Annotated in this window: 215 protein-coding genes, 3 tRNA genes, 7 pseudogenes and 2 riboswitches (2 of these 227 running past the window's edge); of the genes and pseudogenes, 167 read left to right on the plus strand and 58 right to left on the minus strand. The window is 32.4% G+C overall.

Annotated features, from left to right (window positions below):
- The 5 genes from thrS to MARIT_RS12335 form a co-directional block, all read left to right on the plus strand.
- On the plus strand, positions 1 to 1,766 hold the 3' portion of the coding sequence (gene thrS, locus MARIT_RS12315) for a threonine--tRNA ligase (RefSeq protein WP_100211665.1). Its footprint begins 175 nt before the window's first position; the window shows 1,766 of its 1,941 coding nt (coding positions 176-1,941); its start codon lies off the left edge, out of view; the stop codon is at positions 1,764 to 1,766.
- 123 nt (positions 1,767 to 1,889) lie between these two features.
- Positions 1,890 to 2,408 (plus strand): translation initiation factor IF-3, encoded by a 519-nt coding sequence (infC, locus tag MARIT_RS12320; protein ID WP_084339872.1) that lies wholly within the window; start codon positions 1,890 to 1,892, stop codon positions 2,406 to 2,408.
- A gap of 34 nt (positions 2,409 to 2,442) precedes the next feature.
- A complete protein-coding gene (gene rpmI, locus MARIT_RS12325; RefSeq protein WP_024741324.1) occupies positions 2,443 to 2,640 on the plus strand; it encodes a 50S ribosomal protein L35 in 198 nt (65 codons plus the stop codon).
- A gap of 99 nt (positions 2,641 to 2,739) precedes the next feature.
- On the plus strand, positions 2,740 to 3,084 hold the full coding sequence (gene rplT / locus MARIT_RS12330) for a 50S ribosomal protein L20 (protein WP_024741323.1): 345 nt from the start codon (positions 2,740 to 2,742) through the stop codon (positions 3,082 to 3,084).
- A gap of 90 nt (positions 3,085 to 3,174) precedes the next feature.
- On the plus strand, positions 3,175 to 3,765 hold the full coding sequence (locus MARIT_RS12335) for a hypothetical protein (RefSeq protein ID WP_038025601.1): 591 nt from the start codon (positions 3,175 to 3,177) through the stop codon (positions 3,763 to 3,765).
- A gap of 84 nt (positions 3,766 to 3,849) precedes the next feature.
- On the opposite strand, the gene MARIT_RS12340 is transcribed toward MARIT_RS12335, so the two are convergent.
- On the minus strand, positions 3,850 to 5,535 hold the full coding sequence (locus MARIT_RS12340) for a formate--tetrahydrofolate ligase (RefSeq protein WP_100211666.1): 1,686 nt from the start codon (positions 5,533 to 5,535) through the stop codon (positions 3,850 to 3,852).
- Positions 5,536 to 5,770: 235 nt separating this feature from the next.
- Between MARIT_RS12340 and secDF the strand changes: the two genes are divergently transcribed.
- The 3 genes from secDF to obgE all read left to right on the plus strand — a co-directional run bounded on the left by secDF (position 5,771) and on the right by obgE (position 11,058).
- Complete coding sequence (gene secDF, locus MARIT_RS12345) at positions 5,771 to 8,752, plus strand: protein translocase subunit SecDF (RefSeq protein ID WP_100212042.1); 2,982 nt, start codon at positions 5,771 to 5,773, stop codon at positions 8,750 to 8,752.
- 103 nt (positions 8,753 to 8,855) lie between these two features.
- On the plus strand, positions 8,856 to 9,974 hold the full coding sequence (locus MARIT_RS12350; protein WP_084339871.1) for an adenylate kinase: 1,119 nt from the start codon (positions 8,856 to 8,858) through the stop codon (positions 9,972 to 9,974).
- 94 nt (positions 9,975 to 10,068) lie between these two features.
- On the plus strand, positions 10,069 to 11,058 hold the full coding sequence (obgE, locus tag MARIT_RS12355) for a GTPase ObgE (protein ID WP_100211667.1): 990 nt from the start codon (positions 10,069 to 10,071) through the stop codon (positions 11,056 to 11,058).
- Between the two features lie 102 nt (positions 11,059 to 11,160).
- On the opposite strand, the gene MARIT_RS12360 is transcribed toward obgE, so the two are convergent.
- From MARIT_RS12360 to surE, 5 genes are all read right to left on the minus strand, one after another.
- Entirely contained in the window at positions 11,161 to 12,285 is a 1,125-nt protein-coding gene (locus MARIT_RS12360; protein WP_100211668.1) for a T9SS type A sorting domain-containing protein, read from the minus strand.
- A gap of 124 nt (positions 12,286 to 12,409) precedes the next feature.
- Positions 12,410 to 12,889, minus strand: a complete 480-nt coding sequence (locus MARIT_RS12365) for a C40 family peptidase (RefSeq protein ID WP_024741317.1) — start codon at positions 12,887 to 12,889, stop codon at positions 12,410 to 12,412.
- 4 nt (positions 12,890 to 12,893) lie between these two features.
- Positions 12,894 to 13,997: a lipid-A-disaccharide synthase gene (gene lpxB / locus MARIT_RS12370; protein ID WP_024741316.1), complete on the minus strand. Its 1,104-nt coding sequence runs from the start codon at positions 13,995 to 13,997 to the stop codon at positions 12,894 to 12,896.
- A 3-nt stretch (positions 13,998 to 14,000) separates the two neighbouring features.
- The gene (locus MARIT_RS12375) at positions 14,001 to 14,288 is read right to left on the minus strand and encodes a hypothetical protein (protein ID WP_024741315.1); all 288 of its coding nucleotides are present in this window, start codon (positions 14,286 to 14,288) and stop codon (positions 14,001 to 14,003) included.
- The gene (gene surE / locus MARIT_RS12380) at positions 14,276 to 15,046 is read right to left on the minus strand and encodes a 5'/3'-nucleotidase SurE (protein ID WP_024741314.1); all 771 of its coding nucleotides are present in this window, start codon (positions 15,044 to 15,046) and stop codon (positions 14,276 to 14,278) included. Before surE ends, MARIT_RS12375 begins: the two co-directional genes overlap by 13 nt.
- Before the next feature lie 198 nt (positions 15,047 to 15,244).
- Between surE and MARIT_RS12385 the strand changes: the two genes are divergently transcribed.
- Both MARIT_RS12385 and MARIT_RS12390 read left to right on the plus strand, forming a co-directional pair.
- Positions 15,245 to 17,365, plus strand: a complete 2,121-nt coding sequence (locus tag MARIT_RS12385; protein WP_024741313.1) for a carboxy terminal-processing peptidase — start codon at positions 15,245 to 15,247, stop codon at positions 17,363 to 17,365.
- 150 nt (positions 17,366 to 17,515) lie between these two features.
- On the plus strand, positions 17,516 to 19,024 hold the full coding sequence (locus MARIT_RS12390; RefSeq protein ID WP_024741312.1) for a GH3 auxin-responsive promoter family protein: 1,509 nt from the start codon (positions 17,516 to 17,518) through the stop codon (positions 19,022 to 19,024).
- A gap of 325 nt (positions 19,025 to 19,349) precedes the next feature.
- Here MARIT_RS12390 and MARIT_RS12395 read toward each other — a convergent pair whose 3' ends face one another.
- Positions 19,350 to 19,841, minus strand: a complete 492-nt coding sequence (locus MARIT_RS12395; RefSeq protein ID WP_100211669.1) for an energy transducer TonB — start codon at positions 19,839 to 19,841, stop codon at positions 19,350 to 19,352.
- A gap of 551 nt (positions 19,842 to 20,392) precedes the next feature.
- On the opposite strand from MARIT_RS12395, the gene lysS reads away from it, so the two are divergent.
- A complete protein-coding gene (gene lysS, locus MARIT_RS12400) occupies positions 20,393 to 22,087 on the plus strand; it encodes a lysine--tRNA ligase (protein ID WP_024741310.1) in 1,695 nt (564 codons plus the stop codon).
- Between the two features lie 172 nt (positions 22,088 to 22,259).
- Positions 22,260 to 24,284, plus strand: coding sequence for a ComEC/Rec2 family competence protein (locus MARIT_RS12405; protein WP_100211670.1), 2,025 nt, complete (start codon positions 22,260 to 22,262; stop codon positions 24,282 to 24,284).
- Between the two features lie 14 nt (positions 24,285 to 24,298).
- On the opposite strand, the gene MARIT_RS12410 is transcribed toward MARIT_RS12405, so the two are convergent.
- From MARIT_RS12410 to MARIT_RS12425, 4 genes are all read right to left on the minus strand, one after another.
- Positions 24,299 to 24,814 carry a thioredoxin family protein gene (locus MARIT_RS12410; RefSeq protein WP_024741308.1) on the minus strand — a complete coding sequence of 172 codons (516 nt, stop codon included), beginning with the start codon at positions 24,812 to 24,814 and terminating at the stop codon, positions 24,299 to 24,301.
- A 117-nt stretch (positions 24,815 to 24,931) separates the two neighbouring features.
- Positions 24,932 to 27,061, minus strand: a complete 2,130-nt coding sequence (locus MARIT_RS12415; protein WP_100211671.1) for a peptide MFS transporter — start codon at positions 27,059 to 27,061, stop codon at positions 24,932 to 24,934.
- Between the two features lie 16 nt (positions 27,062 to 27,077).
- Positions 27,078 to 28,643 (minus strand): peptide MFS transporter, encoded by a 1,566-nt coding sequence (locus tag MARIT_RS12420; protein WP_100211672.1) that lies wholly within the window; start codon positions 28,641 to 28,643, stop codon positions 27,078 to 27,080.
- A 32-nt stretch (positions 28,644 to 28,675) separates the two neighbouring features.
- Positions 28,676 to 30,868 (minus strand): S9 family peptidase, encoded by a 2,193-nt coding sequence (locus MARIT_RS12425; RefSeq protein ID WP_100211673.1) that lies wholly within the window; start codon positions 30,866 to 30,868, stop codon positions 28,676 to 28,678.
- A 142-nt stretch (positions 30,869 to 31,010) separates the two neighbouring features.
- On the opposite strand from MARIT_RS12425, the gene MARIT_RS12430 reads away from it, so the two are divergent.
- Genes MARIT_RS12430 through MARIT_RS12440 form a run of 3 tightly spaced genes read left to right on the plus strand, consistent with a single transcriptional unit; the run spans position 31,011 to position 34,974 of the window.
- A complete protein-coding gene (locus tag MARIT_RS12430) occupies positions 31,011 to 32,741 on the plus strand; it encodes a hydroxymethylglutaryl-CoA reductase, degradative (RefSeq protein ID WP_100211674.1) in 1,731 nt (576 codons plus the stop codon).
- Between the two features lie 48 nt (positions 32,742 to 32,789).
- Positions 32,790 to 33,719, plus strand: coding sequence for a GYDIA family GHMP kinase (locus MARIT_RS12435; protein WP_024741303.1), 930 nt, complete (start codon positions 32,790 to 32,792; stop codon positions 33,717 to 33,719).
- 43 nt (positions 33,720 to 33,762) lie between these two features.
- Entirely contained in the window at positions 33,763 to 34,974 is a 1,212-nt protein-coding gene (locus MARIT_RS12440) for a BaiN/RdsA family NAD(P)/FAD-dependent oxidoreductase (RefSeq protein WP_024741302.1), read from the plus strand.
- A 13-nt stretch (positions 34,975 to 34,987) separates the two neighbouring features.
- Here the strand turns inward: MARIT_RS12440 and MARIT_RS12445 are convergent, their stop codons facing one another.
- The 6 genes from MARIT_RS12445 to metK form a co-directional block, all read right to left on the minus strand.
- The gene (locus MARIT_RS12445; protein WP_100211675.1) at positions 34,988 to 35,272 is read right to left on the minus strand and encodes a hypothetical protein; all 285 of its coding nucleotides are present in this window, start codon (positions 35,270 to 35,272) and stop codon (positions 34,988 to 34,990) included.
- 34 nt (positions 35,273 to 35,306) lie between these two features.
- Positions 35,307 to 35,930: a hypothetical protein gene (locus MARIT_RS12450; protein WP_024741300.1), complete on the minus strand. Its 624-nt coding sequence runs from the start codon at positions 35,928 to 35,930 to the stop codon at positions 35,307 to 35,309.
- A gap of 155 nt (positions 35,931 to 36,085) precedes the next feature.
- Complete coding sequence (locus MARIT_RS12455; protein ID WP_024741299.1) at positions 36,086 to 36,319, minus strand: hypothetical protein; 234 nt, start codon at positions 36,317 to 36,319, stop codon at positions 36,086 to 36,088.
- Positions 36,320 to 36,326: 7 nt separating this feature from the next.
- Positions 36,327 to 36,935 (minus strand): thiamine diphosphokinase, encoded by a 609-nt coding sequence (locus MARIT_RS12460; protein WP_100211676.1) that lies wholly within the window; start codon positions 36,933 to 36,935, stop codon positions 36,327 to 36,329.
- A gap of 275 nt (positions 36,936 to 37,210) precedes the next feature.
- A complete protein-coding gene (locus MARIT_RS12465) occupies positions 37,211 to 37,978 on the minus strand; it encodes a hypothetical protein (RefSeq protein ID WP_100211677.1) in 768 nt (255 codons plus the stop codon).
- 94 nt (positions 37,979 to 38,072) lie between these two features.
- Positions 38,073 to 39,329, minus strand: a complete 1,257-nt coding sequence (gene metK / locus MARIT_RS12470; protein WP_100211678.1) for a methionine adenosyltransferase — start codon at positions 39,327 to 39,329, stop codon at positions 38,073 to 38,075.
- Between the two features lie 327 nt (positions 39,330 to 39,656).
- A riboswitch (SAM riboswitch) is annotated at positions 39,657 to 39,782 on the plus strand.
- 120 nt (positions 39,783 to 39,902) lie between these two features.
- Here metK and MARIT_RS12475 point away from each other — a divergent pair.
- From MARIT_RS12475 to MARIT_RS12580, 22 genes are all read left to right on the plus strand, one after another.
- Positions 39,903 to 41,180, plus strand: coding sequence for an O-acetylhomoserine aminocarboxypropyltransferase/cysteine synthase family protein (locus MARIT_RS12475; RefSeq protein WP_024741295.1), 1,278 nt, complete (start codon positions 39,903 to 39,905; stop codon positions 41,178 to 41,180).
- A gap of 111 nt (positions 41,181 to 41,291) precedes the next feature.
- Positions 41,292 to 44,687, plus strand: coding sequence for a bifunctional aspartate kinase/homoserine dehydrogenase I (gene thrA / locus MARIT_RS12480; protein WP_100211679.1), 3,396 nt, complete (start codon positions 41,292 to 41,294; stop codon positions 44,685 to 44,687).
- A gap of 18 nt (positions 44,688 to 44,705) precedes the next feature.
- Entirely contained in the window at positions 44,706 to 45,872 is a 1,167-nt protein-coding gene (locus MARIT_RS12485) for a trans-sulfuration enzyme family protein (RefSeq protein ID WP_100211680.1), read from the plus strand.
- Positions 45,873 to 45,901: 29 nt separating this feature from the next.
- Positions 45,902 to 46,309, plus strand: coding sequence for an RrF2 family transcriptional regulator (locus MARIT_RS12490; protein WP_100211681.1), 408 nt, complete (start codon positions 45,902 to 45,904; stop codon positions 46,307 to 46,309).
- A 113-nt stretch (positions 46,310 to 46,422) separates the two neighbouring features.
- Positions 46,423 to 46,674, plus strand: coding sequence for a DUF2061 domain-containing protein (locus MARIT_RS12495; protein WP_024741291.1), 252 nt, complete (start codon positions 46,423 to 46,425; stop codon positions 46,672 to 46,674).
- Positions 46,674 to 47,291, plus strand: coding sequence for a phosphoadenosine phosphosulfate reductase domain-containing protein (locus tag MARIT_RS12500; protein ID WP_100211682.1), 618 nt, complete (start codon positions 46,674 to 46,676; stop codon positions 47,289 to 47,291). The genes MARIT_RS12495 and MARIT_RS12500 overlap by 1 nt, the downstream gene beginning before the upstream one ends.
- A gap of 13 nt (positions 47,292 to 47,304) precedes the next feature.
- Complete coding sequence (gene cysD / locus MARIT_RS12505) at positions 47,305 to 48,213, plus strand: sulfate adenylyltransferase subunit CysD (RefSeq protein ID WP_024741289.1); 909 nt, start codon at positions 47,305 to 47,307, stop codon at positions 48,211 to 48,213.
- A gap of 58 nt (positions 48,214 to 48,271) precedes the next feature.
- On the plus strand, positions 48,272 to 49,519 hold the full coding sequence (locus tag MARIT_RS12510; protein WP_024741288.1) for a sulfate adenylyltransferase subunit 1: 1,248 nt from the start codon (positions 48,272 to 48,274) through the stop codon (positions 49,517 to 49,519).
- 12 nt (positions 49,520 to 49,531) lie between these two features.
- Entirely contained in the window at positions 49,532 to 49,879 is a 348-nt protein-coding gene (locus MARIT_RS12515) for a 4Fe-4S dicluster domain-containing protein (protein ID WP_024741287.1), read from the plus strand.
- Between the two features lie 68 nt (positions 49,880 to 49,947).
- Positions 49,948 to 52,050, plus strand: a complete 2,103-nt coding sequence (locus MARIT_RS12520) for a nitrite/sulfite reductase (protein WP_024741286.1) — start codon at positions 49,948 to 49,950, stop codon at positions 52,048 to 52,050.
- A 4-nt stretch (positions 52,051 to 52,054) separates the two neighbouring features.
- Positions 52,055 to 52,822, plus strand: a complete 768-nt coding sequence (cobA, locus tag MARIT_RS12525; RefSeq protein WP_024741285.1) for a uroporphyrinogen-III C-methyltransferase — start codon at positions 52,055 to 52,057, stop codon at positions 52,820 to 52,822.
- A complete protein-coding gene (locus MARIT_RS12530; protein WP_100211683.1) occupies positions 52,819 to 53,400 on the plus strand; it encodes a precorrin-2 dehydrogenase/sirohydrochlorin ferrochelatase family protein in 582 nt (193 codons plus the stop codon). The genes cobA and MARIT_RS12530 overlap by 4 nt, the downstream gene beginning before the upstream one ends.
- A gap of 109 nt (positions 53,401 to 53,509) precedes the next feature.
- On the plus strand, positions 53,510 to 54,565 hold the full coding sequence (locus MARIT_RS12535; protein ID WP_024741283.1) for an NAD(P)/FAD-dependent oxidoreductase: 1,056 nt from the start codon (positions 53,510 to 53,512) through the stop codon (positions 54,563 to 54,565).
- 27 nt (positions 54,566 to 54,592) lie between these two features.
- Entirely contained in the window at positions 54,593 to 54,922 is a 330-nt protein-coding gene (locus tag MARIT_RS12540) for a 2Fe-2S iron-sulfur cluster-binding family protein (RefSeq protein WP_024741282.1), read from the plus strand.
- Positions 54,922 to 55,692: a serine O-acetyltransferase EpsC gene (gene epsC / locus MARIT_RS12545; RefSeq protein WP_100211684.1), complete on the plus strand. Its 771-nt coding sequence runs from the start codon at positions 54,922 to 54,924 to the stop codon at positions 55,690 to 55,692. The genes MARIT_RS12540 and epsC overlap by 1 nt, the downstream gene beginning before the upstream one ends.
- Positions 55,682 to 56,572 (plus strand): cysteine synthase CysM, encoded by an 891-nt coding sequence (gene cysM, locus MARIT_RS12550; RefSeq protein ID WP_100211685.1) that lies wholly within the window; start codon positions 55,682 to 55,684, stop codon positions 56,570 to 56,572. The genes epsC and cysM overlap by 11 nt, the downstream gene beginning before the upstream one ends.
- A gap of 64 nt (positions 56,573 to 56,636) precedes the next feature.
- Positions 56,637 to 56,749: riboswitch (SAM riboswitch) on the plus strand.
- 53 nt (positions 56,750 to 56,802) lie between these two features.
- Positions 56,803 to 57,807, plus strand: a complete 1,005-nt coding sequence (locus MARIT_RS12555) for a homocysteine S-methyltransferase family protein (RefSeq protein ID WP_100211686.1) — start codon at positions 56,803 to 56,805, stop codon at positions 57,805 to 57,807.
- Between the two features lie 9 nt (positions 57,808 to 57,816).
- Positions 57,817 to 60,492: a methionine synthase gene (gene metH, locus MARIT_RS12560; protein WP_100211687.1), complete on the plus strand. Its 2,676-nt coding sequence runs from the start codon at positions 57,817 to 57,819 to the stop codon at positions 60,490 to 60,492.
- A 9-nt stretch (positions 60,493 to 60,501) separates the two neighbouring features.
- A complete protein-coding gene (gene metF, locus MARIT_RS12565; RefSeq protein WP_024741277.1) occupies positions 60,502 to 61,455 on the plus strand; it encodes a methylenetetrahydrofolate reductase [NAD(P)H] in 954 nt (317 codons plus the stop codon).
- A 186-nt stretch (positions 61,456 to 61,641) separates the two neighbouring features.
- Positions 61,642 to 61,959 carry a thioredoxin gene (gene trxA / locus MARIT_RS12570; protein WP_024741276.1) on the plus strand — a complete coding sequence of 106 codons (318 nt, stop codon included), beginning with the start codon at positions 61,642 to 61,644 and terminating at the stop codon, positions 61,957 to 61,959.
- A 160-nt stretch (positions 61,960 to 62,119) separates the two neighbouring features.
- Complete coding sequence (locus MARIT_RS12575; protein ID WP_174683270.1) at positions 62,120 to 63,046, plus strand: DUF58 domain-containing protein; 927 nt, start codon at positions 62,120 to 62,122, stop codon at positions 63,044 to 63,046.
- 54 nt (positions 63,047 to 63,100) lie between these two features.
- A tRNA-Asp gene (locus MARIT_RS12580) sits at positions 63,101 to 63,174 on the plus strand.
- Positions 63,175 to 63,214: 40 nt separating this feature from the next.
- Here MARIT_RS12580 and MARIT_RS12585 read toward each other — a convergent pair.
- A pseudogene (locus MARIT_RS12585) lies at positions 63,215 to 63,529 on the minus strand (transposase); the annotation flags it as partial.
- 716 nt (positions 63,530 to 64,245) lie between these two features.
- Here MARIT_RS12585 and MARIT_RS12590 point away from each other — a divergent pair.
- A complete protein-coding gene (locus tag MARIT_RS12590) occupies positions 64,246 to 64,974 on the plus strand; it encodes a hypothetical protein (protein ID WP_024742599.1) in 729 nt (242 codons plus the stop codon).
- Between the two features lie 550 nt (positions 64,975 to 65,524).
- Here MARIT_RS12590 and MARIT_RS16195 read toward each other — a convergent pair.
- A pseudogene (locus MARIT_RS16195) lies at positions 65,525 to 65,725 on the minus strand (transposase); the annotation flags it as partial.
- 442 nt (positions 65,726 to 66,167) lie between these two features.
- On the opposite strand from MARIT_RS16195, the gene MARIT_RS12605 reads away from it, so the two are divergent.
- The 14 genes from MARIT_RS12605 (at position 66,168) to MARIT_RS12670 (ending at position 80,654) form a co-directional block, all read left to right on the plus strand.
- A tRNA-Asp gene (locus tag MARIT_RS12605) sits at positions 66,168 to 66,241 on the plus strand.
- Between the two features lie 79 nt (positions 66,242 to 66,320).
- Complete coding sequence (locus MARIT_RS12610; protein WP_024742203.1) at positions 66,321 to 66,953, plus strand: Crp/Fnr family transcriptional regulator; 633 nt, start codon at positions 66,321 to 66,323, stop codon at positions 66,951 to 66,953.
- 265 nt (positions 66,954 to 67,218) lie between these two features.
- Positions 67,219 to 68,043: a prephenate dehydratase gene (locus tag MARIT_RS12615; RefSeq protein WP_024742202.1), complete on the plus strand. Its 825-nt coding sequence runs from the start codon at positions 67,219 to 67,221 to the stop codon at positions 68,041 to 68,043.
- Positions 68,040 to 69,182 carry a pyridoxal phosphate-dependent aminotransferase gene (locus MARIT_RS12620; protein ID WP_100211688.1) on the plus strand — a complete coding sequence of 381 codons (1,143 nt, stop codon included), beginning with the start codon at positions 68,040 to 68,042 and terminating at the stop codon, positions 69,180 to 69,182. Before MARIT_RS12615 ends, MARIT_RS12620 begins: the two co-directional genes overlap by 4 nt.
- Before the next feature lie 10 nt (positions 69,183 to 69,192).
- Entirely contained in the window at positions 69,193 to 70,041 is an 849-nt protein-coding gene (locus tag MARIT_RS12625; protein WP_100212043.1) for a prephenate dehydrogenase, read from the plus strand.
- A gap of 19 nt (positions 70,042 to 70,060) precedes the next feature.
- Positions 70,061 to 71,143 carry a bifunctional 3-deoxy-7-phosphoheptulonate synthase/chorismate mutase type II gene (locus tag MARIT_RS12630; RefSeq protein WP_024742199.1) on the plus strand — a complete coding sequence of 361 codons (1,083 nt, stop codon included), beginning with the start codon at positions 70,061 to 70,063 and terminating at the stop codon, positions 71,141 to 71,143.
- Between the two features lie 71 nt (positions 71,144 to 71,214).
- Positions 71,215 to 72,165, plus strand: coding sequence for a ribosome small subunit-dependent GTPase A (gene rsgA, locus MARIT_RS12635; protein ID WP_024742198.1), 951 nt, complete (start codon positions 71,215 to 71,217; stop codon positions 72,163 to 72,165).
- 4 nt (positions 72,166 to 72,169) lie between these two features.
- Positions 72,170 to 72,622 carry a D-aminoacyl-tRNA deacylase gene (dtd, locus tag MARIT_RS12640; RefSeq protein ID WP_024742197.1) on the plus strand — a complete coding sequence of 151 codons (453 nt, stop codon included), beginning with the start codon at positions 72,170 to 72,172 and terminating at the stop codon, positions 72,620 to 72,622.
- 9 nt (positions 72,623 to 72,631) lie between these two features.
- Entirely contained in the window at positions 72,632 to 73,276 is a 645-nt protein-coding gene (locus MARIT_RS12645; protein ID WP_100211689.1) for a TatD family hydrolase, read from the plus strand.
- Positions 73,273 to 73,989: a tRNA threonylcarbamoyladenosine dehydratase gene (locus tag MARIT_RS12650; protein ID WP_100211690.1), complete on the plus strand. Its 717-nt coding sequence runs from the start codon at positions 73,273 to 73,275 to the stop codon at positions 73,987 to 73,989. Before MARIT_RS12645 ends, MARIT_RS12650 begins: the two co-directional genes overlap by 4 nt.
- Positions 73,990 to 74,054: 65 nt before the next feature.
- Positions 74,055 to 74,693, plus strand: coding sequence for a YceI family protein (locus tag MARIT_RS12655; RefSeq protein ID WP_100211691.1), 639 nt, complete (start codon positions 74,055 to 74,057; stop codon positions 74,691 to 74,693).
- Positions 74,694 to 74,773: 80 nt separating this feature from the next.
- Positions 74,774 to 76,687 (plus strand): DUF3857 domain-containing protein, encoded by a 1,914-nt coding sequence (locus tag MARIT_RS12660; protein WP_100211692.1) that lies wholly within the window; start codon positions 74,774 to 74,776, stop codon positions 76,685 to 76,687.
- A gap of 5 nt (positions 76,688 to 76,692) precedes the next feature.
- Positions 76,693 to 78,702 (plus strand): transglutaminase domain-containing protein, encoded by a 2,010-nt coding sequence (locus tag MARIT_RS12665; protein WP_100211693.1) that lies wholly within the window; start codon positions 76,693 to 76,695, stop codon positions 78,700 to 78,702.
- Positions 78,702 to 80,654, plus strand: coding sequence for a DUF3857 domain-containing protein (locus tag MARIT_RS12670; RefSeq protein ID WP_100211694.1), 1,953 nt, complete (start codon positions 78,702 to 78,704; stop codon positions 80,652 to 80,654). The genes MARIT_RS12665 and MARIT_RS12670 overlap by 1 nt, the downstream gene beginning before the upstream one ends.
- A gap of 200 nt (positions 80,655 to 80,854) precedes the next feature.
- Here MARIT_RS12670 and lipB read toward each other — a convergent pair whose 3' ends face one another.
- On the minus strand, positions 80,855 to 81,556 hold the full coding sequence (gene lipB / locus MARIT_RS12675; RefSeq protein ID WP_024742190.1) for a lipoyl(octanoyl) transferase LipB: 702 nt from the start codon (positions 81,554 to 81,556) through the stop codon (positions 80,855 to 80,857).
- An 88-nt stretch (positions 81,557 to 81,644) separates the two neighbouring features.
- On the opposite strand from lipB, the gene MARIT_RS12680 reads away from it, so the two are divergent.
- Positions 81,645 to 84,617 (plus strand): zinc-dependent metalloprotease, encoded by a 2,973-nt coding sequence (locus MARIT_RS12680; RefSeq protein ID WP_100211695.1) that lies wholly within the window; start codon positions 81,645 to 81,647, stop codon positions 84,615 to 84,617.
- Positions 84,618 to 84,885: 268 nt separating this feature from the next.
- Complete coding sequence (locus MARIT_RS12685) at positions 84,886 to 85,500, plus strand: deoxynucleoside kinase (protein ID WP_024742188.1); 615 nt, start codon at positions 84,886 to 84,888, stop codon at positions 85,498 to 85,500.
- On the opposite strand, the gene MARIT_RS12690 is transcribed toward MARIT_RS12685, so the two are convergent.
- Positions 85,497 to 86,231, minus strand: a complete 735-nt coding sequence (locus MARIT_RS12690; protein WP_024742187.1) for a TrmH family RNA methyltransferase — start codon at positions 86,229 to 86,231, stop codon at positions 85,497 to 85,499. The genes MARIT_RS12685 and MARIT_RS12690 overlap by 4 nt on opposite strands.
- A 71-nt stretch (positions 86,232 to 86,302) precedes the next feature.
- Here MARIT_RS12690 and tamL point away from each other — a divergent pair, with 71 nt between their 5' ends.
- The 7 genes from tamL to MARIT_RS12725 all read left to right on the plus strand — a co-directional run bounded on the left by tamL (position 86,303) and on the right by MARIT_RS12725 (position 96,396).
- Positions 86,303 to 88,795 carry a translocation and assembly module lipoprotein TamL gene (gene tamL, locus MARIT_RS12695; protein WP_024742186.1) on the plus strand — a complete coding sequence of 831 codons (2,493 nt, stop codon included), beginning with the start codon at positions 86,303 to 86,305 and terminating at the stop codon, positions 88,793 to 88,795.
- Between the two features lie 175 nt (positions 88,796 to 88,970).
- Positions 88,971 to 90,038 (plus strand): class II fructose-bisphosphate aldolase, encoded by a 1,068-nt coding sequence (gene fbaA, locus MARIT_RS12700; protein ID WP_100211696.1) that lies wholly within the window; start codon positions 88,971 to 88,973, stop codon positions 90,036 to 90,038.
- A 229-nt stretch (positions 90,039 to 90,267) separates the two neighbouring features.
- A complete protein-coding gene (gene accD, locus MARIT_RS12705; RefSeq protein WP_024742184.1) occupies positions 90,268 to 91,125 on the plus strand; it encodes an acetyl-CoA carboxylase, carboxyltransferase subunit beta in 858 nt (285 codons plus the stop codon).
- A 350-nt stretch (positions 91,126 to 91,475) separates the two neighbouring features.
- On the plus strand, positions 91,476 to 91,745 hold the full coding sequence (rpsO, locus tag MARIT_RS12710; protein ID WP_100211697.1) for a 30S ribosomal protein S15: 270 nt from the start codon (positions 91,476 to 91,478) through the stop codon (positions 91,743 to 91,745).
- 179 nt (positions 91,746 to 91,924) lie between these two features.
- Positions 91,925 to 94,147 (plus strand): polyribonucleotide nucleotidyltransferase, encoded by a 2,223-nt coding sequence (locus MARIT_RS12715; protein WP_100211698.1) that lies wholly within the window; start codon positions 91,925 to 91,927, stop codon positions 94,145 to 94,147.
- Positions 94,148 to 94,240: 93 nt separating this feature from the next.
- Positions 94,241 to 95,377 (plus strand): 2-amino-4-hydroxy-6-hydroxymethyldihydropteridine diphosphokinase, encoded by a 1,137-nt coding sequence (folK, locus tag MARIT_RS12720; RefSeq protein WP_024742181.1) that lies wholly within the window; start codon positions 94,241 to 94,243, stop codon positions 95,375 to 95,377.
- 113 nt (positions 95,378 to 95,490) lie between these two features.
- Positions 95,491 to 96,396 (plus strand): IS982 family transposase, encoded by a 906-nt coding sequence (locus tag MARIT_RS12725; RefSeq protein ID WP_038026585.1) that lies wholly within the window; start codon positions 95,491 to 95,493, stop codon positions 96,394 to 96,396.
- Between the two features lie 81 nt (positions 96,397 to 96,477).
- On the opposite strand, the gene gldC is transcribed toward MARIT_RS12725, so the two are convergent.
- Positions 96,478 to 96,816, minus strand: a complete 339-nt coding sequence (gldC, locus tag MARIT_RS12730; RefSeq protein WP_024741583.1) for a gliding motility protein GldC — start codon at positions 96,814 to 96,816, stop codon at positions 96,478 to 96,480.
- A 3-nt stretch (positions 96,817 to 96,819) separates the two neighbouring features.
- Positions 96,820 to 97,779 carry a gliding motility lipoprotein GldB gene (gldB, locus tag MARIT_RS12735; RefSeq protein ID WP_024741582.1) on the minus strand — a complete coding sequence of 320 codons (960 nt, stop codon included), beginning with the start codon at positions 97,777 to 97,779 and terminating at the stop codon, positions 96,820 to 96,822.
- Positions 97,780 to 97,830: 51 nt separating this feature from the next.
- Between gldB and nadE the strand changes: the two genes are divergently transcribed.
- The gene (gene nadE, locus MARIT_RS12740; protein ID WP_024741581.1) at positions 97,831 to 98,619 is read left to right on the plus strand and encodes an NAD(+) synthase; all 789 of its coding nucleotides are present in this window, start codon (positions 97,831 to 97,833) and stop codon (positions 98,617 to 98,619) included.
- A 306-nt stretch (positions 98,620 to 98,925) separates the two neighbouring features.
- Here the strand turns inward: nadE and dnaG are convergent, their stop codons facing one another.
- Entirely contained in the window at positions 98,926 to 100,935 is a 2,010-nt protein-coding gene (gene dnaG / locus MARIT_RS12745) for a DNA primase (protein ID WP_100211699.1), read from the minus strand.
- Between the two features lie 129 nt (positions 100,936 to 101,064).
- Between dnaG and MARIT_RS12750 the strand changes: the two genes are divergently transcribed.
- Entirely contained in the window at positions 101,065 to 102,384 is a 1,320-nt protein-coding gene (locus MARIT_RS12750) for a leucine-rich repeat domain-containing protein (protein WP_100211700.1), read from the plus strand.
- 212 nt (positions 102,385 to 102,596) lie between these two features.
- Here MARIT_RS12750 and clpX read toward each other — a convergent pair whose 3' ends face one another.
- The 7 genes from clpX to MARIT_RS12785 form a co-directional block, all read right to left on the minus strand.
- Positions 102,597 to 103,835 (minus strand): ATP-dependent Clp protease ATP-binding subunit ClpX, encoded by a 1,239-nt coding sequence (clpX, locus tag MARIT_RS12755; protein WP_024741578.1) that lies wholly within the window; start codon positions 103,833 to 103,835, stop codon positions 102,597 to 102,599.
- Positions 103,836 to 103,904: 69 nt separating this feature from the next.
- Complete coding sequence (gene clpP, locus MARIT_RS12760; RefSeq protein WP_024741577.1) at positions 103,905 to 104,564, minus strand: ATP-dependent Clp endopeptidase proteolytic subunit ClpP; 660 nt, start codon at positions 104,562 to 104,564, stop codon at positions 103,905 to 103,907.
- Positions 104,565 to 104,775: 211 nt separating this feature from the next.
- A complete protein-coding gene (gene tig / locus MARIT_RS12765) occupies positions 104,776 to 106,098 on the minus strand; it encodes a trigger factor (protein ID WP_100211701.1) in 1,323 nt (440 codons plus the stop codon).
- Positions 106,099 to 106,181: 83 nt separating this feature from the next.
- On the minus strand, positions 106,182 to 106,529 hold the full coding sequence (locus MARIT_RS12770) for a phage holin family protein (protein WP_024741575.1): 348 nt from the start codon (positions 106,527 to 106,529) through the stop codon (positions 106,182 to 106,184).
- A 141-nt stretch (positions 106,530 to 106,670) separates the two neighbouring features.
- A complete protein-coding gene (locus tag MARIT_RS12775) occupies positions 106,671 to 107,078 on the minus strand; it encodes a hypothetical protein (RefSeq protein WP_024741574.1) in 408 nt (135 codons plus the stop codon).
- A gap of 224 nt (positions 107,079 to 107,302) precedes the next feature.
- Positions 107,303 to 107,686 (minus strand): hypothetical protein, encoded by a 384-nt coding sequence (locus MARIT_RS12780; RefSeq protein ID WP_024741573.1) that lies wholly within the window; start codon positions 107,684 to 107,686, stop codon positions 107,303 to 107,305.
- 223 nt (positions 107,687 to 107,909) lie between these two features.
- Entirely contained in the window at positions 107,910 to 108,308 is a 399-nt protein-coding gene (locus MARIT_RS12785) for a hypothetical protein (RefSeq protein WP_024741572.1), read from the minus strand.
- 133 nt (positions 108,309 to 108,441) lie between these two features.
- Between MARIT_RS12785 and MARIT_RS12790 the strand changes: the two genes are divergently transcribed.
- Positions 108,442 to 108,699, plus strand: coding sequence for a hypothetical protein (locus MARIT_RS12790; RefSeq protein WP_024741571.1), 258 nt, complete (start codon positions 108,442 to 108,444; stop codon positions 108,697 to 108,699).
- An 80-nt stretch (positions 108,700 to 108,779) separates the two neighbouring features.
- A complete protein-coding gene (locus tag MARIT_RS12795; protein WP_024741570.1) occupies positions 108,780 to 108,974 on the plus strand; it encodes a hypothetical protein in 195 nt (64 codons plus the stop codon).
- A gap of 25 nt (positions 108,975 to 108,999) precedes the next feature.
- Here MARIT_RS12795 and MARIT_RS12800 read toward each other — a convergent pair whose 3' ends face one another.
- Positions 109,000 to 109,770, minus strand: coding sequence for an alpha/beta fold hydrolase (locus tag MARIT_RS12800; protein ID WP_100211702.1), 771 nt, complete (start codon positions 109,768 to 109,770; stop codon positions 109,000 to 109,002).
- A gap of 1 nt (position 109,771) precedes the next feature.
- Positions 109,772 to 110,488 carry a pyridoxine 5'-phosphate synthase gene (locus MARIT_RS12805; protein ID WP_100211703.1) on the minus strand — a complete coding sequence of 239 codons (717 nt, stop codon included), beginning with the start codon at positions 110,486 to 110,488 and terminating at the stop codon, positions 109,772 to 109,774.
- 60 nt (positions 110,489 to 110,548) lie between these two features.
- Here MARIT_RS12805 and MARIT_RS12810 point away from each other — a divergent pair, with 60 nt between their 5' ends.
- From MARIT_RS12810 to murI, 8 genes are all read left to right on the plus strand, one after another.
- Complete coding sequence (locus tag MARIT_RS12810) at positions 110,549 to 111,208, plus strand: CBS domain-containing protein (protein ID WP_024741567.1); 660 nt, start codon at positions 110,549 to 110,551, stop codon at positions 111,206 to 111,208.
- A 13-nt stretch (positions 111,209 to 111,221) separates the two neighbouring features.
- Positions 111,222 to 112,121, plus strand: coding sequence for an NAD kinase (locus tag MARIT_RS12815; RefSeq protein ID WP_100211704.1), 900 nt, complete (start codon positions 111,222 to 111,224; stop codon positions 112,119 to 112,121).
- Between the two features lie 101 nt (positions 112,122 to 112,222).
- Positions 112,223 to 112,912 carry a type IX secretion system protein PorG gene (gene porG, locus MARIT_RS12820; protein ID WP_100211705.1) on the plus strand — a complete coding sequence of 230 codons (690 nt, stop codon included), beginning with the start codon at positions 112,223 to 112,225 and terminating at the stop codon, positions 112,910 to 112,912.
- 7 nt (positions 112,913 to 112,919) lie between these two features.
- Positions 112,920 to 113,675, plus strand: a complete 756-nt coding sequence (locus MARIT_RS12825; RefSeq protein ID WP_100211706.1) for an isoprenyl transferase — start codon at positions 112,920 to 112,922, stop codon at positions 113,673 to 113,675.
- A complete protein-coding gene (gene bamA, locus MARIT_RS12830; RefSeq protein ID WP_100211707.1) occupies positions 113,668 to 116,241 on the plus strand; it encodes an outer membrane protein assembly factor BamA in 2,574 nt (857 codons plus the stop codon). The genes MARIT_RS12825 and bamA overlap by 8 nt, the downstream gene beginning before the upstream one ends.
- Positions 116,242 to 116,304: 63 nt before the next feature.
- On the plus strand, positions 116,305 to 117,093 hold the full coding sequence (locus tag MARIT_RS12835) for an OmpH family outer membrane protein (protein ID WP_024741562.1): 789 nt from the start codon (positions 116,305 to 116,307) through the stop codon (positions 117,091 to 117,093).
- A gap of 36 nt (positions 117,094 to 117,129) precedes the next feature.
- The gene (locus tag MARIT_RS12840; RefSeq protein ID WP_024741561.1) at positions 117,130 to 117,639 is read left to right on the plus strand and encodes an OmpH family outer membrane protein; all 510 of its coding nucleotides are present in this window, start codon (positions 117,130 to 117,132) and stop codon (positions 117,637 to 117,639) included.
- Between the two features lie 77 nt (positions 117,640 to 117,716).
- Positions 117,717 to 118,517: a glutamate racemase gene (murI, locus tag MARIT_RS12845; RefSeq protein WP_100211708.1), complete on the plus strand. Its 801-nt coding sequence runs from the start codon at positions 117,717 to 117,719 to the stop codon at positions 118,515 to 118,517.
- Here the strand turns inward: murI and MARIT_RS12850 are convergent.
- From MARIT_RS12850 to MARIT_RS12865, 4 genes are all read right to left on the minus strand, one after another.
- Positions 118,514 to 119,485, minus strand: coding sequence for a PorP/SprF family type IX secretion system membrane protein (locus MARIT_RS12850; RefSeq protein ID WP_024741559.1), 972 nt, complete (start codon positions 119,483 to 119,485; stop codon positions 118,514 to 118,516). The genes murI and MARIT_RS12850 overlap by 4 nt on opposite strands.
- A 268-nt stretch (positions 119,486 to 119,753) precedes the next feature.
- Entirely contained in the window at positions 119,754 to 119,993 is a 240-nt protein-coding gene (locus MARIT_RS12855) for a hypothetical protein (RefSeq protein WP_100211709.1), read from the minus strand.
- Positions 119,983 to 120,357: a hypothetical protein gene (locus MARIT_RS12860; protein ID WP_024741557.1), complete on the minus strand. Its 375-nt coding sequence runs from the start codon at positions 120,355 to 120,357 to the stop codon at positions 119,983 to 119,985. The genes MARIT_RS12855 and MARIT_RS12860 overlap by 11 nt, the downstream gene beginning before the upstream one ends.
- A 35-nt stretch (positions 120,358 to 120,392) precedes the next feature.
- On the minus strand, positions 120,393 to 120,728 hold the full coding sequence (locus tag MARIT_RS12865) for a roadblock/LC7 domain-containing protein (RefSeq protein ID WP_100211710.1): 336 nt from the start codon (positions 120,726 to 120,728) through the stop codon (positions 120,393 to 120,395).
- Between the two features lie 616 nt (positions 120,729 to 121,344).
- On the opposite strand from MARIT_RS12865, the gene MARIT_RS12870 reads away from it, so the two are divergent.
- From MARIT_RS12870 to MARIT_RS12880, 3 genes are all read left to right on the plus strand, one after another.
- Positions 121,345 to 124,599, plus strand: coding sequence for a SusC/RagA family TonB-linked outer membrane protein (locus MARIT_RS12870; RefSeq protein ID WP_100211711.1), 3,255 nt, complete (start codon positions 121,345 to 121,347; stop codon positions 124,597 to 124,599).
- 12 nt (positions 124,600 to 124,611) lie between these two features.
- Positions 124,612 to 126,078, plus strand: a complete 1,467-nt coding sequence (locus tag MARIT_RS12875) for a RagB/SusD family nutrient uptake outer membrane protein (RefSeq protein WP_100211712.1) — start codon at positions 124,612 to 124,614, stop codon at positions 126,076 to 126,078.
- Positions 126,079 to 126,148: 70 nt separating this feature from the next.
- The gene (locus MARIT_RS12880) at positions 126,149 to 127,057 is read left to right on the plus strand and encodes a dihydrodipicolinate synthase family protein (protein ID WP_024741553.1); all 909 of its coding nucleotides are present in this window, start codon (positions 126,149 to 126,151) and stop codon (positions 127,055 to 127,057) included.
- 77 nt (positions 127,058 to 127,134) lie between these two features.
- On the opposite strand, the gene MARIT_RS12885 is transcribed toward MARIT_RS12880, so the two are convergent.
- A complete protein-coding gene (locus MARIT_RS12885) occupies positions 127,135 to 127,839 on the minus strand; it encodes a FadR/GntR family transcriptional regulator (protein ID WP_038025712.1) in 705 nt (234 codons plus the stop codon).
- Positions 127,840 to 127,958: 119 nt separating this feature from the next.
- Between MARIT_RS12885 and MARIT_RS12890 the strand changes: the two genes are divergently transcribed.
- The 46 genes and pseudogenes from MARIT_RS12890 to MARIT_RS13125 all read left to right on the plus strand — a co-directional run bounded on the left by MARIT_RS12890 (position 127,959) and on the right by MARIT_RS13125 (position 174,797).
- Positions 127,959 to 129,137 (plus strand): AGE family epimerase/isomerase, encoded by a 1,179-nt coding sequence (locus MARIT_RS12890; RefSeq protein WP_100211713.1) that lies wholly within the window; start codon positions 127,959 to 127,961, stop codon positions 129,135 to 129,137.
- On the plus strand, positions 129,118 to 129,810 hold the full coding sequence (locus MARIT_RS12895) for an SGNH/GDSL hydrolase family protein (RefSeq protein ID WP_024741551.1): 693 nt from the start codon (positions 129,118 to 129,120) through the stop codon (positions 129,808 to 129,810). The genes MARIT_RS12890 and MARIT_RS12895 overlap by 20 nt, the downstream gene beginning before the upstream one ends.
- Before the next feature lie 33 nt (positions 129,811 to 129,843).
- The gene (locus tag MARIT_RS12900) at positions 129,844 to 130,611 is read left to right on the plus strand and encodes a creatininase family protein (protein WP_100211714.1); all 768 of its coding nucleotides are present in this window, start codon (positions 129,844 to 129,846) and stop codon (positions 130,609 to 130,611) included.
- A 167-nt stretch (positions 130,612 to 130,778) separates the two neighbouring features.
- On the plus strand, positions 130,779 to 137,534 hold the full coding sequence (locus MARIT_RS12905) for an exo-alpha-sialidase (protein ID WP_100211715.1): 6,756 nt from the start codon (positions 130,779 to 130,781) through the stop codon (positions 137,532 to 137,534).
- Positions 137,535 to 137,838: 304 nt separating this feature from the next.
- A complete protein-coding gene (locus MARIT_RS12910; RefSeq protein ID WP_100211716.1) occupies positions 137,839 to 140,448 on the plus strand; it encodes a sodium:solute symporter family transporter in 2,610 nt (869 codons plus the stop codon).
- A gap of 872 nt (positions 140,449 to 141,320) precedes the next feature.
- The gene (locus tag MARIT_RS12920) at positions 141,321 to 142,055 is read left to right on the plus strand and encodes a hypothetical protein (protein WP_157926283.1); all 735 of its coding nucleotides are present in this window, start codon (positions 141,321 to 141,323) and stop codon (positions 142,053 to 142,055) included.
- A gap of 562 nt (positions 142,056 to 142,617) precedes the next feature.
- On the plus strand, positions 142,618 to 144,525 hold the full coding sequence (gene nagB, locus MARIT_RS12930) for a glucosamine-6-phosphate deaminase (protein WP_038025700.1): 1,908 nt from the start codon (positions 142,618 to 142,620) through the stop codon (positions 144,523 to 144,525).
- A gap of 264 nt (positions 144,526 to 144,789) precedes the next feature.
- Positions 144,790 to 145,188 (plus strand): type VI secretion system tube protein TssD, encoded by a 399-nt coding sequence (gene tssD, locus MARIT_RS12935; protein ID WP_024741547.1) that lies wholly within the window; start codon positions 144,790 to 144,792, stop codon positions 145,186 to 145,188.
- A gap of 376 nt (positions 145,189 to 145,564) precedes the next feature.
- Positions 145,565 to 147,331, plus strand: coding sequence for a type VI secretion system Vgr family protein (locus MARIT_RS12940; RefSeq protein ID WP_100211719.1), 1,767 nt, complete (start codon positions 145,565 to 145,567; stop codon positions 147,329 to 147,331).
- 12 nt (positions 147,332 to 147,343) lie between these two features.
- The gene (locus MARIT_RS12945; protein WP_024741545.1) at positions 147,344 to 147,586 is read left to right on the plus strand and encodes a hypothetical protein; all 243 of its coding nucleotides are present in this window, start codon (positions 147,344 to 147,346) and stop codon (positions 147,584 to 147,586) included.
- Positions 147,587 to 147,712: 126 nt separating this feature from the next.
- Entirely contained in the window at positions 147,713 to 149,065 is a 1,353-nt protein-coding gene (locus MARIT_RS12950) for a hypothetical protein (protein ID WP_100211720.1), read from the plus strand.
- Positions 149,066 to 149,077: 12 nt separating this feature from the next.
- The gene (locus MARIT_RS12955) at positions 149,078 to 149,350 is read left to right on the plus strand and encodes an Imm17 family immunity protein (protein ID WP_024741543.1); all 273 of its coding nucleotides are present in this window, start codon (positions 149,078 to 149,080) and stop codon (positions 149,348 to 149,350) included.
- Positions 149,351 to 149,365: 15 nt separating this feature from the next.
- Positions 149,366 to 153,931 (plus strand): DUF6531 domain-containing protein, encoded by a 4,566-nt coding sequence (locus MARIT_RS12960; RefSeq protein WP_100211721.1) that lies wholly within the window; start codon positions 149,366 to 149,368, stop codon positions 153,929 to 153,931.
- A complete protein-coding gene (locus MARIT_RS12965) occupies positions 153,919 to 154,887 on the plus strand; it encodes an SUKH-3 domain-containing protein (RefSeq protein ID WP_100211722.1) in 969 nt (322 codons plus the stop codon). Before MARIT_RS12960 ends, MARIT_RS12965 begins: the two co-directional genes overlap by 13 nt.
- A 108-nt stretch (positions 154,888 to 154,995) precedes the next feature.
- A pseudogene (locus MARIT_RS16075) lies at positions 154,996 to 155,115 on the plus strand (RHS repeat-associated core domain-containing protein); the annotation flags it as partial.
- Positions 155,116 to 155,184: 69 nt separating this feature from the next.
- Positions 155,185 to 155,523: a hypothetical protein gene (locus MARIT_RS12975; RefSeq protein ID WP_231975147.1), complete on the plus strand. Its 339-nt coding sequence runs from the start codon at positions 155,185 to 155,187 to the stop codon at positions 155,521 to 155,523.
- A complete protein-coding gene (locus MARIT_RS12980; RefSeq protein ID WP_100211723.1) occupies positions 155,523 to 155,984 on the plus strand; it encodes a hypothetical protein in 462 nt (153 codons plus the stop codon). The genes MARIT_RS12975 and MARIT_RS12980 overlap by 1 nt, the downstream gene beginning before the upstream one ends.
- A gap of 260 nt (positions 155,985 to 156,244) precedes the next feature.
- Positions 156,245 to 156,826, plus strand: coding sequence for an RHS repeat domain-containing protein (locus tag MARIT_RS12985; protein WP_100211724.1), 582 nt, complete (start codon positions 156,245 to 156,247; stop codon positions 156,824 to 156,826).
- Position 156,827: 1 nt separating this feature from the next.
- On the plus strand, positions 156,828 to 157,460 hold the full coding sequence (locus tag MARIT_RS12990; protein WP_024742601.1) for a hypothetical protein: 633 nt from the start codon (positions 156,828 to 156,830) through the stop codon (positions 157,458 to 157,460).
- A gap of 300 nt (positions 157,461 to 157,760) precedes the next feature.
- Positions 157,761 to 158,345 carry an RHS repeat domain-containing protein gene (locus tag MARIT_RS12995; RefSeq protein WP_157926284.1) on the plus strand — a complete coding sequence of 195 codons (585 nt, stop codon included), beginning with the start codon at positions 157,761 to 157,763 and terminating at the stop codon, positions 158,343 to 158,345.
- A 15-nt stretch (positions 158,346 to 158,360) separates the two neighbouring features.
- On the plus strand, positions 158,361 to 158,633 hold the full coding sequence (locus tag MARIT_RS13000; protein WP_100211726.1) for an immunity protein TriTu family protein: 273 nt from the start codon (positions 158,361 to 158,363) through the stop codon (positions 158,631 to 158,633).
- A gap of 267 nt (positions 158,634 to 158,900) precedes the next feature.
- Positions 158,901 to 159,569 (plus strand): RHS repeat domain-containing protein, encoded by a 669-nt coding sequence (locus tag MARIT_RS16080; protein ID WP_167381786.1) that lies wholly within the window; start codon positions 158,901 to 158,903, stop codon positions 159,567 to 159,569.
- A gap of 11 nt (positions 159,570 to 159,580) precedes the next feature.
- Positions 159,581 to 159,952 carry a hypothetical protein gene (locus tag MARIT_RS13010; RefSeq protein WP_100211728.1) on the plus strand — a complete coding sequence of 124 codons (372 nt, stop codon included), beginning with the start codon at positions 159,581 to 159,583 and terminating at the stop codon, positions 159,950 to 159,952.
- A gap of 279 nt (positions 159,953 to 160,231) precedes the next feature.
- Positions 160,232 to 160,783, plus strand: a complete 552-nt coding sequence (locus MARIT_RS13015) for an RHS repeat-associated core domain-containing protein (RefSeq protein ID WP_157926285.1) — start codon at positions 160,232 to 160,234, stop codon at positions 160,781 to 160,783.
- Positions 160,784 to 160,786: 3 nt separating this feature from the next.
- Positions 160,787 to 161,383: a hypothetical protein gene (locus tag MARIT_RS13020; RefSeq protein WP_100211730.1), complete on the plus strand. Its 597-nt coding sequence runs from the start codon at positions 160,787 to 160,789 to the stop codon at positions 161,381 to 161,383.
- Between the two features lie 261 nt (positions 161,384 to 161,644).
- Complete coding sequence (locus MARIT_RS13025) at positions 161,645 to 162,172, plus strand: RHS repeat domain-containing protein (protein WP_167381787.1); 528 nt, start codon at positions 161,645 to 161,647, stop codon at positions 162,170 to 162,172.
- A gap of 5 nt (positions 162,173 to 162,177) precedes the next feature.
- The gene (locus MARIT_RS13030) at positions 162,178 to 162,447 is read left to right on the plus strand and encodes an Imm32 family immunity protein (protein WP_100211732.1); all 270 of its coding nucleotides are present in this window, start codon (positions 162,178 to 162,180) and stop codon (positions 162,445 to 162,447) included.
- A 172-nt stretch (positions 162,448 to 162,619) separates the two neighbouring features.
- A complete protein-coding gene (locus tag MARIT_RS13035; protein WP_157926286.1) occupies positions 162,620 to 163,897 on the plus strand; it encodes an RHS repeat domain-containing protein in 1,278 nt (425 codons plus the stop codon).
- The gene (locus MARIT_RS13040; protein ID WP_100211723.1) at positions 163,897 to 164,358 is read left to right on the plus strand and encodes a hypothetical protein; all 462 of its coding nucleotides are present in this window, start codon (positions 163,897 to 163,899) and stop codon (positions 164,356 to 164,358) included. Before MARIT_RS13035 ends, MARIT_RS13040 begins: the two co-directional genes overlap by 1 nt.
- 260 nt (positions 164,359 to 164,618) lie before the next feature.
- The gene (locus MARIT_RS15955) at positions 164,619 to 165,239 is read left to right on the plus strand and encodes an RHS repeat-associated core domain-containing protein (protein WP_231975148.1); all 621 of its coding nucleotides are present in this window, start codon (positions 164,619 to 164,621) and stop codon (positions 165,237 to 165,239) included.
- Positions 165,240 to 165,242: 3 nt separating this feature from the next.
- Entirely contained in the window at positions 165,243 to 165,836 is a 594-nt protein-coding gene (locus MARIT_RS13050) for a hypothetical protein (RefSeq protein ID WP_100211733.1), read from the plus strand.
- 310 nt (positions 165,837 to 166,146) lie between these two features.
- Positions 166,147 to 166,608 carry an RHS repeat domain-containing protein gene (locus MARIT_RS13055; RefSeq protein WP_157926287.1) on the plus strand — a complete coding sequence of 154 codons (462 nt, stop codon included), beginning with the start codon at positions 166,147 to 166,149 and terminating at the stop codon, positions 166,606 to 166,608.
- A gap of 15 nt (positions 166,609 to 166,623) precedes the next feature.
- Positions 166,624 to 166,857 carry a hypothetical protein gene (locus MARIT_RS13060; protein ID WP_024742590.1) on the plus strand — a complete coding sequence of 78 codons (234 nt, stop codon included), beginning with the start codon at positions 166,624 to 166,626 and terminating at the stop codon, positions 166,855 to 166,857.
- A 165-nt stretch (positions 166,858 to 167,022) separates the two neighbouring features.
- Entirely contained in the window at positions 167,023 to 167,427 is a 405-nt protein-coding gene (locus MARIT_RS13065; RefSeq protein ID WP_024742589.1) for a hypothetical protein, read from the plus strand.
- 221 nt (positions 167,428 to 167,648) lie between these two features.
- Positions 167,649 to 168,326, plus strand: coding sequence for an RHS repeat domain-containing protein (locus MARIT_RS13070; RefSeq protein WP_100211735.1), 678 nt, complete (start codon positions 167,649 to 167,651; stop codon positions 168,324 to 168,326).
- Positions 168,327 to 168,334: 8 nt separating this feature from the next.
- The gene (locus MARIT_RS13075) at positions 168,335 to 168,700 is read left to right on the plus strand and encodes a hypothetical protein (RefSeq protein ID WP_100211736.1); all 366 of its coding nucleotides are present in this window, start codon (positions 168,335 to 168,337) and stop codon (positions 168,698 to 168,700) included.
- 265 nt (positions 168,701 to 168,965) lie between these two features.
- Entirely contained in the window at positions 168,966 to 169,604 is a 639-nt protein-coding gene (locus tag MARIT_RS13080) for an RHS repeat domain-containing protein (protein ID WP_100211737.1), read from the plus strand.
- Between the two features lie 5 nt (positions 169,605 to 169,609).
- Positions 169,610 to 170,047, plus strand: a complete 438-nt coding sequence (locus MARIT_RS13085) for a hypothetical protein (protein WP_024742606.1) — start codon at positions 169,610 to 169,612, stop codon at positions 170,045 to 170,047.
- Between the two features lie 13 nt (positions 170,048 to 170,060).
- Positions 170,061 to 170,519 carry an RHS repeat-associated core domain-containing protein gene (locus MARIT_RS15555; RefSeq protein ID WP_157926309.1) on the plus strand — a complete coding sequence of 153 codons (459 nt, stop codon included), beginning with the start codon at positions 170,061 to 170,063 and terminating at the stop codon, positions 170,517 to 170,519.
- Positions 170,520 to 170,537: 18 nt separating this feature from the next.
- Positions 170,538 to 171,257, plus strand: coding sequence for a barstar family protein (locus MARIT_RS13095; RefSeq protein ID WP_100211739.1), 720 nt, complete (start codon positions 170,538 to 170,540; stop codon positions 171,255 to 171,257).
- 298 nt (positions 171,258 to 171,555) lie between these two features.
- A complete protein-coding gene (locus MARIT_RS15700; RefSeq protein WP_100211740.1) occupies positions 171,556 to 172,176 on the plus strand; it encodes a DUF4329 domain-containing protein in 621 nt (206 codons plus the stop codon).
- A complete protein-coding gene (locus tag MARIT_RS13105) occupies positions 172,173 to 172,823 on the plus strand; it encodes a hypothetical protein (RefSeq protein WP_100211741.1) in 651 nt (216 codons plus the stop codon). Before MARIT_RS15700 ends, MARIT_RS13105 begins: the two co-directional genes overlap by 4 nt.
- Before the next feature lie 286 nt (positions 172,824 to 173,109).
- Positions 173,110 to 173,685 carry an RHS repeat-associated core domain-containing protein gene (locus tag MARIT_RS15620; protein WP_100211742.1) on the plus strand — a complete coding sequence of 192 codons (576 nt, stop codon included), beginning with the start codon at positions 173,110 to 173,112 and terminating at the stop codon, positions 173,683 to 173,685.
- On the plus strand, positions 173,669 to 174,109 hold the full coding sequence (locus tag MARIT_RS13115; protein ID WP_024742567.1) for a hypothetical protein: 441 nt from the start codon (positions 173,669 to 173,671) through the stop codon (positions 174,107 to 174,109). The genes MARIT_RS15620 and MARIT_RS13115 overlap by 17 nt, the downstream gene beginning before the upstream one ends.
- An 88-nt stretch (positions 174,110 to 174,197) precedes the next feature.
- Positions 174,198 to 174,374 (plus strand): annotated as a pseudogene (locus tag MARIT_RS16200) (HNH/endonuclease VII fold putative polymorphic toxin); the annotation flags it as partial.
- Positions 174,375 to 174,386: 12 nt separating this feature from the next.
- Positions 174,387 to 174,797 (plus strand): hypothetical protein, encoded by a 411-nt coding sequence (locus MARIT_RS13125; RefSeq protein WP_024742566.1) that lies wholly within the window; start codon positions 174,387 to 174,389, stop codon positions 174,795 to 174,797.
- Between the two features lie 118 nt (positions 174,798 to 174,915).
- Here MARIT_RS13125 and MARIT_RS13130 read toward each other — a convergent pair.
- Positions 174,916 to 176,021, minus strand: a protein-coding gene (locus MARIT_RS13130; protein WP_100211389.1) for an IS3 family transposase whose coding sequence is annotated in 2 segments (ribosomal slippage) — positions 174,916 to 175,760 and positions 175,760 to 176,021 — 1,107 coding nt in all. Because the reading frame shifts where the segments join, the coding sequence is not laid out codon by codon here.
- 334 nt (positions 176,022 to 176,355) lie between these two features.
- On the opposite strand from MARIT_RS13130, the gene MARIT_RS13135 reads away from it, so the two are divergent.
- The 27 genes and pseudogenes from MARIT_RS13135 (at position 176,356) to MARIT_RS13260 (ending at position 190,765) form a co-directional block, all read left to right on the plus strand.
- Positions 176,356 to 176,952, plus strand: coding sequence for an RHS repeat domain-containing protein (locus MARIT_RS13135; protein WP_157926288.1), 597 nt, complete (start codon positions 176,356 to 176,358; stop codon positions 176,950 to 176,952).
- A gap of 4 nt (positions 176,953 to 176,956) precedes the next feature.
- Complete coding sequence (locus tag MARIT_RS13140; RefSeq protein ID WP_157926289.1) at positions 176,957 to 177,406, plus strand: hypothetical protein; 450 nt, start codon at positions 176,957 to 176,959, stop codon at positions 177,404 to 177,406.
- 222 nt (positions 177,407 to 177,628) lie between these two features.
- Positions 177,629 to 178,162 carry an RHS repeat domain-containing protein gene (locus MARIT_RS13145; RefSeq protein WP_100211745.1) on the plus strand — a complete coding sequence of 178 codons (534 nt, stop codon included), beginning with the start codon at positions 177,629 to 177,631 and terminating at the stop codon, positions 178,160 to 178,162.
- A gap of 11 nt (positions 178,163 to 178,173) precedes the next feature.
- Positions 178,174 to 178,497, plus strand: a complete 324-nt coding sequence (locus MARIT_RS13150) for a hypothetical protein (protein WP_100211746.1) — start codon at positions 178,174 to 178,176, stop codon at positions 178,495 to 178,497.
- Positions 178,498 to 178,824: 327 nt separating this feature from the next.
- Entirely contained in the window at positions 178,825 to 179,211 is a 387-nt protein-coding gene (locus tag MARIT_RS13155) for a hypothetical protein (protein ID WP_100211747.1), read from the plus strand.
- Positions 179,211 to 179,525, plus strand: coding sequence for a hypothetical protein (locus MARIT_RS13160; RefSeq protein ID WP_100211748.1), 315 nt, complete (start codon positions 179,211 to 179,213; stop codon positions 179,523 to 179,525). The genes MARIT_RS13155 and MARIT_RS13160 overlap by 1 nt, the downstream gene beginning before the upstream one ends.
- Before the next feature lie 257 nt (positions 179,526 to 179,782).
- The gene (locus MARIT_RS13165) at positions 179,783 to 180,367 is read left to right on the plus strand and encodes an RHS repeat domain-containing protein (protein ID WP_231975149.1); all 585 of its coding nucleotides are present in this window, start codon (positions 179,783 to 179,785) and stop codon (positions 180,365 to 180,367) included.
- A gap of 3 nt (positions 180,368 to 180,370) precedes the next feature.
- Entirely contained in the window at positions 180,371 to 180,967 is a 597-nt protein-coding gene (locus MARIT_RS13170) for a hypothetical protein (protein WP_100211730.1), read from the plus strand.
- A 231-nt stretch (positions 180,968 to 181,198) separates the two neighbouring features.
- Positions 181,199 to 181,807, plus strand: a complete 609-nt coding sequence (locus MARIT_RS15960; protein ID WP_231975150.1) for an HYD1 signature containing ADP-ribosyltransferase family protein — start codon at positions 181,199 to 181,201, stop codon at positions 181,805 to 181,807.
- A gap of 5 nt (positions 181,808 to 181,812) precedes the next feature.
- Positions 181,813 to 182,013 carry a hypothetical protein gene (locus tag MARIT_RS13185; RefSeq protein WP_100211751.1) on the plus strand — a complete coding sequence of 67 codons (201 nt, stop codon included), beginning with the start codon at positions 181,813 to 181,815 and terminating at the stop codon, positions 182,011 to 182,013.
- A gap of 146 nt (positions 182,014 to 182,159) precedes the next feature.
- Positions 182,160 to 182,321, plus strand: a pseudogene (locus MARIT_RS16085) (RHS repeat-associated core domain-containing protein); the annotation flags it as partial.
- Between the two features lie 12 nt (positions 182,322 to 182,333).
- Positions 182,334 to 182,654 carry a hypothetical protein gene (locus MARIT_RS13190; protein WP_231975151.1) on the plus strand — a complete coding sequence of 107 codons (321 nt, stop codon included), beginning with the start codon at positions 182,334 to 182,336 and terminating at the stop codon, positions 182,652 to 182,654.
- A gap of 8 nt (positions 182,655 to 182,662) precedes the next feature.
- Entirely contained in the window at positions 182,663 to 183,346 is a 684-nt protein-coding gene (locus tag MARIT_RS13195; RefSeq protein ID WP_100211753.1) for a hypothetical protein, read from the plus strand.
- A 63-nt stretch (positions 183,347 to 183,409) separates the two neighbouring features.
- A complete protein-coding gene (locus MARIT_RS13200; RefSeq protein ID WP_100211754.1) occupies positions 183,410 to 183,949 on the plus strand; it encodes an RHS repeat-associated core domain-containing protein in 540 nt (179 codons plus the stop codon).
- A gap of 14 nt (positions 183,950 to 183,963) precedes the next feature.
- On the plus strand, positions 183,964 to 184,371 hold the full coding sequence (locus tag MARIT_RS13205; protein ID WP_100211755.1) for a hypothetical protein: 408 nt from the start codon (positions 183,964 to 183,966) through the stop codon (positions 184,369 to 184,371).
- Positions 184,372 to 184,519: 148 nt separating this feature from the next.
- On the plus strand, positions 184,520 to 185,104 hold the full coding sequence (locus tag MARIT_RS16130; RefSeq protein ID WP_157926290.1) for an RHS repeat-associated core domain-containing protein: 585 nt from the start codon (positions 184,520 to 184,522) through the stop codon (positions 185,102 to 185,104).
- A gap of 21 nt (positions 185,105 to 185,125) precedes the next feature.
- Positions 185,126 to 185,443, plus strand: a complete 318-nt coding sequence (gene imm45 / locus MARIT_RS13215) for an Imm45 family immunity protein (RefSeq protein WP_024742607.1) — start codon at positions 185,126 to 185,128, stop codon at positions 185,441 to 185,443.
- 274 nt (positions 185,444 to 185,717) lie between these two features.
- On the plus strand, positions 185,718 to 186,380 hold the full coding sequence (locus tag MARIT_RS16095; RefSeq protein WP_100211756.1) for an RHS repeat domain-containing protein: 663 nt from the start codon (positions 185,718 to 185,720) through the stop codon (positions 186,378 to 186,380).
- Positions 186,373 to 186,711 carry a hypothetical protein gene (locus MARIT_RS13225; RefSeq protein ID WP_159242938.1) on the plus strand — a complete coding sequence of 113 codons (339 nt, stop codon included), beginning with the start codon at positions 186,373 to 186,375 and terminating at the stop codon, positions 186,709 to 186,711. Before MARIT_RS16095 ends, MARIT_RS13225 begins: the two co-directional genes overlap by 8 nt.
- A 247-nt stretch (positions 186,712 to 186,958) precedes the next feature.
- A complete protein-coding gene (locus tag MARIT_RS15985; RefSeq protein ID WP_231975152.1) occupies positions 186,959 to 187,537 on the plus strand; it encodes an HYD1 signature containing ADP-ribosyltransferase family protein in 579 nt (192 codons plus the stop codon).
- Positions 187,538 to 187,542: 5 nt separating this feature from the next.
- Complete coding sequence (locus tag MARIT_RS13235; RefSeq protein ID WP_100211751.1) at positions 187,543 to 187,743, plus strand: hypothetical protein; 201 nt, start codon at positions 187,543 to 187,545, stop codon at positions 187,741 to 187,743.
- A gap of 146 nt (positions 187,744 to 187,889) precedes the next feature.
- Positions 187,890 to 188,051: pseudogene (locus MARIT_RS16100) on the plus strand (RHS repeat-associated core domain-containing protein); the annotation flags it as partial.
- Between the two features lie 9 nt (positions 188,052 to 188,060).
- The gene (locus MARIT_RS13240; RefSeq protein ID WP_157926291.1) at positions 188,061 to 188,447 is read left to right on the plus strand and encodes an HNH/endonuclease VII fold putative polymorphic toxin; all 387 of its coding nucleotides are present in this window, start codon (positions 188,061 to 188,063) and stop codon (positions 188,445 to 188,447) included.
- Positions 188,447 to 188,836: a hypothetical protein gene (locus MARIT_RS13245; protein ID WP_024742574.1), complete on the plus strand. Its 390-nt coding sequence runs from the start codon at positions 188,447 to 188,449 to the stop codon at positions 188,834 to 188,836. The genes MARIT_RS13240 and MARIT_RS13245 overlap by 1 nt, the downstream gene beginning before the upstream one ends.
- 276 nt (positions 188,837 to 189,112) lie before the next feature.
- The gene (locus tag MARIT_RS13250) at positions 189,113 to 189,730 is read left to right on the plus strand and encodes an RHS repeat domain-containing protein (RefSeq protein WP_100211759.1); all 618 of its coding nucleotides are present in this window, start codon (positions 189,113 to 189,115) and stop codon (positions 189,728 to 189,730) included.
- Position 189,731: 1 nt separating this feature from the next.
- Complete coding sequence (locus MARIT_RS13255; RefSeq protein WP_024742612.1) at positions 189,732 to 190,019, plus strand: hypothetical protein; 288 nt, start codon at positions 189,732 to 189,734, stop codon at positions 190,017 to 190,019.
- A gap of 365 nt (positions 190,020 to 190,384) precedes the next feature.
- On the plus strand, positions 190,385 to 190,765 hold the full coding sequence (locus MARIT_RS13260) for an RHS repeat domain-containing protein (protein ID WP_100211760.1): 381 nt from the start codon (positions 190,385 to 190,387) through the stop codon (positions 190,763 to 190,765).
- Between the two features lie 49 nt (positions 190,766 to 190,814).
- Here the strand turns inward: MARIT_RS13260 and MARIT_RS13265 are convergent.
- A tRNA-Gln gene (locus MARIT_RS13265) sits at positions 190,815 to 190,888 on the minus strand.
- A gap of 557 nt (positions 190,889 to 191,445) precedes the next feature.
- Between MARIT_RS13265 and MARIT_RS13270 the strand changes: the two genes are divergently transcribed.
- On the plus strand, positions 191,446 to 194,559 hold the full coding sequence (locus MARIT_RS13270; RefSeq protein WP_100211761.1) for a glycosyltransferase family 117 protein: 3,114 nt from the start codon (positions 191,446 to 191,448) through the stop codon (positions 194,557 to 194,559).
- 672 nt (positions 194,560 to 195,231) lie between these two features.
- Here MARIT_RS13270 and MARIT_RS13275 read toward each other — a convergent pair.
- Both MARIT_RS13275 and MARIT_RS13280 read right to left on the minus strand, forming a co-directional pair.
- Complete coding sequence (locus MARIT_RS13275; RefSeq protein ID WP_024740862.1) at positions 195,232 to 195,525, minus strand: thioredoxin family protein; 294 nt, start codon at positions 195,523 to 195,525, stop codon at positions 195,232 to 195,234.
- Between the two features lie 85 nt (positions 195,526 to 195,610).
- Complete coding sequence (locus tag MARIT_RS13280) at positions 195,611 to 196,837, minus strand: metallophosphoesterase (RefSeq protein ID WP_100211762.1); 1,227 nt, start codon at positions 196,835 to 196,837, stop codon at positions 195,611 to 195,613.
- 200 nt (positions 196,838 to 197,037) lie between these two features.
- Between MARIT_RS13280 and polA the strand changes: the two genes are divergently transcribed.
- Positions 197,038 to 199,851: a DNA polymerase I gene (gene polA, locus MARIT_RS13285; protein WP_024740864.1), complete on the plus strand. Its 2,814-nt coding sequence runs from the start codon at positions 197,038 to 197,040 to the stop codon at positions 199,849 to 199,851.
- A 27-nt stretch (positions 199,852 to 199,878) separates the two neighbouring features.
- Here the strand turns inward: polA and MARIT_RS13290 are convergent, their stop codons facing one another.
- The 11 genes from MARIT_RS13290 to MARIT_RS13340 form a co-directional block, all read right to left on the minus strand.
- Positions 199,879 to 200,238 (minus strand): Na(+)-translocating NADH-quinone reductase subunit F, encoded by a 360-nt coding sequence (locus tag MARIT_RS13290; protein ID WP_100211763.1) that lies wholly within the window; start codon positions 200,236 to 200,238, stop codon positions 199,879 to 199,881.
- The gene (locus MARIT_RS13295) at positions 200,238 to 201,590 is read right to left on the minus strand and encodes a DEAD/DEAH box helicase (protein WP_024740866.1); all 1,353 of its coding nucleotides are present in this window, start codon (positions 201,588 to 201,590) and stop codon (positions 200,238 to 200,240) included. Before MARIT_RS13295 ends, MARIT_RS13290 begins: the two co-directional genes overlap by 1 nt.
- A gap of 33 nt (positions 201,591 to 201,623) precedes the next feature.
- Positions 201,624 to 202,415, minus strand: a complete 792-nt coding sequence (locus MARIT_RS13300) for a DUF4846 domain-containing protein (RefSeq protein WP_231975153.1) — start codon at positions 202,413 to 202,415, stop codon at positions 201,624 to 201,626.
- Between the two features lie 129 nt (positions 202,416 to 202,544).
- Positions 202,545 to 204,794: an inorganic phosphate transporter gene (locus tag MARIT_RS13305; protein WP_024740868.1), complete on the minus strand. Its 2,250-nt coding sequence runs from the start codon at positions 204,792 to 204,794 to the stop codon at positions 202,545 to 202,547.
- Positions 204,795 to 204,869: 75 nt separating this feature from the next.
- The gene (locus MARIT_RS13310) at positions 204,870 to 206,072 is read right to left on the minus strand and encodes a porin (protein WP_100211765.1); all 1,203 of its coding nucleotides are present in this window, start codon (positions 206,070 to 206,072) and stop codon (positions 204,870 to 204,872) included.
- Between the two features lie 296 nt (positions 206,073 to 206,368).
- Positions 206,369 to 207,676, minus strand: coding sequence for an NADH:ubiquinone reductase (Na(+)-transporting) subunit F (gene nqrF / locus MARIT_RS13315; protein ID WP_100211766.1), 1,308 nt, complete (start codon positions 207,674 to 207,676; stop codon positions 206,369 to 206,371).
- On the minus strand, positions 207,676 to 208,443 hold the full coding sequence (gene nqrE / locus MARIT_RS13320) for an NADH:ubiquinone reductase (Na(+)-transporting) subunit E (protein WP_024740871.1): 768 nt from the start codon (positions 208,441 to 208,443) through the stop codon (positions 207,676 to 207,678). The genes nqrF and nqrE overlap by 1 nt, the downstream gene beginning before the upstream one ends.
- Before the next feature lie 75 nt (positions 208,444 to 208,518).
- A complete protein-coding gene (locus MARIT_RS13325; protein ID WP_024740872.1) occupies positions 208,519 to 209,163 on the minus strand; it encodes an NADH:ubiquinone reductase (Na(+)-transporting) subunit D in 645 nt (214 codons plus the stop codon).
- 3 nt (positions 209,164 to 209,166) lie between these two features.
- The gene (locus MARIT_RS13330; RefSeq protein WP_024740873.1) at positions 209,167 to 209,907 is read right to left on the minus strand and encodes a Na(+)-translocating NADH-quinone reductase subunit C; all 741 of its coding nucleotides are present in this window, start codon (positions 209,905 to 209,907) and stop codon (positions 209,167 to 209,169) included.
- A 2-nt stretch (positions 209,908 to 209,909) separates the two neighbouring features.
- Positions 209,910 to 211,136, minus strand: a complete 1,227-nt coding sequence (locus MARIT_RS13335) for an NADH:ubiquinone reductase (Na(+)-transporting) subunit B (protein WP_024740874.1) — start codon at positions 211,134 to 211,136, stop codon at positions 209,910 to 209,912.
- Positions 211,137 to 211,140: 4 nt separating this feature from the next.
- The gene (locus MARIT_RS13340; protein ID WP_024740875.1) at positions 211,141 to 212,493 is read right to left on the minus strand and encodes a Na(+)-translocating NADH-quinone reductase subunit A; all 1,353 of its coding nucleotides are present in this window, start codon (positions 212,491 to 212,493) and stop codon (positions 211,141 to 211,143) included.
- Positions 212,494 to 212,697: 204 nt separating this feature from the next.
- On the opposite strand from MARIT_RS13340, the gene MARIT_RS13345 reads away from it, so the two are divergent.
- Genes MARIT_RS13345 through MARIT_RS13355 form a run of 3 tightly spaced genes read left to right on the plus strand, consistent with a single transcriptional unit; the run spans position 212,698 to position 215,470 of the window.
- Positions 212,698 to 213,930: a type IX secretion system plug protein gene (locus MARIT_RS13345; RefSeq protein ID WP_100211767.1), complete on the plus strand. Its 1,233-nt coding sequence runs from the start codon at positions 212,698 to 212,700 to the stop codon at positions 213,928 to 213,930.
- Between the two features lie 50 nt (positions 213,931 to 213,980).
- Positions 213,981 to 214,367: a Co2+/Mg2+ efflux protein ApaG gene (apaG, locus tag MARIT_RS13350; protein WP_024740877.1), complete on the plus strand. Its 387-nt coding sequence runs from the start codon at positions 213,981 to 213,983 to the stop codon at positions 214,365 to 214,367.
- Positions 214,367 to 215,470, plus strand: a complete 1,104-nt coding sequence (locus tag MARIT_RS13355) for a DUF3667 domain-containing protein (RefSeq protein WP_100211768.1) — start codon at positions 214,367 to 214,369, stop codon at positions 215,468 to 215,470. Before apaG ends, MARIT_RS13355 begins: the two co-directional genes overlap by 1 nt.
- On the opposite strand, the gene MARIT_RS13360 is transcribed toward MARIT_RS13355, so the two are convergent.
- On the minus strand, positions 215,448 to 216,158 hold the full coding sequence (locus MARIT_RS13360) for an NRDE family protein (protein ID WP_100211769.1): 711 nt from the start codon (positions 216,156 to 216,158) through the stop codon (positions 215,448 to 215,450). The genes MARIT_RS13355 and MARIT_RS13360 overlap by 23 nt on opposite strands.
- A gap of 110 nt (positions 216,159 to 216,268) precedes the next feature.
- Here MARIT_RS13360 and pruA point away from each other — a divergent pair, with 110 nt between their 5' ends.
- The 5 genes and pseudogenes from pruA (at position 216,269) to MARIT_RS15995 (ending at position 221,244) form a co-directional block, all read left to right on the plus strand.
- On the plus strand, positions 216,269 to 217,894 hold the full coding sequence (pruA, locus tag MARIT_RS13365) for an L-glutamate gamma-semialdehyde dehydrogenase (protein WP_100211770.1): 1,626 nt from the start codon (positions 216,269 to 216,271) through the stop codon (positions 217,892 to 217,894).
- Between the two features lie 270 nt (positions 217,895 to 218,164).
- Positions 218,165 to 219,400 (plus strand): DEAD/DEAH box helicase, encoded by a 1,236-nt coding sequence (locus MARIT_RS13370; RefSeq protein WP_100211771.1) that lies wholly within the window; start codon positions 218,165 to 218,167, stop codon positions 219,398 to 219,400.
- Between the two features lie 11 nt (positions 219,401 to 219,411).
- Positions 219,412 to 220,248, plus strand: coding sequence for a helix-turn-helix domain-containing protein (locus MARIT_RS13375; RefSeq protein ID WP_100211772.1), 837 nt, complete (start codon positions 219,412 to 219,414; stop codon positions 220,246 to 220,248).
- A 118-nt stretch (positions 220,249 to 220,366) separates the two neighbouring features.
- Positions 220,367 to 220,765: a GlcG/HbpS family heme-binding protein gene (locus tag MARIT_RS13380; RefSeq protein WP_100211773.1), complete on the plus strand. Its 399-nt coding sequence runs from the start codon at positions 220,367 to 220,369 to the stop codon at positions 220,763 to 220,765.
- An 80-nt stretch (positions 220,766 to 220,845) separates the two neighbouring features.
- A pseudogene (locus MARIT_RS15995) lies at positions 220,846 to 221,244 on the plus strand (DUF6428 family protein).
- On the opposite strand, the gene rsmG reads toward MARIT_RS15995, so the two are convergent.
- Entirely contained in the window at positions 221,245 to 221,874 is a 630-nt protein-coding gene (rsmG, locus tag MARIT_RS13390; protein WP_100211774.1) for a 16S rRNA (guanine(527)-N(7))-methyltransferase RsmG, read from the minus strand.
- A 150-nt stretch (positions 221,875 to 222,024) separates the two neighbouring features.
- Between rsmG and MARIT_RS13395 the strand changes: the two genes are divergently transcribed.
- Together MARIT_RS13395 and MARIT_RS13400 are read left to right on the plus strand one after the other, a co-directional pair.
- On the plus strand, positions 222,025 to 223,116 hold the full coding sequence (locus MARIT_RS13395; protein WP_100211775.1) for a fatty acid desaturase family protein: 1,092 nt from the start codon (positions 222,025 to 222,027) through the stop codon (positions 223,114 to 223,116).
- A gap of 20 nt (positions 223,117 to 223,136) precedes the next feature.
- Complete coding sequence (locus MARIT_RS13400) at positions 223,137 to 224,324, plus strand: pyridoxal phosphate-dependent aminotransferase (protein WP_024740886.1); 1,188 nt, start codon at positions 223,137 to 223,139, stop codon at positions 224,322 to 224,324.
- Positions 224,325 to 224,531: 207 nt separating this feature from the next.
- Here MARIT_RS13400 and MARIT_RS13405 read toward each other — a convergent pair whose 3' ends face one another.
- Complete coding sequence (locus tag MARIT_RS13405; RefSeq protein WP_024740887.1) at positions 224,532 to 225,014, minus strand: retropepsin-like aspartic protease; 483 nt, start codon at positions 225,012 to 225,014, stop codon at positions 224,532 to 224,534.
- 153 nt (positions 225,015 to 225,167) lie between these two features.
- On the opposite strand from MARIT_RS13405, the gene MARIT_RS13410 reads away from it, so the two are divergent.
- Together MARIT_RS13410 and MARIT_RS13415 are read left to right on the plus strand one after the other, a co-directional pair.
- A complete protein-coding gene (locus MARIT_RS13410; RefSeq protein WP_024740888.1) occupies positions 225,168 to 225,932 on the plus strand; it encodes a TatD family hydrolase in 765 nt (254 codons plus the stop codon).
- Between the two features lie 156 nt (positions 225,933 to 226,088).
- On the plus strand, positions 226,089 to 226,574 hold the full coding sequence (locus MARIT_RS13415) for a methylated-DNA--[protein]-cysteine S-methyltransferase (RefSeq protein ID WP_024740935.1): 486 nt from the start codon (positions 226,089 to 226,091) through the stop codon (positions 226,572 to 226,574).
- On the opposite strand, the gene MARIT_RS13420 is transcribed toward MARIT_RS13415, so the two are convergent.
- The gene (locus tag MARIT_RS13420; protein WP_038025475.1) at positions 226,571 to 227,029 is read right to left on the minus strand and encodes a nucleoside deaminase; all 459 of its coding nucleotides are present in this window, start codon (positions 227,027 to 227,029) and stop codon (positions 226,571 to 226,573) included. The two genes, MARIT_RS13415 and MARIT_RS13420, sit on opposite strands and share 4 nt — an antisense overlap.
- Positions 227,022 to 227,579, minus strand: a complete 558-nt coding sequence (locus tag MARIT_RS13425) for an MOSC domain-containing protein (protein ID WP_100211776.1) — start codon at positions 227,577 to 227,579, stop codon at positions 227,022 to 227,024. The genes MARIT_RS13420 and MARIT_RS13425 overlap by 8 nt, the downstream gene beginning before the upstream one ends.
- Positions 227,580 to 227,641: 62 nt before the next feature.
- On the opposite strand from MARIT_RS13425, the gene MARIT_RS13430 reads away from it, so the two are divergent.
- The 4 genes from MARIT_RS13430 to MARIT_RS13445 all read left to right on the plus strand — a co-directional run.
- Positions 227,642 to 228,406 (plus strand): UDP-2,3-diacylglucosamine diphosphatase, encoded by a 765-nt coding sequence (locus MARIT_RS13430; protein WP_162288617.1) that lies wholly within the window; start codon positions 227,642 to 227,644, stop codon positions 228,404 to 228,406.
- A gap of 122 nt (positions 228,407 to 228,528) precedes the next feature.
- Positions 228,529 to 229,518 carry an AAA family ATPase gene (locus MARIT_RS13435; RefSeq protein WP_100211777.1) on the plus strand — a complete coding sequence of 330 codons (990 nt, stop codon included), beginning with the start codon at positions 228,529 to 228,531 and terminating at the stop codon, positions 229,516 to 229,518.
- Positions 229,519 to 229,575: 57 nt separating this feature from the next.
- Positions 229,576 to 229,905 (plus strand): hypothetical protein, encoded by a 330-nt coding sequence (locus MARIT_RS13440; RefSeq protein WP_100211778.1) that lies wholly within the window; start codon positions 229,576 to 229,578, stop codon positions 229,903 to 229,905.
- Positions 229,906 to 229,908: 3 nt separating this feature from the next.
- Positions 229,909 to 230,686 carry the 5' portion of a DUF58 domain-containing protein gene (locus MARIT_RS13445; protein WP_024740940.1) on the plus strand. It continues 89 nt past the right edge of the window, so 778 of the gene's 867 nt are visible here — the first part of the coding sequence; it begins with the start codon at positions 229,909 to 229,911; its stop codon lies beyond the right edge, outside the window.

The raw sequence follows: 230,686 nt of genomic DNA on the forward strand, positions 1-230,686 counted from the left end.
TACATACATTCAATGATCCTGAAGGTAAAAAAGCTTTTTGGCATTCTTCAGCACATGTCTTGGCTCAAACTATATTAACTTTTTATCCGAACGCTAAGTTAACTATTGGTCCTGCTATTGATAATGGTTTTTATTATGATCTAGACTTAGGAGAGCACAGTATTTCAGAAAAAGATTTCTCCGAAATAGAAAAAAAGTTCCTAGAATTAGCTAGAGAAAAGGCTGAATTCAAAATGCGAGAAATTTCAAAAGCAGATGCTCTCTCCTATTATAAGGAAAGAGGAAATCAATATAAAGTTGAGTTAATTGAAAGCTTAACTGACGGAGACATTACTTTTTGTGATCATAGTAATTTCACAGATTTATGCCGTGGAGGACATATTCCTAACACAGGAATTATAAAATCAGTAAAAATTATGAATGTTGCTGGTGCTTACTGGCGCGGAGATGAGAAAAACAATCAATTAACAAGAATTTACGGAATTTCTTTCCCTAAGCAAAAAATGCTCAAGGAATACCTTCAGTTATTGGAAGAAGCTAAAAAACGTGATCATAGAAAATTAGGTAAAGAATTAGAGTTGTTTACTTTTTCTCAAAAAGTAGGTGCAGGATTACCTCTATGGTTACCCAAAGGAGCTGCCTTAAGAGGTCGTTTAGAAGATTTCTTAAAGAAAGCTCAGAAAAAAGCAGGTTACGAAATGGTAATGACACCACATATCGGTCAAAAGGATTTATATGTAACTTCTGGACATTATGCTAAATATGGAGCTGATAGCTTTCAACCAATTACAACTCCTAAAGACGAGGAAGAGTTTTTATTAAAACCTATGAATTGCCCTCATCATTGTGAAGTATATAACCATAAACCATATTCTTATAAAGACTTGCCAAAACGTTTTGCAGAATTTGGAACCGTATATAGATATGAACAAAGTGGAGAACTTCATGGACTTACCCGTGTAAGAGGTTTTACTCAAGACGATGCTCATATCTTCTGTACGCCTGATCAACTGGATGCTGAATTCAAGAATGTCATCGATTTGGTTTTATATGTTTTTGGCTCTTTAGGTTTTGAAGATTTTACAGCTCAAGTATCTGTAAGAGATCTTGATAATCCCGAAAAATATATTGGTTCAATTGAAAATTGGGAAAAAGCTGAAAATGCAATTATAAGTGCTGCTAAGGATAAAGGTTTGGATTATGTCATTGAAACTGGGGAAGCGGCCTTTTACGGGCCTAAATTAGATTTCATGGTTAAAGATGCTTTAGGAAGAAGTTGGCAATTAGGAACCATTCAAGTTGATTATAACTTACCTGAACGCTTCGATTTACATTATAAAGGAGCCGATAATCAATTACACCGACCTGTGATGATTCACAGAGCTCCTTTTGGGTCTATGGAACGTTTTATAGCTGTTTTACTAGAACACACAGGAGGGAACTTCCCTCTTTGGTTAACCCCTGAACAGGTTACTATCCTGCCTATCAGCGAGAAATATCAAAAATATACCGAAAAAGTTTTAGAATTGTTAGAAAATTCCGAAATTCGCGCCCTCGTAGATTCTCGAAATGAAAAAACGGGAAGAAAAATTAGAGATGCCGAAGTAAATAAAATACCTTTTATGGTTATTGTAGGTGAAAAAGAGGAACAAGACGGTACTGTTTCTGTGAGGAAACATGGTGAAGGCGACTTAGGAACCTTTACTATTGATGCTTTTATATCTCTAATTAAAGAAGAAATTAATAGTACATTGAAACAGTTTTAGGTTTTTATACTTAATTCTCATAAAATATCAGTAATTTAGTAAAATCAAATTACATTATTGTTAAATTAAAATTTTATAGTCATAGCAATTAGAAGAAAAAGGTCAAGAAGACCATTAAGAGTAATCAAAGAAGACCAACATCGAATTAATGGTAAAATTAGGGATGTTGAAGAAGTTCGTCTTGTAGGGGAAAACATCGAAGTAGGCGTTTACCCTTTATCAAAAGCTAGAGAATTAGCGAGAGAACAAGAGTTAGATTTAGTTGAAATATCTCCAAAAGCAGTACCTCCTGTTTGTAAAATTATTGATTACAAGAAATTCTTGTATGAGCAAAAGAAACGAGAAAAAACCTTGAAGTCTAAAGCTACTAAGGTTACTGTAAAAGAAATTCGTTTTGGACCTCAAACAGATGAGCATGATTATGAATTTAAGAAGAAGCATGCCATCAAGTTTTTACAAGATGGAGCAAAGCTTAAGGCATTCGTGTTTTTTAAAGGACGTTCAATTATCTTTAAGGAACAAGGACAAATCTTACTACTGAAGTTAGCTCAAGAACTCGAAGAATATGGTAAGGTAGAGCAAATGCCTAAATTGGAAGGTAAACGTATGATTATGTTTATTGCCCCTAAGAAGACGAAATAAAAAAGTTATAAGCAAGATAAAACGAAAGACAGAAATGCCTAAAATGAAAACCAAGTCTAGTGCCAAGAAACGTTTTAAGTTAACTGGTTCTGGAAAAATTAAAAGAAAGCACGCGTTTAAAAGTCACATTTTAACAAAAAAGTCTAAAAAACGTAAGCTAGCATTAACACACGCTGCATTAGTTCATAAATCTGATGAAGCGAACATTAAGCAACAATTAACTTTAAGATAATTTAAAGTTACAGGGAATTTAATTATTAACCATGGAGTTTGGCTCATAAAGTATTTATAATTTTATATAAATCGCCAACTACAAAAAACAATTTGAATTATGCCAAGATCAGTAAATTCAGTAGCTTCAAGAAGAAGAAGAAAAAAAATCTTGAAGCAAGCAAAAGGTTACTTTGGACGTAGAAAAAACGTTTATACAGTAGCTAAAAATGCGGTGGAAAAAGCAATGACATATGCTTATAGAGACCGTAAAAATAATAAGAGAAACTTTCGTTCATTATGGATTCAGCGTATCAATGCTGGAGCTCGTCAGTTCGGAATGTCTTACTCACAGTTTATGGGTAAAGTAAAAGCTAACGATATCGAATTAAACCGTAAGGTTTTAGCTGATTTAGCGATGAACAATCCAGAAGCTTTTAAGGCTATCGTAGATAAAATTAAATAGTTTAATAAACTTGCTTATACTAAAAAACCCAAACTAACGTTTGGGTTTTTTTACAACTACTATATTTACTAAAATTTTTTATAATACATTATGATCCCAAGATTTGTATCCTTATTTATTTGCTTATTTGTTTTTAATATATCTATCGCTCAAAAAGCACAAACGGAATTACTACCTAATACGGTTGAAAACCAATTCAAGAAAGTATACAAAAACGCTAACAACTACCAGATTTATAAAGTGGTAAAAAAAGAAGTTTATTTAAATCTTCAAAAAAATGTTCTTGACAGTATCTCTATCATAAAGAGAAACCTTATTAGCAGGAAACAAGAAATAAAAAATCAACAGCAAAAGATAAAAGATTTAAATAGCAAAATAACCGAATTAAACAAAAGTCTAAGTATTTCTTTGTCTAAAGAAGATACTATCTCTCTCTTTGGTACTCAATTAAAAAAGACCTCTTATAATACTATTTTATGGGGAGTTATAACTATTCTTTTTATTTCATTGTTCTTCTTTATTTATAAATTTAAAGAAAGTAGCGCTTTGACTAAAGAAGCTAAAAATAACTTAGCTGAAATAGAGCAAGAGTTCGAGGAACACAGAAAGAAATCACTAGAGAAAGAACAAAAAATCAGGCGTCAGCTACAAGATGAAATAAACAAACAAAGAGGTGTTTAATAAGTTATCTAAAAAAAGCGGTCACTAAGTTTAAAAACTTAGTGACCGCTTTTTTTATCATTTTTTCTGAAACCACCTTTTCTACTAAGACAGTCCTGAAATTACTCCTCCATTATCAATGGTCATTCCTTCAGAGGCTGGTATTGAAGGTAAACCTGGCATACGCATCATCTTACCTAAAATAGGAATGATGAATTGCGCTCCTGCAGCTATTTCTATTTCTCTCACTGTAACTGTAAAACCTTCTGGTCTTCCTATTAATTTATCATTATCAGAAAATGACTTTTGGGTCTTTGCCATACAGATAGCAAAATCATTAAAACCTAATCGATCAATTCTTCTAAGGTTTAATTGTGCTTTTTTACTATATTCTACCTTTACTGCTCCATAAATTTCCTTAGCAATGATTTCTATCTTCTCTTTTACCGGGCTTTTCCAATCATATAGAGGCTTATATTGCGTTGCTTTATGTTCTACAATGTTTGATACGGCTCTTGCTAAATCTTGCGTTCCTAGACCTCCTTTTTCCCATCCTTCAGACAAAACTGCTTCTACTCCAACATTCCTACACGCTTCTTTTATATAGTTAACTTCCTCTTCTGAATCTGTATAAAATGAGTTAATTGCAACTACTGGTTCTATATTATACTTTCTAATATTTTCAATATGCTTTTCTAAATTTTTAAATCCTAGCTTCACAGCTTCAACATTAGGTATGCTGTATGCTTCTTTCTCAACACCTCCATGATGACGTAAAGCTCTTACTGTTGCTACTAAAACCACACACTTAGGGTTCAATCCTGCATAAGCCGATTTAATATTTAAAAACTTTTCTGCTCCTAAATCAGCTCCAAACCCTGCTTCTGTTACAACATAATCAGACAATGACAGTCCCATTTTTGTTGCTATAATTGTATTGGTTCCTTGCGCTATATTTGCAAAAGGCCCACCATGTATAATTGCTGGGTTTTCCTCTAAAGTTTGTACTAAATTTGGTTTAATTGCATCTTTTAATAAAATAGCCATTGCATTTTCTGCTTTCAAATCTCTAGCAAAAACAGGTTTTTTATCAAAGGTAAACCCTATAAAAATATTCCCTAAACGTTCCTTTAAATTATCAAAATCTGTTGCCATGCAAAGTATTGCCATTACCTCAGAGGCTGGTGTTATATTAAAACCATCTTCTCTAGGGATTCCATTTGCGGTTCCTCCCAAGCCTATTGTAATTTGGCGTAAGGCTCTATCATTCATATCAATAACTCGCTTCCATAAAATCGTTCTTGGATCAATATTTAAATTATTCGTTTTGCTCTGAATATTATTATCTATCAAAGCTGATAATAAATTATTTGCTTTTTCCACTGCATTAAAATCTCCTGTAAAATGGAGATTAATATCTTCCATAGGTACCACTTGGCTATATCCTCCTCCAGCGGCACCTCCTTTTATACCAAAAACAGGTCCTAAAGAAGGCTCTCTTAAAACAACAGTTGCTTGCTTTCCTATCGTGTTCAAACCTTCTGTCAATCCAATTGAAACTGTCGTTTTTCCTTCTCCTGCTGGAGTTGGTGTTAAAGCAGTTACTAAGACTAAATTATTCCGCTTTATTTTCTCTTCATCTATTAACGACAATGGTAATTTAGCCTTGTATTTTCCATACATTTCTAAATCATTTTCGCTTATATTTAACTTATTTGCAATGGTTTTTATGTGCTTTAACTCTTTTCCTTGTGCAATTTCAATATCCGATAAATTTGATACTACTTCCATTTTACTTGCTGTTCTTTAACTTAATTATTTAATTAACAACCTATTTTAATAAATCGTTAGCTTCTTATATTAAACAGTAAAGATACCATTTAAGCTTCTATTTTTTAACTAGATTTCCTAAAGTTTTGAAAAACAAATATCTTCCAAATATAAATATAACAAAACAATTGGCTAATCTTTTTTGAAACACTATATTTGCACGTTTTTATTAAGAAGTCGATTAAAATTATTGAAAATGCAGAACAAAGGTCTTATTAAATTATTTGCTATCCTTTTTGGATTAGTAAGTTTGTACCAATTATCATTTACGTTTTTCGCCAATAGAGTTGAAGACGAAGCTAAAGCATTTGCTAAAAGCAATGTAACAGGAAACAATGGTAGAGAACTTGCCAAGTTAGAAAGAAAATATTTAGATAGCGTAGCAAATAAAGATGTTATTAATTTAGGATTTGCAAAGTACAGCTACAATGATATCAAAAACAAGGAAATGAACCTTGGTTTGGATTTAAAGGGGGGTATTAATGCTATTTTACAAGTATCTGTAAAGGATATTTTAGTGGGATTATCTAACAATTCTAAAAATGCGGTTTTTAATGAAGCTTTAGCTAAAGCAGATGAAGCCCAAAAGGATAGTCAAGAAAACTACTTAGATTTATTTTTTACTCAATTTGAGAATTTAAGTAATAACAGTATCAAACTTAGTGATCCTGCTATTTTTGGAACCAAGGCTTTACGTGAAAAAATCGACTTTAATAAAACGAATGCTCAAGTAAAAGAAGTGCTACAAGATGAAATTAACTCTTCTATCAATACCGCTTTTGAAGTTTTACGTAGTCGTATTGATAAATTTGGAGTTGTTCAACCAAGCATACAACGTATTGGTAATTCAGGTAGAATTCAAGTAGAGTTACCTGGTGCTAAAGATATCGAGCGTGTTCAAAAATTATTACAAAGTACTGCTGAATTACAATTTTGGGAAGTATTTACAAATATTGAGGTGCAAAATTTCTTCTTTCAAGCTAATGCAAAAGCTACTGAAATCTTAAAAGAGAAAGAAGAGATTAAGGAAGAAGCTAAAGATTCTACAAAAACAGATAGTATTGATGATCTATTAGGTGCTTCTGCTGATTCTACAAAAGTAAATCAACAAAAAAGCTTATTTACTTATTTGTATCCTAATGTAGCTCAAAACCAAAACCAAGCGAGTTCTTTAGTAGCTCAGGCAAAAGTGTCTGACACTGCTATGGTTAATAAGCTATTGAAGATGAAAGAGATTCGTTCTTTATTACCTAAGAATCTAAAATACGCTAAATTTTTGTGGGATTATAAAGCCCAACCAAGTGCTGATAAAACTTCTGAAATCATAGGTTTATATGCCATAAAATCAAACAGATATGATGAAGCTACTATTGATGGTGACGTTATCGCTGATGCCAAGCAAGAATACGATCAGTTAAGCAAACCTGTTGTAAGCATGCTTATGAACGGGTCTGGAACTAAAAAATGGGCAAAAATGACAGGCGAAAATGTAGGTAAATTTGTTGCTGTTGTTTTAGATAATTATGTATATACAGCTCCTATAGTGAATGGCGCTATTACAGGAGGAAGCACTCAAATTTCTGGTGGTCAAATGACGGTTAATGAAGCTCAAGATATTGCCACTGTTTTAAAAGCTGGTAAGTTACCTGCTCCTGCAAGAATAATTCAAGCAGAAGTAGTAGGTCCTTCTTTAGGAAAAGAATCTATCAATGCTAGTATGTGGTCATTTGGTTTGGCTATTTTGCTAGTCTTAATATGGATGCTACTTTACTATGGTAAAGCTGGTTTGTATGCCAATATTGCTTTATTAGTGAATATCTTATTTATTTTTGGAATTTTAGCTTCTTTCAATTCTGTATTAACACTGCCTGGGATTGCTGGTATTATTTTAACAATCGGTATGTCCGTAGATGCTAATGTTATCATCTTTGAAAGAATCAAAGAAGGATTGACTTCAGGTAAAGGATTAGCTACTTCTGTTGAAGAAGGTTTTAGTGTAAAAGGAGCTTTATCTGCTATTATTGATGCAAATATTACTACTTTACTAACAGGTATTATTTTATATGTGTTTGGAACTGGACCTATTAAAGGTTTTGCCTTAACGTTAATGATTGGTATTGCTACCTCATTATTTACAGCTGTATTTATCACTCGCTTATTAATAGATGGAGCTGTCTTAAAAGGGGCAAACCTTACTTTTAATACTAATATTTCGAAAAATTGGTTTCAGAATATTAGTTTTAAATTCTTACAAAAGCGTAAAGCTGCATACATCTTCTCTGGAGCTATTATCTTAGCTGGTTTAATCTCAATTTTTTCAATTGGACTAAAGCAAGGTGTTGATTTTAAAGGAGGGAGATCTTATGTTGTTCGTTTTGATCAGCCTATGAATGCCACTGAAGTTGCTTCAGCCTTAAAAGATAGTTTTGGAGCTGCTCCAGAAGTAAAAACTTATGGTGCTGATAACCAACTAAAAATAACAACTGTTTACAAAATAGATGAGGAAGGTAAAGAGATAGACGAAAGTGTTCAAAGTACTTTATTCACAGGATTAAAACCTTATTTAGGAGCTACTTCTTATGAGGATTTTAAACCTGGGTTTGAAAAAGCAGGAAATGGAATTATGAGCTATATGAAAGTAGAGCCTACAATTGCTGACGATATTAAGAAAGCTGCTTTATGGGCTGTATTGGGTTCTTTAATTGTAGTGTTTTTATACATATTATTGCGTTTTAGAAAAATGTCTTATTCTATTGGCGCTGTTGTTGCTGTTTTCCATGATGTGCTAATCGTATTAGGAATCTTCTCTATACTGTATCAATTTATGCCTTTTGACATGGAAATAGGGCAATCATTTATTGCTGCTATTTTAACAGTAGTAGGATATTCATTGAATGATACTGTGGTTATTTTTGATAGAATTAGAGAGTATGCAGGTGATCACAAATCTTTTGATGCAAGCTTAGTTGATAAAGCTTTAAGTAGTACATTAGGAAGAACCATCAATACTTCATTAACCACTTTATTAGTAATGCTAGCTATTTTCTTCTTCGGAGGTGATTCTATTAAAGGGTTTATGTTTGCATTAATTGTTGGGGTTATTGTAGGTACATATTCTTCATTATTTGTTGCAACTCCTGTTATGTTTGATACATCTAAAGAAGAAAACAAAGAATAATCTTTCAAAAAAATAAAAAAGTAACAAACCGTTTTGAAGAAACATCAAAACGGTTTTTGCTTTCAAAAAGTAAGCCACTATATTTGTAATTTAATAGCACAGTATGAAAGTCATAAAGCTACACGATTTATATTTCAAGCCCTTCCTTACAAAAGAAGCCATTTCTAAGATTGTTAAATCTCTCGTCATTGAAGTACAAGAGGATTTGGAAAAAGACGAAATCCCTCTTTTTGTAGGGATCTTAAATGGATCTTTCTTGTTTGCAGCCGACTTTATTCGTGAATTTAAAGGGAACTGCGAGGTTTCTTTTGTTAAACTTGCCTCTTATCAAGGCACTTCTTCTTCCGAAAAGGTCAAGCAACTAGTTGGAATTAATGAAGATTTAACTGGAAGAACCGTAATTATTTTAGAAGATATTATTGATACAGGAACTACCCTACAAGAAATCTACGAAATATTTAAAGATAAAAATGTAAAAGAATTAAAAATAGCAACTCTATTTTTCAAACCTGACGTATTTAGAAAAGAGCTTCCAATTAATTATATTGGAAAAAGTATTGAGGACAAATTTATTGTCGGATATGGCTTGGACTATAATGGTCTTGGACGTAATTATCCTGCTATTTATCAATTAACAACACAACCAAAAATGAAAAACATTGTATTATTTGGCCCTCCTGGCGCTGGTAAAGGAACACAAGCAACTCTTTTAAAAGAAAAATATAATTTACTGCATATTTCTACTGGAGATGTTTTTAGATATAATATTAAAAATCAAACAGAATTAGGCGTATTAGCAAAAACTTATATTGATGCAGGAGATTTAGTACCTGATGAAGTTACTATTAAAATGCTTAAAGAAGAAGTTGATAAAAATGCAGGTGCTAATGGGTTCATTTTCGATGGTTTTCCTCGTACGCAATCTCAAGCAGAGGCATTGGATGCATTCTTATCGGAAAAAGGAGAACAAATAAATGGAATGGTTGCTTTAGAGGTTCCAGAAGATTTACTTGTTGAACGTTTACTTGAAAGAGGGAAAACAAGTGGAAGATCTGACGATACAGATGAAAGTAAAATTCGCAATCGTTTTAATGAGTACAACACCAAAACCGCAGTGTTAAAAGAATACTACGAAAATCAAGGTAATTACTACGGCATAAACGGAGTAGGTTCTATTGATGAAATTACAACTCGTTTAGCAGAAGTGTTTGACAAACTATAAAATTAGTTTCTCTTTTTAGAATATTAAAAAGTTTAAAACGATAGCTATTTATAATCCGTTTTGCTTTATTTAAGTAAAATATAATTTAGAAATAATGACTGAAGGAAATTTTGTCGATTATATAAAGATATATGCCTCTTCTGGTAAAGGAGGACAAGGCTCTATGCATTTGCATAGGGAAAAATACATTACCAAAGGTGGCCCCGATGGTGGAGATGGTGGTCGTGGAGGACATATCATTGTGCGAGGAGATAAAAATATGTGGACATTATTTCACTTAAAGTTTAAAAAGCATTTTAGAGCTGAGCATGGTGGCGCTGGTAGTAAAAGTAGAAGTACTGGGCATGATGGTCAAGATATCTTTATTCCTGTTCCTCTAGGAACTATTATTCGCGATGCTGATACTGATGAAATATTATTTGAAGTTACAGAAGATAAACAAGAAATTGTTTTGTTAAAGGGCGGAAAAGGTGGTCTTGGAAACTGGAATTTTAAGTCTTCTACTAATCAAACCCCTCGTTATGCCCAACCAGGTATGGATGGTGTTGAAAGATGGTTTAGATTAGAGCTAAAATTACTTGCTGATGTTGGTTTAGTAGGTTTCCCTAATGCTGGAAAATCAACTTTACTATCTGTTGTTACTGCTGCAAAGCCTAAAATAGCAGACTATGCCTTTACTACCTTAAAACCTAATCTAGGTATCGTTGAATATCGCAATTTTCAAAGCTTTGTCATTGCTGACATTCCTGGAATTATTGAAGGGGCTGCGGAAGGAAAAGGCTTAGGACATCGTTTTTTACGCCACATTGAACGAAACTCAACCTTGCTATTCTTGATTCCTGCTGATAGCGATGATATTCATAAGGAATATCAAATATTATTAAACGAACTTCGTAAGCACAATCCTGAACTACTTGATAAAAATCGCCTGTTAGCTATTTCTAAATCAGATATGCTAGATGATGAATTAAAAGCTGAAATTCAAGCGGATTTACCTAAAGATATCGATACTCTTTTTATTTCTTCTGTTGCTCAACAAGGTTTACAGGAGCTAAAAGATAAGCTTTGGGGAATGCTCAATTAACAAAAAAAAACTACCTAAAAAGCCTGTAAATACTTCCATTTACAGGCTTTTTTATAATTGCTTCTTTATGCGTTCACCATTTTAAAGAGTCAATGTGATCTCTTATTCTTTTAGGAATTGCTTTTGCAACATTCCTTTATCTGTTTTAACTCTTAAGAAATAACCTCCTTTTGCTAAATCTTTTACATCAATAGTATTGCTTATAGAAATACCTTCCTTGATAATTTTCCCAGAAATATCTACAATAAGTATATTTTTAACCTTCTGATTCTTTACTCTTAAATTTAATCTATTTTTTACAGGAACTGGATAAATGCCTATCAACTCACTTTCTTCTTCTTCTACACTAGCTACACAATTCGTACTAAAACTAGCCATAGCATCAAATCTAAATTTAGTCCCTACCCAATTTTCAATACTATATTGAGCATCATCTACTTGAACACAACTTAAATTATTATTTCCACTAGCTTCTATTTCTCTAAAATTAACTCCATTTCCATTTGCTAAATTCAAGACGGTTAAGTCATTCAATGCGCAATACAACTTTTTCAATCTAGAATTCTTACTAATATCCAAACTTGTTAGTTTATTTCCTCCACAACCTAATTTCGTTAAATAAAGATTGCTAGTCACATCTAAATTCGCAATACCGTTATTATTGTAGCAATAAAAAAGACTTAGAAACTCATTTGCTTTTACATCTATAACAGCTAGTTTATTAGTATGGCAATATAGCTTAGACAAACGTGTATTTTGGCTTACGTCTAAGCTTGTCAATTCATTAGTACTGCAATTAAAGTAAACCAACTCTTTATTAGCCGTTATATTCAAGCTTGCTAGTTTATTTCCTTGACAGTTAAATGTTTTTAATCTGGTACTACTACTAACATTTATACTCTCTAAACTATTTGAATAACAATAAAGGTACTCTAAATTCACATTCTTGCTCAAATCTAAACTCTTTAATTGATTTCCATAACATGAAAGACTCTTAAGCTTTGTAAAAGCTTCTATTCCCGTTAAATCTGCTATATTCTTATTAGAAATATCAATTCCTTCTGTATAAGAAGAAGCCTCCGTTAATTGTATTTCTGAATCATTATTAGTGTTAATAGCGGGGTTTTCTACCAAAGCAGTTTTAAAATTGGCATCTGGAATAATTACGTTTTGGGCATTTGATATCGCGCTAGCAAACGCGAAAAAAAGAAAAAATACTTTTTTCATAAACAGGGGGATTATAAAATTTTTGATTGTTAAAATAAAAGCCCAAATATACTAATTAAGCTACTCTATTCCCGCTATTTAAAAAGAAATTACACAGATATATAAATACCTGAAAATCAAAATATTAAAGAAGTCTTTTAGCTTTTACAAATGCTTTTTTCCAATAAGATTCCTTTAAAGAGCTTACAATCACCCCTTTTGAACTTGTTGAATGAATAAAACGTATTTCACTATTTTTTATAGAAGTTACCAATCCTACATGATTAACTTTGCCCCTTTTATTCGTTGTTTTAAAAAATAATAGATCTCCTCTCTTCACTTCTTTCAATCTCACCAAATATCCTTTTTCATACATTTGCCTAGAAGTACGAGGTAAATCAATATTTCTACTTTTAAATGAAGTATAAATCAATCCAGAACAATCCATCCCTTTCCGATTACTTCCTGCGTATTTATAAGGAACTCCTTTATAAGATACAGCAGTCCAAACAATTTTATCTGCAATAGAAGCTTCTTTTTGCTTAACTTGTACAATACTCCTAGATGAGGAGCAAGAAGTGATCGTTAGTAATAAAATAAAAAGTAGCTGTATTTTTTTGATCATAATTTTATCCTTCAATAATTAGTTTTGCTGTTTTTTGTGAAGCTCCTTTCCCTCCTAGTCTTTGCTCAAGTTCATAGTACTCTAAAAATAAACGTGTCCTCTCCTCTCCTTTTAAAATAGTTTCAAGCTCCATTCTTAAATTTTCCTTTGTAAAATCATGTTGTATCAACTCCTTTACAACTTCTTTGTCCATAATTAAATTCACCAAAGAAATATATTTTAGTGTAATGATCCGCTTTGCAATCTGGTAAGAAATACTACTTCCTTTATAACAAACGACCTGCGGTACCTTGAACAGTGCTGTTTCTAAAGTAGCTGTTCCAGAAGCTACTAATGCTGTATTAGCAATACTTAGCAAGTCATAAGTTCTATTATCCACAAATTTCACTTCTTTTCCTTCTAAGAATTCCTTATAAAATTCATAGGGTTGACTAGGAGCTCCGGCTACTACAAATTGATATTTTGGAAAATCATCAATCAAAGATAACATTATCGATAACATTTTCTTGATTTCTTGTTTCCTACTTCCTGGCAATAACACAATAATATCTTTAGTTCCTAAACCATGCTCTCTTCTAAATTCTTGTTCATCTACTTGCTTTCTATCTGCAATTGCATCAATCAAAGGGTGTCCTACAAAGTTGACTTCATAACCATACTGCTTGTAAAATTCTTTTTCAAAAGGAAGAATTACAAACATCTTATCAACATCTCTCTTGATATCTTTTACCCTACCTGCTCTACTTGCCCAAACCTGTGGAGAAATATAATAGTTTGTTTTAAAACCTGCTTCTTTTGCCCATCTAGCTATACGTAAATTAAATCCTGAATTATCTATAAAAATAATAACATCAGGATTAAAATCTGCAATATCTTTCTTACAAAAAGAGATCAATCCTAGTACTTTACGCAAATTGGCGAGTACTTCTATAAATCCCATAAAAGCACGTTCCTTATAATGCTTTACAAGAGTTCCTCCTACCTGCTTCATTAAATCTCCTCCCCAAAAACGAATAGCAGCACTTGTGTCTTGCTTATATAACTCTTTCATTAAATTGGATCCATGCAAATCTCCCGATGCCTCTCCTGAAATAATATAATACTTCATTCTTTAAATAAACTTTAAAATAAAAGTAACTAATGCTATCAATATAGTTGCCATTAAAGCCCCTCTCGCTCTATAATCTTGCTTTTTCCTTAAGAAAATAAAGAAAACAAATAAATTTGGTATTGCAGACAATGCCAATACTGCTCCTAAAACTCCTCCTTCTTTTATATAACTTATTGTTTCATAAAAGCCAAATCTTGAAATATATTCTAAATAAAGAAAAAAGCCACTAAAAGTAGCAAATAAAGAAACTAAGATTCCTATTGTTATTTCTTTTGTTATAGCTCCCATGAGTTCAGTTTTTGTATTGCATGATGTGCCGTCATATCAAACTGTACAGGAACTACAGAAACATATCCATTTTCTAATGCCCATACGTCAGTATCTTGCCCTTTATCTCTATTTATAAATGCTCCTGACAACCAATAATATTCTTTTCCAAATGGGCTTTTTCTTTTATCAAAATCTTCTTTCCAATAGCCATTTGCCTGCCTACATATTCTTATCCCTTTAATTGCTTCTTTTTTTAATTTTGGGATATTCACATTCAAAACTACTCCATCTGGCAATCCATTCAACAAAACATTTAATGTTATTTTTTGAATAAATTCTTTTGCAGCTCTAAAATCAGCATGCCAATCAAAATCTAATAATGAAAATCCTATTGCTGGAATTCCTTCAATACCTGCTTCTACAGCTGCGCTCATTGTTCCTGAGTAAATGACATTGATGGAAGAATTTGCTCCATGATTAATTCCTGAAACGCACAAATCTGGTGTTCTATTTAAAATTTCATTTTTTGCCATTTTTACACAATCAGCAGGAGTTCCCGAACAGCTATACTCAATTTGCGGGCCTTCATCAATCGTAATAGGGTTACACCTTAACACATTATCTACTGTAATAGCGTGCCCCATTCCACTTTGAGGACTATCAGGAGCAACAACAACTACATCTCCAATGGTATTCATTATTTCTATGAGCGTTCTTATTCCTGGTGCGGTAATTCCGTCATCATTTGTTACTAAAATTAATGGTCTTTCTTGCATTCTTTATATTTCTTGGTTCAACAAATGTAATGAGAAAAGTCCATTTTATTTTAACATTTTATAAAGATAAAATCAATCGTATTATATGTAAAATTGTATTCATTCTATAAAAAAGAGTGCAACTAAAAAAATTGGCATTATTTTAGTAGCTTAGCAAGCATAGTTTACGCTACTTATTTTTTAAAGACAGACGATTTTATGAAGACGAAACTTTTCTTCCCTTTTTTAATAGTAATATTGCTTTTTAGCAGTTCTACACAAGCAAAAAACACATTCAATAAGGATCCTGAAAAAGATAGGATCATCATTTATGTTTTACAAAACATTTTAACTCGTGGACATTACGTCCAAAAAGAATTAAATGATTCCTTTTCCGAGCATGTTTATACTAATTTTATAGATAATTTAGATCCTAGCAAACGCTATTTTACGCAAGAAGATTTAAAAGAATTTTCTCAATTTAAATACCAAATTGACGATCAAATAAAGGAAGCTAACATTGACTTTTATAAATTGGTTTATAACCGCTTTTTAGAAAAAATAAAGGCGGCTAAAAATAATTACCAAACATTATTACAACATCCTTTCAACTATAAAAAAAATGAGTTGATTAATATTGACTATGAACATGTTCCTTTTGCTAAGGATGAAACGGAGCTTATTGATTACTGGAGAAAGCAAATGAAACTAGCTGTTTTAAGTAGAATTGAAGATGCTGAAAATCAACAAGAAGAAAAAGCTAAGAAAGATCCTAAATTCAAAAAGAAAACCTTTGAAGAACTAGAGTTTGATGCAAGAAAAGAGGTGTTAAAAAATATGGATGACTTATACCTTCGCATAGAAGAATTAGAAAATTCTGACTGGTATTCTACCTTTTTAAATAGTATTGTTAGTGGTTTTGGACCACATACAACCTATATGTCTCCTAGAACAAAGTCTCGTTTTGACCAAAGTATGTCTGGTAAACTAGAAGGAATAGGCGCTCGTTTGCAAAAAAAAGGAATCTATACGCATGTTTTTGAGCTCGTTTCTGGTGGCCCCGCTTGGAAACAAGGAGAATTAGAAGCAGGAGATATTATTTTAAAAGTAGCACAAGGCAACGAAGAGCCTCTAGATATTGTTGGAATGCGTTTGGATGATGCTATTAAATTTATCAAAGGGAAAAAAGGGACTGAGGTTCGATTAACTGTTAAGAAAAAGTTAGATGGTTCTACTAAAGTAATTTCTATTATACGTGATATCGTAGAATTAGAGGAAACTTTTGTCAAATCCAGTATCGTTGAGAAAAAAGGGAAAAAATATGGAATTATCAATCTTCCTAAATTTTATATAGATTTCAGCAATGTTAATAAAAGAAATGCCGCTACCGATATGGAAAAAGAAATTGCGCGTTTAAAAAATGAAGGCGTAGAAGGTCTTATTGTTGATTTACGTAATAATGGTGGAGGGTCTTTAAAGACAGCTATTGATATTGGCGGACTATTCATTGATCAAGGGCCCATTGTGCAAGTGAAGTATCGAAATGAAAAACCTGTTGTTAAAAATGATACCGATCCAAAAATTCAATGGAAAGGTCCTCTAGTAGTGATGGTAAATGAATTATCTGCTTCTGCTTCTGAAATTTTTGCTGCTGCTATTCAAGATTACAAAAGAGGGGTTATTTTAGGAGGTAAACAAACTTACGGAAAAGGAACAGTTCAAAATATTCTTCCCATCAATCGCTTTTACCAACAGTACCCTGATGATTTAGGTGCTTTAAAAATGACTATCCAAAAATTCTATAGAATCAATGGAGGTTCTACACAAATAGAGGGAGTGTATTCTGACATTCCATTGCCCAGTAGATACAGTTATATGGATTTTGGTGAAAGAGATTTGGATGGAGCTTTGCCATGGGATAAAGTAAAACAAGCTAATTATACTACTAAAGATTCTTATGCTAACTTCTCTGATGTTATTCATAAAAGTAAAGAACGTGTTAATAACGATGAAAAATTTAAAAAAATCAATGAATATGCCAAATGGTTAAAACATAATCAAGAGGAAAAAACATATTCGTTGAAGTATAAGGATTTTAAATCAAAAAATAATCAAAGAACCAAAGAAGGAGAACAATTTAAAGAAGTTTTTAAATTCAAATCTGATTTAACTTTTACCTCTCCTAAATATGAATTAGGCTTATTTAAAAAAGATACTATTTTAAAAGAAAAACGTATTGCTTGGCATAAAAATTTATCTAAAGACATTTATGTTAATGAAGCTTTAAATGTTTTAAATGAGCTTCAAATGAAAACCTCTAATAAAGTGGTAAAAAATTAATAAAAAGCGGCCTTCTAAAGGTCGCTTTTTAATTACACCATAAACAACCCAAAAATTGCTTTTATATTTTTAACTCTTTTCACATTAAAGCATCCTATAAATTTTATTATTTTTAACTCCTAACTAACTTAAAATTTTAACGCCAAGCTCATGCGGTTTCAATTTATAAATTCTATTATTTCTTGGTTTTTAAAAAAGAGAAAGCACCAAATAGAACTCTTTCTAAAATATCCTACTGATGTTCAGCAAGAACTATTATTAAAGCTCATACACACAGCAAAAAATACTGAATTTGGAGCGCAGTATCATTTTTCTTCTTTAAGAAATTACACTGATTTTAGCACTAAAGTTCCTATCCAACAATATGAAAGTATAGAACCACTAATTGAACGATGCAGAAAAGGAGAACAAAACCTCTTTTGGCCTACAAAAATTAAATGGTTTGCAAAATCTAGCGGGACTACAAATGCTAAAAGTAAATACATCCCTGTAAGCGATGAAGCGATAGAATATTGTCATCTGAAAGCTGGTAAGGATATGCTTTGCCTTTATATTAACAATAATAATGATGCGCAATTATTTACAGGAAAAGGACTTCGTCTTGGGGGAAGTTCTGCCATTTATGAAGATAACAACTCCTATTTTGGCGATTTATCTGCTATAATTATTGAAAATATGCCCTTTTGGGCTGATTTTAGCTCTGCTCCTAAGCAAGAAACTGCTTTGCTGAGCGAATGGGAAACCAAAATGGAAGCTATTATTGAAGAAACTATTCATGAAAATATTACTAGTTTAGTAGGGGTTCCTTCTTGGATGCTCGTGCTATTAAATCGTGTTCTAGAAAAAACAGGAAAAAATAATATCTTAGAAGTATGGCCTAATTTAGAAGTCTATTTTCATGGTGGAGTAAATTTTAACCCTTATAGAGAGCAGTACAAAAAATTAATTCCTAAAGAGGATTTCAGATACTACGAAACCTATAATGCCTCTGAAGGCTTTTTTGCAATCCAAGATAAAAACAATTCCGATGAACTCTTATTAATGCTTGACTATGGGATCTTTTATGAATTTATTCCTATGAGTGAATACAATGGTGAGCATTCTACCGCTATCCCTCTGGCTAAGGTAACTACAGGAATTAACTATGCTATCATAATTACTACAAACGGAGGTTTATGGAGGTACCTAATTGGAGATACTGTTAAATTCACTTCTACTGACCCATATCGTATCAAAATCACAGGCCGTACTAAGCATTATATCAACGCCTTTGGAGAAGAACTCATTATAGAAAATGCAGAGAAAGCACTAGACCTAGCTTCCAAAAAAACCAATGCCACCATCCTTGACTATACCGTTGCTCCCATTTTTATGAGTGGAGCTAAAAAAGGAGGCCATGAATGGATTATTGAGTTTAATAAAAAGCCTGATAATTTAAAATACTTTACAGAACTATTGGACAATGCATTGAAATCTATCAATTCAGATTACGAAGCCAAAAGGTATAATAATATGACACTGTCTATGCCCATCGTACACCAAGCTAAAAAAGGGTTGTTTTATAACTGGCTAAAGAGTAAAGGGAAATTGGGCGGTCAACATAAAATTCCCCGTTTAGCAAATAACCGTAAGCTTATCGACGAATTACTACGTTTATGAGTTCTATTTTTAAGGGGAATATTTCTTTTTACTCCAAACCTCTGAATTAGCAGAAGCTTTTCAAAGCACTATGATCTATGAAAAAAGTTTTCTTAAATCATTTACTCCATAGAACAGGAAAGGCTTGCAAGTACATCTGTATCATTATCAATGGAATTAGACACGTTTTCCTATTATAAAAACATGGCGCGCCATTTTTCTTCAGAATAAGAAGCAATTACTACTATTAACAGTTTTATTTAGCAAAACAAATAAACGCAAATTAGGAAATAACAATAGTTTTATTTTTTGAGTGCTTATCAGCCAAATAATACTTTCATTTTCTTTAGGGTTCTTTGTTATTCTTTTCACTAGTGCTGAGATGTATAGGTAATTGATACTGCGTAGCTACAGGAATCCCTCTTTTAATTGCTGGAAATAATTTAGGCAGTTCTTTTACTGTTTTTCTTAAGAGGCTATCTAATTGAGAAAAAGCTTTAGAGTTGCTAGTCGCTATTCTGATGTTTTGTAAGTGAACACCCCCTTCTTTATCAATCAAAATATTTACATAAATTGTTTCTCTAACGCTAACTGCCGTTTCTATTTTTTTTTCAGTTAATTTTGAAGCTATTCGTTTATGTATTTCTTCCCTAAAACACTTGTCTTTATCTTCTTCTATAACGTTTTTACAACTAGGAAAAGATGGAGGTACATCTACTTCAGTAAAATTTACTATTTCTTCTTTTTTCAACTTTTCTTGATGTTTTCTACTAGAAAAAAAGCTACATGAAGTAAATATTATCACTAAAAAAAAGAGAATCTCTTTATGTATTTTCATCGTACTCATTTACAAGTAAATATACTTATTTCGACAAACTTTTTAAAACTAATACGACCATTTTAGCGCAACTTTAATATTGTTTAACGCCATTTGAACGTAAAAAATTAGTTGGCATTCTTTCTCTATTGAATAACTTCTTTTAATTATTGTTATTTGATAAACAAAAAACTTTTGTTTCCTTGCAAATACTTCTTCTTCATTACACATACATTTCATTTCTAAAAAAAGCAAATCAACTAATAAACAGCATCTTTAGAAATACTTTCTATTTATCTTCTTCAGAAAAGTTTATATCAAAAAAAAAGCGACCCATTTCAGGGTAGCTTTCCATTGGTTAACAAAACCACGACACTTTTACTAAAGTGCCAAAACAACACAACTAAATACTGCCTTTACCTAAAAGCAGCCTGCAAATATACAACCTTTTTTTTAACGAGCAATGCTTTTTTTATTTTTTATTAAAAAGTCTCTTTCTTTTGGCATTGCTTAGTTCTTTAATTGATTGTATCTTTGCGCCTTTATTTAATCAATCATATATTATAGTAACTATGCAATTATCAGAACAAGAAGTTGTACGTAGAGAAAAGTTAGGCAAATTACGTGAATTAGGAATTAATCCATATCCAGCAGATTTATTCCCAGTAAACCACAATTCCAAACAGATTAAAGCTGATTTTTCTGAAGGCAAACAGGTTACTATTGCCGGTAGGTTAATGGCTATTAATATTCAGGGGAAAGCTTCTTTTGCTCAACTACAAGATAGTGAAGGACGTGTTCAAGTGTATTTTAATAGAGATGAAATTTGCTCTGGAGAAGACAAAAGCTTATACAACGATGTTTTTAAAAAGCTATTAGACCTTGGTGATTTTATTGGAATTGAAGGCGAATTATTTAAAACAAAAGTAGGAGAAACTACTGTACGTGTTAAAAGTTTTAAATTATTAAGCAAGTCTTTAAAGCCCCTACCTATCCCTAAAGAAAAAGATGGAGTGGTATATGACGCTTTTACAGACCCAGAGATGCGCTACCGCCAACGTTATGCAGATTTAGTGGTAAATCCACATGTTAAAGACGTTTTTGTAAAACGTACCAAACTATTTACTGCAATGCGTACATTTTTTAATAATGCTGGTTATTTTGAGGTTGAAACTCCCGTATTACAACCTATTCCAGGAGGAGCTGCTGCAAGACCTTTTGTAACTCATCATAACGCATTAGATGTTCCTTTATATATGCGTATTGCTAATGAATTATATTTAAAACGTTTAATCGTTGGTGGTTTTGATGGAGTATATGAATTTTCTAAAAATTTCCGAAACGAAGGAATGGATAGAACGCATAATCCGGAGTTTACTGCGATGGAAATTTACGTTGCTTACAAAGACTACAATTGGATGATGGACTTTACTGAAAAGCTGTTAGAATATTGTGCTATTGCTGTAAATGGAACCACTGAAGCTACATTTGGAGAACATACAGTAAACTTTAAAGCACCATACGCTAGAGTTACAATGGCTGATTCTATCAAACATTTTACTGGTTTTGATATTCATGGTAAAACAGAAGATGAAATTCGTCATGCCGCTAAAGAAATGGGAATTGAAGTAGATGATACCATGGGAAAAGGAAAGTTAATTGATGAGATTTTTGGTGAGAAATGCGAAGGAAACTATATCCAACCTACTTTTATTACAGATTATCCTAAAGAGATGTCGCCTCTTTGTAAGGAGCACAGAGATAATCCTGAATTAACAGAGCGTTTTGAGCTAATGGTTTGTGGTAAAGAAATAGCAAATGCCTATTCTGAATTAAACGACCCGATAGATCAACGTGAACGCTTTGAAGCTCAATTAAAATTAGCTGCTCGTGGTGATGATGAAGCTGGTGAGTTTATTGATTACGACTTTTTACGCGCTTTAGAATATGGTATGCCTCCTACTTCTGGTTTAGGAATTGGTATGGATAGACTAATCATGTTTTTAACTAATAATCAATCTATCCAAGAAGTATTATTTTTCCCTCAAATGAGGCCTGAAAAGAAAGCTCCTTCCGTTACTTTAAATGAGGAAGAAAAAGCATTGCTATCAATGATAGAAAAGGCTGAAAAAATCAATTTAAATGAACTAAAATCTCAATCTGGATTATCTAATAAGAAATGGGATAAAACAATAAAAGGACTTACCAAGAATAACCTTGCTAAAGTTGAAAAAACTAACGAAGGTTTATTTGTAGAAATCATATAAATTTTAGTTTGCTACCTATAAAATATGAAAAAGGGAGTCTCTAATAAAAAGGCTCCCTTTTTCATATTTTATTTATATTTCTTATCCCATCTAAACTTCCTAGAATACTAGTTATCAAATAAATAGCTTTTTATTACATTATTTACAAAAATAACTGTAAATTTATAAGGCTATGAATAAACTACTAGAATATCTTCCTTTTCACTTTTTAATTGGACTTATCATAGGTATCTACCTCCAATTTAATTTTCAATTTCTCTTGTTAAATTATTACAAAACACTCTTCTCAGGAGGAATCATCTTAATTGCCTTGTATGGCTGTCTTTTACTAAAAAAACGAGTAGCTTTTAGCTTTTTATCTTTTAGCATTTTCATCTTAATAGGCATGAGCATTGTTTATATTCATGACCACAGGAATTACAAAAATCACTATACCAATCACTACCTAATCAATAATAGCGCTGTTTTTTATATCAGTAAAGTATTAAAATCAAATAAGTACTATTATCAATACGAAGCAAGCGTGTTACAAATAAATCAAACTAAAACAATAGGAAACATCTTATTTAAAGTAAAAAAAGACAGTGCAACTCCCTTGTTAAAAGCAGGACAATCATTCCTCCTATACCCTCTCTTAAAAAAAATTCCACCACCTCTCAACCCTTATCAATTCAACTATAAAAAATATTTAGCAAAACGCAATATTCAACATCAAGTTATTAGCTCTTATAAGGAACTGAAGCCTGTTAAAAATTATTCCTTCTCCTTAATCTCATTTGCATCTTCTATTCGGTACAAAATTCAACATTCACTTAAAAAGGCTTCTTTCTCTCCAAACGGATACGCTTTAATTAATGCTTTATTATTAGGAGAGCGAAAAAACCTTTCAAATGAATTGCTAGAAAACTACGCAAAAGCTGGGGCTATTCATATTTTAGCGATCTCCGGACTACATATTGGCATTATACTACTCCTACTCTCCCAATTATTAAAACCGTTAGAATATTTAAGCAATGGGCGTATTTTAAAAAGCTTTTTAATAGTAACTATTCTATGGGCTTTTGCCTTTATTACTGGATTATCACCTTCCGTTGCTAGAGCAGTGACTATGTTCTCTTTTATTGCTATTGGAAACTCTTTTCAAAAAACACTCCCCATAGAATACTCGTTGGTATCTTCTATGCTTTTTTTATTATTAATCCAACCTACTTTTCTATTCGAAATAGGCTTTCAACTGAGTTATTTAGCTGTATTTGGGATTATTTGGATTCAACCATTGCTTTACAGATTATGGAACCCCTCAAATAGTTTTCTCAATAAAATCTGGCAATTAGCAACAGTTTCTATAGCTGCTCAAACAGCTGTACTCCCCATTAGTTTATATTATTTCTATCAATTTCCGAGCTTATTTCTACTTTCCAATATTGTGATTATTCCTTTTTTAGGTATTATACTGACCTGTGGTTTTTTAAGCATCCTTTTAAGCATGTTAGAAATATTACCCCAATATATCATTAGTGGATATGACTGTATCCTTCAATCAATGAATCAATTCATTTACTATATCTCAATCCAAGAGACCTTTATTTTCTCAAATATTACGATTTCTTTTTCCTGTATGCTCCTTTGCTATCTTCTTCTATTTTTCACTATACTATTTATCACTCAAAAAAAAATATACTTTTTCCAGCTGCTTCTCATTTCTTTTATCTTATTACAAATCCTTTTATTTATTGAAAAATATAAACAAATACGCCAACAAGGATTCATCGTATTTCACAAAAACAAAAATGCCATCGTTGGTATTAAAAGAAATGGCATTACGCGTATTTATCATCATATCAGTACTTCTAAAACCGATTTACAACAAACCATTACTCCTTATCTACTCAACGAAAGCAGCATTGCTACCTACACCCCTTATATTCCAACCATATTACAATACAAAAACCAAAATATTTTGATGATAGATAGATTAGGTATTTACCCATTAAAAAAGTTACACAAGCCTATTGTTGTTTTACAGTACTCTCCTAAAATCAATTTAAACAGACTTATTGAGCAATTACAACCTATAAAAATAATTGCAGATGGAACAAACTATAAAAACGACATTAAGCTATGGGAATCTAGCTGTAAAAAAAAGAAAACACCATTTCACTACACAGGAGAAAATGGTGCTTTTATATTGAACTAGGAAAGAATTTCTACTTAAATTTCACTTTTAAAATTTTTATCGAAATCCTTCCATTTTACAGTTTTGTAAGTTTTATTATTAAAAAAAGCTAATATTTTTTCTAAACGTTTCTCTGTCAAATAACCTGATACATTTTGAAGTAATTGCAATTCTTCATTTAAAAAAGCAGTGGAAGGATAACTTAATTTCCCGTTCATAATAGCAGCGGCTAATTCATGATATCCTCTTCTTCCTTGCCCTTTATATTTAAACACCTTCCCTTTAAATTCAATCTCTCTCTTTTCCTCTCCATTGAGTTTTACTGGATAATAATTTTCATTTATATAATTAATAACTACCTCATTTTGATAAGTGGTATTATCCATTTTTTTGCACCATCCACACCAATTTGTATAAATATCTATTAGCACGGGTTTAGGATCTTTCTTACTTAGGGCTATTGCTTCTTCAAATGACATCCATTTTACTCCCTGAGCTTGAATTACAGTAGTGCTTACCATTAAGAGTAGTGCTATTATTATATTTTTCATATGTGTAAAATTACCTCGTTTATTTCTTCGTCTCAATAAATGTACCAAAATTACAAAAAATAAAAGCATCGGAATTGATGCTTTTATTTTTTTAATTTTATTTAATATTATTAAATTTTATTTCACTCCGTGCATTAACTTTTTAATTACAGGATTTAATAAAAACACTAAAACTCCTGCTACTAATGGAACAATGGTAAATATTAAAAAGAAGGTAGATAGATCATATTGTTTCGTAATATTTTCAATTTGCCCTCCTAAAACGGCTGCTAACTTATTTCCTATAGCAATTGCTAGATACCACATACCAAACATAAAGGCAATCATACGTGCTGGCACTAATTTAGAAACATAAGACAATCCTACTGGCGACAAGCACAATTCTCCTAAAGTATGAAATAAATATGCCAACACTAACCAAATCATACTTACCTTCACCCCTTCTTTCATTCCATAGGAACCATACGCTAATAAACCAAAACCAATAGCCATTATGATCAATCCTAAAGCGTACTTCATTGCTGCCGATGGATTGTATTTAGAATCCCACCATCTTGAAAACATAGAAGCAAATGCAATGATAAAGAATGAATTCAAGATTGAAAACCAAGACACTGTTATTTCCACCTCATTCTCTTTTATTTCTGATACTGTTGCGTTTACAATACCATTATCCCTACTTAATTTTTTAGCATTGTCTTTTGCATATTGCAAACGCTCTGCATCTAAGTATCCAAATTCTGTTCCTTCATTGTTTTTGGTAATAATATGTACCTTATCTCCTACTTTCAAAGCAATAGGTTCCGCTATAGAAGTAGTTCTTTCTACAACCTTATCTGTGTTATTTAACTGTGTTTGTGTTGTTATCGCTGTATAACTATATTGTAAAACTCCATCTTCATTTTTCTTATGCATCCCTTGCTCATCCAAAACAGGAGTTTCTATTGCTTGAAATATTACATCATAAGCCGTTGTATTAAAATCTCTATTCAACATCCAACCAACTACTGTCCACATTCCCAAAAAGCAAATGACTAAAACAACATTAGAACCTGGTATTTTACTGTATGTCTTTTTCCATAAAACATATAAAACATAAGTAATAATAACTAAAGGAACTACCGTAAGTAATGTATTCACTATATTGAATATTGTTGCTTCTGTTCCACTCAATAATCTATCTACATTATCACGAGCAAAAATTACTAAAGAAGAGGCCCCTTGTTCAAAAGATAACCAAAAGAATACTGTAAAAAAAGCAAAAATTATAAAAGCAACCATACGATCTCTAACAACCTTTGTATAACGGCTAATTCTACTAATAACTAAGAAAAGGAACAATGCTAAGGCAAATAAAACAGCAATATACTGCCCTTCTAATTTCACCCCTTTTATAGTAGTTTCCAAAGCAGAAAACATATCTATTCCTCCAATTTTCGATAAAGGATCATTAAATGCATATCCTAAACCAATAACAGATGAGATAATAATTAAAATTTTATCTAATGTTGTAAATGGATTTAGCGGCTCTTCAGCTCCACCATCTGTTCTTTTCTCAGGATATTCTTCATTTATATTCTGAGGCACCTCCACTACATGCTCTTTTGACGGTTTTGCACCAATACTCCCAAATAAGCTTCCTGCTAGCCAAAATTGTAAAGTTCCTAGCAACATAAAAACCCCTGCTAAACCAAATCCATATGCCCATCCTACTTTTTCTGCCAAATAACCACACAGCATCATTCCGAAAAAGGCACCTGCATTCACTCCCATATAATAAATGGTGTATGCTCCATCTTTCTTCTCTGGATTCTCTTTATACATTTCTGAGATAATAGAAGTCATAGTCGGCTTAAAAAAACCCGTACCAATTACCAACAATGCCAATCCTAGATACAAAGAAAATTCTGTTTCAAATGCCATAGAAACGTGCCCTAACGTCATTATCGCCGCTCCAATAATTACCGCCCAACGATATCCTGTAATTTTATCAGCAATAATTCCTCCTATAATAGGCGTAATGTATAATAGCATTGCATAAGTACCAAACAAAGCACCTGCATTTTCTACGGTCCATTCCCAGCCTGGATTATACCCTACCAAGGCCATTGTTAAAAAATTAATTAACAAAACACGCATTCCATAAAATGAAAAACGCTCCCACATTTCTGTAAAAAACAGTACAAACAACCCCGCTGGGTGTCCTAAAACTTTGTCTTTAAATAAATTTTCTATATCTGTACTCATAAGTTATATAATTAATTTAGTGTTTTTCTTCTAATAATATTTCGTCCTCACCACTATCATCTATATCTACGCCGTGCATCATTTTCTTTACAAAAGGAGATAATATTAATAATGCGACTCCAAAACTGATTCCTGTATAAAATAAATACTCAAATAATTGCAAATAACTTTCTTTTGCCACATTCAAGTCTAATGCTGTTCCATTAGAAGTATCTATAGATGCTATATTTGCCAATACAGATGCTATAAACTCTGAACTTGCTGTGGCTAAAAACCAAACTCCCATCATAAACCCTACAATTTTAGGTGGAGAAAGTTTCGTTACCGCAGAAAGCCCTACAGGGGACAAACATAACTCTCCACAAGTATGTAAAAAATAGGTTAATACTAACCAATACATAGCTACTTTTGCTGATCCAGAGCCATTAATTCCTAAAACTAAAGAACCAAAGCCTAACCCTACAAATATCAATGCTAGTGAAAACTTTACAGCTGTATTAGGGTTATTTTTTCCTAGTTTTACCCATAACCATGCAAATACAGGAGCTAATACAATAATAAAAAATGCATTTAGACTCAAGAAAGTACCTGCGGCTATTTGTCCTCTATCTAAAACTCTATCAGCAAATAAATTTAATGAAGTATATGCTTGTTCAAATAATGCCCAAAAAATAATTGTAAAAACAATTAAAATTGTTAAAGCAAACAATTGCTGCCTTGCTTTACTATTCAACTGCGTTATTGCATAGTACACTATATAAATAAAAGACACTGCTCCTGCTATCATGAGAGATACTGATACTGCCTCATGTTTTTGAACCATTTGCCAAAAAACAACAGTTGATAAAACGCTCCCCATATAAATTAACCATTCATTTTTAACTCCAAAAGTTAATTTATTCAGGAACTCTGGATTATTAGATTCTCCTTTACCCATCAAACTTCTTTTACCTACAATAAAAGTTATTAGCCCTAAAGTCATACCAATTCCCGCCGCGCCAAAACCATAACTCCAACCATATCTTTCTCCCAACCACACACAAACAATGGTTGCTAAAAATGATCCCAGATTAATACCCATATAAAAAATGGTAAACCCTGAATCTCTCCTCTTATCTCCTATTTCATAAAGTTCTCCTACCAAAGAAGATATATTCGCCTTCAAAAAACCAACCCCTAAGATGATGAGCGCCAATGAAAAATAAAACACCTGTAATGCAACATCATCCCTTGTGATTTCACCTGTTATTGATCGAGTAGCAGCATTCCCTTCGTAAGCCATTCCTAAATGACCTAAGACCAATAAAACTCCTCCAAAAACTATCGCTTTTCTAAATCCCAAATATTTATCCGCTATAAAACCTCCTATTACAGGTACAGCATAAACCAAGGCTGCATAACTTCCTATTAATAAGTTTCCTGTACTATCAGAAAACAGATGATATTTAGTTAGGTAAAATATCAAGAGAGCCTTCATTCCATAAAAAGAAAAACGTTCCCACATTTCTGTAAAAAAAAGGATAAAGAGCCCTACCGGATGCCCTAAAAACCTTCTTTTTCCAACACCTTTTAAATTGTTCATATACTTAGTTTTAGTAGTTAGTCGTTGTTCGTTTATTTTTTTGTTAAATGATTTTCAATAAACTTTGTCATTTTAGTATATAAATGTAAACGTGTATGCTCTCCCTTATAAATACCATGTGCTTTGTCTGGGTACACAAAAAAATCAAATGGCTTATTTGCAACTATTAAAGCATTGGCCATTTGCATAGCGTTCTGTACATGTACATTATCATCTCCTGTGCCATGTATCAATAAGTAATCTCCTTTTAGCTTTTCTACATGATTGATAGGAGAATTATCATCATAACCACTTGCGTTTTCTTGTGGTGTTTGCATGTAACGCTCTGTATATACAGAATCATAAAAACGCCATGAAGTAACTGGAGCAACAGCTATTGCCATTGTAAAAGTATCATTTCCTTTTAGCAAACAATTACTACTCATAAAACCTCCATAAGACCACCCCCAGATACCAATATTTTCAGGATCTATATAACTGCGTTCTGCCATTTTTTTGGCTACTGCTATTTGATCTTCTACTTCATATTTACCAAGCTCTTTTTGAGTAACTTTCTTAAAATCTCTTCCCTTTAAACCTGTTCCTCTTCCATCTACACAAATTACTATATACCCTCTTTGAGCTAGCATGTTATGCCAATAATCATTTGAGTTATTCCAAACATTTCGCACTTGCTGAGATCCTGGTCCTGAATATTGAAACATCAATAAAGGATATCTTTTACCCGCATCAAAATCAATAGGCTTTATCATCCACATATTCAATGAGTTTCCATTAACCTCAATAGTAGAAAATTCTTTTGGACTTATCTTGTATCCTGCTATTTTTTCTTGTAGCTTTTTATTTTCTTTAATTATTTTTACAAGCTCTCCATTTGCTTTATACAAAGCATATATTCTTGGTGTATTAGCATCAGAAAAAGTATTGATAAAGTAATTTTTGTTTTTACTAAATGCAGCATTATTGGTACCATATTTTCTACTAATCAGCTTTTTGTTGCTACCATCTAATTTAATACTATATACATTTCTATTAATAGTGCCATTTTCTACAGATTGATAATAAATTGTATTTATATTTTTATCAAAACCGTAGTAATTTGTAACCTCCCAATCTCCCTGAGTGACTTGCTTCTTTAACTTCCCTTTATGATCATAATGATATATATGGTTAAACCCATCTTTTTCACTTGTCCAAATAAAACTATGATCCTCTAAGAAAGTTAAGTTATCTTGAATATCTACATAAGCTTCATCCTTTTCATTTAAAATGACCTTGGCATTTCCATTCTCTGCATCCACAAAATATAACTTTAAATCGTTTTGATGACGATTTAGCGTTGTTACAGATAATACGTTTGAGTCATTTGTCCATTGAATTCTAGGAATATACTCATACTCTCCTACATTTACTTGCCTAGTTCGTCCTGTTTTCACATTAAATAAATGTAATGACACCACTGCATTTTTCTCTCCTGCTTTAGGATATTTAAAGACTTGTTGGTTAGGGTATAACGTTTTAGCATATACATCCATCGAAAATTCTGGTACATTGCGCTCATCAAAACGTAAAAAAGCGATATAGTTACTCTCTTTGTTCCATCCAAAAGCTTTTACAAAAGCAAATTCTTCTTCATATACCCAATCCGTCGTTCCATTAATTATAAAATTATTCTTTCCATCTTTCGTTACCTGAGTTATCTTATTTGTTTTTAAATCTTTAATAAACAAATTATTATTCTGAGTATAAGCTACCTTCTTGCTATCTGGTGAAAAAGTAGGTTCTTGGATATTCTTTCCTATTAGAGATAGTTTTTTAGAGTCAATGTCATATACATAATAAGTCCCTTTGAAAGAATGACGATACACCTTCTTAAAATTAGTTCCTAAAATTAGTTTTGTTTCATTATTATTAAAATGATATGAACTAAAGTTCGGCAATCCTTTTAATTTTCTGCTATCTACAATTGTCGCTACTTTTTCCAAAGTTTCATAACTGTACTTATCAACTGTTGTATATTTTTCAGTTGGATCATAATTTAGTAGCGAATAATAATTTCCATTCATAGAATTCAATGCATTCATCCTCTCTTCTGAAAATGTACCATCCCAAATTTCTTTTAATGTAATGTCTTTTGTGGTTGCTGAATTGCTTTGAGTAGTTTCCTTCCCTTGTTTACAGGATATAAACAATGCTAAACTTGTTAAAATGAGTAGTTTTTTCATTAAAATTTATAGTTTCGACTAAAAGATTGCCAAGTTTACGGAAAAATCGGCAAAAAGCAGGTGTTAAATTGTAGAAATATATAATAATCCGCCTTGTTTATAAGGATTGATTATCTTTGCTCTTTTCAAAATAACAACTTAAATGTCTAAAATTATATCTGGATTTTCAAAACTTACCAAAAAAGAAAAAATAAATTGGTTAGCAAACAACTATTTTAACGATCAACCTGAAATAATAAAGACCCTTAAACAATATTGGAATGCAGATGAAAAGCTACAAAAATTGCATGACGATTTTATAGAAAATACCATTTCTAATTTTTATATGCCTTTTGGTATTGCTCCAAATTTTATCATTAATGGTAAAGAGTATGTAATTCCTATGGTCATTGAAGAGAGCTCTGTTGTTGCAGCAGCTTCTTTAGTTGCGAAGTTTTGGTCCACTCGTGGCGGTTTTAAAACAACAGTGATTTCCACTACAAAAATTGGACAAGTTCATTTTATGTATGCAGGAGACCCTATTGCATTGGAAACATATTTCAATACTCGGAAAGCAGCTTTATATGCCGCTACTGCTTCCATCACAAAGAATATGGAAAAAAGAGGCGGTGGTATTTTAGACATTCAACTAGTTAAAAAAACTGATAAGCTTGAAAATTACTATCAATTACATGTTACTTTTGAAACCAAAGATAGTATGGGAGCTAATTTCATTAACTCTTGTTTAGAAACAATAGCTAAAGAGTTTCAAAAAGACGGTATAGAAATTGTGATGAGTATTCTTTCTAATTATGTTCCTGAATGTTTAGTAAAAGCCGAGGTAAGTTGTAAAGTAGCGGAACTAGGAGGAGAAAATCCTCAACAATTTGCTGAAAAATTTTGTCAAGCTGTTCAAATTGCTGAAGTTGAACCTTACCGAGCTGTGACTCATAATAAAGGAATCATGAATGGAATTGATGCTGTTGTATTGGCTACAGGGAATGATTTTAGAGCTATTGAAGCTGGGGCTCATGCTTATGCTTCTAAAAGCGGGACTTATAAAAGTTTAACACATTGCGAAATAAAAAATGATGTATTTAGGTTTTGGATTGAAATTCCTTTGGCTCTAGGAACTGTTGGCGGATTAACCACTTTACACCCTATGTCCAAATTATCTTTAGATATGATGCAGCAACCATCTGCACAAACTTTAATGCAAATTATTGCCGCAGCTGGTTTAGCTCAGAATTTTGCTGCTTTGAGAGCCTTAACCACCAAAGGAATTCAACACGGACATATGAAAATGCACTTAATGAACATATTGAATCAATACAAAGCTTCCAATGATGAAAAAGAAATTATTCTTCATTATTTTAAAGATAAAACTGTTTCACACAGCGCTGTTATTGAAAAATTAAATTCATTGAGAAAACCTACAGTTTCTTGGGTAGATTTTTTAAATACTAATGAGATGTATTCTCAATTAAATAAACTAAACGCAAACACTCCTCCCTTGTTTGGTAAAATGAATGGGCAACAAATGGTTGAACACCTTAGTTTATTGTTACAAATTTCTAATGGAACAATACGTGCTGAGCAATTTATTTCTGATGAAAAATCAGCTCGTAGAAAGCCCTTCCTAAATACAAATAATGAAATTCAGCTTGGTTTTAAAGCCCCCAGCTTATCAGAAGAGCCTTACCCTGTAAAATTTCATACTATGGATGCTGCTATTAACGATTTAATATATCAAATTCAAAAGTTCACTGCTCATTTTAAGACTAGCAAAAAGGAGCATCATCCATTTTTTGGAGATTTAAATTTTGATGAATGGACAAAGTTTCATACCAAACATTTTACACATCACTTTAAACAATTTGACTTACTACAATAAACGCAATCTCATACAACTCTTCTCTAAAAGAAAAACATCATCAAAGAATTGGAAAAATATTATTCAAACGGAAAGTTATTGCTCACAGGTGAATATGTGATTTTAGACGGTGCAAAGTCATTAGCAGTACCTACAAAACTTGGTCAGGATTTAACCGTGCAACCCATTAAGGAAAAGCAACTTATTTGGGGAAGTTTTACAAATACTGGTATTTGCTGGTTCGAAGCTATTTTTGACCTTCCTAAGCTCCGTTTAATAAGTTGCACTTATCAGTCAGATAAGGAAGGGAGCTCTGAGCTTATTGCAGAAACGCTATTAAATATCTTACAAGAGGCAAAAAACCTTAACCCTAACTTCTTAGCTACTGAAAATGGATTCATTATAAAAACAAATTTATCTTTTCCTCAAAACTGGGGACTAGGAAGCTCTTCTACCTTAATTAATAATATTGCTCATTGGGCAAATATAAATCCGTTTTCTTTACTACGGAATTCTTTTTCAGGAAGTGGTTATGATATTGCATGTGCTCAACATAATACTCCTATTTTTTACAAATTAGAAGCACAAAAACCAATTATTGATAACGTTAATTTTAACCCTACTTTTTCCGAAGAGCTTTTCTTCATACATCTTAATAAGAAGCAAAATAGCAGAGAAGGAATTGCCCAATACCAAAAAAACAAAAAGGATATCAAATATGAAATTACCACTATTTCAAATCTTTCTACAGCATTTGTAAAAGCAAATTCATCAAAAGATTTGAGCTATGTCATTACTGAACATGAACAAATCATTAGCGGTATTATCAAACTTCCTCCTGTAAAAAAGAACCTCTTTGGTGATTATTTTGGCGCTATCAAAAGCTTAGGGGCATGGGGAGGTGATTTTATTCTTGCTATTGGAAATAAGGATACCCCTTCATATTTTCAAAAAAAGGGATTCAATACTATCATCCCTTATTCAAATATGGTATTATAAGCCTTGAAAAGGTTTACATATACGTTAAAAAACATTCATAAAAATGGAAACAATTATTGTAATTGGTGGTGGCGCTGCTGGTTTTTTTACCGCTATAAATGCTAAAGAAAATAATCCTAATTTAAACATTATTATTCTTGAAAAAGGAAAAGAAGTTTTACAAAAAGTAAAAATTTCTGGAGGAGGTCGCTGTAATGTTACCCACGCTTGTTTTGAACCTAAAGAACTTATAAAATTTTATCCAAGAGGAGCCAAAGAACTATTGGGTCCTTTCCATCAATTTATGACAGGTGATACATTCGAATGGTTTGAAAACAAAAATGTTCCATTAAAAATAGAATGTGATAATCGAGTTTTCCCGCAAGCAAACACTTCTCAAAAAATTATAGATTGCTTCCAAGAGGCTGTCGATAACCTTGGCATAAGCGTTTTAAAAAACCATGGAGTAACGGCTATTCATCAACAAGGAGAACAATGGATTGTTACCACTAAAAATAAACAATTTAGAGCAGAAAAACTTGTTATAGCCGCTGGTAGTAGTAAAAAAATATGGACACTTTGCTCAACATTAAACCATACTATCATAAATCCAGTACCGTCCTTATTTACCTTTAACATTAAAGACAAAAGAATCACCGATTTATTAGGAATTTCAGTTCCTAATGCTACGGTAAAATTAGCTGAAACAAGCCTCATTTCTTCTGGACCTCTACTCATCACACATTGGGGAATGAGTGGCCCAGCTATTTTAAAGCTATCTTCTTTTGGTGCAAGAATATTAGCCGACAAAAACTATCAATACACTGTAGAAATCAATTGGTTATCAAGAACTACAAACGAAATTTTAAATATACTTTTAAGTTTAAAAAAGAAAGAACCTCGAAAAACAGTATTGCTAAGATCTCCTTTTGCAGAAATCCCTAAACGCTTATGGGAACGCCTCGCTACCGCTGCTACAATTACGAAAAAGCAAAACTGGGCCGATTTAAATACAACGCAATTAGAGAATCTAGCCAATCAACTTACCAAGGGTACTTTTGATGCAAATGGGCGTACTACTTTTAAAGAAGAATTTGTTACTGCAGGAGGGGTTAACTTAAAAGAAATTAACTTTAAACGTTTTGAAAGCAAAATCCATAAAAACCTCTTCTTAGTAGGCGAAGTTTTAAATATTGATGCTGTTACTGGAGGATTTAATTTTCAAAATGCTTGGACAGGAGGATTTATATGCGCTAAAGCACTTGCGGAAACCTAAAATACCCTAGATATTATTCCTCTTCGTAACAGTTAAAAATAATAGCATAACCATCTTCCAATGCTTCTCTATAAAGTGCTACTTGATCCTCCTCCACATCCTCTGAAGAATCTAAAACAAAATATTCTTCCTCTACCTTTACAACCTTCCATCCTTCTTCTTTAATATAAAATTTGGCCAATTGAATAGCTCCTTCAATATCTTTATAATCTATATATAGACTTACATAAGCACCAACCACCTCTCCATATTGCTCGGTTTCTTTTTTAGGCTTCGCTAAAATATTTATTAAAAACATTTTTTTTATTTTTTTATTTTTTTACACAAACTACTTAATACCCCGTTACCGTACCTAGATACAATAATTGAAAAGTTTTAACATCTAGCAACAAATAACTTAAACTCATCATTATCCCATAATTACTTTTATCATAAAATAAATAATTAAAGTAATCTATTTTATCCTCCTCCTCATTATAATAATCACCATTTGTTTTAAAATGATTATTCACAAAGTCCTCTAAATGTGTTAATTTATGAATATTAATTTTTGAAGATAACTCATATAAGCTATCTATTTTAACTTTTATCTGTTTTCCTTTAGCAGATAATTTCCCATTATTAGTAAATATAATATTCTTATAATGGTATTCTTCTAAAAGAGCGTATAGCACTCGTTCTGTATTTACCTCTTCTTGTAATTTCTCTATACAAGAACTCAAACTATTAGACAACCTATTCAATTCGCTTATCTTATGCTTTACATTGAGAAACATCAGTGGTTTTTCTAAAGACTTTTTTTCAAAAACTTCGATTTTTGCTTTAATAATATCTTTACTTACATGAATAGCTTGCCAAACTGAATGGTGCGCAGAATAAGACTTATAATGATGCTGTGCTCTCGCACTAAAACCCAATAAAACAATAAAAAACAAATAATTATACTTAACCCTCATAGTTAGTTATTTTAGGGTTTAGAAAGATACTCTAATTTTATTAAAATAACGCTACCTACTATTTGAAATTACCTATTTTTCTCTTGCTACTTTACTAGAAAAAACAATCATCTCCCTTCTAGCAATTTTTAAACTTCAACTGGTACAGCCAACTCTTAATCTGCTAATTCTCCTCTATGGGGCTTCAGAGCATCTCTATAGGTTTTCATATCTTTTTCATTCACAATAACAAATGCTATTGTATGAAATTCATTCAGACTTACATAAGCTATCTCATGAAATTCTAACTTTTCCATTTCAGTAAATTCGTTCAAATGGACACAATGATGCTTCGCAGTCTCTAATCCATCTTCTCCTTTAAAATCCCAAATAAGTTTTAATTTTCTCATATCTATGCTAATTATTTACAAAAATAACCAAATCTCCTACTTCAAATCTTATTTCAACATTTTTTTCAATTGCTTTATTTCTAGTACCTATTCTAGTTCCAAAACTTAATGCTTCTTTATGTAATGGATACTGTAACCCTTTGGTAATAATACCCTCTGCACTTGGAAATGGAACTAATGAAATTGTTTTCCCCTTTACATTCTGTAAATTTGTAACATAATCTGCAAAAAAATACTTGCTGTAAGCATCAAAAAATGTTATAGCTAAGTTTTCCTTCCATATCAAAGCTGTTTGCAAATTTCCTAAAAAGTGATCTTGTTCTTTACCACTTGCTCCAAAAACATCTACCTTTTTATATCCTCGTTCATATAAGATTCTTAATATCTTATCAAAATCTGTAAAATCTTGGTTTGGGGTATGAATAAGTTCTATTTGCGGCAAGTGATTAGAAGAAGAATCTAAATCTCCTGCTACCAAATCAGGTACGATGCCTAATTTTTCTAAAACATGATACGCTCCATCTGTTGCACAAATAAAATCATATTTTGAAAGATTAGGCCTACCATTAGGAGGCTCTCCATTTAGCAATAAAAAAACTTTCTGACTACTTTTCATCCTGCAAAAATACTCAAAAACTTCCCTTTTTAAAGCTTCTTCTTCCAGTTTATGTTGATTATAGCTTTAGTTTGCTATAAAATAAAACGGTATTTTTTACTTGAATACGAAAAGGATGTTGGTCATAAAAAATATTTTTATAATGTGATTCTAAATACCACTATTTTCTTCTTTTTATAATGAGTTCATTCTGTAGTGCAAAACAAAAACCAATAAAAAACTTCTTGCTTAAAGCAAGAAGTTTTAAAAAATATTTTTTAGTTACACTAAGCTACCTATTCATACTCATAAGTGACACTAATAGTATCTGTATCTCCAGAAGTTCCTATAGAAGTAGCAACTCCTTTAACAGGATAGTTATCCTTATCATATTCATAATCTATTGTGATACTATGTTTTACCTCATTTTCTTCATTCTTATAAACAATTCTGGAAAGGTTATTTACAGGGAATAGCGCTCTTGCTTTGATTATCTCTGTAGCTTGTGGATTTACCGTAAAATCTAATTCTACCCTATCTAAAATAGCAATAATTCCAGCTGCTTCTAAAGTATAAAAATAAGGATTAGGTGCATCATCATAGGTCAATTCAGCAACATACTTCTTTATAACTACCTCATTATTTGAATCATCATATTCTTCTTCATTGAATGCAATCTTGTATGGATTCTTATTTGCATCATATTCTATAACTTCTCCTCTTTCAAGCGCATCGTATGGTGATTTATATAGCTTCTCTACATTGAACACCTCACTCTCATCACCAGATATTTCTATTGAGCTTCCTGTATTACTATAAGAGAGTGAAGTTGACTCGACTCCCCTTACTGCATTAATATCTTTCAACTTCTTATCTGCATCATAAACTAATACAACAGAATTGTTTCCTAAAAAGTCTAAATTAGATACCGTAGAAATTGATTTTATTATTTTTTTAGAAACTCCTTGATTTATTTCTTCAAAATCTTCTGAAGCGGAGCTACTACAACCAATAGTTAATACTGAACTCAAACCCAATAGAAGGGCGAATTTTACATTTTTCATAATAATTTGTGTTTTTAATTAAGCGGCAAATATAATTTTTTTTATAAAAAAACTCACAATTAACATTGTGAGTTTTTATTGATTTTAAATCATACTATAACTTAAATGCTTCTTTTACTTTTTCAACATAATCTAATTTCTCCCAAGTAAAAGTCTCTACCTCTCTTTCTATTACTTCTCCCATTGGATTTGAAAAACGAACCTTTTTTATTTCTGGTTTTCTTCCCATATGACCATACGCAGCTGTTTCTGAATAAATAGGTGCTCTCAGCTTTAAACGCTTCTCTATAAAATAAGGACGCATGTCAAAAATAGTTTCTACTACTTTGCTAATTTCTCCATCTGTCAAATTTACCGAAGCTGTACCATACGTTTCTACATTAATACTTGTTGGCTTTGCCACACCAATAGCATACGAAACCTGCACTAAAACTTCTTTACATAAACCTGCAGCTACTAAATTTTTTGCGATATGACGTGTAGCATACGCTCCTGAACGATCTACTTTCGAAGGATCTTTTCCTGAAAAAGCACCTCCTCCATGAGCTCCTTTTCCTCCATAAGTATCTACTATAATTTTACGACCTGTTAAACCAGTATCTCCATGAGGTCCTCCAATTACAAAAACCCCTGTCGGATTTATATGATAAGTAATGCTATCTGTAAATAATGCTTGGATATTCTTCGGTAATTTTGCTACTACCCTAGGAATTAAAATATTGATGATATCTTCCTTGATCTTAGCTAGCATTACAGCATCATTTTCATCAAAATCATCATGCTGCGTAGAAATAACGATTGCATCAATTCTTTGAGGTATATTATCATCAGAATATTCAATGGTTACTTGCGATTTTGCATCAGGCCTTAAATAAGTAATCTCTTTATTTTCTCTTCTTAATTCCGCTAATTCAATAAGCAAACGATGTGACAAATCTAAAGCTAAAGGCATATAGCTTTCCGTTTCATCAGTAGCATACCCAAACATCATTCCTTGATCACCTGCTCCTTGGTCTTCTGGATTAGCTCTTTCTACCCCTTGATTAATATCAGGTGATTGTTCGTGAATTGCTGAAAACACTCCACAAGAACTACCATCAAACATATATTCACTCTTCGTGTATCCTATTTTATTAATCACATCACGCGCAATTTTTTGGACATCTAAATACGTTTTAGATTTCACTTCTCCTGCCAATACTACTTGTCCTGTTGTGACTAACGTCTCACAAGCCACTTTCGATGATGTATCAAAAGCTAAAAAATTATCAATCAACGCATCTGAAATTTGATCGGCTACTTTATCTGGGTGTCCTTCAGAAACACTTTCTGAAGTAAATAAATATGACATAAACTCTTTTCTTTAAAATTTAAAATAGAAAAAAAACTTGGATTGCTTGGTCGCGTAAAGAAGTAGATAATTACTGCTTTAGCATTTTTATTCTGAACAAGAGTTCAATGAGGTTGCAATCAGTCCAAATTTTTCCTCAAAAATATTTGGCAAAGTTATAGATAAAATTCAAACCTAAAAAAGGTTTTCTCTAAAAAAAAAGAAAACCAAAAAAAATTATATACGTAGTATATACCCTAAAAAGATAAAAAAAAGTTTAGAAAAAATTTGGATATTAATTTTTTCTGAATGAATATTTGCACTCACAAAGTTCAATAACTTATTGAAATGTTATCAAGAAAGGTGGAGGGATTAGACCCTGTGAAGCCTTAGCAACCCTTTATATTTAATAAAGAAGGTGCTACATTCTACTTAATTTCTAATTCATTTATTAGTATATTGGATAGATAACTCAACGTAATTACTCCTCTGTAGTTACAATTTTCTTTTTAACATTTTTCTAGTAGGGTACATCAGATAAACGATGGATTTGACTTTTGTTTTAATTTTTTATTAACTCAAAAAACAAGAAAAATGAGTACACAAAAATTCGCAACAAATTCGTTGCATTCAGGACATGACGTAACACAAACAGCAGGAACAAGAGCTGTTCCTATTTACCAAACAACTTCTTATGTTTTTAACGACTCAGAACATGCTGCAAGTCTTTTTTCATTAAAAGAATTAGGTTTTATTTACACACGGTTAAACAATCCTACCAACCAAGTTTTACAAGAACGTCTTGCTTCCTTAGAAGGTGGAACTGGAGCTGTTGTTTTTGCATCAGGAACGGCAGCAATCTCTACAAGCTTGTTAACATTATTAAAAGCTGGAGATCACATTGTTGCTTCTAGTAGTTTATATGGCGGAACTTACAACTTACTCAATGTAACATTACCTAGATTAGGTATTACTACCACATTTGTTGATGCCTCTAACCCTGACAACTTTAAAAAAGCCACGCAAAGCAATACAAGAGCTTTCTTTGTTGAGTCTCTAGGAAACCCTAAACTGGATGTACTGGATTTAAAAGCTATTTCTATTCATGCGAAATCTGCTGAAATCCCTTTTATTGTAGATAATACTGTTGCCACCCCTGCCCTATTAAACCCTATTGAACACGGTGCTAATATTGTGATTCACTCCCTAACAAAATATATTGGTGGTCAAGGAAATTCACTGGGAGGCGTTGTTATTGATGCTGGTACTTTTAATTGGGGAAATGGTAAATTTCCAGAATTTACAGAGCCTTCTCCTGGATATCACGGCTTAATATATCACGAAGCATTGGGAGCTTCTTCTTATACCTTTAAACTAATTTTGGAAGGATTACGCGATTTTGGTGGTGCATTAAGTCCTACCAATGCTTTTAATATCATTCAAGGCTTAGAAACACTAAACATCAGAATAAAGAAGCACAGTGAAAATGCTTTAGAACTAGCTAAATGGCTAGAAGAGCAAGAGGTAGTTACCTGGGTCAACTACCCTGGGTTAGAAAGTAGTAACTATCATACCCTCTCTCAAAAATACTTACCCAAAGGCCAAAGCGGTATTGTTACTTTTGGAGTGAAAGGTGGTTATGATGCTGCTAAGGTAGTAGCAGATAACACTAAACTTTTTTCTTTGCTAGCCAATATTGGAGACACCAAATCTTTAATCATTCACCCTGCAAGTACTACACACCAACAATTAAGTGAGTCTTCTCAAAAAACAGCGGGAGTAACCAACGACCTCATTCGGCTATCCGTTGGTTTAGAAGACATTGAAGATCTAAAAGCGGATCTAAAACAAGCTTTTACAAAAATAAAATAAAGATACTTGGTATAAATTTTAATTATCAAACTGAGCAATTTTGTATCTCCTTCTGAAGGGAAATGAGCTTACAACAATTGCTCGGCGCGATGCGCTTAACTCATTTTTAAATTGGCAACTGATTTACTTTATATAAACATCACTGATTTTACTACAGAAAGCGGATTCATTTTTGATAAAATTCCGTTGAGCTATCAAATTTTCGGAAAAGAACTAGGCACAGCTCCCATTATTCTAATTAATCACGCTCTAACAGGAAATAGTAATGTTGCTGGCTTACATGGCTGGTGGAAAAATTTAATTGGCGAAAACAAAGCCATAAATACTTCTAAATACACTATTTTATGTTTTAATATCCCTGGAAATGGATACGATGGCTTTTTAATTAATAATTATAAAGATTTTATTACCAGAGATATTGCCTATTTATTTTTACGTGGTTTAAAAAAATTAGAGATAACACAGTTATTTGCATTAATAGGAGGCTCTTTAGGAGGTGGAATTGCTTGGGAAATGGCTGCGTTAACTCCTAATATAACAAAGCACTTGATTCCAATAGCAACTGATTGGAAATCTACAGACTGGCTAATTGCTAATTGCCAAATTCAAGAGCAGTTTTTAACAAATTCTAGCAACCCTGTTCACGATGCTCGAATGCATGCTATGCTATGTTATAGAACACCGCAGTCATTCAAAGAACGGTTTCATCGTTCAAAAAATGTTCATTCAAAAATATTTAATGTTGAAAGTTGGCTATTACACCATGGCAAAAAACTACAAGAGCGCTATCAATTAGCCTCTTATAAATTAATGAATCAGTTATTAAAAACAATTGATATCACAAAAGGCAAAGACAACGCGGAGGCTCTAAAAATTATAACTGCCGACATTCATATTATTGGCGTTAACTCCGATCTATTTTTCACTGCTGAAGAAAATAGAGAAACTCACAAAATATTAGCATCAACACAAGCAAATGTGACTTATAACGAAATAGAATCTGTACATGGACACGATGCTTTTTTAATTGAATATGAGCAACTAGAAAAAATAATAGCCCCAATATGCAATCCAAACTCAAAAAGTAAAAAAATGAAAGTATTAAAATTTGGTGGAAAATCTTTATCCAACGAAGGAATCAATAATGTCATTTCCATTATTGAACAGAAAATAGCTCATAAAGAAAATATCGCCGTTGTTGTTTCTGCAAGAGGAAACGCTACTAACGAGCTAGAAAACATCTTATACAAAGCTTCTAAAAACGAGACTTATCACGAGCAATTAGATGCTTTTATTGAATATCAGAAAACAATCTCTAAATCTGTTGAGCTTTCTAAGGAATTTTCTCATTTAGAAAAACTCTTTGAAGGAGTTCGTTTATTAGGAGATTTTAGCCAAAAAATCAAGGATGACGTTTTAGCACAAGGAGAATTAATTGCTTCTAAAACAGTAGCCGCTCTCTTAGACGAAAAAGGTATTAAAGCAAGTACTATAGACGCTAGACAACTACTTAAAACGGATGAAAACTTTGGAAATGCACAGCCTTTCATAGAACTTTCTAAAGAAAATGTAATCAACCATTTTAAGAAATTCGGAAAAAATACGGTTCCTATTATCACTGGTTTTATAGCCTCTAATTTAAAAGGAGAAACAACTACTCTTGGAAGAAATGGAAGTAACTATACCGCTTCCTTGTTGGCCAATTATTTAAATGCAGACGAATTGCAAAACTATACACATGTTGATGGTATTTTTACAGCAAATCCAGATTTAGTTTCTGAGGCCAAAAAAATTGAGCAATTATCTTTTTCAGAAGCCAATGAATTGGCAAATTTTGGAGCCACTATCTTACATGCTAAAACGATTATCCCATTACTAGAAAAAAACATTAACCTTCGTATTTTAAACACTTTCAATCCAAATAACAACGGAACACTAATCTCCTCTAAATCAAATTCTAAAGGAATAAAATCACTATCTACTTTAGAAAATGTTTCCTTAATTAATTTCGAAGGAAGAGGTCTTCTTGGAAAAGTAGGTGTTGATGCCAGAATTTTCAAAGCTCTGAGTAATAAAAATATTAATATCAGTATTATTTCTCAAGGATCTTCTGAAAGGGGAATTGGACTAATTATTAACAGTGACAAAGCTCAAGAAGCCGTTATTGCTTTAGAACAAGAATTTGAAACTGATTTTTACACTAAAGATGTCAATCAAATTTCTATCATCAATGACATTGCAGTTATATCCATTATCGGTCAAGATTTAAGTGAATTCCATCACTCCTACAATGCACTTACAAAAAATCAAATAGTACCGCTACTATTTAACAACACTATTTCTGGTAAAAACGTAAGTTTGGTAGTAAAAAAATCACAGTTACACAAAGCTTTAAATGTAATTCACGGACAAATTTTTGGAATTGCTAAAAAAATAAACATTGCTATTTTCGGTAAAGGATTAGTTGGTGGAACTTTAATTAACCAAATCTTAGAAAGTAAGCAAGCAATTTTAAAAAGAAGAAAAATACATCTAAACATCTTTGCTGTTACGAACTCTAAAAAAGCAATTATAAACAAAGAGGGAATATCTCAAAAATGGGAAATCAAATTAAGTAATAACAAAGAAATTAAAGATGTAGTAGATACTGTAATTGACTATGCTAAAGAGCATCATTTAGAAAACCTGATTGCTGTTGACAATACCGCTAGTAATAGTTTTACTCAAAATTATATCCCTCTAATAGAAAATGGTTTTGACCTAGTTTCTTCTAATAAAATTGCCAATACTACAAGTTATCAATTTTACAAAAAACTACGAAAAACCCTCGAAATCAATAACAAATCGTATTTATACGAGACCAATGTAGGTGCTGGACTGCCTTTAATTGACACTATTAAGTTACTCCATGATTCTGGTGAAAACATCACCCGAGTGAGAGGTGTTTTCTCTGGCTCTTTGAGCTATATATTCAATCACTTTTCCTCTCATGAAATCTCTTTTAGCAATGTTTTACAACAAGCCATTCAAAAAGGGCTTACTGAACCCGACCCTCGTGAAGATCTATCTGGAAACGATGTTGCTAGAAAATTATTAATTCTAGCACGTGAATTAGAATTAGAAAATGAATTTGAAGACATTGCCATTGAGAACTTAATCCCTCAAAATCTTAAAAACTTAGATACCAAAGATTTTCTATCAAACCTATCTAGTCTAAACAATGATTTTCAAAAGAAAAAAATAACTCAAAAAGAAAATCATGTACTAAGGTATATTGGCGATTTACACGGAGACTTATCCAAAAATAAAGGAACTTTAGAAGTAACCCTACAATCTGTTCCTAAAAACACCCCATTAGGAAGCTTAAAAGCTGCTGATACCATTTTTGAAATATATACAGAATCTTATGGGCAGCAACCTATCGTTATTCAAGGTGCTGGCGCAGGAGCACAGGTAACTGCAAGAGGTGTTTTTGGAGATATTTTACGATTAGCAAAAAACAATTAAATTATCAATAGAAGAAAAATGAGTAACAAATTTGAAACCCAAGCCATTAGAGGACAACTAAAACGCTCTCACTTTTCTGAGCACTCTACTCCTCTATATATAACGTCTAGTTTTGTTTTTGACGATGCTGAAGATATGAGAGCTTCTTTTTCTGAAGAAAAGGAAAAAAACTTATATAGCAGATTTTCTAATCCAAACACAACTGAATTTATTGATAAAATAGTAGCTATGGAAGGTGCTGAATCAGGATATGCTTTTGCTACAGGAATGGCTGCTATTTTTTCAACTTTTGCTGCTTTATTAGATGCTGGAGATCATATTATCTCTTGTAAATCTGTATTTGGATCTACACACAGCCTCCTTACCAAATATTTTCCAAAATGGAATATCTCAACGAGCTTTTTTAATACAAATAATCTCGATGAAATAGAAAGATTAGTTCAACCGAATACCAAAATTTTATATGCAGAAACTCCTACAAATCCAGCAGTAGATGTTATCGATTTAGAAACCCTACACAAAATTGCTCGTAAACACAATCTTTTATTAATTATTGACAATTGCTTTGCTACGCCATATTTACAAAATCCTATAAAATTTGGAGCTGATTTGGTAATTCATTCTGCTACTAAATTAATTGATGGACAAGGCAGGGTTCTAGGAGGTATTACCGTTGGAAAAACAAATTTAATCCGTCAAATTTATCTATTTTCTAGAAATACAGGGCCTGCAATGTCGCCTTTCAATGCTTGGGTACTCTCTAAAAGTTTAGAAACATTAAGTATTCGCGTAGAAAAACATTGTCAAAATGCATTAGAAATAGCTACTTTCTTAGAAAAACACCCTAAAGTAACCTCAGTAAAATACCCTTTTTTAAAATCACATCCAAAATACAATATTGCCAAAAAGCAAATGAAATTAGGAGGTAATATTGTTTCTTTTGAAATTCAAGGAGGTATCAATGCTGGTCGAAAATTCATAAATACCATAAAAATGTGCTCGTTATCTGCCAATTTAGGAGACACCAAAACCATTATAACCCACCCAGCTTCTTCCACCCATAGCAAGTTAAGTTCAGAAGAACGACTAGAAGCTGGTATTAGCGATGGGCTTATAAGATGCTCCGTTGGTTTAGAAAATACAATTGATATTATTAACGATCTAAAACAAGCTCTAGAAAATTAAGAACTAAATAAAAAGTGTATTTTTGCAATATGCTTTCTAAAAAAACAAAATACGGCTTAAAAGCCCTAACCTTTATCGCAAAACAAGAAAAAGGAATGATGGTGCAGATAGCTACCATTGCTGAGAGTGAAAACATTTCTCATAAATTTTTAGAAAGTATATTGCTTACCTTAAGAAAATCAGGTGTTTTAGGTGCTAAAAAAGGCAAAGGGGGAGGCTACTATATGCTAAAAGATCCTTCTGATATAAAAATGACAGACATTATTAGAACCTTAGAAGGTCCTATAGCAATGCTACCTTGTGTTAGTTTAAATTATTACGAAAAGTGTAGTGATTGCCCTGATGAAGATTCTTGTTCTGTACATAAATTAATGATACAGGTCAGAGACAATACTTTACAAGTATTAAGAAACAATACTTTAGCTGATTTAGTCTAGTAAAAAAGTACTATTATTTTGTTAATTTTTTGAGAAAAGGCTTTGCTTTTTAAGAAGTAAGTGTACATTTGCACTATTAACCTAGTAACCCGATAGGGAAATTGGAATTAAAAATGATTATAAATCAATTTATAAAAAAGAAAGAAGACTCTAAGCTAAACAAGCAGTCTGAAAAACCACTGAGAAGCATTCTTAAATCAATCAGCTGGAGACTCATAGGAACACTTGACACCGTTTTAATCTCTTGGTTAATTACAGGAAAACTAGCATTAGCTTTTTCTATAGGAAGCGTAGAGTTAATAACAAAAATGATATTGTATTTCTTTCATGAACGAATTTGGAACAGTATAAAATGGGGAAAATAATGAGCATAGAAAACATCAAAAACATTAATGAACAACTAAAAAGTAAAACTCCTAAAGAAATTATAGAATGGGCGCTATCTATTGCAGATAAGCCAGTCATAACAACAAATTTCAGACCTTATGAAAGTGCTATCTTACATGCTGTCTCTTCTATAAAAAATGATATTGAAGTTATTTGGTGTGACACTGGCTATAATACCCTTCAAACCTATAAACATGCAGAAGAATTAATAGAAAAACTGGCTCTAAACATTCAACTATACGTTCCTAAACAAACAGTTGCTTATAGAAACAATATCTTAGGACTACCCAATATTGATGACCCAAAGCATTCCATTTTTACAGAACAAGTAAAGCTAGAACCATTTCGAAGAGCAATGAGCATACATCAACCTGACGTATGGTTTACCAATTTAAGAAAAGGGCAAACTGCTTTTAGAAACACCATTGACATTGTATCTAAAAGCAATGATGGAATTTTAAAAGTAAGCCCTTTTTATAACTGGTCTGATGAAAAATTGGATGCTTATTTACAAGAGTATAAGCTCTCTAACGAGCTCAATTACTTTGATCCTACTAAAGTAGAAAATAACAGAGAATGCGGTTTACATAGCTAAAAAAACATCGATCATGAATACAACAAATACATTACAAACAAACGCTTTAGAAAGCGAAGCCATATATATCTTTAGAGAGGTTATAGCTCAATTTGAAAAACCAGTATTACTATTCTCTGGAGGAAAAGATAGCATTACACTTGTTCGATTGGCTCAAAAGGCTTTTTACCCTGCTAAAATTCCTTTTCCTTTAATGCACATAGATACTGGTCATAATTTTCCTGAAACCATTTCTTTTAGAGATCGACTGGCTGATGAACTAGGCATTGAATTAATTGTTAGAAATGTTCAAGATAATATCGACAAAGGAAGAGTTAAGGAGGAAACTGGGAGATATGCTAGCCGAAATATGTTACAAACAGAAACGTTATTGGACGCTATAGAAGAGTTTGGGTTTGACGCTTGTATTGGAGGAGCTCGTAGAGATGAAGAAAAGGCAAGAGCTAAAGAACGTATATTCTCTGTTCGAGATGATTTTGGTCAATGGGATGAAAAAAACCAACGTCCTGAATTGTTCGATATGCTAAATGGACGAATTGATTTAGGGCAAAATGTTCGTGTTTTTCCTATTTCTAACTGGACAGAATTGGATGTTTGGTCTTATATTCAGAAAGAAAATATTGAAATACCTTCTATTTATTTTGCGCACAAAAGAGCTACTTTTTTAAGAGATGGACTTATATGGTCTGCAAAAGATGACATTGTTTATAGAGAAGATGATGAAGCTGTACAAGAACGAATGGTGCGCTTTAGAACTGTAGGAGATATGAGCTGTACAGCTGCCGTGCTCTCTACCGCTACAGATATAAACTCCGTTGTAAATGAAATCAAAATAGCAACAATATCAGAAAGGGGTGCTAGAATAGATGATAAAAGATCGGAAGCAGCAATGGAAAAACGTAAACAACAAGGATATTTTTAAAAAAACTAAGCATAATTCACCCTATTACAAAAAAAACGAATATTCAATACTAAAAACAATGAATGTACTAAAAATAGCAACAGCAGGAAGCGTAGATGATGGCAAAAGTACCTTAATTGGACGTATCTTATACGATACAAACTCATTGACAGATGATAAACTAGAAGCAATTCAAGAAAAAAGTAAACAAAAAGGCTTTGATTATTTAGATTTCTCGTTAGCTACTGATGGATTAATAGCTGAAAGAGAACAAGGAATTACTATTGATGTTGCGCATATATATTTTGCTACTCCAAAAACCAGTTTTATCATAGCTGACACTCCTGGGCATATTGAATATACTAGAAATATGGTTACAGGAGCTTCAAATGCTCAAGCTTCTATTATATTAATTGATGCGCGTAATGGAGTTATTGAACAAACTTATCGTCACTTCTTTATCAATACTCTGTTAAGGGTTAAAAACATCATTATTGCTATTAATAAAATGGACTTAGTTGGTTATTCTGAAGAGCAGTTTAATAACATAAAAAAAGAAGTTGAAAACCTAGCTAGTAAAAGCACTTATCAAGAGCAAAAATTAACTTTTATTCCTCTATCTGCTCTGAAAGGAGATAATGTTGTTGAAAAATCTGAACACACTCCTTGGTACCAAGGAGATACGTTATTAAATCATTTAGAAAACTTAGAATCAACAGATTTAGAAGAAACTTCTCAAATGCGCTTTCCTGTGCAAACAGTGATAAGACCTAAAACTGAAGAGTACCACGATTTTAGAGGTTATGCTGGTAAGCTGTATGGAGGAGACTTAACGGTTGGCGATGAAATTACAATATTACCCTCTACTACCAAATCGAAAATTAAAAGCATCCACTTTTTTGATAAAGAATTTTCACATGCCAAAAAAGGAAGTGCTGTTACTGTTACATTAGAAAACAATGTAAATGTAAGTAGAGGTGATATGTTAGTAAAAACGAATGAAGAACCCGTAATTGCAAAACAATTGAATGCTACTATTTGTTGGATGGATAAAACACCGCTACTTGCTTCTGACAAATATTTTATAAAACACGGAGTGAGCGATGCACAAGCAAAAATAATCTCTTTGAACAGTATTATTAGAACCGATTTTTCTGGAAGAAAAGAGACTCCTTCAGAAATAAAATTAAACGAAATAGGTGAAGTAACCTTAAAAGTAAGTAAGCCTTTATTTTTTGATACTTATCAAAAGAATAAAGCAAATGGAACTTTTATTCTCATCAATCCGAAAACAAATAATACCGCAGGAGTCGGTTTTATTCAATAAACATAAAATCATATGGCCATTATAATTACAGATGAATGTATTAACTGTGGGGCTTGCGAACCTGAATGCCCTAATACAGCTATTTATGAAGGAGCAGTGGACTGGAATTACAACGAAGGAACCTCATTAACAGGAAACATACAGTTACTAAATGGGAACTCAATAGATGCTAATGATGCTCAAGAACCTATATCGGATGAATATTATTTCATTGTTCCTGATAAATGCACAGAATGTAAAGGCTTTCATGAAGAACCTCAATGTGCTGCAGTATGTCCTGTAGATTGTTGTGTTCCTGATGACGAAAACATTGAAACAGAAGAGGAGCTTTTGGCTAAGCAAAAGTTTTTACACCATTAAAAATAATACAAGGCTTAGATAACATCATTTTATTTGAAATATAATATAAACTCATAAGCAACAACAATATGCAAAGTTTTAGAACAGAAATAGAAAACCCAATTGTAGAAAAAGATATTCTGGAATTAGAGCGTAAAATTCGTTTATTTAAAGAAGGTCAAATAGATGAAGAGCGTTTTAGAAGTTTGCGTTTAGCAAGAGGTGTTTACGGCCAACGTCAATTAGGAGTGCAAATGATTCGCATCAAATTACCTTATGGTAAAGTTACCAGTGAACAATTGCATAGAATTGCTGATGTTTCTGACGAATACTCAAGAGGTCGCTTGCACATTACAACTCGCCAAGACATACAAATTCATCATGTGAGTTTAGACAGAACTCCTGAATTGTGGGCACAACTAGAAAAAGATGATATCACTCTAAGAGAAGCTTGTGGAAATGCTGTTAGAAATATTACTGCTTCTGAAACAGCTGGCATTGACATAGAAGAACCTTTTGATGTTACTCCTTATGCTCATGCTACTTTTCAGTTTTTTCTACGAAACCCTATCTGTCAAGAAATGGGACGAAAGTTTAAAATGTCTTTCTCGGCAACAGAAAAAGATACCGCTTTGAGCTTTATACATGATTTAGGATTTATAGCTAAAACTAAAAATATAAACGGAAAAGAAACAAAAGGGTTTAAAGTATTATTAGGGGGTGGACTAGGATCACAACCTCGTCATGCAGAAGTGATATATGAGTTTTTAGAAACCTCTCTACTAATTCCAACGATTGAAGGAGTTTTACGTGTTTTTGATAGATATGGAGAACGAACTAAAAGAGCCAAAGCTCGCTTAAAATTCTTAGTTAAAGACTTAGGTATTTCTTCTTTTCTACAACTAGTTCAAGAAGAACAAAGCGCTCTTGCTTATCAACACTATCCAATAGACACCTCTCCTTTTGAAAAGGAAATTTCTTTTCCTAAAACTAAAATTCCTAACACAAAGATAGATGATTCTTTTGCTTTTGAGTTGTGGAAAGAAACAAATGTAATCCAACAAAAGCAAGCGGATTTATACGCTATCGGTATCAAAGTTCATTTGGGCGATTTTTATACTGACAAAGCTCGCTTGCTCGCTGATTTAATAAAAGAATACGGCGCCAACGAACTTCGTTTTACTTTACGTCAGAACATCTTAATTAGACATGTACGTAAAGAACTATTGCCTTTGTTTTACGTTAAGTTAAAAGCTTTAGGTTTTACAGAAGCAGGATATAATAGTGTAACTGATATCACTGCTTGCCCAGGTACAGATACTTGTAATTTAGGAATTGCTAGTAGTACAGGAATAGCCGCTGAACTTGAACGAGTTTTAAAATCGGAATACCCTCAATATGTAAATAATAAGAATATTACCATCAAAATCAGTGGTTGTATGAATGCCTGCGGACAGCACAACATGGCACATATCGGTTTTCAAGGAATGTCTATAAAAGTAGGAAACTTATTAGCTCCTGCCTTACAAGTGCTTGTTGGTGGAGGCGTTATAGGAAATGGAAAGGGTCGGTTTTCTGATAAACTTATAAAGATTCCTAGTAAAAGAGGCCCTGAGTCTTTACGTCTTCTATTAAATGATTTTGAAACTCATAAGCAACCCCATGAAGATTTCTTAGCTTATTATGACAGAAATGGAAAAACTTACTTCTATGATTTATTAAAGCACTTATCAGATACTTCTAATCTAAAAGAAGATGATTTTATTGACTGGGGGCATAGTAAAAACTACGTAAAAGCCATTGGAGTTGGAGAATGTGCAGGAGTTGTTATTGATTTAATTGCAACCTTATTATTTGAAAGCGAAGAAAAAATAGAAAATGCAACTGAGGCTTTCAACAGTAAGCAGTGGTCTGATAGTATTTACCATTCTTATTCAGCAATCATTAATACAGCAAAAGCACTATTAACTGCATCAGGTGTTAAAACTAATACGCAAGCAAGTATTGTTTCTAATTTTGAAGAAACTTTTATAGTTACTAAAAAAATTAAGTTACCAACAACATTTGCAGACTTTGTTTATCAAATAAAAAAGAATAAACCTACGGCTGATTTTGCTGAAAAATACTTAAACGAAACTAAATCATTTTATCAAACAATAGATGTATATAGAAAGGCATCTTTAGAAAAATAAAACAATGAAAAACCTACCTAAATTGACCGTAGTTGGCGCAGGGCCAGGGGACGTTGAGTTAATCACCTTAAAAGCGATCAACGCATTAAAAAAAGCGGATGTTGTTCTATACGATGCTTTAGTAAACAATGATTTACTAAAATATGTGAATCCTAATGCTGAAATTATTTTTGTAGGTAAAAGGCGAGGATGCTATCGCTATCAACAACAACAAATTAATGAGCTAATTGTAAACCGTGGTCATTCGCATGGACATGTAGTACGTTTAAAAGGCGGTGATCCTTTTATTTTTGGAAGAGGTGCAGAGGAAATCGAATATGCCGCTAAATTTGGTTTAGCAACAGCAGTTGTTCCTGGAATTTCTTCATCATTAGCTGTACCTGCATCTCAAAACATTCCGTTAACCAAGCGTGGAAGTTCTGAAAGTTTTTGGGTTATTACAGGAACTACAAAGCAACATCAAATATCAAATGATATTGCGTTAGCTGCAAAATCTAGTGCTACTGTGGTCATCTTAATGGGAATGGGAAAACTTTCACAAATCATACAACTTTTTCAACAAGAAAAGAAAGGGCACTTACCTGTTGCAATCATACAAAACGGAACTACTTCACAAGAAAAAGTAGGCATTGGTACTGTAAATACAATTCAGGACGTCGTTGATAAAGAGAAATTGAGTAATCCTGCAATTATAATATTAGGAGAAGTCGTTAACAACAGGAAAGAGCTTTACAATATTCAATCTCAAATAAACACCAGTATTGCCGTATGACTCAAAAAAAACGAAATAACCTCTACCCTATTTTCCTAAAAACACATGAACTAAATATACTATTAGTAGGGGCAGGAAATGTAGGATTGGAAAAACTAAGCTTTTTGTTAAAATCAAGTCCTGATGCAAAAGTTGAAATAGTAGCTATTGAAATATTGCCTGAAATAATCAATTTAGCTCAAAAACATCAAGTAGAAATTACCAAAAGCTTCTATAGCAATATTTACTTAAAAAACAAAGATTTAGCAATTGTAGCTACCGACAACCTTGAAGTTAACAAACAGGTATATAATGACTGTAAACAACATAATATATTAGTAAATGTAGCTGATACACCAAGCTTATGCGACTTTTATTTAGGAGGTATCGTAACAAAAGGAAATGTAAAAATAGCTATTTCAACAAACGGAAAATCTCCTACAACTGCTAAAAGATTACGTCAGTTTTTTGAAGAGGTTATTCCTGAAGATATCAATGAGTTGGTTGAAAACTTAAATAAGTTCAGAAAAACTATCAAAGGTAGTTTTGAGAAAAAAGTAGAAACATTAAATAAATTAACAGAAAAGTTAATACACTAAAATCATTATTCGCTATACCGTATGCCAATCTATACTAAAAATAGCATTTGGAACTTACCTTTTTTACAAATAGAGAATACTTTATAATGGTTTATAAATTAGAAAAAAAATGATTACAACAGACATACTAATTATAGGAGCGGGACCAACAGGATTATTTACTGTTTTTGAAGCAGGCCTGCTAAAACTAAAATGTCACTTAATAGATGCATTGCCTCAACCAGGAGGACAATGCTCCGAAATATACCCTAAAAAACCTATTTATGACATACCTGCTTATCCTGAAATATTGGCAGGAGATTTAACTAAAAATCTATTAGAGCAAATCAAACAATTTGAACCTGGATTTACATTAGGAGAACGTGCTGATACTATTGAGAGGCAAAATGATGGATCATTTATTGTTACCACAAACAAAGGCACCAAACATCATGCGCCAGTTGTTGCCATTGCCGGTGGACTAGGTAGCTTTGAACCTAGAAAACCTCCTATCTCTAACATTACCAATTTTGAAGACAAAGGTGTTGCTTATATGATTAGAGAACCTGAAGTTTATCGCAATAAAAAAGTAGTAATTGCTGGTGGTGGAGATTCTGCGCTAGACTGGTCTATTTTCCTAGCAGATATTGCCTCTGAAGTAACATTAGTGCATCGAAGAAATGAATTTAGAGGTGCTCTTGACTCTGTAGAGAGAGTTCAAGCACTAAAAGACATCGGAAAAATCAACCTAATAACCCCTGCCGAAATCAAAGAGATCTACGGAAAGGAACACGTTACAGGAGTCCAAATAGTAGAAAAAGGAAAAACCCCATACGTTTATGACACCGACCATTTTATTCCTTTGTTCGGTTTGTCTCCTAAATTAGGTCCTATTGCTAATTGGGGACTAGAAATTGAAAAGAATGCTATCAAAGTAAACAATGCATTAGATTACCAAACAAACATTCCTGGAATTTATGCTATTGGAGATGTCAACACTTATCCTGGAAAATTAAAGTTGATTTTATGTGGTTTCCACGAAGCTACTTTAATGTGCCAAAGTGCCTTTCAACGAATTCACCCAGACAAAAAATACGTAATGAAATATACAACTGTTGGAGGTGTAGAAGGTTTTGATGGATCCAAAAAGGAAGCTCCAAAAGCAGTAGTCAAAGCAATTAACTAATTTAATACTCTTTATAAGTATCATAAAATGTCAGATATTACTATAAAAATAACCGACAGAAAAGGTGTAATGCATGAACTAATTGCTCCGACTGATATGGCAATGAATCTAATGGAGGTTGTTCGTTCCTACGAGTTGGCTGAAGAAGGCACTATAGGTATTTGTGGAGGCATGGCAATGTGTGCTTCTTGTCAATGCTATATAAAATCTGATCATCAATTGCCTGAAATGACACCAGATGAAGACATGATGCTAGCAGAAGCATTTTATGTAGCAGAGAATAGCCGATTAGGATGTCAAATCCAAATAACACCTCCGTTAGATGGTCTAGAGGTAGAATTAGCACCAGAAACATAATGAACAATAGCATAGAAAAAAATATTTTAAAGAATTATAATATCTGTTTAAAAGATACTGTTGAAACTTTTACAAAAAGCTTATTCTATTCACTATTTGATGAAGAATACAAACTACTGAATCAAAAAAGCATAGAGGAAAAATTCTTTAAAATAGCAAGTAGATTATCCATTCCAGACGCGCAAGAAATATGGAATAACTACCGAGATCGTTTTATAAGGATCAGGGAAAAATTAGACCTAGACGCTATCGCTTTTGAACAAAATGATCCTGCCTGCAAAAGTTTAGAAGAAGTATATTTGGCTTATCCCGGATTTCATGCTATAGCTGTATATCGGTTAAGTCACGAATTGGTTAAATTAAATGTTCGTATTTTACCCAGAATGATGAGTGAATATATTCACGGAGTAACAGGCACTGATATTCATCCAGGAGCCACTATTGGACGCTCTTTTTTTATAGATCATGCAACAGGAATTGTGATCGGTGAAACAACCACAATTAAACATAATGTAAAAATATACCAAGGAGTCACTCTAGGAGGCATTCAAGTTAAAAAAGAGCTTGCAGCTACTAAAAGGCATCCTACTATTGAAAACAATGTAACGATTTATGCAAATGCTACCATTTTAGGAGGAGACGTTATTATTGGCAAAAACAGCATTATTGGAGCAAACGTTTGTATTACCTCCTCTATTCCTGAAAATGCATTAGTTACTTATCAATCAGAAAACAAAATTATTTTAAAAAAAACACACAATGAAGACTAAAAAGATAACCGATTTTGTAGGAAATACTCCACTTATAGAAGTTAGTAATGTTATACATAAAAAAGACGTACGCTTATTATTAAAATTAGAAGGCAATAACCCTGGCGGAAGCGTAAAAGATAGAGCTGCCTATAATATGATCTTTCAAGCTCTAAACAGAAGGAATATTAAAAAAGGAGATCATTTAATTGAAGCTACAAGTGGAAACACAGGCATTGCGCTTGCTTTCATTTCAAATATTCTTGGTTTAAAAATGACACTAGTAATGCCTGAAAATGCTACCGAAGAGCGTATTAAAACGATGAAGGCTTATGGAGCCGAAGTTCTTTTAACTCCTAAGGAAGAAGGTATTGAAGGAGCAAGAGACTTAGCGCAACGCATTCGCTATAAGAAAGGTTACTTTATGCTCAATCAATTTGAAAACAATGATAATTGGAAAGCACATTACAAAACAACAGGTCCTGAAATATGGAAGGATACCGAAGGAGAGGTAACCCACTTTGTTTCGGCCATGGGAACTACTGGAACTATTATGGGCGTATCTACGTATTTAAAAGAACAAAATCCAAACATAAAAATTATAGGAGCTCAACCTACTGACGGCTCTAAAATACCAGGTATTCGAAAATGGTCTAAAGAATATCTCCCAAAAATATTTGATCGCTCTAAAGTAGATGAAATCATTGAAGTGAGCGAAAATCAAGCGCGCAATATGACTCGAAAACTAGCCAGTCAAGAAGGAGTTTTTGGAGGAATGAGCAGCGGTGGTGCAGTACACGTTGCTTTAGAGGTAGCTCATAAAATAGAAAAAGGCGTTATTGTTGCAATTATTTGTGATATAGGAGACCGATACTTATCATCCAATTTATATAATTACTAAAAACTTATGCAAAATTCAAAAAAAGTTTGTTTATTTGCACCATAATAGTTCATTAACTTTATAAGTGTTATCAAGAAAGGTGGAGGGATTAGACCCTATGAAACCTTAGCAACCCTTTGTTTATTTATACAAAGAAGGTGCTACATTCTACCGCATTATATTGCGGAGAGATAACGAAAAGATTTTTTCTCTCTCTTTTCCTGATAACATCATACTTAAATATCAGGAAAATGCCCAACATTTATCAAGAAATACAAAAACGAATTCTCGTACTCGATGGAGCTATGGGAACTATGCTTCAAGAATATAAATTTACTGAAGATGATTTTCGTGGAAAACGTTTTAAAAACTATCCAATACCTTTAAAAGGTAATAACGATTTACTGTCAATTACTCAGCCTGAAGCAGTAAAAGAGGTACACCGTAAATATTTTATCGCTGGTGCAGATATTGTTGAAACCAATACATTTTCTGGAACAACCATTGCCATGGCTGATTATCAAATGGAAGATTTGGTATATGAATTAAATTATCAGTCTGCTAAAATAGCGAAACAAGTTGCCCAAGAGTTTACTAAAAACACTCCTAGTAAACCTCGATTTGTAGCTGGAGCCATGGGCCCCACAAATAGAACGGCAAGTATGTCTCCTGATGTAAACGACCCTGGCTATCGAGCAATTACTTTTAATGAACTTCGCATAGCATACAAACAACAAGCAGAAGCTTTACTTGATGGTGGAGCTGATATACTATTGGTTGAAACAGTATTTGACACCTTAAATGCCAAAGCTGCTCTATTCGCTATCGAAGAAGTCAAACAAGAGCGGAATATTACAGTTCCTATCATGGTTTCTGGAACGATCACAGACGCTTCTGGAAGAACTCTTTCTGGACAAACTGCGGAAGCTTTTCTGATTTCTGTTTCTCATATCCCTCTATTATCCGTCGGGTTTAATTGCGCTTTAGGAGCCAACTTGCTACAGCCTCACTTAGAAGCAATTGCTTCTAAAACAAATTTTGCAATTTCTGCACACCCAAATGCAGGACTACCAAACGCTTTTGGTGAATATGATGAAACTCCTGAAGAAACTGCATTGCAAATAGAAGAGTATCTAAAAAAGAATTTAATTAATATTATTGGAGGTTGCTGCGGAACAACCCCTAACCATATTAAAGCAATCTCCCAAATAGCTTCAAAATACAAACCAAGAGAAACGTTTGATCAAACGCACTAATATCATAAAATGAATCAACAACAAAAATACATGCAACTATCAGGCTTAGAACCATTAATTATTTCTCCTGATAGCAACTTTATCAATGTAGGTGAGCGTACAAATGTGGCTGGATCTCGTAAATTCCTAAGATTGATTAAAGAAGAAAAATTTGATGAAGCTCTTGCTATTGCTCGTCATCAAGTAGATGGAGGAGCTCAAATTATTGATGTCAATATGGACGATGGTCTTATTGATGGGAAACAAGCCATGGTTCGGTTTCTTAACTTAATTGCATCTGAACCAGACATCTGCCGAGTTCCTATTATGATTGACAGCTCCAAATGGGAAATCATAGAAGCAGGGTTGCAAGTCGTACAAGGAAAATGCATTGTTAATTCAATCAGCTTAAAAGAAGGCGAGGAAAAATTTGTTTGGGAGGCTACCCAAATTAAACGGTATGGTGCCGCTGTTATTGTAATGGCTTTTGATGAAATTGGACAGGCAGATAATTACAATAGAAGAATAGCAATTGCAAAACGTTCTTATCGCATATTAGTTGACAAAGTTGGATTCCCTTCTGAGGATATCATTTTCGATCTCAATATATTTCCTGTAGCTACGGGTATGGAAGAGCACCGAAAAAACGCCATTGACTTTATTGAAGCAACTCGCTGGGTTCGAAAACACCTACCCAATGTTAGTGTTAGCGGAGGAGTTAGTAATGTTTCTTTTTCATTCAGAGGAAATAACACCGTACGTGAAGCAATGCATTCCGTATTCTTATACTATGCCATACAAGCAGGAATGAACATTGGAATTGTAAACCCTGCAATGTTAGAAGTTTACGATGACATTCCTAAGAACTTATTAACCTATATTGAAGATGTTATATTAGATAAACGAGAAGATGCTACCGAGCGCTTGCTAGATTTTGCTGAGACTATAAAAGGAAATAAAAAAGAAAGTAATGACAAAGTACTTGCTTGGAGAACACTGCCTTTACAAGAAAGAATTACTCATGCCTTGGTAAGAGGAATCGATGCCTTTATTATAGAAGATACTGAAGAGGCTAGATTAAAATCTGAACGTCCTTTACAAGTTATTGAAGGGCACTTAATGACCGGTATGAATGTTGTTGGTGACTTATTCGGAGAAGGTAAAATGTTTTTACCTCAAGTAGTAAAATCTGCCCGAGTTATGAAAAAAGCTGTTGCTTATTTAAACCCTTTTATTGAGGCAGAAAAAGGCGAAAAACAAAAAGCTATTGGAAAAATATTAATGGCAACTGTGAAAGGAGATGTTCATGATATTGGTAAAAATATAGTGGCTGTCGTTTTAGGTTGCAACAATTATGAAATTGTTGATTTAGGGGTTATGGTGCCTCCTGAAAAAATTATTGAAACTGCTAAAAAAGAAAATGTTGATGCTATTGGCTTAAGCGGATTAATTACTCCTTCATTAGATGAAATGGTGTATTTAGCTAAGGAAATGGAAAGAGAGCAACTCCAAATTCCTTTATTAATTGGTGGTGCAACAACCTCCAAAGCACATACTGCTGTGAAAATAGACACCCAATATAAAAATGCAGTAGTTCATGTTAATGACGCTTCTAGAGCTGTTACTATTGTAGGAGACTTATTAAATAAAAAAACCAAAAATGCATATACTATTAAACTTAAAAAAGATTATGAAGAATTTCGTAATAAGTTCTTAAAAAGAGGGAAATCTAAAGCTTATATTTCTTTAAAAGAAGCTCGTAATCGGAAGTTTAAAATTAATTGGAATACCACAAATATTACAAAACCTAAAGAACTTGGTATCCAAACACTAGAACAACTCAGTTTAAAAGAATTAGTACCTTTTATAGATTGGTCTCCTTTTTTCAGATCGTGGGACTTACATGGAAAATTTCCTAATATCTTAACAGATGAAGTTGTAGGAAAAGAAGCTAGTAGTTTGTATAAAGATGCCCAAAAAATGCTTTATAAAATCATTTCAAAACAACTATTTAAGGCTAAAGGTATTTTTGGGCTTTTTGAAGCAAATACAATTAATGATGACGATATTTCTATTCAAAAAAAAGGAAAAGAAATAGCTGTTTTCAGAACACTTCGTCAACAATTAAAAAAGCGAGAGGACAAACCTAGCTTTGCTTTAGCTGATTTTATTGCTCCTAAAAAAACAGGTAAAACTGATTATATGGGAGCTTTTTGTACTGCTATTTTTGGAGCCGATGAATTAGCTGAAAAATACAAACATAATCAGGATGATTATAACGCTATAATGGTACAAGCTTTAGCGGATCGCTTCGCAGAAGCTTTTGCAGAATATTTACATTATAAAATACGCGTCAAGCACTGGGGATATGGAACGAATGAAAACTTAACTAATGATGACTTAATAAAGGAAAACTATATAGGCATTCGCCCTGCTCCTGGCTACCCAGCTTGCCCAGATCATTTAGAAAAAGAAACGATATGGCAATTATTAAGTGTCGAGCAACGAATTGGAGTTAGCTTAACAGAGAGCTTAGCCATGTGGCCAGCTGCTGCTGTTTCAGGCTACTATTTTGCTAACGAAGAAGCTAAATACTTTGGATTAGGAAAAATAACTGACGATCAGGTAAAAGATTTTTCCGCAAGAAAAAACATCACTTTAGAAAAGTCCAGAAAATGGCTACACCCAACAATTGCTGATAACTAAACCTATATTATGAAAGTAACAGATCACATAAAAAAAGCCAATGGAAAAACACTTTTTTCTTTTGAAATAGTTCCTCCTGTAAAAGGCAAAAACATTCAAGAATTATATCAAAACATAGACCCTCTAATGGAGTTTTCGCCTCCTTTTATAGATGTAACTACTTCTAGAGAAGAATATATTTACATTAAAAAGAAAGAACTTTTTGATAGAAAAACTACAAGAATGCGGCCCGGTACCTTAGGCATTTGCGCTGCCATTAAACATAAATACGACGTAGATACCATCCCTCATGTTTTATGCGGAGGGTTCACCAAAGAAGAAACCGAATATTTATTAGTGGATTGCCACTATTTAGGTATTGATAATGTGATGGCACTCCGAGGAGATGCAATGAATCATCAAAAATATTTTGAAGCCACCCACGGAGGTCATTTGTACGCTAAAAACTTAGTAGATCAGATTCAAAATTTAAATCAAGGAAAGTACCTTCATGGCATTACTGAAGCTGATCACAAATCTGATTTCTGTATTGGTGTTGCTGGCTATCCCGAAAAGCACATTGAAGCTCCTTCTCTGAACTCCGATTTAAAAAGGCTAAAGGAAAAAGTTGATGCAGGAGCTAATTATGTTGTTACTCAGATGTTTTTTGACAATAAAAAATATTTTAATTTTATATCTGCCGCTAAAAAAGCAGGTATCAATATCCCTATTATTCCAGGTATAAAGCCTATTGCCGTAAAAAGGCATTTACAATTACTTCCCCAAGTCTTCAAAATTGATCTTCCTGAAACATTAATTGATGCAGTTGAGAAATGTAAAAACAATAAGGAAGTAAGACAAATTGGCATAGAATGGGCTATTCATCAATCTAAAGAGCTCTTAAAATCTAATGTTCCTGTACTCCACTATTATTCTATGGGAAAATCCACAAACATCAAAGCAATTGCCAAGGAAATTTTTTAATAATTATCTATTTTCAATAAAAGGTTTGTTCAATATGCTCATTTACAGAGAAAACATTAATAAAGTGTAAGGATAAACACCCTCAATAGACTGATAAAGAAAAGTAATTTTTATACAATTGTTTTGGCAAAATATTTGATTACTTTTGTAGAATTAACACGAATAACAATTTAAATTAAAAATAAAATGGCATTAGAAATTACAGATGCAACATTTGAAGAAGTAGTATTAAAATCGGACAAGCCTGTTTTAGTTGATTTCTGGGCAGCTTGGTGTGGACCATGTAGAATGGTTGGACCTATCGTTGATGAGATTCATACAGAGTATGAAGGAAAAGCAATTGTTGGTAAAGTTGATGTAGATGCTAATCAAGAATTTGCAGCAAAATATGGAGTTAGAAACATCCCTACTGTTTTAGTTTTTAAAAACGGAGAAGTTGTAGATAAGCAAGTGGGTGTAGCTCCTAAAAATGTGTACACTGGTAAAATTGATGCTGTTCTATAAGAACAACATCCCTTAAAAATAAAAAGGTTTGACATAAAGTCAAACTTTTTTATTTTTAGACCTCCTCTTAAAATGAAAACTATTTCCTTTTTATTTTCTTTTTTACCTCCTTTTTTGTTTATTTTAAGCTGCATAAAATATAGTCTAAAATAATATGGAAATGATCAATCTATCTGATACGAAAACTTCTGAAATAAAAAATCTTGATTTACTTGCTAAACAAGTAGTAGAAGGCTTTATTACGGGAATACATAAAAGTCCTTTTCATGGTTTTTCAGTAGAATTTTCTGAACACAAGTTATACAATAAAGGGGAGAGTACACGCCATATTGATTGGAAATTATTTGCTAAAACAGAAAAACTTTATACTAAAAAATACGAAGAAGAAACGAACCTTAGGTGTCATATTATTATAGACAATTCTGCTTCAATGCACTACCCTATTATTAAAAAGCAAACAATCAACAACTTAAATAAAGTTGGCTTTTCAGCTATTGCTTCCGCTTCTTTAATGGAGATTTTAAAACGCCAACGAGACGCTGTTGGGCTTAGTATTTATTCAGACAAATATGAATACTATTCACCTGAAAAAGGTAGTGATCGACATAGAAAAATGATCTTAGATCAATTACAACAATTATTAATTTCGACAACAACAACCAATACCACAGATACTTATACCTATTTGCATGAAATTGCAGAAAAAATTCATAGACGCTCTCTTATCTTCCTTTTTACAGATATGTTTCAGACTTCTAAAAGAAAAGAAGAACTTTTTGAAGCATTACGACATTTAAAATTCAATAAACATGAAGTTGTTTTATTCCACACCTATGATGAGAAAACAGAATTCAACTTTAATTTTGATGCCGCTCCTAAAAAATTTATAGATGTAGAAACCAAAGCCGAAATTAATTTATACACACAACACATACAAGAACAGTACACTTCGTTAGTATCAAAATACTTTAACGAACTGAAAACGAAATGCCTTCAATACAAAATAAATTACGTTCCTATAGATATCAAAAGAGGGTTCAACGAAGTTTTAACCACTTATCTAGTAAGTAGAAAAAAAATATTGTAAAAAAATTTGCCAGAAACGAAAAAGCTTCTTATATTTGCAACCGCTTACAGCAACGGTTTGGTAGTTCAGCTGGTTAGAATACATGCCTGTCACGCATGGGGTCGCGGGTTCGAGTCCCGTCCAGACCGCAAAAGCTTCTCTTTTCTAGAGGAGCTTTTTTTATTTATACTAATTTCTGAATTGTGCTCTAAATGCTTTTATCTTTGCATTGAAAGATTCTACGGAAGCGTTTGTGCTTCGGTTGTCAAAATAGTTGCGTATAGATTGATAATTTAAACTAATAGAGTTAGCTACAATATTAAAAGCTTTTAATTCTGATTCCTCTACCTCTTTAATCCAATGTGCTAGCTTGGTGTAGGCTATATCCTTGGTTATAGTTTTGTTATTAAACAGATTTTTGAGTTTTTGACAGACCCTGTATTCCTTTTTAATATCAGGGTAGTTTTCAAATAATATTTTAGCTCTTTGCTGTTGTTTTGGTGTCCAATCACTTTTGGATTTATATAATAAATATTTACTCCTTGCTAATAATCGTTTTAAAGTATCTCCATTAGTAAAAGCTTTAGTAGCGTACGCTTTGTTATTTTTTTAGCTTCTTTTATTTGGTTGTTTTCTTGGTCTATGGCTTCCCAACGATGTTTTTACAGGACTATTATCGAAATAATTAAGCATTGTATTGTTTACATTGTAAATAGTATAGCAACAATAGGAACTCAACCTCACAAACCAATACTACCAACCATACATTCATTCACTTCATCTAATCAAAAAATTACAATCACAAAAACCTCCTTATCTTAGAAATCAAACAAATATCTAAAAAAATATAATTAACCAATTCCCTTTTAATTCTCTTCCCCTTTTATAGAAAGAAAAGCTCCAAAATAAATTATTGGAGCTTTTTTCATTTATTTTCAAAAAATCTTTGAATATCTAAAATATAGTTATATACTTATACACGCTTACAGCAACGGTTTGGTAGTTCAGCTGTTTTGCGTTTGTAAAGTAGTTTATAAAAGGAAACTAATACCATGCAAATCCTTTGCTAAGTTTATACGAGAACGTTATGGGCAATTAAAGACTAATCATAAAAATTACATTATGGAATTAAACCTAATGTTTTGGCAAATAATTAACCTTATAGGTTTTGCTACAATTATTATTTTATTAATTTGGATAATCAAAAAAATTAAAAGAAAATGAAAAAAATACTAATAGCAATATTATGGGTGTCTGCAATTACATCTTGTACAAACGAACCTATTTTAACCGAAGAGAGTTTAAGAAATGAGCTAGGATTTGAACAACAGGTTTTATCAAGTGAATTGAGCACAAAAATAGCAGAGAATACCCCTGAAATTCATTTTAAATCAATTGAAGAAGCTAAACAATTTTTGAGTGGAATTGAAAATTTTTCAGAAACTAATGTTAATTTCTATGATGAATTAAATGGTCTACTTCTTCGAGGTAAATTAATTAACAATTCAAGAAATTTAAAACTCAATTCGAGTGAGTTACAAATGAGATGCCCTCCTCCAGTTTTTCAAGAGTTTATTCCTTGTGAAGAAAACGGAGATGGAGGATGTGGAAATGGTAACATAATGTTATCAACTGGAAATATGTCTTTCAATCTTCAGCTCAACGTTGGATTCAATTACAACAGTAATAGTAGTGGTACAAGTGCAAGTAACTTGAATTCGCATATGAGTGGATTCACTCTTGGTTTAAGTTATGACCATATTTCATCCAGTCATAATGTATCAGGTAACACAATTAATTTTACCGTTAACGGTGTAATAAATTATAATATTTTTGTTGAGGGAATTGGAACTGTTTACAAACAAAATGTAAGACTACAAGGGAGTTATAATCCTTGCACGGGAAGTGGTTCTATTAGGAGGACAGGACCTCTTCCAATTTTGAATTAAATTAAAAGCCCATAACAATAGTAACCGTTGCACAAGCCTATAATTTTACGAAAATAGATATAAAACCAAACCCTTTTTAGAGCTTTTGTTTTTTAGGAGACCTTCAAAAACTAAAATAGAATGAGCTCAAAACCAACCGCTGTTTGTTTTTAAAGACATTTGTATTGAATAAAATCAAAAATGATACTCTATGGTCACTTTGTACCTTTTTTGTTATAAAATTTAAGTACTTCTTTAGGTTATAAGCGATGGCAGCCATATGCATTACCTTATTTGCTTGTATTAAACCAATAGTATTTATTTTTCATAACCCCATGAACTGGGTTAGTGTTCCAAATTTATTAGGTAGTCCAATTTCTCTTGGTAGATTTTCTTGCCTTACATAAACTAAGATAAACAATTATTCAATATCTTCGACTTGTGCAACAGGCACAATGGATATAATTAATACGGGTTTTGGTGCTTAATCCAAAAGTTAGTGTATTTTTATAATGTACGCCAAATCTTTTGATTTGGCTTTAGAATAGAAAAGATAAAACAAAATAAAAAGTTAACTACTTTTAATTACCGTACTAACCATAGCCAAGACGGTTATCGTTTTGTTATTAAACAGATTTTTGAGTTTTTGACAGATCCTGTATTCCTTTTTAACATCAGGATAGTTTTCAAATAATATTTTAGCTCTTTGTTGTTGTTTTGGTATCCAATCACTTTTGGATTTATATAATAAATATCTACTCCTTGCTAATAATTGTTTTAAAGTATTTCCATTAGTAAAAGTTTTAGTAGCGTACGCTTTGTTATTTTTTTAGCTTCTTTTATTTGGTTGTTTTCTTGGCCTATGGCTTCCCAACGATGTTTTTACAGGACTATTATCGAAATAATTAAGCATTGTATTGTTTACATTGTAAATAGTATAGCAACAATAGGAACTCAACCTCACAAACCAATACTACCCAACCATACATTCATTCATTTCATCTAATCAAAAAATTGCAATCACAAAAACCTCCTTATCTTAGAAATCAAACAAACACCTAAAAAAATATAATTAACCAATCCCCTTTTAATTCTCTTCCCCTTTTATAGAAAGAAAAGCTCCAAAATAAATTATTGGAGCTTTTTTCATTTATTTTCAAAAAATCTTTGAATATCTAAAATATAGTTATATATTTGCACCCGCTTACAGCAACGGTTTGGTAGTTCAGCTGGTTAGAATACATGCCTGTCACGCATGGGGTCGCGGGTTCGAGTCCCGTCCAGACCGCAAAAAGCTTCTCAATATTGGGAAGCTTTTTTTATTTGTATTATTTTTACCTTCAATTATCAACCTTACTCATTTATAAATGACCCAAGATCTAGAACTTCATTATGGCTACCTTTTTGAAAAAGAGCTTTTAGAAAAAATAAAACAATGTGGATCTTTTAAAAAGATCCCCTCAGGCTCTTTATTAATTGACATCAACAGCGATATAAAAAGTATGCCCTTAATTCTTGATGGAGCTATTAAAATCTTAAGAGAAGATGGTAAGGGAAATGAGCTTATTATTTACTATATAGAGCAGGGAGACACTTGTACCATGACACTATCATGCTGTATGAATCATAAAAAAAGTAAAATTAGAGCCATTACTGAAACTGATACTAAATTAATAATGATTCCTATCGAAAAAATGTCAGAATGGATGAGTGAATATAAAAGCTGGCAAAACTTTATCTTACAAAGCTACCATGACAAGATGCAAGAAATGCTAGAAGCCATTGATACCATTGCTTTTTTTAATATGGATGAGCGCCTACTAAAATACCTTAAAAATAAAGCTATTGTAAATCATAATGCTACTATACACACTACCCATCAAGAAATAGCGAATGACTTACATACTTCAAGAGTTGTTATTTCAAGAGTTTTAAAATCTTTGGAAAATAAAAAAAAGATAACCCTCCATCGAAACTATATCCAACTCATAGCAATATAACTTACCTTAGCAAAAAACTACCCCATTTCTAATCAAAAATATTTTTTCAGGTTTTTAAGAGAAAAATTTGTTTACTTGATTTTAATTTTTAGATTTGCTTAGTATAATACTAATAACAATACTAATGTTACAAAATATTTGGCAAGGTTTTTATTTTTTCTTTTATTTTTATAATAAGAGGCGAGACTTTGTACAATATTTTTAATTGATAAATAATATAACTATAAAGTCTCGAAATATCGAGGCTTTTTTTTTGCATAAAAAAATGAAGAAAATAGCTATTCAAGGCATACAAGGTTCAAATCACCATATCGTAGCTCGAAATTTCTACGGAAAAGACATCTTAATTAACGAATGTCTTTCTTTCGACCTATTAATAGATAGCTTATTATCTAAAAAAAGTACGCAAGCTGTAATGGCTATCGAAAATACTATTGCTGGTTCCATTATTCCTAACTACGCATTAATAGACACACACGATTTGTATATATCTGGTGAATATTACCTCCCTATCCATCACCATTTAATGGCGCTTTCAAACCAAAAAATTGAAGATATTACAGAAGTATGCTCGCATCCGATGGCGTTACTACAATGTAAGAACTTTTTTAAACAATATAAACACATCAAATTAATTGAAGATGTGGATACCTCTGCCGTAGCTAAAAGAATCCAAGAAAAACAAATAGTAGGGATGGCTGCTATTGCCCCTAAAATAGCCGCGGATATTTTTAATTTGGAAATTCTCGAAGATGAAATCCAAACGATAAAAGAAAATGCAACTCGATTTGTTATTTTACAAACCGACAAACCGACAAACCCTATTGATAAAATCAATAAAGCATCCTTAAAATTTGAATTGGATCATAAGAGAGGAAGCCTAGCTGCTATTTTGAATGTAATGAGCGATTGTAAATTAAATTTAACCAAAATACAATCTCTTCCCAAAATAGAAACCCCTTGGAAATACTCTTTTTTTGTTGATGTTACTTTTAACGATTACAACGATTACGCTAAAGCTAAATCAATTATAGCAATAATGGCATTAGATTTTAAAATTTTAGGAGAATATAAAAACGGAAGATCATGATACAATACGCAAACCGTTTACAAACTGTACAAGAATACTATTTCTCTAAAAAACTTAAAGAAGTACAAGCCTTAATCAAAGCAGGAAAATCAATTATAAACATAGGAATTGGAAGCCCTGATTTGGCTCCTCCTTCTTCTGTTATTACAGCAATTCAAAACAGCTTAACCGAAGAGGGCGCTCATAAGTATCAAAGCTACCAAGGAATTCCTGAATTTAGAGAAGCAGTCAGTAACTTTTATCAAAAAAAATATCAAGTACCCATAAATTCTGAAAATGAGGTACTTCCTTTAATGGGGAGCAAAGAAGGAATCATGCATATTTCTTTAGCTTTCTTGAATGAAGGGGATGAAGTTTTAATCCCAAATCCTGGTTACCCAACTTATAGTTCTGTAACCAATTTAGTAGGAGCAAATACCATTCCTTATGAACTAGACGAAAACAATGATTATCAACCAAATTTTAAAGAATTAGAGCTATTAGATTTATCTAAGGTCAAATTAATGTGGGTCAATTACCCTCATATGCCAACAGGAGCTAAAGCTTTAAAAGAAAGTTATCAAAAACTCATTGCTTTTGGCATAAAGCATCAGATTATTATTATTAATGACAATCCGTATAGTTTTATCCTAAATGAAACCCCTCAAAGCATCTTGCAATTTGAAGGTGCTAAAAACATAGCACTAGAACTAAATTCTTTAAGTAAATCATTTAACATTGCAGGCTGGAGAGTAGGAATGTTACTAGGAAAACAACAATTTCTAAATGAAATACTGAAGGTAAAAACACAAATGGACTCTGGAATGTTTTATGGTATTCAAAAAGGAGCTATTGCTGCTATGACACTAGAAAATGATTGGTTTATTGAGCAAAATAATATCTACAGGAATAGACAGCAATTAATTTTTGAACTAGCTGAAAAAATAGGTTGTAACGTAAATAAAAATGCTACAGGAATGTTTGTTTGGGCAAAACTACCCGATTACAAAACAGCAGAAACCACTGTAGATGAGCTACTATATGAAAAAGGAATTTTTATTGCTCCTGGTACCATATTTGGGTCAAAAGGAGAAGGCTATATACGTTTTTCCTTATGCATCTCAGAAGAAAAAATAAAAGAAGCAATTGATAGAATTTAAAGAAAAAGATATGAATGTATTTATTATAGGATTAGGACTTATAGGTGGTAGCTTTGCTTTAGATATTCAACAAGAATTTAAAACAGCTACCATTTATGGAGTTGACACCAATGAGAATCATTTAAGAGAAGCTTTAGATTTAAAAATAATTCACCAAAAAAGCTCCCTTAAGGAAATAGAAAAAGCAGATTTTGTTATTATTGCGATTCCAGTAGATATTGCTCTAAAATTAACTCCTCAAATATTAGACAAAATTCCTGATACAACATTAGTGTTAGATGTTGGTTCTACAAAAGAATTAATTTGTAACGCAATAAAACAACACCCAAAAAGAAGAAATTTTCTAGCAACTCACCCTATTGCTGGAACCGAATTTTCTGGACCAAAAGCAGCCTTAAAAGGACTATTTAAAGGAAAAACAAATATTATTTGCGAAGTAGAAAAAACAGCTTTCAAACTACAAGAAAGAGCCCTAGAACTTTTTTCTAAACTAGGAATGCGTATTCGTTATATGGATCCAAAATCACATGATAAGCATATTGCTTACGTATCCCACTTATCGCACATCAGCTCGTTCATGCTAGGAAAAACAGTCATTGAAAAAGAAAAAAATGAACGTGATATTTTCGACATGGCAGGAAGTGGATTTGCTTCTACAGTACGATTAGCAAAAAGCTCGCCTGCAATGTGGACTCCCATTTTTAGACATAATAAAGAAAATGTTATTGAAACATTAGAAGAATACATTAGTAACTTACAACATTTCAAGCAACTAATACAACGGGATGATTTTTCAGAGATATACAACGAAATGGAAAATACAAACCATATAAAACAAATATTAAACGGCATAAACTAAAAGCCATAATAACTACATAATGAAAAATACAAAAGAATTAAAAACATGGTTGGATGATATGAATTTAGCACATCCACTAGTAATAGCAGGGCCTTGTAGTGCAGAAACCGAAGAGCAGGTTTTAAAAATTGCACACGAATTAAAAGATTCTGATGTAAATTATTTTCGCGCAGGAATCTGGAAACCTAGAACTAGACCTGGTAATTTTGAAGGAGTAGGTGCTCTAGGCTTAAAATGGCTGCAAAAGGTAAAAGCTGAAACCGGAATGAAAACTTGTACAGAAGTAGCCAATGCAGCTCATGTAAAACTAGCTTTAGAACATGATATAGACCTTCTTTGGATTGGAGCTCGTTCTACTGTTTCACCATTCATCATGCAAGAAATTGCTGATGCTTTGGAAGGTACAGATAAAATTGTTTTGGTTAAAAATCCTGTAAACCCAGATTTAGCATTATGGCTAGGAGGAATAGAAAGATTATATACTGCTGGAATTAAAAACTTAGGCGCTATACATCGTGGCTTTTCTACTTATGAAAAGACCAAATATAGAAATATTCCAGAATGGCAACTTGCAATTGAATTTCAAAATAAATTCCCTGACTTACCTTTAATTTGTGATCCTTCTCATATTACAGGAAAAAGAGAAATGGTTTTTGACGTTTCTCAGACTGCTCTGGATTTAAATTTCGATGGCTTAATGGTTGAAACACATACTGATCCAGACAATGCTTGGAGTGATGCCGCTCAACAAGTAACTCCAAACACTTTAAAACAAATGATGGAAGATTTGAAAATTAGAAAAGTTACTAATACAGACCAAGCTTACCGAGAATCTTTAGAAAACTTACGTGCTCAAATAAATATAGTTGATAATCAATTAATTGATCTATTAGGGAAGCGTATGAAAGTAGCCGATAGTATTGGTGCTTTGAAAAAAGAAAAAAACGTAGCTGTATTGCAATCTAGACGTTGGAATGAAATTTTGGGCAACATGATTTTAGAAGGAGAAGCTAGAGGTTTAAGTGAAGAATTTGTCTTAAAAATGTTTAAAGCCATACACCAAGAAAGTATCAATCATCAAGAAAAAATAATTAAAGGTTAAAATAAATGGTTCCTACTTTGGTAGGAATCATTTTCCATACATTTCTTAAATTTTATTCTCATCTTTGCCTTATGACAGGAACGGTTTATAAATCTACAGGAAGCTGGTATTGGGTAAAAACAAACAACACCTTATACAAATGCCGCATCAAAGGTAAGTTTCGCTTAAAAGGTATCAAAAGTACGAATCCTATTGCAGTTGGAGATAAAGTAGATTTTAATATAGAAAGCAATAATAGCAACGAGGAAACAGGGGTTATCCATAAAATATACGAACGAGAAAATTTTATTGTTAGGAAATCTGTGAACTTATCTAAGCAAACACATGTTATTGCAGCAAATATCGATCAAGTTTTTTTATTAATTACTATTGATAACCCTCCTACTTTTACAACTTTTATCGATCGCTTTTTAGTTTCAACCAGAGCATATAGAATAGACACCATACTTATATTCAACAAAATAGACTCCTATAAAATAGAACAACGTGCAGAAATTTTATACTTACGAGATATTTACGAGAAAATAGGGTACCGATGCATTGATGTATCTGCTACTAAAAACCAAAATATAGCTACTGTAAAAGAAATGATGACCGGAAAAACCTCTATGTTTATAGGGCACTCTGGTGTAGGAAAATCTACTTTAGTAAATGCTATCGAACCCAGTCTTAACCTAAAAACGAATAAAATTTCTGACCAACATAAACAAGGTCAGCATACAACAACCTTTGCTGAAATGTTTGATTTAAATTTTAATGCAAAAATTATTGATACCCCTGGAATAAAGGGCTTCGGTGTAGTAGATATAGAAAGAGAAGAACTAGGGGACTACTTTCCTGAGTTTTTCGCACTAAAACAAGGTTGTAAATTTAACAATTGTATTCATCTCAAAGAACCGCGATGTGCTGTAAAAGATGCTTTAGAAGAAGAAACTATCTCATGGTCTAGATACAAAAGTTATCTACAAATTTTAGAAGGAGAAGAGGAACACTACAGAACTGATATCTGGGAAAAAGAGTAATGGAATGAAAGCAGTAATACAAAGAGTATCTGAAGCTAGTGTTACCATCAACAGCCATCAAACAGCTTCTATAAAAACAGGTCTTCTTATTCTTCTTGGCATTGTAGAAAACGACTCCCAAGAGGATATTAATTGGCTCTCTAAAAAAATTGTAAACCTTCGTATCTTTAACAACCAAGAAGGTATCATGAACTTATCTATAAAGGATATTGAAGGAGATATTATTGTAGTGAGTCAATTTACGCTACAAGCATCAACCAAAAAAGGAAACAGGCCTAGCTATATAAAAGCCGCTAAACCTCCAATTGCGATGCCTTTGTATAAAGGTTTCATCAAACAAATTGAAATAGATTTAGGGAAAAAGATACAAACTGGAGAATTTGGTGCCGATATGAAAGTAGCTCTACTCAATGACGGGCCTGTAACTATTATTATAGACACCAAAAATAAGATCTAGTTTTTTATAATGTTTATTGATGTACATACACACAATACCCATCACCCTGATGAGGTTTTACCTATTATCAACAGGTATCCTGACTCTTACCTTCTTCCTAACACCGCTTTTTCCATAGGCATTCATCCTTGGTATATTCTAGAAGAAAAGCTATATAACGAACTCTCGATATTAGAGGAAAAATTACAGCATCCAAATTGTTACGCACTTGGAGAGTGCGGTTTAGACAAACTCAGCCAAACCGATTTTCAATTACAGCTAGATGTTTTCAAGGAGCAAATCAAGCTCTCTGAGAAATTTCAAAAACCATTGCTCATTCACTGTGTGAAATCTTTTCAAGAAATCGTTCTTCTAAAGAAAAAAACACAACCGAAACAACCATGGATTATTCATGGTTTTAACAAACACTTTCAAGTGGCTAAGGAACTAACAAAACATGGAATTTTCCTCTCTTTTGGAGCTGCTCTCTTACAAAACAAAAAGCTACAAGAAACTGCCAAAAAAGTATCATTAACAACCTTATTTTTAGAAACAGATAATTCAAAAGAAAGTATTATATCCATATATAAAAAGCTCTCTGAAATAAAAGAGATCGAACTTAATCTCGTAAAACAAGAAATCAATAAAAATTACAAGCATATATTTACAACATGAGTTGGTTAGAAAGAACAGAACTACTTGTCCAAAAAGAAGGACTAAATAAAATTAAGGAAGCTAATATATTAATAGTTGGTTTAGGTGGCGTAGGATCTTTCGCTGCAGAATTTATAGCAAGAGCTGGCGTAGAACGTTTAACTATCGTAGATGGAGATGTTTTTGACGAAACTAATAAAAATCGCCAATTACCCGCTTTAAACAGTACCGTTGGAAAATCAAAAGTAAAGGTAATTCAAGAAAGGCTGCTAGACATTAACCCTGAAATTAAACTAACCGTATTAGAAGAGTTTCTTTCTCCCGAAAGAGCTTTTGAAATTGTCTCGAAAGAATATGATTATGTACTAGATTGTATTGATAGCATTACTCCCAAAATTAACTTAATAGTCGCCGCCCGTAGAAAAAAAGTAAAACTAATTAGCTCCATGGGAGCTGGCGGAAAACTAGATGCTACTAAAATACGCGTAAAAGATATTAGCAAAACTAAGAATTGTACTATGGCAAGAGTTTTAAGAAGGCGCCTAAAAGAATTAAATATCAACAAAGGAATTAAAGCCGTCTATTCTGAAGAGGTTCAAATAGCCAATAGTGTGAAAATTACAGATGGCACTAACTTCAAAAAGTCATATTACGGAACAATAAGCTATATGCCTGCTGCGTTTGGATTACAAGCGGCTGCATTTGTTATAAATCAGCTCATTAAGAAAAAATAATTTCCATGGAATATATTTTTCATTTACATTTGTCTTAAATAAAAAACCAATTTAAAAACACCAACATGAAAAAATCGATTTTAACATTGACCATCGTAGGTTTGACCCTTATTTCTTGTAAAAATGAGAAAAAAGAAAAGCTAACAGTAAGCAAAGAAGTAAAAGTGGAAAAAGTAGCCAAACCGATAACCAATAATATAGATACTAACACCTCTGTATTAACATGGAAAGGGACAAAACCTGGGGGGGCTCATAGTGGGACTGTAGCTTTAAAAGAAAGCTCTTTGGTTATTGATAATGGAGCCGTAACATCTGGTGAATTTATCATAGATATGTCTGCTATTAAAAATACGGATTTAGATGCTGAGCATGGAGCCAAGTTAGTAGCTCATCTTAGTAATGGTGATTTTTTCGACGTAGAAAAATACCCTACTTCTAAATTTGTCATTACTTCTTCTGATAATAAAGATGGTAAACTAGCAATTACTGGAAACTTGACTATTAAAGATGTTACTAAAAGTATCACCATACCTGCTACTATTTCTGAAAAAGATGGGGTCGTTACTTTTAAAAGCGACTTATTTAATATTAACAGAGCTGATTTTAATGTAAAATATGGTTCTAAGTCTTTTTTCGATAACTTAAAAGATAAGTATATTGATGACTTAATAGAATTTTCTTTTGATATTAAAGTCAAAAAATAAAAACACCTCATTTTGTGTTAAAAGCTGAAACTTTAAAAGTTTCAGCTTTTTTTTTACCTTTGCCGAAAAATTGAAACTACATGAATCTGAAATATTCTCGTATCATCCTTTTAGCAATCTTCTTATTTCCTATATTTATATTCTCTCAAAAAGCGAAATATGCAAGTTTTGCAACAGCTAGAGTGCTCAAAACAAACGCCAATGCTATTACTAGAAATAGCACTACAGAAATTACCATAGAAGCTGTCGATAAAATCGTAATACACAAAAAAAGAGTAATCACTGTACTAAACAAACTTGGAGTGGCAGATGCTCCAATGTCCATAGGTTACGATAATGACACTAAAATCACTAAACTTTCTGCTAAAATATACGATGCCTTTGGAAAAGAAATAAAAAAATACAAAAAACGAGATTTTTTAGATGTAAGTGCTGTTGAACATGGTACATTATATTCTGACGATAGGATTAAATACTTGCGCTATACTCCTACTAATTATCCATATACTGTTGTTTTTGAAACAACATATAAAACAAACTCTACAGCTTTTATTCCTAGATGGTTTCCTATTAATGGTTATTATATTTCTGTTGAAAAAAGTGAATATATCTTAAAGAACCCTTTAAACTTCCCCATAAGAACTCTAAAAAACAACTTTGAAAATTACCCCGTAGAAGATACCTCTTCTCCGTTTAACCTCCATTATGTATTAAAAAACCAAGCTGCTATAAAAGCAGAATCAAACAGCTTATACTACCTAGATCTTATGCCTTCATTATTTGTTTCTCTAAATAATTTTAGTTTAAAAGGCGTCAAAGGATTTGCTTCTAATTGGGAAGAGTTCGGAAAATGGATGCATCAAAAATTACTCACAGAAAATACTCAATTAAAGACAAGTACTAAATTAGAAATTAAAAGCTTAGTAAAAAATGCTCATACCGATTTAGAAAAGGCAAAGATCATATATGAATACATGCAACGTAAAACCCGATATATAGGCGTTCAAATTGGTATTGGTGGCTGGAAACCGATTCCTGCAAATGAGGTAGATAATGTTGGATATGGAGACTGTAAAGGATTAACAAATTATATGAAAGCTTTACTCGATGTTGTTGGAATAAAGTCATATCACACATTAGTTTACGCTAAAAGGAACAGAAATATTATTAAAAATTTTCCTTCTTTACAAGGAAATCATATGATTTTAAATATTCCAAACAATGGGAATGATATTTGGCTAGAATGCACCAGCCAAACAATTCCTTTCGGCTTTTTGGGAGATTTTACGGATGATAGAGACGTTTTAGTGGTTACCCCAGAAGGCGGGGTCATAAAACATACCCCTAAATATATCAATCATAAGAATTCTCAAGAAACTATAGCTACGATTAAACTTACCTCTTCAGGAAACCTTTCCGCCGTAGTAGAACGGACATCAAAAGGTATTAAATATGATAAAAAATATCATCTCGATAAGAAAAGTAAGAAAAATCTAGAAAATTATTATACCTCAAAGGTATGGAACTACAACAACAATACAGAAATTAATCATATAACTCTATTAAATAATAAAGAAACTACTTCCTTCAAAGAAACAATTCAACTTTCAATTACTAACTACGTAACTTCTTATCAAGAAAACATGTTATTCAAAATCAATGTGTTTAATAGATTTAAGAAGATTCCAAAACGCTATAGAAATAGACAAAATCCATTAAAGATAAATAGAGGATTTATAGATAGAGATATCTCTACGATAACACTTCCTGAAGGGTACTCCATAACCTCTCTCCCTAAAGAAAAGAAGATTGAAAATAAATTTGGTTTATATCATATTCAATTTGAAAGAATAAATGAAAAAACAATAAAGTATCGCAGAACCTTATCTTTAAAAAAAGGAATATATCCTAAAGAAGATTACGCTTTGTTTAGAAAATATTGCAAACTAATTGCTAAATACGATAACTTAAGAATAGAATTAACTAAAAAATAAAAACTATGAAAAGAATACTTGGGCTAATCATATTGTTTATCAATCTGGCTATCTTTGGCCAAGATAAAAACTATGAATTCGGAAAAGTTTCTAAACAAGAATTGAAAGAGAAATACTACCCTTCAGACACTACTGCAAAAGCTGCTTACTTGTATAAAAATAGGAATACGTATTTCAGCTATACCCAAAGTAAAGGATTCAGCCTCACTACTGAGTTTAGCTTCAGACTTAAAATATATTCTGAAGAGGGATTAAAACATGCCACGCAGATCATTCAATATTATAAACCCGATAAAGGGGATGACGAAAAAATAGTTGCTATAAAAGGATACACCTTTAATTTGAGTAATGGGAAAATCGAAAAAGAAAAACTATCTAGAAAACAAATTTTTAATGAAAAGAAGAATCGCTTCTATAGCTTTAAAAAACTTGCTTTTCCTAATGCAAAAATAGGATCTATCATCGAACTGAAGTATAAACTTATTTCTCCATACCATAGGTATATTGATGATCTTCAATTTCAATACGAGATACCTATTAGAAATTTTTATGCTAAAATTTCAATTCCAGAATACTTCAAATTCACCCCATTAGCCAAAGGTTTTTATTACGTCCAACCTTTGCGAAGTAGTAAAACGGATACCTTCTATTGGTCTGAATTAAGAAAACTAGAGCATTTAAAAAAACGACAACTAGATAAATACGAAGTTAAATTTAAAAAAAATATTTCTGAATATATCGCAACCAATATCCCCGCATTAAAAGATGACGAACCTTTTGTTAATAACGTTGGTAATTATAGAGGAGGGATTTCATTTGAGCTTAAAGCCATAAAATTTCCTAACTCAGCTCCTGAATTCTTTTCTATGACATGGAAAGATGTCAGCAAGAAGATACATCGATCTTCCAGGTTTGGAAAAGAACTAAAAAAGACAGCTTATTTTGCAAAAGATTTAGCTCCTGTTATTTCAAACTCAAAAAATGATTTAGAAAAGATCATTTCCATTTTACAATTTATAAAGTCAAAAGTAAAATGGAATCAATACAAGGGCAAATACGTTGACAAGGGAGTAAAAAAAGCCTATAAAGAGGGAAGCGGAAACGCAGCGGAAATAAACTTAATGTTGGTTGCAATGCTACGAGAAGCTAATTTAGATGCAAACCCTGTTTTAATCAGCACTAAAGACAATGGTATTCCTCTATTTCCTACTTTAAAGGGATTTAACTATGTAATTGCAGCAGTAAAAACACCCCAAGGTTTTATATTGTTAGATGCTACTGATCCGTACAGCAAGCCTAATATATTGCCTACAAGAACCATCAACTGGCAAGGTAGATTAGTCCATAAAAATGGAGGTTCAATCCCAATAAACCTAACACCTCTCCTACATTCTTCTAAGAAAAATACATTAAATGTTAAAATTGACGAGAATTTATCTATTCAAGGAGTATTAAGATCTAAATTCACTAATTTATTTGCTTTGAATTATAGAAATAAATACAATCATTTACAAAAGGAAGAAATTATTTCTAAACTTGAAAATAAAAACAATATTGAAATAGAAGACCTTAAAATTTCAAACAAATATAACCTTGGTAAGCCTATTGCCCAATTGCTAAAATTTTCTAGTGATGATATGGTAGAAAATATTAATGGTAAACTATATGTAAATCCCCTTCTTTTTTTGGCAACTACTAATAATATCTTCAAGTTAAAAGAACGTAAGTTCCCAGTAGATTTTACAACTCCTTGGATAGAACAAAACTCTACTACTGTACAAATACCTGATGGATATGTTATAGAAAGTTTACCTAAAACACTAGCTGCTACTCTTCCTGATAATCAAGGAATCTTAAAATTTCAAGTTACTCAAGATAAAAATAAGATAAAAACATATAGCATTTTACAACTTAATACTGCTATAATTAGCCCTGAATATTACCCCATATTAAAAGAGTTTTATAACAAACTTACTAACAAACAATCAGAAAAAATTATCCTAGCAAAAAAATAATGAAAAAAAAAATACTAATAGCTTGTCTCTTTATAGGCTTTATAAAAATTGGAATCTGTCAAAAGAAAAATTCAACCAAAATAGGAAGAGTTTCTAAAAAAGATTTAGAAATAACCTCTTACGAAAAAGATACTACTGCAAATGCATTTGTTTTATTGGAACATAGCAATACCTATATTGATGAAAAAAATAACTATAATTTTGTTTCAGACTATTATTTTAAAAAGAAGCTTTTAACTAAGGCGGCTTCTGATATCTCTATCGTTTCAATTCTTTTATACAAAAAAGAAAAAATTAATCAAATTGAAGGTATTACCTATAATCTTAACAATGGTAACATTGATAAAACTGTTTTATCTCCTAAAAGTATTTTTGAAAAACAGATCAATGAAAATTGGAAAGAAGTAACTTTTACATTACCTAATATAAAAGAAGGTAGTGTTATTGAATACGTATATTCTATCTCATCTCCTTATCAAAGACTTCCTGAATGGAATTTTCAAAGCGATATCCCTAAAGTAAAAAGTAGATACACTTCCTCTATTTTAGGAAACTGGAAGTATAATATTCGAATAATCGGGAATCTAAAACTAGATATTGATAACCCTACTATTAAGAAAAATTGCGTTTACGTTGCTGGTATAGGAAATGGGCACTGCTCTAATTTAGAATACGAAATGAATGACATTCCTGCTTTTAAAGAAGAAGAGTATATGTTGAGTAAAAAGAATTTCATTTCAAGACTATGCTTTGATCTAATTTCTTTTACGCAGGTAGATGGACGTATCAAAAAATACACAAAAACATGGAAAGATGCAGATAAAGCGTTAAAGAATAACTTTCTTGATAGACAAAGCTTAAAAAAAAGCTATTTTAAAAACAATATTCCCTCAGAAATTCTAGCGGAATCGGATAATTTAAAAAGAACAAAAAAAATCTATCATTTTATTCAAAATCATTTCACTTGGAACGAAAAATACTGGCCTTCTAGAAAAATTAAACTAAAAAAAGCTTTTCAAGAAAAAATAGGAAACATATTTGATATTAACCTTTCTTTATTCAATAGCTTAAAAGCTGCGAATATTAATTGTAAATTAATTTTAGCTTCCACCAGAAGTAAGGGGCTTTTAACTAAGTTGTATCCTATCTACGACGAGTTCAATTATCTCATTGTAAAAGCTTTTATAAACGATAAGGAATACCTACTAGATGCTACTAACAAAAATTTCCCTTTTGGATTGATAAGGTTCGAAGCGCTTAACGAATATGGACGCCTAATGGATTTTAAAAAAGGAAGTTCTTGGATACCTCTTAGCCCCGCTATCATTTCTAAAAAGAGGACTATGGTTACCTTAAAATTAGAAGAAGGCTTTTTTAAAGGCACAATAAATAGAAGTAAAAGTGGCTACTACACCGTTGAAAAACGAAATGAATTAAAAACAATCAATGAAAACAGTTACTTAGAAAACTTTGAATCTAAATTTCCTCATATAGAAGTCGAGAATTACACCCATAAAAACTTATACGATTTAGATAAATCTTTGCGAGAAAATTTTGAAGTTAATATCGACTTCGAAAATACAGATCAAAATAATAAATTAAGAATTTTTCCTTTTTTTCTAGAAAAACAAAATAAAAATCCTTTTAAATTAAAAGAGCGAAACTACCCAGTTAATTTTGGTTTTTCTAGAAATAGCAGCTATTTATTATCTCTTGAAATTCCTAAAGGTTATAAAGTATCTAAACTCCCAAAATCTAAAAAACTAAATTTACCAAATAACGGAGGTACATTCATTTATCAAATGAATTCATCAGGGAATACAATTATGTTAATATTTAAATTTATCTTACATAAAAAAAGGTTTTCTAATAATGAATACTTCTATTTAAAAGAATTTTACAAACAACTGATTGATAAGCAGAACGAGTATATAGAATTAGAAAGAATTTAAAACAGTCTATCTAGCAACATAAAAAAGCACCTGTTATAGGTGCTTTTTTATGTTGCTCTAACTTCTTTTTCAAAATAATTTAACTTTTAACAATACCTCGCTCAAAATTATTATTGTTATAATAACATTAAACAAATACTGATCTTCAGATACTAGGCTTATAGCGAAGGAAATAAACTGAGAAGATATAGCTTCTTAATTTAACTGATAAACGATTCTACCTCAAATAACGTTTTAAAATGTACCAGTATTTTGGATTTTACCTCCTCCTCTGAAATCTTCCTACTTAACTCTGCTTCCATAGAGGTAACTGCTTTTCCTCTTATCCCACAAGGAATGATATTATCAAAATATCCCAAGTTCGTATTGACGTTTAATGCAAAACCATGCATGGTTACCCATCTACTAGTACGAATTCCCATGGCACATATTTTTCTAGCAAAAGGAGTACCTACATCCAACCAAACTCCTGTTTCTCCTTCACTTCTTTCTCCCTTTAAACCATATTCGCCTATTGTTAAAATAATAGCTTCTTCTAACAAACGTAAATACTTATGTATATCCGTAAAGAAATTTTCTAAATCCAAAATAGGGTATCCTACAATCTGCCCTGGACCGTGATAAGTAATGTCTCCTCCTCTATTTATTTTATAGAAAGTAGCTCCTTTCTGCCTCAACTGCTCCTCATTAAGCAGTAAGTTACTCATATCTCCACTTTTACCCAAAGTATATACATGTGGATGTTCTACAAAAAGAAAGTAATTCTTGGTAGGGATATCTGTTCCCTCTCTCCTATTTTTGATTTTCAAGTCAATAATACTTTGTAACAAATCAGATTGATAGTCCCAAGTTTCCTTGTAATCTTTTTTTAATAATTCTTCTAAATATATGTTTTTATTCATAACTTTGGCTACAAATATAAAATATATTGTAGATTTTTATGTAGGATTAACTCCTTTTTAACTATTCTATTTACAAAAACCCTCATTTATGTTAAAAAAAATTACATTTTTACATTTTGCTCTAATACTTATGCTTTCTCTATCCATGGAGGCACAAAGTGTTTGGACAAAAATCAATGCTAATGAAAACTTAGCATCAAAACATGAAGTTTTAGCGAGAAAAAATATCCCTAATAATTATGATCTTTTCTCCTTAAATACTTCTATTTTTGAAAAACAGTTGAATAATTTTTCTAGAAATTCTAAGAAGATTATTGAGCTACCCGCTATCCATGGGAATACCGCTAAATTCTTGGTCAAAGAAACTTCAAATCTAGCTCCTGAATTAGCTGCAAAATTTCCAACAATAAAATCGTATTCAGCTCAGGGTATTGATGACCCTACTGCTACTGCCAAGATTAGTGTTGGTAGTGATGGGATTCATGCAATTATTTTTTCAGGAAATCATAGCACTTTGTATATAGATCCATACACAAAGAATAAGCAACAATACATTTCTTACAAAAAAAGTAGCTTACCTAGTAAAAAAGACGATTTTACTTGTACTGTTGAAGACGCTTCAGAAAAAGCGTTTCAAAAGAATACAGCTGCTAGAGGTGCTAATGATGGAAAATTAAGAACTTTTCGTTTAGCCATCGTTTGTAGTGGTGAATATGCTCAATTCCATTTAAACAGACAAGGAGTTTCTGCTGGAGCTACTGATGCTGTAAAAAAAGCAGCTGTTTTGTCTGCTATGAACACTTCAATGACTAGAATTAACGGCGTTTATGAAAGAGATTTAGGGGTAAGAATGGTCATTGTTGCTGATAATGATAAAATTATTTTTTTAGACGCTGACACAGACAATATTACTGATGGTTCATCTAATGCGATGATCGGTGAAACTCAAGCAATTTGTGATGCTGAAATTGGTGATGCGAATTATGATATTGGGCATATTTTTAGTACTGGTGGTAGTGGATTAGCTGGCTTAGGAGTCGTATGTCGCTCAGGTTCTAAAGGTAGAGGAGTTACAGGAATAGCTCAACCTATAAATGACCCTTATGATATTGACTATGTTTCTCATGAAATGGGACATCAATTTGGAGCAAACCATACGCAAAACAATTCTTGTAATAGAAATAATAGTACTGCTGTAGAGCCAGGAAGTGCTTCTACAATAATGGGATATGCAGGTATTTGCCGACCTAATGTTCAGCAAAATAGTGATGACCACTTCCATGCTGTAAGTATCGCTGAAATGTGGGCTACAATTCAATCAACTGCTAACTGCGCTACTGCTACTGACACAGGAAACAATGCCCCTACAGCAAATGCTGGTGCTGATTTTAGCATTCCTAAATCTACTCCTTTTGTTTTGAAAGGAATCGGAACGGATGCTAACAATCCAAATAACCTAACTTATAACTGGGAACAACTGGATAATCAAGTTGCTACAATGCCTCCTCTATCAACTAATACAGGTGGTCCAATGTTTAGATCTCTTCCTTCAACATCTTCTCCTAACAGATACATGCCAGCTTTAGAAACTGTAGTATTAGGTAGCACTTCTTCTGAATGGGAAGTAGTTCCTTCTGTTGCAAGAGAAATGAATTTTTCATTCTTAGTAAGAGATAATCATCCTGGAGGTGGTAACAGCGCTAGAGATGATATGAAAGTTACTATTGTAAATACAACTCCTTTCTCTGTAAATACTCCTTCTACTTCGGCTCCTAATTCAACTATTAACTTGACTTGGAATGTTGGGCAAACCAACCAAAACCCTATCAATTGCCAAAGAGTAAATATCAGGCTTTCGACAGACAATGGCGCAACCTTTCCAACAGTACTAGTAGCTAATACCAATAATGATGGTAATGAAGACATCAATATTCCTGCAATAGCAAATACATCTCAAGCTTTTATCATGGTAGAAGCAGCTGACAATATTTTCTACAATATCTCTTCTAGGTTTTCTATCAGTAACCTACCTGATTTCTCTTTACAAAATATTACTGGAGATATTACTGTATGTAATACTGCTACTGATACTCAAAATTTTGAATTACAGTATAGTGCCATTAACGGCTTTTCTGAAGAAGCTGTATTTAGTGCTAGTAACGTGCCCGATGGAGCTGTTGTTAACTTCAGTAAAAATAATATAGTAAACTCTGATACGGTTATATGTAGTATTTCTAATATCGGAGACGTTGCTTCTGGTAATTATGAAATTAGAATTAATGCAACTACTCAATCTGTAACTAAAAGTATTATTCTTAAATTATCTATAAAAGATAAGGTATGTAGCTCTTCTGGAGACACTTCTAGAATCAGTACTACTTTGGTCAAATTCAATACTATTAACAATCAATCAGCAAAAAATGGTGGTTATAGTGATTTTAAAAACATTTCAACAACTGTTCAAAGCGGACAAAGATACCAGTTAGAAGTTAAAACAAATACTTACAGTAGTTTCTCTCAACCTCTAACTACCATATCAACTGCTTGGATCGATTGGAATCAAAATTGCCAATTTGACGCTGATGAAGCATATGATTTAGGTGCAGCAACTGGTTTTACGGATCAAATCACGAATAACAGCCCTTTAAACATAACTGTTCCTAATAATGCCGTTCCTGGAAATACAATTTTAAGAATTTCAACTAGGCTTTCTTCTTACCCTTCTTCTTGTAGTTCTAACTTCACTGGAGAAGTAGAAGACTATACCTTAGTTGTAGAAAATGCAACAGCATCTATCACCGATTTACCTTTCAATAATTTTAAGCTATATCCGAATCCTTCTGAGGGCGTATTTAACTTAAAATTTGAAGTAATAAATACTAAAAAAGTATCTCTTAAATTATTTGATTTGAGAGGAAGGCTTGTTGCTAAAAAGCAATATAAAAATACTACGACTTATTTCTCTAAGCAACTTACTTTTGAAAAAGTCAACGCTGGTTTATATATGTTACAAATAAGTAATGGGAATAAAAAAGCTATAAGAAAGATCCTTATTAAATAAATACCTTTTTTATACAAATAAGCAAAAGGCAAACTTTATTGTAAAGTTTGCCTTTTTTTATGATATCGTTCAAGACGAGTAGTATTCTTTTGATATATCAAACCCCCTTAACATTTCTTTTTCAAAATTCTTAAAAATGCTACTATAATTTTTCATAAACCTCAATAACTCCCTCTATAATTTGAATTACTACCTTTCACAAAACTCTAAATTTTATGTACATTTGGCGCCGTATTATTTTCATTAATTTATCTTACAAACACGAACTATGCATGTAGCCATTGCAGGAAATATTGGAGCGGGAAAAACAACACTAACCAAGTTGCTAGCTAAGCACTATAATTGGGAACCCCACTTTGAATCCGTTAATGAAAATCCATACTTAGATGATTTTTATGGAGAGATGGAAAGATGGTCTTTTAACCTACAAGTTTATTTCTTAAATAGTCGCTTTAGACAAGTATTAGAATTACGCAAATCAGGTAAGAAAATCATTCAAGACAGGACCATTTATGAAGATGCCCACATATTTGCGCCTAATTTACATGCAATGGGCTTAATGACTAATAGAGATTATAGTAATTATAGTTCTTTATTTGAATTGATGGAAAACTTGGTAACTCCCCCAGATTTACTAATCTATTTAAGAGCCGATATATCCACCTTAGTTGGGCAAATTCATAAAAGAGGAAGAGAATATGAAAACTCCATTAGCATTGACTACCTAAGCCGACTCAATGAACGCTATGAAGCATGGATTAGCACTTACACTAAAGGAAAATTATTAATTATAGATGTTGATAATTTAGATTTTGTTGAAAATAGAGAAGACTTAGGTTATATTATTGATAGAATTGACGCTCAAATAAACGGGCTTTTTTAACGGCTAAACTCACTTAGCAAAATAGCCGTAGCCGTAGCAACATTTAAACTCTCTGTTTCTTGCGTTTTTCCGAACCTAGGTATCGCTATTTTGTGGGTTGCTATTTCTTTAATTTTTAAAGATACCCCATTAGCCTCATTTCCCATAACTAAAATACTTTCTTTTGGCAACTTGGTTTCATATACATTGTGACCTTCCATGTCCGCAATAAAAACAGGCAAATTAGCTTTCTTTAAGTATTCTTCCAAATTTAAATAATTGACCTGCACTCTTGTCAAAGATCCCATTGTTGCTTGTACTACTTTTTGATTGTAACAATCAACAGTATCTTTAGAACACACTAACTGTGCTATTCCAAACCAATCGCATAAACGAATAATCGTACCTAAATTACCTGGATCATTAACTGCATCTAAAGCAACAATCAACCCTTTTGTTTTCGTAGCAACTATTTCTGGAATTTTAAATACTCCTAAAGCCTTATTCGGTGTTTTTAATGCGCTTATCTTTTTCAACTCCCCTTCTGTAATTATTACTGTTTTATCAATATCATCAACAGGTAAATCCTTAGCAAAAGAATCCACGATAAAAAGAATTTCTAATGCTAGCGAAGAATCTAATAACTCCTTTACAACCTTGACTCCTTCTGCTACAAATAATTGATACTTTTGCCTGTACTTTTTTTGTTGTAAACTTGTTATTAGCTTTATACGATTTTTAGATAAACTCATTAAATATTTTTTAACACAAATATACCGCTAAAAAATACTACTTTTGGTACTTATAGCGACGCGTAAAGTTAATGAAAAATCCTTTTTTCTACTTTTTATTTTTAATTCTGATTATTTCCTGTAACTCTGTAAAGAGAGTTCCTGAAGGAAAAGAACTTTTAGTTAAAAATATTATTTACATTGACAGCCTTAAAAGCACCAACAGTAATACAGAAGACTATATTATTCAACGCCCTAATTCCAAAACCTTAGGTTTTCCCCTTGCCCTATATTTTTATAATCTTGGAAAACCCAATGGTCCTAAAAACCCATACGAATGGTCTCATAAAAATCCTAAACTTTATAATTTTTTTGAAAAATCATTTTCACAAAAACAAAGTATAGCTCTTGCGAATACTTTTATTGGTGTCAATAACTGGTTTTTAAAAAGCGGACAAGCTCCCGTTATCATTGATAACGAAAAAACTAAAAAAACAGTTAAGAATTTACAAACATACTATCAAACCGAAGGATATTTCAGAGCTAAAGTCAAATCTAAAAAGAGCGCTACAGGTTATAAAAAAGGAACGATCTCTTATTTTATAACCAAAGGAACTCCTACAATTATAGACTCTATCTCTACACGCATAGCTTCTAAAGATTTAGATTCTTTATATAATGCTCAAAAAAGCAAAACTTTTATAAAGTCTGGAGAACAATATAAAAATCAAAATTTCATTAATGAGGCTAACAGACTCACCAAACTTTTTAGAGATAACGGAATCTATCATTTTTCAGAAAATTATATCGGTTTTTACGAGATAGACACTGCTAGTACCAACAATCACAAAACGGATGTTCATTTAGAAATTTCTAATAGAATTGTAGAAGGGAATAATGGGGTTTATACCACCAAACCATTAAAAATACAAAAAGTAAAAAAAATTAATATTTTCACTGATTATACTTATAATGAAAGAAACTCCCCTTATTTAGATACTGTTTCCCACAACGGAATTAGCTTTATTTCTCATAAGAAATTAGCATATAACCCTAAATTTTTATCTCAATCTATATTCATTAAGCCAAACGGAACTTATAGTGATTACACCAGTAACTTAACACGTAAACATCTTCGAGGTTTGCGAAACTTTAAAACTACCGCTATTAAATATTCTGAGCTAAATGATAGTGAATTAATTGCTGATATTTACTTGACCCCTATAGAGAAATACACACTAGGTTTTGAAACAGAATTGTCTCGCTCTAATATCAGAAATTTTGATATTTCTGCTAAATTTTCAATAACAAATAGAAACACCTTCAAAGGTGCTGAAGTCTTTAAGTTTTCTGTACTCGGTTCTTATTTCAATTCTAGGAATGGTCCTGGTTGGGAAATCGGAGGAAACTTATCACTAGAAGTTCCTCGCTTCATGGTTCCCTTTGGTTTGCATAAAATGGTACCTAAAAGCATGTTTCCTAAAACAAAATTTTCAACAGGGTTAAGTATTCAAAAGAATATTGGTTTAGACAAGCAAAATATTACTGTAGGAATTGATTACAAATGGCAATTCAACAAGAAAAAATCTATTCAACTTGAATTAATGAACGCCCAATATATTAGAAACCTAAACATAGAGAATTACTTTACTGTTTATAATTCTGAATATAGTAAGCTTGAAGAAATAGCGAAAGCTTACGATACGAAATATACGCTTCCTGAGAATATCCCGTCAAATGCCAATGGAATCGTAGCATTTATGAATAAGGTGCTTCAGGATAGAAGCTCTATTACCGAAAACCCTATAGCGTATGGAGCCAATCTAAACATATTCAATCGTTATCGAATTATAACCTCTAACTTTTTAATCCCAGAAATAGCTTACTCATATACTTATAACAATCAAGAAAACATTAAAGATGTTAGCTTTTCTTTTTTCAAATTAAGATTTGCAAATTCAGGAAATGTAATGGGTATATTCTCTAAACATACAAATAGCAATGGACTTAGAACTGTTTTCAAGATTCCAGTAGCTCAATATTTTAAAACAGATATTGAGTACAAGAAATTTTGGAGCACAAGTGAAAACACAGCTTTAGGCTATAGAGCCTTTTTAGGAGCAGCTATCCCATATGGAAAATCTAACATTCCTTTTTCTAAAAGCTATTTTGCAGGAGGATCAAATGACATTAGAGCGTGGCAAACCTATGACTTAGGGCCTGGAACAAGAGCTCCTGGGCTGGAATATAATATTGGAAGTTTAAAGTTTTTAACTTCTTTAGAATATCGATTTGATATTATTAATAACTTAAAAGGTGCACTATTTATTGATGCTGGTAATATTTGGGATATTACGAATTCATCTTTTGTAGATGCTCCTTCTAAATTTACTGATATCTCTTCTTTAAAAGATATGGCTGTTGGAACAGGGTTTGGATTCCGCTATGACTTCAAATTTCTAATTGCTCGTTTAGATATTGGCTTAAAAGCACATGAACCCTATTTAAAAGATACTAATAGATGGTTTCGAAATTTCAACTTTAACAGAGCTGTGTATAATATTGGTATTAACTATCCTTTTTAACCAAATCAAAGTAGTTTCTCTAGTCTCTTTTACAGTATAAAAACTGCTTAATTTCACCAGTTCCTCGATCTCTATCAAAATTTCAAACTTCTTAAACGATATTATCATTTTTTCAATCAAAAAGTATAAAAATGCTTATTTTTGAACTATTCAATTTCAATTAAAAATAATTATAATGGCTCATAATATTAAAGCTGGTGTTGCTACCAGAAAAGAAGTTCAAGAAATTTTCAAATTAGCTAAAGAAAAAAACTTTGCTTTACCAGCGGTAAACGTTGTTGGTTCTAATACTATTAATACTGTTTTAGAAACTGCCAAAGAGTTAAATGCCCCTGTTATTATTCAATTTTCAAATGGTGGAGCTCAATTTAATGCAGGGAAAGGATTGTCTAATGAACATCAAAAAGCAGCTATTGCTGGAGCTGTAGCTGGCGCAAAACATATTCATTTACTAGCAGAGGCATATGAGGTTCCTGTAATATTACACACTGACCATGCTGCTAAAAAGTTATTGCCTTGGATTGATGGTCTATTAGATGCTAGTGAACAACACTATAAAGAAACAGGAAAGCCGTTGTACAGTTCTCACATGATTGATTTATCAGAAGAACCTATCGCCGAAAATATCGAAATCTGTAAAAAATACCTAACTCGAATGAGTAAAATGGGAATGACCTTAGAGATTGAACTAGGCATTACAGGAGGAGAAGAAGATGGAGTTGATAATTCTGATGTAGATGTATCTAAACTATATACACAACCTGAGGAAGTGGCTTTCGCTTATGAAGAACTCATGAAAGTAAGTCCACAGTTTACCATTGCAGCTGCCTTTGGTAATGTTCACGGTGTGTACAAACCTGGTAATGTAAAGTTAACTCCGAAAATTTTAAAAAATTCGCAAGAATATATTTCAAAACACTATAAGGTGCCTCATAATACTATTGATTTTGTATTTCATGGTGGCTCCGGATCAACTATAGAAGAAATAAGAGAAGCTATTGGATATGGAGTTGTTAAGATGAATATTGATACCGACTTACAGTATGCTTTCACAGAAGGAATACGCGACTATATGGAAACTAAAAAAGACTATGTATCAAGTCAAATTGGGAATCCTGAAGGAGATGATCTTCCTAATAAAAAATATTACGATCCTCGTAAATGGTTAAGAGAAGGAGAAGCTACTTTTAAAACTCGATTAAAAAAGGCCTTTGAAGATTTAAATAACATAAATACCCTATAAAGGCTCTCTATTAAAAGCAACTTATCAAAAAAACTATTTAAAAAAGTACCTTGAAAAGAAAATCAAGGTACTTTTTTATATCCCAAAACGAAGTGATGGTTGTCAATACAAAAAGATATATTTAAAAGAAAAACAGAAGTTCATAAAAAACTTTTTACATTTGTAGCTTCCTTAATTTTAAAATTAAGGAAACAAACAACAGAGTATTAAACATACAAACTAACTACATATGGCTTGGTTTAAACGTAAAGACAAAGGGATTCATACCCCTACAGAAAACAAGAAAGATACTCCAAAAGGGCTTTGGTATAAAACTCCTAGTGGAAAAATTATTGATACAGAAGAACTAAAGAAAAACCTTTATGTAAGCCCAGAAGACGGGTATCATGTACGTATTGGAAGTAAAGAATATTTTGAATTATTCTTCGATAATAATGAATTCAAGGAATTAGATGCCAAATTAACTTCAAAAGATCCTTTGAAATTTGAAGACACAAAAAAATATCCAGAGCGTTTAAAAGCTGCACAAAAGAAAACCGATTTAAAAGACGCTGTTCGTACTGCTGTTGGTAAATCTAACGGGAAAGATATTGTAATTGCTTCTATGGATTTTGCTTTTATTGGAGGTTCTATGGGAAGCGTTGTTGGAGAAAAAATAGCACGCGCTATTGATTACGCTATCCAACACAAATTACCTTTTTTAATGATTTCTAAATCTGGTGGAGCGCGTATGATGGAAGCTTCTCTATCTTTAATGCAATTAGTTAAAACCTCTGCAAAATTAGCGCAGTTAGCCGAAGCGAAGTTGCCATATATTTCTTTATGTACTGATCCGACTACAGGAGGAACAACAGCTTCTTTTGCTATGTTAGGCGATATCAATATTGCAGAACCAAATGCCTTAATTGCTTTTGCGGGGCCGCGTGTAGTAAAAGATACAACTGGTAAAGATTTACCTGAAGGATTCCAGCGCTCTGAATTTGTATTAGAGCATGGGTTTTTAGATGGAATCTACGAACGTAAAGATCTAAAACAACAAATTAATCTTTATATTGATTTAATACAGAATCAACCTGTAAGAGCTTAACAGCTTACAGTAAAAGAATCAGCAAAATGCTGATTCTTTTTATTTAACACTATTTTTCTCATTAAAAATTCAACTTATTAAGTTCCTTATCGTTTGGTACAAACGCACAAAAATGGTTATTCTTTCTTCAATTACAATAAACAAAAAAAAGCTTCCTATGATGGCTATTCTTATCTTTTAGATGCTCTTTTTCCTTTCATTATAACATGAAGATTTACGTATCACAGACCACCTTCCTTTCCTTGCTATTTAGACGAAAAAATCTGACTCTCAATCAAAAAATAATTGTATATTTGTTGCTTTGATGAGAACTCATCAATATACATAATAATCATTTAAATAATATTGGAATGTATTTAACTAAAGAAGTAAAAGAAGGAATCTTCGAGAAGCACGGTAAAGGAAAAAATGATACTGGAACATCAGAAGGTCAAATTGCATTATTCACTTTTAGAATAAACCATTTAACAGAACACTTAAAAAAGAATCGTAAAGATTTTAACACAGAGCGCTCTTTAGTAAAAATGGTTGGTAAGCGTAGAAGCTTATTAGATTATTTAAAGAAAAAAGATATCAATAGATATCGTGCGATAATCAAAGAATTAGGAATTAGAAAATAATTTCTACAAAAAAGAGGCTCTACAAACGTGCCTCTTTTTTATTTTACAAAGAATTTATTTCTGACTAACAAACAGAAATTTATATAAAAAGCCCAAAATTACTAACAACAATTTTGGTTTTTCCATTGGAAACACACAACAACAACACAACAACAAAGTAAAAATTAGAATTAAAACTTATGATTCCAAAAGTATTTAAAGAGGTCATCGACCTAGGAGATGGAAGGACCATTTCATTAGAAACCGGCAAGTTAGCTAAGCAAGCACACGGTTCAGTCGTTGTTCAAATGGGAAAAGCAATGTTGTTATGTACTGTAGTATCTAACTACAAACAATCAGACGTAGATTTCTTACCTTTAACTGTTGATTACAGAGAAAAATTTGCCTCTGCAGGTCGTTATCCTGGTGGGTTCTTTAAAAGAGAAGCTAGACCTAGTGATGGAGAGATATTAACTATGAGGTTAGTGGACCGTGTTCTACGCCCGCTATTTCCTAAGGATTACCATGCTGAAACACAAATAATGATTCAGTTGATGTCTCATGATGAAAATGTGATGCCAGATGCTTTGGCTGGTTTAGCTGCATCAGCTGTTATCCAACTAAGTGATATTCCTTTTGAAATCCCTATTTCGGAAGTAAGAGTTGCTAGAATTAATGGAAAACTTATTATCAACCCAAATAGAACTCAATTAGCAGAAGCTGATTTAGACATTATGGTAGGTGCTTCTGCCGATTCTGTGATGATGGTAGAAGGTGAAATGGATGAGATTAGTGAAGAAGAAATGATTGAAGCAATTAAGTTTGCTCACGAAGCTATCAAAATACAATGTGATGCTCAAGTTCGCTTAGCAAAAGCTTTTGGGAAGAAAGAAGTTCGTGAATATGAACCAGAAAGAGAGGATGAAGATCTAGCTCAAAAAATTCATGAAGCAGCATATCAAAAGTGTTATGAAATTGCTAAAAAAGGAACTTCTAAAGCTGAAAGAGGGCTCGCTTTTTCTGAAGTTAAAGACGAAATTATAGCTTCATTTACGGAAGAAGAAATTGAAGACTTCGGAGATTTAGTTAGCAAATACTTTAACAAAGCTCAAAAAGATGCCGTTAGAGAATTAACTTTAGAAGAAGGATTGCGTTTAGATGGCCGTAAAACTACAGATATCCGTCCTATTTGGTGTGAAGTAGATTACTTACCTTCAACACATGGTTCTTCTATATTCACTCGTGGAGAAACACAAGCACTAGCTACAGTAACTTTAGGAACCTCAAGAGAAGCAAACCAAATAGACATGCCTTCTTATGAAGGGGAAGAAACTTTTTATTTACACTATAACTTTCCTCCTTTTTCTACAGGAGAAGCTAGACCTTTAAGAGGTACTTCTCGTAGAGAGATTGGTCATGGTAATTTAGCTCAAAGAGCTTTAAAAGGTATGATTCCTTCAGACTGTCCATATACCGTAAGAGTCGTTTCAGAGGTATTAGAATCTAATGGTTCTTCTTCTATGGCAACTGTATGTGCTGGAACAATGGCACTTATGGATGCAGGGGTGCAACTAAACAAACCTGTTTCTGGTATTGCTATGGGACTAATTTCAGATGGTGATCGTTATGCTGTATTATCTGATATTTTAGGAGATGAAGATCATTTGGGAGATATGGATTTTAAAGTAACGGGAACAGCTGACGGTATTACTGCCTGTCAAATGGATATTAAAGTAAAAGGGCTATCCTACGAAATTTTAGTGAATGCACTAAAACAAGCTAGAGATGGACGTTTACATATCTTAGAAAAGCTAACAGATACGATTGCTACACCAAATGCAGAAGTAAAGGCACACGCTCCAAAAATGATTACTAGAGTAATCCCTAATGATATGATCGGTGCTTTTATAGGACCTGGTGGTAAACACATCCAAGAACTTCAAAAAGAAACAGAAACTACCATTGTTATTAATGAAGACCCTGTTACAGAAGAAGGTATCGTTGAAATTTTGGGAACAAACCCTGACGGTATCGAAAAAGTCATTGCTCGCATTGAGTCTATGATGTTTAAACCTGAAAAAGGAAGTGTTTATGAAGTTAAAGTTATTAAAATGCTAGATTTCGGTGCTGTTGTAGAATATACAAAAGCGCCAGGAAATGAGGTTTTATTACACGTTAGCGAATTGGCTTGGGAGCGTACTAATAATGTTTCTGATGTTGTTAAGCTAGGAGATATTTTGGAGGTTAAATATTTTGGAATAGATCCTAAAACACGAAAAGAAAAGGTGTCTCGTAAAGCTTTATTACCAAAACCAGAAGGTTATGTAGCAAGACCACCTAGAGATCATAAAGGAAAAGATAATCGTAATCGTGACAATCGTAGAGAAGAGAGAAAGCCTCGTGTAGAGAAAAAAGAGTCTTAAAAGCCTCATTTTAATATATTTTAAAATCGCTAAAAATATTTTTAGCGATTTTTTTTATACAGTTCTTTTGTTTTCCTTTCTTTGTACTCCTTTATGAAAATACAACGTATTACATATTTATCCTTAGGAACCAATCAGGGAAATAAGTTAAAGAATTTACAAAAAGCAATTAATTTGATTGCTGATAAAGTAGGAGATGTACAAAAGATTGCCTCTATATATAAAACTCCTGCACTAGGGTTTGAAGGGAATGATTTTTATAACACCGTATTAAAAGTTTCTACCTACCAGCCTCCCGAAAAACTGATGAGTACCCTACTTTCCATAGAGAAAGAGCTAGGAAGAGTTCGTTCAAAAACAGGTGCATATATCAACCGAATTATTGATATTGATATCTTGCTCTTTGATGATGAAATTATCTTTTCAAAAAACTTAATTGTTCCTCACCCAAGAATGCTAGAACGCAAATTTGCCTTAGCTCCGCTAAGTGAAATTGCTAGGAATACAATTCATCCCATAGAAAAGAAACAACTATTTATTTGCTTAAGAAATTGTAATGATGACTCCGAAATAGCGGTTGTTGACCATAAACTCATTCGCCCGATTCCTATTTCAGAAAAATATAATTATATAGCTATTGAAGGAAATATAGGAGCTGGTAAAACCTCGTTAGCAAACATGATTTCTGATGAATTTAATGCGAAAATTGTACTAGAGCGTTTTGCAGACAATCCTTTTCTCCCCAAATTCTACAAAGATGAAGAACGATATGCTTTTCCTCTAGAAATGAGCTTTCTAGCTGACAGATACCAACAATTAACCGATGATTTAGCACAATTTGATTTATTCAAAAACTGTATTGTTTCTGATTACTATATTTTTAAATCATTGATTTTTGCTCAGGTTACTTTACATTCTGATGAATATAAACTGTATCGAAAAATGTTTGATTTAATGTATAAAGAGATAACAAAACCCGATTTATATGTTTATTTATATCAAAATACTGACAGGCTATTACAGAATATTAAAAAGAGAGGAAGAGATTATGAGCAAAATATAGAAGCTGGCTATCTGCAAAAAATACATGATGGTTATAGTAATTTTATAAAAACTCAGCAAGATTTAAATATCTTAATTATTGATGTTTCTAAGCTAGATTTTGTAAATAATATTAACGATTACCATTTTATCATAAGTAAGATTAAGTCTCATACTAACACCCCTTAAAAAAGGTATTTAACGTGAGTTCGACGTAAGAAATCTATTTTCACTATAGTAAAAAAGCAGAAAATTTAGTATATTAAAGTATTGAATTCCAATAAACTAAAATTATTCTGCTTATGATTTCTGACACTAAAATAATTGAAATATTTTGTAATCTTGACGATTTTATGAAAGAATTTGAAACAGTTTTAATAAAAAACAGTATTTCAGAGAGTTCTAAAGTTAAAAAGCGCAAGAGAAAATCCAAAATGAGTAAAAGTGAAGTAATGACCATTATGGTTATTTTTCATCTAAAATCCTATCGAAATTTAAAACACTTTTATTTGTATTACGTGTGCAAATACATGGATGATTTCTTTCCTGATCTTGTCTCCTATAATCGATTTGTAGAACTACAAAAGAAAGTTATTCCACCTTTAGCAGTGTATTTAAAACTACACGGATTAGGTAAGTGTTCTGGTATCTCTTTTATTGATTCCACAGCACTAAAAGTGAGTCATTATAAAAGAGAAAAACAACACAAGGTATTTAAAGGAATCGCAGAAAAAAGTTACGGGACATTGGGTTGGTTCTACGGTTTTAAACTTCATTTAGTCTGTAATGATAAAGGACAAATAGTTGATTTTATGATTACTAAAGCAAATGTAGATGACAGATATCCTTTAAAGAACAAGTGCTTTCACGATAAGATATTTGGAAAAATATATGGTGATAAAGGTTATTTAGGCAAAGATCTATTTGATAAATTATTTGTGGACGGTATCCATTTGGTTACCAAATTAAGAAAGAACATGAACAAGAAAGCTCTTGATTTTATGGATAAAGTTTACTTAAGAAAAAGAGCAATTATAGAATCTGTAAATGACGTATTAAAAAATACCTGTCAGATGGAACATTCTAGACATCGCTCGTTTGATAACTTCTTAGGAAACCTAATTGCTGGATTGACTGCTTACTCTTTTCTTGAATCAAAACCGAGCATTAAAATACAAAGGTTCTTACCTAATCTTGGAATAAGTTAAGTCGAACTCACGTTATTTATAAAAAAACAGGATAAAGCAAACAATGCGCACTATCCTGTTTTTTATGCTTGTGTTATTCTTCTATTTCTTCACTAGCTCTAACTTTTCTGCAAAATACTCACAAAAATCACGCATAGTTGCACTCATTTTTTGATCATCTGTTGCTCTTTCAAAAGTATTAGCCATAGAAACTAATGTTTGATGAAAAAATTGCTTCATCTCATCAACAGGCATGTCTTTCGTCCATAAATCCATACGTAATGTGTCTTTTTTCTTATGATCCCATACAGAAAGCATCACTGCCTTAGAACCTTCATCTTGTATTCCACCATCTTCTGCGCTCCATGAAATTTCTTCAGGTATTTTATTTTCATCCAATCCTACTGTAAATTTTATTTCCGAAGTATGTTTTACTGCCATTATTTATCGTCTAGGTTTATATTTTGATTTTTTAAATATTTCTTCTTCTCTCATTTGCAATAACTGCTGCAAAGATACATCATTATTTCTCATAAATGATCTTACTATCTGCCAACCAATCCATATACCTATTTGCCCTGGCGATTTATTATCTTCTCCTAAATAAAACTTCGAAAAAGGCGCTATATCTAGAAAACGTTGATTCAATTTTGTATCAGTATCGTATAACAAATCATTTTCAATAAAATATTTCCAAATTTCCTCTTCATTATTTAATGTCCATTGAAATTTCTCCGCTGCATAACCTATCTTTTCTTTATCTGAAACGGCAGGTAAATAGGCATCTAACAAATACATCTTCTTACCTTCGTAAATCATCTTGTACAAAAAAACTCTATTCAAACTAGGTTTAAGTTGCTTTTTTATAATAGCATTAGCTACATCTACAATAAGATGCTCTTTTGTGTTATTTTGCTTTACATATTTTGGATAATCATTATAAAATTCATGCGTTGTACCTAAATACGAATCTAATGATATCAATAATAGGCTATCTGCATAAATTACCCTATGATCATAATCTATATTGGTTTGCACAGTTATTACATTAGGTGCTAAAAAATTTGGCAGGTAATATTTAATATGTTTAAACAATGATAACAAGGCTTCTTCTAGTTTCCCCGTACTCTGGAATACTTTTTGAGTTTCTTCGAAAAGTGCACGCTCATCATTGTCGTTAATCTTACGTATCCAAACACTATCATGAATACCTTTAGGAAACAAAAAAGGGTAATTTTTCTTAGTTTCTGAAAGTGTTTTCTCTGTTGAATTGTAAAAATCTACCTCAAAACGTTTTGTTGCAAAATTCACAGAAACATCAGAAACATCTACCACCGATTTCGCATTATTTTTACAAGAAAGCATTCCCAAAAAAATAAGGGATAACAATAAAAAATTTCGCATTATATTAGCTCTTCAAAATATAACGTCAAAAATACTAAAAATAGTCTTAGGATGAATGCACAAAAAGTTACAGATCATATTGTGAAATGGTTAAAAGATTACGCCTTAAATGCTAAAGTAAACGGCTTTGTTGTAGGTATTTCTGGAGGTATCGATTCTGCTGTAACTTCTACCTTATGTGCCAAAACTGGCTTGCCCACTTTATGTGTAGAGCTACCAATTCATCAGGCAAAAAGCCAAGTTAATAGGGCTAACGAGCATATCAAGCAACTAAAGGAACAATTTAAAAATGTTGCTGAAATTGAAGCTGACTTAACTAGTACTTTTGAGAATTTTAAAACAATTGTGCCTGAAGTTACTTCTTCTCCTAAAGTTGATTTAGCACTTGCTAATACAAGAGCCCGCCTACGTATGACTACCTTATATTATTTTGCAGGATTACATGGCTTATTGGTTGCTGGTACAGGAAATAAAGTAGAAGATTTTGGAGTTGGTTTTTATACGAAATATGGAGACGGAGGGGTGGACCTTAGCCCTATTGCCGATTTAGTAAAATCAGAGGTATATACCTTAGGTGCTTACTTAAACGTACCTGAATCAATTCAAAAAGCAAAACCTACTGATGGTTTATTTGGAGACAGCAGAACTGATGAAGATCAAATAGGTGCTTCATATGACGAGCTTGAATGGGCAATGAAAATGCAAGATGCAGGAAAGACTGAACAAGATTTTAAAGATAGAAACCTTGAAGTCTTCAAAATTTATACTCGATTAAACAAAATCAACCAGCATAAAATGACACCAATCCCTGTATGCAAGATCACGGCCGATTTAAAGTAAATTAGCCGCTAACATTTGGCTTTTTATTTTTCGGTACATTCTTTTTTTGTTGCCATTCAAAACTGCAAAAGGCATTAGCATTATTAATTTTAATATAACTAATACTTGTAACGATTTTTTCATAACGATTATTTTCTTCTTTTACGGAGGCAATATACAAAAAAATATACTTTTATAACAATTAGCTTAATTCCTGTACAACTCACGTATTTTTATAATCTACTAGATGAATAAACACCTATAATTATCATACTTTAAAATACTGATATAGAAAATGTTTTAATTTTACTATGCTAAAAACTACTATCAAACCACTCTATTCAACTTTTCAAAAAGACGTCTTTTTAAACTCGTATAATTATTGATTTCTTCCAAATCTGGTAATATTTTTTGAGTTTGAATACCTTGAAGTATTTCTTTAATCTTACTTTCTATTAAAACTCTACGGATATTTAAAATCGCATCTGTAACTAACTTAGGGAGGATTTTTTCTACCTGAGTTACATAAATTTCTTTCCGTTCCCAATCACTTAAAATATATTTCTCTTCATCCATCAAAATACTCGTAACCAAGTTGGCTACTTCAGAATTTTGATGGTTTATCAATTGATCTATAGAAATTTTTTCTCTTTGATTTAACTGATGGATTAACTCATAGTAAATCTCTTTAAAAATTTCATTTGTAAACTCAATCTCATCATCTTGCAAATGTAAATACAACTCTTTTGAAACAGTATTTACATACTCTTCTTTTTCCAATTTTATACGCCCTCTTTCATCTTCAATTTCAATCCAATCAATAAACTCTACTTCTTCATTTCCATATAAAAGCAAAATTCTTATAATTTCTTTTTCTAATATATTTAACTGATCGACCTCTTGTTGTTGTTTTCCCTTTCTCCCTTTAACAAGTTCCATAGGGTTTTTATCTTGACCTTGGACATGCATAGACGAAGTCTTATGAGACTCCTCTCCACCCTCTCTATTCCTTCTTGGTCTGTTTCCTGTTGTACTTTTACTTAATAATTGCGCTAATTCACTAAACAAAACCCTTTCTGAAATATCCATGATACGTGCACATTCTTGTACATATACCTCTCGTTGAATTCCATCTGGAATTTTAGAAATACTCGTTACAATATCTCTAATCAACCCCGCTTTTTTAACAGGATCATTCTGAGCTCCTTCCATTAATAATGACACCTTAAACTCTATAAAATCTTGCGATTTACTTTCAAGATATTCTCGTAATTCAGCATCAGAATGCGATTTCGCAAAACTATCTGGATCTTCTCCTTCGGGAAAAGACACTACTTTAACATTCATTCCCTGCTCAAGAATTAAGTCAATACCTCTGATAGAAGCTCTAATTCCTGCCGCATCTCCATCAAAAAGAACAGTAATATTCTTCGTTAAGCGATTTACCAACCGTATTTGATCAGAAGTTAAAGCCGTTCCGGAAGAAGCTACTACATTTTCTATTCCTGACTGATGAAAAGAAATTACATCTGTATATCCTTCTACCAAATAGCAATTATCTTGTTTTGATATTTCTTTTTTAGCATGATAAATGCCGTATAAAATTTTACTTTTATGGTAAATATCACTTTCTGGCGAGTTTAAATATTTTGCTGCTTTTTTATCATTTGTTAAGATTCTTCCGCCAAAACCTAATACTCTTCCAGACATACTGTGAATTGGAAATAACACACGCCCTTTAAAACGATCAAATTGCTTTCCTCCTTCCTTAACAATAGTAAGTCCTGTTTTTTCTAAGTACTTTAAATCATATCCTTTAACCAAAGCTGCCTTTGTAAAATTATCCCATTCATCTTTTCCATATCCTAATGCAAACTTTGCTATGATATCATCTCTAAAACCACGCTCTTTAAAATAAGATAATCCGATTGCTTTTCCTTGCTGAGTATTCAACATTAAATCATGAAAATAATCCTTAGCAAACTCAGAAACTAGAAACATACTCTCTCGCTCATTCAGTTGTTTTTTCTGCTCATCCGATTGCTCAGTTTCCTCAATTTCTATATTATATTTTCTTGCAAGCCATTTAATTGCCTCTGGGTATGAGTAGTGTTCATGCTCCATTAAGAAAGAAATTGCATTTCCTCCTTTTCCTGTACTAAAATCTTTCCAAATTTGTTTTACAGGAGACACCATAAACGAAGGTGATTTTTCATCCGTAAAAGGACTTAAGCCTTTAAAATTACTTCCTGCTTTTTTTAATTGCACAAACTCTCCTATAACCTCCTCTACTCTGGCTGTTTCAAATACACGGTCTATGGTTTGTTGAGTTATCATAATAATAAAATATAGCCTGCAAATATAAGGTTTTTAACCACTTTTAATAACAAAGGCTATTCGCTCTCCTAATTTTAATTTGATAAAGACCTTATAAATATATAAATTTGGCGCACAATCCTTGTACTTATGAAGACAATTACTACTTTCTGTTATATTTTTTTTATAACATCGATTATTTTTTCTCAAGAAACCATTAGAATTCCCGATATCGGCTTAGAAGAAGCTTTGATTGACCTTAATATAGATACTAATGGCCTTAATGGAAATATATTAATGAGTGAAGCTGAGAATGTAGTTAACTTAAATATCAATGATCCTCTAACCAATAAGTTATTACCTAATGTTCATTCAAAAATAAAGGACTTAACTGGTTTAGAAAGATTTCCTAACTTAAAACGTTTGGATTGCTTTGGAAATAATATTAAAAAATTAGACTTATCTAAAAGTACTTCTATTACCTTTTTAAATTGTAACAACAATAAAATTGAACAACTAGATCTTAGTAATAATTTAAAATTAACTTATGTTAGCTGCGATAACAATAAATTAACATCACTAATTCTCGGTGAAAAACCAGAATTGGTTGATTTATATTGTAGCAATAACAAACTTACAGAGTTAAACGTGAAAGGTTGTCAGGTTTTAGAAAACTTAGATGCTAGCAATAATAAAATTCGCCATGTTTTTATTGACAAAGAAATTTACAAAAAGTACTCTGATAGTTGGTATTTAGATCCTTCTGCTGTTTATACAGAAACGCTAGCTGGTACTACCTCTCCTACTGTTATTACTAGCAAAAAAGAATCTGTTGTAAAAACTACTAAAAATCAATCTAATAATCACTCCATTGATGCCACTGAGTCTGCTGCCAATCACTATCAAAAATTTCAACTATCAGTTATTGCTGAATACGATCAACTTGTTTTGGCTTCTTCTCATTTACAAAGTAAAGAAAATGAGATTCAGCAAAAATATGGCTTACAAAAACTTCAGCTTACACAATGGATTGCCAGTTATTCTAATTTTAAAAAGACAGCGGGTGATAATACCTCTATAGAAGCAGCCCCTTTAGCTACGGCTAATACGACATATGCCAAATTTAAGCAATTAGTTGTTAATGAATACGAGCAAATGATCTTAACCCCATCTTATTTATTAGGTAAAAAAGAGGAGCTACAAAAAAAATATGGCTTAGACATGAACGATCTTACAAAATGGATAGCACAATTAGGAAACCCTGCCTTTCAAACAAAACAACCTATTAATGAAAGTACTCAAAATTACTATACCAAGTTTAAAAAATTAGTTGTAAGCGAATACGAACAATTGGTATTGGCTCCTTCTTATTTACAAGAGATTACGAAAAAAATACAACAAAAATATAGCTTAAACCCTACTCAATTAACAGAGTGGATTGCTAAGTATAGTAAAATCAAAAAACTATAGTTATGAAGCGATTTAAACTTTTTATTTTGAAGCGAAAGTTCCGTATTTTCTGCTCTAATGAAGTCTTTTTCTCACAATATAGCCTTTAGCTACGTTATGAGAAAAAGTTTAATCACTTCAATACAATAAAAGAAGCATAAAAAAAGGACTTTATTTTAAAATAAAGTCCTTTTTTTATGCTGTACTACTTGAAATTACATATTACTTCTTTTTTAAGAAGCTGCTCTCAATTTTTTCAGTGCCGATTTCGTTAATTTACTTTCAGCATACTCTTTGGTAACGTTAAATTCATTTTCTTCAGAGCTAGGCAATTCAAACATTGCATCCGTTAAAATAGCCTCGCATAATGATCGTAAACCACGAGCCCCTAATTTATATTCCACTGCTTTATCTACAATATATGATAACGCTTCTTCTGTCATAGAAAATGCTACATCATCCATTGCAAATAATTTTTCATATTGCTTTATGATCGAGTTTTTAGGCTCTGTTAAAATAGCGCGTAATGTTGCTCCATCCAATGGGTTCATATGGCTCAAAACAGGCAATCGTCCAATAATTTCAGGAATTAACCCAAATGATTTTAAATCTGCAGGAATGATATATTGCAACAGGTTTTCTTCATCTATTTTATCTTCATCTAAAGAAGCGCTATAACCAACAGCTTGCATATTCAAACGTTTGCTTATAATTCTTTCTATTCCTGAAAAAGCGCCTCCTGCTATAAACAAAATATCTTTAGTGTTTACTTCTATAAATTTTTGTTCTGGGTGTTTTCTTCCTCCTTTTGGAGCTACATTAACAACAGATCCTTCCAATAGCTTTAACAAAGCCTGTTGTACTCCTTCTCCTGAAACATCTCTTGTAATAGATGGATTATCTCCTTTACGAGCTATCTTATCTATTTCGTCTATAAAAACAATTCCTCTTTCTGCTTTTTCTACATCGTAATCTGCTGCTTGTAATAAGCGACTTAAAATACTTTCTACATCCTCACCTACATAACCAGCTTGCGTTAAAACAGTAGCATCTACTATAGAGAATGGCACATTTAACATCTTAGCAATTGTACGCGCTACCAATGTTTTTCCTGTTCCTGTTTCTCCTACTAAAACAATATTAGATTTTTCTATTTCTACTTCATTTTCTACGTCCTTTTCTTGCAATAACCTTTTATAATGATTATAAACTGCTACTGACATTGACCTTTTAGTTTCATCCTGACCTATAATATATTCATCTAAAAAATGCTTAATCTCTTTAGGTTTTTTTAATATTAAATCACTCGATAAACTATTCGTTTTAGCTTCTTCTATTTCTTCCTCTACAATTCCATGCGCTTGTTCAATACACTTATCGCAAATATGTGCATCCATGCCAGCAATTAACAAATCTGTTTCTGGTTTTTTTCGTCCACAAAAGGAACATTGTAAGTTTTCTTCTTTCGACATTATATTAGCTTTTAGCTATAGTGCCATTACAAAAAAGGAAAATATTCTTTTTCGTAATTAGCATAAAAATTATTTTCTAGTTAAAATTTCATCTACCATACCATAGGCTTTTGCTTCTGCTGCTTTCATCCAGTAGTCTCTATCAGAATCATTGTGAACCTTTTCTATAGTTTGCCCAGAATGATGTGCTATTATTTGGTACAATTCATCTTTTAGTTTTAAAATCTCTCGTGTTGTAATTTCAATATCAGATGCTTGCCCTTGTGCTCCTCCTAACGGTTGATGAATCATAATTCTTGAATGTGGCAATGCTGAACGTTTTCCTTTTTCTCCTGCACACATTAATACTGCCCCCATCGAAGCTGCCATACCTGTACAAATGGTAGCTACATCTGGTTTTATAAATTGCATTGTATCATAAATTCCTAACCCAGCATATACTCCTCCTCCTGGAGAGTTTATGTAAATTGAGATATCCTTATTAGCATCTACACTTTCTAAGAACAACAACTGCGCCTGAATTACATTTGCTACTTGATCATTAATTCCAGTACCTAAAAAGATAATTCTATCCATCATTAAGCGAGAAAAAACATCCATTTGAGTGATATTCATTTGACGCTCTTCCATAATGTATGGAGTTAAACTGCTTGTTATTTTTCCTAAATATGTACTACTTATTCCGTGGTGCTTTGTTGCGTATTTTTCAAACTCTTTTCCGTAATCCATTGTTAAAATGATTTTAGGTTATAATAAAGGATGTAAATATAAGAACAAATAAGTTAATATTTTACTACTACTCCTTTCTAAAACGGTGTTATTTAAGCGACTTTTTGTCAGTTTTGATGATCCAGAAACACTGTACCTCATGAGATTATAATCAAAAAACCTCATTTTTAGTTTAAAAATGAGGTTTTAATTTTATAAGCGATACTATATCTTATTTATATACTTCTTTTATAAACTCTTCGTAAGACACTTCTTTAGTATCAAAACTTAAGTTTTCTTTATAAAAAGCTACTAATTTTTGAGAGATTAATTGCTCTTGCAAACGCTTTGCTTCTTCTTGATTTGATAAAACTCTACCAGCAATATCGTCTAGCTCTTTTTCTTCTGGATTCATATTACCAAATTGAGCCATTTGCGCCTTAATAAATCCTTTTGCATAATCTACTAATTCTGCATACTCTAATTTGATATCGTTATCCTTCATAATCTTTCCTTCGATTAATTGGTAACGCAATCCTTTTTCTGATTTGTTATACTCTTCAGCAGCTTCCTCCTCAGTTAGTTGTTTTTCTCCAGCAGTTTGTAACCATTTTTGCAAGAAATCTTTTGGTAAATCAAATTTTGTTTCTTCCACTAAATGTTCTGTAACAGCATTTAATAACTGTTGGTCTGCTTGTTGTTGAAATTGCTTTTCTGCGTCTTCTTTAATTTTCCCTTTTAATCCTGTTACAGTTTTTACACTTCCGTCAGCAAATAATTTATCAAATAACTCCTGATTTAGCTCCGCTAATTCTATTTCTGTAATTTCTTCAATTGTAAAAGATACTGTAATATCTAATCCATGAACATCATCATGAGCAACTCCTAAAGCTCCTTGTAATTTATGCTCATCTTCAAATAGGTTTTTTGTTTTCAAAGTTAAAACATCTCCTACTTTAGCTCCTACAAACTTTTTCAGATTTGTTTTTCCTTTAATATCTTTTAATGATACAGTAGATTTTTTATTTATTTCTTTTTCTTCTGAGGTAAAAGTTCCAGTTACATTAGCTTCTTCTGTAACTTCCTCTTTAGTTGACATTTTTCCGTAACGAGACTGAATATTTTCTACTTCTTTATCTAGCAACTCTTCATTTGCTACAATGTTATATTGCGTTACTTTCTTTTTTGATTTTAAATTTACATCAAACTCAGGAGCTAATCCTAATTCAAATTCAAAAGAAAATTCACCAGCATCCCAATTAAAGTCTTCTTGAATTCTTGGCAGTGGGTTTCCTAAAATATCTAATTTTTCTTCTACTAAAAACTTATTCAAAGATTCTTGTAAAAGCTTATTCACTTCATCAATCATCACTGATTTACCATATTGCTTCTTTACCATCCCCATTGGTACATGACCTTTTCTAAATCCTGGAATGTTAGCATTTTTACGGTAATCGCTTAATACTTTTGCTACTTTGGCCTCATAGTCCTCCGCAACAATGTCAACTTTTACAACGGCATTTAATGCGTCTACGTTTTCTTTTGTAATATTCATCTTAAAATATGTTTCTTTAAAATCGGGTGCAAAATTAATGTTTTTTTACCATTTTGCAAAAGGTTTAACTCTTTCGTTATCAGTTATTTTTTATCTTCTTTTAGTAATAAAAACAAGAAAGAACGAAATATAGAGAGTAATATGCTAAATAATAGTGCTATTAAAAAACCATTTACAACAAAACCTGTAACAAGTCTTCCTGCTAGTATTATGATGATCGCATTAATCACAAACAAAAACAGTCCTAGAGTCAAAATAGTTACTGGTAAGGTAAAAATCACTAACAATGGTTTTACAAATATATTTAATAGCGAAATCGTTACTGCAACCCAAAGAGCTGTTACGTAATCATAAACTTCAATTCCTGGTAATATCTTTGCGAGTACAACAACCACTAGTGCTGTTAACAATATCTTTAAAAATAATTTCATCTTCTTAACTTTTTAAACAATCACTGACTATGTTTTACAATAGAACTCCGTTACTTATTTAAAAGCTATAATCGTACCATTTTCCTAGAACTGTTCTTTTGACAGGTTTTTATATAAATAATTAAAAGGGTAAATTATGAACTAAAGCTCTTCTTCATTCAATTTTTCTACTGCTCCTTTTAAATAAGTTGATAAGGCTTCTTGAATTTCTTTATCTTGTGAAAACAAATTCAACATACTTTCTTTTATATGCCGTTCAAATATAGGGTTCTTATAATCTAAAGCTCCTTCTTCTATCAAGTCATATATTTTTCCTGCTCCTAAAAGCATACTCCCTTTTCCTGTTAACAACCATGTCGGATTAATATCTGGAAAACGGTTTAGTATTTTATTTAATACATTACTTTTAAATGATGATTTTCTGCGTATAGCGGTTCCTACCGAATTATTCGAAACTTTGATATTCTCTTCAAAGGATCTAATATTTAGGTGTTTGTAGTAAATTATTTTTTCTACTCTTTTATAAGTTTCATCGATAAAATCATTCATATGAACTAATTTTTGTAAATAATATTGGGGTTATTTTTTAATCTTGATCGGCGTATTTACGTCTTTTTTAAGTACAAAACACGTACAAATATAAATTATTTTTATTAGCTCTCTAACAAAAATCACTACTACATCGGATAGTATTGATTAAAAGCAAGAGCGTTTTTTAATTTTAAATTAAGAATTAGGCAGTTTTATTCTAAGAAGAAGATAATCGTAGTTTTTTATTCCTCTTCTTGAGCTACATTTTTTTCTAAAATTACTGATAAGGCTTCTTGAATTTCCTTGTCTTCTAAAAGTAAGTTGAGCATATTTTCTTTCATTTGCTTTTTATATTGCAGCTTTTTCTCTTCTGCCAGTTTTTCTTCGGTAAGATCTTCTAGCAACATATCTTCTTTACCTGTTAGTAACCATGTAGGGTTAATCTCAGGGAACCTGTTTAGAATTTTGTTCAACACATTACTCTTAAATGAAGACCCTTTATGTATAGCAATTCTTATCGAATTATTCGAAACTTTGATATTTTCTTCAAAGGATTTAATATTTAGATGTTTGTAATAAATTATTTTTTCTACTCTCTTATACGTTTCATCAATAAAATCATTCATATGTACTAATTTTTGTAAATAATATTGGGGTTGTTTTTAACCTTGATCGTCGCGTTTACGTCCTTTTTAAGTACAAAACACGTACAAATATAAACTATTTTTATCAATTATCTAACAAAAATCTCCAACACATCCAATAGCGTTGATTAAAAGCAAGAGCGTTTTTTAATTTTAAATTAAGAATTAGGTAGTTTTATTCTAAGAGGAAGATAATCGCAGTTTTTTATTCCTCTTCTTGAGCTACATTTTTTTCCAAAATTGCTGATAAAGCTTCTCGAATCTCCTTGTCTTCCAAAAGTAAATTGAGCATATTCTCTTTCATTTGCTTTTCAAATATTTGCTTTTTATATTGCAACTTTCTCTCCTCTACTAGCTTTTTTTCGGTAAGCTCCTCTACCAACATTTCTTCTTTACCTGTTAGTAACCATGTAGGATTGATTTCAGGAAACCTGTTTAGAATTTTGTTTAACACATTACTCTTAAATGAAGACCCTCTGCGTATTGCGGTTCCAATCGAATTATTCGAAACTTGAATATTCTTTTCAAAAGCCTTAATATTCAACCCTTTATATTTTATTATCTTTTGTATTCTTTGATGGGTAGTGTCAATAAATTTGCTCATAGTAATTAACTTTTTTCTAAATTGTTTTTGAAAATTGTTTTATTTTTCATAATTTTGTTAGTGTATTCATACTACATCAAGTACAAGATACGTACAAATATAACTTAAAAATGCTACCCTTCTAACAAAAATTATGATTACGATAAAGCAACGAAAAGAATTAGACAAGATCAAACCACCTAAATACAGAGAAAAAGTTCAGGAGTATTTAACTAAAAAAGGGTTAAACTTTTCTCTTGAAACAATTCAAAAAGTATATTCTGGCAAACGAAACAACATAGCTATTACAAAAGCGATTGTAGTTATTTTCAACAATCATAAAAAGGAGAGAGAACTTATAAATGCTGAAATAAACAACATAATTAACCCTATTGACGACAGCAATACTTAGTATTTAGTTTTCTTTCCTTGTTAAAAGCAAGGACAGCTATATGGACTGTCCTGCTTTTAACTAAAAACGTATTATCGAATATGATCAACGAAGCATTACTTGAAAGCCACGAAAAACTTTTAATCGTTGTTGAGGCCTATGTGGATGTATATGAAAACGATTTTAAAAGTACTATTTTAGCATCAGAGTTGCCTAAAATTCTTAAAAATGCTAAGCATATAAGAGATTTAGCCACTAGAAACCACTCTAGCTCAAAAGAATATTTCGAGCACTAGCAATAACTCGCTACTCCCCTTCCTTTTATGCTAAAAATTCTTTAACCTCTCTATAAAAATCTATTGGGTTTTCTGCATGCAACCAATGTCCTGCATTCAAAACTGTAATTATTTTCGAATTTGAAAAATGTGCGCTTATAATAGATGACTCATTACTCGATATATATCCTGAATTTTCTCCTCTTAAGAATAATGTTTTTCCTTCAAAAACAGCAAATGAAGGTAGAGCTTCTCCTACCTCGTTATTATTTTCTATTAGAGACTTCAAATTAAAACGAAAAGCTAGCTCTCCTTTATTTTTCCAATAAACACTCTTTAACAAAAACTGCCGCACTCCTATTTCAGGAATCAATAACGCCAGCTTAGCATCCACTTTTTTTCGTGTATTTTCTATTGAGAAATCTATAGAGTTTAATCCTTCTAAAATATCGTGATGATGAGGTGGATACATTCTCGGAGAAATATCTGCTACAATTAATCTATCCACCAGCTCTGGGTATTTTGTAGCGAATAACATTACTGTTTTGCCTCCCATAGAATGCCCTAGTAATGACACTTTTTTAAGCTGGTAATGACTTATGTAAAAATACAAATCATCAACCATTAATTCATAATCAAACTCATCTGAATGAAAACTACGTCCATGATTTCGTTGGTCCAGCAAGTGTACTTGATAGCCCTCATCTGCAAACTTATTTGCATGACTCTTCCAATTATCTCCCATTCCGAAATAGCCATGTAAAATTAGCAATGGCGCTCCTTTTCCAATGATTTTAGAATGCAAAAGTCCTTCCATTTTACGATCTTAATTTATGTAGATACATATTGATAACATTCTCTAAACCTAAATACAATGATTCAGAAATTAATGCATGTCCTATAGACACTTCTGCTAATTTTGGGATATTTTCTTTAAAAAACTTAATATTCTCCAGACTCAGATCATGTCCTGCATTTATACCCAAACCTAAATCATGCGCCAAAAGAGCTGCTTCCACATATGGCTTTACAACTCCTTTATCTCCTAACTCATATTGCGTTGCATATTTTTCTGTGTACAATTCTATCCTATCAGTCCCTGTTTTTGCAGCTGCTTCTATTAGCTTTAAATCCGTATCAATAAAAATAGAAGTTCTTATACCATTCCTTTTAAATTCAGCAACCACTTCTTGTAAGTATTGTTGGTTTTTAACAGTATCCCAACCTGCATTTGATGTCAATGCATCTATTTCATCTGGCACTAGAGTTACCTGAGTTGGTTTTATGTCTAAAACCATATCCATAAATTTCTGAATTGGATTTCCTTCAATATTGTATTCTGTAGTTACTATTGATTTTAGATCATACGCATCTTGATAACGAATATGTCTTTCATCTGGCCTCGGATGGATTGTAATACCCTCTCCTCCAAACATTTCTACATCGGCTGCTACCTTTAATAAATTTGGCACATTTCCTCCACGAGAATTTCGTAAGGTTGCTATTTTATTAATATTTACGCTTAACTTTGTCATTTGAATTAAAATATGCTACAAAAGTAACTCATTAAATCATTTTAACCTATATTCGTATCAATGAATATCAACGACTACATATTAGACGAAATTAAAGCATTATCATTAAACAATAGTGTTAAATGCGCTCAAAAATTATGTAAAAACCTACCTATTACGCATATTCCTGTTGTTGATGACGGAAAACTAATTGGGTGTCTTCCTGAAAGCGATATTCAAACCATAGAAGACAAAAACCATAAACTCAGTGAATATACCTACCTGCTAGATATATTTCACACAAATGAAAACGCTTCTTTATTAGATTTAATCACTCTTTTTGCAGACAATGATTGCAATTTAATTCCTGTTCTAAATAAAAACCATAATTATATTGGGTATTACGAACTAAGTGATATTTTAGACGCATTTGCTGACAGCCCTTTTTTGCACAATGAGAGTGAAACTTTAACTGTAGAAAAAAGTAAAAATGATTACTCCATGAGCGAAGTCTCTCAAATAATTGAAGCAAACAATGGAAAATTATTAGGGCTTTACATCTCTTCTGAGTCTAGAGACTCCGTGCAAATTACTTTAAATGTAATTTCAGAAGAAATTAATGAAATTATCCAAACATTTCGCAGGTATGATTATAACGTCATTACAAAACATGAAGACGACATTTATCTGGAAGATTTAAAAAACAGAGCTGATTATTTGAAGAAATATTTAGATATGTAAATTATATTGTAACGTGAAAAAAGTAGCCATATACGGACAAGCTTATACTATTTCTGCTGAAAAAGAAATTAAAATCTTATTAGCAATTTTAGAAACTGAAAAAATTGTAGTCTTTTTTGAAAAGGAGTACTATGATTTACTAACTAAGGAGAATGCTCTTCAAAAAAAGTATCCAACCTATGCCCACTTTGATGACTTAAATGAGTCTTTCAACATTCTTTTTACCGTAGGGGGAGACGGCACTATACTTCGCGCCGTTACGTACATCAGAAACTTAAACATCCCCATATTAGGGATCAATACTGGTCGGCTAGGCTTCTTAGCTACTGTCCAAAAAAATCAAATTAAAGAAGCTGTTGAATGCTTAATTAACAAAAAATATACAATTCATGAGCGCGCTTTACTTCAAGTAAAAACATCTCCTGAAACCAAAGAGTTTTCTGAATTAAATTTTGCTCTAAACGAAGTTACTATCGCTCGTAAAAATACCACCTCAATGATTGGCTTAAAAACCTTCCTAAATAACGAATACTTAACCAATTATTGGGCAGATGGATTGATTTTAGCTACCCCAACAGGATCCACAGGGTATTCTTTAAGTTGTGGTGGTCCTGTTATCTTACCTAATTCTAAAAATTTTGTCATTACTCCAATTGCTCCACATAATTTAAATGCTAGGCCTATGGTGATTTCTGACGAAACTACTATTCAATTAGAAGTTAGCGCTAGAGAAAAAGATTTCCTTATATCTTTAGACTCTAGAATAGCAACCGTGCCACAAAACACCAAAATTTATATACAAAAAGCCCCCTTCACTATAAAAAGTATTCTTTTAGAAAAACAATCCTTTTTAAAAACTCTAAGAAGCAAACTTCTCTGGGGAGAAGATACACGAAATGAACCAACACTGTAAACACGTACAATAAAAGGCCAAAATAACAGTTATTCAAAAAAGACAGATTATTAACTTTATAAAGCAAATTCATTTCCCTATATTTGCACGCTATTTTTAACATGAAGAAAAACTTTTTCGCCATATTATTCACTTGTTTAACAAGTATTTTATTCTCACAAACTCATGAGATAGGTTTCTTTTTGGGCGGTTCTAACTATATTGGAGATATTGGCAAAACAAATTTTATACTTCCTAACGAAGTAGCTATGGGAGCCTTATACAAGTATAATTTAAACCCTAGAGTTGCCTTGCGAGGAACTTATTCATACCTTCCTATTTCTGGAAACGATTTAGATGCAGATAACCTATTTAGGAAGCAAATAGGAAGGCGTTTTAAAAATACTATTCACGAATTAGCTGTAGGAGTTGAATTTAACTTTTTTGAATATAATATCTCAGATCACAAGAAAATATTTACCCCATATATATTAGCAGAAATTGCTGCCTTTAATTATAAAAGTCCAGATACTTTTAATTCAAATAACAATACTGTGTCTCTAAAAAACAACTTCTCTTATACAATTCCTTTGGGTATTGGTATAAAAGGAAGATTAACAGACAATGTTGCAATAGCTTTTGAATCTATTGCTAGATTTACTTTTATAGATGATTTAGATTATAGTACGAGTAGAATTCCTCAATTAAATTTCAAAGGAAACGGTAATGATTGGTATGTTTTTACAGGAATATCATTGGTGTACTCTTTTGGAAGGCCTCCTTGTTATAACGGTTATGGATTAACAGAATAATTTTTTTATGGATAAAAAACTACAACGCATTAATTCACAAAAAATACCAGACCACATCGCTATCATTATGGATGGCAATGGGCGATGGGCAAAACGTAAAGGAATGCAACGTATTTTTGGGCATAAAAATGCTTTATCGGCCATTAGAGAAAGTGCAGATGCTGCTTGTCAAATAGGAGCAAAACACTTAACTCTTTATGCTTTTTCAACAGAAAACTGGAATAGGCCAAAAATTGAAGTAGATGCGCTAATGAGTTTACTCGTAAAAACTCTAAAAAAAGAACTTCCTGATTTCCAAGAAAAAAGTATCAAAATAAATGCAATAGGAAACTTAAGTAGTTTACCTAAAAATGCTCAAAAGGTATTAACAGACGTTATTGAAGCTACAAAGCACAATACTTCTATAACCCTTACTTTTGCTTTAAGCTATGGATCACGAGAAGAAATTGTTAATGCAATCCAAAACATATCTAAAAAAGTTGTTAATAACCAATTAGATATCAAAAAAATAGATGAAAAAATTATAAATAATCATTTATATACATTTAATTTGCCCGACGTTGATTTAATGATACGTACTAGCGGTGAACAAAGAATTAGTAATTTTTTACTTTGGCAAATGGCTTATGCAGAACTGTACTTTACAGATACCTTATGGCCTGACTTTAGGAAAGAAGACTTCTTTGATGCTATAATTGATTATCAGAACAGAGAACGAAGATTTGGAAAAACAAGTGAACAGATTGAAACTAGCAATGAATAAAAACTTACTTTTTATCGCATTATTTATCTTTATAATTAGTGCTATAAATTCTCAAGCACAAAATGCACCAAAAGATAGTATTTTTATAAAGGAAGGACCTCCTAAAACCACTTCTTATGAAAAAGGGAAAGAATACATTCTCGGAGGAATTACTGTTACTGGCTTACAAAAATTTACAGAGCAAACGGTTCGCGTTTTTACTGGGCTAAGAACGGGTCAAAAGCTCAAGCTCCCTGGAGACAAATTAACTAGTGCTATTAAAAAACTTTACGAAAGTAAACAATTTAGTGAGGTAGATGTTTATTTAGCCAAAAGAGATGGCAACACTGTATATCTTCAATTCGACGTCACAGAATTACCACAATTAAATAACATAACCATAAGCGGAATCAGTAAATCTAAAGCAAGAGATTTGCAAAAAGAAACTGAATTGAAAAAAGGAGTTATGGTTACTGACAACCTCATTGTAACCACTAAAAATTACATTAAGAAAAAATATACAGACAAAGGCTTTTTAAAAACCAAAGTTTCTTTAAATACCCAAAAAGATACCTCAGATATAAATACGGTAAATATGAATATATTCATAGACCGAGGGGCTCGTGTAAAAATTAAAGAAATAAATTTTAAAGGTAACAAAGCTTTGGAAAACGGTACTTTGCGCGGAGCTATGAAAAATACAAAGCGTAAATTCTTCGGTCGTTTTTGGAAAACTTCAAAATATATTTATGATGACTACAAAAAAGATTTAGAGAGTATTTTAGAAAAGTATAGTAGAGCAGGATATAGAGACGCTCGTATTCTTGGCGATAAATTAACTTGGAATGACGATAACACTGTTAATCTAGAAATAGAATTGGAAGAAGGTCGTCAATATAGATTTGGAGAAATTTTATTTATAGGAAACAAAAGATATACTGATGAACAGTTAAACAATATCTTAAGAATAGATAAGGGAGATATTTATAATGGAGCTGTTTTAAAAGAACGTGTATCAGGAGATGGAACCCCTGACTCTCAAGACCTTCAAACGTTATACCACAATAATGGATACTTATTTTCTTCTGTAAATGCTGTAGAAACCAAAGTTAAAAACGATTCTATTACTGTTGAAATTCGTATCAGAGAAGACGAACCTGCTACCATAAAAAAAGTAACTGTAACAGGAAATGATAAAACCAATGACCACGTTATTTTTAGAGAACTGCGTGTGAAACCAGGAGATTTATTCAGTCGTCAAAACATCATACGTTCTATCCGTGAAATAGGGCAATTAGGTTTCTTCGATGCGAATGTTACCCCTGACGTAAAACCAAACTTTCAAAATAAAACTGCCGATATTAATTTTTCAGTAACGGAAAAAGGAGGTAGTCAAATAGAGCTGCAAGGAGGTTATGGAGGTGGTTCCTTCATTGGTACCCTAGGGTTATCTTTTAATAATTTCTCTATTAGAAATATTTTTAATAAGGAAGCTTATAAACCTTTACCTATGGGAGATGGACAAAAAATCTCGCTTCGTTTGCGAGCAAGTAGGACTTACGAAACGTACAGCTTTTCTTTTACAGAACCTTGGCTAGGAGGAAGAAGACCTCAATCATTGTCTTTTTCTTTGTATAAATCAAACCAGTACCAATTTAACTCCCGAATTAATAGAGTAAATAAAAGTCAAAGTTTAAGTATTTTAGGAGCTTCTCTTGGTTTAGGAAAAAGATTGCAATGGCCAGATGATTACTTTACCTTATCTCAAAGTATTAGTTACCAAAGAATAGATCTAAACAATTATGCTTATCGTGTAGGAAACTCAAATGCTATTTTAAGGCAAGGAAATCTTAATAATCTAGCTTACACAGCTTCTTTAAGTAGAAATTCAGCAGGGCCTAGCTTAATATTCCCTACTTATGGATCTGAATTTACAATTAGAGCGAAAGCAACTTTTCCTTATTCATTAGTGAACGGAAAAGATTACACTGAACCTGTAAAACCTACAGATCAAGAGCAACAGGACTATCTAGCTAGTAAATACAAATGGTTAGAATACTACAAGGTATCAGCAAAAGGTAAATGGTACACTTCTCTTGCTAAAAAGCTTGTATTGATGTCTAATTTTGAAGTAGGTTATTTAGGGACTTATAATTCAACACTAGGTTTAACACCTGTAGAACGCTACTTCGTTGGGGGTGATGGTATTGCACAAGGGCAATTAGATGGACGTGAAACAGTTGGTCTTCGTGGTTATGAAAATAACCGATTATCTATAGGGCCTAATGGTGAAAATGAAGGAGGTGCTATCTATAATAAATTTCAAATGGAAGTACGCTACTCTATCACAGATAAACCTTCTGCTTCTATTTATACATTAGGTTTTATTGAAGCAGGAAATTCTTATAGCAATTTTAATAATTTTAAGCCGTTTGAATTAAAACGTTCAGCTGGATTAGGAGTTCGTATATTTATGCCTGCATTTGGATTGCTAGGTGTTGATTTTGCCCATGGATTTGATCCAATACCTGGGCAAACTAAAAAATCTGGCTGGCAAACACATTTTATAATTGGAAGACAGTTCTAATAACACTATACTTTTTGATATGTTTTGTTTTTTGGCACGGTTTTTTCTAAATACATAATACAAATGAAGAAAAACATTTTATCAATCGTTCTTTTATTTATTGTTGTAGTAGCTTCTGCTCAAAAATCTCAGCGTATTGCATATATTGACATGGAATATATATTGCAAAATGTTCCTGAATACGTTGAAGCCCAAAATTCATTGAATGCTAAAGTAGAAAAGTGGAAAACAAAACTAAATAAAGAAGCCAGGCATATTGAAGTGTTAAAAACTGACCTAGCTAATGAAAAAGCAATCTTAACAAAAGACTTAATAGAAGAAAGAGAAGAAGATATTGCTATAAAGCAAGAATCTTTACGTAGATTAGAATCGTTATATTTTGGCCCTCAGGGAGATATGTATATATTGAGAAGAAAATTAGTTCAACCCGTACAAGACCAAGTATATAACGCTATTCAGAATATAGCAACTAAAAAAAAATATGATTTTGTTTTTGACAAATCTAGTGACTTAGTTATGCTATATTCAAACAAAAAATACGATATTAGCGAACTTATTATCAAATTGATAAATATAGACCAGAAAAAGCAAGCTAAAAAAGATAAAATTGAAGCTAAAAGAAAGTTATTAAGTAACAACGATATATCTGAAGAGCAAAAGGCTAAAAAAGAAAAGAAGGAAGCTAAAAGAAAGCAAAGGATAAAAGAAAAAGAAGAGAGGATAAAACGTATAGAAGAAAAAAGAAAAGCTCTTTTAAAAGCTAGAGAAGATAAAAGAAAACTTCTTAAGGAAAAAAGAGAAGCTTTAAAAAAAGCCCAAGAAGAAGCTAAGAATAAGAAAAACACAAAATAAGAAAAAAGAACAGTAAAATTAATTAAAACAAAAAAAATGAAACATTTTAAAACTTTATTATTAATTGCAATTTTTACGATTGGTATTGGAGGAGTGGCGAATGCGCAAAAAACTGCACATATTAATACTGATAAACTGTTAGCTGAAATGCCAGCGACTAAAACTATGAAAGCTGATTTAGAAAAGCTAAATAAAACATATCAAGATGAAATAGAAGGTATGTTCAAAAAGTTAGAAGCTAAAGTAAAAAAATACGAAGCTGAAGGAAAAGGCCAAACTCAAGAAGTAAACCAAAAAAGAGCTGCTGAGGTACAACAAGATAGAATGAAAATTGAGCAAGCAAGACAAGCTGCTACTCAAGAAATGCAAAAAAAGTACCAAGAAAAAACAATTCCAATTTTACAAAAAGCAGAACAAGCAATAAAAGATGTAGCTGCTGCTAAAGGAATTATATATGTATTTGACGCTTCTCCAGGAAAAGGACTTATAGTATATGATAAAGGAGTAGATATCTACAACGATGTAAAAACCAAATTAGGTTTTTAATATATTGTAAATTAAAAAATAGGAATCCTGCTTTGTCATAACGAAGCAGGATTTTATTTTTGCAGCTACTTTAAATTATGCAATTACCCAATAAAACAAATCCTATAGGGATATTTGATTCAGGAATTGGAGGAACTTCCATATGGAAAGAAATACACCTCCTTTTACCTCATGAAAATACAATCTACCTTTCTGACAGTAAGAATGCTCCTTACGGCCAAAAAACAAAAGAAGAAATTATTAGATTATCTATAAAAAACACGGAATTTTTATTAGCGCATAAATGTAAGGTTATTGTTGTTGCTTGTAATACCGCAACAACCAATGCTATAGATTACCTAAGAACTAATTATAAAGTTCCTTTTATAGGCATAGAACCCGCTATAAAACCTGCTTCTCTTCAAACAAATACAAACACTATTGGTATTTTAGCAACTAAAGGTACCTTAAATAGTAAGCTTTTTGCAAAAACCTCTTCTTCTATCAATAACAATATTACCATTATTGAACAGGTTGGAGAAGGTCTAGTGGAACTTATCGAAAAAGGAAAAATAAACTCTAAAGAAATGGTTTCTTTATTAAATAAGTACATTGTGCCAATGCTTAATGCAAATATAGATTGCTTAGTTTTAGGCTGTACTCATTACCCATACTTAATTCCACAGATTAAAAAGGTAGTTGATGGTAAAAGCATTCACATCATTGATTCAGGAAGGGCGGTAGCTTCTCAGGTAAAGAATATTTTAGAAATAAATCAATTACTTAGTAATAATACCTCCTCTCCTATGCTATCCTTTTTTACCAATAAAGACAAAGACGTATTGTCTTATTTTATCAAACAATACTCAAATACGATCATAAAAGAAGTCTATTTCTAAAAACTTCCATTGATATTTGGACAAGCAGTTGTTCTTCTCTTTGCACAAAACAAATTAAATCCTAATGTCACTTGATGAAAGCCTTCATTAGCTAATACTATATCTCCCAACTGTTTCGTATATGTATATGACATCATAAACCTGTTGATATTAACTCCTAGTATAGGAGAAAGGTACTTCGTATCTCCTAATGGACCTCCTTCTAAATGCGTACGATAAGACAATGCTAGCCAAAGTTGAGTATTATCAATTGTCTTATAAGCTTTCATATTAAAATCTATTATATTTTCTGAGGTTTGCTCTTTAAATTGAAACATAATAGACGGTTCAAACTGAATTTTTTCTTGATTCCCAAAAAAATAGCCAGCTCCCAAAATATAATTTCTCAAATTTAATGGGGCTATTTGCGAATTATCTTTGGCTGATAATAGTAAGTTTTTTATGGTCAAATAAGAAGAGAAGCCGTTATTATGGTAAGCCATACCAAAATCAGCATTAAAATAATAATCACTATTTATCACTTGACTCACGGTTGGATCTCCCACAAAAGCAATTTGATTGACTTCATTTTGTACGAAAGATAGAGACAATCCAAAAGACAACTGGTTAAACATATTTTCGTTTCCCATATCTAAATGATACGCATAAGTTCCTTGAACCCCTTTTTGAGAATGATATCCATTTCTATCATTAAACAAAATAGCTCCAAAGGCAGCTTTTGAATACTCATCGAATTTTCTATGAAAACTCACCGTTTGCAAAGCTGGAGCATTTGCTACTCCTAACCACTGCTTACCAGCCGTCAATCTTATTTTCCCACATGATCCTATACCTGCGGCCGCAGGATGTAATAAATACACATTATCAGACAGATAATCAGTATAGATGGGCAATGTTTCTTGGGCTATTAGTTGATTAGACAGTAAAGACACAAACAATACTGCCAAATATTGGATTTTTTTCTTCATTTATAAACTTATAATCGCCAAATATACAATTTAAGAGCAATTTTACTCATTTTACAATAAGTAAAGTTTAAAAAATTAAGCTTTCAACCTTACCCTAGAAACTATAAATAAATTGGAACAAAAAAGTTAAAAAAATAACCTAACAACTTATTAAAGAACTCTAATATGGGGGTTCTGAATAAGTTGTTAGGTTACTTGCTAGTAGTTTTAGTCCTATACTTTACTTTCTACTAAAAATATAGTAGCCACAGTAGTAGTGGTAGTAAATTTATGAGGATTTTTTTTTCGGAAAAATATTTAATATGCTATCATACTTAGGTTCAAATAAGAAATCATATACTTTATGCGTTATTTTCTTATCCTTTTTGGTTATTTCATCCTCCACAACTTCCTCCTCAGGTTCCATAACTCCAAATATTCTTTTGTATTCGTTTTGAGCAAATGTCAAAATAGACATCATTTTCTCATCTATATCATTTTCCGATAATTCTACTGGCTTATATTGCATTATTTAATTCCGCTTTATATTTATTCAATAATGTTCTAGTGATAGCTATGTTTGCTTTACTAGAGTCAACTGCTAAGTAAATGAAATACCCCCCCTTCGGAGCTATACTAATAATATGAATTTGCGAAGATAGAGTAATGGTTATATCTTTAATTTCTTCATCTAGCCCTAATGCTCTAATTGCATTTAATTTTGACTTTACAACTTCCAAGTTATAAGCAGACGCTATCACAGGATCAAAATCTGCCACCGCAGAATCTGCAACTAATGCTTCCCCTGAATCTAATTCTGTTACACTTAAAGCAACATAGCCAGGCACATTTTTACTCACGTTTGACACTAAGTCGTTTAAAATTTCTGTCATTGTAATAAGGATATATATTTAATTATTATTATTTGCTACTTTACTTCTTTGAGATACTTCTTCAAAGACAAATTAATCAAGCTAGTATTAACACCTTTATCTGATATGACGCATAATACATGCTCTGCGTCACATTTCTTAATAAAGAAATGGTGTATCTTGGTTTTTATAATAATTTCATCAAGAGGGTCTATCATTAAAACCTCTGTAAAAAAACTATCTAGCATGTTAATTACAACTTTAGTTACTGCGGAAAATTCATTAGTATAATCTCCGTCTGTACCACTATACGATTCCACTATTAGTCCTTCTTTATTTATCAATAAAAGTGCCCTAGACTTTGTGTTTACGTACAATTCTTCTAAATTCATTAAAGGTGTCTTTTTTATTTAAAATTGTTAATATAGTATATAATATTGTTAGCAATATATTTGTTTAGTTTGCAAAGGGAACGTAAACTTAACGCAAAATTAACATTTTTTAATCAATAAGATTTAAATCTATCATAGTTTTTTATGATAAAAACAAATTTAGAATCTTTACAAATAAAAAACACCAAAGACCTCCAACAGGCTAAAAAACAATACATTACACGAATGAAATCCGAAAAAAAATATAAAGTACTATCAAGCGCACTTTACAAATAATCTTTAAAAAAATCTTTTTTTAATTAAAAACGTCATTACAAAAAATACACCTTCTGCATTTAAGTCTAAATCTGGTATTTTTTATACAAACTTCATAGCCAAGCAACCCCGAGTTTATAACTAAAGTTTAGTTACAATCTATCTAGAAAAATCTTCTTTTTAAGAAAACGAATTTACTACTGCCAAAAGTACTAAAAACAACTCATAAATACTTGTACAAATTTCGTTTATTTCAATTTTACAACTAAATATTTTGCCACTTTGATTTTTTATCATAATATTGTTTTATGTATTACATAATACAAACATACATTAACTATTCAAATTAAACACAATTAGAATGAAGAAAAAGAGCTTACATATTATGTATATGGTCTTTATTTTGTTATTCACCATCCCTTCATCAAGTTTTGGGCAAGAAAAAACAATCACAGGAACCATTATCTCATCTGATGATAAATTCCCCTTACCCGGAGCAAGTGTAATGATTAAAGGTACTGTTAGGGGGACAGAAACTGATTTTGATGGTAATTATGCTATTAAAGCGAATAAAGGAGATATTATTTCTTTTAGTTTTATTGGGTACGCAACTCAAGAAGTTACTGTAGATACTCAAAACACAATAAACATAAGCTTAGCCCCAGATAGCCAAAATCTTGACGAGGTAGTTGTTATAGGCTACGGTAAAAGTTCAAAAAAGCTATTATCAAGCTCCATTGGATCTGTTTCTGCTAAAGAACTAAACAATCAATCCGTAACCGATGTAGGAAGTGCTTTACAAGGAAAAACAGCAGGTGTAACTATACAAACTGCAAACGGACAACCTGGTGCGGCTCCCAATATTGTTATACGAGGAGGTTCTTCTATCAATAAAGGAAGTTCTCCTTTGTTTATTATTGACGGGATTCAAAGATCTGCAGAAGATTTTAATCCTGACGATGTAGAAACCATGCAAGTCCTAAAAGACGCTGCCGCTGCCGCTATATACGGAGCAAGAGCCTCTAATGGCGTTGTACTTATTACTACGAAATCTGGAAAAAAAGGAAAAGTTAGTATCCAAATAAATCAAAGATCTTCTTTTAGCTCTTTAAACAAAAAGCTAGACTATTTGAATGGAGCTGATTTCTTAAGGCTACAAAGACCTGGCTTGCTATTATCTTTTTTAGATGAAAATTCTGCCTTTGGTAGTGGAGCTCAACCAACAGGTACAGGTAACTCCATTACCTCAAATAGCTCTACCCGTTTTTTAGAAGCCGGTGAATCAATTCCTAATGGATATCAATCTATACAAGATCCTATTTCAAATAGGTCCTTAATTTTCACTTCTACAAACTGGGAAGACGAGCTATTCAGATCAGCTAGCTTTAGAAATACGTATATCTCTATTGATGGCGCTAATGATAAAGTTGGATATTATATTAGTATTGCTAATGCTAATCAAGAAGGAGTTGCTATAGGAACAGATTACGAAAGAACTTCTTTGCAGTCTAATCTTAATTTTGATGTAAGTGAAAAACTACATATAAATACTACCTTTAATTATATTACCAGTAAGCAACATCAACCTGAAGAATCTGCTAGATTCTTCGGACGTACATTGAGGTTAGCTCCTACCGTTCGCAAATTTTTTGATAATGGAACTATTGCTCCTGGCACTAGTGAGAAATCCCAAACTCCTTTACATTTTGTAATGAATAATTTTGGAGAAACCAAAAGAGAAAAATTAAATATTGGAGCTACTTTAAAATATACTATTTTAAAAGGTTTAATACTTACTGCTAATGCTAGCTATGTTAAAAACCAAGCAGCAACGGAAAACTTTATTAGATCAAATGTTTTTAATGCTGCTAGACCTGCTAAATATTCTTCTTTAGAAACATTAAGAAAACAACTTGAAGCTACACTGGGCTATACCAAATCTTTTGAAGGACATAATATGAGTGTATTACTAGGAGCTTCAAGTATCGACGATGAGAATTTTCTTACAGCCATCTCTGGCACTGGATCTGGAACAGACAATATTAGCACAATCAATGCTTCTTCTACAATTCTTGACGCTAGAACTCTTAGAGCGTCCTCTTTATTGGTTGGTTATTTTGGAAGATTAAGCTATGATTATGATAGAAAATATATTCTTGCCGCTACTTTGAGAAGGGATGCTTCCTCTATTTTTGGGAAAAACAATAGAACAGGGTATTTTCCTAGCGTATCTGGCGCATGGAGAATAGGAGAAGAGGATTTCTTAAAAGACAATAATGTCATTTCTAGCCTAAAATTAAAAGCTAGCTGGGGGCAAACAGGTAACAATGAAGTAGGAAGCTCTGATGACTTAAATCGATTTTATTTATCACAAGGAATCATAGATCCATCTTTACAATATAACGGGCAATCAGCAGCTGTTCCTACTCAAATTCCTAATGTTGATTTAGGTTGGGAAACTACCACACAAACAGATATTGGTTTTGATTTAAATTTGTATGAGTCTCGATTAAACTTTTCTTTTGATTATTACAGAAAGGTTACTACCGACTTACTTTTTACAACGCCACTACCCAATACTTCTGGTTTTGAAAGCGTTGAAACAAATATCGGAGATGTAGCTTTTAAAGGATTAGAGTTTAGTTTGACTTCAACAAACTTTAATACAGATAATTTCTCATGGACCACCAATATAAATGCTACTTTTTCAAGCAATGAAGTATTAAAATTACCTGAAAATAATAACGCTAAAAACAGGATACAAGGATTAACTTATCAGAATCAAGGAGCAAATACCTCTGGAAACTTACAAGGAATAGGGGGTATTGCAGAAGGGGAATCTCTTGGTAATATTATTGGTTGGAAATTTGTAAAAGTATATCGTACCGATGCAGAAGCTGCCGCAGATGGAATTGACGATTTAGTTGCTGCTGATAGAACTAGTAATAATGGTATCAATTACCAAAAGAGAGTTGGTGGAGATGTGAAATGGCTTGACGCAAATAACGACGGTCAAATTGATTTTGATGATCAGGTTGTATTAGGAAATGCTATTCCAGATGTAACGGGAGGTATTTCAAATAATTTTAAATATAAAGGGTTTGAACTTGATGTTTTCCTAGATTTTGCCTTGGGGCATGAAATTTTCAACTATAATAGAGTTCGATTGAATGGGCAATCTCAAGGAGGAATCAACGGAACTTCTGACTTATTTAATTCATGGAAAAATCAAGGAGATATTACCGATACACCTCGATTCGTTTTCTTTGATTTTGGGAATGCGAGAAATATACACAGACCTAATGATGCTGGTGACGGAGGAGGAAGCGGCGTTATTAGAAGAATTGGAAATTCGTTTCATGGCGCTAATAGTCAATATGTTGAAGATGCTAGCTATTTAAGCATACGTTCTATTAAACTTTCTTACACTTTAAAAGAGTTCGAATTTTTAAAGAAACTTAATATCGATTCTTTCCAATTATATGCTTCTGGAAGAAATCTCCATTACTTCACTAAATATAGAGGATACAATCCTGAAGCAACTCCAAATGGAGTTGACGCTGGTAAATACCCTACTTTCAAAACCTTTTCAATTGGAGCAAATATTAAATTTTAACATAGAAAAATTATGAAATTTATATTCAAAAATATAATTCCCTTCGCAATCGTTATAGCATTAACAACCTCTTGCGAATCAGATTTAGATATCGTTCCTGAAAGTACTACTTCTTTCTCGAATTTCTATACAACTTCTGATGATGCTAAAGCAGCTTTAAATGGTGCTTATGTAAATTTTAGAAATGTATCGAATACTTTTTATCTTTATGGAGACATGAGATCCGACCTCATCGTTCAAGGAAACCTTGGTGCTGGTAGCGACATAAATAGAAATACAATTACTCAAAATACTCTTGGTACGGATTGGGGCTTATTTTACAAAGTAATTAATAGCACCAACTTACTATTAAACAATATAGATCCAATTAGATTTACCAACCAAGCAGAAAAAAATAAGATCAAAGCTGAAGCCTTAGCGTTAAGAGCTATGACTTACTTTTATATGGTTAGAATTTGGGGAGATGTACCTTTAATAACTAAAGGAATTTCTAGCGCTACACAACCCGAAATATTCCCTGAAGGAAGAACTACTAGCGATGTTGTTTATACTCAAATAATAAATGATATCAACCTTGCTAAAAGCTTATTTCCTTCTGAAACTATTACCTCTAAATATACGATTTCTAAACCTGCACTGAATGTGTTGGAAGCTGAAGTTTTTTTATGGAAATTTAAAGTTAGAGATGCTAAAGCTACTGATTTAACAACTGCTCTAACAGCTATTAACAATGCTATTAATAATAGCGGGGCTTCTTTAAACTCTTCTTACGCAGAGGTATTTAGATCAACTGAAGCTACTAGTGAAGATATTTTCTCTATTTATTACAATCAAGTAGAACAAGCCAACTCTCCTTTTTGGGTGGCCGACTTTCTTATAAGTGGTGAATTCTTCAATCTTTTAACACCAGAGTCTCAAAAAAACACTCCCCTACTATCAAACCCTCAAGGAAAAACAGTTGCACAGTTTTTTACTACATCTAAGAAGTTTAGGTCTTATTTTGAAGCTAATGATACAAGAGAGTCTCTTTATTTTTTAGACATCACCTTCTCTGATAATACATCCTCTCATGTATTTAATAAGTTTATAGGACTAGAAACTGGACCAGAAACTAGGGTTTTTACAGATGATGTTAAAATTTACAGATTTGCAGAATTGATCCTTTTAAAAGCTGAAATTTTAAATGCTCAAGGAAACACTCCTGACGCCATCACAGAACTAAACAAAATAAAAGCAAGAGCAGGAATAGCATCGTATAATGGGGCAATGAATACCACTGGCGTAGATACTGCTATCTTAAGAGAGAGAGCTTTAGAACTAGGTTTTGAAGGAAAGAGATGGTTCGATTTAATCCGATTTGGAAAAGTTCCTAATTTCGTCGATAACATGGTAGGCATAAATTCTGAAAAATATTTATGGCCAATATCTGCCAATACAATATCATTAAACTCAAATTTAAAACAAACCCCTGGTTATTAATTTCATAAAGGAGCTGGTCGTGTTTTTTAAAATGCGACCTACTTCTTTTTAATCAAAATTCAAAAAATAAATGACAGTTAAAAATTTAATTGCAGCTACTTATTCCCCAATGAGTAATAATGGATGTTTAAATACTTCTATCATAAAAGATTATAGTCAGTTTCTAATAAGAAATAAAGTAGCAGGTGTTTTTATGAATGGTTCTACTGGTGATTTTACATCTTTATCGATAAGCGAACGTAAAGAAATTACCTCTTCTTGGGCCAAACAAAAATCTTCTGATCTTTATCTAATAGATCATGTAGGTGATCCTAGTTTGAAAGTTGCAAAAGAATTGGCCACTCATGCTGCTGATAAAGTGGATGCCATTGCTGCGTTAGCCCCTTTTTATTTTAAATTAAATAGTATTGAGAAGCTAATAACTTATTGTAAAGAAATTGCTGCCTGCGCTCCTGATCTACCTTTTTATTATTATCATATTCCTATTTTGTCTGGAGCAAATTTAAACATGGAAGCTTTTCTAGAAAAAGCTCAATATGAAATTCCCACATTAGCTGGAATCAAATTTACAAATAACAATCTTATTGATTATAAACATAGTAAAAATGTAGCTAATGGAAAATTCAATATCCTTTTCGGTTATGACGAAATTTTTATAAATAGCTTAGCTATAGGAGCTACTGGGTGGGTAGGAAGTACATATAATCATCTTGCTCCTTTATACTACAAAATCAAAGAATTATTTGAGAAAGGGCTTATAGTTGAAGCTTCCGATCTCCAAACAAAAGCTATTCGATTTGTTGAAATACTAGATCGTAAAGGTGGATTTAATGGAGTGGGAAAAGGTTTTATGAAAACACTAGGTATAGATTGTGGTCCTAGCAGATTTCCTCATACAACTCTAACCGATGAAGATTATATTACTATTAAAAAAGAATTAGACAATATAGGTTTGTTAGATACTATGTTCAGCAAATAAAGGTTTTTGTTTTAGTTATGGTTAGAAGCCAACTTAGCTTACTTATTAGATAGCTTTGTTGGCTTTTTTAAAAACCTTTATATAGAAGCAAAATGAGGTTCTAAATGCTGACGCATTGCTTTTCTAAACTCCTCTGCCGTTCCTGTTGTCAATATATTTAATAAATCTCTATGAGTCACAAACTCACCTGAAGAGTACTCATAAGTCCTTGCCTTAGGTAATTTAGTATCATGTACATATTGAAACACAGGTAATAACAGTTCTTGAAAACGTTGAAGTGTTGAATTTTTAGACATTTGGTATAGCTTTCCGTGAAAAGCAACTTCATTTTCTAAGCTAAAAACAGTTGTATTTCGCTCTTCTTTTTCTTCTTTTTCTACAATCTTGTTAAGCTCCTTTATATCTTCTGCTGTTTTTCTAGCAAATAGGATATCCGCCATACCCATTTCTAAGGTCAATCTCAATTCAAAAATTTCCTTTAATGCTTTATCTCCAAGTAAGTTATACTCTATCGCTTTTTCAAAATTCTGAATGATATCTGGTTGCGTAAGTACCATTCCCTTATGTTTCTTAGACTCTATCACACCTATAGTTCTTAATCTTAAGAGCGCTTCCCTTATAACAGTTCTGCTCACCCCCATTGCTTCTGCAAATTCCAACTCCTTGGGTATAGAGTCTCCTATTGTTAACTTATTCTCTTTGAAATATTCTTTCAATCGAATTTCCACCTTATCAACTAACGATAAAGTTTCGAGTGGGGCTATCTTCGTTAATTTTTTCATTATCCTATATAATTTCTTGAAAAATACGGCACAAATATATAAAATTATATATTTGTATTATGTATAACATAGTTGTTTATACATGACCTCTATAAGCAATATTAATATAACAAATAAATATGGAACTATCAAATCTATATAAAAACACATTACTTAATGATATCCTCCCTTTTTGGGAGAAATGCTCTCTAGATAAGAAAAATGGAGGATATTTTACCTGTATAAATACCGAAGGAAAAGTATATGATACAGACAAATTTATTTGGTTACAAGGTAGGCAAGCTTGGATGTTTTCAATGCTATATAATAATGTTTCTCCTAATAAAAAATGGTTATCTATAGCTAAATCAGGTATCGATTTTTTAAAAAAACATGGAATGAATAAGCATGGGGATTTCTATTTTTCTACTACGGCAGATGGAACCCCCTTGGTAGAGGCTTATAATATATTTTCTGATTGCTTTGCTGCCATGGCTTTTAGCCAATACGCTATTGCTTCTGGTGACGAAGAAATAAAATCATTAGCTATTAATACTTATTTCAATATATTAAAACGCAAAGATGCTCCTAAAGGGTATTATGAAAAAAATACAGGTGCAAGAGCTTTGAAAGGGTTTTCACTTCCTATGATACTCTCTAACTTAGTGTTAGAGCTAGAAGATATATTAGACCCTCAAGAAGTTGAAAAAACAATAAACTACAGTGTTCATCAAGTTATGAATATTTTCTTAGATAAAAATACTGGATTAATTTATGAAAATGTTCTTCCAGATGGAAGCCATCACGATAGTTTTAACGGCCGCTTGTTAAATCCTGGTCATGGAATTGAAGCAATGTGGTTTATGATTGACATTGCAGTAAGAAAAAATGACAAAGCATTAATTCAACAAGCTACTCAAACAATTCTAAATATCTTACAGCATAGCTGGGATAACAAATACGGAGGAATCTTTTATTTCATGGATGCCAAAGGTCATCCTCTTCAGCAGTTAGAGTGGGATCAAAAATTGTGGTGGGTTCATCTTGAAACTTTAGTTGCTTTATCAAAGGCTTATGAACATACTCAACGTAATGATATTTGGGAATGGTATCAAAAAGTACACGCATATACTTGGTCACACTTTTCGGATCCTAAAAATGGAGAATGGTTCGGGTATCTTAACAGGCGTGGAGAAGTCTTATTAAATTTAAAAGGAGGGAAATGGAAAGGATGTTTCCATGTACCTCGAGCAATGTATCAATGTTGGAAATCTTTTGAAAAAATAGAAGCAAATAACTATGGTAAATCTCCCCTATAAAATCGTATGCTTTGGTGATTCTACCACTGATGCTTCCTTTACTTCTAAAGATTACCCAAAAGAATATGCTTCTTTAAAACCGTACACTTCATGGTTGGATGAAAAGCTCCCTAAAATTTTAAATAGAGACATCATTATAATCAATTCAGGTGTTTCAGGAGATACTACGAACGATGCCAAAATAAGATTCGAAAAAGATGTACTACATCATAATCCAGATCTCGTAATTATACAATTTGGAGCAAATGATCAATCAATCAGGCAAGATCTTGATTTAAAAAAACCTGCTGTAGAACCTGATCACTATGCGTATAACTTATTATATTTTATTTATAATATTAAAAAGATAAATGCTCGTATTATTTTAATGACTCCTGGAGTACTACTTTGGAATGAAAGTTTTAAAAAAATGTACTTTAAAACGCCCTATATTACCAATGAAAGATATGGGCTTACTAGTAACTTACAAAATTATATCCAGTTGATTAGAAAAATATGCGTTAGCCAAAAAATACCTCTAATTGATATTTTTGAAAAAGAAATAGCATATGATAACGAACCAAATAACAACCTTTTTAATCTGCTTCCCGACGGATTGCATCCTAATAACAAAGGTCATTTCTTTATTGCTAATGAAATTTTATTTTTTTTAAAAACTTTTAAGTTACACTAATTCTTATCATGCCTTAATTAAAAATTTATTAAAATGAAACCAAGACCATACGTACTAACTGAAACTAATTACAAAACAATTAAAGAAATAAAACATACTGTAGCCATACTACCATGGGGAGCAACAGAGCCTCATAATTATCATTTACCTTATGGAACAGATAATATTCAAGCAGAAAGAGTAAGTATTGAAGCTGCTAAAATCGCTTCCGAGAATAATGCTAAGGTAATGGTGCTTCCAACCATTCCTTTTGGGGTAAATACTGGGCAATTAGACCTTCCTCTTTGTATGAATATGAATCCTAGTACTCAACATGCTATTTTAAAAGATATCGTACATGTTCTCAATCTGCAAAAAGTTTTAAAATTGGTTATTATTAATGCCCATGGAGGAAATAATTTTAAACAAATTATACGCGAATTATCTGTTGAATTTCCTAGCGTATTTATTTGTTCTTTAAATTGGTGGCAAATAACAAATACCGAAAAATACTTTGACGAACCAGGAGATCATGCTGGAGAATTAGAAACTGCAACCATGATGTATTTGACTCCTGATCTTGTACTCCCTCTGAAGGAAGCTGGAAATGGAAATGCTAAGAGTTTTAAATTAAAAGGTTTGAAAGAAGGTTGGGTTTCTTCGCAAAGACAATGGACTGCTGTTTCCAAAGATACAGGGGTTGGAAATCCTAAAAAAGCAACTAAAGAAAAAGGACAGCTTTTTTTTAAATTTGTTACTAAAAAAATAGCCTCTTTTCTAGAAGAGTTGCACCACGCCGATTTAAATGACATGTATGAATAGTTAATAGTTTGTTAAAGAGCAAAATTCTAAACTTACTAAAAACCCGATCTTTATCTTATTCTAAATTAAAAAACAACCCTCATATTATTGATTTTAAGCAAAGTAAAACTTATTTATGTCATACATAATACTTACATTTGTTATATTAATTAATAAATACCTTCAAAATGAAACACAGGATACCCTTATTCTTTCTCATTCTATTTCTCAGTATCTCTTCTATAAATGCGCAATCTGGTAAGTTTCTTCAACTAGATGGCGTTAATGATTTTATGGAAGTTTTGGATCACTCAGATTTAGATATTGATTCTAGTGAGGATTTTACCGTTACTGCTCGGATAAGATCAAATGCTATTGGCGATTATTATCGCATTCTTAGCAAACGCGACACCAATGGTGTTGGGTATGAAATGTTTGTAAGAAATACAAATGGTACTTTTGCTACCAATTTAGGGAGTACTTCTGGTACTGGTTCTGGACCTGGATATGGTACAACCGTAGTACAAGATGGTTTATGGCATCATGTTGCTTTTGTAGTAAATAGAGCTACAAGTACTTCTAAAATATACGTAGATGGAAATTTACAAGATACTAAAGCTTTAAGCTCAATTGCAACGGCTAATTTTGCAAATGCAACAAATTTTACGGTCGGTAAAAAATCTTCTTGGTTTTATAACGGAAATATTGACGAGGTAAGGGTTTGGTCAAAAGCAATGACAGAGAATGATTTAGTTTCTGACATGACTACTGTTCTTAATGGTTCAGAAAGCGATCTATTAGCTGCGTGGAATTTTGAAAATGTAACGGGCACTTCTGTTCCTGATATTACAGGAAATGGCCATACTGGTACTTTGTATGGAGGTGCTTCCATTATAGAACATAACAATCCTACCATGTTTTTTTCAAGTGCTACATTAAGTAATATAACTACAATACCAGTAGGAAAGGGCAACCAAAACGAAGGTGTTGCGCTAGTTAACATTAGTACCTCTGGAGGTTTAAATCCTTTAAAAACTACGGCCTTAAATATTTCTCTGGCAGGTACAAAACCTTCAAACATCAATACTATTAAAGTGTATTATACTGGTAGTAACAAAACCTTAAGCACTACTACTCTATTCGGTACTGCTAATCCTAGCAACGGAGATATTACAATACATGGATCTCAAGATTTACTCCTTGGAAACAACTATTTCTGGGTTACTTATGATATTAGTAATACTGCTATTGAAGGAGATACTATGGATGCCGCTGTAAACACAGTAACTGTTGGAGGAAATATTGAACCATTAAATACAACTAATGTAAGCGGATCAAGGCTAATTCTATTGGAACACAATCAACTTTGGAAAGATGGAGACAACGGAGCTGCTAGGTATAGAATCCCTGCAATTACTACTGCTTTAGATGGCACTCTTATTGCAGCTATTGATAAGCGTTATGCTTTTGGAGATCTTAATGATAATACCAATATAGATATTGTTATAAAACGTAGTACAGACGGAGGTAAAACGTGGTCGGATGAAATTACTGTAGCTGACTTCGGCGTGGTTAATGGGGTGCATGAAGGTGCCTCTGATCCTGCTATTATCACCGATAGAAATACGGGAGATATTATTATTCTGTACTTAGGCTATAATGGAATATTTGGGTCTAGTCCTAGTAATAGATCTCGCGTTTTTATGAGTAGAAGTAGTGATAACGGACTTACCTGGAGTACTCCTTCTGATATTTCTGATGATGTGTATCCTACTGGATGGTATATGTCATGGGTAGCTTCTGGTAGTTTTAGTCAAACAAGATCTGGTAGGTTAATTGCCGTTGTTACTTCTAGACAAAACTCTTCAAGAACGCTAAGCAATCACTTAATTTATAGTGATGACGGGGGCTACAATTGGTCTATCGAAAAAGCTACTCCTTATTCTAGAGATGGTGATGAATCAAAAGTTGTTGAATTAGCAAACGGTGATTTGCTCATGAACATGAGAAGATCTGGCGGATATCGATATATTTCAAAATCTACTGATGGAGGTACAACGTGGTCTCCTCAAACTCAAGAAACTCAACTGCCCGATCCTCGTAATAATGCCGATTTAATCCGATATACTTCTGTTAATGAAGGTTTCAACAAGAACCGACTTCTTTTTTCTAACGCTAGAACCAACAACAGCCCTCGAAAAAATGTAAACGTATATTTAAGTATTGATGAAGGAGTTACTTGGCCTAGCAATTATCAAAAGCAAATTTACGCTGGAAATGCGGACTATACCACAATGACTATTTTAGAAAATGGGGATATAGGAATGCTTTATGAAACTAGAGAAAACGGAGGTTTCCAAATCGTATATGCTCGATTTAGTTTAGATTGGCTTACCTCTGGAGCAGATTCTTATATGAAAGCAACAGTACCTAACGCCGCTTCTAATTTAACAGCTTCTAACTTTGGTAATTCTGTAAACCTTTCTTGGAAAGATAATGCAACTACTGAATTAGGCTTTGAAATTTATAGATCAACTACTAATGGAACTGGATATACTTTAATAGCTAAAGTACCTGCCGATACAACTACATATACAGATCTTAGTACTTCCTTAAACAGTACTTATTATTATGTGGTTAAGGCTTATAATTCTGGAGGAGTTGCAAATCCAACCAATGAAGTTTCAGTAACTACAAACGAATCGACTCCTATTATACTGAATGCTTTTCCTAAAAAATATCAACTATATCCTAGAGGAGCTAATAATAAAGCTTTGGTTACTATTGCAGGAACTGCTACCAATGCTGTTGATAGTCTAATTACGAAAGTTTACAGGCCTAATGGAATTGTTTCTAGAATTGCCATGGAGGCTCAAACTAACTTTTCATTTACCGTAGAAATTGACGCTATTTTACATGATTATTCCATAGAACTATTTGCTAAATCTACTGCTGGCGTTGAAACACTTGTTAAAAAAAGTACGCACATTACCGCTGGTGACGTATATGTCATAAACGGACAATCAAATGCTTGGGCAATTGACTACGATAATGCTTATAACGATCAAGACCTTCCTGCAAGCGCAAAATGGGTACGAACTATAGGGGCAATGCATGTGTATAATAAACCAGCAATCCAACCAGAAGCTTCCAATACAGATTGGTTTTTAGCTCGTGGAAAAGCTCCTAACCTTCTTAACGGCGAGTATGTTGGTAACGGAATGGTTGGTGTTTTGGGTATTAATATAGGAATCCATCTAGTAAGCTCTGAAAATGTTCCTATTGCTATCATCAACGGAGCTGGAGGAGGCGGTGCGATCTCTTTTTATCAAAAAACTACCAATAATGATCTTGATAAACCTTATGGAAGGTTACAGTATCGTTTAGAAAATTCTGGATTAAAAGATGCGGTAAAAGCTTTTATTTGGGATCAAGGCGAAAATAATGCTGGAGATACTACTGCTGCTTATAAAACAGCTTTAAATCAATTGTATAATTCTTTGAAGTCCGATTATAATTTCAATAAATTCTACTTAATACAAACCCCTCCAGGATGTAATTCTTCAAATGGACACCAAACAATTAGAGAGGCTCAAAGACAATTTGTAGCAGCAACTCCAAATACACGAATACTTACCCGTCATGGTTTTTCTCCTGATCCAAAACAACCTGATGGAAACTACTTTTTAACAGATGGATGTCATTATCATGAACATGCTTATAAGTCTTTAGCGAATTGGATCAGTAAATTAGCAGCGTATGACTTTTACGGCGCCACCGTTAACTATGAAGCTCCTAAATTGGTAAAAGTTTTACGTGAATCTGCCAATAGCTTGGTCATAGAATTTGATAAAAATGTGGAAATTCAACCTGATTTAACTATTAATGGTAACACTTATGCTATTAAAGATTATGCTTTTGCTATCAATAAAACTAGAACCTCTGCTATCTCAGAAATAGAACTTGTTAGTGGAAATCCTAAAAGAGTGCGTTTATCGTTTTCTGGGCGAGATATCTCAAATAGTGATCAATTAACATATATTTTGGATGACAACTACCCTGCTACTTCAATACCTTACAGAGGTCCTTGGATTGTAGATGCTAATACTAAAGTGGGGGCTGTTGGTTTTACCAAAGGAATGACAGAAACAGACCATGTTACCTACTGTACTCCTAATGCAATGGCTTCTTCAAATGCCGTGTTTATTGACTATGTGAAATTTAATACTTCCCCAGCCTTTGATGTTTCTTCGGGTAATGTAGGTTATGAAGATCATACTTCTAAAATCATACAAATGACTCCTGGAGAAAATTATACACTTAATATTGGTGCAGGAAATCCAACCGCTTTGGCCCCAAAACGTTTAGATATATGGATTGACTATAATCAAGATGGTGTATTTCATCCTACTGATGAGTTGTTTTTAGGCTGGGGATCTAATTCCTATACGAATACTGATTTATTATTTTCTAATAAAAAAGTTGCTGAAAATGCGCTTCCTGGAAAAACAAGAATGAGAATAGCGCTTAAAGCTAGCAACTCAGCATCCAATCCTTGTGATAGTTTTACAAATGGCGAAATAGAGGATTATATCGTAGAATTTGCCTCTCTTCCTTACTGTGGAAAACCTACTATAACGCCCTCTTCTCAAGCTTATATAAGTAGGTTGCAAATAAATGAACAAGGAGGTAGTCAAGTTTTTGGGTGGACTTCTGGCAATGAAGGGTATGCAGATAGAACGCAATATACTTGCTCTGTAATCCAAACGTTGGATTACGCACTTACTTTAAATATTGAGGATAATAGTACTGCTTACAGGACTTATGTTGCTGTTTGGGCAGACTTTAATAAAGATGGTGATTTCGATGATGCTGGAGAGCAAATCATTAGAGATGAAAAAACAACTGGAGCTGGGTCTGTAACTTATGAACACCTTACAATTCCTAACACTGCTAGTATAGGAGACACCCGATTACGCGTAATGTTAAAGTCTGAATCTATTGCTACAAACTCGGGCCATCCTTTACCTTGTGATACCATAGCAAATGGTGAAGTGGAGGATATCACTTTAAACATATCAGCAGTTCCTCCTTCAATTACTCCCGAGGTTACAAAAGATCTTTTTGTAAGCTCTGGAACTCCTTTTTCTACAAGTGGTACGCCTCATACATTCAGAATTCCTTCGTTGATTACAAGTAATAAAGGGACTTTATTGGCTTTTGCTGATGAACGTTTGGAAAATTCCGCTGATGTTCCTGCTGATGTAAACATTGTTTTAAGACGAAGTACAGATAACGGAAATACTTGGGGACCTTCTATTACCGCCATTACAAGTCATAGTGGAGATGCTTCTACAGTAGTAGATAAAGCTACAAGAAGAATATACTTGTTCTATATTTACTCACTCCATAAAACCATTTTCCATGCAGATCCTGATACTTCTAGCCCGAATTCTTTTCATACTAGGTATGTATATAGCGATGATGATGGCCTCACTTGGTCTGATTACATTGATATTACCGATGCTGTAAAAAAACCTACAGAGCTAGCTGTTTGGGCAGGCGCTGGTAGAGGGATACAAATGCGTAATGGTACTTTATTAATTCCTATTGTGATTTCAACTACAAGCAGTGCTTCAGGACTAAAAGGGGCTTTTATATACAGTACAGATCATGGAGTTACATGGAAAAGAAGTGCTGGAACTACTGTTGGTAACTTCAATGAAAATACTATCGAAGAATTAAATGATGGTAGGTTAATGATGAACTCTAGAAATAGCCTAGGTTACAACGCTAGAGCAATTAGTTATACTGCTGATTTTGGTGCTACATGGACAGCTCCTGTAGCAGCGCCTACGTTAATAGATCCTTATGTGCAAGGTAACCTCATACGATATACTTCTACCTTGGATGGATATGACAAAAACCGATTGCTTTTTTCTAATCCTGCAAGTACCTCTTCTAGGTCTAACAATACGGTAAGAATTAGCTACGATGAAGGACAAACTTGGGCGTATTCAAAACTATATCAATTTGGCGGAGGCGGTTACTCTTGTTTAACAGTACTTGACAATGGTAAAATAGGCGTTTTATATGAAGTAGCTAGTACAAAAGGGTTGCGTTTTAAACGTTTCTCCTTAGAAGATTTAACGGATAATACAGATACTTTTAAGTCATTATCTTATTGTAAATCTACTACAAACCCGAATCCGAATTCAGGAGGAATTACTCGTTTGCAAATTATAGATCATACTGGTACTGGAAGCACCTTGTTAGATAATGCTTCTGAAGAAGTTGGTTATGATGACCAAACAGCTATTGCAATACCTAGTTTGAATGCAGGTACTACCTACAGAATTAGCTTTACAACCACAAATACTAGCAATGATAGAAAGTTTGTTGCTTTTTGGGCTGATTTTAATGGCGATGGAGATTTTAATGATGAAGGGGAAAATATGGAAAACTGGTCATCGGATACTTATACTTCAAATACTTATCAATTTAGCAACGGACTCGTTATCCCTACTTCGGCAATTGAGGGGCCTACTCGATTTAGAGTTGCTTATAAAACAGAGGAGGCTACTCAAGCTAATTCTGGAGCTCCAACTGCTTGTGGCACCTTTTCTTATGGAGAAATTGAAGATTATACCATTGCTATTAAAAAACCAACAGCAAGTACTAAAAGCTACTCTTTTGATAATTTTAGCTTATACCCTATTCCTTCAAAAGGTACTTTTAATTTAGGATTTAAAACTGAGGGTATCGGTAATATATCCGTTAAATTATTAGACATGAACGGTAGGCTTATTGAAGAGAAACTTTATAAAAATACTTCGTCTTACTTCTCTGAAACACTTTCTTTTAAAGGAGTGGATTCAGGCGTATATATATTGCATATAACAAATAATAATAAGCAATTCGTAAGTAGAATAACTTTCAACTAAAAAACAAAAGCGAACCTCCATGGAGGTTCGCTTTTTTATACTTACAGAGTATCTTATTAAGATCTTCAATAAAAACTTCTTCTTAAAGAAAAAGACCTGCTATCGCAATCGTTTTGGCGCAACGCTTTATCGCCGCTCCTCTTTCTTTTATCATACGGTTATAAAATACCTTTTCTTTCCCTTATAAAACCTATAAAAATACCATTATGTTATACATAATACATTTAAAATTATAACTATATTCGCAAAATGATGGTAACTGGAACCTCAAAAAACTCCTTAATCACTAATCAACCTGACTAAAATGAAGAAAATTCAACATATAGTAACGATAACTCTTATCTTTTTATCTTTTATTTCATCTTTTGGACAAGCTAAATTAAAAATTACAGATCTTCCTAAGATACCTGCTTTAAAAAAAGGAACTAAATCACTAGGTTATGCGGGAATGCTAGGCGGCACTCATAACGGTGTTATTTTAGCTGCTGGAGGAGCTAACTTTCCTAACGGATTGCCTTGGGAAGGGGGCAAAAAAGTTTGGTATAAAAATATTTACGTACTCAAAAATAACGTTTGGAAACAATCTGCAACAAAGCTTCCCATTCCTCTAGCCTATGCTGCTGCTGTTTCTACTAAAGACGGCATTTTAACTATTGGCGGAAATAATGCTACTTTTACAAGTAATAAAGTTTTCTTACTTACTTATACTCCTGCTTCTGATCAGGTAAAGGTTATAGCGTATCCAAGCTTACCCGAACCGCTAGCTTATACCGCTGCTGTTTTGGTTGATGGCTATGTGTATGTTATGGGGGGTAAAAATATGCATAGAAGTACCAATTCTTTTTACAGACTGGACCTTAAAAATAAAAAACGTTGGGAAAAACTAGTGGATTTCCCCGGGTTGCCAAGAGCTCTTCATTGTGCTGTTGCTCAGGAAACATCTACCTCTAAAAAACTGTTTGTATTTGGTGGAAGAAATCAAGTTGCTGGAAAAAAATCACAAACACTTACTAATTATTTGTCTTATGACTTAAAAAAACATACTTGGAAAAATGAAGGAGATATTGTAATTGACGGAAAAACCAACGTATTGATGGGAGCATCCGCAGCAGCTATTGGATCCATGGGAGTGGTGTTATATGGTGGAGGAGACGAGGTACTGTTTGATAGATTAGAAAATTTGGCATTGCAATTAAAAACAGTTCCTAATGATAGTTTGGCTACGGTGCTACAGCAACAAAAAAATACCATTCTTAACAATCATCCTGGTTTTTCTAAAAATATTTTAGCTTATAATACTATTACTAAAAAGTGGTTTGTATATGATAGCCTTGCCACCAAGCTACCTGTTACTGCGCTTTCTTTTAAAAGTGGCAATGATTTTACTATCATTTCAGGAGAAATTTCTCCTGGAATTCGTACTCCAAAGGTGCAACAATTTAAAATTACAGATACCGAACATGCTTTCGGTTTTATAAATTACAGCGTTCTTGTTTTGTATTTATTCATTTCTGTTTTGATAGGGCTTTATTTTGCTAGAAAGCAAAAATCTACTGATGATTATTTTACTGGTGGCGGTCGTGTTCCTTGGTGGGCATCAGGGTTAAGCGTATTCGGAACTTTGTTAAGTGCAATTACTTTTATGGCTATTCCAGCCAAGGCATTTACTACTGATTGGGCTTTCTTTTTTCTTAATATTACCGCTATTTTAATTACCCCTGTAATTGCCTTTATCTTTATTCCTTTTTTTAATAAATTAAAAATAAAAACTGCTTATGAATACCTTGAGGACAGATTTAATTATACTGCTCGGGCTTTTGGTAGTTTATCATTTATCTTATTTCAATTAGGAAGAATAGGAATTATATTATTACTTCCTTCTTTAGCCATTTCAATTGTTACAGGGATTCCCGTAGAAGCTAGCATTTTGATTATGGGGTTCTTATGTATATTTTATACTGCTTTTGGAGGAATAGAAGCTGTTATATGGACGGATGTAATGCAGGTGATTGTTCTTCTTGGAGGAAGTGTGTTGGCTGTAGTATGGATTCTACTTCATACAGAGGCTTCTTTTAATGATATGATTAGGTATGCTTCAGAAAAAAACAAATTCAATGTTATTAATACCAACTTTGATTTTACAGAAGCTACTTTTTGGGTGGTGCTTATTGGTGGGTTGGCATCTGCTATGGTTACGCAAGGAACAGATCAAACCATCGTGCAACGTTTTTTAACAAGTACTAATGTAAAGGATTCTCAAAAAACACTATATACCAATGCCGTTCTTACGTTGCCTGCTAGTATCATTTTTTTTGGTATAGGAACATTGCTTTTTATATTTTATAGTGAAATGCCTAGTGCATTGTCTCCTGCTATTTCTAATAACGATTCTATTTTTCCTTGGTATATCGTGCATGAGCTACCAATAGGGGTTTCAGGGTTATTAGTTGCAGGAATTTTTTCTGCTGCCATGTCTAGTATTAGTAGCAGCCTTAACTCTGTATCTACGGCTTACTGTAATGACTTTTATGCTCACTTTAAGCCTAATGTAAGTGATGTAAAATTGCTCCAAATAGCTAGAATGGTTACTGTTGCTACTGGTATCTTAGGGGTTTTATTGGCGCTTTGGATGGCTAGCTCAAATATTAAATCTCTTTGGGATCAATTTTATCGTTATTTAGGTCTGTTTACTGGAGGACTTGGAGGAATGTTTCTCTTAGGGATGCTTACTAAAAGAGCAACGGCAAAAGGTACTTTACTAGGGTTACTTTGTAGTGCTATTTTGATATGGTATGTTAGTAATTTTACGGAAATTAATTTTTTGATGTACTCTTTCTTTGGAGTGGTTTCGTGCTTTGGCTTCGGATACTTATTCAGTTTTATCTTTACTGAAAAGCCTTCTGGTACTCGCTAAATTACTGTATTTATTTTTATAATAAAGCCGTAGTATCATGCTATGGCTTTGTTTTCTTTTAGTAAAAGTACCGCTTGATGTTAACAGGAGCTTGATACTTCCTACTAACCATCGGCTATTTACATGTTTTCAACCTAGAATAACGCCTAAAAAACAGGGGCTTCTCTCTTTTCTTTATTTAAAAGGTCTATTTATTACGGCAATAGCAATTGTTACAAAAAGTAGTGGCTAATTATACACCACATTAACAATTAACAAACAACAACTTAAAAATTAATTAGTTATAATTTCTTATATCCAACTCAACTGCAATAGTTTTTGTTAGTTTTTCTCCAGAGACTTCTACTATGGGTGGTTGGTATTCTGCAAAATTAGTGATAGTGATTTTTATTTTTTTAGTATTTCCAAACCTATTAGCCAATCATTTTTATGGTGTTGGCATCATTAATGATTTGATTTAAGTAACATACTTTTTATTGAAAGTTACTAGTATTAGACAGAATGTGTTGTATCAGAAAACCTTTACGATTTTTATATTTTATAAGTAGATAGACCTCTTCGCTATTTTTTTGTTTGTTTCTTTCTCTTTTACTGCTTCGGTTGTTGTATCGGTTGGTTGGTTTGCCAACTTTTAACGGTTCTTTTCACACTTAAATCTAGCTCCTATTCATCTATAATTCAATAACCATACAATTGCAACAGTTGTTTTTAACTTTATATTGGGTGCTATTCTGAAACTTTTTTATGACAGTATATGGAGTATTAGTTTACGATACCATCCTAATGCCTTGTTGCACCATCCTGATGCCTTGTGACACCATCCTGATGCCTTGTTGCACCATCCTGATGCCTTGTGACACCATCCTGATGCCTTGTTGCACCATCCTGATGCCTTGTTCCACCATCCTAATGCCTTGTTGCACCATCCTAATGCCTTGTTGCACGATCCTAATGCCTTGTTGCACGATCCTAATGCCTTGTTGCACGATCCTAATGCCTTGTTGCACGATCCTAATGCCTTGTTGCACCATCCTAATGCCTTGTTGCACCATCCTGATGCCTTGTTGCACCATCCTGATGCCTTGTTGCACCATCCTGATGCCTTGTTGCACCATCCTGATGCCTTGTTGCACCATCCTGATGCCTTGTTGCACGATCCTGATGCCTTGTTGCACCATCCTGATGCCTTGTTGCACCATCCTGATGCCTTGTTGCACCATCCTGATGCCTTGTTGCACCATCCTGATGCCTTGTTGCACCATCCTGATGCCTTGTTGCACGATCCTAATGCCTTGTTGCACGATCCTAATGCCTTGTTGCACGATCCTAATGCCTTGTTGCACGATCCTAATGCCTTGTTGCACGATCCTAATGCCTTGTTGCACGATCCTAATGCCTTGTTGCACGATCCTAATGCCTTGTTGCACGATCCTAATGCCTTGTTGCACGATCCTAATGCCTTGTTGCACGATCCTAATGCCTTGTTGCACGATCCTAATGCCTTGTTGCACGATCCTAATGCCTTGTTGCACGATCCTAATGCCTTGTTGCTTGAATTGCCTAATAAATTTGTCCCAAATTTATTAGGCAATTCAACATCTTTTTAAACAGAGAACTGTTTGAAATGCTATTTTTTGTTCAAATAAATTCAAATTCTTTGATAAGAACCTCCAGATTACAGAAAATTTCGATTATTTTAGTATCAGAAATCGTAAGCACTATCTTTTTAGCTTATTGTATATCAAACATCCTAACATATTCAATATGCTGCTTTTATACTAGCATAAAACATAGCTTCTTACGTAAAACTCATATTATTTTATATCATAAAATGATTTAAACTTTTTTTGATGCCTGCTAATTTATCTTATTTGCCCCTAATTCTAACTTTTTCTCACAACGTAGCTAAGGCTATATCACTCAAAAAAGACTTATTAGGACAAAAAATCCTAAACTTTCGCTTCAAAGCAAAAAGTTTAAATCAGTTCATTGTAATTAATATGTTATACATAATACATTTTTATTTATTTTAGCACGAAGTTCTTTTTAACAGATTGCTTTATATCACAAAAAGGTACTCTACGATGCCAATTTGATTGGTTAGCCCAATGGTTAATACAGTTGGCTTCTTGTATAAAAAACACCAAAACACACAACATATTACTAAACATGAAAGACATTAACTACAAACCCGCAGGTCAATTTGAAGAAACTCGCTTTGAAAAAATACACAATGTTATTTTTAATAATTCCAATGAAGCATCTATTAGCGTTGCGCAAGAAATTGGGCAGCTTATTAAAGACAAACAGCAACAAAACCAACCATGCGTTTTAGGCTTAGCTACTGGTTCTTCTCCTATTAAAGTGTATGAAGAATTGGTAAGAATGCATAAAGAAGAAGGGCTTAGCTTTGCTAATGTTATTACCTTTAATTTAGATGAATACTTTCCTATGCAAAAAGATAGCATTCATAGTTATCATTATTTTATGCATGAGCATTTGTTTAATCATGTAAATATTCCTGCTGAAAATATTAATATTCCAGACGGTACGATTTCAAAGGAGGAAGTTCGTCAATATTGCATTGATTATGAACTTAAGATCCAACAAGCAGGAGGTTTGGATTTTCAGTTATTAGGAATTGGTAGAACAGGACATATTGGGTTTAACGAACCTGGTTCTCATTATAACTCTGGTACTAGAGCCATTCGACTGCATCATATTACACGAACCGATGCAGCCAGTGCTTTTTTAGGTGTAGATAATGTTCCTAGAAAAGCGATTACTATGGGAATTGCTACTGTAAAAGCAGCAAAAAGAGTTGTTTTATTAGGATGGGGGCAACACAAAGCTGCAATTATAAAGGACACTATTGAGGGGCCAATATCATCACAAGTACCTGCCACTTATTTGCAACAACATCATCATACTACATTTATACTAGACAAAGAGGCGGGTAGTGAACTTACAAGAAATAAAACTCCTTGGTTAGTTGGCCCTTGTAAATGGACTCCTTCATTAAAAAGCAAAGCGATTGTTTGGCTATGTGAGCAAACTCAAAAAACAATTCTTAGCTTAACCGACAAAGATTATAACAATAATGGCATGTCTAGTTTACTAGCGGAAGAAGGCGCTGCTTATGACCTTAATATTGAAATGTTTAACAAACTACAACGTAGCATTACAGGATGGCCTGGGGGGAAACCAAATGCAGACGATTCCAACCGACCCGAACGCGCTACTCCTGAGAAAAAAAGGATTCTTATTTTTAGTCCACATCCTGATGATGATGTCATTTCTATGGGAGGTACTTTTGACAGGCTTGTATCACAAGGTCATGAAGTGCATATTGCTTATCAAACTTCTGGAAATATTGCTGTATCTGATGAAGAAGCTTTGAAATTTGCTGAAATCGCAAAAAAAATAAGTACTCAGCCTAAAGAAGTTGATGCGTTAATTACACAGCTACATTGTAAAAAAGAAAACACTATTGATCCTTTAGAAATAAGACAGCTAAAGGGGTGGATCAGAAAAAGTGAATCTCTTGCTGCCACTAGATATATGGGAATTAAAGATCGTCAAGTTCATTTCTTAAACTTGCCTTTTTACGAAACAGGAACCATCAAAAAGAACAAAGCTTCGAAGGCTGATATTTCTATCATGACTGCTCTTATTACGCAGATAAAACCGCATCAAATTTATGCTGCTGGTGATTTAGCAGACCCTCATGGAACTCACAAGGTATGTTTAGATATTATTTTTGAATCTCTAAAAGAGCTAAAATCACAAGCTTTTATGAATGATTGTTGGGTGTGGCTATATAGAGGCGCATGGCATGAATGGGATATGCATGAAATTGACATGGCAGTTCCTATGAGTCCTGATCAAATTTTAAAAAAGAGACACGCCATATTCTACCATCAATCGCAAAAAGATGGTGTCATGTTCCAAGGAGATGATACGAGAGAGTTTTGGATGCGTGCTGAGGAACGAAATAGAGAAACTGCTCAAAAATACCATCGTTTAGGCCTTCCTAATTATCCTGCTATGGAGGCTTTTGCTAAATGGGAGTTTTAAGGTGGGTATTTTTTTAAAAAACAGTTATTTATATTTGGGTTTTTAAAAAATTAATGTACTTTTATACACATATTAGACACTATTTTAGGTGCTTTCTCTTTCTTCCAAAATAAAATAATGTCAAAAGTGAAGAAGCCTTTGGGTTTAAAAAAGAGAAAATTTCAAAAATTTGTTTTTGGAGGGTTCTCTTTTTTGTATGGTATATTAGCCTCTAAAAAGAGCTTTTAAAAAATAAATTTTTATCAATCTATAAAAAACAATATTATGGGATCATTCAGAGCCGTGTTTACTTTTGAAGGCAAAGAATTTGATGTACTTTACTCCAAACATGAGTTCAGTAGAAATACAGATAAAAAAGGAAAGCCTTCTTCCAATATTTTAGGTGGAAGGGTAGAAATTTCTTTTGAATCTACAGAAGATACAACTGTTATAGAAGCAATGCTTAATAGTCAATTTAAACCAGTAGCTGGTAAAATTACCTATAAAAAGACGGAAGAGGATGCTAAAATGAAGGAGCTTGAGTTTCACAATGCTTATGTTGTATATTATAAAGAAACGTTAGACGTTAATAACGAAATACCAATGACTACTAAAGTGGTTTTTTCTGCAGAAGAAATTACCTTAGGAAATGCCGCCTTACACAATCGTTGGCCAAGGGCATAAGGAGTTTTAAAGGATATCCTTTTAATTACGACTTTATAAAAGCCTTCCTCTAACATTTATATGAAGGCTTTTTGAAAAAATTGCTGTCGTGTAAACGACATAAATACTATTAAAAATTGCTGGTGTAGTGTTTGTTATGATGATAAGAGATTTAAAAAAAATTGCATGTATAATTGTTATTATTGGATGCGTAATGCTTAGAAAAAGTAAGCTCTTTTTCTAAAAAATTTGTATTCACCTCTTGTCTATACCATTTTACAACAGTTAAAAACAGTTCATTAAAAAAATTGGCTATTTTTTATATATGCGACCATTGCATATGACAATGTGTAACTTATTAAAAAATGAGTGCCTAATATCATTAAAATAAAAAACTATGACATCTGAAAACAGACAAGTAAGCATCCATGGAGAATTTATCAAGGGGTATCAATCTATTTATTTAAAACAAAAAATAAATGACCATCATTCCTTTACCATGACCATTGACTTAGAAACTATTGAAAACCAAGGTGCTTACACTATTGACAAATCTAAAGAATGGCTTGGCAAAACAATTATTATTAGTGTTCATGAAAAAGATTTTACAGGCATCATCACCCATATTGGTTTGCACCATGCTAATGGGCATCATGGGCAAATTGTACTGTCTGGGTATTCTTCTACCATTGCCTTAGAAAATGGGAAACACCTCCAATCTTGGCTAAAGAAAGACCTTGCAACTATTGTACAGGCCGCTGCCAAACACCCTAAAATAACAGCTAGTGTGAAACCTGAATATGCTTCTCCAATTACGTACGAATCGCAATATATGGAAACTCATTTTCAGTTTTTACAACGCTTGGCGAAGCAATATCACGAATGGTTTTATTATGATGGTGATACCTTATTTTTTGGAAAACCTGAAAAAGAGGATGCTATAGAGCTTGTTTATGGTATTGATATTGACGAAATTCAAATAGGGGTTCAAGTACAAGCCAGAAAGTATGAATCTTTTTCTTACAATTCTTTTGCTGATGAGCAATATAACGCACAAAGTCCTGATACTCCTGCGGGATTGAATGAACTCGGGCAATTAGCTTTTAGTGCTTCTCTAGACACGTATTTGCATCCTACCAATGCTTATTCTCCAATGCGAATTGGCAATACCTCTGATTTAGATACTTATTTAGAAAAAAAACAACAAAGTGCTTTTGCCAATGCAAACTATATTTCTATAACATCAAAAAAGAGAGGGCTCACTGTTGGTAGTATTATTGATTTGCGTTCAGAAATTTTTGAAAAAAAAGGCTCTTTTTCAAACAAAAGACATGGTAAATATATCATTACAGAAATTACTCATAATGCTAATGTAGGAAATGCCTATCATAATCACATCATCGCCTTGCCTGCTGATATCAAGACGCTTCCAGAACCGAATATCCATTTTCCATTGGCTCAAACGCAAATGGCAACGGTGATTGACAATGAGGATCCTGATGGAAAAGGACGCGTACAGGTTCGTATGCACTGGCAAACTGGAGAAATGAAAAGCGCGTGGATACGCGTGCTAACTCCTGATGGTGGTAGTAGTGATATGGTTGCTGCCAATAGAGGGTTTGTTTTTATTCCTGAAATTGGTGATCAAGTACTTATTTCTTTTAGATACAATGATCCTAACCGACCTTTTGTTATGGGAAGCTTATACAATGGGCAAACAGGTGCAGGAGGCAGCTCTAAAAATAAAATAAAAAGCATTACAACTCGTAGCGGAAGTACTATTACTTTTGATGATGATAACGAAAAAGGAAGTATTTTGGTAAAAGATGGAGCAGGAAACACAGTAATTCTTAATGGTAAAGATACTGTTTCTGTGACCGCCAATGATACCATCAGTCTTTCTACAGGAAATTCAAGCATTACGCTTAAGAGTAATGGGGATATTGCGATTGTAGGAGACAATATTAGTATTTCTGGAAGCCAAACAACCAGCATGGCAACCAACGATTCTACCTTTAATACCGAAGCAGGAAAAAGTACGATTAACGGAAAAAAAGTGGCGGTATCAGGTACACAAACTGTTGCTATTAATGGACAATCCAAAGCTACTTTATCGTCATCAGCAACTACCAGTATTGAAGGAACTATTGTTAAATTAAATTAACCGCATTTGTAAATGGATCTAAAAACTTTTTTTCAAGAAAATACATGGGCTAGTCAGCTTACCTTAGGTATTATCATCACCCTAGTTGCTATTTTTATGTTTTTTAAAACCAAAAACACCCTGGATGCCCTCGCAGCAAAAAATCCCGAAGCCGATTTTTTTGGAAATACCTTTGGAAAAACTTGGGGGCGTATCATCCCCTTCCTCCTATTTATAAGTTGTATATTATTAAGTTGGTTTTTAACTACATTATGAAGTCGTTTTCACTTTTTCTTATGCTTGTAAATTTGTGCTATTTTAGTTTTTCTCACAACCTAGCTATATTTTCATTAGCGCAAAAAGTCCTACATTTTACATCGCTTCTATATTAAAAATAATACCATGAACAACCCCATTCAAAAACGTTTTGACGAATTAGTATTAAAATGGTCAATCGCAACACAAATTCCTAAAGTAAATATCATTCGTATTCATGCCCAACATGATGAGCAATCTTTTATAAATGATTTCTTTGAATACATGCTAGCTTTAGATACAGAACAAGACGATCTTGTTTTTTTACTAGAAACTCCTTGGAGTACTCTTGCATCCTTTTCAAGTACTTTATTAGATGAATTATATGACACCATTACTCTTTGGAACACAGCAGAAAAACCCGATGGGCTTTCTACTGAAAAGATTCCTTGGGAACCCGATAAAAAAGCAGTTCAAAAAGGCAATCACGCAGCTCTTTTTGCTAATAACATAAATACCTTGGCAAATTTATTGGTTCCTGATAAAAATACCGTCGTAAGTTTTATTATAAAAATGCCTTTTGCTAGCAAACAAAATGCCAATCGCTGGCTAAAACAGCTTCTTGAAAAAGGACTTGAATCTCATATTCGTATTGGCATTGCTGATACGGATAGCTATCCGCTATTTGCTAAAATAGCCGCTTGGTATCCTACAGAAGTATATACAATGCATCCTAATTTGGATATAGACGGTGCTGTGGAAGAAATGGCCGCCATGGGAAATCCGAATGCTCCTGAAGTGGGGTATAGAAAACACCTTGCTAAATTGATGACTGCTGTAAAAAATAGGGATGAAAAAATGGTGGATACCTCTGCTAAAAAATGCTTAGAAATTGCTAGTGATAATTTACAGAAAGATGCGAATTGGCTAGGGCAAATAATACTCGTATATACGACTCTTTATAACGATCAAATTGGATATAAAGACTATCCAAAAGCCCTCTTCTTTGCAAATAAGGCGGTAGAGGCAGGCAAGCTAAGTATTGGCAGAATAGAGCCTGCTACTGCATATAGATTGTACGGGCAAACTCTTTTAGGTAGAGGTGCTATTGCTAGTTTATTAAAGAAGCATGAAGATGCCTGTAATGATTACCTTACCGCTGCCAAATCATATGAAAAATGCAACGATGCCATCATGCAATGTGAAAGTACACGTTTGTTTGCTGAAAAAGCCATGGATGCAGGATGGGATAAGAAGGCAGTACTCCACCAACTGGTGGCTGCTTTTTATTTGATAGATCAAATGACACCTGAAAGTTGCACACAATCTACCTACCCTTGGCTTATTAAAATATTGTACTATTGGAACGGACGTAAAAAGGTGCTTTCTGATGAAGAAATGAAGGAAAAGCTAGCTCCTTATTTCGGTGAAAATTTTATGGAAAAAATACATCAATACGGAAAAGCTAGCTCCGTAAAAGAAACTGCTTATCAGCACTAAAAAACAACATATATGGAAAAATTTAGCTCTTTTTTTGACAACTTATTTAACAATATTCGAAGCAACCCTTCACTAGCTGGCTTCGTTATTTCTGGTATTGGTGGCATTATGCTTATTGCCGTAATTATGGATGCTGACTGGATGTTAGAGGGAGGAAATGGCTTTTTTAACATTGCTTCTATTAGCAACTATTTTGGTAGGAATATAGCCCGTGTTCTCATGGCTTTTTTATCTATTATTATCATTGCTGCTGGCTTATTAATTGCTTGGGGGCATAGTAACTAACCTTAAAAAAACGTTATGACAAAGATACCAACACATAAAAAAGGAACCACTGGAAATCAACACAAAACTACTTCTTATGATAACAGTAACTATTATGATCAAGTAAGTAGTAATATCCATAACTCATTAGGCACACAAGCAGCAGCGCTTGGTGATACTGCTAAAAATACGGAACAGGTGCTCCATAATGATGCCTTATCTACACCTACCAAAGTTACTGCTGTAGCATTAAACGTTGCTGAGGCTGGTATGCAAGCTATGGGAGCTTTAGGAGCTGTAGATGATGCTTTAGAGAGTGCTTTATTACCCGTGTTAGGTGCATTGGGTATGCAAGGGCTTGCTTGTTTGCCTATTAGCAAACAACTAGATCCTGTAATGGGCATTGACATTCATTTTGTTACCATTCCGCCTTCTCCAGCTCCTATTCCAATGCCACACCCTTATATCGGGATGCTATTTAGAGCAAAAGATTTTGCCTCCGCAGCAATTGCTAGCGTCATTCCTGCGCCTCCTACCCCTCCAGCAGTTGAAAATCCACACGCTCCTAATGAACAGGAGCAACAAGCATTAAACACCAATAAAGCCGCTAACTTAGGACATATGGCTGCTTCTATGGTGATAGGAATGTTAGGAGCTACGGTAAAAATAGGAGGCTATCAACCTAGAGCTGTTGCTGGAACTCCTACTAAAAGCATTCCGCATTTTCCTATGGGAACTGGTTTTCACCCTGCTTTTACGATGGTTGATAAGAATATTGGTCATGCTTTTATGGGCAGCTTATTTACATTGGCAGACCAAGATCCTATAAGCGGAGGCCCTGCGCATTTGCATTTAAATTGTAATGATGTAGGAATTGTATCTCCTCATGACCTGCGTCCTAGTAAAAATACAGAAACGGATAAGGATGCTAAAATTAATTTGTATTTGCCTACAGGAGTCATCAACCCTATTCCTCCTGCTAGAAGTATCCTCACCAACCCTGTGCCTGCTCCTATGAATCCTGTTTCTGCTATAAAACAACTCTTTAAAGCTAGTTTAGGGAGGTTTTATAAGAAAAAGGCGAAAGGATTGGCAGATAAACTACATACTAAGGTGCATCAAAAAATTAAGACAGGAAAGCTGCGTAAAATGCTCCATAAAGCTATTTGTACGGTTACAGGGCATCCTGTGGATGTAGCTACTGGAAACTTTTTTACAGATGAGGAAGATTTTTATTTGCCTGGACAAATTCCTATTTCTTGGGAACGTACTTATTATAGTAATAGTGACTACCAAGGGCCTTTGGGCTATGGCTGGCACCATCTATATGATATTGCCTTGCATATAGACCAAAGTAGAGGCATTTTATCATTGCGTATGAATGACGGAAGACCCATTGCTTTTCCGATTCCTAGCATAGCAATGCCTCAATACAATCGGCAAGAGCGCTTAGAAGCTCAGGTAACAGCCGAAGGACGGTATCGTATTTGGAATGAAAAAGAAGGTGTTTTCTATTATTTTACTGAAAATTCCTATGCAGACTTACATCTTATAGAAACCATTGCTAATAAAAATGGTTTTGGTATTCAGTTTACCTATAATACTCAAGGGCATCTTACTAGAATAATAGATAGTGCTCACCGAAAATTGGAGGTAGTGAACGATGCTGAAGGACGTATTTTAAAAATATATGCCCCGCATCCTGAAAAGTATGAAAGTACTTTTATTATTGCTGCATATACTTATGATGAGGAAGGAAACTTGATTTGCCAAACCAATGCCGAAGGAGATGCCATGCATTTTGCTTATAAAAATCATTTGATGGTACAGGAAACATGGAGAAACGGACTTTGTTGGTTTTTTAAATATGATGGCAATACTACAGGGGCTCGTTGTATTCATACTTGGGGAGATGGTGATATTTACAATCATAAGCTCCAATTTTACGAAGGACTTACTAAGGTAGAGAATAGTTTGGGGCATCTAAAAGCTTATTATCATAAAAACGGACTGGTATATAAACGTATAGATCCTAATGATGCGGAGCATACTTGGTGTTATAATGCGTATAACGAACTTCTTTCAGAAACGGACCCAGAAGGGGCTAGCTTTTTATATGACTATGATGCGCGTGGAAATCAATTGCAGGAAACGGCTCCGAATAGTGCAACTACTTTATTGGAATATGAAGATTTTGACCACCTTTATTTGCCTACTCAGGTTACGGATGTATTGGGCGGCGTATGGAAACGTACATATACCTCGGAGGGAAATTTACAAAAAACTAGCAATCCAAATGGAGCTATTACCCAATTAGATTGGAAAGATGGGTTGCTTTCTCAGATTACGGATGCCTTAGGAAATACGACTCTTTTAAAGTATGACAAACACTATAACCTCGCACAGGTTATTAGCCCTACTGGAGCTACTACTTCTTTTGTGTATGATGATTTGGGTAGAAATACCCAAATAACCAATGCTAAAGGAGCGCAACAGCTTTTAACATATGATTTGCTTGGTAGGGTTATTGGTGTGCATGATTTTGATGGCAATTGCATACAGCTTTCTTATGATGGTATTGATAATTTATTGGAATATAAAGACAAAGACCAAACTGTGAAGTATAAATATGCTGGAATGTGGAAACTAACTTCTCGGAGTGATGCGCGTGGAAGAACTGATTATTTTTACAATACGGAAGAGCAATTAACACAATTGGTTAATGAAAATAATATTTCTTATTTGTTTACTTTAAATGAGGTAGGGGATGTTATTAAAGAGCAAGGATTTGACCGAGGGATTACGCATTATAAACGTGATAAAGCGGGAAAGATACTTCAAAAAAATGACCCTGCTGGGCGTACGTCTCTATATACTTATACCAAAGACGGACAGGTTTGTGAAATTACCTATCATGATGGTACTACGGTAAGCTATGATTATAATGCGGCCGGACAATTGGTGGAGGCTATCAACTCAGATGCCACGGTACGTTTGGAGCGTAATATTTTAGGGCAAATTACTAAAGAAACGGTAAATGGTGTGCATATTACTCATCAATATAACCACATAGGGCAACGTGTGGGCTTACAAAGTAGCTTAGGTGCCAATATGCAATTTGAGTTTGATGCGTTAGGACAGCTTACGAAACAACAAGCCAATGGCTGGCAAAGTGAATTTGAATATGATTCCTTGGGTCTTGAAACCAACCGAAAATTATTAGGGGGCATTAGCCAACAAAGTAGCTATGACAATATAGGCCGATTAACAGGGCAACAGGTAACTGGTGGAGGCAATCGCAAACACCACCGCCAATACCGTTGGGGGGTTAATGACCGATTGCAAAGTATTATAGACAGTGCTACTGGAACTACGGAATTTCAATATAGTAAAACAGGGCACTTAACTTATGCTAAGTTTGGCAACGGAACCGTACAGCACCGAACGGCGGATAAGGTAGGAAACCTATTTGATAGCCCTAATAAAAAGGACCGTACTTATAACTACCGCAACCGTTTAGAAAAAAAAGGCAACTGGCATTATAAATATGATGATGTAGGAAACTTAATAGAAAAATACAAAAAGAAAAAGGGACTGTTTGAAAGCAAAACCCAACATTGGAAATACAAATGGAACGATGCTGGTATGCTACAAGAAGTCATACGACCTGATAAGGAAAAGGTTTCTTTTAAATACGACCCATTAGGCAGAAGAATACGCAAAGAATTTAAAAAGACCACTACCCGTTGGGTTTGGAACGGCAACACACCACTACACGAGTGGAAACAACACAAACAACGCCATTACACAGACGAAGGTAAACGAGCTGATTACATAGAAAAATACAACCAAATAACTTGGGTATTTGAAGAAAATTCTTTTGTCCCTTGCGGAAAAATAAAAGACAACAAAAAATTTAGTATCTTAGCAGACCATTTAGGTACGCCTACACAAATGTATAATGAAGAAGGCGAGCAAGTATGGGAACGTTCTTTAGATTTAAACGGAAAAGTAATTAACGGTAGTAATGCACCCTGCCCTTTTCTATATCAAGGGCAATACTATGATAAAGAGATTGAATTAGCCTATAATAGGTTTCGTTATTACGATCCTGATGATGGCAGGTATATTTCAAAAGACCCAATTGGACTACTGAGTGGTGAATATGGGTTCTATAATTATGTGGATGACCCTAATTTTTGGAATGATATTTTTGGACTTTCTAAAACATATAGTAAAAAAGAAATATCTGATGCGAAAGCTAGTGCTAAAAAGAAAGCTATAGAAAAAGCTAATAAACTAAGAGGAAACAAGAAACATCCCACAGTTATTACTATAGTAGCACATATCAAAACAGGAAGACTTTATGATGGGTATAGTGGTACTAAACCAACAAAAATTCATAAAAGCTTAAATGATGCATTGCCTAATTCTACAAGGGAAGTATGGGAAGTGAATAATTGTGGAGAAGTAGATGCTTATAATAAAGCTTTTACGGATAATCCAGGGAGTAAGTTACCTGATTTTACAGAAGTATCTATTGACGTCAAAAGTGGAACAATCAAAAAACCATGCAAAAACTGTAGAAGATGGGTACCATAAAAAACCAATTGAATAAAAAATCTCTAAATTTTCTAAAAAAGAATAGTTTAATAATTGAAAATTTAGATGAGTTGATAGATAATAATTCATTTAACAAATCATTAAAATTATATGAAGAAGCGCAATATAAATTGACTGAATCTGTTGTTGAATTTTTAAAATATTTTGCAAATAAAAAAATAAGGTTTAAGACTAGAAGAGGTAAAGACGAAATACATTTTAAAACGAAAAGAGTTCTTAATGTTACTAATTTAAAAGACTGGGAGAATACTTATAGAATGAAAGGGACTATTCCTTTAGGTTTAGTTTATTCAGAATATATGACTTTCTTTTGTGATGAAAAAGGATTAACATATGCCTCATTTGATTATACAGTTATTTTTTTAGGAAATTCGCCAATAGAAGGATTAAATAACATACTGAATGACAATATATTAAAAAAAATAGATTTTGACAATAGAGATCGTTCTTTAGATAAGAATACTTCTTTTAGAGTTAATTTTGAAAAATCAGACTACAAAGGTAAATTATATTCTTTTCTTACAGAACTAGGTGAAATTGAAGTGAAAAGTAAAAATACATCTTTTAAAGGAGAGAGTTTTTTTTCCATAGGAGGTCAAATTCTAATTCTTTTAAATGAGAATTATATTATTGAAAATATTAATTTTGGATTGGATTTATCTCATTATGATATAGTAGATGATTTTCCGCCTATTTTTATAGAGGAAGACAATGTTTTTTATAACTTAAAAGTAATAAAAGAAGATATTTATGATGCATTAAGTTTAAATTATACATCCGAAAAACGAACTATAAAAGATAAAAATAATAAAAGCTTTATGGTTTTATTATCTAATAAAGACAAGTATATAGGAAAGTATATCTCTGAAAATTTTATCGTCTTTTATAATGAATATAATTACGTTACAGGGTTTAAAATTATATTAAAAAATTAATAGAAATAGAAAAGTATGATTTATGACGACTTTAAAAAAATTATAACCTTTGCTACTGTTAATTTGTAGCTAGTGGCGAGTAAGAGTAAGCAATAAAGTTAGCCTATAATTAGGTTTCGTTATTACAATCCCGATGATGGCAGGTATATTTCAAAAGACCCGATTGGACTTGAATCTCGAGAAGCAAATTTTTATAGCTATGTTGGAGACTCGAATATTGAAATTGATGCATTAGGCTTAGCTAAGACTTATGGAAAGAAGGCATTCGACAAGAAATTAAATATTACAAATCGAATTTTGGAGAAACTTTCTGGAAAAAAAGCCTCTGATTTAGAAGCTGACTTAATCAAGCAAGGCTGGACTAAGTCAAATCCACAAGCAGCATTCCCTGATAAAATTCAACATACTGTATTTACTAGAACAACAAAATCAGGAGATACATATATACTTGATTACCATCCAGGAGCGGTTGCTCCTCAATCAAATATCCATAAAACAGACTATTGGAAGGTTTATAAAATTGAAAAAGGACAAGATGTTATATATGGTAGAGTAGGTCCAAAGGGATTTGAAAATTTTGATAAAATAACTGACTCCCCTGTATTTGTGGATAAAGTTTTAATGAATCCAATGTAATGATAAATTTTAAAGAAAAAATTGTATCCGGCAAGTCTATAGCGGGGATACATATTGGAAATACGATAGATGATATTCTATCAGAAGTGTACACAAAAGGTTATGAATTAGATATACAGGATTTCAGTAACAATCCGGTACCTGTAATTAGATATATAATTGATAAAGGTATAATCAAAATAGTAGCTTCAACTAAAGGAATAGTTAAAGCTATATTCTGTTCTAATGGATATGAAGGTCGGTATAATGACATTTTTTATCCAAATATGACAGTTGATCAAATTATTAAAAAAAGTGAATATCAAATTTTTCTACACGGTACATTAATGGTAAACAAAGATTTTGGAGTCGGTTATAATGTTCCTGAAGAGTATAGTCATTTGGATTATGTAGATCAATTACCCAAAGACTTATTACTTACCGAAATGTTTGTTATGAAAGAAGATTGGTGGAAAACTTAAAAAACCACGCTAGGGCGGAATTGTATTCCGTGCCGAGCACGAGTAAGTTTAACAAATAATACTAAAAGCAAAAAACCACGACACAAGTTGTGGTTTTTTAGTGGAATGCCTAGTTTGGTTATGACGATTTTTAAAAGCGTATAGTTAAACACCATAAGATTACTTGGATATTTGATGAAGGTTCTTTTATTCCTTCTGGAAAAATAAAAGACAACAAAAAATTTAGTATTTTAGCTAACCATTTAGGCACACCTACACAAATGTATGATGAGGAAGGGGAGCAAGTATGGGAACGTTCTTTAGATTTAAACGGAAAAGTAATTAATGGTAGTAATGCACCCTGCCCTTTTCTATATCAAGGGCAATACTATGATAAAGAGATTGAATTAGCCTATAATAGGTTTCGTTATTACGATCCTGATGATGGCAGGTATATTTCTAAAGACCCGATTGGACTACTGAGTGGTGAATATGGGTTCTATAATTATGTTGGGGATCCGAATACTTATACTGATATTTTAGGTCTATCTAAAAGTTACGCTAGAGGGAAAAAGAAACTTGACAAATACCGTAAAAATGGATCATTAGATGAAGCAAGTAATGGGCATTTAGATAAGCACGGTATGAGTAAAGATAGAATGAAAGAAGTTCTTGATGATCCTGATGCCGTTTTATACCACAACAACAATACCAATCTAGTTTTCCATAAAGATGGAGATGTTGTAGTTGTAAATACTAAAGAAAATAAGTTGATTACTAGCTATGGTGCATCTGACATGGATGGAAATGCTGTTAATTTAAGTAATTTACAAAATAGAAACGCTCTTATCCAAATAGAATAAAATGAATAAGATAATAGATAGAACTTTTATTATTGAATGGGGGTTACCTAAAAAATACATAGGAGATATCCAAGATTATTTTGGAGTAGACGAATCAGAAAATATATGTAGTATCAAAATTCAATTATTACATAATGTAGGTTCGAAAGTCTTAAAAAAAGAACCCCAAATCTTAGCTGCCATTCCTAAAGGCATTCAGCCTTTTGTAATTAAGGAATCGTTATTTAATACAAATAAGATTTTAAATAACCATTGTCAATTTTTGTACAAAGATGATATTATTTTTTCCTACACTAATAGTACACTTGATAATTTGATTAACTCTTCTTTGATTTACAAAATGTTCTCAAAAAATGTATTTGCTTTATTCGATGACAAAATGCAATTGCATTACATTATATTAAAGGATGTTTCGAAATTTAATTTTAATAAAATAAAAAGTTCATTTAATAATGAAAAAGTTATACCTCTATTTTTTAAAATCTATACTTATAATCAAGATGATGACACAGAATTAATAAACCTTATAAATGAAATAGAGATTTCTTTAGAAAAAAAAGATATAATTAATAATGAAATATGTCATTTATTAGAAGAAGAATTAGAATTTTTAAAAGAAGAATTAGAACTTTAAAAATCCCTCGCTAGCGCAAACATCATGCTTGTGCCAAGTACGAGTAAGTTTAACAAATAATACTAAAAACAAAAAACCACGACACAAGTTGTGGTTTTTTAGTGGAATGCCTAGTTTGGTTATGACGATTTTTAAAAGCGTATAGTTAAACACCATAAGATTACTTGGATATTTGATGAAGGTTCTTTTATTCCTTCTGGAAAAATAAAAGACGGTAAGCAATATGCTATAATAACCGACCATCTAGGAACACCAACCCAAGCATACACCAGTACAGGTGAAAAAATATGGGAACAAGAATTGGATTTAAACGGAAGAGTTCGTAGTATTGTAGGTAAAGATGGTTTTTGTAACATACGTTTTCAAGGACAGGTATATGATGATGATATCCAACTCTGTTACAATAGATTTAGGTGGTATGATGATCTTGATGGACGGTATATTGCAAAAGACCCGATTGGACTACTGAGTGGTGAATATGGGTTCTATAATTATGTTGGGGATTCTAATGGTTGGATTGATGTTTTTGGGTTAGAAATGATTCCCGTTGGGCGTTGGATGTCCCAAGTTGAATTGGATCAAATGCTTTCAACAAATAAAGTTATTGAGAGTGTTACAGGAACAACACATGTAGCTTCCCCAGCTAATATTGATGCTTTTGGTAAACAAGCCAAAAATGGTACTAAATATGTTGAGTTTGATGTTCCTAAAAGCACATTAGTTCCAACCAATGATGGGTGGGCTAAAATAATAGGTCCAAATTCTTTAGAAGGTCGTTTAGCAAAAAAGAAAGGAATTCCTGTACCTGAATTACCCAAAGTTGAAAACATTAATGTAAAAGCTGAAAAGATTGATGGAAAGATTAAGAAAATAAGTTGTGGATAATAATTATTAATATATATGTGGTTAAAAGAATTTAAAAACTGGGTAACTGACACTTTCCCAATAGATAAAAAAGATATTAAAGAATCTCCAAAAGACATTGATAAACAGAGCATTGTTATTGATTTTGAAAATGATATTGAAATTAAAAGATTTACTGTTTGGGATGATTTTAGCTGTGTGTATGAATCTATAATAATTGAATCGGAACAGTTTAATGTGTTAAAGCGACAAGAGTTTAAAGAGATAGGTGAATTGAAATTAATATTCAATGAATTTTATAATAATTAAAGCCAATAATTACCCGCTAGGGCGGAATTGTATTCCGTGCCGAGCACGAGTAAGTTTAACAAATAATACTAAAAGCAAAAAACCACGACACAAGTTGTGGTTTTTTAGTGGAATGCCTAGTTTGGTTATGACGATTTTTAAAAGCGTATAGTTAAACACCATAAGATTACTTGGATATTTGATGAAGGTTCTTTTATTCCTTCTGGAAAAATAAAAGACAACAAAAAATTTAGTATTTTAGCTAACCATTTAGGCACACCTACACAAATGTATGATGAGGGAGGTGAGCAAGTATGGGAACGTTCTTTAGATTTAAACGGAAAAGTAATTAATGGTAGTAATGCACCCTGCCCTTTTCTATATCAAGGGCAATACTATGATAAAGAGATTGAATTAGCCTATAATAGGTTTCGTTATTACGATCCTGATGATGGCAGGTATATTTCAAAAGACCCGATTGGGTTATTGGGTAACAACCCGAATTTGTATGCGTATGTAAAAGATAGTAATACGTGGGTTGATGTTTTTGGGTTAGATTGTTCTAAAAAAGGTAAGGCAACGATAAGGCAGTTTCATGGAGAAGGGAGAGCAGGACATTTCTCTATTGAAATAGAATTTAATGGAAAGAAATTACATACTCATCAAGTTATAACATCTCCGGATAAAAGTTCTACAAGAATTGTGGATGCAGATATATATAGTCCTAGCAGTAAATTAGCAAACAGTAAAACTATTGAAATACCTAATGCAGAAAATGCAATGGTTAAACAAAAAGATTTAATGAATAAGGGCGATTTAGGTCTTTATATAGAAACTGAAAACAGTTGTTTGACGCATGTAGCAGATGTAATGGAAGCAGGTGGTAATTCACCTGTTTTAAGAAATGAAAGAGGATTATTTGTATTTGCTAAAAGATTAGGTTTCGGAGGATTGTAAATATTAAAATTATGGCTTTATATTATAATTTAAAAACAAATTTTTCAGACAATATGATTACTCATTTTCAAAAAGAAATTTGTGATGCAATAAAGAATAATACACCATTAAAGGATTCTGATTTGGGCATTATTAAGGTAAGTTTTTATGATAAAGAAGAGTTTTTATTTGATTCTAATTATTTATTCTTTAAAGATTTCATTGATAAACATTCGCTGTTTTTTGAATATCATATAAGAAATGATAATGACGAAAAAAAGATAGAAATTATCAAAAATAGGACAGGAGGGCTTTTAGCAAGTCAGTTAAAAAACTATAAATATCTTACAGATATAAGTAAAAGCATCAGCTTATATAAAACTAAGAACACCTGCTCTCGCTAGTTTAAACTAGTGCCGAGCACGAGTAATTTTAACAAATAATACTAAAAACAAAAAACCACAGCGCAAGTTGTGGTTTTTTAGTGGAATGCCTAGTTTGGTTATAACAGTTTTTAAAAGCGTATAGTTAAACACCATAAGATTACTTGAATATTTGATGAAGGTTCTTTTATTCCTTCTGGAAAAATAAAAGACGGTAAGCAATATGCTATAATAACCGACCATCTAGGAACACCAACCCAAGCATACACCAGTACAGGTGAAAAAATATGGGAACAAGAATTGGATTTAAACGGAAGAGTTCGTAGTATTGTAGGTAAAGATGGTTTTTGTAACATACGTTTTCAAGGACAGGTATATGATGATGATATCCAACTCTGTTACAATAGATTTAGGTGGTATGATGATCTTGATGGACGGTATATTTCAAAAGACCCGATTGGACTACTGAGTGGTGAATATGGGTTCTATAATTATGTTGGGGATTCTAATGGTTGGGTGGATCCGTTTGAGCTTACAAAAACGTATCATGCAACTTCTAGAAGTGAAGCAAAGCAAAAAGCAAAAGAACATGCTGCTATTCCAAAGTATTTAAAAGAAGACATTCCTTTAGAAAGATTGAACTACACTAGTAGAGGAATAAACTGGGAAAGTATGAAGTCTAAGCAAAGGACTACACGTAAAACTAAATTAGGAGAGGAAAATAAGAAGAATACCCAGAATTATTGGGAAGAACATCCTGACGGTCATAATGACGATCATGCATTACATCATGATTCAGGTCATTTTCACTCTACGAGTTCATCAGGGGAAAGTATTATAATTACATACTAGATTATGAATCAAGCTGAAAAAATATTTAAATATCCAATACCAAATTATATTGATTATTTTGATGACTCGGAAGATTTATCAATAACACCATACGCTGTTAGCTATCAATATAGTATTGATAATAATGGGATTGGACCTTATGGCTTTAATACAATAAAAGCAAAAAAGTTGACTGATATACTTTTTTCAAATATTAAACTATGGAATGGTACTATTTTTAAAGAAGGTTTACAATCAATGTTTGGAGTTTCATTCTATTATGACAATTCATTCATTGAAGAACAGGAAATCGAATTGAAAAAATATTTCAGTCTAAAAAAGAAAAATTTACTTTTTGAAAGGTTTGGAAAGCCAACCACTCCATTAAATACTCCATTTATATTTGATCTTATACAAGAAAAAAAATTCAATTCTAAAAAAATAAATAAACTATTGGACATTAATCCTAATTTTTTTCTTAATGTTAAATACTCACCTGAAGGTGGTCAAACAATGTTGTTTTTTAACGAGGAAATTTGGAGTAAAATAAAGGAGTTTTGCGTAGAAAATGAGATTAACTACTCAGAATTAAACTCTATTGATAATTTGAAATCTTGGTAACTCCCCTCCGCTAGCGCAAGCATCATACTCGTGCCGAGCACGAGTAATTTTAACAAATAATACTAAAAGCAAAAAACCACGACACAAGTTGTGGTTTTTTAGTGGAATGCCTAGTTTGGTTATGACGATTTTTAAAAGCGTATAGTTAAACACCATAAGATTACTTGGATATTTGATGAAGGTTCTTTTATTCCTTCTGGAAAAATAAAAGACAACAAAAAATTTAGTATTTTAGCTAACCATTTAGGCACACCTACACAAATGTATGATGAGGAAGGTGAGCAAGTATGGGAACGCTCTTTAGATTTAAACGGAAAAGTAATTAATGGTAGTAATGCACCCTGCCCTTTTCTATATCAAGGGCAATACTATGATAAAGAGATTGAATTAGCCTATAATAGGTTTCGTTATTACGATCCTGATGATGGCAGGTATATTTCTAAAGACCCGATTGGACTTGAATCTCAAGAAGCAAATTTTTATAGCTATGTTGGGGATTCGAATACATGGATAGATGTTTTTGGGTTGGCAGGTTATAATAGTAAAAAGCACGGAAAAGTATTTGCTAGTGTAACTATTCTTAGTAGACGAAAAATAAAAAATTATCAAGTAGAAGTTCATGTTGATAGCCACGGACCTCATATACATATAGATAGAGGCGGCGGAAAAAAAGAACAATATATTAATATTACTAATATGAATTTAAATGATGCTCTGTCTCATTTACCTAACAAACTGAAAAAAGATTCTTCAGTACAAAGTGCTGTTCAAAAAGCAATAGATTATTAATCCTTATGAAAAAAACAAAAACACTATCCGTCAAGTATAACGATTCTGATATACCTCAAATTAAGATAAAAAAGAAGTCAAATTTAACTTTTAATTTAGACAATGAAAAAAATATTGAAATAGTGGGGAATAGAAAAGGCTTGAAATTATTAGCAAAAGCTCTTTTAGGCGTTGCCGGTTCAGAAAGAAAAGATGGATTTCATATTCATTTAGATGAACTTTATGAAATAAACAAAGAGAATAAAACTTTCCAGATATCAAAAAAGGAAGTTTAATTCATTATTTATTCAACATCTTAATTATGGTAAAAAAACCAACCGAAAATTATTAGGGGGCATTAGCCAACAAAGTAGCTATGACAATATAGGCCGATTAACAGGGCAACAGGTAACTGGTGGAGGCAATCGCAAACACCACCGCCAATACCGTTGGGGGGTTAATGACCGATTGCAAAGCATTATAGACAGTGCTACTGGAACTACGGAATTTCAATATAGTAAAACAGGGCACTTAACTTATGCTAAGTTTGGCAACGGAACCGTACAGCACCGAACGGCGGATAAGGTAGGAAACCTATTTGATAGCCCTAATAAAAAGGACCGTACTTATAACTACCGTAACCGTTTAGAAAAAAAAGGCAACTGGCATTATAAATATGATGATGTAGGAAACTTAATAGAAAAATACAAAAAGAAAAAGGGACTGTTTGAAAGCAAAACCCAACATTGGAAATACAAATGGAACGATGCTGGTATGCTACAAGAAGTCATACGACCTGATAAGGAAAAGGTTTCTTTTAAATACGACCCATTAGGCAGAAGAATAAGCAAAGAATTTAAAAAGACCACAACATGCTGGGTATGGAATGGCCATGTACCTTTACACGAATGGAAACAGTACCAACAACGCCACTATACTGACGAAGGCATACGAGCTGATAAGATAGTTAAACATCATAAGATTACTTGGATATTTAATGAAGGTTCTTTTATTCCTTCTGGAAAAATAAAAGACAACAAAAAATTTAGTATTTTAGCTAACCATTTGGGCACACCTACACAAATGTATGATGAGGAAGGGGAGCAAGTATGGGAACGTTCTTTAGATTTAAACGGAAAAGTAATTAATGGTAGTAATGCACCCTGCCCTTTTCTATATCAAGGGCAATACTATGATAAAGAGATTGAATTAGCCTATAATAGGTTTCGTTATTACGATCCTGATGATGGCAGGTATATTTCTAAAGACCCGATTGGACTTGAATCTCGAGAAGCAAATTTTTATAGCTATGTTGGAGACTCGAATATTGAAATTGATGCATTAGGCTTAGCTAAGACTTATGGAAAGAAGGCATTCGACAAGAAATTAAATATTACAAATCGAATTTTGGAGAAACTTTCTGGAAAAAAAGCCTCTGATTTAGAAGCTGACTTAATCAAGCAAGGCTGGACTAAGTCAAATCCACAAGCAGCATTCCCTGATAAAATTCAACATACTGTATTTACTAGAACAACAAAATCAGGAGATACATATATACTTGATTACCATCCAGGAGCGGTTGCTCCTCAATCAAATATCCATAAAACAGACTATTGGAAGGTTTATAAAATTGAAAAAGGACAAGATGTTATATATGGTAGAGTAGGTCCAAAGGGATTTGAAAATTTTGATAAAATAACTGACTCCCCTGTATTTGTGGATAAAGTTTTAATGAATCCAATGTAATGATAAATTTTAAAGAAAAAATTGTATCCGGCAAGTCTATAGCGGGGATACATATTGGAAATACGATAGATGATATTCTATCAGAAGTGTACACAAAAGGTTATGAATTAGATATACAGGATTTCAGTAACAATCCGGTACCTGTAATTAGATATATAATTGATAAAGGTATAATCAAAATAGTAGCTTCAACTAAAGGAATAGTTAAAGCTATATTCTGTTCTAATGGATATGAAGGTCGGTATAATGACATTTTTTATCCAAATATGACAGTTGATCAAATTATTAAAAAAAGTGAATATCAAATTTTTCTACACGGTACATTAATGGTAAACAAAGATTTTGGAGTCGGTTATAATGTTCCTGAAGAGTATAGTCATTTGGATTATGTAGATCAATTACCCAAAGACTTATTACTTACCGAAATGTTTGTTATGAAAGAAGATTGGTGGAAAACTTAAAAAACCACGCTAGGGCGGAATTGTATTCCGTGCCGAGCACGAGTAAGTTTAACAAATAATACTAAAAGCAAAAAACCACGACACAAGTTGTGGTTTTTTAGTGGAATGCCTAGTTTGGTTATGACGATTTTTAAAAGCGTATAGTTAAACACCATAAGATTACTTGGATATTTGATGAAGGTTCTTTTATTCCTTCTGGAAAAATAAAAGACAACAAAAAATTTAGTATTTTAGCTAACCATTTAGGCACACCTACACAAATGTATGATGAGGAAGGGGAGCAAGTATGGGAACGCTCTTTAGATTTAAACGGAAAAGTAATTAACGGTAGTAATGCACCCTGCCCTTTTCTATATCAAGGGCAATACTATGATAAAGAGATTGAATTAGCCTATAATAGGTTTCGTTATTACGATCCTGATGATGGCAGGTATATTTCTAAAGATCCGATTGGACTACTGAGTGGTGAATATGGGTTCTATAATTATGTTGGGGATTCTAATGGTTGGATTGACCCAATGGGACTGGAAAAAACTTACAGACCTATTGAAATAGACCGCACAATCGTAGGAGATAAAATTGCTACTGGTCCCCAAAATAAACATATACTAGGTAGTAATGAGTATAAGGTAATCGTTGAACAGAATAAAAAATATAAAAGTATATTAACAGAAGACCCTCAAAATTTGTTAAATGATTTCCATAATGGAAGATTTGATGTTATTTCTCATAATGAAGGAACAAAAAGTGTCTTGATTAATTTTAAAAAGAAAATAGGAACCCTTATTGACTCAAAAACAGGAGAAGTAATGGGGGATGCTAATTTTGGTTCTATAAAGTATGGTAAAAACAAAGTTCACATAACTCCCCAAAACGTATAAATAATGCTAGATATAAAACTACTAAGTATAAGTGTTACAGAACTTCAAGGAAGCCTACCCAACGAAATTATTTCTGTTGGGGTTTATTTTACTTCCAAGTATGAAGTTACTTATTTCTTTCTAACAAAAGAGATTAATGACTATGTAGAATCAGAAATAGAAGAGATTTTACATGATATATTAACTGAAGCTGGTGTAAGACACATTCCTCCTAATCGCTTGGGTTTTAAATTTACTATAGATTATAAAATGACGACTAATAAAGTTGATTTTATTAATAAAGCTAATTACCCAATGTATATTTTATATTTATTACCAGAGCATTTAGAGCTTAAACAAAACACAAAAAATCGTATCAATATAGATATTTCCAACATAAGTATATACAGTATGGAAGTCTTTTTTAACCAAATACTTTTAGGTAACCTTGAATCCAATGAGAATTTTATTTTAAAAGAAGAAAGTGATAATTTTCGCCTTACACTAAGATTAAAAGACCAAGAGAAGTATTTATCTTTATTTGATTATATAAATGAAGAGTTTAATAATTTACAATTAAGTAATAAATTAGATTTAGAGTTAAAATTAATAAATTAATTACTCATTCCTCTTCCCCACTAGTGCAAGCATCATGCTTGTGCCAAGTACGAGTAATTTTAACAAATAATACTAAAAGCAAAAAACCACGACACAAGTTGTGGTTTTTTAGTGGAATGTCTGGTTTGGTTATGACGATTTTTAAAAGCGTATAGTTAAACACCATAAGATTACTTGGATATTTGATGAAGGTTCTTTTATTCCTTCTGGAAAAATAAAAGACGGTAAGCAATATGCTATAATAACCGACCATCTAGGAACACCAACCCAAGCATACACCAGTACAGGTGAAAAAATATGGGAACAAGAATTGGATTTAAACGGAAGAGTTCGTAGTATTGTAGGTAAAGATGGTTTTTGTAACATACGTTTTCAAGGACAGGTATATGATGATGATATCCAACTCTGTTACAATAGATTTAGGTGGTATGATGATGTTGATGGCAGGTATATTTCAAAAGACCCGATTGGGTTGGCAAGTGGGGAGTTTGGGTTTTACAATTATGTTGATGATTCAAATGGTTGGGTGGATCCGTTTGGGTTAAAAACTTATAGTGCAGGATCAATGCAGAAGAAAAAAGAAAAAGGACAAGCTCCAAAAGAAATTGACAGATTTGACAATCCTCATATTCCAGGTCAAAAACCTCATGTGCATTTTATGGATGGTACATCTTTAAATAATGATGGAACTATTCACGATAAACATAGAGGAATTCCGAATCCATCAAATAAAACTAAAAAGTGGTTAAAACAATTTGGATGGGAAAGTTAATAAATAAAGAACATTATGAAAGCATACGGTTATATTAAAGGCACTCATTTAGAAAGCCCTTCAGAATTAAGAGAAGTTACTCTTCTATTATCAATTAATGAAATAGAAGATGTAATAACCTTTTTACAAAAAATAAAAAAAACGCATAAGGATGCAGAAGATATTACTGAATTATGCCATACTCATCTTTCAGATGTTATCAAAAAATATAGAGGTGAAGTTGATGTAATTATAGCTACAAAAAACTAATTACAAAAAATACGGTAGTAGAAAGTGTTACAGGCACGACACATGTCGCATCTCCAGCAGACATTAATTCTTTTGGTAAACATGAAAATTCTGATTTAGCTGAGAGGGAGGGCTGCTGAATTACATTTCATAGATAAAAATATAATATAACTAATTCTGATATAAATGAACGTTATAGATATAAGTGAAATTAGCAAACTAATTAAATTCATAGAGGATAAAAATGTTTTAAGCTTTAAATTAGGGGATAATTTAAATCATGTAAAAAAATATTTTACTGGGCTTGATTTTAATGAAATAAAAAATAAATATTTTTATTTACTGTCCTATATGAATGTAGAATATACATTTATAAATAATTCGCTAGACACAATTCAGATTGAAATAGATAAACCATCTGGTAATTGTATAAAAATAGCCGATTTTAGCTATGATAGTATTCTGAGTGAATTAAAAACAAATAAAATACCTATAACAAAAGAAGCTAAGGGTGAGTTGATAATTTTAGAACAAAATGTCAAATTAATTTTTAACAATGACTATCTTGTGGAAATATACTTTTTAAGCTAATAAGGGTAGATTCCTAATCAGTTCCGCAGGAGGAGCAAGAGGCTATAAATTTAAAAAGAAAGAAACCTTCTGAAATTACTTTTCAGAAGGCTTTCTTTCAAAAATTTTAGTTTTATACATGCTTTAATCTATATTCTAGAGTATATTCTTTAAATTGCTTTGGAAAGCTTATAAAATGACAATTTAGTATTTTAGCTAACCATTTGGGCACACCTACACAAATGTATGATGAGAAAGGGGAGCAAGTATGGGAACGTTCTTTAGATTTAAACGGAAAAGTAATTAACGGTAGTAATGCACCCTGCCCTTTTCTATATCAAGGGCAATACTATGATAAAGAGATTGAATTAGCCTATAATAGGTTTCGTTATTACGATCCTGATGATGGCAGGTATATTTCAAAAGATCCGATTGGACTACTGAGTGGTGAATATGGGTTCTATAATTATGTTGGGGATTCTAATAGCTGGGTGGATCCGTTTGGATTGGATTGTTCTAAAAAGGGTAAGGCAACGATAAGGCAGTTTGAGAATGGACATCCTGAAGGACATTTCTCTATTGAAATAGAATTTAATGGAAATAAATTACATACCCATCAAGTGATTACTGCCGTAGATCATAGTTCTACAAGAATTGTAAATGCGGGAGGTTCAAGTGGAGTAAGTCAATTAAAGTTGGCAAATACTAAAGTTATTGATTTAGAAGATGCAGAAGGAGCAATGAGAAAACAAGTAGAACTAATGAATAAAGGGGATTTAGGTGTCTATGATGTTTATAAGAATAGTTGTTTGACTCATGTAACAGATGTTTTAGGTGATGGAGGTTATGGAACAGTGTCTAATTCAAGACTTGGAATGGCTAAATTTTTTAGAAAAAATGGTTTTCAATTGTTAAAATAAATTATAGTATGGGGATTTTTTTAGATAAAGATAAAGTTTATGGAGTATTGTTAAATGTTCAAAAAGAAGTTTGTGATAAAATTATAGCAAATAAGCCTTTAAATGATTTAGAGTTATCAGTTGTTAAAGTCAATTTATACGATGATAATGAGTTTTTTATGGATGAGAATTATATATTGTTTACAGAAACGAAACAAAATCTTTGTATTAATGATGAATATCATATTAGAAATGAAGAAGAAGAAAGCTTAAAGCTAAGTGTTTTAAATAAAATAGTTACTAATATTTCTAATAAGTATTTAGAGGAATACGATTTTAAAGATAATATAAATTTAACTTTAAGTATTTATAATAAACGAAGTATGGTTTCTTAATTAACTCCCCTCCGCTAGCGCAAGCATCATGCTTGTGCCGATTAAGAGTAAGTTTAACAAATAATACTAAAAGCAAAAAACCACGACACAAGTTGTGGTTTTTTAGTGGAATGCCTAGTTTGGTTATGACGATTTTTAAAAGCGTATAGTTAAACACTATAAGATTACTTGGATATTTGATGAAGGTTCTTTTATTCCTTCTGGAAAAATAAAAGACAACAAAAAATTTAGTATTTTAGCTAACCATTTAGGCACACCTACACAAATGTATGATGAGGAAGGTGAGCAAGTATGGGAACGCTCTTTAGATTTAAACGGAAAAGTAATTAATGGTAGTAATGCACCCTGCCCTTTTCTATATCAAGGGCAATACTATGATAAAGAGATTGAATTAGCCTATAATAGGTTTCGTTATTACGATCCTGATGATGGCAGGTATATTTCTAAAGATCCGATTGGACTTGAATCTCGAGAAGCAAATTTTTATAGCTATGTTGGGGATTCGAATACATGGATAGATGTTTTTGGGTTGAGTAATAGTTATAAAGTTCAACGAGTTTTTCCTGATTGGTTAGAAAAGGGAATCCATATAGATATTTTTGTTAATTCTAAAGGGAAGTTATTAAAGACTCCATCTGGTAAAAAAAATAATGTAGAAGTACAGGTTGAAGTTGTTAATGGTAATTTGCAGGCTAGTTTGTTTAAACAAAAAGGAAAAACAAGTGAGCAAAATAATAAAGCAGTATCTCATATTCAAAAATTATTAAATAAGAATGATAAGACTTTATTGAAAGATATGAGTATAAAAGGTAAAAAAGCATTGAAATTAGATACAGGTGAACATCCCGACGGTGTAAAAAGATTAAAGAATACAGTAGATCATATAGATAATATTTTAAACTAAAACTGATGGAGTTAACAAATATTTTAACAGATTCAACGATATTTGATATCCCTATGGGAAGTTCTCTAAAGAAGATGGAAACTCTTTTAGGAGAACCATTATTTATAAATCAAGAAAGAGATAATAATATTATTGGTTCTTATAACGAGGTAGAGTTTTATTTTCATAAAAATAAATTGAACATGTGGGTTGTGAAGATAGAAGAAGAAATGTTTTTTTATGCTCAAAAGAAATATCACCTAAATAAACTGACTCTTAAGCAATTTTTAGATATTTTATTTTTTTTAGAGATAGAGTGGGAATTTTATCAAAAATTATGCTTTTTAGATCAGATTTGTATTAAATTAGAAAACAACAATTTATTTTTATTCTGTTTTGATACTGACTGTAGGAAAGGGAAATTGTTAAAAATTTCAGGGGCTCTTACCTCAAACCCACAGTGAATATAATGACACAATAAGAAATTACGATCCTGATGATGGCAGGTATATCTCTAAAGATCCGATTGGACTACTGAGTGGTGAATATGGGTTCTATAATTATGTTGGGGATTCTAATGGTTGGATTGACCCTCTTGGCTTAGCTAAGACCTATGGAAAGAAAAAGAAGAATCCTCTTAGCAATAAAGAAAAAGATAAGTTTAGAAAAGCTGAACAAGATATTAAAGATGGTAATGGAGTCCCGAGAAGAAACAGGGATGGATCTCAAACTATTTTTGAAAAAAGAAAGGGTAAGCCTCATCAGGATAAATGGGACGGTTCAAAAGAATTTGAAGTAGAAGAACGTAATAATAAATATAGAATTTTAGAAAGAACTAGAGAAACAAGGTCGGGTGAAACTATTGTAGATTATGGTTATACATCTAATCATTATGATAATATTGTAACAGATATTGATAAACTTTATCAAGCTTAAAATAAAAAAGAAAGATAAATGAGTGAGTTAGGTGATAATAGATTTGATTTTTATATTACAAATGATGAAGATATTAATGTGAAGTTTGATTATTTTAAAATTATAAAAAAGAACGCACATTATATTATTCATATTAAAAATTTAGAAAAGGATGTTAGATCCATGCTATTTGAGGGTAGCGAGTATTTTATCTCAGATGGGATATATTTAATGATTAGTTTTCGTGTTATAAAAAATAGTTTAAATGAAGAGAATGTTGATTTTAAAAATATTAAAATCATAGTTGACTCAGAGAGTAGTATACAGTTGTATTCTAATAATTTTTATGCAAATTTAGTTTACTCATGGAAAAAAAATGAGTCATCATATCATTGGAGTGATTTTAAATCAGAATTCAAAAGAAGAGTGTGGATATATGCTTGTAGTCGCTTAAAGAGTGTCAATACAGAGTTTATATCTAATGGTAATATTTATATTGATTTGGAAAACATAAATTCAGAAAGCGAAATGTATTGTTATTTAGGAGAGGTATTTTTTGGTTATAGAGGATATATTGGTAATAATTTGAGTGCTTTTAAAGACTGTCTATTAGATGTAAAAGATGTAACTAATGTTAAAATTATTTTTAGAGATAAAATGAAACAAACTGAAACAGCCAAAAAATATAATATTAATTATGGAGATGAAATATTAAATATTTTAGACTATCATGAAATTAAATATGAAATTTTAAATTAAATCCCCCGCTAGTACAAGCATCATACTCGTGCCGAGCACGAGTAAGTTTAACAAATAATACTAAAAGCAAAAAACCACGACACAAGTTGTGGTTTTTTAGTGGAATGCCTAGTTTGGTTATGACGATTTTTAAAAGCGTATAGTTAAACATCATAAGATTACTTGGATATTTAATGAAGGTTCTTTTATTCCTTCTGGAAAAATAAAAGACGGTAAGCAATATGCTATAATAACCGACCATCTGGGAACACCAACCCAAGCATACACCAGTACAGGTGAAAAAATATGGGAACAAGAATTGGATTTAAACGGAAGAGTTCGTAGTATTGTAGGTAAAGATGGTTTTTGTAACATACGTTTTCAAGGACAGGTATATGATGATGATATCCAACTCTGTTACAATAGATTTAGGTGGTATGATGATGTTGATGGACGGTATATTTCAAAAGACCCGATTGGACTACTGAGTGGTGAATATGGGTTCTATAATTATGTTGGGGATAGTAATAGCTGGGTGGATCCGTTTGGGTTAAAAAGCAAAACTTATGGAAAATATGATTCAAAAGATAAAGCTGCTAAAGCTGTTTTAAAAAATGCTAATAGAAGATCTATAAAAAAGAATAAAGAATTTGGAGGTTTTATTTATAAAAAAGACGGAAAATATCATGCCACTAGACCTACCGAGGGAAGTGCAACAGGCTATATGCCTAAAAGTTCTCTACATAAAGTTCCTAAAGATGCAGAGATAGTAGGTGATTATCACACACATGGAGCTGAAATGCCTGGCTATGATAGCAATAATTTCTCTCCAGCAGACAAAAGAATTCACAGTATGGCACCATCTGGACATACCTCATATTTAGGTACTCCAAGCGAAGGCTTTAAACAAATGACTAATGGTATAATTACAAAATTATGATTTATAAAAAATTTTATCTTTCTGACTTTAAAAAAAATATTTTTCCTAAAGAAGGAAGTAAAGCTTGGCTAAAACTACCTAACAACAATAAAGATTTTTTTATAGAAGAAAAAGATGAAATCAAAATAACTCACTTTAGAAATTATAAAGGGGAAGATTTTGAGTTTAATAATTTAACTATAAAAAACATATACAAAGGTGAATTTGGAGGACATATAGAAATTTTTAATAATCTAACTAAGCATAAGGAGATTATAGAAGAGGCCTATATAAAATATGTTTTTTCATTTAAAGGTAGTTATTATTTTATAAGATCTTTAAATCATATGGGATATTCTTTAGGTGAAGTTTATGAATTTTTTTACAATAAAGAGTTCAGTTATAAAAAAGTTTTAGATTTAAAAAAATCTTGCGAAGCTTATACTATTAAAAATGATAAATTTTATATATTATTGGAGGATGAAATAGTTGAAATAACAAAAACTATAAATCTGGAAATAAAAAGTATATGTAAAAACATCCCTTTCGGCATACTATATCCAAACTCTTTAATAAAAATAGATAATATTTTCTATATTGGAATGAGGAGTGGTTTAGGCAAGGTAAATATTGAGAATAAAAAAATAGAATATTTAACCCTCCGCTAGCGCAAGCATCATACTCGTGCCGAGTACGAGTAATTTTAACAAATAATACTAAAAACGAAAAACCACAGCGCAAGTTGTGGTTTTTTAGTGGAACGCCTAGTTTTGTTATGACAGTTTTTAAAAATGTATAGTTAAACACCATAAGATTACTTGGATATTTGATGAAGGTTCTTTTATTCCTTCTGGAAAAATAAAAGACGGTAAGCAATATGCTATAATAACCGACCATCTAGGAACACCAACCCAAGCATACACCAGTACAGGTGAAAAAATATGGGAACAAGAATTGGATTTAAACGGAAGAGTTCGTAGTATTGTAGGTAAAGATGGTTTTTGTAACATACGTTTTCAAGGACAGGTATATGATGATGATATCCAACTCTGTTACAATAGATTTAGGTGGTATGATGATGTTGATGGCAGGTATATTTCAAAAGACCCGATTGGACTACTGAGTGGTGAATATGGGTTCTATAATTATGTTGGGGATTCTAATGGTTGGATTGACCCAATGGGACTGGAAAAAACGTATTTAAAAAAGAACGGAGGTAGTAATGATGTGGATTTTATTACCGAGCATTCAAAGAAACATAAATTTGATTCTAGTCGTAACTCTACAAAAAACAGGAGTCAATTTGGAGAAAATATAGATGTTAAAAAACTAAGAGAAGATACTATGAAAAATCCCGATAAAATTGAGACAAAACTTGACCGTGAAGGAAACTTATATGCTACAAAGTATATAAAAGATTATGATTTCAATATAAGTACGGCAGATACACCAACTGGAAAACATAGAGTATTTATTAACCACATAGACCCAACAAGGTCAAGTCAATTTCCTTATGTACCAAGAAACTAATAAGATTGAACTTAAGCTAAATTATATAGATCAAGTTTCATCTACAATATTTGACGGAATTTTATTTAATGATATTTATTATATCGACATTATAATTGATGGTATTAATATCAGAAATAATGAAGGGTTTGAGGAGATAATGATTGTCTTCTCAGAAATCAAAAATAGTATTTCAAAAAGCGGAAAGTATTTAATAATCACATCTGCTAGTGGAATAGCTGATGATGGTGGATGGGAAGGCGTAAATGTTTTATTAAAGAACTCTTTTGTAAAATGGAAGATAGAATTTGAAAAAAATATATATAATTACAGTTTTTCAAAAGATAATTTGCTAAAAGAAATATCAAAAATAGAATTAAAAATAAAAAATATACCCTCAAACAAATTAGAACCTAAATGGATTGATTTTCCTGAAGAGTGGTAGAAAGCAATAATGATAAAGGAATAGCTATTCAAGTAAGATAAACTGATTTTAGAAATGTGGACGGAGTGCCTGTTATTCTAGGGAATACCATTTTAAAAATATACATGGAAAAACCGTTATTATACAAGAGCATAGTTTAGGTCATACTAAGGCCGCACCAAATCGTGGTAAAGAACCACATTATAATACTAGGGATCTTGATGATTTTGGAGAGGTTAATAGAACAGGAAGTTACCCTGGGACACATAGTCATTATAATTTTTAATATTTTTTACAAATGAATTTAATAGAAATAGTCGGTCAGAATCATTTTTTGACAAAATTATACCCAAAAGGAATTAATTCTTTATCAATAGCTAGTTTAAGCTCTGACTTTTCGCGTGTTTATATAAATATACGAACTCAAGATGTTCCTAGTTTGTTTATTAAAAAGTATGGAGAATGGAAGAAAGATTATGATACTTTAGAATTTAAATTTATAGGTAGTTTAGTTTCTTTTATTAATGTTTGTGGCTGGGATGTTAATAATAAAGAAGAATGCAGCTACGATTTTCAACTTACTGAAAATGGAATTTCATTAAAATTTTGGAAAGATGATAAGTGGTCTATAGAAATAGGATTAAAGGTTTTAACTTTTCAATCTTGTGTAACATATATTAAAGAAGAAAATGACTATTACCCCCACTAGTGCAAGCATCATGCTTGTGCCGATGTAGGCTTCCCCTTTTTCGAACTGATTATTAATCCAAATATATGAATTTTACGTTTTAAAACAGGATTGACATTTTTCATTATATTTTTTTATGTCAATCCTGTTTTAAAATGCGCCCAGCGGCAGCGACACAATGTTGTTTCGCATACGGGATTGGAGCCATATCGTCCAAAGCATCATGCGGTCTAAAATTATTGTAATCGTGCATCCATATCTGGGTTTGCTCTCTGACTTGATGAATGTTTTCAAAAATATATTTATTTAAAACCCCTCGTCTATATGAACCGTTAAAACGTTCTATAAAAGCATTTTGTGTGGGTTTTCCTGGTTCTATATATTTAAAATCAATTTCATGCATAGCACTCCAAGTAGCGGTTAAATTAGCTATAAATTCCGGACCATTATCCATACGTATCTTTTGTGGTTTACCTTTACGTTTTAACAGATGATTTAAAACGTAAACTATTCTATTACTAGGTAACGAAAAATCTACTTCTATATGTAAAGCCTCTCTATTAAAATCATCTATGATAGTAAAGCCTCTAAATCTTTTTTTATTCTCTAATACATCTGTTACAAAATCCATACTCCAAGTTTGGTTGAGTTCTGTAGGAACTATTAAAGGTTCTTTTATTCTTGCTGGCAAACGTTTCTTCACCTTCCTTCTCAGTGGTAAACCTAGTGCTACATAAACTCGATGAACTCGCTTGTGATTCCATGGATTCCCTTCATTGCGTAGTCGTTTATAAGCTTTCCAAAATCCTTCCTCACAATGGTCAATAGCCTTTTGTTTTAAGGCTAATTCAATTGGTGTATCGTCTTGTAATTTTGGCTTATAATAATATACGCTTTTACTCATTTTTAAAACCCGACATGCCCTGCTTATGCCGTAATGAGAAAGGTCAATACTTAAGGAGCGCTTAACGCAAGGCTTTAAAGCTTTTTTTCGATAATCTCCTTTGCCATTTGGTGATCTAATGCAAGAGTAGCATACATTTGCTTTAATTTTCGATTTTCTTCCTCTAATTCCTTTAGACGTTTGAGCTCTTTAACATTCATACCTGCGTATTTACTACGCCATTTATAAAATGTTGCCGAACTAACTCCATGTTCTCTGGAAATTGCTTCTACGGTTCTACCGTTTTCGTATTCCTTTAAAATCTTTGCGATTTGCTGGGGGCTAAATTTACTTTTCCTCATAATTACTGTTTAAATTTAATACTTTTTTTTATACTTTTAAACAGTTCGGTTTGTAGGGAAGCTTACACCGAGTGCGAGTAAGTTTAACAAATAATACTAAAAGCAAAAAACCACGACACAAGTTGTGGTTTTTTAGTGGAATGCCTAGTTTGGTTATGACAGTTTTTAAAAGCGTATAGTTAAACACCATAAGATTACTTGGATATTTGATGAAGGTTCTTTTATTCCTTCTGGAAAAATAAAAGACGGTAAGCAATATGCTATAATAACCGACCATCTAGGAACACCAACCCAAGCATACACCAGTACAGGTGAAAAAATATGGGAACAAGAATTGGATTTAAACGGAAGAGTTCGTAGTATTGTAGGTAAAGATGGTTTTTGTAACATACGTTTTCAAGGACAGGTATATGATGATGATATCCAACTCTGTTACAATAGATTTAGGTGGTATGATGATGTTGATGGACGGTATATTTCAAAAGACCCGATTGGACTACTGAGTGGTGAATATGGGTTCTATAATTATGTTGGGGATTCTAATGGTTGGGTGGATCCGTTTGGTTTAGAGCCTATTTTGGTTAATCCAAAAGATGTTAATTTTTCGCAAATTTCAATTAACACTAAAATGAGTGATGCAGGTGGGAATCCTATTAAAATTAATGATATGATTAAGAAGGTAAAAGCAGCTAATACAAAAAAAGGAGGGAATGAGATTATGGAAAATATGAAACCTATTAGGGTTAAGAATCATAAAGGACAGTTGGTTAGTTTGGATAATCGTCGTTTATATATAGCAAGAAAATCTAAGTCTAAAGTTATATCTATTGAGATGATAACAGATGTTGAGACCTTTAAGCAATTGACAACTAGATTAAGAAATAATGGTCTTTCTAATGATGGAACTAAAAAATTACCAACTTGTGGTTAAGGGTATGAAAGAAGGTTTATTAGTACATGGTTTTGAGGTTTGGCAAGATCCTCAGTGTGATCCTATAGTTGAATTTGTAGCAGATAATTTATTTTATTATTTTAAATGTTGGAATGTGAAATCTCCACCTAAGAGTGAAAATTTTTTAGGGTTGTTTCATTGCAAGAATGTAGAATCTATAAAATATGTAAACCCATATGAAACATATCCATTTTTAGAAGAGTTAGATTATAAGTGTTATTATTATGAATTAAAGAATTCGACTTGGTTGCAAGAGTGGCGTAGATTAAAATTAAAAAGAGAGCCTAATTGGTCGAAATATAACTCAATAAATTATAAACATTTTATACTTATGACTAGAGAGTCTTATATAGAGATAATATCTAGTGGAATTGAGTTTAAAAAAGTAAAGAAAACTAAGAATAAATTAAACTTATGGAGTAAGTTAGTTTAAAAACAGGAGGCTTAGGAGCTATACAACAAACAAAAAACCACGACACAAGTTGTGGTTTTTTAGTGGAACGTCTAGTTTGGTTATGACGATTTTTAAAAGCGTATAGTCAAACACCATAAGATTACTTGGATATTTGATGAAGGTTCTTTTATTCCTTCTGGAAAAATAAAAGACAACAAAAAATTTAGTATTTTAGCTAACCATTTGGGCACACCTACACAAATGTATGATGAGAAAGGTGAGCAAGTATGGGAACGTTCTTTAGATTTAAACGGAAAAGTAATTAATGGTAGTAATGCACCCTGCCCTTTTCTATATCAAGGGCAATACTATGATAAAGAGATTGAATTAGCCTATAATAGGTTTCGTTATTACGATCCTGATGATGGCAGGTATATTTCTAAAGATCCGATTGGACTACTGAGTGGTGAATATGGGTTCTATAATTATGTTGGGGATAGTAATAGCTGGGTGGATCCGTTTGGGTTGGATTTTATGGATATGGTGGCTAGTTCGATTCAGAGAACTGGAAGAAAATTTCAAGGTGCTGAGATATATAAGTTTATCAAAAAAGCGAAAGGAGATTCATTTAATTTCAAAAAAGGTGATTATTTCTATTTAGACAACTTACATAAGGATCATTTTGAAACATTTTCAAAAAATGATTCTTCTAAAGGTGTTTATAATTTAGATGGTTCTAAAAATGTAGATAAGACAAAAAAAGCAAGTAACAGAAAAGGTCCAAGTTGTGGATAGAAATTAATTTTATGGAAAAAATAAAACAGCAAAGAATTTTAGATAATAAAAATGATTTAATAGAAAACACATTCTGTTTTGAATTATTTGAGAATAGAATCTTTAATAAATCTAAATGTATTGATTTAATCAATGACGCAAAGTATTTAAAAAAACATAATCTTTTAAATTCAAGTCTATTAGAAGTGTTAGAGTGGATTACACTTAGTGTTGAACAATGCTTTATCTCAAATAAAGATATAACAGATTTATACAAAATCTCTAACTATCAGAAAGAGTATGAATTAGATTGGAATTTAAAATGGAAAAAAGAAATTCAAGAAATAATCAATTGAATTCCTTTGACACCTGAGCGGTAACATAAAAATAGGAAATATTAAAAAAAAAAGATAAAAAGAAACGAAAAGTTTAAATGGCTAAACGAAAGCCAAGTACTAACCACATTAAACTACGACAAACAGTAACCAATATTGGTTACTGTTTATATATTAGGCAGCTATGTTTTGGCGATCGTTACTAAAAAAAATATAAGAAAGAAGCTATTTTAACAAGATGACTTATTTTGTTTTTATTGAGTTACAGAATAAAGTATTGCAGTTACAGGTTATAATTGTAGCTTAAAACCGATAACTCCACTAGGGCAAGTATCTTGCTTTTGCCGAGTGCGAGTAAGTTTAACAAATAATACTAAAAATAATTATGTTGGGGATAGTAATAGCTGGGTGGATCCGTTTGGGTTAGTATCTCGAACTTATAAAGATGCTTCATATCATAGTAGTAAAGATCGAAAGACGAGTAAAGGAGGTAAAAGTAAGAAACCTAAAGACGGACAGGCTACTTTGGATAATTCAACACAAGTGAAAGATTCTTCTCCTAGAAGAGTAGGAGCTAGCGAAGGGGAATTAGTTGTCATAGATAGAACAAGAGTTTTACCTGATGGAGCTGAAGAATATCATGGTCACGTTAGAAAATGGAAGGATTTACATGTTGACCAACAAAATGCTTTAAAAAACGCAGGAATTACAAATAGTAAAGGAAAAATTATATAATGAAACACGAAGATTTTGAGAAGATAATTTTAGAGGAAAATAAAGATAAAATACTGGACTCGTTACTATATGTTACAGAGTATGATGATGATTGGGAATGGGTAGAAAACAAATGCTTAGAGTTAATTAATAGTAAAGATAATGATATAAAGGGTTTAGCTATAACATGTTTAGGTCATCTAGCAAGAATTCATGGTAAAATAAATTATAAAAAAGTCTCAAAAATTTTAGAATCTAATTTATCCGATTTAACGATTAAAGGTAGAATTGAAGACGCTTTTGATGACATTAAAATGTTCACAGAAAATGAGTAACCCCCGCTAGCGCAAGCATCATACTCATGCCAAGTGCGAGTAAGTTTAACAAATAATACTAAAAGCAAAAAACCACGACACAAGTTGTGGTTTTTTAGTGGAATGCCTAGTTTGGTTATGACGATTTTTAAAAGCGTATAGTTAAACACCATAAGATTACTTGGATATTTGATGAAGGTTCTTTTATTCCTTCTGGAAAAATAAAAGACAACAAAAAATTTAGTATTTTAGCTAACCATTTGGGCACACCTACACAAATGTATGATGAGGAAGGGGAGCAAGTATGGGAACGTTCTTTAGATTTAAACGGAAAAGTAATTAACGGTAGTAATGCACCCTGCCCTTTTCTATATCAAGGGCAATACTATGATAAAGAGATTGAATTAGCCTATAATAGGTTTCGTTATTACGATCCTGATGATGGCAGGTATATTTCAAAAGACCCGATTGGACTACTGAGTGGTGAATATGGGTTCTATAATTATGTTGGGGATTCTAATAGCTGGGTGGATCCGTTTGGGCTTACAAAAACGTATCATGCAACTTCTAGAAGTGAAGCAAAGCAAAAAGCAAAAGAACATGCTGCTATTCCAAAGTATTTAAAAGAAGACATTCCTTTAGAAAGATTGAACTACACTAGTAGAGGAATAAACTGGGAAAGTATGAAGTCTAAGCAAAGGACTACGCGTAAAACTAAATTAGGAGAGGAAAATAAGAAGAATACCCAGAATTATTGGGAAGAACATCCTGACGGTCATAATGACGATCATGCATTACATCATGATTCAGGTCATTTTCACTCTACGAGTTCATCAGGGGAAAGTATTATAATTACATACTAGATTATGAATCAAGCTGAAAAAATATTTAAATATCCAATACCAAATTATATTGATTATTTTGATGACTCGGAAGATTTATCAATAACACCATACGCTGTTAGCTATCAATATAGTATTGATAATAATGGGATTGGACCTTATGGCTTTAATACAATAAAAGCAAAAAAGTTGACTGATATACTTTTTTCAAATATTAAACTATGGAATGGTACTATTTTTAAAGAAGGTTTACAATCAATGTTTGGAGTTTCATTCTATTATGACAATTCATTCATTGAAGAACAGGAAATCGAATTGAAAAAATACTTCAGTCTAAAAAAGAAAAATTTACTTTTTGAAAGGTTTGGAAAGCCAACCACTCCATTAAATACTCCATTTATATTTGATCTTATACAAGAAAAAAAATTCAATTCTAAAAAAATAAATAAACTACTGGACATTAATCCTAATTTTTTTCTTAATGTTAAATACTCACCTGAAGGTGGTCAAACAATGTTGTTTTTTAACGAGGAAATTTGGAGTAAAATAAAGGAGTTTTGCGTAGAAAATGAGATTAACTACTCAGAATTAAACTCTATTGATAATTTGAAATCTTGGTAACTCCCCTCCGCTAGCGCAAGCATCATGCTTGTGCCAAGTACGAGTAATTTTAACAAATAATACTAAAAACAAAAAACCACAGCGCAAGTTGTGGTTTTTTAGTGGAATGCCTAGTTTGGTTATGACAGTTTTTAAAAGCGTATAGTTAAACACCATAAGATTACTTGGATATTTGATGAAGGTTCTTTTATTCCTTCTGGAAAAATAAAAGACAACAAAAAATTTAGTATTTTGGCTAACCATCTAGGTACACCTACACAAATGTATGATGAGGAAGGGGAGCAAGTATGGGAACGTTCTTTAGATTTAAACGGAAAAGTAATTAATGGTAGTAATGCACCCTGCCCTTTTCTATATCAAGGGCAATACTATGATAAAGAGATTGAATTAGCCTATAATAGGTTTCGTTATTACGATCCTGATGATGGCAGGTATATTTCAAAAGACCCGATTGGACTACTGAGTGGTGAATATGGGTTCTATAATTATGTTGGGGATTCTAATGAGGAACTTGATCCTTATGGGTTAGAAAAATCTACATATAGAGTTAAACATTTTTCTAATAAAAAAGGTATTGAGGGAATTAAAAAAGATAATAAAATTAAAGCTTCAGACCAAAACAAAGTATTTACTGTTAAAGCTAAAGGAAGAATGAGTAAAGGTAGTAGTCGGGATATTGAAAAGAAATTAGGTATAAAGCAAGGGAGAGCAAATAAGTCTGTTGAATTTGATGTTGATCCAAGTGAAATTACAATAATAAAAAATAAAGATACTGGTGCTATAGAACATGTATTAGATGGAGATATCTCTTTAGAAGGAAGAAATCCTATTTTTAAATAAAAAAAATGAAAGACAAAGATATTATTAGGCTATTTAGATTAATGGAAGATTTAAACGATCACTTTCATCAATCATTAAATTACACTAACCCAGAAAAGTCAGCTGAAATGGCAAAAAAAAATTATTCAGAAATAAAGGATTTTTATTATAATATTATATGGGATATACTTCCAAATGATTTTAAAAAACAGATAGAAGAAGAATAGATAAAAACCTGCTAACGTGCATCTCTAATCAGACTCACAGGAGTAGCAAGAAACCATAGAAATTAAAAAGAAAGAAGCCGTCTGAAAAGTAATTTCAGACAGTTTTCTTTCAAAATTTTTAGTTTTATACCCCCTGCCCTTTCTTATTTCAAAACCAGTATTACGATGATGAAATAGAACTCGCTTACAACCGCTTTCGTTACTACCACCCCGATGATGGACGGTATATTTCAAAAGACCCGATTGGACTACTGAGTGGTGAATATGGGTTCTATAATTATGTTGGGGATAGTAATAGCTTGGTGGATCCGTTTGGGCTAATGGAGTTATTTAGATCTATGTCTAGGAGTGAATATTTTGACATTAAGAAAAATGGATGGAATGGCAGAGAAAATATGGGGTCTAAATGGTTCGCTGAGAGTTATGATGATGCCGTGAAGTGGGGGCATACAATGGGGCATGGAGATGATTCTAAATTTTATGTTGTAAAATTTGATGTAGATGACACGGTTGCTGATAAAGCATATAAAGTTAAAGGACTAGATGGTATTGGAAATGCCAGAGCTATTGATGTTGAAGATCTTAATGGTAATACAAAAATGAAAAAAGTAAACTCTCATAGAGTAGGATATAATAAATAATGTTTTTTATGAAAAAAGTCATAATTTCTTGGGATAGAGTATTTTTCGATGGAGAGAAAAAACTTTTACCTAATGTAAATAGAATGTTCACTCAAATATATGATGTCCCAATTAAAGGAGAATGTTGGAGTTTAAAATTCGTATTTGATGAAACTCCACGGATGCAAGGTTACAAATCTACAGCTAGGGTTTCTTTTTTATTAGATAATGCACCTCACCATCTTTTGGTTAAAGGTTTTAAATTTGATTTTTTAGATAAATCTCAAACAATAGGTTCATGTAAAATAATAGATACCGACCCTATTTCTGGAGAAAATATTAAAGAAAGGATTAAACTTATCGAGGAGGAAAAAAAAGAATTACAAAAGTATATAAAATCGATAGATAAAGATGATTTTTTATTTACTAAAGAAGATCTAAAGAAAATAGTATCGTATAGTGACGATTACCCATATTTATTTCACTTTATCCTAAGATTGGATAAAAAGGTAGCTATGGAATATATGGAAGATTATTTTTTTAGTATTCCACTGGAAAACAACGTTGTTTATCACTCTAATTTAGAATTATTTTTACTAGATCTTAAGGAAGAATTAGGGGAGGAAAAACTTAAGCTGTATATAGAAAGCTTTTCTAATGAATTAAAAGAAGATAAAATAATATTAAATGCATTGGGGTTAATTTTTGATTAAAAATGGATATCAAGGACTTCTAATCCGTCTTAATAAGAAACAGTAAAGATTAAAAACCACAATTTGCGTTGTGGTTTTTGTAACATACGTTTTCAAGGACAGGTATATGATGATGTTGATGGACGGTATATTTCAAAAGACCCGATTGGACTACTGAGTGGTGAATACAATCTATATGTTTATGTAGATGATCCAAATGGTTGGGTAGATAAGCTAGGGTTATCTGGTAACACTTATAGAAATGTTGACGATATTGCAAAAAAATATGGCGGTCAAAAAACTGGTGATAACAGATTCGTTTTTGAAGGAGCTGGATCTAAAAAAAGAGCCAAACAAGCTGCTTCTGAAATATCTGGAGACTTAGGAAGTAATCCAAGAACAGAACGAAGAAAGGATTATAGAGATTGTGATAACACTTTTAGAGATGATAATTCGAATAGAGTTATAGGTAAAAAATCTAGCAAGGTAGATAGGTATGGTAATTCAGTAAATGGTTATCATGATCATGATATAGGTCACGATTTTGATAGAAGACCCCATTTTAACGCTTGGAGTGAGAGTACTAACACTCTACATAACGATAACGTGCATCTGTATTATTAAATAAAATAAAAATTATGAACAAAAAACAATGGAGACGGTATAATTCTGAACAGGGCGAAAGTTGGCAAGTTTTTATAGACGAAAACGAGCAAGGTATAGAACACACTGTTTCAAGTAAAGGACACTCAGCAGTAATGCGGAAAATTATTGATCCAATTGATTTTGTAATTGTATCAGCTATACCTTGTGTAAATCAAGATGAATTTAATAAAACTTTATATGATAAAAACTTATTTCAATTAAAGTTAGAATTAATGAACGGAGATGATTGGTTTGCTTTTTCAGGTCAGAAGTTTAAAAAAGATGAGATAGTAAAGTTAATCAGTTTATTTGTTGGGTTAGATAAAAATCAAGCAGAAAGGGTTTGGAAAGGAAAGAAATTAGGCAACTTTAATACTTATAAAAATGAAGTAAGTTTCTAATTCTCCCCTAAAACAGACGTATTCAAAAATTTTAGTTTTATACATATTTTACTACCTATATTCTAGAGTATATTCTTTAAATTGCTTTGGAAAGCTTATAAAATGACAATTTAGTATTTTAGCTAACCATTTAGGCACACCTACACAAATGTATGATGAGGAAGGGGAGCAAGTATGGGAACGTTCTTTAGATTTAAACGGAAAAGTAATTAATGGTAGTAATGCACCCTGCCCTTTTCTATATCAAGGGCAATACTATGATAAAGAGATTGAATTAGCCTATAATAGGTTTCGTTATTACGATCCTGATGATGGCAGGTATATTTCAAAAGACCCGATTGGGTTGGCAAGTGGGAATCCGAACTTTTATGCGTATGTCCATGATGTAAATAGTTGGATTGATGTTTTTGGGTTAAATGCTTCTCCTGAGTCTGCAAAAGTTTGGGAGCATAGGTTCAATAATCTACCGCCTAGTGAAAAGTTTAATGCTGCCCAAGGTAAGCTTCATAAAGTAGCTCAAAAAAACGGATGGGAGCAGAATAGTAAACTTTCAAAAGCAAATAAGAGAGTGGTTTATCAAGACCCTGACAAGAAACTATATGCTTTTGATACTCAGCATGGTAGATTTGAATATTTGGATAAAAAAGGCAATCATTTAGGAGAGTTTGATATTGATGGTAATAAAACCAAAATAGCAGATTCAAGTGGAAAGCATAATATCAAATGTGGATAAGATTTTAAAATATTTAAAATAATGAAATTATTAGAATACAAAGAAGAAACTATAAATAGAGGTTATATATTAAGATGTAAAGGAGTTCATCCTTATGAAGAAATTGTAGATTTCTTAATTTGTGAATCAACAAATATTGATATAGAAAGTTATATGTTAATTGTTTCATCAGGCTATAAAGCTGGTTTAAAATATTCTCAATTACCTAAAGAATCAATCCCTAATGGAGTTAGGATGGGGTTAAGTACAAATTGGCTTATTGAAAATTGGAGTAAATGGGGGTATTTTGATTGTAAAATTGAAGATGTCTATCTATTAGAGAATACAGTTCCCAGCTAGTACGAGTGTCCCACTCGCTCGGATATGATAACGCGAAAATGTATTCCGTGCCGAGTAAGAGTAATTTTAACAAACAAAAAACCACAACTTGCGTTGTGGTTTTTTAGTGGAATGCCAGTTTGGTTATGACGATTTTTAAAAACGTATAGTTAAGATAGTTAAACACCATAAGATTACTTGGATATTTGATGAAGGTTCTTTTATTCCTTCTGGAAAAATAAAAGACAACAAAAAATTTAGTATTTTAGCTAACCATTTAGGCACACCTACACAAATGTATGATGAGGGAGGTGAGCAAGTATGGGAACGCTCTTTAGATTTAAACGGAAAAGTAATTAATGGTAGTAATGCACCCTGCCCTTTTCTATATCAAGGGCAATACTATGATAAAGAGATTGAATTAGCCTATAATAGGTTTCGTTATTACGATCCTGATGATGGCAGGTATATTTCAAAAGACCCGATTGGACTACTGAGTGGTGAATATGGGTTCTATAATTATGTTGGGGATTCTAATGGTTGGGTGGATGTTTTTGGGTTAGAAGGAGGTATTGTTACTATTCTACTACAAGAAGGAGGAAGCCATTTTGGAATTATTACTGATGGAGTTGGAGGTATGCAAACTGATTTAAATCAATTAGGAGATTTAGGTACTGGAACAAATGATTATGCAAAAATAATGAAAAACAGTGACTTATATGTTTTTGATAAATATTTAAACGTTGAAGTTGTCGATTTAGATGCTGCTAAGAAAACGCAATTAAAAGAAATTGCAAGAGGAGATTTTAAATACCATAAATTTAATGATAGTTGTCTTACTCATGTTGCAAAAGTTCTTAAAGCAGGAGGAGAAGATATAGATCCAAATAGCATCAAAAGCCAAATAAAATATATGAGAGAAAAAGAAGGTAAATTCAAAAAAATCTCTTGTGGCTAATATTATGATTGATTGTAAACATAAACCTATTAAAAGTCAAGTTTCTATTTCAAAGGACTTATATAAAGCAATTTTTGAAGGGATAAAGATTAAAGAATCTATAAATGTTGTTGAGTTTAGGTACTTTGATGAAGATGATGACACAGAGTTAATTTACATTAATTCACAATATCTTATTCCTCATAATATTACAAATAATGAACTTTTAACTTTGTTTGATAAAGAAGGAAATGAAATTGCAAGCACTATGAGGTTTTTCGATGGAATAATAAAAATGTGTAAAGAGTGTTTTTTTGAATATTTAAAAAGACATGAATTAGAAATTCGCTAGCGCAAGCATCATACTCGTGCCGAGTACGAGTAATTTTAACAAATAATACTAAAAACGAAAAACCACAGCGCAAGTTGTGGTTTTTTAGTGGAACGCCTAGTTTTGTTATGACAGTTTTTAAAAATGTATAGTTAAACACCATAAGATTACTTGGATATTTGATGAAGGTTCTTTTATTCCTTCTGGAAAAATAAAAGACAACAAAAAATTTAGTATTTTAGCTAACCATTTAGGCACACCTACACAAATGTATGATGAGGGAGGTGAGCAAGTATGGGAACGCTCTTTAGATTTAAACGGAAAAGTAATTAACGGTAGTAATGCACCCTGCCCTTTTCTATATCAAGGGCAATACTATGATAAAGAGATTGAATTAGCCTATAATAGGTTTCGTTATTACGATCCTGATGATGGCAGGTATATTTCTAAAGACCCGATTGGACTACTGAGTGGTGAATATGGGTTCTATAATTATGTTGGGGATTCTAATGAGGAACTTGATCCTTATGGGTTAGAAAAATCTACATATAGAGTTAAACATTTTTCTAATAAAAAAGGTATTGAGGGAATTAAAAAAGATAATAAAATTAAAGCTTCAGACCAAAACAAAGTATTTACTGTTAAAGCTAAAGGAAGAATGAGTAAAGGTAGTAGTCGGGATATTGAAAAGAAATTAGGTATAAAGCAAGGGAGAGCAAATAAGTCTGTTGAATTTGATGTTGATCCAAGTGAAATTACAATAATAAAAAATAAAGATACTGGTGCTATAGAACATGTATTAGATGGAGATATCTCTTTAGAAGGAAGAAATCCTATTTTTAAATAAAAAAAATGAAAGACAAAGATATTATTAGGCTATTTAGATTAATGGAAGATTTAAACGATCACTTTCATCAATCATTAAATTACACTAACCCAGAAAAGTCAGCTGAAATGGCAAAAAAAAATTATTCAGAAATAAAGGATTTTTATTATAATATTATATGGGATATACTTCCAAATGATTTTAAAAAACAGATAGAAGAAGAATAGATAAAAACCTGCTAACGTGCATCTCTAATCAGACTCACAGGAGTAGCAAGAAACCATAGAAATTAAAAAGAAAGAAGCCGTCTGAAAAGTAATTTCAGACAGTTTTCTTTCAAAATTTTTAGTTTTATACCCCCTGCCCTTTCTTATTTCAAAACCAGTATTACGATGATGAAATAGAACTCGCTTACAACCGCTTTCGTTACTACCACCCCGATGATGGCAGGTATATTTCAAAAGATCCGATTGGACTACTGAGTGGTGAATATGGGTTCTATAATTATGTTGGGGATTCTAATAGCTGGGTGGATCCGTTTGGGTTGGCTAAAAGTTATGCAGATCCTAATAAGAATAAAAAGACATCACATAATTCAGATAGTAAAAGAGCTGCTTTTAGACAAGCAAAAAGAGATGCAGGAATACCTATGAATCAGCAACCATTTAAAAGGTCGAGAGTTGATTTAACTGAAAAAAAGAATGGTATAGCTCACAAAATATATGATGATAAAGGAATGCCTATTAAAGTTAGACAAAATCATTTTAGACAATCGGATGGGAAAGAAATAATAATTCAAGAGCATAGCATAGGTCATACAAATGCAAATCCAAACCATGGAAAAGAACCTCATTTCAATGTTAGACCTTCCACTAATCCTGAAACAGGTTCTGTTGATTATACTCATGGACATTATAATTTTAAAAACTGATGAATATATTAGATACGATACGTAACAATCAATTTATAAAAAAAATATATCCTAATGGAATTTCAGATTTTTTCATAGGCAATATTTCTTTAGGCATAGATAGCTCTATTACAATTGCATTGCATTCAAAAGAAAAACCCTCTATTGAAATAAGTAAATGGGGAAAATGGGGTATTAATTATAACATTATTGTTATTGAATTTTCTTCTTTTTTACCTAAAAGATGTGATATTATTAATTGGGAATCTATTAATAAAGATTCTTCTAATATTACTATAAACAAGAATAATCTTGATTCTTTTGAAATTGAAATAATAAGTGGTATCGCAAAAATAATAATAGAAACTGATTCTTTTTTATTTCAAAAATGTGAAACTTATATACTTTAAAAACCGCTAATCAAAAAGAACCCCGCTAGGGCGGAATTGTATTCCGTGCCGAGTACAAGTAAGTTTAACAAATAATACTAAAAACAAAAAACCACGACACAAGTTGTGGTTTTTTAGTGGAACGTCTAGTTTGGTTATGACGATTTTTAAAAGCGTATAGTTAAACACCATAAGATTACTTGGATATTTGATGAAGGTTCTTTTATTCCTTCTGGAAAAATAAAAGACAACAAAAAATTTAGTATTTTAGCTAACCATTTGGGCACACCTACACAAATGTATGATGAGAAAGGGGAGCAAGTATGGGAACGTTCTTTAGATTTAAACGGAAAAGTAATTAACGGTAGTAATGCACCCTGCCCTTTTCTATATCAAGGGCAATACTATGATAAAGAGATTGAATTAGCCTATAATAGGTTTCGTTATTACGATCCTGATGATGGCAGGTATATTTCTAAAGATCCGATTGGACTACTGAGTGGTGAATATGGGTTCTATAATTATGTTGGGGATTCTAATAGCTGGGTGGATCCGTTTGGGCTTACAAAAACATACAGTAAAAAAGCTAAAGAACTACAAGATGGAGCAAATGGAACTGTAGTTACTGCCAAAACAAAAAAAGAAGCACATGACATATTAATGGAAGCTTTTCCAGGTGCTCAAAAAGTTAGGGGAATTGGTGCTCAAGATGCGGTAGGAATAAGAAAAAAACGCAAAATGGATGAATTCAAAAAGAAGGATGGGAAAGTCAGATATAGAAAAGATTATGCCATGGATCATGAAACAGGTAGAGTACATGGTCATGATGACCCTAAAGGAAATGGACATGGTTCCAAACCGCACATAAATATTAAAAAAGCTGATGGTAAAATGGTAAGAATAGATATAGGTTAACATGGATAATTTTGATACAATAATAGAAAAAGGTAAAACAAGAGGATATTCTGAAACTTGTATTAAGGATAATCAAGAATATATATGTGAATATGCTATTAGGAAAAAAGATGGAAAATATATAGGATACTATTTCAAAATATTAAGTCATAAAATGGATCAATATGAAGATTATGCTCATGAAGAATATAAAAATTTCGAAACCGTTATAGATGCTGTAAATTTTATACAAAAAAAAGGGGGAAATATAGATCTATTCAAACCTATGAAAGGTAATAGTATAATATAAAAACTAGTCAGAATAGCCGCTTTCAAGCACGTTGGTTTTAAGGAGTACGCTCTCCGCGCCTTGATATTTGAGTACAAACGGAAATGGTAAGCATTTATAAACAAGCTAATAGTTAAAGTGCGGAATTGTATTCCATGCCGATTAAGAGTAAGTTTAACAAATAATACTAAAAGCAAAAAACCACGACACAAGTTGTGGTTTTTTAGTGGAATGCCTAGTTTGGTTATGACAGTTTTTAAAAGCGTATAGTTAAACACCATAAGATTACTTGGATATTTGATGAAGGTTCTTTTATTCCTTCTGGAAAAATAAAAGACAACAAAAAATTTAGTATTTTAGCTAACCATTTAGGCACACCTACACAAATGTATGATGAGGAAGGGGAGCAAGTATGGGAACGTTCTTTAGATTTAAACGGAAAAGTAATTAACGGTAGTAATGCACCCTGCCCTTTTCTATATCAAGGGCAATACTATGATAAAGAGATTGAATTAGCCTATAATAGGTTTCGTTATTACGATCCTGATGATGGCAGGTATATTTCTAAAGATCCGATTGGACTACTGAGTGGTGAATATGGGTTCTATAATTATGTTGGGGATTCTAATGGTTGGGTGGATGTTTTTGGGTTGGATACCATAAAACTTAGGCATTATACAAGTAATAAAGGTTTGGCGATAATGAAAGAAGACATGGTTATCAAAGCTTTTGAGAATGATCCTGTCCCACTATTTCCAAAAAATTAACAATTATAAAAAAAGCTTCAAATATTTGTAATATTTGAAGCTTAAATTTTGGTTGGCCTACAAGGACTCGAACCTTGAATATCGGTACCAAAAACCGGTGTGTTACCATTACACCATAGGCCAGTTGCTAATTGCGAGTGCAAATATATAAGATACTTTCGTTCCTACAAAATTTTTTTTCGATTTTTTTTATTTTTTTTATTTTAACAGATTTTTATCAACTTAAATTAAGATTTTTTTTTATTCTAGCAGCTCAATAAAACCTGATTATCAAATAGTTTGATATCACAGCTCTTGAATCCTGAAATACGATAGAAATACCTTGTTTATTTTAGCATTATTTCGACTAAAAAAGGCAAGCATCACTTTTTTGCTACTATTAAAAGTGATACTCGTTACAAATTGAAATTAACTTAAAAGGAAATGAGGATTTTTCTTTATATAGATTATAAAGAATGGTGTTTACTTGTATTTTTAAGGCATAAAAAGAGAGGGAGCTTTTTATGTAAGCTATTTCAAGTGGCAAATTATAGCGTTTTTTAACCGTCGATCACCTAAAAGGAATTAAATTATGTATAAAATTATTTAGGATAGCAATAATATTATTTCAATAACAATAATGTTAGTCGATCTTCTTTTCAATTTAATTAGTAAATTCGCAACTACATTTTATAAAAACTATGAACGCAGTACACTATAAAAAATGGAATACCATTCTCGGATGGGTTTCTTTTGCAATTGCATTAATAACATATACGTTAACATTAGAACCTACAGTGAGTTCTTGGGACTGTGGTGAGTATATTTCTACCGCTGTAAACTTAGAAGTAGGACATCCACCAGGAGCCCCCCTCTTTCAAATGCTAGGTGCTTTTTTTGCTATGTTTACGAATGATGTTACTCAATTTGCTAAAATGGTCAACTTTATGTCAGCCTTAGCAAGTGCATTTACTATTTTATTCTTGTTTTGGACCATTACAAACCTTGGTGAAAAATTAGCGTTAAAAACGAGTTCATTTTTAGATGGAGCCCGTATTGCTGTTTTAGGAAGTGGCTTGGTTGGTGCTTTGGCATATACCTTTTCAGATAGCTTTTGGTTTAGTGCAGTTGAAGGAGAAGTATATGCAATGTCATCTTTTTTAATGGCATTACTTTTTTGGCTAGGTTTAAAATGGGAAAGTGAACTAACAAGCCCTAGAGGTAATAAATGGCTTGTTTTAATTAGCTTTGTAGTAGGCCTCTCTTTTGGAGTTCATATTTTATCGCTTTTAGTAATTCCTGCCATAGTGATGCTATACTTCTTTAAAACATATCAGCAAATAAATGCTAAAACAACCGCCATAGCTACTTTGGCAGCTATCTTTGTATTGGCTTTTGTTTTTAAGTTTTTATTTCCTTTTACCTTAAAGTTTTTTAGTGTTTCTGAATTATTCTTTATCAATGCTATTGGATTGCCTTATAATTCAGGAACTATTATTGCTGGAATGATATTGATTGCTTTGTTCTATTTTGGACTCAATTATACACGTAAAAAACAACAAGTTCATGCCAATACCTTAATCTTATCTATTTTATTTATTATGATAGGATTTTCATCGTGGTTGATGCTCCCTATACGTGCCAATGCAGATACTATTATTAATGAAAATAATCCTTCAAGTGCTAGAGAACTACTGGCTTATTACAATAGAGAACAATATGGAGATGCCAATGTTTTTTATGATAAATATTATTCATTTAACTATAACCGAGAGCAAGACGCTGATACTCCTTATATAGATGACAAACCAAAGTATGAAAAAAGAAACGGTAAATATGAGATTGTAAATAACTATAAAAATGTAATTCCTAATTATGCTAGCAAACACAAAGGCTTTATCCCAAGGATGGTAGCTCCTGCTTCTGAACAAATGTATAAGCAAATTGCAGGAATACCACAAAACAGTAAGCGCCGTCCTACCTTTATAGAAAACATAAAGTTTATGCTAAGCTACCAATTTGGCTATATGTATGGGCGTTATTTTATGTGGAATTTTGTAGGTAAACAAAATGACAATCAAGGTCATTTGGATATTGCTAATGGAAATTGGTTGAGCGGTATTAATTTTATTGATGAAGCTCGCTTAGGTTCTCAAAAAAGCTTGCCTGATGATGTTAAAAACAATAAAGGAAGAAATACTTATTACTTCTTGCCGCTACTCTTGGGTATTATTGGACTGCTATATCAGATCAAATGGGATAAGCGAAATGTATTCGTATTGTCATTATTTTTCGCTTTTACAGGCTTTGCCATTATTTTTTACACCAATCCTAAGCCTTTTGAACCTCGTGAACGTGACTATGCTGTTGTTGGTTCTTTTTATATTTTTGCAATATGGATTGGTTTTGGAGTCTTAGCGCTATATGAATATTTAAAAGCTTATGCTCCTAAAAAAACAATGGCCTTTGTAGTGTCTTTAATTTCTTTAGTTGCTGTACCTACATTAATGGCTTCTGAAAACTGGGATGACCACGACCGTTCTAACCGTTATACTACCTTTTTAAATGCTCAAACTTATTTAGAAAGCTGTGACCCTAATGCTATTGTTTTTACCATTGGAGATAATGATACCTTCCCTTTATGGTATTTACAACAGGTAGAAGGAATTCGAAGAGATATTAAGTTAGTAAATACTAGCTTGTTTGCTACTGACTGGTATATTGATCAAATGAAAAAGAAAACCTATGATGCTGAACCTATCCCTTCTAAATTAACCCACGATCAATATAAGTATGGTACGCTAGATATTGCATATCATTATCCGCATCCACAGTTTAAAGATTCTATCATTTCTATCAAAGATTTTATGAGATGGATTGCTAGTGATAGTGATGTTACTTATATAGATCCAGGTGATGGTAGTAAAGAAAAGTTTTATCCAACCAATCATATTCGCATTCCTGTAAATAAAGAAAATGTTTTAAAAACAGGATTGGTGGCTCAAAAAGATGCTGACAAAATTGTTGATTATATCGATATTGATGTAGATGATAGAGGATTGACTAAAAATCGTATTTTAATGCTCGATATTTTAAGTAATTTTAATTGGGAGCGTCCATTATACTTTACAGGAGGCGCCAATGCTGATGAAGAATATATATGGTTAAAAGACTATTTACAGTTAGACGGTATGAGTTACAAACTCGTTCCTATAAAAACTCCTAACAAAGGAAAAAGTATGTTTGATATGGGACGTATTGACCCTGAAAAAATGTACAACAATATAAAAAAGTGGCATTTTAGAAATATCAACGATGGCAAAATATACTTAGATGAGCAAACAAAACGCAATGCTATTTCAATGCGTAATAACCTTATGCGCCTGTCAGAAGAGTTTTTAAAACAAGGAGACTCTATAAATGCAAAAGATGTTCTAGATTTATCGCTATATAAAATGCCTATCAAAGATTTTGACCACTATAGCATTTCCTTAGGATATCCTGAACTATATTACAGGATAGGAGATAAAGATAAAGCTAGAGAAACGACACAAATATTGATTGATATCTTTCAACAGAAATTGGTACATTACAGTACCTATTCTAATCGAGATTTTGAGTTTATTTTAGATGATCTTGACACGAATTTATATATGTATAGAAATCTAATCAACCAGGCATTGGAATATGAAAAAGACAAAGATTATGTCAACCAATTGCAGGATGGATTTATAAATCATATAAAATTATTTAAGCACCTGATTCCTTCAGAAGATACCTTAGAACAACAACCTATGGATACAATTAAGCCTTGATAAAAGTTTAATGAGCACAAAACGGTAATGGCCGCGTATTTCATGAGAATTTCTCAACGATACGCGGTTTTTTAATGACTCTTAAAAAGAAAGACAAGCAAAAAAACATACTTTTGCTTTCGAAACTTTTTTCTTTTATATAAAATATACGTTATACCTACCTCGTAAAAACACTTTTTAAAAGAGATTAAAAGAGTGTTTAGATCATGGATAAGTTGCTTTCTTTACCAACTTATAGTTATAAGTATAGCAATGTCCTCTCAGTAAAATTTATTGTTTTTGCTACTACAAAATCATAAAATAAAACTAAGTAAATGCATGTTTAAAAGGAGGCAAATATTGCTTAAATACAAATAAGCAACTTTCTTTAGTAACTTAAATAGTACAATATATGTAAGCATCCTACAATAATTTTTATTAGTTAAAAACTATAAAAATAAACTACAATAGGTTTGCTTCCTAAAAAGAAATCTAATGATAATCTGTATATATTTAAGCGCTAATCTTGGGTATGTATTTCTAGGGGAAATGCTTACAAAGCCTTTTAAACCATACAAAACAGGAGAAGTGTTATTGTTTTGTATAACCTATAAAATTTAATAAAACCAGATGGTATTACTACTTAAAACAGGGGCTTTATTCTAAGAAAGAGGTTATTATTAAAGTAATTATTTAAACATATTGTTGTACCAATCCTATTAATGTATTTGCATCTTGCTCTCCTGTTTGTCGCCACTTCATCTCCCCTTTTTTATAAATTATAAAAGTAGGATTTCCTTTTACACGTAAAGCATCAGCTAATACTTCATTTTGTTTGATATCAATTTTAATTACCTTAGCTTTGTCTCCTAATGCAGCGGCTACATTTTTTAAAGTATCTAAACTATCGCTGGCTTCTTCCCAGTCAAAATAAAAATCTATTAACACTGGTTTTTCTAGGCTTATTAATTCTCCAAATTTTGTCATAATATTTAATTTAAGTTAGAGGGAATAATGAAAATTATACATTATACATCTTTACAAATATAGCATTTCTTTCTAAATCAGCTAACTATCTGCTTTTTTTCAATTCTATTACTGTTATTTCTGGCCAAATTCCAACACGGCCAGGGAAGGCATGATAGCCAAATCCACGGTTTACATTTATATATCTTCCAAACTCTTTATAAAGTCCTGCCCATTGCTTATATACATATTTAGCAGGGCTCCATTTAATTATTCCAGGAATCTCAATGCCAAACTGTAAACCATGGGTATGGCCACTTAAAGTCAGTTGGTAATTAAAATCATCTTTTTTTACCTTATATTCCCAATGACTAGGATCATGGCTTAATAAAATTTTAAAATCTTTTTGCTGTATGCCTTTAGAAGCTTTTTTCAAATCACCCGCTTGATGAAATCCCTTTCCCCAGTTTTCTACTCCCACCAAAGCTATTTTCTCGCCATCTCGCTCAAGGTACCTACTTTCATTTAGCAGTAAATCAAAACCTATTTTTGGGTGAATCGCTTTTATCGCTTCAAAATTAGCTCGTTTATCTTCTTTAGACTTCCATTTTGCATAATCACCATAATCATGGTTTCCTAGAATAGAAAACTTTCCCGAAGGAGCTTCCAATTTTTTAAAAATAGGAATCCACGCATCCATTTCAGCAGCAAAATTATTAACAATATCTCCCGTAAATAAAATTACGTCTGATGTTTGCTGATTTACTAAATCAACAGCATATGCTACCTTTTCTTTATCATCAAAACTCCCAGAGTGGATATCGGTAATTTGTGTTATCTTAAATCCGTCAAATGCTTCAGGCAAATCATCAAATGCCAGTTGGTATTTTAATACCTTATAATTATACTTTCCTTTTAAAATACCATATAACAAACTAGCAAAAGGAATTGCTGCAATCCCTAAAGCCAACTGAGCAACAAACCTCCTCCTTCCTTGCAATGGTTGCGTTGCCGCTGAAGAGAAATAAGACACCAGTTTTTGCCCCCATCTTACTACATCTTCTCCAAACATAAAAAGTAGTAGTATTACTTTCGGAATTAAAATAGTTAACATCATTCCTACCGCTCGCTGAAATTCCTTCGTTTGCCCTGCCTCTCTTGGTGTAGAAAAAACAATATAAAAAAAGTTGGCATAAATGGTAAAACTCAGCAATAGCCACGCCCACTTTAAAACGTTGCGCTTTGCAATCTGTTTTATAGATTGAAATGCGTAAAACTCTAAAATAAGAATTAATGCTACTATTAGCAGTAAAGGGAGTACCCAACGTGGCATATGCTTAAAGATATTAAAAACATGACAAATATAACTTTCTTAAATGCTAAACAATTTTAACATCTTGTTAAAGTTTTGTAGTTTTAGCACCTTTAATTAGGCAGCTATCCCTTTACCATTTTTACCAGAGGCATTCTTTATTTGCTCCGTTTATAAAAACAGTAAAGGAAAAGATATATTTAATAAGTTTATACAATAAAATGGCAGATCAAAAACGATTATTTTTATTAGATGCTTTTGCATTAATTTTTAGAGGCTATTATGCCTTTATCAAAAACCCAAGAATCAACTCTAAAGGAATGGATGTATCTGCTATCTTAGGCTTTACAAATTCTTTATTAGATGTGATTAAGCGTGAAAAACCCGATCATATAGCGGTTTGTTTTGATCGTGGAGGAAGTGTTGCAAGAACAGATGCTTTTCCTGAATACAAAGCGAACAGACAGGAAACTCCTGAAGCTATAAAAATAGCCATTCCTTATATTGAGCTAATTTTAAAAGCTATGAATATTCCTGCAGTAGTGAAAGAAGGTTATGAAGCTGATGATATCATAGGTACTTTAGCTAAAAAAGCTGAAATAGAAGGATACCAAACTTTTATGGTAACTCCTGATAAGGATTTTGCACAACTGGTTTCTGAAAACATCTTTATGTATCGACCTCGTTTTGGAGGAGGCTATGAAACTTGGGGCATTCCTGAAGTTCAAGAAAAATTTGGTGTAGAAAGACCTGAGCAGGTAATTGACTTTTTAGGAATGATGGGAGACTCCGTAGATAATATCCCTGGATTGCCTGGCGTTGGTGAAAAAACAGCTAAGAAGTTTTTAGCGAAGTATGGTTCTATGGAAAGTCTTTTGGATAATACTGCCGATTTAAAAGGTAAAATGAAAGAAAAAGTTGAGGCAAACGCTAAATTAGGTCTATTATCTAAACAATTGGCTACCATAATGCTAGATGTTCCTGTTGAGTTTCATGAAAAAGATTTTGAATTTTCTCAACCTGACATGTCTGCTATTACTGAGCTTTTCAATGAATTAGAGTTTAGAAGGCTAGCCGAAAACTTGGCTAAGACATATGCAAATACTGCCAGCGATGCTAAAGAAGAAGCGCCTAAAAAAGCTTCAAAAGCTACTGAAGGCCAGTTCGACTTGTTTGCTACTCCAGGAGCGGGAAACACTTCCGAAACCACCACCAATGGCTACCAAAACATCAACACTGTTAGTCACTACTACCAACACATACATACTCCAATAGGCAGGAAGCTTCTTCTTCAAAAATTAATGCAGCAAAAATCTGTTTGTTTTGATACTGAAACAACTGGGTTAAAAGCGTTGGAAGTAGCGCTAATTGGAATTGCTTTTTCTTATGGAACTGGTAAAGGCTATTATGTGTCTTTTCCGGAATGCCAAGAAGAAACATCAACTATATTACAAGAATTTAAGCCTTTCTTCGAAAGTGAGGATATTGAAAAAATTGGGCATAACTTAAAATATGATATCAAAGTATTATCTAATTATGATATGCGCGTAAAAGGAAACTTATTTGATACTATGATTGCTCACTATTTGATTAATCCTGATATGCGCCATAATATGGATGTGCTATCAGAAACTTATTTGAATTATCAACCTGTTCCTATTACTGAATTGATTGGAAAAAAAGGAAAGAATCAGCTGTCTATGAGAGCTGTTGAGCTATCTAAACAAACTGAATATGCTGTTGAGGATGCTGATATTACCTATCAATTAAAAGAACATTTTTCAAAAGAGCTAGCAAGTAGCAAACTAACAACGTTATTTACGAATCTTGAAACTCCCTTAGTAGCTGTATTAACTGCTATGGAGATGGAAGGTATTAATGTGAATACAGAATTTTTAAAGTCTCTTTCTACCGATTTAACAAATGATATTGAGAAACTAGAAAAAAACATTTACGAGCAGGCTGGAGAAGAGTTTAATATTGGTTCACCTAAGCAATTAGGAATTGTATTGTTCGAAAAAATGAAACTGGTTGATAAACCTAAAAAAACCAAGACAGGGCAATATTCTACGGCAGAAGATGTATTGTCTTATTTGGCAAAAGACCATCAAATTATTAGAGATATTCAAGAGTACCGCCAATATAAAAAATTACAAAGTACTTATGTAGATGCTTTACCTAATGAAATTAATCCAAAAACAGGAAGAGTTCATACAGTATATGCACAAGCAGTTGCGGCTACTGGTAGGTTAAGCTCTAACAATCCTAATTTACAAAATATCCCTATTCGTACGAAACGAGGCCAGGAGGTTAGAAAATCATTTATTCCAAAAAATGAAAATTACATTTTACTAGCTGCAGATTATAGTCAAATAGAATTGCGTATCATCGCTGCTTTAAGTGAAGAGGAAACTATGATAAAGGCATTTCTAGAAGGGCAAGACATTCATGCCTCTACAGCTGCAAAGGTATTTAATGTTCCTATTGAAGAGGTAACAAGAACCCAACGTAGCAATGCCAAAACTGTTAACTTTGGTATTATTTATGGTGTTTCTGCTTTTGGGCTCAGCAATCAAACAGATCTGTCTCGCTCAGAGGCAAAAGAATTAATTGATACTTATTATAAGACCTATCCAAAATTGAAAAATTATATGGCAAATCAAGTAGATTTTGCGAGAGACAATGGATATGTAGAAACTGTTTTAGGTCGCCGTCGTTACTTAAAAGATATCAACTCACGAAATGCCATTGTTAGAGGTGCGGCAGAACGAAATGCCGTAAATGCTCCTATTCAAGGAAGTGCTGCTGATATTATTAAACTTGCCATGATTAATATTCATCAACGATTTGAAAAAGAAAACTTCCAATCTAAAATGTTGCTGCAAGTACATGATGAATTGGTTTTTGACGCTCATAAAGATGAATTAGAAATGATACGTCCTATTATAAAAGAAGAAATGGAAAATGCTTATAAAATAGCGGTCCCTTTAGAGGTAGAAATAGGCACTGGACAAAACTGGCTTGAAGCTCATTAAATTAATACCATTTAGCCATAACTGGCATTAAAACTTTATAAAATCGTTAAATGCAACATAATAAGGTTGGTCTTTAAAAACAGGAGCTTCTATACTCTCTGCATTGGCAATACCAACACCAGCATACCAAACTTTAGCGTTTTGGCTTTCTGCATGCTTTTTAAAAGTTTCCATCCATACCACATCATAGGTTTCTGGCGATTGGATATTATTGGTTGTTTTTACCAAAACAAAAATAGTTGGTTCTCCTTTTTTAAATAATACAAATTGCGGATGCTTTTTCAAAGTACTATTTACTGCCACAAACTCATAGCCCATTTCTTGTAGTTTCTTTCCTACAATATTCATCCCCAAATTATGTAATTCTTGCTCAGTAAGTACTTGCATTATTTCTTTTTATTACGTTTATTATAGTTCTTGTCTCCTCTAGTTTTAGGTTTTTTATATTTTTTTGCAATTTCCCTTCTATAAGAGCCTCCTTGATTGGTTTTTTTATTTTTTTCTTTCTTTTCATGAAAGGCTGGACCAGGTACATATTCTAAAGAAGTTCTGTTTTTAGAAATTTCTCTATCTTCTCTAGGTCTTTCTTCTTCTGTTAGCTGTTCTGATATTTCAACTTCTTCAGGAAAAGCTAATAACGGAATTGTATATTCCATTAATGCCTCTATTTTTCCTTTTGCTTCCTGTTCTTTTTCGGTAGAGAATAAAATGGTTTTTCCTTCATGCTCAGCACGTCCTGTTCGGCCAATTCTATGCATATAATTCTCAGGAAAGCCAGGAGTATCAAAATTAATTACATGCGTAATTTCTTCCAAATCTAATCCCCTCGCCATTACATCAGTTGCTACTAATATTCTATTCTTTCCTTCATCAAATTGACGAATTGAACGTACCCTATAGTTTTGCGTTTTATTAGAATGAATTACACATATTTCATCTGCAAATGATTCATCTAGCGATTGAAAAAGTCTATCTGCTCCGCGTTTATTTGATACAAAAACCAGCACTTTACTGTATGTTTCTTTATCAGAAAGTAAATGATTTAATAAATTAACTTTTGTATAAAAATTAGGTACATTATATGATGTTTGTGAAATATTATCCAACGGAGTTCCACTTACTGCAATAGAAACCTTTTCTGGCACTTTAAAGAAGTCATCTATTAATGCCTCCACATCTTCTGTCATGGTTGCTGAAAACATGATATTTTGGCGACGATCTGGTAATAAATCAAAAATATTTAGTAACTGAAAACGAAATCCTAGATCAAGCATTACATCAACTTCATCAATCACTAATTTTTGAATTGTCTTTAATTTTAAAACATTACTCAATGCCAAGTCATATAAACGTCCTGGCGTGGCTACAATAATATCTTGTCCTTGCGCTATGGCTCTTTTTTGAGTATTGATATTAGTTCCTCCATACACTCCTAATATTCTCAACGTAATATACGCTGTTAATTTTTCTATTTCTTCCACTACTTGAAGTACCAATTCACGAGTTGGTACTAAAATCAAAACCCTTGGGTGTTGCTGTTTTGAAAACTTTAAATCTCTTAAAATGGGCAACATATACGCAAATGTTTTCCCTGTTCCTGTTTGCGCTATTCCTACTACATCTTTACCTGAACGTACTACCGAAAATGCTTTTTCTTGAATAGGAGTTGGCTGTGTAAACCCCAAATCATCTATGGCATTTTGTAATTGTTTTGATAAGTCTAAGTCTTCAAAAGTCATCATCTAAAAAAATTTTAGACAAAGGTACACTTTCTAATTTTTAAAACGGATAAATTGCGAGTTATCAAAAGAATATCCAGGAACTTGTATAAGTGCATTCTTTTTTAAGGAATACCAAGGGGTTAAGCTAGCATTATTAAAGTTTTTAAGTAGGTGCACACTTTGAGCAGGGGTATTTCCTTGCGCTAATACAAATAGCTTTTCTCCTTTTTTATTAATAACTTCATCTACCAACATTAAAATATGCCCTGGAGTTCCTGGTTTTACTAACATATCTCCTAATTGTAAGTCTTCTTCTCGCACTACTTTTGGTAATTCATTGTATAATGAAAGCGTGCCTGAATACGTATAAATTAAATTCAAATACTTATAAAAAGCTGTTTTAGTGTAATTTGCTTTCGCTATTTTGTAAAAAGTAACTTTATTCCCTTCTATTTTAGGACGATATCCTCCTGCATACTTTTTCCATGAGCAATAGTGTCCGCTAGTAAACTCAAATCCTATTTTTTCTTTTTGATTCGTTTTCCATAGGTATTCTGCTCTCAAACGGATTAATGCATCTGCGCATTGCTGCAATCCATTTTCAGGAACCGAAAGCGTTAAAATTCCTATATGTCCTATCTGGTAAAAGTATTTGGTCTTATCATAGTTTATAATGCTACTTCCATATTCTTTGAGTGTATAGTTTTGGATAAAGCTTTCAAAAGTCCCTGCTTCATAAGATACTCTTTTATAACCGTAAGAAGGTTTTACTCTATTTTTTATAGTTATTCCTTTTTCGTTTATATGAGATGATTTTGTAATGACTGCAATTATTGGGTTCATTATTTTTTTTCTTTCGGTATATAATATTGAGCTAATAAGAATCAATAAGACTATTACAATTTTTTTCATACTTCTTTAAACGAAAAAACCGACACTTTCGTATCGGTTTTTTCATTTATATAGCAAATATTATATTCTTTTCGTTGTTAAATGAAACTCCTCATAAGTCTGTAATAAATTCATTAGACCTCCTAATAAATCTTTAGTTTCTAATAAAACACTAAAATATAAGGTAGTATTCTTAGGACTCGTTTCATCAGTTCTAATTCTAGCAACTTGCTTTTCAATAGATGCTGATACATCCTTTAGTAACTCTTGTTTATCTACTAAAATTCCATCTAATTTATCAAAAGAACGAGTTTCAAAAACAGTACTTACTTTCAATAAAATTTCTGTCAATTGATTGTCTATTTTCTTAAGATCCTTTAGCTGCCCCTTTTTTAAGTTTTTATGGTTATTATTTACATGCTTATAACTAGCTCTAGAAATATAGCTAATTGACTGTGCTACATCTTGCAAATACCCTAATACCATGATATAAAACCTGCTGGCCTCTACAGAAGTTTCATCTAATGATTTTATAAAATAGAAAACACCATCTTTTAAGCCATCAATTTCTTCATTTAATTTTCCAACATGTTTATCTGTTTTACGAAGTTTATTCAAATCATGATTTGCTAAGTCATTTACAACATTTGTATATAATTTATTTACACGTGATGCTACTTCTGCAATATGGTCTGAGCTTTCTTCTATCACGCCATTAATTGTTATCAACTCAGCTCTCTCTATATAACGTTGCTCTTTCTTTTCTTTCTTTTTCTCTCTATGTTTAAGGGTGTTTCTTCCTATTAATAATGCTACCACTAATAATAAAATTGGTACCATAACCATATTCCAACTAATTAAATATGCAACAACAGCAGCAGCTAAAAAAGCTACTATAGCTGTTAAAAACCATCCTCCCACTACATTAATAACTCCTGCTACTCTATATACCGCGCTCTCCCTTCCCCAAGCTCTATCTGCTAAAGAAGTACCCATTGCTACCATAAAAGTTACATAAGTTGTTGATAATGGCAGTTTCATAGATGTTGCTATAGATATTAAAATACCTGCTACAATTAAATTTACTGAAGCTCTTACCAAGTCAAAAGCTGGTGCTTCATAAGTCTTATCTTTCGAAAGTTCTATGACTGGTTTTTGAAACTTAGAATCAACAAAAGCTAATGTTTTTTTAGGAACAATCATGCTAATTCCTGTATTAATTCCCATTGCTGCTCTTACAACTATTCTCGATAAAGGATTAGGCTGAAATTTTTCATGTCCTTCTCCTTGTCTTGACAAATTAATCCCTGTTTCTATTACATTTTTAGCTTTACTAGAAGTCCATAAAGTAACTACCATAATAGCCCCTGCTATTAATAATAACCATACATTAGAAGGCACTTTCTTGGCTAAAATCCCCATAGAAAAAGCATCTGAAGCAACTCCTGAAACTTCCCAAGCTTGATACGAATTCCATGCTGCAATTGGCACACCAATAAAGTTTACCAAATCATTTCCTGAAAAAGCCATTGCTAGAGAAAAAGTTCCTATTCCAATAATTAATTTTAATATATTTATTTTAAAGATCTTAATTAATAATTGAGAAATCAATGTCCAAACCACAAAACTACCTGCTATAATGGCTAAAGTATTTCCTTCTATTAAATATTTTACGTCTTTATAAAAAGGAGTTCCTTTCATTCCTTTAATAATGATAAAGTAAGTAATTGCAGTAATTGCAAAACCACCAAATAAAGCATTTATATACACTGCTCTTTTTTCGAAGTTAAATGAATATATCAATCTAGAGAAAAACTGAACAATTGCTCCTACCGAAAAAGCCACTACTACTGACAATAAGATTCCGTTTATAATTTGAACAGCTTTTTTATGATTGATATAATTCCATATATCTGAGATAGATTGTGTTTCATTAGCAGCTATCTTAATTAAAGAAATACATACTGCTGCTCCTAATAGTTCAAAAACAATAGAAACGGTTGTTGAAGTTGGCATTCCTAGAGAATTAAAGATATCCAACAATAAAATATCCGTAATCATTACTGCCATAAAAATAAACATGATATCTTGGAACATAAACATGTTAGGGTTGAAAATCCCTTTACGAGCTACTTCCATCATACCACTAGAAGTTACTGCACCAAAAAACACTCCTAAGCTTGCAATAATCATTATATTTTTGACAGAAATAGCTTTAGAGCCTATTGCTGAATTCAAAAAATTAACAGCATCATTACTAACTCCTACAACTAGGTCGACAATAGCTAATACTGCTAAAGCCACTAACATTAAAATATATGGATCTCCCATTTCTTCGTATTTAATTTTTTCGCATGCAAATTTATATCCCTTACTTTGAGCTTATGTTAGGTTTATGTTATCTTTTTAGAAATGGATATCTACTTGCAAATGATACATTAATTGGTTTGGTTTTATGTCTAAATCTAGATAACTAACATCTGTTTGTATTTTTAATTTGTGCCCCGCTACATACTTAGAAAGCCCTAATGTATATTGGTTTTCGGGATTTTTAGCTGTAATAGCCTTGTCTAAAGATATATTGGTATAGCGTCCTGACAGCTCCCAATTACTAGGAAATAAATAGCCTGTTTGCAAGTTTACCCCGCTACCTACCTGCACTTGATCTCCTGTTAAGCTACCATCTGAGTTTTTTGCAATTGGATCTTTTGCATCTCTATATGCATATTCTCCCATAAAAGAAAAGCCTTTGTATTTGAACATTGCATCTACAAAAACCGTAGTGATATTAGTTTCATAAAACCCTATATCATTTTTCATATAACTACCTTGGTTGCTCCTATTTTTAACGGCATTATTATTAAAATCGTAGCTACCTCCAATAGCTAATTTGGGCTTTTTTTCTCTTTTTAAATCTCCTCCTTTATAATCACCTTTGCTACTAAACTCACCAAAAGGCAATACCTCTACCCTAGCCGTATATTGATGGCCTCCTAAATTTCCTGTAGTAATATTTCTCCCTTCTCCTTGCGCTATAGAAAGTACTTCTTTTACAATAATATTCTTTGACAGCCTAAAATGGTGCCTGAATTGCAAACCTAAATCTCTATCTATATTGAATCTACTATTTAAAAGCGATCTATCTACTAATTGCAGGTTTCCTGAAGAAACGACCCTTTCTCTATTTCCAGGAAGTTTTGTTTGCCCTGCCCACAACTCAAAATTATGATAAAAGTTCCATTTAACAACAGCATCTAAAATATACCTTGGAGCATTGTTTGTAAATTCTGATACCCCTCCTATATCATTATTAGTCAGCCCTAACTCTAACTTGTATTTCAATGTAGGTGAAAAAGCAAATCCGTTAAACTTTAATCGAGCTCTTCTGACTAGAAAAGATGACGAAGGGTTTGACAAACCATCTGCATCCGAGTCCCATTTAGCGATAGTCAAAAACTGCATTCTAGCCCCAATATTCATGGACCAACTATTCTCTTTTCCTACCAAATTAAACAATCCTTTACCAAACTTGGGACTTTGCTTTTGCTGTGCTTGCATACTACACAGCATCAACATACTTACTGAAGTAAGTAACGTTTTAAATTTCATCAATATAATTATTTAGTTGTCTGTTTTGTCGATACAAAGAACCAACACCTATGTTAATTTATTGTTAATGAAATATTAAATAAAAAACTGCCTTGGCCAAGGGCAGCTTGTCATATAAAACAGTTGACAAAACTAAATAACTTATAATGACTCCTCTATCTTATCTAAGATGCTACAAAAGTATTTCAGCCTGTTTTCTTTATGGTTATTTAAAACTTAACAAACTGTTATCTTTAAAAAGCAAAAAAGCCGATATACAAGATATATCGGCTTTTTTATTTGCATTTTTAAAAGAATTATCCTCCAAAGTCATCAAATCGGATGTTTTCATCTGGAATTCCAAAGTCTTCCCCCATTTTTTGAACAGCTTTATTCATTAATGGAGGGCCACAGAAGTACAATTCAATATCTTCTGGCGCATCATGCTTACTTAAATAGTTATCAATTACACAATTATGCACAAACCCTACAAATCCATCACCTTCAGCTTCCATACTATCTTTTACTTTCCAGTTATCCTCTGGTAAAGGCTCAGATAAAGCTATATGGAATTTAAAGTTCGGGAAATGTTTTTCTAAATCATAGAAATGGTCTAGGTAAAACAACTCTCTCTTAGAACGCCCTCCATACCAGTATGATACTTTACGTCCTGTCTTCAACGTTTTAAATAAATGATACAAATGAGAACGCATTGGTGCCATACCAGCTCCACCACCTACATACAACATTTCTGCTTCCGAATCATTAATAAAGAATTCTCCATAAGGTCCAGAAATAGTTACTTTATCTCCTACCTTTCTCGAAAAAACATACGAAGATGCTACCCCTGGATTCACATCCATCCATCCACCCTTTGCTCTATCAAAAGGAGGAGTTGCAATACGGACATTTAACATGATTTCACGTCCTTCGGCAGGGTAAGAGGCCATAGAATAAGCTCTTTCTACTGTTTCAAGGTTCTTCATTACTAAAGGCCATAGCTTAAATTTATCCCATTCTTCTTTGAATTTATCTGGTGTTTCATGCTCTTCTGGATGCGCTGTAATATCCATATCTGCAAACTTCACTTCACAAGCTGGTATTTCTATTTGAATATATCCACCTGCTTTATAATCCATATCTTCTGGAATTTCTACAACAAACTCTTTAATAAAAGACGCTACGTTATAATTTCTAACAACTGTAGCTTCCCATTTCTTTATTCCAAAAATTTCCTCTGGAATAGAAATATTCATATCTTGTTTCACCTTCACCTGGCATGCTAAACGAGCTCCATGTGCTAGCTCTTTACGTGTAAAGTGTGGGGTTTCTGTTGGTAAAGCTTCTCCTCCACCTGTATTCACGTGGCATTCACATTGAATACAAGTTCCACCACCACCACAAGCAGATGGTAAAAATATTTTTTCACCTCCTAATGTTGACAATAAAGAGCTTCCTGAAGGTACCTCTATTGTTTTATCTCCGTTAATTGTGATTTTTACAGGACCTGACGGTGCTAATTTTTGCTTTACAAATAATAACAATGCTACTAATAACAGCGTTATTACCAAAAAGGCAACCACCGTTACCATGATTGTTCCTAATGTACTTGTTGCTAATATCATTATTTTGTAATTTCTTTTGTATTATTCGCTAATTTTTCTGTTTCCTTAACCTCTTTTGTTTCCTCTTCAGTTAATTGCGTTTCTTTCTTAGTATTTTCTGGTTTCAAAATAGTAGCTTCTACTTTTTTAGTTTGTTTTGTATCTTCATCTCCACCTGTTAACATTCCTCCAAAACTCATAAAACCAATAGCCATTAAACCAGTTACAATAAATGTAATTCCTAAACCTCTTAAAGGTGCAGGAATACTAGAGTATCTAATTTTTTCACGAATAGCAGCAATTGCTAAGATTGCTAAGAACCAGCCAATACCAGAACCTACTCCATAAGTAAATGCCAATCCTAAAGTTGGTATTTCACGAGATTGCATAAATAAAGAGCCTCCTAAAATGGCACAGTTTACTGCAATTAATGGTAAGAAAATTCCTAGAGAGTTGTATAAAGATGGAGAAAATTTCTCTACAATAATTTCTACCAATTGTACCATGGTTGCAATTGTTGCAATAAACATAATAAATGATAAAAAACTTAAATCATAAGCTGCATATTCCTCTCCTAACCAAGATAAAGCTCCTGGTTGTAATATATACTGGTCTAATAGCCAGTTTAAAGGTATAGTAACTGCCAATACAAAGATTACTGCGGCTCCTAAACCTACTGCCGTAGATACTTTTTTAGATACAGCAAGGTAAGAACACATTCCTAAGAATACGGAGAATACCATGTTATCTATAAATATCGACTTAAAAAATAATTCTAAATGTTCCATATTTTTATAGTATTGAGTGCTGAGTTCATTAGCATTAAGGTTTTAAACTTTATGCTAAGAAATCTCTTTACTTTTTTAATCTTCTATTAATGCTGTATTTCTACTACGTTGTACCCAAATAATAAGCCCAACTACAATTAATGCCATAGGAGGCATAATCATAAACCCATTATTTTCATACCCTAGAGCATATACACCTGTTTTTTCAATTGGGTCTCCTAATACTTTATATCCTAATAATGTACCCGATCCGAATAGTTCTCTAAAAAAGGCTACTATAATCAAAATAACTCCATATCCTAAAGCATTTCCAATTCCATCTAAAAATGACTCCCATGGTTTATTTCCTAAAGCAAAAGCCTCAAAACGTCCCATGATAATACAGTTTGTTATAATTAGCCCTACGAAAACCGATAGTGTTTTACTCAATTCGTACGCAAATGCTTTCAATACCAAATCAACAATAATTACCAAAGCAGCAACCACGATTAATTGTACAATAATTCTAATTTTAGAAGGAATGATATTTCTCATTAATGAGATTACTACGTTTCCTAATCCTAATACAAATAAAACGGAAACAGACATTACAATTGCTGCTTCTAATTGTGCTGTAATAGCCAATGCAGAACAAATACCTAGTACTTGAATTGTAATTGGATTGTTATCTGCTAGCGGATCTGTAATTAAAGCCGCGTCTTTTTTTGATAAAAGTCCCATAGTTTATTTCAATGTTTTAAAATAAGGTACATACTGCTTTAGTTCTGATTTAAGCATTGCCGACACACCATCTCCTGTAATGGTTGCTCCTGCAATTGCATCTACCTCGTTATCATTTTTATCTTTATTTTTAGGATCATTGTTCCCTTTTGCTACCCTTATTCCTTTAAAATCACCTCCACTCATCATATACTCTCCTGTAAAGTCATCCATAAAAAAACGCTGCTTGATATTGGCTCCTAATCCCGCAGTTTCTCCTTTATGGTCAAAGAAAACACCTTGAACAACCATTTCTTTATCCATGGCTACATATCCCCAAATAGCATCCCAGAGTCCTTTTCCTCGAATTGGAGCTATATAATACGTTTTACCATCTTTTTCACCTATAAATAATGGCAACCTTCTTAAAATACCTGATTTTGCATTTGCTTGTTCCTTTTTAATATCAATTAAATAAGCCTTTGCATCTTCAATTATTTTATCTCCTTGGATAACAATTTGTTTTTTGATATACTTACTAAATTCTTCTTCTACCCTATTAGTAGAAACAAATTTCACACTCGATCCTTCATTTTCATTTACGCCCATGGCGTATAAAATGTTTTGCTTTTTTTCAACACGTTTATTAGCATCTATATTGGGCCTTAAATATGACGCTGTAAAAGCTAACAAGGCACCTACTACTAATACCATTCCAATGGCAAAAAGTACGGTATATAAATTACTATCTGTTCTCTTACTCATAATTAGACAGTTTTAACTTTAGCACGTTTTAATCTTTTCTTTATATTTCCTTGTACCACATAATGGTCAATAGTTGGAGCGAAAACGTTCATTAATAAAATAGCTAACATTACTCCTTCTGGATATGCTGGGTTAAATACGCGAATCATAATAGACATAAACCCTATTAAAAAACCATAAATCCATTTTCCTTTATTCGTTTGCGAAGCTGTTACTGGATCTGTTGCCATATATACCGCTCCAAAAGCAAAACCTCCAATAAATAAATGTTTCCAGAAATCTAAGCTCATTAATCCGTAAAACTTACTTGTTTCACCAATAATTCCTAAGCCCACTACCTGATTAAATACAAATCCCATTACCAAAGCACCAAGTACTGCTGATAACATAATTCGCCAGCTTCCTATTTTTGTAAATACTAAAAACAATGCTCCTAATATTATCAACAAAGTAGATGTTTCACCTACAGAACCTGGAATAAATCCAAAAAACATATCGGAAACGGAATAATTAAGAGGTTGTGATTGCGCCAAACTACCTAAGATTGTTTCTCCTGAAATAGCATCTGCTACAGCTCCATCCGCCAAGTTTTGAACTCGAGGATCTGCCCCCGTTACCCAAACTTTATCACCACTCATCCACGTTGGATATGCAAAAAACAAAAATGCTCTCACAGTTAAAGCTGGGTTTAAGATATTCATACCCGTACCTCCAAAAACTTCCTTTCCTATTACAACACCAAAAATTACCGCTACTGCTAGCATCCATAAAGGAAGATCTACAGGAACGATTAAAGGAATAAGCATCCCTGTTACCAAGTATCCTTCTTCTACTTCATGCCCTTTAATCACTGCAAAAATAAATTCTACAATCAATCCTACCACATACGAAACTACCACTAATGGTAAAATTTTAGTTGCTCCAATAAATAAGTTATCTAAATTCCAGAATTCTCCACTAAAGAAAGACATTCCAGAAGTAAAATTACCATTTACTGCTACGTGATGTTGAAAACCTGCATTGAACATACCAAATATCAAACATGGAACTAAAGCCATTATAACAATATTCATAGTACGTTTTAAATCGTCTGCTGCCTTTATATGAGTTCCTCCGTGAGTTGTCTCATTTGGCAAATATAAAAAGGTATGGATTGCATTAAATGCAGGAGCCATTTTAGTTCCTTTATATTTCTCTTTTAAATTATGTAAATTTTGTTTTAAGCCCATAATCTTATCCTAATTCTTCTCTCATTAAATCTAAACCTTCACGAATGATTTTTTGATGAGGTTGTTTAGATACACATATAAATTCTGTTAATGCAAAATCTTCTGGTGCTACTTCATAAGCTCCTAAAGCTTCCATTTCATCTAAATCTTTATACATACACGCTTTTAATAGCTGCATTGGATAGATGTCTAAAGGAAATACTTCTTCATATGCTCCAGTTACTACAAATGCTCTATGCTCTCCATTGGTATTTGTATTCAAGTCATATTTTTTCTTAGGGTTTAACCATGAAAATGTAAAAGCTCTAGAGGTTGACACCTTATTAAACACAGGTTTATTCCATCCAAAAAACTCATAATCATCTCCTTCTGGAATAGCGGTGATTTGATTATCATAGTATCCTAAATTTCCTTTTTCAGAAATTTGTGTACCACTCAGTACATTCCCACTAATAACTCTGGTATTTTCAGCCTCTAAATTCCCTTTTGCAAAAGTTTCAACAGCTGCTCCTGAATGTACACTTACATATTGAGGTTTGCTAAACTTAGACCCTACCAATGCAATTACTCTTTTTGCATTAAATTTTCCTGTTAAGAATAATTCTCCTATGATAACAAGATCCTGCGGATTTACAACCCAAACGACTTCTCCTTTATTAATTGGATCAATCTGTGCAATTTGCGTACTAACATTCCCTATAGGGTGCGGACCCGAAACTCTATGTAATTCAACTCCTTTTACAGTTGCCAAAGGAGAAAGAGTTGCTTCTTTGGCTATAGATACATGTACTTTACCTTCTGTTAATTTCCCTAAAACATTAATAGCCGTTTGTAACTCAGCTTCTTTTCCTTTTAACGTATAATCATAATCTGGTGCTAGTGGCGCACTTGCGTATGCTGAAATAAAAATGGCTTTGGGTGCTTGGTTAGGATTTGCAATTACATCGTATGGACGCTGCTTTACAAATGGCCAACACCCTGAATTGAACAGGTGATTTTTCACCTCCTCAGCATTCATGGCATCTACATTTTTCTTACCGAAATCTACTGACTCCTGCTTTCCATCAGCAAGAATTCTCATTTCTAATACTTTTCTTCGATCTCCTCGAATTATTTCTATCACTTTCCCGCTTACAGGACTAGGAAATAAAATGCGCTCATCACTTTTATTATAAAAAAGTGGTTCTCCTGCTTTTACTTCAGTTCCTTCTTTCGCTAAAATTTTAGGAATAACTCCGTGAAAATCACTCGGCTTTACCGCATAAACACCACTAACTGGAATCTCAGTAGTTACTTGTTCTGCTTCGCCAACCAGCTTAATATCTAAGCCTTTTTTAATACGGATGTCTTTTGACATAGTAGGTCTGACTTTAATTTTAATTATCTTAAAAACACGCAAATTTAAAAATTTTGAAAGTGACAGAAATATAAATCCTTTTTTATCTTTTAATTGAACTCTTATTTATACTAGTTCTAAATAAAAAATATCTAATTCCTTCAATATTTTATTAGGTTTGTATTACCAATAAAATCTGGTAAGATTTTTGCTATTAATTATTTTATGATACAGAAAATATTTCTTTTTATTCTGTTGTGTTTTACAGGAGCTTCTATTGCACAGACTAACAATTACCAACACATCAAAACAATTCAATTACGCCCTTTAAATACTTCTCTTTTTTCTCCAATTGTTCCTTTGGGAAGCACCTTAGAACTCTCTTTTGACGACCTACAGGGAGACAATAAAGATTATCAGTATAAAATTGAGCATATGACATATGATTGGAAACCCAGCTCACTGAGCGCTAACCAATATATTGACGGGTTCAATCAGAATGCCATTAACAATATTAGCAATTCCTTTAATACCTTGCAAAACTATACGCACTACACTGTTCAAATTCCAAATCAAAACACCATTATTACAAAAAGCGGAAACTACCTAATTTCTATTCTAGATGAAGACGATACGATAATTTTTACCAGACGGTGTACTTTCTACGAAAATATCGTCACTATCGGAGTAGCTGTTTACAGAAGTAGAAATACCGCTACCATCAACAAACAACAAACTGTACAATTTACCATCAATCATAAAGGCGTACCTATAAATGCTCCTTCTCAAGAAATAAAAATAGCGCTATTACAGAACAATAACTGGAATACTGCTATCTTCAATTTAAAACCTCAATTCTTAAAACCCAACCAACTTTTTTATCATTACACTAATCTTACTAATTTTTGGGGAGGTAACGAGTTTTTAAATTTTGACAATAAACACATACGTAGTACTAGTTCTAGTATTGCTAAAACAATTCAGAAAAATATTTTTCATAACTATCTTTATAAAAACGAATCTCGTGCTACCAAACCATATACCTACAATCCTGACATCAATGGCCATTTTGTTATAAGATCTATGGAAGGAAATGATAATGACACAGAAGCAGATTATGCGTTTATCCATTTTTCTTTAGACTCACCTACACCTTACGAAAACAAAAAGGTATATATTTATGGCGCTTTTAATAATTTTGAGTTAAATAATGAAAACCAAATGACCTACAATAAAGAGCATAAAAGTTATGAAGGAGCTATCTTATTAAAACAAGGCTTTTACAACTATTTGTTTGCCACAGAGGATACAGAGGAAAACGTAAATTTAACAGAAATTAGCGGAAGCTTCTATCAAACTGAAAATGAATATACTGTAATCACTTATTACCAACCTTTTGGAGGGATGTATGACAGAGCTATTGGAATAGGAAATGGGTTTTTCAATCAAAATAAATAAACCATTCTATAAATTTTGTACTATCCAAACAAAATATCTACCTTTAGTCTATGGTACAACAAGTAACAAACGGAATTAAAATTTCAGCTAAATCTACTTATAATGGCATCTTGCAACAGAATAATCAATTATATTATTCTTTCAATTACTATATTTCTATAGAAAATGAATCGCAAGATACAGTAAAGCTAACCCGACGCTTTTGGACGATTTATGACTCTTTAAGCAATATTGACTTTGTGGAAGGAGAAGGTGTTGTTGGTCAAACCCCTATACTACGCCCTAAAGACCAATATACGTATAGGTCTAATTGCTTTTTATCTTCTACATTTGGTGCTATGAAAGGGTTTTATAAGATGATTGATATTCATACCCAAGAAGAGTTTCTGGTAGCCATACCAACTTTTCAACTTACTACAACTCCCTCTTTAAATTAATGATTGGAAATAAAAAAGATGCTATCGTAAAAGACGTAAGTTGTCTGAATTGTGGGTATCCTTTTTCTGGACAAGAAAATTTTTGCCCTGAATGCGGGCAAAAAAACAAAGGTCTCAAACTCACCTTTAGCAATTTTATCAAGGAGGTTTTCAAGGGGTTCATTACTTGGGACTCTAAGTTTTGGAATACTATTATCCCATTATTAATAAAACCTGGAAAGATATCGAAAGACTATATTGAAGGGAAAAGGATAAGATACGCAAATCCTTTCCGTTTTTATTTTACGGTATCTATTATTTTCTTTTTAACGATAGGTATTACAGACAACTATATAAAATTTAATAATTTCAGAAAAGGAACTAGTTCTTCTTCTAAGAAAACCATTTTAGCAAATAACATCCTTGAACCTGAAGAGCAAATTACCCTAGACTCTATCCAAAAAGCGCTTTCAATAGCTATAGATAGCGCTAATAACAAAATCACTAAAAAAACACTAAGAAAAACAGATTCTTTAGAACACAAAACTGTAAGTGATTTTGAAGTACTCTTTAAAGAAAACAGAAATATACTTCCTTTTTTAAAATTTCAAAAAGAAAACCCAAACCTATCCATTGATGAAGCACTAGACTCCTTAGGCCTTAAAAAAACATTTCAAAATAGATTTTGGTACTCTCGATCATCCGTTATTAATTCCTTTATGTCAGACAAGGAAAGTGAGGATAAATATAAAAAACAGATGATTTCATATTCCTCTGTAGCTTTATTCGTTTTACTTCCTTTATTTACTTTATTCTTAAGGATTATTTATTTCAGAAAAAGAATCACTTACGTAGGACACCTAGTATTCGTATTCCATATACAAACAGTGTTTTTCCTATTATTTACCGTCTTTTACATTATCAATGTGGCAAAAAACACCAATCAATTCATTCTTGTATCTCTAATCATTTTTATGACATATTTATTCATTGCCATGAAAAAATTTTACAATCAGAGCTACTTAAAAACCTTTGTAAAGTACGTATTAGCTAATATTTTCTTTATGATCCTTGCCTCTTTAGGAACAACAATCATTTCTGTTATTGCCTTTGCACTATACTAAAAGTGCGGTTATTTGAAAGATCTGTATAATGCATACTTACTGCTCCCAACTCCTTCTTCACCGAAGTAACACTTACTGTTTCTACATGCATTCTCTTCATTCTTAAAGAAGTGTCTGTTGTCCCTTTTTCTGTATCCTTATGAAAGCGCACAATATCTTTTTGTTCAAAGCTCTCCTTCCCTATCAACCATTCCGAAAACCAATCCTCTCTCATCTGCTTAATTTCTTGAGTGTACAACGTTGATGAAGACCAAATTTTAGGTGCTTGAGGCAACTCCTTAAAATGCTTAGCGCTTCCATCCCAAACGAGTTCATAAGTTTTTAATTTTTTACTCCAATCTACTAATATAATTGTAAAAGGCTCTATTTCTAAAAAATCAAAGCAATTAATAATTCCCACAGGATCATCTACCTGCAATAATTGTTTCACTATACCCCCTCTACTCATCCTATATGAACCTCCTCTTTTATGCTTTTCAAACCCTCCATTTAACAAACAAATCAATCTATTTTTTTCACTTACTCCTATCCAAGTTCCTCCGGCTAATTCATCCTTCGGGTATAAAATTTTAATCCCATCTTCATCATACTCCTTAGGAATAATTGTCTTTCTAGTCGGATTTTCATCTCTATTAGACGTTAGTATAAAACCATTGTTTTTTAAAGGTAAATAGGTTACTGTGCACATATTGTATTCTTTTTTGATAACTAAGACGTAAACACTGCTTAGTTATTACTAAAAATAAGTGTTAACTTTGCTACTCAAAAATAATCTAAATTAACAAACAACATCATAAAATGGCAAGAGGATTTTTTAATGTTCCAAGAGCAGTTAACGAACCAGTTAAAGGATATGCCCCTGGATCTGCAGAAAGAGAAGAATTATTAGCAACTTACAAAACTATGTTCAATAGTAACATAGACGTACCGATGCACATTAATGGAGAGGAAGTTAGAACAGAAAATACTAGAAATATCACACCTCCACACGACCATAAACATGTGGTAGGGCAATATCATATTGCTGAAAAATCTCATATAGATACCGCTATTTCTACAGCTTTGGCAGCAAGACAAAAGTGGTCTAGCACTAGTTGGACGGAACGTGCCTCTATATTTTTAAAAGCCGCAGAATTATTAGCTGGTCCTTATCGTGCTAAAATGAATGCTGCTACTATGATAGCGCAGTCTAAAAATGTACATCAAGCAGAAATTGATGCTGCTTGTGAAATGATTGACTTCTTCCGTTTCAATGTGCAATATATGACTGACATTTTCAAAGATCAGCCTGAATCTGCTCCTGGAATATGGAACAGAGTTGAATACAGACCTTTAGAAGGTTTTGTGTATGCCATTACTCCTTTCAACTTTACTTCTATCGCTGCAAACTTACCTGCTTCTGCTGCTCTTATGGGAAATGTTGTTGTATGGAAACCATCTGATCACCAAGCTTATTCTGCACAAGTAATTGTAGATTTATTTAAAGAAGCTGGATTGCCTGATGGAGTTATTAATGTAGTATATGGTGATCCTGTAATGATTACCGACACCGTATTAGCTTCTCCAGATTTCTCTGGGTTACACTTTACTGGCTCTACACATGTTTTCAAAAGTTTATGGAAACAAATAGGAGAAAACATACACACCTATAAAACATACCCAAGAATTGTTGGAGAAACTGGCGGAAAAGATTTTATATGGGCACATAATTCAGCAAATCCATTACAAGTTGCTACAGCAATTACAAGAGGTGCTTTTGAATACCAAGGCCAAAAATGTTCTGCCGCTTCACGTGCGTATATCCCTGCTTCTATTTGGGAAGATGTAAAAAAGCACCTAATAACTCAAACTAACGAAATTAAAATGGGTTCACCAGAAGATCCTTCTAATTTTGTAAATGCAGTAATCCACGAAGGTTCTTTTGATAAGATTGCTAGCTATATTGATGCAGCTAAATCAGATACTGATGCAGAAATTATCATTGGTGGAAATCACGATAAATCTGTAGGGTACTTTATTGAGCCGACTGTAATTGTTAGTACGTCTCCGAAATATGCTACAATGTGTACTGAATTATTCGGACCCGTTATTACAATATATGTATATGAAGATGCAGCATGGGAGGCTTCTTTAAAATTAGTAGATGAATCTACAGAGTATGCTTTAACTGGAGCAATTTTTTCTACAGATAGATATATTGTTGAGAAAGCTTCAAAAGCTTTAGAAAATGCTGCTGGGAATTTCTATATCAATGATAAACCAACAGGTGCCGTTGTTGGACAACAACCTTTTGGAGGAGCTAGAGCTTCTGGTACAAATGATAAAGCTGGTTCTGCCCAAAATTTATTACGCTGGACTTCTGTTCGTTTAATTAAAGAAACTTTTGTGACTCCTACTGATTATAAATACCCTTTTCTAGGATAAAAAAAAGGATTCTTTTTCAAATACTTAAAAGAGGTCGTCTGAAATTACTTTTCAGACGACCTCTTTTCCTTAGTAGTACAAATTATTTTGCATTTCAAAGGTGAATTTTCTTTACAACTTCTACTTCCTTCCCCTTATGTAATTCATATATTCATACCCTCTATTATCTTAAACTTATACATATTTCTTATACAGGAAATTTTATAATGTAGCTAACTTTAACCCCATCCATCCATTCATTTTAACCTACCTTTGCAAAAAACACTATCAATGCAGTTTAAAGAGCTACCCTTAGACACATCTATTTTAAAAGCAATTACTGAAAAAAGATACCATACCGCTACTCTAGTACAACAGTGTGCAATCCCACTTATACTTAACAAAAAAAATGTAATTGTAACTGCTCAAACAGGTACTGGAAAAACAGCCGCTTTTGCTTTGCCTATTATCAATGAGCTATTAGAGGAACAGAACTCAGAAAAAGGGCAAAAAAAAATAAAAGCGTTGATTGTTACCCCTACTCGAGAACTCGCTATTCAAATTGACAAGAACTTTAACACCTATGCGAAGTACACTAACCTAAGAACTACTGCTGTTTTTGGAGGTACCTCACTAGCTCCTCAGAAAGACCTCTTAAATAAAGGTATCGATATTCTTACTGCAACACCTGGTAGGTTAATTGATTTATACAAACAAGGTTCTATAAACCTAAACTTTGTAAAAACAATTGTTTTAGATGAGGCTGACTTAATGTTAGACATGGGATTTATAAGCGACGTAAAAAAGATAGAGGCCCTTTGCCCTCCTAAAAAGCAAACGCTACTATTTTCTGCAACCATGCCTGAAAAGATAATTGAATTAACTACTGCTATCATCAAAAATCCTGAAAGAGTCATCATTTCTCCAACAGAAACTACTTCTTCAAATATTGGTCAGTTACTTTATCATTTGCCTAAAAAGAATAAAACAGACTTATGTTTACACCTACTCCGCAACATGATACACGGGCGCATTATTATTTTTCGTCGCACGAAATTTGGAGTAGATAAACTTACACAAACATTGTTAAAAAACAACTATAAAGTAAGTAGTATTCATGGAGATAAAACACAGGCTATTCGTAACAAAGCTATCGAAGATTTTAAATCTAAAAAGGCTACGATCTTAATAGCTACTGATGTTGCTGCTAGAGGGATTGATATTCCTAATGTAGATGCTGTTATTAATTTCGATATGCCAAACATACCTGAGACTTATGTTCATAGAATTGGAAGAACTGGTAGGGCTGGAAAATCTGGTATCTCCTTATCATTTTGTAGCCCTGATGAAAAATTATACATAGAGCATATTGAAGCTTTATTACAAAGAACTATTAAAGTTATAAATGACCACCCTTATCCATTAAGCAAACCTAAAAAAATAAAGAAACAACCGAATACTATTAGCAAGCATAAAAAAGGGCGCAAATCATCAGCCTCTAAAAAAAAGAAAAAACGTTGGTACTAAAACATTAACAAATGCATATAGATAATATTCCCGAGATTTATTTAGAAGATCAAGCAACCACCCCAGATCTTTTTGCCTATGACTTTAAAATGACTCAAGACAGCATTAAAACTAAAGTCAACCTAAACATGCATATGTTCAGCTTTTTACAAACAGGGAAAAAGCAAGTCCATTTTGCAGGCACCTCTGTTTTAGTTAACAACCAACAATCACTGCTCATAAAAAAAGGAAACTGCCTATGGAGCGAACTATTAGGCGATAATGCAATTTACTTTTGCAAACTTTTATTTTTTTCAGAAAAAAAACTACGAGAATTTTTAAATAAACATAATATTTTAGAAGAAAAAAGCCAAAAAGAAGCTTCTTTTTTCGTTATCGAAAACGACGCCTATATCACCTCCTATTTAAATTCCTTATCTTCTATTGTTTCGAACACTTCGGTATTCATAGAAAACTTATTAGCTATTAAATTTGAAGAACTCATGCTATATCTTATTAATAAATATGACGAGACTTTTAAATCTTATCTATATTCTTTAATTTCCAAGCAAACTTCCGCTTTTCAAAAAACAATAGAAAAAAATATTTATGCTGCTTTAACCTTAGAGGAAATTGCCTTCTTATGCAATATGAGTCTCTCTACATTTAAAAGACACTTCATCAAAGAGTATAACGTTTCCCCTGGAAAATGGCTTAGAGAAAAACGCTTACTAAAAGCAAAGGAGCTACTCGAAAAAGACGGATTAAAATCCTCAGAAATTTACCTTCAATTCGGATACAATAACCTTTCTAATTTTAGCAATGCTTTTAAAAATAGATTCGGAATAAATCCTACAGATATTAAATAACGCTCCAATTAAAAGACCTTTTTTCACAACTTACTGAGCTAGATTCGTAACCTAAAAATATTACTTCTACCCTACCTTTGCTATCTAAATAAAAACAACGTCTAAAAGTAAAAATATAATGAATATTACGTTAACACAAGCAGAAAAAATTATTGACATTGCAAAATCAAAGTCAGTAGAATTGAACACTAAAATGAATATTGCTATTGTAGATGCAGGAGCTAATCTAGTAGCTTTTGTACGTATGGATGGGGCATGGCTAGGATCTTTAGATATTGCTATCAAAAAAGCAAAAACAGCTCGATTTTTTGATATGAACACAGGAATTATAGGCGAATTATCTCAACCAGGAGGGGCGCTATTCAATATTGAGCATTCTAACAATGGTTTAATTACTTTTCCTGGAGGAGTACCTATTAAAGATGCAGAAGGCAATATTATTGGAGCAATAGGTGTAAGCGGTAGTAGTGTAGAAAATGATCATGAGGTAGCTCAAACTGGAGCTAATGCTATTTAATGTAAATTCTTAAAAAAGAACAAGAGCAGCATTGAGTTGCTCTTTTTTATTTATAAAAACATGTAACTTTCTTAAATACAATTATTTTTAAGCTCCCCAACGATAAATTAGTTCCTAATCACTTCCACATTACAGAAATCAGTCGGTTTAATTACTAAAAATTTTATCGATTGTGGAGGAGTTATAAGAAAAGAGGAAATAGCCAACTTCCAACTATGAGAAGCAACTGACTATACTCATAAACTCGCCCCTAAAAAACTAGCTTAAATTATACAATTATCAGGAAAAACATTAAAAACACCTAATGTAGAAGCACAAGTAGAATATCAAACAGATACTATTGGAAAATACGGAATTGATTTCAACGGTGTTAATTTTCTTTTAACTACAAAACAAACAAGCTTGCTTAGCTAAAGATGATTGTGGGACTCCAACTAAAAAAACAAAATCAATGCGATCCTAACTCAGGATGCTGTTAATCAACCTCTGTATTTCATTGGTAAATGAACCACCTTTTTAGTTTCAAAAAACTCTTCCTTAAAAAAGTCCGACAAATTATAAATAGTGGCTTTTGGAAAATGCTGTAATTCTTCTACTAAATCTCCTCCTTTTAAATATAAAATTCCATTTTTTAAATCGTGTTGCTGTTTTTTATGCACTTTATTCTTTACCCAACGTTCAAAAGTCTCCATCTGCGCAACCGCTCTACTTACAATAAAGTCATACGTATCCTTCACCTCTTCAACACGCCCATGAGTCGTCCTAACATTTTTCAATCCTAAACCCTCAACTACCTCGTTTACGACCTTTATTTTCTTTCCAATAGAATCCACTAAGTGAAAATCTGTTTCAGGAAACAAAATTGCCAAAGGAATCCCAGGAAACCCTCCTCCAGTACCTACATCCATTACCTTTGTTCCTGCTTTAAACTGCATCACCTTTGCAATACCTAATGAATGTAATACATGACGCAAATACAGTTCATCAATATCTTTCCGAGAAACAACATTTATCTTCAAATTCCAATCTTTATACAACTCTTTAAGTTTAGAAAATTGTGCCAATTGAACTTCACTAAGGCCATCAAAGTATTTTAAAAGTATATCCATGAGTTTTGAAAATTTGTTTGCAAAAATAAAAAACTAATCACGCCAATAGATATTTATTAAACAAAAGATCTACATATCGTTAAAAACTTCGATTTACACAGTAGCGATGAGATAAAAACGTTTACTTTTGTAATATATAAATCATTTATCATGAAGACTATAAACTTCTCAAGAACAGATAAAGCTAAGTTTTTCAGAACTTTAAATAAACGCGTAAACGCTTATTTTAAAGAAAACAATATAAAAAGGACAGGAAATTGGAAGCTATATTCTAAGGCTATTTTAATGTTTGCTATTTTTTTAGTTCCATTTATTTTAATATTAACAGTAACTATGCCTAGCTGGGTCTTATTAATACTAACCATTCTCATGGGAGTTGGTATGGCAGGCGTAGGAATGAACGTAATGCACGATGCTAATCATGAATCCTTTTCTACTAAAAAATGGGTCAATAAACTAATGGGAAGTAGTATATATATCCTTGCAGGAAATGTATATAACTGGAAAGTACAACATAACGTATTACATCATACTTATACCAATATTCAAGACCACGATGAAGACATCGACGCTGGCAGAATCATTAGATTTTCTAAACATGCAAAGTGGTTATGGATTCATAAATTCCAAAAATATTATTCTATTTTTTTATATGGCTTACTCACTATTAATTGGGCCATAACTACCGATTTCAAACAAATGCGCAGGTATTTAAAAAGAAAGCTTTCTTACGGAAAATTTCCTAATCCTACTACAGAATGGACAAAACTAGTTATTTCTAAAATAGTGTATTATTCTCTATGGATCGTTTTACCTATTTTGGTTTTAAATATAGCTTGGTGGAAAGTAGTAATTGGTTTTTTTATAATGCACTACACCGCTGGTATCATTTTAAGTGTTGTTTTTCAATTAGCACACGTGGTTCCTACTACAGAGATGCCTTTGCCTGATGAAAATGGAAACATGAAAAATACATGGGCCATACACCAATTGCACACTACCGCTAATTTTGCTCCTAAAAATTGGTTAATCAACTTTTATACAGGTGGTTTAAACCACCAAGTAGAACATCATATTTTTCCTCATATTTCTCATATTCATTATAATAAACTTGCTAAAATCGTAAAAGAAACCGCCAAAGAATTCAATCTTCCTTATAATGAATACAAAACTACAAGGCGCGCTATCATAGAGCATTTTAAACACCTTGCAGAACTAGGAAAACAACCTAAATTAGCATAACATAAACAACATAAACACAAATGCCACACCCGTTATCTAACAGAATTAACAGTTTACCTGTTTCTCAAACTTTAGCCATGGCTGCTAAAGCTAGAGAGTTAAAAGCTGAAGGAAAAGACATCATCAGCTTAAGTTTAGGAGAACCTGACTTTAACACTCCAGATTTTATTAAAGAAGCTGCTATTGAAGCGATCCATCAAAACTATAATTCCTATACTCCTGTAGATGGATATGCCGAATTAAAAGAGGCTATTTGCACCAAATTCAAAAGAGACAATAACCTTACCTATTCTCCTAATCAAATTGTTGTTTCTACAGGAGCTAAGCAATCTATCGCTAACATTGCTCAAGTTTTATTAAATCCTGGAGATGAAGTTTTATTACCAGCTCCTTATTGGGTAAGCTATTCTGCTATCGCCACTTTATGCGAGGCAGTTTTTGTAGAGATTCCTTCTTCTATTGAAAATGATTTTAAAATTACTCCCGCTCAATTGGAAGCTGCGATTACTCCTAAAACAAAAATGATTTTCTTTAATTCTCCTACTAATCCAAGTGGTAGCATTTACACAGAAGCCGAATATAGAGCTTTAGCTACGGTATTAGAAAAGCACCCACAGATATACGTCTTATCGGATGAAATATATGAGCATATAAACTATGGTGAAAAACCTTTCAGTTTTGCTGCTATAGAGAGTATGTATGACAGAACTATTACTGTAAATGGCTTAGCAAAAGCTTTTGCCATGACAGGTTGGAGAATTGGTTATATTGGAGCTCCTCAATGGATTGCCAAAGCATGTACAAAAATGCAAGGACAAATTACTTCAGGAACAAACTGTATTGCACAGCGTGCAGCAATTACAGCAGTATCCGCTTCTCCTGAAAAAATACAATATATGGTTGATGAATTTAGAAAACGTAGAGATATTGTTTTAGAATTATTAAAGGCTGTTGACGGATTCAAATTAAATGTACCAAAGGGAGCTTTCTACATTTTCCCTGATATTTCTTATTTTTTTGGAAAAACTCTTAAAGGTAAAAAAATAAACAACGCGTCTGATTTCTCAATGCTCCTCCTAGAAGAAGCCAATGTAGCAACCGTAACAGGAGATGCTTTTGGCGCTCCAAACTGTATTAGATTATCTTATGCAGCCTCTGAGCTTCAATTAAGAGAAGCTGTTAAACGAATCAAAGAAGTGGTAAGTTAATTGTATCATACACAAAACTCACTCAAAAAAACCTCATAGATTTTTCTATGAGGTTTTCTTTTTTATACAAATTATGTACAATCTCATACTTTATTGCAATCTATTAGCTTCGTAAAGCACTGAATATATCCTTTCCTTTCTTATTTTGCTCAACAAGAAAAACATTTCTTCTCTTACTTTTATACCGAAGCGTATTCATAAACCAGCTTAAAACTTAAGCTTCTTGAGCTTTTTCACTTTCTTTTTTTTAGCTTTTTTCAGATACAGCACTTTTTTATTATAATCTATAAAAGCTTTACCCTCTTCAAGAATATCTGCTCCTATAATTCCATGAACCTCTTCCGCTTCATGCCTCATCAAAGCAGCGTTCACATGCTTTAAATCAAACAACACTAAATTACACTGTTTTGTTTTCCACTTTCCTATTTTCAATAAATTACCTTCTGATTTCTGAGTTTCCATATCAGTAGCACCTGCTCCAGCAGCTTTTACTTCACTTTCTTCTGAAACCAAATTAAAATGGGTTATCAAATCCAATCCTACACACGAATTTGAAGCTCCTGTATCTAAAATAAACCTTCCTTTCACTTTATTAATCTCTGCACTCAACTCTAAATGATTTGTTACCATTTTCTTCAATTTAATCTTAAGGTATTTCTTTTTTGATAATACTTTTTTCAAGCTTGCCATTTTCCAGTACTTTTGCGGTTTGTTTAACAAAAATACATTATTAGAAAAGAAATCACATACTCTATCTAAAAAATGAATTTAACTTATAGTAATTAAATTATCTCCTATCAGATAAGCTTTATTTTTTTGATAGAATTATTCAAATAGCAAAATATGATTACCGATACACATACGCATTTATATTCAGAGCAATTTAACGACGATAGAAGCCAAGTGATACAACGCGCAAAAGATGTTGGAGTTTCTCGGTTTTTTATTCCTGCCATAGACAGCTCTTATACAGAAAGCATGTTAGCATTAGAAAGAAATCATCCTGATGATGTTTTTTTAATGATGGGGCTCCACCCTACTTCTGTAAAAGAGAACTATAAAGAAGAACTGGCACATGTAAAAAAATGGATTCATCAGCGTAATTTTTATGCTATAGGTGAAATTGGAATTGATTTGTACTGGGATACCTCTTTCTTAAATCAGCAAAAGGAAGCTTTTAAAACTCAAATACAATGGGCCAAAGAAAAAAAACTTCCAATTATAATTCACTGTCGAGATGCTTTTGATGAAATTTTTGAAGTATTAGAGAGTGAAAAAGGAGAAGATCTTCATGGAATATTCCATTGTTTTACAGGAACTCTCGCCCAAGCAACACAAGCTATTTCATACAATATGAAACTAGGTATCGGGGGAGTAGCTACTTTTAAAAATGGCAAAATAGACCAATTTTTGCATGAAATTGACATCAAGCATATTGTTCTAGAAACAGATGCTCCTTACTTAGCTCCAACTCCTTACAGAGGAAAAAGGAATGAAAGTGCTTTTATAACCCAAGTCATAGAAAAATTAGCTACCATTTACAATCTTACTTTCAATGAAGTTGCTGAAATAACCACTAAGAACTCTAAAGAGGTTTTTGGAATTTAATCTTTATATATCATTTCATTTTTCAAAACCTACCTTTATCAAGTAGTTTTAAAATTGAGATGATACTTCTTTTAAAATCAAAAAAACAACTGTAAAAAATTATTAAAAAAACACTATCTTTCTACAAGAAAAAAACAACTAGTTCATTTCTTGGAAATTCAAACCACATACTATAAAACCCCTATTGGGTTTGCTAAAATTACTGGCAATAAAGACGGCATACAAACTGTTTCCGTTTTAGACGCCATTCCTAACACATTCAAAACAACACCTAAGGAAATTGCATATGAGCTCCAAGAATGCGTTACGCAATTGGATGAATATTTTAAAGGAAAGCGAATTCAATTTAACCTAAAACTTAACCCTCAAGGCACCTCCTTTCAACAAAGAGTATGGAAAGAGCTACTGAATATTCCTTACAACAAAACAAAAAGTTATTTAGAACAAGCAAAATCTTTAGGAGATATAAAAGCTATTAGAGCTGTAGCTTCTGCAAATGGTAAAAATCCTATTTGGATTATCATTCCTTGCCACCGTGTAATTGGATCCGATGGTTCTTTAACAGGATATGCTGGAGGTATTTGGCGCAAAAAATGGCTATTAGCACATGAAAACCCCGTAAAACAACAAGCACTCTTTTAATTTAAATTCCGCTTTTCAATAAAAAACTTTTTTAATAAAAAACTACATTCCTCTTCCAGCACCCCTTTCACAACCTTGGTTTTAGGATGCAACTTTGTGCCTAAAATACGATACCCTAATTTAGGTTCACTTGCTCCATACACAATTTTACCCACTTGTGTCCAATAACTAGCCCCTGCACACATTTGACAAGGTTCCAAGGTAACATATAACGTACATTTTTTCAAGTATTTCCCCCCTAAAAAATCAGCAGCAGCAGTAAAAGCCTGCATCTCGGCATGTGCAGTAACATCATTTAAAGTTTCTGTAAGATTATGAGCTCTCGCTATAATTTTATCTTCAAAAACAATGACAGCACCTACTGGAACTTCCCCTTTATGAAAGGCCACCTCAGCTTCTTTCAGTGCTCTTCTCATAAAATAATTATCATCAAAAGGAATTATTCTTTTATCCATTTTTCGAAATTCTTTTTTCTATATATTTTTCTACTATAGTCGGATTATTCTTACATTTTTTAAGTTGCTCAAAAACGTCATTGCTCTTAACAAAACCGCTTTGAATGACTTTAAAATACAAGCCGCTTCTTGTTGTATTCCAAAATTGCTTTACGATTTTCATATCACCAAATCTGACCCCTAATTTCATGCAAGGTTGGCGGGGTTTAGTAACCTCTAAAATTGCTCCTCCTACCTTATAAATAGCTCCTATATGAATCATTGTTTCATCCAAATCATCAATAGTCAAATTTTCCCCAAACATTCCTAAACTCCAATCTAAATCAGGATACAATTCTTTAAAATAATTATAATGCTTCAAAGAATATCCATAAACAGCCTGTTCTATTCCTCCATGATGTACCCTATCTACAACATCATCTTCAAGAACATTTTCAGCATCTAAAAAAATGGGAATTTCCACAGGATACTTAAAAATACCCGTCGTTACTATTTTTCCTTTCCAGTTAATTTCCTTTTTCTTTCCGATATTTGTTGAAACGATTTTCATTCTAAAGTATATTTTTGCAAAGTTAGCCAAATAAAATAGCTATTTTTGCTCAAAATTTTGATTTGAAATTAATTAACACCTCCAATAATAAAAAAGTATATTTTGCTTCCGATCAGCATTTAGGTGCTCCTACCAGTGAAGCTAGTTTTCCTAGAGAAAAAAAATTTGTTGAATGGCTTGACCTTGTTAAAAAAGATGCGGAAGCTATTTTTATTTTAGGCGATTTATTTGACTTCTGGTTTGAATATAAAACGGTAGTTCCTAAGGGATTCGTAAGAGTTCTTGGAAAACTCGCAGAAATTAGAGATAGTGGAATAGCTATTCATTTCTTTGTTGGAAATCACGATTTATGGATGCATGATTACTTTCAAAAAGAATTGAACATTCCTGTATATCATAAACCACAAGAATTCTTTATAAACAATAAAGTCTTTTTAATTGGGCATGGAGATGGACTAGGACCTCATGACAAGGGATATAAAAGAATGAAAAAGGTTTTTACTTTTCCTCTTTTCAAATGGATGTTTAGATGGTTACATCCTGATATTGGAGTTAGAATAGGCCAATATATGTCTGTAAAAAACAAGCTAATTTCAGGTGATGAAGATGCTAAATTTTTGGGAAATGAAAAAGAATGGCTAGTACAATATTGCAAAAGAAAACTAGAAAGCAAACACTATGATTATTTTGTGTTTGGCCATCGTCATTTACCTCTAGAGATAGCTCTAAAAAACAACAGCACCTATGTTAATTTAGGAGATTGGGTGAATTATTTCACCTATGCTTCTTTCGATGAAAACAATATGAATTTGACAAAATTCAACTGATTATCAACCTCTAAAACCTGAAAACATAAGCTTCTTTAACCTAGTTTTAACAATAAAAAATTTATTATTATTGTAGCTTTGTTATTCTTAAAAAAATAAATACGTAATAGATATAGAACATTATGGATGTAGACGTAAGAGCAATTAATGAAAAAATAGAAAGAGAAAGTGCTTTTGTTGATTTATTAACAACCGAAATGAACAAGGTTATTATTGGACAAAAGTATATGATAGAACGCTTACTCATCGGATTATTAGGAAACGGGCATATTTTGTTAGAAGGAGTACCTGGTTTGGCAAAAACCTTAGCCATTAATACCCTTTCAAAAGCTGTTCAAGGTAGCTTTAGTAGAATTCAATTTACCCCAGATTTATTACCTGCTGATGTTATAGGTACCATGATTTATAACGTAAAAGAGAATGATTTTTCTATTAAAAAAGGACCTATTTTTGCAAATTTCGTGTTAGCAGATGAAATAAATCGTGCCCCTGCTAAAGTCCAATCAGCTTTATTAGAGGCTATGCAAGAACGCCAAACTACTATTGGTGATACTACTTTTAAACTAGATGAACCTTTCTTAGTAATGGCTACTCAAAACCCTGTTGAACAAGAAGGGACGTACCCACTACCAGAAGCTCAAATGGATCGTTTTATGTTAAAAACAGTTATTGACTATCCGAATTTAGCTGATGAGCAAATTATCATGCGTCAAAACTTAAGTGGCAGTTATTCAAAGGTAAATCCTGTAGTTTCTATGGAGCAAATAATAAAGGCTCGTAAGGCTGCAAATGAAGTATATATGGATGAGAAAATAGAAAAATACATCCTTGATATCATTTTTGCCACTCGTTATCCTGAAAAATATAATTTATCACAATTACGTCCTTTAATTAGTTTTGGATCTTCTCCTCGTGGAAGCATCGCTTTAGCAAAAGCAGCAAAATGTTACGCTTTTATCAAACGCAGAGGGTATGTAATTCCTGAAGACGTAAGAGCTGTTGTAAACGACGTACTTCGACATAGAATAGGCATTACTTATGAAGCTGAAGCTGAGAACATTTCTTCAATTGATATTATCAATTCCATTATTAATGAGATTGAAGTTCCTTAGCAATTAAAGACTCCAATAGTAAAAAGAAAAAAAAGTCCTTCAACTAACCCCCTAACAATGAATTATCAATTAATAACTTATAAAACGTTAATAGGAACCAAGGAAATTGTTAAAATCCCAAAAAGAAAAAGCGCAGAATGGATTGTTTATAAAAACGGAAAACCAGCTTTTCATGTAAACTGTTTTGATTTAAAAACAGAATCTAATATTATTATGAACGGATTGGTTTTATGTCCACAAAAAACAATACAAGAAGTTATTAAAAACATTGCTAAAAAGAATGATGTAAAACTATCTATTGAAAAACCACCTATTATTGCTTTAAAAAAAACAATAGAAACTAAAGAATTAGTATTACCACCATTGCCAGAAGCATGGTTAAACTAAACAATGGAGACTAAAGAATTACTTAAGAAAGTTCGTAAAATTGAGATTAAGACACGTCGTTTGTCTAATCATATTTTTGGAGGAGAATACCATTCTACATTTAAAGGCCGTGGTATGACCTTTTCGGAAGTTCGTCAATATCAATATGGAGATGATATCCGAGCTATTGACTGGAATGTCACTGCCAGATACAATGAACCTTATATCAAAGTTTTTGAAGAAGAGCGAGAGTTAACGATGATGTTAATGGTTGATATTTCTGGTTCTGAATTCTTTGGAACAACGAATCAATTCAAAAAAGACACCATTACTGAAATTGCAGCGACATTGGCTTTTTCTGCTATTCAAAACAACGATAAAGTCGGGCTTATTTTATTTTCTGATACTATTGAATTGTATATTCCTCCTAAAAAAGGAAAAAGTCATGTATTACGAATTATCCGTGAGTTAATAGAGTTTTCTCCTAAAAGCAAGAAAACGGATATTGGTATGGCTTTAAAATTCTTGTCTAATGTTATGAGGAAAAGGGCTATTGTTTTTATGCTCTCTGATTTCATAGATGATAATTATGAGCGTAATTTAAAAATTATCGGAAGTAAACACGATTTAACTGGCATTAGAATTTATGATAAGCATGATGAAGAAATCCCTAATATGGGAATGATTCCGATGCTAGATGCTGAAACTAACAACATCCGTTTGGTAAATACCGCTTCAAAAACAACTCGAAATCAGTACAAAGCCAATGCTTTAAGATTGGCTGATTATTTTACGAAAAATT

Origin of the sequence: Tenacibaculum maritimum NCIMB 2154 (assembly GCF_900119795.1) — a bacterium.
Classification (GTDB): domain Bacteria; phylum Bacteroidota; class Bacteroidia; order Flavobacteriales; family Flavobacteriaceae; genus Polaribacter; species Polaribacter maritimus.

Bases quoted from the DNA above. Each gene is read 5' to 3' on its own strand.
- rpmI (WP_024741324.1), top strand. From the start codon at position 2,443: ATGCCTAAAATGAAAACCAAGTCTAGTGCCAAGAAACGTTTTAAGTTA.
- rplT (WP_024741323.1), top strand. From the start codon at position 2,740: ATGCCAAGATCAGTAAATTCAGTAGCTTCAAGAAGAAGAAGAAAAAAA.
- MARIT_RS12335 (WP_038025601.1), top strand. From the start codon at position 3,175: ATGATCCCAAGATTTGTATCCTTATTTATTTGCTTATTTGTTTTTAAT.
- MARIT_RS12340 (WP_100211666.1), bottom strand. From the start codon at position 5,535: ATGGAAGTAGTATCAAATTTATCGGATATTGAAATTGCACAAGGAAAA.
- secDF (WP_100212042.1), top strand. From the start codon at position 5,771: ATGCAGAACAAAGGTCTTATTAAATTATTTGCTATCCTTTTTGGATTA.
- MARIT_RS12350 (WP_084339871.1), top strand. From the start codon at position 8,856: ATGAAAGTCATAAAGCTACACGATTTATATTTCAAGCCCTTCCTTACA.
- obgE (WP_100211667.1), top strand. From the start codon at position 10,069: ATGACTGAAGGAAATTTTGTCGATTATATAAAGATATATGCCTCTTCT.
- MARIT_RS12360 (WP_100211668.1), bottom strand. From the start codon at position 12,285: ATGAAAAAAGTATTTTTTCTTTTTTTCGCGTTTGCTAGCGCGATATCA.
- MARIT_RS12365 (WP_024741317.1), bottom strand. From the start codon at position 12,889: ATGATCAAAAAAATACAGCTACTTTTTATTTTATTACTAACGATCACT.
- lpxB (WP_024741316.1), bottom strand. From the start codon at position 13,997: ATGAAGTATTATATTATTTCAGGAGAGGCATCGGGAGATTTGCATGGA.
- MARIT_RS12375 (WP_024741315.1), bottom strand. From the start codon at position 14,288: ATGGGAGCTATAACAAAAGAAATAACAATAGGAATCTTAGTTTCTTTA.
- surE (WP_024741314.1), bottom strand. From the start codon at position 15,046: ATGCAAGAAAGACCATTAATTTTAGTAACAAATGATGACGGAATTACC.
- MARIT_RS12385 (WP_024741313.1), top strand. From the start codon at position 15,245: ATGAAGACGAAACTTTTCTTCCCTTTTTTAATAGTAATATTGCTTTTT.
- MARIT_RS12390 (WP_024741312.1), top strand. From the start codon at position 17,516: ATGCGGTTTCAATTTATAAATTCTATTATTTCTTGGTTTTTAAAAAAG.
- MARIT_RS12395 (WP_100211669.1), bottom strand. From the start codon at position 19,841: ATGAAAATACATAAAGAGATTCTCTTTTTTTTAGTGATAATATTTACT.
- lysS (WP_024741310.1), top strand. From the start codon at position 20,393: ATGCAATTATCAGAACAAGAAGTTGTACGTAGAGAAAAGTTAGGCAAA.
- MARIT_RS12405 (WP_100211670.1), top strand. From the start codon at position 22,260: ATGAATAAACTACTAGAATATCTTCCTTTTCACTTTTTAATTGGACTT.
- MARIT_RS12410 (WP_024741308.1), bottom strand. From the start codon at position 24,814: ATGAAAAATATAATAATAGCACTACTCTTAATGGTAAGCACTACTGTA.
- MARIT_RS12415 (WP_100211671.1), bottom strand. From the start codon at position 27,061: ATGAGTACAGATATAGAAAATTTATTTAAAGACAAAGTTTTAGGACAC.
- MARIT_RS12420 (WP_100211672.1), bottom strand. From the start codon at position 28,643: ATGAACAATTTAAAAGGTGTTGGAAAAAGAAGGTTTTTAGGGCATCCG.
- MARIT_RS12425 (WP_100211673.1), bottom strand. From the start codon at position 30,868: ATGAAAAAACTACTCATTTTAACAAGTTTAGCATTGTTTATATCCTGT.
- MARIT_RS12430 (WP_100211674.1), top strand. From the start codon at position 31,011: ATGTCTAAAATTATATCTGGATTTTCAAAACTTACCAAAAAAGAAAAA.
- MARIT_RS12440 (WP_024741302.1), top strand. From the start codon at position 33,763: ATGGAAACAATTATTGTAATTGGTGGTGGCGCTGCTGGTTTTTTTACC.
- MARIT_RS12445 (WP_100211675.1), bottom strand. From the start codon at position 35,272: ATGTTTTTAATAAATATTTTAGCGAAGCCTAAAAAAGAAACCGAGCAA.
- MARIT_RS12450 (WP_024741300.1), bottom strand. From the start codon at position 35,930: ATGAGGGTTAAGTATAATTATTTGTTTTTTATTGTTTTATTGGGTTTT.
- MARIT_RS12455 (WP_024741299.1), bottom strand. From the start codon at position 36,319: ATGAGAAAATTAAAACTTATTTGGGATTTTAAAGGAGAAGATGGATTA.
- MARIT_RS12460 (WP_100211676.1), bottom strand. From the start codon at position 36,935: ATGAAAAGTAGTCAGAAAGTTTTTTTATTGCTAAATGGAGAGCCTCCT.
- MARIT_RS12465 (WP_100211677.1), bottom strand. From the start codon at position 37,978: ATGAAAAATGTAAAATTCGCCCTTCTATTGGGTTTGAGTTCAGTATTA.
- metK (WP_100211678.1), bottom strand. From the start codon at position 39,329: ATGTCATATTTATTTACTTCAGAAAGTGTTTCTGAAGGACACCCAGAT.
- MARIT_RS12475 (WP_024741295.1), top strand. From the start codon at position 39,903: ATGAGTACACAAAAATTCGCAACAAATTCGTTGCATTCAGGACATGAC.
- MARIT_RS12485 (WP_100211680.1), top strand. From the start codon at position 44,706: ATGAGTAACAAATTTGAAACCCAAGCCATTAGAGGACAACTAAAACGC.
- MARIT_RS12490 (WP_100211681.1), top strand. From the start codon at position 45,902: ATGCTTTCTAAAAAAACAAAATACGGCTTAAAAGCCCTAACCTTTATC.
- MARIT_RS12495 (WP_024741291.1), top strand. From the start codon at position 46,423: ATGATTATAAATCAATTTATAAAAAAGAAAGAAGACTCTAAGCTAAAC.
- MARIT_RS12500 (WP_100211682.1), top strand. From the start codon at position 46,674: ATGAGCATAGAAAACATCAAAAACATTAATGAACAACTAAAAAGTAAA.
- cysD (WP_024741289.1), top strand. From the start codon at position 47,305: ATGAATACAACAAATACATTACAAACAAACGCTTTAGAAAGCGAAGCC.
- MARIT_RS12510 (WP_024741288.1), top strand. From the start codon at position 48,272: ATGAATGTACTAAAAATAGCAACAGCAGGAAGCGTAGATGATGGCAAA.
- MARIT_RS12515 (WP_024741287.1), top strand. From the start codon at position 49,532: ATGGCCATTATAATTACAGATGAATGTATTAACTGTGGGGCTTGCGAA.
- MARIT_RS12520 (WP_024741286.1), top strand. From the start codon at position 49,948: ATGCAAAGTTTTAGAACAGAAATAGAAAACCCAATTGTAGAAAAAGAT.
- cobA (WP_024741285.1), top strand. From the start codon at position 52,055: ATGAAAAACCTACCTAAATTGACCGTAGTTGGCGCAGGGCCAGGGGAC.
- MARIT_RS12530 (WP_100211683.1), top strand. From the start codon at position 52,819: ATGACTCAAAAAAAACGAAATAACCTCTACCCTATTTTCCTAAAAACA.
- MARIT_RS12535 (WP_024741283.1), top strand. From the start codon at position 53,510: ATGATTACAACAGACATACTAATTATAGGAGCGGGACCAACAGGATTA.
- MARIT_RS12540 (WP_024741282.1), top strand. From the start codon at position 54,593: ATGTCAGATATTACTATAAAAATAACCGACAGAAAAGGTGTAATGCAT.
- epsC (WP_100211684.1), top strand. From the start codon at position 54,922: ATGAACAATAGCATAGAAAAAAATATTTTAAAGAATTATAATATCTGT.
- cysM (WP_100211685.1), top strand. From the start codon at position 55,682: ATGAAGACTAAAAAGATAACCGATTTTGTAGGAAATACTCCACTTATA.
- MARIT_RS12555 (WP_100211686.1), top strand. From the start codon at position 56,803: ATGCCCAACATTTATCAAGAAATACAAAAACGAATTCTCGTACTCGAT.
- metH (WP_100211687.1), top strand. From the start codon at position 57,817: ATGAATCAACAACAAAAATACATGCAACTATCAGGCTTAGAACCATTA.
- metF (WP_024741277.1), top strand. From the start codon at position 60,502: ATGAAAGTAACAGATCACATAAAAAAAGCCAATGGAAAAACACTTTTT.
- trxA (WP_024741276.1), top strand. From the start codon at position 61,642: ATGGCATTAGAAATTACAGATGCAACATTTGAAGAAGTAGTATTAAAA.
- MARIT_RS12575 (WP_174683270.1), top strand. From the start codon at position 62,120: ATGATCAATCTATCTGATACGAAAACTTCTGAAATAAAAAATCTTGAT.
- MARIT_RS12590 (WP_024742599.1), top strand. From the start codon at position 64,246: ATGAAAAAAATACTAATAGCAATATTATGGGTGTCTGCAATTACATCT.
- MARIT_RS12610 (WP_024742203.1), top strand. From the start codon at position 66,321: ATGACCCAAGATCTAGAACTTCATTATGGCTACCTTTTTGAAAAAGAG.
- MARIT_RS12615 (WP_024742202.1), top strand. From the start codon at position 67,219: ATGAAGAAAATAGCTATTCAAGGCATACAAGGTTCAAATCACCATATC.
- MARIT_RS12620 (WP_100211688.1), top strand. From the start codon at position 68,040: ATGATACAATACGCAAACCGTTTACAAACTGTACAAGAATACTATTTC.
- MARIT_RS12625 (WP_100212043.1), top strand. From the start codon at position 69,193: ATGAATGTATTTATTATAGGATTAGGACTTATAGGTGGTAGCTTTGCT.
- MARIT_RS12630 (WP_024742199.1), top strand. From the start codon at position 70,061: ATGAAAAATACAAAAGAATTAAAAACATGGTTGGATGATATGAATTTA.
- rsgA (WP_024742198.1), top strand. From the start codon at position 71,215: ATGACAGGAACGGTTTATAAATCTACAGGAAGCTGGTATTGGGTAAAA.
- dtd (WP_024742197.1), top strand. From the start codon at position 72,170: ATGAAAGCAGTAATACAAAGAGTATCTGAAGCTAGTGTTACCATCAAC.
- MARIT_RS12645 (WP_100211689.1), top strand. From the start codon at position 72,632: ATGTTTATTGATGTACATACACACAATACCCATCACCCTGATGAGGTT.
- MARIT_RS12650 (WP_100211690.1), top strand. From the start codon at position 73,273: ATGAGTTGGTTAGAAAGAACAGAACTACTTGTCCAAAAAGAAGGACTA.
- MARIT_RS12655 (WP_100211691.1), top strand. From the start codon at position 74,055: ATGAAAAAATCGATTTTAACATTGACCATCGTAGGTTTGACCCTTATT.
- MARIT_RS12660 (WP_100211692.1), top strand. From the start codon at position 74,774: ATGAATCTGAAATATTCTCGTATCATCCTTTTAGCAATCTTCTTATTT.
- MARIT_RS12665 (WP_100211693.1), top strand. From the start codon at position 76,693: ATGAAAAGAATACTTGGGCTAATCATATTGTTTATCAATCTGGCTATC.
- MARIT_RS12670 (WP_100211694.1), top strand. From the start codon at position 78,702: ATGAAAAAAAAAATACTAATAGCTTGTCTCTTTATAGGCTTTATAAAA.
- lipB (WP_024742190.1), bottom strand. From the start codon at position 81,556: ATGAATAAAAACATATATTTAGAAGAATTATTAAAAAAAGATTACAAG.
- MARIT_RS12680 (WP_100211695.1), top strand. From the start codon at position 81,645: ATGTTAAAAAAAATTACATTTTTACATTTTGCTCTAATACTTATGCTT.
- MARIT_RS12685 (WP_024742188.1), top strand. From the start codon at position 84,886: ATGCATGTAGCCATTGCAGGAAATATTGGAGCGGGAAAAACAACACTA.
- MARIT_RS12690 (WP_024742187.1), bottom strand. From the start codon at position 86,231: ATGAGTTTATCTAAAAATCGTATAAAGCTAATAACAAGTTTACAACAA.
- tamL (WP_024742186.1), top strand. From the start codon at position 86,303: ATGAAAAATCCTTTTTTCTACTTTTTATTTTTAATTCTGATTATTTCC.
- fbaA (WP_100211696.1), top strand. From the start codon at position 88,971: ATGGCTCATAATATTAAAGCTGGTGTTGCTACCAGAAAAGAAGTTCAA.
- accD (WP_024742184.1), top strand. From the start codon at position 90,268: ATGGCTTGGTTTAAACGTAAAGACAAAGGGATTCATACCCCTACAGAA.
- rpsO (WP_100211697.1), top strand. From the start codon at position 91,476: ATGTATTTAACTAAAGAAGTAAAAGAAGGAATCTTCGAGAAGCACGGT.
- MARIT_RS12715 (WP_100211698.1), top strand. From the start codon at position 91,925: ATGATTCCAAAAGTATTTAAAGAGGTCATCGACCTAGGAGATGGAAGG.
- folK (WP_024742181.1), top strand. From the start codon at position 94,241: ATGAAAATACAACGTATTACATATTTATCCTTAGGAACCAATCAGGGA.
- MARIT_RS12725 (WP_038026585.1), top strand. From the start codon at position 95,491: ATGATTTCTGACACTAAAATAATTGAAATATTTTGTAATCTTGACGAT.
- gldC (WP_024741583.1), bottom strand. From the start codon at position 96,816: ATGGCAGTAAAACATACTTCGGAAATAAAATTTACAGTAGGATTGGAT.
- gldB (WP_024741582.1), bottom strand. From the start codon at position 97,779: ATGCGAAATTTTTTATTGTTATCCCTTATTTTTTTGGGAATGCTTTCT.
- nadE (WP_024741581.1), top strand. From the start codon at position 97,831: ATGAATGCACAAAAAGTTACAGATCATATTGTGAAATGGTTAAAAGAT.
- dnaG (WP_100211699.1), bottom strand. From the start codon at position 100,935: ATGATAACTCAACAAACCATAGACCGTGTATTTGAAACAGCCAGAGTA.
- MARIT_RS12750 (WP_100211700.1), top strand. From the start codon at position 101,065: ATGAAGACAATTACTACTTTCTGTTATATTTTTTTTATAACATCGATT.
- clpX (WP_024741578.1), bottom strand. From the start codon at position 103,835: ATGTCGAAAGAAGAAAACTTACAATGTTCCTTTTGTGGACGAAAAAAA.
- clpP (WP_024741577.1), bottom strand. From the start codon at position 104,564: ATGGATTACGGAAAAGAGTTTGAAAAATACGCAACAAAGCACCACGGA.
- tig (WP_100211701.1), bottom strand. From the start codon at position 106,098: ATGAATATTACAAAAGAAAACGTAGACGCATTAAATGCCGTTGTAAAA.
- MARIT_RS12770 (WP_024741575.1), bottom strand. From the start codon at position 106,529: ATGAAATTATTTTTAAAGATATTGTTAACAGCACTAGTGGTTGTTGTA.
- MARIT_RS12775 (WP_024741574.1), bottom strand. From the start codon at position 107,078: ATGAATGATTTTATCGATGAAACTTATAAAAGAGTAGAAAAAATAATT.
- MARIT_RS12780 (WP_024741573.1), bottom strand. From the start codon at position 107,686: ATGAATGATTTTATTGATGAAACGTATAAGAGAGTAGAAAAAATAATT.
- MARIT_RS12785 (WP_024741572.1), bottom strand. From the start codon at position 108,308: ATGAGCAAATTTATTGACACTACCCATCAAAGAATACAAAAGATAATA.
- MARIT_RS12790 (WP_024741571.1), top strand. From the start codon at position 108,442: ATGATTACGATAAAGCAACGAAAAGAATTAGACAAGATCAAACCACCT.
- MARIT_RS12795 (WP_024741570.1), top strand. From the start codon at position 108,780: ATGATCAACGAAGCATTACTTGAAAGCCACGAAAAACTTTTAATCGTT.
- MARIT_RS12800 (WP_100211702.1), bottom strand. From the start codon at position 109,770: ATGGAAGGACTTTTGCATTCTAAAATCATTGGAAAAGGAGCGCCATTG.
- MARIT_RS12805 (WP_100211703.1), bottom strand. From the start codon at position 110,488: ATGACAAAGTTAAGCGTAAATATTAATAAAATAGCAACCTTACGAAAT.
- MARIT_RS12810 (WP_024741567.1), top strand. From the start codon at position 110,549: ATGAATATCAACGACTACATATTAGACGAAATTAAAGCATTATCATTA.
- porG (WP_100211705.1), top strand. From the start codon at position 112,223: ATGAAGAAAAACTTTTTCGCCATATTATTCACTTGTTTAACAAGTATT.
- MARIT_RS12825 (WP_100211706.1), top strand. From the start codon at position 112,920: ATGGATAAAAAACTACAACGCATTAATTCACAAAAAATACCAGACCAC.
- bamA (WP_100211707.1), top strand. From the start codon at position 113,668: ATGAATAAAAACTTACTTTTTATCGCATTATTTATCTTTATAATTAGT.
- MARIT_RS12835 (WP_024741562.1), top strand. From the start codon at position 116,305: ATGAAGAAAAACATTTTATCAATCGTTCTTTTATTTATTGTTGTAGTA.
- MARIT_RS12840 (WP_024741561.1), top strand. From the start codon at position 117,130: ATGAAACATTTTAAAACTTTATTATTAATTGCAATTTTTACGATTGGT.
- murI (WP_100211708.1), top strand. From the start codon at position 117,717: ATGCAATTACCCAATAAAACAAATCCTATAGGGATATTTGATTCAGGA.
- MARIT_RS12850 (WP_024741559.1), bottom strand. From the start codon at position 119,485: ATGAAGAAAAAAATCCAATATTTGGCAGTATTGTTTGTGTCTTTACTG.
- MARIT_RS12855 (WP_100211709.1), bottom strand. From the start codon at position 119,993: ATGCAATATAAGCCAGTAGAATTATCGGAAAATGATATAGATGAGAAA.
- MARIT_RS12860 (WP_024741557.1), bottom strand. From the start codon at position 120,357: ATGACAGAAATTTTAAACGACTTAGTGTCAAACGTGAGTAAAAATGTG.
- MARIT_RS12865 (WP_100211710.1), bottom strand. From the start codon at position 120,728: ATGAATTTAGAAGAATTGTACGTAAACACAAAGTCTAGGGCACTTTTA.
- MARIT_RS12870 (WP_100211711.1), top strand. From the start codon at position 121,345: ATGAAGAAAAAGAGCTTACATATTATGTATATGGTCTTTATTTTGTTA.
- MARIT_RS12875 (WP_100211712.1), top strand. From the start codon at position 124,612: ATGAAATTTATATTCAAAAATATAATTCCCTTCGCAATCGTTATAGCA.
- MARIT_RS12880 (WP_024741553.1), top strand. From the start codon at position 126,149: ATGACAGTTAAAAATTTAATTGCAGCTACTTATTCCCCAATGAGTAAT.
- MARIT_RS12885 (WP_038025712.1), bottom strand. From the start codon at position 127,839: ATGAAAAAATTAACGAAGATAGCCCCACTCGAAACTTTATCGTTAGTT.
- MARIT_RS12890 (WP_100211713.1), top strand. From the start codon at position 127,959: ATGGAACTATCAAATCTATATAAAAACACATTACTTAATGATATCCTC.
- MARIT_RS12895 (WP_024741551.1), top strand. From the start codon at position 129,118: ATGGTAAATCTCCCCTATAAAATCGTATGCTTTGGTGATTCTACCACT.
- MARIT_RS12900 (WP_100211714.1), top strand. From the start codon at position 129,844: ATGAAACCAAGACCATACGTACTAACTGAAACTAATTACAAAACAATT.
- MARIT_RS12905 (WP_100211715.1), top strand. From the start codon at position 130,779: ATGAAACACAGGATACCCTTATTCTTTCTCATTCTATTTCTCAGTATC.
- MARIT_RS12910 (WP_100211716.1), top strand. From the start codon at position 137,839: ATGAAGAAAATTCAACATATAGTAACGATAACTCTTATCTTTTTATCT.
- nagB (WP_038025700.1), top strand. From the start codon at position 142,618: ATGAAAGACATTAACTACAAACCCGCAGGTCAATTTGAAGAAACTCGC.
- tssD (WP_024741547.1), top strand. From the start codon at position 144,790: ATGGGATCATTCAGAGCCGTGTTTACTTTTGAAGGCAAAGAATTTGAT.
- MARIT_RS12940 (WP_100211719.1), top strand. From the start codon at position 145,565: ATGACATCTGAAAACAGACAAGTAAGCATCCATGGAGAATTTATCAAG.
- MARIT_RS12945 (WP_024741545.1), top strand. From the start codon at position 147,344: ATGGATCTAAAAACTTTTTTTCAAGAAAATACATGGGCTAGTCAGCTT.
- MARIT_RS12950 (WP_100211720.1), top strand. From the start codon at position 147,713: ATGAACAACCCCATTCAAAAACGTTTTGACGAATTAGTATTAAAATGG.
- MARIT_RS12955 (WP_024741543.1), top strand. From the start codon at position 149,078: ATGGAAAAATTTAGCTCTTTTTTTGACAACTTATTTAACAATATTCGA.
- MARIT_RS12960 (WP_100211721.1), top strand. From the start codon at position 149,366: ATGACAAAGATACCAACACATAAAAAAGGAACCACTGGAAATCAACAC.
- MARIT_RS12965 (WP_100211722.1), top strand. From the start codon at position 153,919: ATGGGTACCATAAAAAACCAATTGAATAAAAAATCTCTAAATTTTCTA.
- MARIT_RS12980 (WP_100211723.1), top strand. From the start codon at position 155,523: ATGATAAATTTTAAAGAAAAAATTGTATCCGGCAAGTCTATAGCGGGG.
- MARIT_RS12985 (WP_100211724.1), top strand. From the start codon at position 156,245: ATGTATGATGAGGAAGGGGAGCAAGTATGGGAACGTTCTTTAGATTTA.
- MARIT_RS12990 (WP_024742601.1), top strand. From the start codon at position 156,828: ATGAATAAGATAATAGATAGAACTTTTATTATTGAATGGGGGTTACCT.
- MARIT_RS13000 (WP_100211726.1), top strand. From the start codon at position 158,361: ATGTGGTTAAAAGAATTTAAAAACTGGGTAACTGACACTTTCCCAATA.
- MARIT_RS16080 (WP_167381786.1), top strand. From the start codon at position 158,901: ATGTATGATGAGGGAGGTGAGCAAGTATGGGAACGTTCTTTAGATTTA.
- MARIT_RS13010 (WP_100211728.1), top strand. From the start codon at position 159,581: ATGGCTTTATATTATAATTTAAAAACAAATTTTTCAGACAATATGATT.
- MARIT_RS13020 (WP_100211730.1), top strand. From the start codon at position 160,787: ATGAATCAAGCTGAAAAAATATTTAAATATCCAATACCAAATTATATT.
- MARIT_RS13025 (WP_167381787.1), top strand. From the start codon at position 161,645: ATGTATGATGAGGAAGGTGAGCAAGTATGGGAACGCTCTTTAGATTTA.
- MARIT_RS13030 (WP_100211732.1), top strand. From the start codon at position 162,178: ATGAAAAAAACAAAAACACTATCCGTCAAGTATAACGATTCTGATATA.
- MARIT_RS13040 (WP_100211723.1), top strand. From the start codon at position 163,897: ATGATAAATTTTAAAGAAAAAATTGTATCCGGCAAGTCTATAGCGGGG.
- MARIT_RS15955 (WP_231975148.1), top strand. From the start codon at position 164,619: ATGTATGATGAGGAAGGGGAGCAAGTATGGGAACGCTCTTTAGATTTA.
- MARIT_RS13050 (WP_100211733.1), top strand. From the start codon at position 165,243: ATGCTAGATATAAAACTACTAAGTATAAGTGTTACAGAACTTCAAGGA.
- MARIT_RS13060 (WP_024742590.1), top strand. From the start codon at position 166,624: ATGAAAGCATACGGTTATATTAAAGGCACTCATTTAGAAAGCCCTTCA.
- MARIT_RS13065 (WP_024742589.1), top strand. From the start codon at position 167,023: ATGAACGTTATAGATATAAGTGAAATTAGCAAACTAATTAAATTCATA.
- MARIT_RS13070 (WP_100211735.1), top strand. From the start codon at position 167,649: ATGTATGATGAGAAAGGGGAGCAAGTATGGGAACGTTCTTTAGATTTA.
- MARIT_RS13075 (WP_100211736.1), top strand. From the start codon at position 168,335: ATGGGGATTTTTTTAGATAAAGATAAAGTTTATGGAGTATTGTTAAAT.
- MARIT_RS13080 (WP_100211737.1), top strand. From the start codon at position 168,966: ATGTATGATGAGGAAGGTGAGCAAGTATGGGAACGCTCTTTAGATTTA.
- MARIT_RS13085 (WP_024742606.1), top strand. From the start codon at position 169,610: ATGGAGTTAACAAATATTTTAACAGATTCAACGATATTTGATATCCCT.
- MARIT_RS13095 (WP_100211739.1), top strand. From the start codon at position 170,538: ATGAGTGAGTTAGGTGATAATAGATTTGATTTTTATATTACAAATGAT.
- MARIT_RS13105 (WP_100211741.1), top strand. From the start codon at position 172,173: ATGATTTATAAAAAATTTTATCTTTCTGACTTTAAAAAAAATATTTTT.
- MARIT_RS13115 (WP_024742567.1), top strand. From the start codon at position 173,669: ATGTACCAAGAAACTAATAAGATTGAACTTAAGCTAAATTATATAGAT.
- MARIT_RS13125 (WP_024742566.1), top strand. From the start codon at position 174,387: ATGAATTTAATAGAAATAGTCGGTCAGAATCATTTTTTGACAAAATTA.
- MARIT_RS13140 (WP_157926289.1), top strand. From the start codon at position 176,957: ATGAAAGAAGGTTTATTAGTACATGGTTTTGAGGTTTGGCAAGATCCT.
- MARIT_RS13145 (WP_100211745.1), top strand. From the start codon at position 177,629: ATGTATGATGAGAAAGGTGAGCAAGTATGGGAACGTTCTTTAGATTTA.
- MARIT_RS13150 (WP_100211746.1), top strand. From the start codon at position 178,174: ATGGAAAAAATAAAACAGCAAAGAATTTTAGATAATAAAAATGATTTA.
- MARIT_RS13160 (WP_100211748.1), top strand. From the start codon at position 179,211: ATGAAACACGAAGATTTTGAGAAGATAATTTTAGAGGAAAATAAAGAT.
- MARIT_RS13165 (WP_231975149.1), top strand. From the start codon at position 179,783: ATGTATGATGAGGAAGGGGAGCAAGTATGGGAACGTTCTTTAGATTTA.
- MARIT_RS13170 (WP_100211730.1), top strand. From the start codon at position 180,371: ATGAATCAAGCTGAAAAAATATTTAAATATCCAATACCAAATTATATT.
- MARIT_RS13185 (WP_100211751.1), top strand. From the start codon at position 181,813: ATGAAAGACAAAGATATTATTAGGCTATTTAGATTAATGGAAGATTTA.
- MARIT_RS13190 (WP_231975151.1), top strand. From the start codon at position 182,334: ATGGAGTTATTTAGATCTATGTCTAGGAGTGAATATTTTGACATTAAG.
- MARIT_RS13195 (WP_100211753.1), top strand. From the start codon at position 182,663: ATGAAAAAAGTCATAATTTCTTGGGATAGAGTATTTTTCGATGGAGAG.
- MARIT_RS13205 (WP_100211755.1), top strand. From the start codon at position 183,964: ATGAACAAAAAACAATGGAGACGGTATAATTCTGAACAGGGCGAAAGT.
- MARIT_RS16130 (WP_157926290.1), top strand. From the start codon at position 184,520: ATGTATGATGAGGAAGGGGAGCAAGTATGGGAACGTTCTTTAGATTTA.
- imm45 (WP_024742607.1), top strand. From the start codon at position 185,126: ATGAAATTATTAGAATACAAAGAAGAAACTATAAATAGAGGTTATATA.
- MARIT_RS16095 (WP_100211756.1), top strand. From the start codon at position 185,718: ATGTATGATGAGGGAGGTGAGCAAGTATGGGAACGCTCTTTAGATTTA.
- MARIT_RS15985 (WP_231975152.1), top strand. From the start codon at position 186,959: ATGTATGATGAGGGAGGTGAGCAAGTATGGGAACGCTCTTTAGATTTA.
- MARIT_RS13235 (WP_100211751.1), top strand. From the start codon at position 187,543: ATGAAAGACAAAGATATTATTAGGCTATTTAGATTAATGGAAGATTTA.
- MARIT_RS13245 (WP_024742574.1), top strand. From the start codon at position 188,447: ATGAATATATTAGATACGATACGTAACAATCAATTTATAAAAAAAATA.
- MARIT_RS13250 (WP_100211759.1), top strand. From the start codon at position 189,113: ATGTATGATGAGAAAGGGGAGCAAGTATGGGAACGTTCTTTAGATTTA.
- MARIT_RS13255 (WP_024742612.1), top strand. From the start codon at position 189,732: ATGGATAATTTTGATACAATAATAGAAAAAGGTAAAACAAGAGGATAT.
- MARIT_RS13260 (WP_100211760.1), top strand. From the start codon at position 190,385: ATGTATGATGAGGAAGGGGAGCAAGTATGGGAACGTTCTTTAGATTTA.
- MARIT_RS13270 (WP_100211761.1), top strand. From the start codon at position 191,446: ATGAACGCAGTACACTATAAAAAATGGAATACCATTCTCGGATGGGTT.
- MARIT_RS13275 (WP_024740862.1), bottom strand. From the start codon at position 195,525: ATGACAAAATTTGGAGAATTAATAAGCCTAGAAAAACCAGTGTTAATA.
- MARIT_RS13280 (WP_100211762.1), bottom strand. From the start codon at position 196,837: ATGCCACGTTGGGTACTCCCTTTACTGCTAATAGTAGCATTAATTCTT.
- polA (WP_024740864.1), top strand. From the start codon at position 197,038: ATGGCAGATCAAAAACGATTATTTTTATTAGATGCTTTTGCATTAATT.
- MARIT_RS13290 (WP_100211763.1), bottom strand. From the start codon at position 200,238: ATGCAAGTACTTACTGAGCAAGAATTACATAATTTGGGGATGAATATT.
- MARIT_RS13295 (WP_024740866.1), bottom strand. From the start codon at position 201,590: ATGACTTTTGAAGACTTAGACTTATCAAAACAATTACAAAATGCCATA.
- MARIT_RS13300 (WP_231975153.1), bottom strand. From the start codon at position 202,415: ATGAACCCAATAATTGCAGTCATTACAAAATCATCTCATATAAACGAA.
- MARIT_RS13305 (WP_024740868.1), bottom strand. From the start codon at position 204,794: ATGGGAGATCCATATATTTTAATGTTAGTGGCTTTAGCAGTATTAGCT.
- MARIT_RS13310 (WP_100211765.1), bottom strand. From the start codon at position 206,072: ATGAAATTTAAAACGTTACTTACTTCAGTAAGTATGTTGATGCTGTGT.
- nqrF (WP_100211766.1), bottom strand. From the start codon at position 207,676: ATGATATTAGCAACAAGTACATTAGGAACAATCATGGTAACGGTGGTT.
- nqrE (WP_024740871.1), bottom strand. From the start codon at position 208,443: ATGGAACATTTAGAATTATTTTTTAAGTCGATATTTATAGATAACATG.
- MARIT_RS13325 (WP_024740872.1), bottom strand. From the start codon at position 209,163: ATGGGACTTTTATCAAAAAAAGACGCGGCTTTAATTACAGATCCGCTA.
- MARIT_RS13330 (WP_024740873.1), bottom strand. From the start codon at position 209,907: ATGAGTAAGAGAACAGATAGTAATTTATATACCGTACTTTTTGCCATT.
- MARIT_RS13335 (WP_024740874.1), bottom strand. From the start codon at position 211,136: ATGGGCTTAAAACAAAATTTACATAATTTAAAAGAGAAATATAAAGGA.
- MARIT_RS13340 (WP_024740875.1), bottom strand. From the start codon at position 212,493: ATGTCAAAAGACATCCGTATTAAAAAAGGCTTAGATATTAAGCTGGTT.
- MARIT_RS13345 (WP_100211767.1), top strand. From the start codon at position 212,698: ATGATACAGAAAATATTTCTTTTTATTCTGTTGTGTTTTACAGGAGCT.
- apaG (WP_024740877.1), top strand. From the start codon at position 213,981: ATGGTACAACAAGTAACAAACGGAATTAAAATTTCAGCTAAATCTACT.
- MARIT_RS13355 (WP_100211768.1), top strand. From the start codon at position 214,367: ATGATTGGAAATAAAAAAGATGCTATCGTAAAAGACGTAAGTTGTCTG.
- MARIT_RS13360 (WP_100211769.1), bottom strand. From the start codon at position 216,158: ATGTGCACAGTAACCTATTTACCTTTAAAAAACAATGGTTTTATACTA.
- pruA (WP_100211770.1), top strand. From the start codon at position 216,269: ATGGCAAGAGGATTTTTTAATGTTCCAAGAGCAGTTAACGAACCAGTT.
- MARIT_RS13370 (WP_100211771.1), top strand. From the start codon at position 218,165: ATGCAGTTTAAAGAGCTACCCTTAGACACATCTATTTTAAAAGCAATT.
- MARIT_RS13375 (WP_100211772.1), top strand. From the start codon at position 219,412: ATGCATATAGATAATATTCCCGAGATTTATTTAGAAGATCAAGCAACC.
- MARIT_RS13380 (WP_100211773.1), top strand. From the start codon at position 220,367: ATGAATATTACGTTAACACAAGCAGAAAAAATTATTGACATTGCAAAA.
- rsmG (WP_100211774.1), bottom strand. From the start codon at position 221,874: ATGGATATACTTTTAAAATACTTTGATGGCCTTAGTGAAGTTCAATTG.
- MARIT_RS13395 (WP_100211775.1), top strand. From the start codon at position 222,025: ATGAAGACTATAAACTTCTCAAGAACAGATAAAGCTAAGTTTTTCAGA.
- MARIT_RS13400 (WP_024740886.1), top strand. From the start codon at position 223,137: ATGCCACACCCGTTATCTAACAGAATTAACAGTTTACCTGTTTCTCAA.
- MARIT_RS13405 (WP_024740887.1), bottom strand. From the start codon at position 225,014: ATGGCAAGCTTGAAAAAAGTATTATCAAAAAAGAAATACCTTAAGATT.
- MARIT_RS13410 (WP_024740888.1), top strand. From the start codon at position 225,168: ATGATTACCGATACACATACGCATTTATATTCAGAGCAATTTAACGAC.
- MARIT_RS13420 (WP_038025475.1), bottom strand. From the start codon at position 227,029: ATGGATAAAAGAATAATTCCTTTTGATGATAATTATTTTATGAGAAGA.
- MARIT_RS13425 (WP_100211776.1), bottom strand. From the start codon at position 227,579: ATGAAAATCGTTTCAACAAATATCGGAAAGAAAAAGGAAATTAACTGG.
- MARIT_RS13435 (WP_100211777.1), top strand. From the start codon at position 228,529: ATGGATGTAGACGTAAGAGCAATTAATGAAAAAATAGAAAGAGAAAGT.
- MARIT_RS13440 (WP_100211778.1), top strand. From the start codon at position 229,576: ATGAATTATCAATTAATAACTTATAAAACGTTAATAGGAACCAAGGAA.